Consider the following 225109-nt stretch of genomic DNA (forward strand, 5'->3'; position numbering starts at 1 on the left):
GTCATAGGCACTCGATCCAAGACGCAGCTTCGTCACCATCTCGTCGGCGGACGACGCAAAGGACTTCTGGAGTGTGAGACCGTTCTTGGACGGAAAGCCTCCGCCCTCGAGGTAAGCCTCATAGCCCTGCCAACCGAGAAATGTGACATTTGCATCGGCATGTGCGGAGCGGGAGCCAAATCCCAACCCGAAAGCAGCACCGCCCGCGGCCGCGCCCGTGAGAAAACCACGGCGTGACATGGGAAGAAAGGTCCTGACCTTGATCAGCTCGCTCGCACCGACTTTCTGCATTTTTCTTCCCCATATTTTGGACAGTGGTCTTTTGGCCGCTGCTGGCGACCGGCGCTTTGCCGACAAAGCCAGCATCGGCAAGCACCACATGAATCGCAATGGGGAACGCTTTGCCATCCTTGCGCTCTTTGCTGCTATAACAGCATAAACTCGCGCAACTTTAGACGATTTATGGAGAACGACGATTGGCCAGCGAAGACCTGCCGGAAAACCTCAGGCTGCTGTGCAGCTACTCTAAATCGGTATCGGAGGTCTGTCGGAGGCTCGGCATCAACCGACACCAGTTCCAGAAATATCTCAACGGAACGGCGTTCCCGTCTTTGCGAACATTGCGCAGAATCGGCGATTACTTCGGTGTGGAAGAATCTGAAATCCTGCTCGACACCAAACAGTTCAGCGAGCTGGTCGCGGTCAAGCGGCCGATAATCGACAGCCCTTGGGAAACCCGCAAGCGCATATCGAACCTCCTGTTTCTGGGACCCAGCAACAATGAGAGGTTTCGCAATATAACCGGCTTCTACCACAACCATTTCTGCGCGGCCGAATATCCGGGACGGATTTTGCGCGGACTGGTCCACATCTACAACGACAATGGAGTCATCTTCAGCAAAAACATCGAGCGCAAGCTTCCCCAGCGCGACAGGACAATCCGCAAGTATGATGGACTCCTGGTCAATTCGGCCGACCGGATTATCATGTATGAGCGTGAGGCCTCCGTGGGAAAGATGGCCTGGATTACGATCTATTATCAAGGAGACCGTGACCAGCCTGACATTTTGTTGGGTCTCTCGGTCGGCATTACCGGAACCTTCACGCGAGAGCTGGCATGTTACCGTGTGCTGCTACAAAGGTTGCCGAGTTCTCTGAATTTGCGCACGGCTCTTCGGCAATGTGGTGTATTCGACTTTGGTGATCCCGTCATCGATGAGGACATCCAAGCCCGTGTCCGCAACAAAATGGATGATGAGGATTGGGCTTTTTCGATACAACCCTAAAAACTACCGCACATGGAAAAAACAGTTGCGCGCTATCCCGGCTTTAAAAGAAGCGCAATGTCCGCTTTCAGCGAGCAGCAAGGCTGTCCGCAACGGCCGAAATTGGGCGCATAGCGGTCGTTCATGATGCGTGGCGAAACGACCGTAACGGATCAGATATTCATGTTCGATGCCAACCAGACGAGGCCTGAGGGGTCGAGCAGGGTGTCATTCAACCACAGGGCAGCACGCCGGCCCTGAATCCAATGCGTAGTGGCGATTCGAACACGACCGGCTCAACGTTTGGTGGTGATGCCTCGGATGCGAAGGAGTGGCTTTGCGCTTCCGCAGACTAAAGCGTGTCGCGATTTAAGGGATTCAGGATTCCCTTGATTTGAGTTCGTGATTCATTGCAAGCCGCTACCGCTTGAGTTGCGTCGGCGTGTTGTTGCGTATGTTGATGAGGGGCATGGTCACCGGGAGGCTGCGCGCCATTTCCGCGTTTCACCTCGCTATGCGCGCTCACGGATTTGCCGTTGCAGATGGATGGCCAACACGGGGACTCAGAGTTACTACCTTCGCTCGACCGTATTGATAGTGATGGACACTATGAGGAAGGGAACCTTCAGGTCGTATGCCGGTTTGCCAACCGATGGAAAACCGACGACAAAGACGTTAACTTCAGACGTCTGATCCATGTAGTCAGAGGGAAAAGTTTTGAAGTCGGAGCGTCGCGCGTTTGAACCCTGCAGCTTTTAAGCTGTAAGTCATGCCCTTGCCGAGAGAAGATAGCGATGCTTTGCGGGGAGTTCGATATCTGGCGCAAGACCGGCTACAAGATCCTCTCGTGCGCTAGTCTCCGGTATAACCGGTACCCTGTGTGTCCGGAACGGACCCGATTTCCTTGGCGCACCCGACAGGATTCGAACCTGTGACCTCTGCCTTCGGAGGGCAGCGCTCTATCCAGCTGAGCTACGGGTGCTTCCCGGCGGGCCGGAAAACGAACCGGGTGAACCGGCAAGTCACGGCTTCTTAGCGGAAGCGGGCGCGGGCTTCAACGGGCAATTGGAGATTGGCGGTTTCCAAAGGTTCGCCTCGCGGGTGGTGCCCCGTCGCGTGCGGCGTTCCCCCTCTCCGTCTCGGCTTCGCCGAGCCACCTCTCCCCCGCCCTTGGCGGGGGCGAGAAACTTGAGCCCCTCACTGCCCCGTCTCACCCTCACCCGCCCGCCTCACCTCGCACCGCCCGCCTCCTCACTCCCCTTGCCGCCCTCTTCGCCTTCTTCGCTCCGGTCAGCTCATGCATCGCATCCAGTTGCATCTGCTGCATTTCGGCCAGGCGCGTCCATTGGCGCGAGATGAGGTAGTCAAGTTTTTCGTGCAAATGGCGCACTTCGAGCTCGGCCTTGAGGTTGACGCGGTAGTCGTTGAAGGAGCGCAGGCGGTCTTTCACCTCCTGGCGCTTCTGGCTCATCATGATGATGGGCGCCTGGATGGCGGCGATGCAGGAGAGCAGCAGGTTGAGCAGGATGAAGGGGTAGGGATCGAAGGCGCGGTTCAAGCCCTCGAACAGGTTGATGGCGATCCACACCAGGAGCACGCCGGCGAACGAGATCAGGAACCACCAGCTGCCGCCGAAGGCCGCCATGTTGTCGGAGACGCGGTCGGCGAACGAGCGGTGCTCCTCGAACTCCTCTTCCGAGTTTTCCGAAATCGTGTCCTGCCGGGCGATCGATTCCACCACCTGGCGGTCGAGCTCGGAGAATTCGCCGTGCTCCTGCTGGAGCAGCTCCTCCATGTAGCGCATGCGGTAGCGGCCGAGCTCCTCGCGGCTGATGCGGGCGCCATGCGGCAGGTCCGGATGGTCGGAGCGGATGCGGTCGGCCAGGCTCGGGCGCAAATCGTCGATGCGCACCAGGTCGCGCTTGCGGAATTTGCGGCCCGAGATCGCCGATGGTCTTTTCTTGGGCTTGGTCCGCGAGGCTCCGGGCAAGGCCGGCTCGGAGTCCGGCACTTCCGGCGTGTCGAAATGCTCGTCCGAAACCCCGTGCAGGTCATCCCCCGTGGTCGGCGCCTCGAAATATTCGCCGCCGCTGTCATTGTCCGCCTGCTGCTCGGACGCCTTGGGGAGGGTGCTCATGGTGCGGGCTCCTGCTGTGGTGGAAGACGATAGACCGACGGGGCGATGCTTAGCCAGCATCACGGCGACTTGGCATGCCTATGCCACGCCTTGCGGACGATTGCGTGACAGAAAGGGGGCAGCGGGCCGCCTTTCGGGGCTCGCCCGGTAGAGAGACATTCGAGGTTGGCGGCGGCTCTATGAAATCGTTATCAACCCCTGGGGAAACCTAACGGGGGCGAAGCTCCGTCGCGGAGCCTGGATCCATTCCGTGGCATTGGCGGCAGCGGAGCAGAATTGCGAACCGTTGCGGCGCTTGCCGAGTCGCGGCATGGATCCTCGCGCCGCGTCGCTGCGCTCCTTGCTCCGACGAAGTGATTGGCCAGCGCCTGGGCGACGGCAACAAAAACCCGCCTTGCGGCGGGTGGCCGGCGCAAATCAGCACCATAGCGAGAATAGTAGCATAGTTGCCTTCAACCTGTCAAGAAAAAATTCCTATCGGGTCAAGTGGACGCCATCGCCCGCTTTCGAGCGACTGCGCCGCCCCTCACTGTCCTGCCGGACATCTCTCCCCGTAGAACGGGGAGAGAGGGGCTGTTATCGCCGGTTTCGCCAATCACCAACGCTGCAAAAAGGGTGCCGAGGTTGCGATCAGCTCCTTCTCCCCGTCACTATACGGGGAGAAGTGCCCGGCAGGGCGATGAGGGGCGGGACCGACTTCGATAGTTGAGCAAGCTGGTCCGAAGCGAGGCAGCCCCGCAGTTCGCCCGCTCACTGCTGTTCGGCGTACATCACCCTGGTCGGGGCGTCGGCAACCGCCGGCGACAGGTTGCGCTGGATCAGCGCCTCGACATGGTCGTTGCGCTGGCGGGCGCTGTCGGCGCCCATCACCACCACGATCAGCTGGCGGCCGTCGGCTTCGTAGGAGGTGACGATGTTGAAGCCGGAAGCCCTGATATAGCCGGTCTTGATGCCGTTCACGCCGCGCACGCGGCCGAGCATGTCGTTGTGGCCGCGCACCAGCCGGCCGCGAAACATGAAGTCGCTTTCGGAAAAATAGTGGAAATGCTGGGGGAAGCGCTGGTGCAGCGCCATGCCGAGCACCGCCATGTCGCGCGCGCTGGTGACCTGGCCGTCGTCGGGCAGGCCCGAGGCGTTGCGGAAAATGGTGCTGGTCATGCCAAGCTGGCGCGCCTTCGACGTCATCATGGCGGCGAACTCGTCCTCCGAGCCGCCGAGATATTCGCCCACCGCCACCGCCACGTCATTGGCCGACTTGACGACGATGGCGCGGATGGCGGAATCGACGTCGATCGTTTCCCCGCGCCGGAAGCGCATCTTGGTCGGCGGCTGCGAGGCGGCGTGGTCGGAGACCGGGATCTGCGTTTCCTTGGAGACGCGGCCGCTCTCCATCGCCTCGAACAGGAGGTAGAGCGTCATCATCTTGGTCAGCGAGGCCGGATAGCGCTGGGCCCTCGAATTGACCTCGAACAGCTGCTTTCCGCTTCTGATATCGACGACGATGGCCGCGTATTTCTGCGGCGGCGCCGGCACGGCGAGCACAGAGTCCGGCGGTGTCGTGGTCGAGCAGCCCGCAGCCATCAGCAACAGGCCAAGGGCGACGAAAAGTCTCTGGACGAGCGGAAGGCGACGCTGGTTGGACAAGGGCAAGTCTGTTCGGGTCAGGCTGTTGCTGAGATGCGGCGAAGCTAACGTAACCCGCCAGCTGCGTCCATTTGGTTAATGGCGGTAGCCCCAGCTTTGTCTGCTTTCGCAAGCTTGCGTTCCAAGGTGATGCAAAATGCCGGTCGCGGCGCTTGCGCAACCGGTGGCGAAGGGTTCTTGTTGCGCTTTCGGATTCGATGAGAGCGCTATGGATACGGTCACCCTCAATGCACGCGGCATTTCGGTTTCGCTGGACACCACGGTCGGCCATATCGCCGACATGGTAGTCGAGGATGGCGGGCGCCAATTGCGGCCGCTGCACCGCGCACCCTGGGTCGGCGCGCCACGCGATACGCTGCCGGCCGACTTGCCCGAGGGCACGGTGCGACTGTCCGGCGATTTCCTGTGCGCGCCGTTTTCGCGCAGCGACGTCGAGGAAGCGCCGCTGCATGGCTGGCCGGCCAACAGCGCCTGGGACGTCACCCAGAGCAGCGCCGTGGACGGCGGCTGGCGAGCCGTTTTCCGGCTGCGCCGCAAGGTCATGGGCGCGACCGTCGACAAGATCCTGACGCTGCGCGACGGCCATGCCTTTCTCTACCAGGAACATGTGTTTTCCGGCGGCCACGGCGCGATCTCGGTCGCCCATCATCCGATGACGGCAATGACGGATGGCGGCCGGCTGGCCTTTTCGCCAAAACGCTTCGCGGCCTCGCCCGCCGATCCGCTGGAGCCCGACCCCGTGCGCGGCCGCTTCCTGCTCGCCTATCCCGGGCGCAGCAGCGATCTCGGCCATTTTCCCGCCGCGGGCGGCGGCACGCTCGACCTGACGGATTACCGCATGGACGACCGGCGCGAGGATTTTGTCACGCTGGTCGAGGCCGACCATGGCGGGCCGGGCTGGACGGCCCTGGCGCGCCGGGCCGAGGACGATCTGGTTCTGGTGCTGAAGAACCCGGCGGAACTGCCGGTCACCATGCTGTGGTTCAGCAATGGCGGCCGCGACTACGCGCCCTGGAGCGGCCGGCATCTCGGCGTGCTCGGCATCGAGGACGGGCGCACGGCGATAGGCCACGCCGCCTCGATCGGCGACAACTGGCTGACGCGCGAAGGCGTGGCGACGGCGTTCGCGCTCGGCGAAGGCCCCAGCGTCTCCTTCCGCCATGTCATCGGCGCACTGCCGCTGGCGGGCGGCGAGCCGCCGCAGGAGGTCACCACGGCGGAGGGCCGCATGCGGCTGGCGGGCGGAGGCTCGGCGCGGGAGGTGCCGTTCGACAGCGGTTTCCTGCGCATCGGGCAGGCTGCGGCTGGTTGAGCGGATTGGCTTCGAACGTCGGCGTTTCGACACTTGACCACCGCACCTTACCCAAAATGCCGGTTTGAAATTTCCGCCGAGTGCCGCCAGAATAACGGTCGCGCCAACCATCAGGGGCAAGCGAGGCTGCCATGTCCGAAATCGCCCATCTCGCCGCCACCATCTTCAAGCGCGCCGGCAAGGCAAAGCGCTTCATCGTCGCCATTGCCGGACCGCCGGGGGCCGGCAAGTCGACATTGTCGGCGAGCCTGCACGATCTGCTGCCGGAAGGCGCCGTGGAGGTCGTACCGATGGACGGCTTCCACTATGACGACGTCGTTCTCAACCAGCGCGGGCTGCGCGCGCGAAAGGGCGCGCCGGATACGTTCGACTTCGGTGGCTTCGAGACGCTTCTGAAGCGGATCCGGGCGGGAGAGCCCGACATAGCCATCCCGGTGTTCGACCGCGGCATGGAACTGTCGCGCGCCGCGGCGGCGATCATCGGCGCGGAGACCAAATTCATCCTGGTCGAGGGCAATTATCTGCTGCTCGACGAGGAGCCGTGGTCGCGGCTGGCGCCGCTGTTCGATTTCTCGATCTTCGTCGAGGTGCCGCGCAACGAACTCGAGCGCCGGCTGATGGAGCGCTGGCACGAACATGGCCGCTCCGAGGAGGATGCGCGCGCCTGGATCGTCTCCAACGACATGCCCAACATCGAACGCGTGCTGGCGCGGCGCCGGGCGGCCGACCTGGTGATTGGTTAACCTGCTTAATTGTCGGTATTTTTCGACGGGAACCTTAAGGGGTTTCGCACCGTTATGGCGGGGAACCGATTGTCCTGCGTAAGGGGATTTTGCAATGGCAACCAAGGCAAGAAAACCCGCGACCGCCAAGACCAGGACGACGAAGACGACGCAGGCGAAAGCCGGCGCCGGTCCGGCGATCGCCGAACGTTCGAAGGACGCCAAGCCCAGCTTCGGTAAGGCCGCGCCTCGGAAGGTCGCGGCCGCGACCGCAAAGCCGGCCAGCGCGCGCAAGCCGGCGCCAGAGAAATCCGGCGCCGTCCGCACCGTGGCAAGCGTCGCGGCCGGCGCGGTGGTGGCGACGGCACGCGGCGCCGCTTCGCTGGCGGCTTCCGTGATGGGCAAGGGCGGCCCGAAAGCCAAGGCGAAATAGCCCAGCCGAGTCGGCCAAGGCTACGGTATCCCGCCAGGGCGGCGGGCCGCTTCAGCCCTTTGCCGGGATTGTCAGGCCCTTCTGCACCGCCGGCCGCGCCAGGCCGCGCTCCAGCCATGCCGCCACATGCGCGAAATCATCGAAGCCGACGAGGTCGCGCGCTTCATAAAAGCCGATCAGATTGCGCACCCAGCCGATGAGCGAGATGTCGGCGATGGTGTAGTCATTGTCCATGATCCATCGGCGGCCCTTCAGCCTGCCGTCGAGAACGCCGAGCAGGCGGCGCGACTCATCGCGGTAGCGCTCCAGCGGCCGCTTGTCGGCGATCTCGCGGCCGGCGAATTTGTGGAAAAAGCCGACCTGGCCGAAGATCGGGCCGACGGCCGCCATCTGGAAGAACACCCACTGGATCGTCTCGTAGCGCCGCGCCGCGTCCGCCGGGACGAGCAGGCCGGTCTTGTCGGCGAGGTAGAGCAGGATGGCGCCGGACTCGAACAGGCCGATCGGCTTGCCGTCGGGACCGTTCGGATCGATGATCGCCGGTATCTTGCCGTTGGGATTGAGCGACAGGAATTCCGGCGTCCAGCTTTCGTTTTTGCCGATGTCCACATAGTGCGGCTCGTAGGCCAGGCCGATCTCTTCCAGGGCGATCGATATCTTCACCCCGTTCGGGGTCGTCGCCGAATAGAGCTGGATCCGGTCCGGATGCCTGGCCGGCCAGCGGGCGGTGATTGGAAAGGCGGACAGGTCGGCCATCGAGAACTCCTGGGCGGGATTTCGCACCGAGCGGCGCGGTCTGGGTGGGGTCGGCAAAGAATTAGGCGTACGCCCCGGCACGATCAATGCGGCGTCAGGCGTTTGGCCGTGCACGCACAGTCAACAAATCGAATGATGCCGGCATCGGGAGCCGGCAGATTGACCTGCCGGGCAGAACACGATCGCCGGGATCAGATCGCCTTGAAGGCCAGCACCGCATTGGTGCCGCCAAAGGCGAAGCCGTTGCTGATGGCGGCGCGCACCTTGCGCTCGCGCGCGACGTTCGGCGTCACGTCGAGATCGCAATCGGGGTCGGCCTCGCGGAAATTCGCCGTGGGCGGCACCACGCCCTCTCGGATCGCCATCACGCAGGCGATCATCTCCAGCCCGCCCGAGGCGCCAAGGCAATGGGCATGCATCGACTTGGTCGAGGAGACGGAAAGCGAGCGCGCGTGCTCGCCGAAGACGCGCTTGATCGCGGCGGTCTCGATCTGGTCATTGGCCTTGGTGCCGGTGCCGTGCGCATTGAGGTAGTCGATGTCCTCGGGATTCAACCCGGCGTCCGCCAGGCAGAAACGCATCGCCGCTTCCGGCCCTTCTATGGTCGGCGCAACGATGTCGGAGGCATCGGCCGAGAGGCCGGCGCCGACGATTTCGGCGAGGATGTTTGCGCCGCGCGCCACCGCATGATCGTAGCTTTCCAGAACCGCCATGCCGGCGCCTTCGCCCAGCACCAGGCCCTGACGATCGGCCGAGAACGGCCGGCAGGTATCGGGCGACAGCACGCGCAGCGCCTCCCACCCCTTCAGCACGCCCCAGACCAGCGGTGCCTCGGTGCCGCCGGCGACCATGACGTCGGCACGGCCGAGCCTGATCTGGTCGACCGCCGATGCGATGGCGTGGTTGGCCGACGAGCAGGCCGAAGTGACGCCGAACACCGGTCCGCGCAGGCCGAGATGCATGCTGACCTGGCCGGCGGCGGCGCCCGGCATGACCTTCGGCACCGTGAAGATGCCGGCGCGATTCTTGCCTTCGATCAGGATGGCGCGGTAGTTCTCCTCGACCGTCTCGAAGCCGCAGACGCCGATGCCGATAACGGCACCCATGCGGTAGGTATTGTCCGCATGGGCGGCCAAGCCGGACTGCTGTAAGGCTTCGCGGGCGGCAATCACCGCCAACAGGCTGAAACGGTCCATCGACACCAGCTGCTTGCGCTCTATGCCATGGTCGGGCAGCGCCTTGATCTCGCAGCCGATCTTGACCTTCAAATCGTGCAGGAACGGGTTATCGATGGGGCCGATCGCCGAGCGGCCGGCGCGCATCTCGGTCCAGATCGCCGGCACGTCGGTGCCAAGCCCGCACAAACCGCCGATGCCGGTAATGACGACGCGCTTGTGCATCCGGTCAGGCTTTTTTCGCGATCAGCGCGCGAACGGCCTCGACCATGTCGCCAACATTCTTCAGGTTGCTCCAGGCATCGACCGTGTTCATCTCGATCTCGATGCCATACTGCTCCTCGAGATCGAAGATGATCTCGGTCAGTTCCAGCGAATGGATGCCGAGCGCCGTCAATTCGGTGCTGGTGGTGATCTCCTCGCCGCCCGGCTCGGCATGAGCCTTGATCTTTTCGATGATTTCGGTCGCCAGTTGGTCAGCCATTCGGTTTCTTCCCCACTTTGTCGTTTCCCGACGCCAACTGAACAGCGCCTTTTTGTCCTCGATATCAGGCCGCGACCGTCGCCTTGGACCCCCGCCAGGCGTCGCATGAGCGTACCAAGGTGGCTCCCTCTATAGAAACGGAAACGCCATCAAGCAACAAGCTATATATCGACAAAGCCGCCGCGGTGCTTAACCTGACGGCGTGGATACGATCGAACATACCCGATTTTCGGCCCCGCCGGCGCAGCGGGCGGCCGGACTGGCGCAGCTCGCCTGCGCCAGTCAAGACGGCCGCACACGGCTGCGCCGCCTCTATCAGGACGGTTCCGCCAAGATAAGGATGCCGGCCGTTTCCGGCGGCCCGCTGGAAGCCGTGCTGATCAACACCGCGGGCGGGCTGACCGGAGGCGACCGCCTCGGCTGGGAGATCGAGGTCGGCGCGCATGCCAGCGCCACGATAACGACGCAGGCCTGCGAGAAAATCTATCGCGCCGCTTCCGACCGGGCCGAAGTCAGCGTCCGGCTAACGGTCGGCGAAAACGGCCGCGTCGCCTGGCTGCCGCAGGAGACCATCGTTTTCGACCGATCGGCCTTTGCCCGCACGCTCGACCTTGATCTTGCCGCCGGCGCCGAGGCGCTGGTGCTGGAAGCCACCGTCTTCGGCCGGACGGCGATGGGCGAACGCGCGGTCCAGGGCGGCTTTCACGACCGCTGGCGCGTCCGCCGGGGCGGGGCTCTCATCCATGCCGAGGATTTCCGCATCGGGCCCGACATCGCCGCGACCCTGGCGCGCCCACCGATTGCCGGCGGCGCCGTCGCCATGGCGACGGTGCTATTGATCTCGCCGCGGGCGGAAGCGCTTCTCGATCCGGTTCGGGAGATCATCGGCGGCCAGGGCGGCGCCAGCACCTGGAGCGTGCAGGAATCTGGCAAGCTTCTTGCGAGGCTGTATGCCGGCGACGGCTACCGGCTGCGCCAGCATCTGGTTCCGCTCGTCGGCTTGCTCAACGGAAAGGCGGGACTGCCCAAAATATGGTCACTGTGATCGTGTCCGCATCATTTCAGGGAAACGCATGAACCTGACGCCAAGGGAAAAGGACAAGCTGCTGATAGCCATGGCGGCGGTCGTGGCGCGCAAGCGTCTGGAGCGCGGGGTCAGGCTCAATCATCCGGAGGCGATCGCGCTGATCACCGACTTCGTCGTCGAAGGCGCCCGCGACGGCCGTCCCGTCGCCGAGCTGATGGAAGCCGGCGCCCACGTCGTCAGCCGCGCCCAGGTGATGGAAGGCATCGCCGAGATGATCCATGACGTGCAGGTGGAGGCGACATTCCCCGACGGCACCAAGCTGGTGACCGTGCATGAGCCGATACGGTGAGGAGACAGATATGCTTGAGCTGCGCCCGAACTGCGAATGCTGCGACAAGGACCTGCCGCCGGAAGCGGCGGATGCGTTGATCTGCACCTTCGAATGCACCTTTTGCGCCGATTGCGTCGAAGACGTGCTCGGCGGCGTCTGCCCCAATTGCGGCGGCAATTTTTCGGCACGGCCGATCCGTCCGGCGGCAATGCTGAAGAAATATCCCGCTTCGACCAAGCGCGTCCTCAAAGCCGAGGCCTGTGGCCCGCGCGAGGCCGCGTGAACGCCAGACGACCCTGATAGGAAAGACGATCCTGATAGGAAAGACGCACCGATGATCTCAGCACAGATGAAACGCACAGCCCTCTCGGCGATTCTGCTCATGGCAGCCGCAATGCCCGCCTACGCCCATGTCGGGGCCGGCACGACCTCCTCCTTCGCGGCCGGCTTCATGCATCCGCTCTCCGGCCTCGACCACATGACGGTGATGGTCGCGGTCGGCCTGTGGGCGGCACAGAAAGGCGGCAAGGCCATGTGGGCATGGCCGGCGGCCTTTGTGGGCGTCATGCTGGCCGGTGGCGCGCTCGGCATGCTGCATGTGCCGCTGCCCTTCGTCGAGCCGGGCATATTGGCGTCGGTGGTGGCGCTCGGATTATTCGTGGCGCTGGCCGTCGATCTTCCTGTCACGGCCGGCGTCGCCATCATCGGCGCGTACGCGCTGTTTCATGGCCACGCCCATGGCACCGAAGTGCCGGAAAATGCCGCAGGGCTTGAATATATGGCCGGCTTTGCCGTCGCCACGACGCTGCTGCACGCCGTCGGCATCGCCGCCGGGCTTGGCCTCGGCAGGCGATTTCGCGTGCTCGTGCGGGCCGCGGGTGCCGCCTGCACGGCGATAGGGCTCGGCCTCGTCTTCGGCGCCGTGTGACGAACGATGATCCCAGGTGAAATCATTCCCGCCGACGGCGACATCGACCTGAACAAAGGCCTGCCGGCGGTTACGCTCAAAGTGGCCAACAGCGGCGACCGGCCGATCCAGGTCGGCAGCCACTATCATTTCTTCGAGACCAATGAGGGCTTGAAATTCGACCGCGAACAGGCGCGCGGCATGCGCCTCGACATCGCCGCCGGCACCGCCATGCGCTTCGAGCCCGGACAGGAGCGCGACGTTACGCTGGTGCCGCTGGGCGGCAAGCGCGAGGTCTATGGCTTTCAGCAGAAGGTGATGGGCAGGCTGTGAGGCCGAGGGCGTCTCATGCGCGGCGTGCAAAGAGGGCAAAGGGCTTTCGGGCGAGCACGAAAGCGAGTTGTGCCCTCGGCTCAATCGGACGGCTTGGCCGCCGCATAGATGACGATTTTTCCGGGGTCGTCGAATTCCACGGCGAGAACGTCCTGCGCAAGCACGCGTCGCGAGTCGATGGCATTGAACAGCAGCGCGTTGGCCTCGATCTCCTTGCGCAGCTCCGCAATGTCGTCCTGATGCTGCTTGACCTTGGTTTCGATCGCCGGCGGCGGACCGCCTTCGGTGCGCGCGGCATCGGTCAGGAACACGATATCGACCTTGTCGAGCTTGGATGTCTTGCGCACCGTGCCGATGTTTTCACGCGTCCGATCAATCGCCCTGGCAACTTTGCCGGCTTCGGCATCGCTCCTGGTTTCTTCCTGCTTGACGTCCGAGCCGATGATCCGGTTGACGGTCTCAGGGCTTTCGAGCCCTTGTGCGTGAAGGGAGGCTCCGGGGCTGCCCACCGCCAGGAATGCCATGGAGGCGAAGGCATAGAGCCGTCTCTTGCCGGGATTGATCGCCATCGCTCGCTCCTGGACGGGTTCATTTCGCGGCGCCGTTCAGCGCCGATGAAACGAAACGGCTCCTGCCCGGCCAAGGTTCCCTTCCAGATAGCGCGGGCGGACCGGACGACGGCCCGCCGCGCAGGCGCGCCGTCAGCTCGCCTTCTTGGTGATCAGGGTCAGGGCGCCGTTGGGCTCCATGCTGGCCGCGACCACCTGCGCCGAGGTCATTCCCTTGGCCTCGAGGGCGGATTTGACCTTGGGCGTGGCATCGATCGAGCTGCGCAGCTTCTGCAGGCCGGCATCGCCGCGCTGGGCGATCACCTGGTTGACCTGCGTCTGGGTGTCCTTCGGCAGTTCGGTGATGTCGACGATGTTGACGCTCTGGATCGTCGGCGCGGCCTGCTGCCCGCCGGGGGCGGGCGCGGCCGGCGCTGCCGGAGCGGGCTGCTGCGCGGGCTGCTGCTGGGCACTGGCGGCACCCGCCAGCATCAGGGTGGCGGCAGCGGCGAGAACTATCGTTTTGCGCATGGATTTTCCTTCCATCGATTTGGCAAACGGTCGTTTTGGGGTGACCCTCCAACCTCAACCGCCAAATGGGATCAGAAGGTGTCGACCAGCGGGTCATTGCGTGACCATTGGATGGCAGCAATGTGCAGCCCGGTTTCACCAGCACCGCAATTCGGGAGCAATCACTGATGGCCAGAATAACCCGCGCCGCCTATGCGCAGATGTACGGGCCGACGGTCGGCGACAGGGTGAGGCTTGCCGATACCGAACTCTTCGTCGAGGTCGAGAGGGATTTCACCATTCATGGCGAGGAGGTGAAATTCGGCGGCGGCAAGGTCATCCGCGACGGCATGGGCCAGAGCCAGGTTTCCCGCGCTGAAGGAGCGGTCGACACCGTCATCACCAATGCGCTGGTGATCGACGCCAGCGCCGGCATCTTCAAGGCCGATATCGGCCTCAGGGACGGCCGCATCGCGGCAATCGGCAAGGCCGGCAACCCGGACACACAGGATGGCGTCACCATCATCATCGGCCCCGGCACCGAGATCATCGCCGGCGAAGGCAAGATCCTTACCGCAGGCGGCTTCGACGCGCATATCCATTTCATCTGTCCGCAGCAGATCGAGGAAGCGCTGATGTCGGGCATCACCACGATGCTCGGCGGCGGCACCGGCCCGGCGCACGGCACGCTCGCCACCACCTGCACGCCCGGGCCATGGCACATGGCGCGCATGATCCAGTCCTTCGACGCCTTCCCGATGAATATCGGCCTGTCGGGCAAGGGCAACGCTTCCCTGCCCGCGGCACTGGAGGAGATGGTGCTGGGCGGCGCCTGCTCGCTGAAGCTCCACGAGGACTGGGGCACGACGCCGGCCGCGATCGACTGCTGCCTGTCGGTGGCCGACGACCATGACGTGCAGGTGATGATCCACACCGACACGCTCAACGAGAGCGGCTTCGTCGAGAACACGGTGGCGGCGATCAAGGGCCGCACCATCCACGCCTTCCACACCGAAGGCGCGGGCGGCGGGCATGCGCCCGACATCATCAAGGTCTGCGGCCTGCCCAACGTCATCCCGTCCTCGACCAACCCGACGCGGCCCTACACGGTCAACACGCTGGCCGAGCATCTCGACATGCTGATGGTCTGCCACCATCTGTCGCCGTCGATCCCGGAAGACATCGCCTTCGCCGAAAGCCGCATCCGCAAGGAGACCATCGCGGCGGAAGACATTCTGCACGACATCGGTGCCTTCTCGATCATCTCCTCGGACTCACAAGCGATGGGCCGCGTCGGCGAGGTGGCGATCCGGACCTGGCAGACCGCCGACAAGATGAAGCGCCAGCGCGGTTCGCTGCCGCAGGAGACCGGCAACAACGACAATTTCCGCGTCCGCCGCTATATCGCCAAATACACGATCAACCCGGCCATCGCGCACGGGCTGTCGAAGGAGATTGGTTCGATCGCTGTCGGCAAGCGCGCCGACCTGGTGCTGTGGAACCCGGCCTTCTTCGGCGTCAAGCCTGATATGGTACTGATCGGCGGCATGATCGCGGCCGCTCCCATGGGCGACCCCAACGCCTCGATCCCGACGCCGCAGCCGATGCACTATCGGCCGATGTTCGGCGCCTATGGCAAGGCGCGCACCAACTCGTCGGTAACCTTCGTCTCGAAGGCGGCACTAGAGTCCGGTCTGCACGGCCGGCTCGGCGTCGACAAGCAGTTCGCCGCGGTCGAAAACACGCGTGGCGGCATCGGCAAGCACTCCATGGTGCTCAACGACGCCACGCCGCATATCGAAGTCGATCCCGAGACTTACGAGGTTCGTGCCGACGGCGAACTCTTGACCTGCGAACCAGCGACGGTGCTGCCGATGGCGCAGCGATATTTTCTGTTTTGATAAGATCGCCGCGAGCCATTGCCCTCGTTAAATGCGGCGGTGAGTGGGTTGTGCCGACTGCCCGAATGGGCCCACTCGTTCTCCGCAGGCTTGGAAATTGTGCACTTTGGGAGCAATATCTCCTCAATGAACAAGATATTTCGCAAACAGCAATTGACGCCCTACGAGGCCGACTATGCTCAGTGGTGCGCCGAGCAGGGCGCGTTGCTGCGCGAAGGTCGTCTTTCCGACCTCGATCGTGAGAATGTTGCCGAGGAGATCGAGAGCTTGGGGCGGAGCGACAAAAGGGAAATTGCGAGCAGGCTTGGCACTTTGGTCCTTCACTTGCTAAAATGGGAGTTTCAGTCTGAGCAGCGCAAAACGGGCTGGTTGCTGACAATTCGGGAGCAACGGCTTCGGATTGAGGGCCTGCTTGATGAAAGTCCGAGCCTCAAAAAATATCCTGCGCAGGTGCTCGATCGAGAGTTCAAGATAGCAAGATTAAAGGCCTTGGACGAAACAGGCCTGAGAGATCGGGATTTCCCTGTCCATTGCCCCTATGGGATCAAGGAAATCTTGGACGATGATTATTTCCCAGGATCACCGTGGTCTTCAGACAACCTTATGCGCGAATAGACTGATAGTGGTGTGTTGACGGACGTTCCATCACCTGGCGAGCATTCGGCATGGCCACCGAAATAGCTTCGCCCCACGACATCTTCCCGCATATCCGCATCGTCCTGGGCATGGTGATCGGGCTCGGCGTCGCGCGCCTGTTGTCGGGGGTGGCGCGCATCGTCCAGCATCCCGGCCAGTACCGGCTCTATACGGTGCATCTGGCCTGGGTCGCTTCGGTGCTGTTGATGCTGGTGCATTTCTGGTGGTGGGAGTTCGGCCTCTACGCCATCGAAACATGGACCTTCGGCAAGTACCTGTTCATCATCTTCTACGCCATCACCCTGTTCCTGCTCTGCGCGCTGCTGTTTCCGGATTCGATGCTCGACTACACCAGCTATGAGGATTTCTTCTATTCGCGCCGCGCCTGGTTCTTCGGCCTGCTGGCCGCGACCTACGTGCTCGACGTGATCGACACGCTGCTGAAGGGGCCGGAGCATTTCGCCCGCTTCGGCAACGAATATCTGTTCCGCACGCCGGTCTTCGTCGCGCTGTGCATCGCCGCGATCCTGGTGCGCGACCGCCGGTTTCACATCGCCTTCGTCGCGGCGGCGCTGATTTACCAGGTATCGTTCATCCTGCGGCTGTTCGACACGATCGTATGACGGCCGCGGATGCTCTAGGCTGACCGGGAAAGGCAGGGTTCAATCATGTACAAGGCCGTCGGATCGCGTGGATCCCGGGTTAGCCGTGTTCTGTGGATGCTCGAAGAACTCGGGCAGGCCTATGAATTCGTCGAAATTCCCCTGCGCTCGCCCGAAGCCTATGCGCTCAATCCCTCGGGCAAGGTGCCGATCTTGATCGACGGCGAGCTGACGCTGACGGATTCGGCGGCGATCTGCGTCTATCTCGCCGATAAGCACGCGGATAAGGGCATGGGCGCCAGTCCCGGCCTCGCAGGCCGCGCCGAAATGGATTCCTGGATGCATTTCGCCCAGTCCGAGCTGGAAGCGCCATTATGGAACAAATTGCGCCACCGTTTCCTGCTGCCCAGAGAGGTCCGGGTCGATGTCGGCCCCGCGGTCGCCTACGATTTCGCCTCCGAGGTCAAGGCGCTGGACCGCCGGCTGGGCGACAAGCCTTTCGCGCTCGGCGACCGGTTCTCGGCTGTCGACGTGCTGCTCGGCGACATGGGCGGCTGGGCCAGAGCCGGCCGCTTTCCAATAGAATCCGAACGCGTCAACGCCTATTTCGACCGCGTGCTTTCACGCCCTGCCCGTGCCCGGGCGCAAGCCAATGGCGGAGCCATGAAATGAAGCTCAACCTCAACACCGACTTCACGAAGTTCCCGCGCGCCATCTCGGTGCTGACCTCCGGCAATGCCGGCACCACGGCGCCATCCGGCCGCGCGGTTCTTGCCCACGATGAGCGGCATCTGCGCCGCCGGGCGATCGAATTGTCCGATGGCAGCAAGGTACTGGTCGACCTGCCGGAGCCCGTCACCCTCAACGACGGCGACAGGCTGGTGCTGGAAGACGGCCGCCACGTCGAGATCATCGCGGCGCCGGAGGAGGTCTATGATATCCGCGCCCGCGACGCCGTGCATCTGGCCGAGCTTGCCTGGCATATCGGCAACCGCCATCTCGCGGCGGCGATAGAGGCGGAACGCATCCTCATCCTGCGCGATCATGTCATCAAGGCGATGCTGGAGGGGCTCGGGGCCACGGTGAGCGAGGTTTCCGAACCGTTCAAACCGGTGCGGGGCGCCTATTCCGGCGGCCATGACCACGGCCATGCGCACGCCCACAGCCACGCCGAAGCGCATTCGCACAGCCATTCGCATTCGCACGACCATCACGATCATCATGATCATCATGATCATCATGATCATCATGATCACCATGACTGACCAGCCATCCGGGGTCGCCCTGCTGCGATTGATGGCGTGGCTGTCGCCGGTCTTTCCGGTCGGCGGCTTTTCCTACAGCCATGGCCTCGAGCGCGCCGCGCATGATGGGCTGGTGACCGATGCGGCGAGCCTCGCCGCTTGGCTTGAAACGCTGGTCGAGATGGGCTCCGCCTGGAACGATGCCGTGCTGTTCGCGGAGAGCTGGCGCAACGCCCGCGACGGCGGCGATCCGGCCGAAGTCGCCACACTGGCGGAGGCGTTGGCCGGGTCGCGTGAGCGCCATGCCGAGACCATGCTGCAAGGTGCGGCTTTCCTCAAAGCGGCCGCCGCCTGGCCCACTCCCGTGCTGGAGCGCTTGCCCGCCGATTGTGCGTACTGCGTCGCCGTCGGCGCTGTTGCCGGCGGCAATGGTATCGCGCTTCAGGACGCGCTGTCCGCCTTCCTGCAGGCCTTCTTCTCCAATCTCGTCCAGGCCGCGATCCGGCTGGGCGTCATCGGACAAAGCGGCGCGACCAGTTTGCTCGCCGGCTTCGAGCAGCTGGCCCTTGCGACCGCCGCCCGCGCATCCCGCTCGACATTGGACGATCTCGGCGGTTGCGCCTTTGTCTCTGATATCGTGGCGATGCAGCACGAAACCCAGTATTCGCGATTGTTCCGCTCATGATCGTCCTTGCCTTCGTCCTCTCATTCGTCCTGCTGGTGATCACCGCGTTGCACGTTTATTGGGGCATTGGCGGGATATGGCCGGGCAAGGATGCGGCGTCCTGCGCGCATGCGGTCGTCGGCTTTCGCGGCGTCGACGAGATGCCGGCGCCGTTCGCCTGCTTTGCCGTCGCCGCCTGCCTGGCGCTGGCAACGCTCTGGCCGATGGCTCTGGAGGGTGTGTTTGCCTCGCCCTTTCCTGGGCAAGGCCTCGCCGCCACCGCGCTGCTGATCGGGCTGGTGTTTCTCGGACGCGGCATTGCCGGCTTCACGCCCCGGTGGCGCCGGCTGGCACCGGAACAGCCTTTCGCGCGGCTCGATAGGAGCCTTTATTCGCCGCTGTGCCTGCTGATCGGGCTCGGCTTTGCAGTTCTCGCCATCACGGAGTTCCCGACATGACGCAGCCCAACGGCCCCCTTCGCATCGGCATTGGCGGCCCCGTCGGTTCGGGCAAGACGACGCTCACCGAGAAACTGTGCAAGGCGCTGCGTGAGGAATTCTCCATCGCCGTCGTCACCAACGACATCTACACAAGGGAAGACGCCATGATGCTGGCGCGGCTGCAGGCGCTGCCGGAGGAGCGCATCGTCGGCGTCGAGACCGGCGGCTGCCCGCACACCGCCATCCGCGAGGACGCCTCGATCAATCTGCAGGCGATCGCGGAGCTCAACCGCAAATTCCCCGATCTCGACATCATCTTCATCGAATCCGGCGGCGACAACCTTGCCGCCACCTTCTCGCCGGATCTCGCCGACCTCACGCTCTATGTCATCTCCGTCTGCCAGGGCGAGGAGATCCCGCGGAAAGGCGGTCCGGCGATCACCCGTTCCGATTTCCTGATCATCAACAAGAGCGACCTGGCGCCCTATGTGAACGTCAATCTCGACGTGATGGAGAGCGACGCCGCCCGCATGCGCGGCAAACGGCCGTTTGGCTTCACCGACCTGTCGCGCGGCAAGGGGTTGCGGGAGGTGATCGATTTCATCGTCGAGCATGGCGGCTTGAAGGTCGGGGCCGCCGCAAGCACGGCGGCGTGAGCCGGCTGCACCAACCGAAACCGGTTGCGGGCACAAGCAGGGCACGGCATTGTTCCTAAAACCCGGAGGATTTTTCGATGAGCATCGCCCGCCTGCAAAAGGAACAGCTGACCAACCTGCCCTTCTACGAGGAGCGCGTCGATCTCGCCTGCGCTTTCCGCTGGACGGCGCGGCTCAACATGCATGAGGCGGTGGCCAACCATTTCTCGCTGGCGGTCAACGAAGACGGCACAAAATTCCTGATGAACCCCAATCAGGTGCACTTCTCGCGCATCAAGGCGAGCGATCTTTTGATGATCGACGCCAACGATCCCGAGACGCTGTCCGGCCCGAATGCGCCGGACCCGACGGCATGGGGCCTGCACGGCGCCATCCACCGCAATGTCCGCCATGCGCGCTGCGTCATGCATGTGCATTCCATCCACGCCACCGTGCTGGCCTCGCTCGCCGATTCGAGGCTGCCGCCGATCGACCAGAATTCGGCGATGTTCTTCAACCGCCATGTGGTCGACGCCCATTATGGCGGTCTGGCCTTCGAGGAAGAGGGCGAGCGCTGCTCGCAGCTCCTGACCGACCCCAAGGTCAAGGTAATGGTGATGGGCAATCACGGCGTGCTGGTCATCGGCGACACGGTGGCCGACGCCTTCAATCGCATGTTCTATTTCGAACGCGCCGCCGAGACCTACATCAAGGCGCTGTGGACAGGGCGGCCGCTTCGCACACTGTCCGACGCCATCGCCGAGAAGGCCGCAAGCGAGATGGACGACTATCCCGGCCAGGCCGAGCGGCATCTCAGCGAGCTGAAGGCGATTTTGGACGAGCAGGAGCCGGTTTATCGGAATTAAAGCCGGACTCTTCCTTCTCGCCGTTTACGCTACGCTATCCATCTTTTGTGACTGGCGTGAACGACCGGCCCGAGGCTTGATTGCCAGGTGGTTCCCCCAATCCGTCGCTGCTTCGCAGCGCCACCTTTCCCCCCTCCGGAGGGAAAGGAAGGGAGCGTTGCTAGACGAGCGTTGATGAAAAAAAGCTTGGCGCCCTTCCTCTCCCCCGTCGATCGGGGGAGAGGTGGCTCGGCGAAGCCGAGACGGAGTGGGGGTCGAGCAGCGCTTAGCTCAGAGCCCCAGTTCAGCCCGCAATTCCTCGGCGCTGTTGATGACCACCGCACCGGGCGGGCCGTCCATCGGTTTTTCCGGCCAGAAGATTGTCTTCATGCCTGCCGCCAGCCCCGCCATGGCGCCCGGCCAGCTGTCGTCGACCGCCACCGCGTTCGCGGGATCGACATCGGCCAGATAGGCGGCGCGCAGGAACGGCTCGGCTTGCGGCTTGCCTTCGCGCACGTCGTTGCGGCTGATGGTCTTCATGCTTGGATAGGTCAGGCCGACCATGTGCAGATTGGCGTCGACGATCATGCGGTCGGAATTCGAGACCACGGCTTGCTGCACGCCAAGCGCGCGCAATTCGTTGAATATCTCGATCGCACCGGGGCGCGGCTTCAATGTCGCGACAAGCGGCAGATAATGCTCGTATTTATGGACGATCCACTCGTCGAAGGGCAGATCCAGGCCGAACTCGTCGCGCATCATCAGGTAGACCGGCCAGGCAGCGACCCCGAGAACGCGCTCATGCAGGTCGGGCGGAGGCTGAAGGCCGACATTGCGCATCGCCGCCACCAGGGCTGCTTCGTGCAGCGGTTCGCTGTCGACCAGCGTGCCGTCCATGTCCCAGAAAACCGCTTTCGGTGTCATGCAACGCTCCTTTTGGCGTTCCCTTAAAGGGTTTACCCCGCGAGATAAACCATCCGGACGGCAGAACGTGCCACCTGTCGGAACGGAAATCCCCCTGTTGCCCGCCGTGGAATCCCCCGGGCCAACGATGATCCGGCCGATCCCACGCCCGCTGGCGCAAGCAATTGCCCTGGCGATTGACAATTGCGCAGCGCGTGGTTCCCTGCGAAAGTAGGAGCGGACCGCTTCCATGACCGGCGGTTTCGGGAGGCAGGACGTGAACAACCGGCAGGAAGGCGGCAGCAACAGGTTGGACGATGCCGCGCGCGCGGGCTGGCTTTATTACGTTGCCGGCAACACGCAGGACCAGATCGCCGCCACGCTCGGCATCTCGCGGCAGACCGCGCAGCGGCTGGTGTCGCTGGCAGTGTCGGAAGGCCTGATCAAGGTGCGCGTCGACCATCCGATCGCCAACTGCCTCGACCTCGCCGCCCGCCTGAAGTCGCGCTTCGCGCTCGACCTGGTCGAGGTGGTGCCGAGCGACCCGACCTCGTCGTCGACGACGATCGGCATCGCCGAGGCGGCGGCAGCGGAAATCGAGAGGCGGCTGAGATCGCCGGCGCCGATCGTGCTGGCGATCGGCACCGGCCGTACGCTGAAGGCGGCGATCGAGCAACTGCCGCCGATGGAGTGCCCACAGCACAAGGTGGTGTCCCTGACCGGCAATATCTCGCCCGACGGTTCGGCCGCTTTCTACAACGTCATCTTCACCATGGCCGACAGGGTGAAGGCGCGGTCGTTCCCGATGCCGTTACCGGTCATCGCCTCCTCGCCGCAAGAACGCGAGATGCTGCTCAGCCAGCCGATGATCCAGCCGACGCTGGCGCTGGCCGCGGAGGCCGACGTCACCTTCGTCGGCATCGGCGACCTCGGCCCGAAGGCGCCGCTCTATGAGGACGGCTTCATTTCCGACGCCGAGCTGAAGGCGCTACAGAAGGCCGGCGGCGTCGCCGAAATTGTCGGCTGGGTGTTCGATCGCGACGGCCGCATGATCGAGGGCATCACCAACGACCGGGTGTCGTCGGCGGCCCTGCCGTCACGCGAGAAGTCGCTGGTCATCGCGCTCGCCATGGGTGAACGCAAGCTGCCGGGCATCCTGGCGGCCGTGAACCGCCGGCTGGTCAACGGCCTCATCACCGACGAACGAACCGCCGCCGCCCTGCTGGCGAGCGGATGAGCCAAAAGCCTCGAGGCAACATCGATTTGCGATAAAATCCGGGCGGGCTATCCATGCCGTCCGAAGGGGTCGTTGCCGTCGAGGAAGCCAAGGTCCCGCCGCAAGTGCGGTGACAGGTCCCTGATGTCGAGATGCGCCTTTTTCCTGGTCGCGAACCAGCCGAATCCGTCCGCAAGCCATGAAATCCAGCGATGATCCGGAGCGGGAGTGCATTTTTGCTGCGCCATGGTCATGATCGTCAACCTTCGCTATCTTCAACCCGAGTGACGGGCTGAGGATGAATGTCGGTCTTGCCGGCCGCCTTTGCCAATCGAACGTCGATAAGGACCCATAAGGAGGCTTTATGCCGGATCTCAGCTCGCGACAGGTTGCGCAGCTTCCGCCGCTGCAGGCGATCCGGGTGTTCGAAGCGGTGGCTCGGCATCTGTCCTTCACCAAAGCGGCCGAGGAACTGGCGATGACGCAGGCAGCGGTCAGCTATCAGATCAAGGTGCTGGAGGAGCGGGTCGGCGCGCCGCTTTTCCTGCGCCGGCCGCGACAGATCGAGCTCACCGAAGCCGGACAGCGCCTGGCGCCGGCGGTCAGCGAGGCCTTCGCCATACTCGGCCAGGCCTATGCGGCGGCGCGCGGCGGGGCGGACGGTCTGCTGTGCGTCACCACGGTGCTGACCTTTGCCTCCAACTGGCTGGCGCATCATCTGGGTTCGTTCCAGATCGCGCATCCCGCCCTTGCCGTGCGGCTCGACACATCCAGCCGCCTGACCGATTTCGCCCGCGAGGATGTCGACCTTGCCATCCGCTCGGGCGGCGGCAAATGGCCGGGACTGGAGGCCTACAAGCTGCTCGACGCCGATTTCACGCCGATGCTCAGCCCCAAGCTCGCCGCGAGCATCGGCGGCGTCAAGGAACCGGCCGATCTGCTCAAGCTGCCGATCCTTGATCCCGGCGACATCTGGTGGACGCAATGGTTCGAGGCCGCGGGAGTGCAAAGCCATGACCTTGCCAAGCGCCCCGGCAGCAGCATGGGCGCGCAGGCCTATGAGGCCAATGCGGCCATCGCAGGCCATGGCGTGGCGATCCTGACCAGGGCGCTGTTCAAGGCGGAACTCGCCGACGGCCGCCTGATCCAGCCCTTCGACCTGGTCGGCGACGACGGCCACGCCTACTGGCTGGTCTATCCGGAGGCGCGCCGCAACGTGCCGAAGATCCGCGCTTTCCGCGACTGGATCCTGGCCGAGATCACCTGCTGACCGGCTAACTCCAGGATCAAAACCGCGCTCCATCCAGATCGCCGTTGTCGCCCGCTCCGCACCTGCGGGACGGCCATTTGCAACTCGCCATGTCGGCGTTCCTCCATCGAGTGTGCGCTGCACCATCGAATCTGGCTTGACATAATTCACTCTTAGTGAGTAATTGCTCACAGCCAAGGCAAATGCTCATCTTGGTCCATGGGAGGAATTTGATGAAACTTCGTACGCTCATCCTGGGCTTGTGCTCGGCCAGCGCGCTCGCGTTCGCGGCACATGCCGAATCCATCACCATCGCCACCGTCAACAATGGCGATATGGTCCGCATGCAGAAGCTGACCGACGACTTCACCAAGGCGAACCCCGACATCCAGCTCAACTGGGTGACGCTGGAAGAGAACGTGCTGCGCGAGCGCGTGACCACCGACATCGCCACCAAGGGCGGCCAGTATGACGTGATGACCATCGGCACCTACGAGGTCCCGATCTGGGCCAAGCAGAGCTGGCTGTTGCCGCTCGACAAGCTCGGCGACGACTACGACGCCAAGGACATCATCCCGGCGATCGCCGGCGGCCTCTCGGTCGACGGCAAGCTCTATGCCGCGCCCTTCTACGGCGAAAGCTCCTTCGTCATGTACCGCAAGGACCTGATGGAGAAGGCGGGGCTGAAGATGCCCGACGCGCCGACCTGGGACTTCATCAAGCAGGCCGCCGACAAGATGACCGACCGCGCCAATGGCGTGAACGGCGTGTGCCTGCGCGGCAAGGCCGGCTGGGGCGAGAACATGGCCTTCCTGACCGCCATGTCGAACTCCTTCGGCGCGCGCTGGTTCGACGAGAACTGGAAGCCGCAATTCGACCAGCCCGAATGGAAGAACACCTTGCAGTTCTATGTCGACCTGATGAAGGCCGACGGGCCGGAGGGCGCGTCCTCCAACGGCTTCAACGAGAATTTGGCGCTGTTCCAGCAGGGCAAGTGCGGCATGTGGATCGACGCCACCGTCGCCGCCTCCTTCGTCTCCGATCCCAAGGCCTCGCAGGTCGCCGACAAGGTCGGTTACGCGCTGGCGCCTGACAATGGGCTCGGCAAGCGCGGCAACTGGCTGTGGGCATGGTCGCTGGCCATTCCCGCCGGCACGCAGAAGGCCGATGCCGCCGAGAAGTTCGTGTCATGGGCAACCAGCAAGCATTATGCAGAACTGGTCGCCTCGAAGGAAGGCTGGGCCAACGTCCCTCCGGGAACGCGCTCCTCGCTCTACGCCAATCCAGAGTACCAGAAGGCGGCTCCGTTCGCCAAGATGACGCTGGACTCCATCAATGCTGCCGACCCGACGCATCCGACCGTCAAGCCGGTGCCCTATGTCGGCGTGCAGTTCGTCGCCATCCCCGAATTCCAGGGCCTCGGCACGACCGTCGGCCAGCTGTTCTCGGCAGCCCTTGCCGGCCAGTCGAGCGTCGACGACGCGCTGAAGCAGGCCCAGGACGCCGCAACCGCGGCGATGACCGAGGGCGGCTACATCCAGTAAGGCTCCTCCCGGTGCCTAAGGCCGGTCGCCGACCATGGCCGGCAACGGCCGCCCGAAACCCAGTTCGGGCGGCCACTTCCCGACAGCTCGAGAAAATTCCGTCCGATCCTTGAAGGGTGACCGTCATGGCTACTCAGCAGACCCGTTCGCTTGCCCGTTTCATGATGGCGCCATCCGTCGTCCTGCTGCTCGTCTGGATGGTCGTTCCGCTGGCGCTCACGCTCTGGTTCTCCTTCCAGCAGTACAATCCGCTCAATCCGATCCGCGACGGCTTCGTCGGCTTCTCCAATTACGCGCTGTTCTATTCCAACCCGGCCTTCCTGCAATCGATCCTGAACACGCTGCTGATCGTCGTCAGCGTGCTTGTGATCACCGTGGTCGGCGGCATCCTGCTGGCGCTTTTGATCGACCAGCCGATGTGGGGCCAGGGTATCGTGCGCATCCTCGTCATCTCGCCGTTCTTCGTCATGCCGCCGGTGGCGGCCCTGGTCTGGAAGAACATGATCATGCATCCGCAATACGGCGTCTTCGCCGACATAGCGCGGTTCTTCGGCCTCCAGCCCATAGACTGGTTCGGACAATATCCGCTGACCGCCATCATCATCATCGTCGCCTGGCAGTGGCTGCCTTTCGCGACGCTCATTCTTTTGACTTCGCTTCAGTCGCTGGACGGCGAGCAGAAGGAGGCCGCCGAGATGGACGGCGCCGGCTTCATCAGCCGCTTCATCTACCTGACGCTGCCGCACATGTCGCGGGCGATCACCGTCGTCATCCTGATCCAGACGATCTTCCTGCTTTCGGTCTATGCCGAGATCCTCGTCACCACCAATGGCGGCCCGGGATACGCCTCCACCAACCTGCCCTTCCTGGTCTACCAGAAGGCGCTGCTCGAATTCAAAATCGGCCAGGCCTCCGCCGGCGGCATCATCGCGGTCATTCTCGCCAACATCGTCGCCTTCTTCGCCATGCGCGCCGTCGGCAAGAACCTGGACAGATAAGGGAGGAAAAGATGGCACGCGCAGTCACAACCCGGCACAAGACGATCGCGACGGCGGCCGCCTGGATCGTCGCCCTGCTGATCTTCTTCCCGATCCTCTACACCATCATCACCTCGTTCAAGTCGGAACAGGAGGCGATCCAGGGCTTCAACCTGATCCCGTCCGGGACCTTCGAGAGCTATTCCGAGGTCCAGGCGCAGAACGGCTATTTCAAGTTCTTCCTGAACTCGGTGCTGCTCTCGGTCGGCTCGACCATCCTGGCCCTTCTGGTCGCCATTCCGGCGGCCTGGTCGATGGCGTTCTCGCCGACCAAGCGGACCAAGGACATTTTGATGTGGATGCTGTCCACCAAGATGATGCCGGCCGTGGCCGTACTGTTTCCGATCTACCTGATCTTCCGCGACACCGGCCTGCTCGACAGCCGCATCGGCCTGATGGTGATGCTGATGCTGATCAACCTGCCGATCGTGGTGTGGATGCTCTACACCTATTTCCGAGAAATCCCCGGCGAGATCCTGGAAGCGGCGCGCATGGACGGCGCCTCGCTGTGGAACGAGATCATCTATGTGCTCACACCCATGGCGGTGCCGGGCATCGCCTCGACCATGCTGCTCAACATCATCCTGGCCTGGAACGAAGCGTTCTGGACGATCCGGCTGACCACGACGGAAGCAGCACCCTTGACCGCCTTCATCAGCTCCTTCTCCAGCCCGCAAGGCCTGTTCTGGGCGAAGCTCTCGGCCGCCTCGACGCTGGCGATCGCGCCGATCCTGATCATGGGCTGGTTCAGCCAGAAGCAACTGGTGCGCGGCCTGACCTTCGGTGCGGTGAAGTAGGGGCGGCGCCGTGAAGTAGCAGCGTGCGCCAGGCGGCGGACGGAAATCCACCGGGAGGAAAGCATGGGAAATATCACGCTCAAGAACGTCTCGAAATCCTTCGGCTCGACGTCGATCATTCCGAACATCGATCTCGTCATCGAGGACGGCGAGTTCGTCGTCTTCGTCGGCCCGTCGGGCTGCGGCAAGTCCACGCTGCTGCGCCTGATCGCCGGCCTGGAGGACACCAGCGGCGGCACCATCAACATTGACGGCCGCGACGTCACCGGCGAGGCGCCGGCCAAGCGCAAGCTTGCCATGGTGTTCCAGTCCTATGCGCTTTACCCGCACATGACGGTGGCCAAGAACATCGCCTTCCCACTGAAGATGGCGGGCGAGAACCAGGCGACCATTGACAGGAAGGTGAAGGACGCCGCGCGCGTGCTCAACCTCACCAACTATCTGGAGCGCCGCCCCGGCCAGCTTTCCGGCGGCCAGCGCCAGCGCGTCGCCATCGGCCGCGCCATCGTGCGCCAGCCTTCGGCCTTCCTGTTCGATGAACCCTTGTCCAACCTCGACGCGGCACTGCGCGGCACGATGCGGCTGGAGATCAGCGAACTGCACCACCAGCTCAAGACGACGATGATCTACGTCACCCACGACCAGGTCGAGGCGATGACCATGGCCGACAAGATCGTCGTGCTGAATGCCGGAAATGTCGAGCAGGTCGGCTCGCCGATGGAGCTCTACAAGACGCCGAAAAACCTGTTCGTCGCCGGCTTCATCGGCTCGCCGAAAATGAATCTGATCGAAGGCGCCCCAGCGGCGAAGTACGGCTCCAAGACCATCGGCATCCGGCCCGAGCACATGGCGATCTCGACCACGGCGGGCGATTGGAAGGCAACAGTCGGCGTCGCCGAACACCTGGGATCCGACACCTTCCTGCATGTCCAGGCCGACGGTGTCGGCCCGCTGACGGTGCGCGCCGACGGCGAACTCAGCGTCCACCATGGCGACAGCATTTATCTCACCCCCGACAAGGCCAAGCTGCATCGCTTCGGCCCCGACGGCAAGGCATTGGCGCCGTGAGGCTGAAAGGCAAATCGGCGCTGATCACCGGGTCGGCGCGCGGCATCGGCAAGGCCTTCGCCGAAGCCTATGCCCGTGAGGGCGCTATCGTGGCGATTGCCGACATTGACCTCGAGGCTGCGCAAAAGACGGCCGCGGGGATCGGCGGCAAGGCCTACGCGGTGACGATCGACGTCACGGACCAGGCCTCCATCGATGCCGCGGTGCAGGCGGTGGAAACCAGGACCGGCGGCCTGGACATACTGATCAACAACGCCGCGATCTTCGACCTTGCGCCGATCGTCGAGATCTCGCGGGCGAGCTATGAAAAACTGTTCTCGGTCAATGTCGCCGGCACGCTGTTCATGCTGCAGGCGGCGGCGCGCTCGATGATCACGCGGGGAAAGGGCGGCAGGATCATCAACATGGCGAGCCAGGCCGGGCGGCGCGGCGAAGCGCTGGTCGCGGTCTACTGCGCCAGCAAGGCGGCGGTCATTTCACTGACCCAGTCGGCCGGGCTCGACCTGATCAAGCACGGCATCAACGTCAACGGCATCGCGCCTGGCGTCGTCGACAGCGACATGTGGGACCAGGTCGACGCGCTGTTCGCCAAATACGAAAACCGGCCCAAGGGCGAAAAGAAAAGACTGGTCGGCGAAGGCGTGCCTTACGGCCGCATGGGCAGACCGGAGGACCTCGCCGGCATGGCCGTGTTCCTGGCCAGCGACGAAGCCGAATACATCGTCGCCCAGACCTACAATGTCGATGGCGGCCAGTGGATGAGTTGAGGCGGGGGCGGCCTCTTCTCCCCGTGCCTCCGCGGGGAGAAGAGGCCAACATCAAGATGGCGGCCGCATCGCCTCGGAAGGCATGTGCCGCTCCCTACTCTCTCCCGGTGAAGGGGGACAAGGGTAACGAAGGCCGCAACCCGGCCAAAGGGTAAACAGATGACCGTGAAACTCTCTTCCGCCAATCTCGCCAACCTGCCGGCCAGGGTCGCAGGTCCGAAATACGACCGCGCAGCGCTGAAGGCCGGCATCGTGCATTTCGGCGTCGGCAACTTCCACCGCTCGCACCAGGCCGTCTATCTCGACGAGCTGTTCAATTCGGGCGTCGGCCACGACTGGGCGCTGGTCGGCGCCGGCGTGTTCGAGGGCGAGAAGATCGGCCGCGGCAAACTGGAAGAGCAGGACTGGCTGACGACGGTGGTCGAGCAGGACGAGGGTCATATGAGCGCCCGCGTCACCGGCGCCATGATCGACTTCCTGACGCCGGGCGATGCCGCCGCCATCATCGAACGGCTGGCCGATCCGGCGATCAAGATCGTGTCGCTGACCATCACCGAAGGCGGCTATTTCATCGACCCGGCCTCCGGCGTGTTCAACCCGACGCATCCCGATATCGTCGCCGATGCGCAGCCGGGCGCGACGCCGAAGACCGTGTTCGGCATCATCCTCGCCGGCCTGGTGCGGCGGCGCGGCGACGGCATCGTGCCGTTCACGGTGATGTCCTGCGACAACATTCCCCACAACGGCCATGTCACGTCGGATGGCGTCATCGGGCTGGCCCGCCTGATCGACGAGGATCTGGCGGCCTGGGTCGGCGGCAATGTCGCTTTCCCGAACGCGATGGTCGACCGCATCACGCCGGCCACGTCGGACCGCGAACGCGCGATCCTGGCCAAGGATTTCGGCGTCGAGGACAATTGGCCTGTCTTTTGCGAACCCTTCCGGCAATGGGTGCTGGAAGACCATTTCACCGACGGCCGGCCGCCGCTTGAAAAGGTCGGCGTGCAGTTCGTCAAAGACGTCGCGCCCTACGAGCTGATGAAGATCCGCATCCTCAATGGCGGCCATGCCACCATCGCCTATCCGGCCGGGCTGATGGACATCCATTTCGTGCATGAGGCGATGCAGGAGCCGCTGGTGCGCGGCTTTCTCGACAAGCTCGAGCATGACGAAATCATCCCGACTGTGCCGCCGGTGCCAGACACGGTCCTGGAGGATTATTACCAGCTCATCGAAAAGCGCTTTTCCAACCCCAAGATCGGCGACACGGTGCGCCGGCTCTGTCTCGACGGTTCCAATCGCCAGCCGAAATTCATCATCCCGACCATCGCCGACCGCTTGAAGGCGGGAAAGAGCGTCGCCGGCCTGGCACTTGAATCGGCGCTGTGGTGCCGCTACTGCTTCGGCACGACGGACAGCGGCGCGGTCATCGAGCCCAATGATCCGAACTGGGACCGCGTGCAGGCGACGGCAAAGGCGGCAAAGGACGCGCCCGCCGACTGGCTTGCGATGGAAGACATCTATGGCGATGTCGGGCGCGCCACCGCGTTCGTCGAGGCTTTCGCGCATGCATTGAACCTGCTGTGGACGGATGGCACGCGCGCCACGCTGACGCGCTACCTCGCCGGCAAGCTCTGAAACGGGACCATGGCGCCGGAACTGGTCATTTTCGACTGCGACGGCGTGCTGGTGGACAGCGAGGCGCTGTCGGTCTCGGCACTGCTCGGCATGATCGCGCTTGCCGGCGGCAGTATCGGCGAGGATACGGCCTACGAGCATTTCCTCGGCAAGAGCATGAAAACCGTGTGCGAGATCCTCGCCCGCGACTTCGGCCTGCCCATCACCGATCAGCACCTGACCACGATGCGTGTCGAATTGATGCGCAAATTCCGCGAGGAGCTGAAGCCAATCGCCGGCGTCAAGGAAGTGCTGCCGAGGCTCGGCTTGCCGTTCTGCGTCGCCTCCTCGGGCACGCTCGACCGCATCCGCTATACGCTCGACGTCACCGGCCTGCTCGGATTGATGGAGCCGCATCTGTTCAGTGCCGGCATGGTGGCCAGGGGCAAGCCGGCGCCCGACCTGTTCCTTCATGCCGCCGCCTCGATGCGGGCGCATCCGCGCAAATGCCTTGTGATCGAGGACAGCCCCGCCGGCGTCGCGGCGGCGCGGGCGGCTGATATGCGCGTGTTCGCCTTCACCGGCGGCGCGCATGCCGGCAACCCTGCCCTGAAAGCGCGGCTTGCGTCGAGTGAGCCGGACTTTATATTCGCTGACATGCTGCAATTGCCCGATCTGATTGCAGGCCTGGGAGCGAGAGACAGAGCATCTTGACGAAACAGTTCGTTTGCGCGGTCGATGTCGGCACCGGGAGCGCCCGCGCGGGCATTCTCGACACCAGTGGCACCTTGCTCGGCCGCGCCGAGCACCCGATCGCCATGCACCAGCCGAAGGCCGATCACGCCGAGCATGATTCGCGCGATATCTGGTCAGCCGTGTGCGCCGCGGTGCGTGCGGCCCGCGAAAAATCCGGTGTTGCCGCCGAGGACATTGCCGGCATTTCCTTCGATGCCACCTGCTCGCTGGTCGTGCGCGACAGGCAAGGCGGCCAGCTCAGCGTTTCGGTGACCGGAGAGGAGCGCTGGGACACCATCGTCTGGCTCGATCACCGCGCCATCGCCGAGGCCGACGAATGCACGGCGAGCGGCCATGAGGTGCTCAACTATATCGGCGGCGTCATGTCGCCGGAAATGGCGACGCCGAAGCTGATGTGGCTGAAGCGAAACCTGCCGAAGACCTGGAATGAAGCCGGCTATCTATTCGACCTCACCGACTTCCTGACCTGGCAGGCGACGGGGTCGCTGGCCCGCTCGCAGTGCACGCTGACCGCCAAATGGACCTATCTGGCGCACCGGGAACCCGCATGGCAGCGCGATTTCTTCGAACTCGTCGGCCTCGGCGACCTCTTCGAGCACGGCAATCTGCCCGAAAGAGCCAGTCCGGTCGGCGCTTACATCGGCTCTTTGAGCGCGCAAGCAGCGGCGGAGCTCGGCCTGACGGAGACATGCCGGGTCGGCGCCGGGGTGATCGATGCCTATGCCGGTGCGCTTGGCGTGCTCGGCGGGTTTGCCGGCGACGAGCGGAATATCGGCCGTCATTTGGCGCTGATCGCCGGCACATCCTCCTGCGTCATGGCGATGTCACCCGATCCGCAGCCCTTCGCCGGGGTCTGGGGGCCATACTACGGCGCCGCGCTGCCGAAGCTGTGGCTGTCGGAGGGCGGCCAGTCGGCCACCGGCGCCCTGCTCGACCACATCATCCGCTGGCACGGCGCCGGCGGCGAGCCGAACGCAGCCATGCATGCCAGGATTGCAAGCCGCGTCGCCGAGCTGCGCGCGGCGGAGGGCGATGCCCTTGCCGGCCGGCTGCATGTGCTGCCCGACTTTCACGGCAACCGCTCGCCGCTCGCCGACCCGCATGCGGTCGGCGTGGTCAGCGGCCTTACGCTGGATTCCTCCTTCGACAGCCTGTGCCGACTTTACTGGCGCACCGCCGTGGGCATCGCGCTCGGCGTGCGCCATGTGCTGGAAGCGCTGAACGAGAACGGCTATCTCATCGACACGCTGCATGTCACCGGCGGCCACACCAAAAATCCCCTCTTGATGGAACTCTATGCCGACGCCACCGGCTGCACGGTGGTCGAGCCGCTGGCGGACGAGGCGGTGTTGCTTGGCACAGGCATGGTGGCGGCGACGGCCGCCGGGCTTTTCCCCGACCTCAATGCGGCCTGTCTGGCCATGCAGCAGGGCGGCAGGACCCGCGCCGCCAACCCGGCCGCCGGCGCCCGCTTCGATCGCGACTACCGGATTTTCCTGGAGATGCACCGGCAACGCCAGGCGCTCGACGCGATCCAGTAGAACGCGCCTTACCGTGTCAACAAGGATAGGCCGGACTTGGCATCGAACAGGTGCATATCCGATTCGTCAAACGTATAGCGGACATCGCTGCGGATAGTTGGGCAGACGCGGCTGGGAACGAGTGCGCTGATCTCCTTGCCGCCAAGAGCGAATGTCACCAGTGCATCGTTGCCATGAAACTCGATGAGATCGGCCGTTCCCGCCAGGAAATTTCCGGCGCTGCCGGGGGTCGCGGGCTTGAGATCCGGAGGCCTGATGCCAAGCACCGCCTGCTCGCCATGTTGTAGCTTGAAGCGCGAGCCGTCGAGGGTGAAGACAGTTCCGCCATTGGTCAGCGTCCAGCCATTTTCTTTCCGGGCCACCGTCACACCGATGAAATTCATGTTCGGCGTGCCGATGAAGCCGGCAACGAACAGATTGCCCGGCCGCTCGTAGATTTCCGCCGGCGAGCCGACCTGCTCGATGACGCCGTCCTTGAGCAGCACGATGCGGTCGGCGAGCGTCATCGCTTCGAGCTGGTCATGGGTGACATAGACGGTGGTTGTCTTCAGCGACTGGTGCAGCCGCGCGATCTCGACGCGCATGTGGTTGCGCAGCTTGGCGTCGAGATTGGACAGCGGCTCGTCGAACAGGAAGACTTTCGGCGTCTTGATCATGGCGCGCGCGATCGCCACGCGCTGCTGCTGGCCGCCGGAAAGCTCGGCCGGCTTGCGGCCGAGATAGGGTTCCAGCCCGAGCGTCCTCGACACCGCTTCGACCCGCTTCTGGATCTCGGCCGCCGGCACTTTCTGGCGCCGCAGCCCGAAGGCGATGTTGTCGAAGATCGTCATGTGCGGGTAAAGGGCATAGTTCTGGAACACCATGGCGATGCCGCGGTCGCCCGGATCGAGATCGTTGACCACCTTGCCGCCGATCGAGACCTCGCCGCCGCTGATGTCCTCCAGCCCCGCCAACATGCGCAGCAAGGTCGACTTGCCACAGCCGGACGGGCCGAGGAACACGACGAACTCGTGCTCCTCGATCGAGAGATTGAGGTCGCGGATGACCGTCGTGGTGCCATAGGCCTTGTCGACATGGGAACAGGTGATCGCGGACATGGTCAGCCCTTTTCGCCGCTGAGCAGGATCTGCAGCTTGACGTCCTGCGGATGCGCTGCCGCCGCCCGCTCGAAAGCCTCGATGCTGTCGGAGAAGGGATAGGTGCCGGTGATCAGCGGCTTGAGATCGACCTTGCCGGAAGCGATGAGCTGCAAGGCGCGGTCGAAGATGTTGGCATAGCGGAACACGGTTTCGATGCGGACTTCCTTCGATATGGCCGCCGGCACGTTGAGCGCTACCGGCTCCACCGGCAGCCCGACGAGCACCACCGCGCCGCCAGGGCGCACGACGTCGAACAAATCAGCGAAGGCCTTGGGGCTGCCGCTGGCCTCGAAGACGATGTCCGCACCCCAGCCGTCGGTGGCCGCGCGCACCGCATCGACCAGCGGCTGCTCGCCCATGTTGACCGGAACGACGCCGGGATAGCGCCCGGCAATTTCGAGCTTGGGCGCGGAGAAGTCGGAAATCAGCACTTTCGAGCAACCACCGGCCAGGGCGGCCAGCGCGATCATGATGCCGATCGGGCCACAGCCGACGACAGCCGCCACGTCACCCGGAACGATGCGCGCGCGCGCCGCCGCCTGCATGCCGATGGCGAAAGGTTCGACCATCGCCCCTTCGGCGAAGGAGACGTTGTCGGGCAGCCTGTAGGTGAACGCCGCCGGATGCACGGCTTGCGGCGCCAGAATGCCGTGCACCGGCGGCGTCGCCCAGAAGGTGACGTCCGGGTCGACATTGTAGATGCCGAGTTTTGTCGCCCGCGACGACAGGTTCGGTACGCCCGGTTCCATGCAGACGCGATCGCCGACCTTCAGCGTCCGGACATTGGCGCCGATCTCGACGATCGTTCCGGACGCTTCGTGGCCGAGCACCATCGGCGCGCGCACGACATAACTGCCGATGGCGCCATGGGTGTAATAATGCACGTCGCTACCGCAGACGCCGACCGTGTGGATGGCGATCCTGACGTCGTCCGGCCCGACCTCGAGCGGCAACGCGATTTCGCGCAGCGACAGCTCGCCCTTTTTCTCAAGCACCAGTGCCCGCATCGTGTCGTCCTCGCTTCAAGTCTTTTTTTGCCGGAAAACGGAATTCAGGAAGCCGCTGAGCACGCCGAGAAACAACAGCGGCGGCAGCGACAAAAGCACGACCGAGGCGTTCAGGATTCCCCATGGCACGTTCATGCCTTGCTGGGAGAGTTCCGAGGCGACGATCGGCAAGGTCTTGGCGTTGGAGCTCGACAGCATCAGCGCGATCAGGAACTCGTTCCAGACCAGCACGAAACTGAAAGCCACCGCACCGATCAGCGAACGCGCCGCGACCGGCAGCGCAATCCTCCAGAACACCGAATAGGCGCCGTAGCCATCGACGAAGGCGGCTTCCTCGACCTCCTTCGGCACGGCCTGGAAGGCAGGAATGGCGAGCCACATGATCACCGAGATGGTGAGCAGGCAATAGGTGACGATCAGCGCGGCGAGCGTGTCGTAAAGCCCGAGCTGAAGCCAGATCACCATCAGCGGGATGGCGACCGCCACCGGCGGCAGGAAGCGAAGCGACAAAACGAAGAACTGGATGTCGCCGGCCCAGCGGTTCGGGTAGCGCGCCACCGCGTAAGCCGCCGGCAGGCCGAGCACCACGCCGATCAGCACCGCGCAACCGCAGGCGACGACCGAATTGTAGAGGCCGGTCATGACGCTGTCGCGGCCGACGATATAGCTGATGTTGGCCAGCGTCGGCGTGAACACCAGGCGCGGGACGCGGGTGATGATGTCGACATTGTTCTTCAGCGAATTGAGCGCCGTCCAGAGCAACGGAAACACGGCCATGAAACCGGCAAACGCCAGCACGGTCTTGCCGATCAGGCGGCCAGGTCTCATGCGATATGACCTCATGCCTGCACCCGCCTCCACAGCATGGTGAATGTGATGACCGTGGCGATCATCATCAGCACCGCCATCGCCGAGGCGTAAGAGACCTTGCCGGACTCGATGAAGCCTTGCGAGAAGGCGTACATGTCGAGCGTCTCGGTTGCCACGCCCGGACCGCCGCGGGTCATCACATAGATCAGATCGAAGGAGCGCAGCGATTCGATCATCTTGACGAACATCAGGCTGACCAGCGGCGCCTTCAGCATCGGCAAGGTCACATAGGCGTGGATCTGCCAGCGTTTGGCATGGTCGAGCCGGGCCGCCTCGATCGGCTGCGGCGGCAGCGTTTCCAGGAGCTTCAGCACGATGACGGCGAAGAACAGGCCCCATTGCCAGACATCGACCGAAGCGACGGCGAACAGCGCCGTCGACGGCTTGGACAGCGGATCGAAGATCAGCCCACCGGTCAGCAGCCGGTAGGGGTAAGTGGCGATGCCGTAGAGCGGATGATAGGCGAACTTCCAGACGAAGGCCGCCGAGACGCGCGGCAGCAGGACCGGGATGATGAACAGCAGACAGTAGATGTTGCGCAGGCGCGGCGACGCGACCTCGAACATCAGGACGCCCAAGCCGATGGCGACCGTCATTGTCGCGATGACCGTGACGAATTCCCATTTCACCGACACCCAGACGGCGTTGAGAAAGCGGCGGTCGATGAACAGGTCGGCGAAATTCGAGAACCAGACATAGGAATAGGCTGTCGAGCTGAGTTCACGGTTCTGCAGGGCGATGACGACCGCGTAGAGCGTCGGCACCATCGACAGCACCAGAAGGATGGCGAGTGTCGGCACGACGAAGGTGACCGGCAGGGATGAGCGGCGCGGCATCTGTCTACCTCTGCTGCGTCTCGAACGATTGAGCATGACTGACCTTTCGCGCGAAGGCTGGCTCAAACCGCAATGATGAACCAAGACCTGCGGCGCACAGGTTCCGGCGCTCCACCGAATGCCGTGGACCGCGCGCCGCAGGGGGAGGATGGCTTATTTCTTCACCAGCTCGTTGGCATAGGCCTCCAGTTCGTTGAGGCCGCCCTTGATGTCGGTGCGGGTGCCGGTGACCAGTTCCTCGAGGATGATACCCCAGCGGTCGCCGAGATCGGGCCAGCGCGGGTCCTGCCAGAAATTGACCGCCGTGACCTTGCCGGTTTCGGCCAGTGCCTGGCCGAGATCGGCGCCGTAAATATCGGCGAATTCCTTGCTGGCCAGGATGCTGGTGCGGTTCAGCTCGCCGAACTGGTGGGCGTCGAGCCGGCGCTTCTCGTTTTCCTTCGATGTTGCCCAGGCGATGAACAGGCCGGCGCATTTCTTCGACGCGTCGTCGGCATTGGCCTTCGTCGCGATGGCGAGGCCATGGCCGTAACCGCCGCCCGGCAGTGGCGACGGCGGCGGCAGGAAACCTATGTTGCCGACGACCTGCGAGGTCTTCGGGTCGACCGCCATGCCCGACAGCGGCGTCGATTCGACCAGGATCGCGACCTGGCCCGACAGGAAGGCGCCGGTCGATTCATCCCAGCTGCCGGTCTGCGTGCCGGGCGCCGAATCCTTGAACAGTTTCAGGTAGGTCTCGGTCGCCTTGACCGCGGCGTCGGAATTGAAGACCGGCTTGTCGCCGTCGAACCACTGGCCGCCATAGGCCTTGAAGAACGGCATCCAGCGCCAGACATTGGCGCCCGAACCGCGCGCGCCGCGCAGCGCGATGCCATACATGCCCTTGTCCGGATTGGTCAGCTTCGGCACGTCGGCGATCAGCTCGTCGAGCGTCTTCGGCGGCTGGATGCCGGCTGCCTCCAGCACGTCCTTGCGATAGACCATCAGGTCGCCGCCGCCGGTCAGCGGCGCGAACCAGACCTTGCCATCATAGGTGGCGACCTTCTGGCGGCCCGGATCGAAATCGGCATAGTCGTAGTCGGCCGGATAATAATCGCTCAGCGGCACGATCCATTTCGAGGACGCGAACAGCGCGACATTGGCTTCGTCGACATAGTAGACGTTGTAGTTGCCGACCGTGGACGCATCGGCGCGCGATTTTGCGCGGCGGTCGTTCTCGTTGAGGTAATCGATCTGGAAGCCGGCGCCGGCAAGCTTCTCGAACTCGGCCTTGGAGTCCTCCAGAAGCGTCAGGCCGTCACGTGGTTGCGCCAGCACCTTGACCGGCGCCGAGCAGACCGGCGCCTGCGCCAAAGCGATGGTGGAAACGGTAGCGGAAAGCATGAAAGCTGCACCAAGGCTGGCAGCGAGCCCAATTGGTTTCATTATTTTCTCCTCCAGGAACACGTCGCAGGAAGCGGACGTCCTCGGCTTGCGCGATCCTCACCATCGCCCGAGCGACTTGCCACCCATCGCCAAAATGCGGAGTTGCAGCGGCTCGCGCTAGAAGCCCCGTTGCAGAAGACCTGTACTTTTATGCATTGTGCGGCGCAAAAACCGGCATCCCGTTGCGGCCAATCTCACATGAGTATCGATCGGACTCGGGGGCGGTGGTTTTTAGGGCGTGCTTACGCGCGCATCGCCAGCCGCTGCCGCGACAGCTTGCGATAGGATGACGGCGTCATCTTGTGCTTGCGCATGAAGGCGCGGTTGAAATTGGAGATGTTCATGTAGCCGACCTGGAAACAGATGTCGGTGATCGGAATATCGGTATCGGCCAGCAGCTTGCAGGCCTGCCAGAGCCTCAGCTTGGCAAGGTGGTCACTGAAGGAATTGCCGGTGTTCTTCTGGAAGAAGCGCGAGAATGTGCTCTCGGTCATTCCCGCGAGCGCCGCCACATCAGGCAGCTTCAGATCCTCGGCGAAATGCTGGAACAGATAGGTCAGCGTGCGCTGGATGATGTCGAGCGAGGCGGCATCGAGAACCGGGGAGAAATCCGGCGAGGACAACAGCTCGTATTCGTCGGTCCTGGCGAGGAGATCGACGAGATTCAGGAACAGGCAGAACCTGGTTAGCCCGCTGGCCTCCCCCATCCGTTCCATCAGCTCGGCGCCTTCCAATGCCGTGCGGCCATGAAAAACCATACCGCGCAGCGACCGCTCCAGGAACGGCTCCAGTTCGCGCAGTTCGGGCAACAGGCCAGCCGAGCCGCGCAGCCTCTCGGCATCGAACTGGAGGACGATGTCGCGGCCTTCGATCAGCTCGCCCGGCTGCACCGCCGTCACCCAATCATGCGGCAGCCCGCCGCCGACGATGGTCAGATAACCCGGCCCGAACTCGCCGATGTGGTCGCCGACCAGCACCACACCGGAGGATTTTCGCAAGAGGTGGATTTCGTACTCCGGATGGAAATTCCAGACATTGCGCTCCCAGGGATAGTCGTCCAGCCGCCACAGGAAACTGTCGCTCGCCTCGGTGACGATATGTTCGAAGGCCGGCGCCGTGCGAAGCGTCGCAACCGGATTCCTTCTGCGCCTGAACTGCATCCTGCCTCCTGCAAATTTGGGTTCCGTGGCACCTCGCTCGTCCTTGCAATGCGTAGCAGCCTTGGGGCCATGTGTGAAATGGGCCGTCGGAGAGCGTCGGTCACGAGGCTTCAGCGTCATCGGCGATCCGACTGGATCAATCCGTTCCCGCCCCTCCTCCCTTGCCTTCATGTCGCGTTTCGTACAAAAGCTGACGTAAACGCCGCGAAACCGAAGGTCTCGCCGTTTGCAATGCGGCTTCCGGCTTTTTTGCCGATGCGCCGCGACCTTGAAAGAGCGGAACAATGTCTGCGATCGAAGCCGGCGCTCGCGCGCCGGAAAATCTTTGGCGTCAGGAAATCAGGGCGACGCTGGCGCTCGCCTGGCCGATGGTGCTGACCAATCTCGGCCAGACCGCCATGACGGCCACCGACGTCATGATGATGGGCAGGCTGGGGGCGGACACGCTGGCCAGCGGCGCGCTTGGCGCCAATCTCTATTTCATGCCGCTGATCTTCGGCCTCGGCCTGATGCTGGCGACCTCGCCGATGATGGCGACCGAGCTCGGCCGCCGCCGCCATTCGGTGCGCGACCTGCGCCGCACCGTGCGCCAGGGCCTGTGGCTGGCGATCCTCATCTGCATTCCGATCTGGATCTTTCTCTGGCACGGCGAGAACGTGCTGCTCGCCATGGGCCAGGAGCCCGCTCTGGCGCACAGCGCCGGCATCTATCTGCGCTGGCTGGAATGGGCGGTGCTGCCCTTCTACGGCTATATCGTGCTGCGTTCCTTCATCTCGGCGCTGGAGCGGCCGGGCTGGGCGCTGATCATCGTCTTCGTCGCCGTCGCCTGCAACGCGCTCTTCAACTGGGTGTTCATGTTCGGCAATCTCGGCGTCCCGGCCATGGGCATATCAGGCTCGGGCCTTGCCACCTCGCTGTCCTCAACGCTGATGTTCGTCGGCATGGCCGCCGTGGTGATGTGGGAGAAGAAATTCAGGCGCTATCATCTGTTCGGCCGCTTCTGGCGGTCCGACTGGCCGCGCTTCAAGGGCCTGCTGCGGCTCGGCCTGCCGATCGCCGGCATCCTGGCTTTCGAGGTGACGATCTTCAACGCCGCGGCGCTGCTGATGGGCCTGATCGACGCGGATTCGCTTGCCGCGCACGCCATCGCCATCCAGATCGCGTCGATCTCCTTCATGGTGCCGCTCGGCCTCAACCAGGCGGTGACGGTGCGCGTCGGGCTTGCGCATGGCGCCGGCAATCCGGAAGGCGTCTCGCGCGCCGGCTGGACCGCCTTCGTCATCGGCGTCTCGTTCATGGCCCTGATGGGCCTGGTAATGATCCTGTGGCCGCATCTCCTGATCAGCGCCTTCATCGACCTGGCCAATCCGGCCAATGCCAGGGTGATCACGCTTGCCGTATCGTTCCTGGTCTTCGCGGCCCTGTTCCAGGTCTTCGACGGCGCGCAAGCGGTTGCCGCCGGCATGCTGCGCGGCCTGCACGACACCAAGGTGCCGATGATCTATGCCGCCATCGGCTACTGGGGCGTCGGCCTGCCGCTGGGCGTGCTGCTCGCCTTCCCTTTCGGCTTCCATGGCGTCGGCATCTGGATCGGGCTGTCCAGCGGACTGGCGGTGGTGGCGGCGTTGCTTCTGGCGCGCTGGCTACGGCGGGATCGCCTCGCGCCGCCGCTGGTGTTCGAACACTGATGCAGAGGGCCGCCGGGTTGTCCGGTGGCCTTTCCGTCATTGTCGGCGTCAGCTGTTTTTGAGCGCCGGGCTGAACACCATCAGGCTCAGTATTTCGAACAGCACCTGGGCGCCGGCATGCGCGGTGTTGGTGGTCGCATCATATTGCGGCGCCACCTCGACCACGTCGCCGCCGACGATGTTGAGGCCTTTGAGGCCGCGCAGCAGTTCGAGCACTTCCCGCGTCGTCAGGCCGCCGACTTCCGGCGTGCCGGTGCCCGGGGCGAAGGCCGGATCGACGCTGTCGATGTCGAAGGAGACATAGGTCGGGCCGTCGCCCACGATCCTGCGCGCCTTCTCGATGATGGCGGGGATGCCGAGGCCGGTCACCTCCTCGGCATGGACCACGGTCATGCCGGACTCGTAGGTGAACTCCCACAGATATTCGGCCGAACCGCGGATACCGATCTGAATGGTGCGCGTCGGATCGAGCACGCCATCGAGCACCGCGTTGCGGAATGGGCCGCCGTGGTGGAACTTGGTCATGTCGAACAAGCCGCTTGTATCGCAATGGGCGTCGATGTGGATGAGGCCGACCGGGGCCTTCTTGCCGACGGCCTTCAGGATCGGATGGCTGATCGAATGGTCGCCGCCGACCGACAATGGAATGACGCCGGCATCGACGATCTGGTTGGTGCGGCGCTCGATGTCCTCATGGCAGGTCTCTAGCCGGTAGCGGCTCTGGAACGGCACGTCGCCGATGTCGGCGACCCTGAGCTCATGCGTCGGTGCGCATTCCAGCACGTGATTGTAGGGGCCGATGCGCTCGATGGCGCGCAGCGCCCGCGGCCCGAAGCGGGAGCCCGGCCGGTTGGTGACGCCGAGATCCATCGGCACGCCTGTTATCGCCACCTGCAAATCGCCGAAATCCGGGTTGTCGGCCGATATTTCGCGATAGGGCGCGGCGAGGAAGGTGGGGATACCGGAATAGGGCGCCAGCCGCGTGCCTGACTTGGAGAATATCTTGTCGGCGACCTTGCGGAACTTCGGGTCGAACATCTCGCCGCCATGGCTCTCGCCATATTTGCGGCGCAACGCGTCGAGCTTGCCGCTGTCATAACCCATGTCGGTTTTCTCCTGTCTGTCTCTCCGGAGTGTCCGGTAGCGCTTTGGAAAAATCAATTGCGTTCGGACGGGTTGGCTGCCGCAGGTCTTTCTTTTTGTCGGGCCAGCCTGAAACCGGGCAGCGCTTTTGCCAATTCGATGCTATGAGGCCTGTCGCGATCATGGGCGTCAGGCAGCGAAGGCGGTAACGAGACATGGCCAGGACCGATATTGCGCGGCGCGTCTACAACCATACCTGGAAGCTCGACCCGATCGTGCGCAGCCTGCTGGACACGGATTTCTACAAGCTTCTGATGCTGCAGATGATCTGGGGCATGTACCCCAAGGTCGACGCCACCTTTTCGCTGATCAACCGCACCACTTCGGTGCGGCTGGCCGAGGAGATCGACGAGGGCGAGTTGCGCGAACAGCTTGACCACGCCCGCACCTTGCGCTTCTCCAAGAAGGAGATGATCTGGCTGGGGGGCAACAATTTCTATGGCCGCAAGCAGATCTTCGAGCCGGAATTCCTGGCCTGGCTGGAAAATTTCCGGTTGCCCGAGTACGAGCTTTCCAGGCGCGGCGGGCAGTATGAGCTCTCCTTCAGCGGCCCGTGGATGTACACCACGCTGTGGGAGATTCCCGCGCTCGCCATCATCAACGAATTGCGCTCGCGCGCCGCCTTGCGGTCGTTCGGGCCTTTCACGCTCGACGTGCTCTACGCCCGCGCCAAGGCCAAGATGTGGGCCAAGACCGAACGGCTGAAGGCGCTGCCCGGCATCCGTATTTCCGACTTCGGAACGCGCCGGCGCCATTCCTTCCTGTGGCAGCGCTGGTGCGTGGAAGCGCTGAAGGAAGGCATCGGCGAGGCTTTCACCGGCACCTCCAACGTGCTTCTGGCCATGGACAACGACCTCGAGGCGCTGGGCACCAATGCGCATGAACTGCCGATGGTGTTCGGAGCGCTGGCCAATTCGGAAAAGGAATTGAAACAGGCGCCCTACAAGGTGCTGCAGGATTGGCAGCGCTACTATGGCGGCAATTTGCTGATCGTGCTGCCCGACGCCTTCGGGACGGCTTCCTTCCTGCGCGACGCGCCGGATTGGGTGGCCGACTGGACCGGCTTTCGCCCCGACAGCGCGCCGCCGATCGAGGGCGGCGAGAAGATCCTGTCCTGGTGGCGCGAGAAGGGCAAGGACCCCAGGCAGAAGTTGCTGATCTTCTCCGACGGGCTCGAGGTCGAGACCATCGAGGAGACCTACCGCCACTTCAAGGGCAAGGTGCGCATGTCCTTCGGCTGGGGCACGAACCTGACCAATGATTTCGAGGGCTGTGCGCCTACGGCGACCGACAGCCTCGACGCCATATCGCTGGTCTGCAAGGTCACCGAGGCCAACGGCCGGCCGGCCGTGAAGCTCTCGGATAATCCAGCCAAGGCGACGGGTGACCTCAAGGAGATCGAGCGGTATCTGCGCATCTTCGGTGAAAAGGACCGGGTGGAGCAGTTGGTCAAGGTGTGAGGGCACGACCGGTGCTTCCGGCATCGCCATACGAGACGGCAAAGTCGGATAGGCTGAGTTCCTTGGCGCCCCCCTCTGTCCTGCCGGACATCTCCCCCTCAAGGGGGGAGATCATGCTGTCATCTTCGTCTTCGCGAACCTCCGGCGTTGCAAGGGAAGCGCCGACAGAGAAACCGCCAATCTCCCCCCTTGAGGGGGAGATGTCCGGCAGGACAGAGGGGGGCGCCGTAGAGTGCCGTCGTCGGTCATTAGCATTTTTGCCTATCGCTCTATTGCTCCTCTCACCCACCCCAGCCTTCGCCCACGCCTCGGACCGCGGCCACGTCCTGCTCCTGCCGACCGGCTATTACCTGATCGGCGGCGCTTTCGCCGTGGCCGCAAGCTTCCTCGTGCTGGCGCTGCTGCCGACGCATCGGCTCGATCGTTTCTGGCGGCGGCGCCTGCCACTGTTCACACTGGGTGATGATGCCCGCACCGCTGCCAGCCTGATATCCTTTGCCGGCTTTGCATGTCTCATTGCCGCGGGTTTTCTCGGCAGCCGCGATCCGCTCTCCAACCCGCTGCCTCTGGTGATCTGGACACTGCTGTGGGCCGGCTTCACGCTGCTGCAAGGTTTCCTCGGCGACCTCTGGTCCTGGCTCAATCCCTGGTACGGGCCGGTGCGTCTCCTGTCTCGCCTGGTCGGCAGAGGCGATGAAGCGGCAAGGCGCCTTCCATCATGGCTCGGATACTGGCTGGCTGTTATCCTGTTCTTCGCTTTTGCCTGGTTCGAGCTCATCGATCCGGCGCCCGACGATCCGACACGGCTGGCCCGGGCCGCCGGCCTCTACTGGTTGTTCACCTTGCTGGCGATGCTGTCGTTCGGTTATGGGGCGTGGGCCCGCAGCGGCGAGTTCCTTACCGTCTTCTTCTCAATGGTGGCACGCTTCGCGCCGCTCGTGCGCGACGAGCGCGGCCGGCTTGCGCTATGCTGGCCGGGCGCCAAGCTGCTGACCGCCGCGCCTTTGCCGGCAAGCGGCGTGGCCTTCCTGCTGCTCGCCCTGTCCTCGGTTTCCTATGACGGCCTGTCGAAGACCTTCTTCTGGCTGGGCCTGTTCGGCATCAATCCGCTTGAATTCCCCGGCCGCACGGCGGTGATCGGCAGCGGCAGTTTTGGCCTCGTCCTGACATTCATGCTGCTTGCGGCGGTCTTCCTGCTTGCCGTGGTCGTCGGCCAGAAGCTCGCCGGCGACGGCCACAGGCTTGGCGAGGCGACGGGGCTGCTGGTCTGGTCGATCGTGCCGATCGCGCTCGCCTACCACATCGCGCATTACCTGACGGCGCTGCTGGTCGACGGCCAGTATGCGCTTGCGGCACTGTCCGATCCGTTTGCGCTCGGCTGGAACCTTTTCGGCACCGCCGACATGCAGATCGAAGCCGGCATCATCGCCGGCGCGGGCTCGGCATGGTGGCTGTGGAACATCCAGGCCGGTGCCATCATTCTCGGTCATCTGCTTGCCGTGCTCGTCGCCCACGGCTTCGCCGCACGCCTGCATCCGGTTCCCGCCCGCGCCGCGCTCAGCCAGTTTCCGCTCACCTTGCTGATGATCGCCTACACCGTCTTCGGCCTCTGGCTGCTCGCCACGCCGACCGTTGGCTAGACGCGGTGGAAATAAACCGGGATCCCCCTGGGGAAACGGCATTGCCGTGTCCGGACTTTGGTGATTTAGTTTGTACACATGCAATTTCGGCCGTCCGCAGGACGCGGTCTGCTACGTTCCAGCCATTGGTCAAAACTCAAAAACAGGGGAACTGCCGTGACTGACAAGAATGGGTTTTTCGATCTCTCCAAGGCCGGTCTCACCCGCCGCACCGCGCTGAAGGGTCTGGCCGCCGGCGCCGGCCTGGCGGTCGCGCCCGGTTTCGTCCGCTACTCCCAGGCGCAAAGCTCCGCCCCGATCAAGATTGGCTTCCAGTCGCACCGAACCGGCATCGGCGCCGCCTATGGCCGCTGGTACGAGAAGACCACGGCCGCGGCGGTCAAGGCGATCAACGCGGCCGGCGGCATCAATGGCCGGCCGGTCGAGGTCATCATCGAGGATGACGGCACCGATCCCGGCCGCGGTGCCGAGGTGGTCGGCAAGTTCGCCACCCAGCACAAGACCGACATCGTCTTCGGCACCTTGTTCTCGCATGTCGTCATCGGCTCGGCACCCGCCGCCGGCGAAGCCAAGATGCCCTATTTCGTCGTCAGCGAAGGCCACCATGTCGCCTCGACCAAGCTCAACCGCTATGTCTTCCAGCCCGGCATCACCGACGTAAAGAGCCAGATCCAGTCGATGGCGCCGTGGATCGCGGCCAATGCCGGCAAGAAGGTGACGCAGATCTTCCCCGATTTTGCTTTCGGCTACGACCACCGCGACTACCTCCCGCCGGCGTTGAAGGCGCAGGGCGCAGAGGTCATCGCGCAAATCGCCATTCCACCGACGGAGAGCTCCTTCACCAAATACTTCCCGCAGATCCCTGCCGAGACCGAGGTGATCTACCACGTCATGGTCGGCCCGGCGGTGCTCACCTTCGTCAAGGAGCTTGGCGAGTTCTACGGCTCCAACCGGCCGCAGCTGTTCGGCTTCATCGATTCGCTCGAAGCCGTCGACATCAACAGCCCCGGGCTCGAATTCCTGGACGGCAGTCATTTCTGGGAAGGCTCGCCGCGTTATGCCCAGGCGGACGATTCCGAGGCGCAGAAGACCTATCGCGCCGCCGTCGGCATCGACGACAATGGCGCGGCCGTCGGCGACCCCAAGGACGTCTCCACCGCCGCGCACATGTTCGGCTGCTGGGAGACGCTCTACGTCGTCAAGAAAGCGATGGAAGACGCCGGCTACAAGGGCCCGGAAGACCGCGCCAAGCTGGTCGAGGCGACCGAGGCGCTGACCGAATTCGCCGAAGGTCCGGAGCATCCGCAGGGGCCAAAAACCTTCAACGGCAAGATCCACCAGTGCTTCGGCATCCAGAACATCTCCAAGGTCGAAGGCGGCAAGCTCAAGGTGGTGCACAAGACCAAGATCGAGGACGGGCTTTACGAGGCCGAGGGGGATTATACGACGCAGGCGTTGTAGGCCGGCTCAACAGCAAGCGTGAGCGCCAAGCCACCCCCTCTGTCCTGCCGGACCCGGCCCTTCGCTGTCGCTCCGGGCGTTCGTCGTTCGGAAAGCCAAGCAATTGGCTTTCCGTCCGCTGCGCGGACCACTTCTCACCCCCCTCAAGGGGCGTGATTGCGCTATCGGTGAGTGCCTAACCCATGCATTTCGGACCCCACCTCCTCCTTGCCGCCCTCGAAGGGCTCGTCACATCCGCCGTGCTGGCGCTGACCGCGCTCGGCCTGTCGCTGGTGTTCGGCGTGATGCGCGTGGTCAACGTCGCGCATGGCGAGTTCTTCATGCTGGGAGCCGTGCTCGCCTGGGCGATCACGACTGCGATCGGAGGCCATCCGGCGCTCGGGTTCCTGGCGGCACTTATCATCGCACCGCTGGTCGTCGGCGCCCTTGCACTGGTGGCCGAGCGGCTGGTGCTGCGCCGGCTGAACTACAATCCGGAAGCCACCATCGTCGCCACCATCGGCATGCTCTACATTATCCAGCAGCTGGCGCTGACCTTCTATGGTCCGGAAGCGCGCCCGGTAGAGCCGCCCTTCAGCTATCGCATCCTTCTGCCGTGGTTCGGCTATTCGGGCTACAAGCTGTCGATCATCGCGGCATCCGTCCTTCTGCTCGTCGTGACATGGCTGGTGCTGACGCGCACCAGGGTCGGCCTCGTCATGCGTGCCACGCAGTATGACAGCGAGACGGCACAGGCCTTCGGCATCCCTGTCGATCGTGTCTATGGCGGCGTCTTCGCGCTCGGCGCCATGCTCGCGGCCATTGCGGCGGTGCTGATCGTGCCGATCAGCCAGGCGCATTATCTGATGGGGCAGGACCCGCTGCTGCTTTCCTTCATCGTCGTCATCATCGGCGGCCTCGGTTCGCTGCGCGGAACCGTCATCGCCGCCGTGCTGATCGGCCTGTCCGACGGTATCATCTCGATGTTCTTCTCGCCGACGCTGGCCAAGATCATCGCCACGCTGCTGGTCGCCATGGTGCTGGTGTTCCGGCCGCAGGGCCTGTTCGGGACGACGACGCGATGAGCGAGACCTCGCCGGCAAAAGCCTATGGCTTGCATCTCGGCGTCATTGCGCTGCTTTTTGTCCTGAGCTTCGTGCTGCCGGATTATCATCACGGCCTCGTCGCTCGTATCATGGTGCTGGCGGTCTTCGCCATGGGCTACAACATGCTGTTCGGCTATGTCGGACTGCTCAGTCTCGGGCATGCCATGTTCTTTGCCGCCGGCCTCTACGGCGCCGGCCTTGCCGTCATCCAGCTTGGCTGGAGCGTGCCGGCGGCTTTGTTGAGCGGTATCGCCTGCGGCGCGGTGCTGGCACTGGTGATCGGGCTGCTGGCGCTGCGCACTACGGGTGTCGCCTTCATGATCGTCACCATGATGTTCGCGCAGGTCTTTTACCTCCTCATCCTCTATTTTGCCGCGTGGACCGGCGGCGACCAGGGCATGGTGGTGCCGCAGCCGGCACGCGTCCTGAATTTCGGCGCGACGTCGCTCGATCTCACCAATCCGACGGTGCGCTACATGAGCGCGCTGGCTCTGTTCTCGCTCGTGCTTCTGGTCACGCTGGCCGTCGTCCGCTCCCGATACGGCCGCGTGCTGGTCGCCATCCGCGAGAACGAGGAACGGACCAAAATGCTGGGGTACGACACCTTCTCCAACAAGCTCGCCGCCGTGGTCGTCTCCGGCGCCATCTGCGCGGCGTCGGGCGCTGCCTATGCGCTGCTGTTCGGCTATGTCGGCTCGAGCTTCGCCTCGGTACAGTACTCGATCCTGCCGCTGCTGTGGGTGCTGCTCGGCGGCGCCGCCACCACGCTCGGACCGCTGATCGGCACGCTGTTCATGTACTATGTCATCGACGTCACCAGCGGCTTCACCTCCGCCTACCTGTTGATCGTCGGCGTCGCGTTGATCCTGCTGGTGCTGTTCTTCCCGAAAGGCATTCTGGGCAGCATCCGGCAGCGCTGGCTCGGATGGCTGCCATGACGCCGCTTCTGACCACCAAAGGCCTGTCGCGCAATTTCGGCGGCCTGCGCGCCGTCGACAGCGTCGATTTCACCTTGGTGCCGGGCGAAATCCGCGCCGTCATCGGCCCCAACGGTGCCGGGAAGACCACGTTCGTCAGCCTGATCAGCGGCCGTATCCCGCCCTCGTCCGGATCGATCGTTTTCGACGGCTCCGACATCACCGGCCTGCCGGCCTATGTCAGGGTCCGCCAGGGCATCGCCTACACGTTCCAGATCACCAGCCTCTATGCCAACCTGTCCGTTTACGCCAACGTCGCGCTGCCCGTGCAACTGACGCTACGGCATGGCCATTCCAAGAGCGCGATACAGGCCGCTGTCATGTCGGCGCTCGCACGCACCGGGCTGGCCGACCGCGCCCATATGCCGGCCGGTCAATTGTCCTATGGCCACCAGCGCCTGCTGGAGGTGGCGATGGGCCTGGCGCTGAAGCCGCGCCTGCTGATTCTCGACGAGCCGACGCAGGGGCTCGCCGACAGCGAGATCGACAATTTCATCGCCCTGGTGCGCGAGATCGCCAGGGACGCCACCGTGCTCCTGATCGAGCACAACATGCCTGTCGTCATGCAGCTTGCCGACCGCATCACCGTTTTCAACGCCGGCAAGATCCTGGCAGAGGGCACGCCGGAGGCGATCCGCGAAAATGCGGCGGTGCAGGAAGCCTATCTGGGGACCGCCCCATGACCGAGACGAGCAAGACGCAAGCGTTGCGGATCGCGGGACTGGACTGCTTCTATGGCGAGATCCAGGTGCTCTATGGGCTCGACCTGGTGCTGAACAAGGGCGAGGTGCTGTGCCTGTTCGGCCGCAACGGCGCCGGCAAGACGACGACGCTGAAAGCCATCATGGGACTGGTCCGGGCGAGTGCCGGTTCGATCAGCCTCGCAGGCCAGGAATTGACCGGCCTGGCCGCCCACGAGGTGCCCAAAGCCGGCATTGCCTATGTGCCGCAAGGCAGGCGGCTGTTCGCCGAAATGACGGTGGCGGAGAACATCGAGATCGGGCTGATGGCGCGCGGCAAGGGGAAGGCCGTGCGCGAAAACGTGCTCAACCTGTTCCCGCTGCTGCGCCAGCGGCTCAGGCAGCGCTCGGGCACCTTGTCGGGCGGCGAGCAGCAGATGCTGGCCATGGCACGCGCGCTCTGCCTGGAACCGCAGGTGCTACTGCTCGACGAGCCGACCGAAGGGCTGATGCCGTCGATGATCGCAAAAATCCGCGAAACGGTGGCGAAGCTGCGCGAACTGGGCGTTTCCACCATCCTGGTGGAGCAGCGGGTCGACGCCGTGCTGTCGGTAGCCGACCGCGTCGCCTTCATCGAGAACGGCCGCAACCGCGAGACGGTCGATGTCGAGGCGTTGCGCGCCGACCCGTCGGCGGTCAGGCGCTATGTCGGCGTAGGCTGAGCACTATCTCCCCTAGTAGCCGTTCCGCGTCAACCGCTTGGCGCCATCGTGGGCTTATCCAAAGAACAAAAACCCGGCGATCAAAAACGTCGGGATCAGCACCGCGCCCGACCATGCCATGTAGCCGAAAAAACCCGGCATGTTCACGCCGCGGTGCCGGGCAATGGCGTAGACCATGAAGTTCGGCGCGTTGCCGATATAGGTGTTGGCGCCCATGAACACCGCACCCGCCGAGATCGCCGCCAAGGTCGAAGCGAGCTCCGTCATCAGATGCCGGGGAGCGCCGCCGGCCAGCTCGAAGAACACCAGGTAGGTCGGAGCGTTATCCAGGAAGGACGACAGCGCTCCGGTCAGCCAGAAATAGGCGAGATCGTTGGGCATGCCTTGCGTTGACGTGACGAGCGCGACCAGCGGCGCCAGCGCGCCTTCGTGGCCGGCCCTCAGGATGGCGACGACGGGCACGATGCAGACGAAGATGCCGGCGAACAGTTTCGCCACTTCCGCGATCGGCCCCCAGTTGAAACCGTTCGCCTGCCGATACTCCTTGCGCGAGACGGCCAGCGAAACGAAGGCAAGCGCCAGGATGACGACATCGCGCACAAGGTTCTGCAACTCGAGGTCCACCCCCTGAATGGAAAGACTGATGCCGGGCTTCCATGTGGCCGAAAGCAGGATCGCACCGATCACGCCGGCCAGCAGCGGCAGGTTGGGCAGGCCGCGGATGCGCACTTTCGTGTCCGGCGTCGGGTCCTTGATCTTTGGCGCGCCCATTTCGCGGCGATGCAGCGTGGTGTCGATCGCCAGGAAGACGGCGAGCACGACGACGCTGACGAACAGGGTCTCGCGCCAGAGGTTGGCGGTGGTCCAGAAGAAATCGACGCCGCGCAGGAAGCCGACGAACAGCGGCGGGTCGCCGAGCGGCGTCAGCGAACCGCCGATGTTGGACACCAGGAAGATGAAGAAGATGATGACATGGGCGTTGAACGGCCGGTTGTCATTGGCGCGGATGAGCGGCCGGATAAGGATCATCGAGGCGCCGGTAGTGCCGATGACGGAAGCGAGCAGGGCGCCGATGAGCAGCAGCCCGGCATTGACCAATGGCGTGCCGTGGATGTTGCCGGCCACGAGAATGCCGCCCGAAATGGTGAACAGCGCGAACAGTAGAATGATGAACGACATGTATTCGGTGAGCAGCGCATGCAGCACCGCTTCCGTTGCTACCGTCGTGCCGAAGGCCGATGCGAGCGGCACCACCACGAGAGCCGCCCAAAATGCAGCAATCTTGCCGTAATGATGCTCCCAGACATGGTTGAAAAGCAGCGGTCCCGTGGCGATCGACAGCAACAGCCCGGCAAAGGGCAGCGCCCACCACAGCGACATCGTCCGGCCTGGCAGGCCGTGCTCTTCCGCGGCGAAGGCCGTTCCCGGTAACAGCATCGCGACAGCCACCACGGCACCTGCCGTCAAAGCCGTCGCCCCTATCGACCCCTTCTCTTCTCCCACGATGAGGTCAGTCCGCCGCGTGGTCTTCGAGCGTCACGCCTGCTTGGCGCATCCTTGCCAACATCGTCTCGACCGAACCGTTGAGGTCGATCCCGCGGCAAGCATCGAGCCTGACAGTGGTCCTGAACCCCTGCTTGACCGCGTCGAGCGCCGAGAAGGCGACGCAGAAATCGGTCGCCAGGCCGACCAGGGTCAGAGTGTCGATGCCGCGCTCCCTGAGATAGCCGGCAAGGCCGGTCGGCGTCGTGTGGTCGTTCTCGAAGAAGGCCGAATAGCTGTCGATATCAGGCCGAAATCCCTTGCGGATGACGAGCTCGGCCTTGGTCCAGGCAAGACCCGAGTGAAAATCCGAGCCGAGGCTGCCCTGGATACAATGGTCCGGCCACAATGTCTGCTGGCCGTAGGGCATCTCGATGGTTTCAAAAGGCTGGGCGCCTGGATGGCTTGAGGCAAAGCTCGAATGGCCGGCTGGATGCCAGTCCTGCGTCAGCACGACATGATCGGTTCGCCGGATCAGGTCGTTGACCAGCGGCACGATCTCGTCGCCGCCGGTCACAGCCAACGCGCCGCCAGGGCAAAAGTCGTTCTGCAGGTCGATGACGACAAGCGCTTCTTCGGCCATGGGGTTCCTTCCTGTCGGTATCGGGCGCGGGCTCCCAGGGGGATCCCGGCGAAAGAAAGCCGCTGGCGCGACCGGAGGGAGAAACTTGACCAGATGGCGGGCCGCGTCAACCATTAGAGCGCCGGGCGCAACCCCGAACGCGCAAAGGGCGCCCCAGCACCTAGATTTTGCGGAGAACAAATGCGTGGCGGCGGCAGCCGTGCGGGTGCTGCGCAAACTCCGGCTTTGACAATTTCCGCCGACTTGATATCATTTGCATACGAATGAATTTAAGCCGGGCCCGGACGCCGGCAAGTTCCCTCGGAAAGGCCCTTTTTCTGGGAAGGCAAAGCGTGATCCGTTACGCGAAACCCACCACGGTCGACGAGGCGCTCGCCCTGCTTGGCGAAGCTTCGTGGCGCATCCTTGCCGGCGGCACCGACTTCTACCCGGCGCAAGGCAACAAGCCTTTCCGCGACAATGTGCTCGACATCAACGGGCTGGCCGCGCTGCGCGGCATTGCGGAAACGGAAACGCACTGGCAGATCGGGGCGCGCACCAGCTGGACCGATATCGTTCGCCATCCCTTGCCGCCGGCCTTCGATGCGCTGAAAGCGGCCGCGCGGGAGGTCGGGTCCGTTCAGATCCAGAATGTCGCCTCGATCGCCGGCAATCTCTGCAACGCTTCGCCGGCCGCGGATGGCGTGCCGGCGCTGCTGGTGCTCGACGCCGAGATAGAACTGCGCTCGGCGCAAGCGGTGCGCCACCTGCCGCTCCGGGAATTCATTCTCGGCAATCGCCGCACGGACCTGCGGCCCGGCGAGATGGTAACCGCCATCCGCGTGCCGAAAGCGGCCGGCGCGGGTATGTCGGCTTTCGTCAAGCTCGGCGCGCGGCGCTATCTCGTCATCTCGATCGCCATGGTGGGGGCACGCCTGGTCGTGCAGGACGGCATCGTCGAGCAAGCGGCGGTCGCCGTCGGTTCCTGCTCGGCTGTTGCAAAGCGGCTCGGCGGGGTCGAGGCGGCCCTGCGCGGACTGGCGGCGGATCATGGGCTGGCCACAGCGGTCCTCGCCGCGCCGATGGAAGAGCTGTCGCCGATCGGCGACGTGCGCGGCAGCGCCGAATACCGGCAGGACGCGGCGCGCGAAATCGTTGTCCGCGCCGTGCTGGCGGCGGCGGGGCCGGTGAATGGTGACAGGACGGCGGCGGCATGAACAAAGCACAGCCTGACATCAGCCAAGGTCGACCCGGCGGAGCCCTTTCCGACAGTGACGCAGGTCAGCCCGGCCTCGCACGCGCCGAGATTACCTTCGCGGTCAATGGCGCCGCCGTCTCGGTCAACGTGCCGCCGCTGCGCCGGCTGTCCTCGGTGCTGCGCGACGAATTGCTGCTGACCGGGACCAAGGTCGGCTGCGACGCCGGCGACTGCGGCGCCTGCACGGTGCTGGTCGATGGCGATCCGGTCTGCGCCTGCCTGATGCCGGCGGCGTCGGCCGCCGGAGCGTCGGTAACGACGGTCGAAGGGCTCGCCAATGGCCGGCTGTCGGCACTACAGGCCTCCTTCCTGGCGCATGGCGCGGCGCAGTGCGGCATCTGCACGCCGGGCCTGCTGGTGGCGGCGACGGCCCTGCTGGAGAAGAAAGCCAGGCCGAGCGAGATCGAAGTGCAGGACGCGCTTGGTGGTGTCCTCTGCCGTTGCACCGGGTACCGGAAGATCGTCGCTGCTGTGATGGATGCCTCCGCCCAGGTTGCAAGCCTGGATTTCCGTCTGCCTCGGTCCGGTCACGCCATTGGTTCCTCCCCGATCCGGCTCGATGGCGTGCCGAAGGTGACCGGCGGTGAGAAATTCGGCGGCGATTCGTTCCCGGCCGATGCGCTGGCGGTGCTGGTAATCCGCTCGCCGCACTACCATGCCAGCTTCGCCTTCGGCGACCTCGACGGCTGGGCAAAAGCTCGTCCCGGCATCGCCGGCGTCTTCACGGCGGCCGATATCCCGGGAAAGAACTGTTTCGGCGTCATCGGTCCGTTTGCCGACCAGCCGGCTCTCGCCGAAGGCTTGGCGCGGTTTCGCGGCGAGGCGGTGGCGCTTGTTGCCGGCGAGCGCGAGGCGATGCTCGATCTCGACCTGTCGGATTTCCCGATCCGCTGGACCGAATTGCCACACCTGTTGCAGCCTTGCGAGGCACAGGCCGAAGGAGCGGCGCTGATCCATGTGAACCGCCCGGCCAACCTTCTGACCAAGGGCTTCGTCGAACGCGGCGATCCCGAGACGGCGCTTGCCGATGCCGCTGTCACCGTGACCGGTGCGATCGAGACGTCCTATGTCGAGCATGCCTATATCGAGCCGGAAGCCGGCCATGCCTATATGGATGGCGACACGCTGGTCGTCGTCGCCTGCACGCAGGCGCCCTATATGGACCGCGACGACACGGCGAAGGTGCTGGGCCTGCCCGTCGACAAGGTACGCATCGTGCCGACCGCGACGGGCGGCGGTTTTGGTTCCAAACTCGACGTGTCCCTGCAACCGCTGATCGGCCTGGTGGCGATGAGGACCGGGCGGCCGGCGGCGCTTGCCTACACGCGCAATGAATCGATGATGTCGACCACCAAGCGCCACCCGGCGCAGATGCAAGCGACCATTGGCGCCGACGCCGAGGGCCATGTCACGGGCATGATTTTCTCAGGCGATTTCAACACCGGGGCGTACGCGAGCTGGGGACCGACCGTCGCCAACCGCGTGCCGGTGCATGCCTCGGGTCCCTATGCCACCCCGAACTACCGCGCGGAAGGCCGCGCCGTGCATACGCATGGGCCGATTTCCGGCGCTTTCCGGGGCTTCGGCGTGCCGCAGGCGACGATCATGCAGGAGACCTTGTACGACGAGCTGGCCGGCAAGCTCGGCATCGACCGGCTCGACTTCCGCTTGAGAAACTGCCTTCGTAACGGATCCGAAACAGTCACCGGACAGAGACTGGAATCGGGCGTCGGCATTGCCGAATGCCTCGATGCCCTGCGGCCGCATTGGGCGCGTGCAGTGGCTGACGCGGATGCCTTCAACAGTGCCAACGTGGATAAAAAGCGCGGCGTCGGCATCGCCTCCTGCTGGTATGGCTGCGGCAACACCTCGCTGCCCAATCCGTCGACCATCCAGGTCGGCATTGCGGCGTCAGGCGAGATCATCCTGCACCAGGGCGCCGTCGACATCGGCCAGGGCTCCAACACCGTCGTCACGCAGATCTGCGCCGACGCGCTCGGCCTGCCCCTGGAAAAGTTCCGGCTGAAAGGCGCCGACACCGCGATCACTCCCGATGCCGGCAAGACCTCGGCCTCGCGCCAGACCTTCGTCACCGGCAAGGCGGCCGAGAAGGCCGGCCGTGCCTTGCGTGATGAGATCCTGCGTTTTGCCAATGTCTCGCAAAAGGCGTCGCTTCAACTCGACGGGCCGACGATTATCATATGCGAGGGCGAAGCGATCCGCCGCGTCCATCTTGGCACACTCGAAGCGGATATCCACGGCTTCGTCTTCCGCGCCGAGGAGACTTACGACCCGCCGACCTTGCCGCTCGACGGCAAAGGCCAGGGCAAGCCCTATGCGGTCTATGGTTACGGCGCGCAGATCGCCGAGCTCGAGGTCGACCTCAAGCTCGGCACGGTCAAACTGGTCAAGATCACAGCCGCGCACGATGTCGGCAAGGCGATCAACCCTCTGCTGGCCGAGGGCCAGATCGAGGGCGGCATCGCGCAAGGCATCGGCATGGCGCTGATGGAAGAGTTTATTCCCGGCCGCACCGAGAATCTGCACGATTATCTCATTCCGACCATCGGCGACGTGCCGCCGATCGAGACGATATTGATCGAGGTGCCAGACCCGGAGGGGCCGTTCGGCGCCAAGGGCCTGGGCGAACATGTGCTGATCCCGACGGCGCCGGCGATCCTCAACGCCATCCGCCATGCGACCGGCATTACGATCACAAAAGTTCCGGCAACGCCGACGCGCATCCGCGCCGCCATCCGCGAGAAGGAGGCATGCCGATGAGCGAGCTTGCCGAACGCTTCGAAACCCATGATCCCGGCGAGAAGCTGGTGGCGGAGAAGATCCGCTGCGATGCCTGCCCTGTGATGTGCTACATATCAGATGGCCGCACCGGCGCTTGCGACCGCTACGGCAATGCCGGCGGCCGGATCGTGCGCATGGACCCGCTGACCATTCTCGATCATACCGCCGAGATCGGCGGCGCTGTCGTGCCCTTCGTCGCCGAGGGCGAGGCCTGGGACGGCGAACTGGTCAACACCGGCCGCCGCTTCGTCACGGCGATCGGGGCAGGAACCACCTATCCCGACTACAAGCCGGCGCCCTTCATCGTCAGCCAGCAGGTCGAGGGCGTCGATCTCGTCACCGTCGTCACGGAGGGCATCTTCTCCTATTGCGGCGTCAAGGTGAAGATCGACACCGACCGTCATATCGGACCCGAAACGGCTGTCGTGCGGTCGCAAGGCGAGGCGATCGGTCATGTCACGACGGGCGAATATGGCTCGCAGATGCTGTCGCTGGGCGGCGTGCATCATCTGACCGGCGGCTCCAAGGCCGAAGGCCGCGCCACCTGCGATGCGCTGCTCGGTCTGTGCAACCGCAAGCCGGTGGAGCTGACCATCGACGGCGGCGCCACCATAACGGTCGAAGCCGGCAAACCGCCTGTCATCGACGGCAAGCAGGAACACCGCATGCGGGTCGGCTGCGGGTCGGCGACCATCGGCATGTTCGCCACGCAATGGCGCGGCCTGGTCGACGAGGTGGTGGTGGTCGACGACCACATAACCGGCGTCGTCTCGGAGCATCAGGCCGGCAAGGTGCTGGGCTGGCAGGACACGGGGATAAAGATCATCGGCCGCCGCTCGACGCCTGGGCGCTATTTCAAGGTGTCCGAGCCCGGTCTCGGCTGGGGCGGCACCAGCATATCCGACCCGCTGTCGATCCTGGGCGAATGGAACGCCAAGAAGGGCGGGCGGCCCGGCCTGTCGCTGCTGATGGTTTCGACCACCGGCGAGCAGTTCGCCTATTACGAACTCGACGACCAGTTGAAGCCTGTCAAAAAGCCGTTCCCGGAACGGTTGCAAAAGTCGGTCAGGCTGATCGAGGACAATTGCGAACCGGCGCTGTGCACCGTGCTGTTCATCGGCGGCGCCGGCGGTTCGCTGCGCGCCGGCGTCACCGAGAATCCCGTCAACCTGACGCGTTCCGTACAGGGCCTGACTACCTATGTGACGGTCGGCGGCGCGCCGGTCTATGTCTGGCCGGGCGGCGGCATCACGCTGATGGTGGATGTGACGCGTGTGCCGGAAGGCGCCTTCGGCTATGTGCCGACGCCGGCGCTGGTGGCGCCGATCGAATTCACGCTGCTCCGCGACGACTATATCAGGCTCGGCGGCTACGAAGCCGAGATCCGCAGCGTCGAGGATGTCGTCGCCAAAGGCGGCGAGTACCTGAACGCGCGCCGGGGCGGCGGTGCGCCGGCCGGCAATCCATGGCCGCCGCTGGCGCAGTTGCGGCGCACGCCCGCGAACGGGGCCGCGTGACGATGAACGGCCCGCAAGCGCATTGGCTCGGGGATGGCAGGCGGCTACACCTCAATCACGGGCCGATCGACCTGATCGTCGAGGCCTTTGGGACACCAGGCGAATGCCGGCGAGTTTATGAGCAGGCCGTGGCGCGATTCCAGACCATCCTGCCGGAACTGGTGGAGGAATTGCCCGAGTTGCGCCGGCCGGCCACGTTGCGCCCGCGCGCCTTCGCCGGCTCGACGGCGCGGCGCATGGAAGCGGCAGTTACCCCATTGGCGGACGACTTCATCACGCCGATGGCAGCCGTCGCCGGTTCGGTAGCCGACGAAATACTTGCCGCACTGATTGCTGGGCGAAAACTCGATCGCGCCTATGTCAACAACGGTGGCGACAGCGCGCTTCATCTCGGTGCCGGCCAGTCGATCACTCTTGCCATTGCCGGCACCGGCCATGGCCTTGCCGACCGCATCGTCATCAGCGCCGAGGACGGCGTGCAAGGCGTTGCCACCAGTGGCTGGCGCGGGCGCTCGTTTTCCCTGGGCATCGCCGACGCCGTCACCGTGCTGGCGAGGACCGGCGCAGAGGCCGATGCCGCGGCGACCCTGATCGCCAATGCCGTCGACTTGGCCAACCATCCCGCTATTCGGCGTGTGCCCGCGCGTGATCTGGCGCCGGACAACGACCTTGGCGACAGGCTGGTGACGCAAGAGGTCGGGCCGCTTTCTGCCAAAGAGATTGCCACGGCGCTGGACAGCGGACTTGCCGTCGCCGAAGATTTCCGCCGCAGGGGACTGATCGCCGCGTCGGCGCTATTCCTCGCCGGCCAGACCCGCATCGAGGGCTCAATGGCGCTTGCCGCGCCCGACAAAAGTCCAGGGAAGGAAGTTGCCCATGCCTGAGTTTCCGATCCGCAAGATCGTGGTGCTGACCGAAGAGATCTTTCATGAGGGCGGGCCGGTGGCCAAGGTGCCGCGCCGCCGTGCCGCCGCCATGGCACTGGTGAAGAACCCGTTCGCCGGGCGCTATGTCGAGGAGTTGCAGAGCGCCATGGACGATCTGAAGCCGCTTGGCCTGCTGCTTGCCGACCGGCTGATCGCGGCATTGGGTGGCGACGTGAAGCAGATCGACGGCTATGGCAAAGGCGCCCTCGTCGGCATCTCGGGCGAACTCGAGCATGGCGCGCTTTGGCATGTGCCGGGCGGCTACGCCATGCGCGAGCGGCTCGGCGACGCCAAGGCGATCGTGCCGTCGGCCAAGAAGGTCGGCGCCTTCGGCTCGCGGCTGGATGTGCCTCTCGGCCACATCAACGCGGCCTATGTGCGCAGCCATTTCGATGCGATGGAAGTCGGCGTCAGCGACGGACCGCGTCCCGACGAGATCCTGTTCTGCCTCGCCATGACCTGCGGTCCGCGCGTGCACAATCGCATGGGCGGCCTGGCCGCCGACGACATCAAGGCATGGGACGGGCTGCGGTGAGCGGCGAGGACAATCTGCTGAAGCTGGTCGAGGTCGAGGAGGCGGACGATCAGGACTACCACCTGCAGGAGCAGGTCGGCTTCATCCTGCGCAAGGCGCATCAGCGCCACGTCTCGATCTTCGCTGCCCATATCGGCGACCTGACGCCACCGCAATTCGCGGCATTGGCCAAGCTGCGCGATGTCGGCGAGACTTCGCAGAACCAGCTCGGCACGCTGATCGCCATGGATGCGGCGACGGTGAAGGGCGTGATCGACCGGCTGAAGGCGCGCGGCCTTGTCGAGCTCTCCAAGCACGAGGGCGACAAGAGGCGGCTGTTGGTCAATTTGACCGCCGAAGGGCGCGAGGCGATCGAACGCCTGATCCCGCTGGCGCGCGAGATTACCGAGGAAACCTTGGCACCGCTCACGGCCAGGGAGATCGCCACCTTCATGAAGCTGCTGGCGAAATTGGCGTAGGCCGGCGACGAGGTCCTTTCCTCTCCCTCCGGAGGGGAACCACCTAGCAACCGCCGCCAACGGATATTGAAAGGGGACCAGGGCGCAAGAATCTTCCTGCACCGCGCCAAGGGTCGACTCCCACTCCGTCGAGCTTCGCTCGACACCTCTCCCCCGATCGACGGGGGAGAGGTGGGCGCCAAGCTGTCCTGGGACGAAGAACCTGGACCTTGGGCCGGCGCTTATCTCCGGCGAAATCTCAGAGGCCGTTGTCCTTCAGCACCTGGGCGGCGTTTTCCTTGGTGATCTTCTGCGTCGGCAAGGTGATGGTCTTTTCGACCTTCTCGCCATTGAGGAACTTGATCGCCTGCCGAAGGCCCTCGGCGCCCGGGGTGACATAGGTGAAGGTCGCCGTCAGCTCGCCCTTGTTCACCATCTGCACGCCTTCGTTGGGCAGGCCGTCGATGCCGATGAACTTGATGTCCTTCTCGCGGCCGACATCCTTGGCGGCAAGATAGGCGCCATAGGCCATCGGGTCGTTGTGGCCGTAGACGAGATCGATCTTCTCGTTGCTCTTCAGCGCGTTGGCCATCAGATTATAGGCCTGGTCCTGCTTCCAGTCGCCCGACTGCTGGTCGAGCAGGTACTTGATGCCCGGCTCCTTGTCGGTGAACTCATGGAAGCCGTCATGGCGGTCATGCGCCGGCTGGGTGCCCATGCCGCCCCAGATCTCGACGACATTGCCCGATGCCTTGCCCTTGCCGCCGAGCAGCTCGACGGCATATTCGCCGGCCGCGCGGCCGATCAGCTTGTTGTCGCCGCCGACGAACTGGGTGTAGTCCTTGGTGTCGACATTGCGGTCGAGCACGAAGACCGGGATCTTGGCGTCGATCGCCTGCTGCACGACCCCGGTCAGGCCGGCCGATTCCTTCGGCGACACCAAGAGCGCATCGACCTCCTGGCGGATCAGGTTCTCGACATCGGCAACCTGCTTCTCGGTCTTGTCCTCGCCGTCGGTGATGATCAGCTCGACCTCGGGGTGCTTGGCGGCCTCGGCCAGTATGTCCTTGTTGAACTGCGCGCGCCAAGGCTCGATGGTCGTCACCTGCGAGAAGCCGATCTTCCACTTCTTGTCCTGGGCCATGGCGTGGCCGGTGGAGAGCAGCGCGGTGGTGGTCAGCAATGCCGCGCCAAGGGCGGCAAGCTTCAGCGTGTCACGTCGTTTCATTTCTTGTTTCCTCCGAGATTGAGAGACCGGGTCTCTTGCGACGGCCGTTTTGCCGCGGCCGTTTCCTTGTGCGCCGCTCCGGGCAGGCGCAGATAGGCTAGGAGATCACCGGCATTGCGCTCCTGCACGAGCACTGTGCCGATGATGATCATCCCCTTCAGCACCAGCTGAAGGTTCGAATTGATGTTGTGGAGCTGCAATATGTTGGACAGCAGCCCGAAGATCAGCACGCCGCAGAATGTCCCCGTGAGGCTGCCGCGCCCACCCATCAGGCTGGTGCCGCCGATGACCACGGCGGCGATGGCGTCGAGCTCCAGGCCGGCGCCGGCATCGGGCTTGCCTTGCCGGTACTGCGCGACATAGAGCACCGCGGCAATGCCGGCGAGCAGGCCCGAAACGGCGTAGGTGACGATCTTGACCCGGCCGGCGGCGATGCCGGAAAGCCTGGCCGCCTCCTCATTGCCGCCGATGGCGTAGACATAGCGGCCGAACGGCGTGAAGCGCAGCACCGCGCCATAGATCAGGATGGCGCCGAGGAAGAACAGGCCGGGCATCGGAATGACGCCGAACACCATCGAGCGCAGCAGCTCGAAATCCTCGGTGGCGTTCGAGCCGGTATAGACCGGCAGCACAGCATTGTTCTGGCCGGCCGTCAGCCGGGCGATGCCCAACGCCGTCACCATCATCGCCAGGGTGACGATGAAGGGCTGCAGCCGCCCGGCAACGATGATGAAGCCGTTGAGCGCACCGAACAGCAGGCCCACGCATGGCGCGACCAGCAGCACGCCGAGGACGCCGAATTTGGGCTCGACCTGCGGCAGCAGGTACCACAGGGAAAGACAGCACAGGACCACGCCGACGATTGCCGGCGTGACCAGGCCGCGGGCGCGGTCCAGCCTTGCGTCGCGCGAGGCATCGGCGCCGGCGCGCGACTTTTCGATATTGAGGAAGATGAAGCGGGTGACGATGAAGCCGAGACAGAGCGCCACCACGGCGACGGTGGGCACGCCAAGCACCACTCCCGGCGTCACGCCCGGAACCGTCAGCAGCATGGCGCAGACCACCGAACAGATGGCCATCAGCGAACCGACGGAAAGATCGATGCCGCCGGTGATGATCACCGCCGTCATGCCGGTGGCGATCAGGCCGGTGGTCGACACCTGGCGCAGCACGTCGAGCAGATTGCCGTAGGACAGGAAGATGTTGTTGCCCTTGGAGCTGACCGGCGAGCCCAGCACGCCGATCAGGAAAATGGCGATCAGGCCCCAGTAGAGCTTGGTGCGGGACAGGAGTTTCAAGGCGGTCATGCGGCAGGTCTCGAAATCGTGCGGCGCGGCGCGGCGAGACGCATGATGGCCTCCTCGCTCGCCGCATCGCGGGAAAGGATGCCGGTCTGGCGGCCATCGGCCATCACCAGAATGCGGTCGGAGAGGTGCAGCAGTTCCGGCAATTCGGAGCTGATGACGGCAATGGCCAGCCCGTCGCGCGCAAGCTTGAAGATGAGATCGTAGATCTCGCGCTTGGCGCCGACGTCGATGCCGCGCGTCGGCTCGTCGAGAAGAAGCACGCGCGGCCGTGTCGCCAGCCATTTGCCAATGACGACCTTCTGCTGGTTGCCGCCCGACAGCGTGCCGGCTGGCTGGTCGATGTCCTCGCAGCGTATGCCGAGCGCCCGGACCGCGTGGCGCGCCAGCTCCTGTTCGCCGGCCAGCGAACGGATGCCGAAGCGCGCCAGCGATCCGACCAGCGGCAATGCGACGTTGTCTGTAATGGAGGCCTGGAGATGCAGGCCTTGCGTCTTGCGGTCCTCGGTCACCAGCGCAATGCCGAGGCGCCTGGCATCGCGCGGCGAGCGGATCTCGACCGGCGCGCCGTCGAGCCGGATCTCGCCGCCGGTGCGGCCATCGCTCGAGCCGAAGATCGCCTCCAGGATTTCGGTGCGCCCTGAACCCAGCAGCCCGCCAATGCCAAGGATCTCGCCTTCGGCGAGTTCGAAGCTGACTCCGTCGATCACGGTGCGCCAGCCATGGGCGTCGGGTTTCGTCAGCGACAGGTTCTCGACGGAAAGCACGATTTCGCCGCCGGAACGGCGCTCCTCTTCCGAGGAGGCCAGCAGGTCTCGCCCGACCATTGCCGAAATGATGGCGTTCTCGTCGAGCTCGCCCATCGGCCGCGTCAGCACGTGGCGTCCGTCGCGAAACACCGTGACCCTGCCCGCCAGGTGCATGACCTCGTCGATGCGGTGCGAGATGTAGACGATGGCGACGCCGCTGTCGGCAAGCTGGCGGATGATGCGGAACAGCCTCTGGCATTCGGCTGGAGAGAGCGCCGAAGTAGGCTCGTCCATGATCAGGATGCGCGCCGACATCGACAGCGCCTTGGCGATCTCGACCAGTTGCTGTTCGCCGACGCGCAAGGTGCCGACACGGGCTTCCGGGTCGAGCTCGATGCCCAGCCGCTGCAGAAGGGCGCTGGCGGCGCGGCTGCTCGCCTTGCGGTCGACGATCAGCCCGGCGATCAGCTTCTCGCGTCCGAGAAAGATGTTGTCGGCGACGCTGAGTTCGGGAACCAGATTGAGCTCCTGGTGGATGATGGCAATGCCGGCGGCCTCGGCGTCGCGCACGCCGGCAAAATTCGCGGCTACGCCGTCGACGCGAACCGTGCCGTCGTAGCCGGTGTAGACACCGGAAAGGATTTTCATCAGCGTCGACTTGCCGGCGCCGTTCTCGCCCATCAAGGCGTGGACTTCGCCGCGCCGCAACTCGAAACCGACGTCGACCAAGGCGGCAATGCCGCCGAAGCTCTTGGATACGTGCTCGGCGCTTAGGACGACATCCGAACGATCCGCCGCAACATCCCGACGCGCGATGGAATTTCCGTGCTCCATGACAAAGGCGGCCTCCCTTCCGTCGTCGTCTGACCCTCATGAACGCTATTCTAAACGTTTCGATCCTGTCAAGCTTCTATCTGGTGACGTGAGATTACCTCATTTCAATTCTTGCGAAAAACCGCGATATTCCGTAGGTATGATGCATAGAGAGGCGGCGAAACGTTTCGAGAATGGCAGGGCCAAGCAAGACAAGGCAGCGAAAATCGACGGCGCCGACCATGCTTCACGTGGCCGAAGCGGCGCGCGTGTCGGTCGCCACGGTTTCGGCGCTGATCAACGGCACGGCGACCGTCAGTCCGGAGCTCAGCCAGCGCATCGAGCAGGCGATCCGCGATATCGGCTACAAGCGCAATGCGATCGCCCGCAGCCTGAAAATGGGCACAACGCGCACCATTGGATTGACTGTCCCGCACATCACCAATCCATTCTTCACCGATGTCGTGTCAGTCATCCAGCAGGCCTTCGACCGCGCCGGCTATGCGGTCATGCTGTGCTGCACGGACGAGGACCTCAACACCCAGGACGACCAGATCAGGCTGCTGCTCGACCGTATGGTCGACGGGCTGATCGTGGCGCGCGTCGGCGATGGGACGATCCTCAAGCGCATCGTCGACGACGCCAACGTGCCGGTCGTCCTGCTTGACCGCATCTGCGACGGTGTCGACACGGATGCCGTGGTGCTCGACAACCAGCGCGCCGTGTTCGACGCCATCACCTACCTGATACATCTCGGGCACCGGCGCATCGGCTACATCACCGGAACGTCGGATATCTCACCGATGCATGATCGCATGGCCGGATATCGCGAAGCGCTTCAGGCAGCCGGCCTGCCGGTCGCCGAGGAGCTGGTACGTTCCGGCAATTTTCACGAGATCGACGGCTATAACGCGGCCATGCAGCTGTTGTCGCTGCACGACAGGCCGAGCGCGATCTTCTCCGCCAACAATCCGATGGTGATCGGCACCATGAAGGCGATCCGCGATATCGGCCTGTCCTGCCCGGAAGATGTTTCGATCGCCTGTTTCGACGATTTTCCGTGGTCGGACGTGTTTGTCCCGCAACTGACCACGGTGGCACAGCCGGTGCAGGCGATCGGCGAACAGGCGGCCAATTTGCTGCTCGACCGCCTTGCCGGAAATCGCGACGCGCCGCCGCGCAAGCTGGTGCTCAAGGGCCGGCTGATGATCCGCAATTCATGCCGACCGCTGGGAGCGGTTGCGCAGAGCGTGAGCGCGTAGAGCGGTTCAGTGGTTGAATCGCTATCGGCAAGCGCCGAGCTGGAAATCTCACGCCGCTTGCGACAGCGATTTGTGGGCGTCGGCCAAGATTTCGAAGGACCTCACCCGAGCCGCGTGATCGAATATCTGCGCGGTGACCATCAATTCGTCGGCGCCGGTGCGGCGAACGAAGGCGTCGATGCCTTGCCGCACCGTTTCCGGCGAGCCGACGACGGCGCAGGACAGCGCCTGGCCGAGCATGGACTTGGCCATCGGATCGAGATCGCGGTCATAATTCTCGACCGGTGGTGGCAATTTTCCGGGGCGGCCGGTGCGCAGATTGACGAAAGCCTGCTGCAGCGAGGTGAACAGCAGTCGTGCCTCAGTGTCGGTGGGCGCCGCAAAGACGTTGAGGCCGAGCATGACATAGGGCTTGTCGAGCTGTTCCGACGGCTGGAAGCGGGAGCGGTAGATGTCCAGCGCATGGTCTAGCTCGGCCGGTGCGAAATGCGAAGCGAAGGCGTAGGGCAGGCCGAGCATGGCGGCAAGCTGGGCGCCATACAGGCTGGAGCCGAGGATCCAGACCGGCACGGTCTGGCCTTCACCCGGCACGGCGCGCAGCCGCTGGCCCTCTTCCGCCGGCACGAAATAGCCCATCAGCTCGACGACGTCCTGCGGAAAATTGTCGGCACCGGCCTCGAGATTGCGGCGCAAGGCGCGCGCCGTGTTCATGTCCGTGCCGGGCGCCCTGCCGAGGCCGAGATCGATGCGGCCGGGGAACAAGGCGGCCAGCGTGCCGAACTGCTCGGCGATGACCAGCGGCGAGTGATTGGGCAACATGATGCCGCCGGCGCCGACGCGAATGGTCTTGGTGCCGCCCGCGACATGGGCAATGACGACCGAGGTGGCGGCACTTGCGATGCCCGGCATGCTATGATGCTCGGCCAGCCAATAGCGCTTGTAGCCCAGCCGCTCGGCATGACGGGCAAGATCGAGCGAATTGGCCAGCGACTGCGAGGCATCGCTGCCTTCGACGATCGGCGACAGGTCGAGGACGGAAAGGGCTGCCATGTCAGGTCTCCACGAGGTTTATCTCAAGCACCCTGCCTGGAAGGCCGTGCGGTCGGGAATGAGGATGCCAAGCCGCCCCTAGCGCATCGGCAAATCCGCTGGCCGCGGCCATGCGTTTCTGCTCGGCGGGGCTGCCGCGATAATGGACAGGAAATGCAATCCCGGATCTGTCGACGCCAAATGTTGGCGACGCGCCCAGCCGCGCATCGCGCAAGCCGGCATGGCCGATGCGAGCGAAACAGTCGTCGAGGTCGAAGGAAGCATCGCTCATGGGAAGGGCACCGGCCATTGGACCGGCCGGATATAGGCATTCGAGCCAGGCGCCGCAAACCAGACGCGCGGCTTTATGCCGGAGCCTTGCCTTCCTCGGTGGCCTCATCTTCCACCGCCGAGAGATGTTGTGCCGCCAGGAAGTTGCCGACATGGCTCAGACCATCGAAGTGATCGCAGAACACCTTGATGAGGACCAGCAGCGGCACCGCCATCAGCGCGCCGACAAAGCCCCATAGCCATGACCAGAAGGCAATGGCGATGAAGATCGCCACGGCGTTGATCTCGAGCCGCCGGCCGACAACCATCGGCGTTACGAATTGGCCTTCGACGATGTCGCACAAAAGCAGGAAGGCAGGCGCCAACAACGCATAGGAGATCGTGTCGAAGCTGATCAGCGCGATGATCGTGACCACGATGAGCGTGATCATGGCGCCGACATAGGGCAGGAAATTAAGCAGAGCGGCCGTGGCGCCCCAGACGAGCGGGTTGGGCATGCCGAGTGCCCACAGACCAACGCCAATGATCGTGCCGAGGCCGATATTGATGATGGTGACGGTGAGCAGATAGTGCGAGATTTCCCGTTCCACGTCGTAAACGACCCGCAGCGCCCGCTTCTTCTCGGTGAGGCTGGCGAAGGACTGGATGATCTTTTCATAGAACATCGTGCCTGAAGCAAGCAGGAACAGCGACAGCACGAAGATGATGGTCAGGCTTGTTCCCGCCGAAAGAATGTTCGAGGCCGCCGACGACAGGAAGCCAGACTGGGCTACCGCGACTTTCTGTATGCCCGGCTCCTGCGACGTCTCGGTGAGGCCTTCGATCTGATGTGTAACCTCCATCATCCTCTCGAGCGGAGGTCGCAAATGCGCCAGCCGCTCGGTCAGCCGCTGGCCGATCGACGAAGTGTTGTTGATGAGATCGATCACCGGGCCGCTCAGCAGGTAGCCGGCGCTGGCGAAGAGGCAGAGGGACAGAAGCACCAGAAGCGTCGCCGAAATCACCTCGGGTATGCCGCGCTTGCGCAGAAGCCTGACGATCGGCGTCAGCGTCAATGCCAGCAGAAAGGCCAGTATGACCGGCATGAAGAAGGCACGGGCGAAATAGAGCGCGTAGATGGCCATGAAGATGAAGATGCCGACGAGCAGCGAGCGTATCAGATGCGTGTCGGCGCGGGCGGCGATGCGCGCCTCTTCTGCTTCGGAAACGCCCGCGACCGAAGCGGTGGGGTCAGCTTTCATCACGGTCCCTCGGCGGCGCACCGCAATTGGCGCAACCGCTGAGAAAACGCCCCTGCCGGTCCAAGGTTCCGTGAGCCGGCGTTGACGGCGAGCCCACGAGGCCCGCCGTCGCGGTTATTGTTCCCACGCAATTTTTCGCGGAAGTGCAACACTACGCGGCAGGCGCCGGGGCCGGGACGGCGTCAGCCGTTTCCTTGCGCACGATCGGCGCCACCCTGGTGCCGTAGAGTTCAATCGCCTTCATGATCTTGGCATGCGGCATGATGCCGATCGCCATCTGCAGCAGGAAGCGGTCGTTGCCGAAGATCTTGTGCTGGGTGACGATCTTCTCGGCCACCTGCTCGGGATTGCCGACGAACAAGGCGCCGCTCGGGCCGCGTGACTGGTCGAAATGCGCCCGCGAGGTCGGACCCCAGCCGCGCTCGCGGCCGATGCGGTTCATCACCTCGGCCTGTGGGCCATAGAAATCGTCGGCGGCCTTCTCGGTCGTGTCTGCGATGAAGCCGTGGACGTTGATGCTGGTGGCAAGACCCTTCGGATCGGCGCCCGCGCGCCTGGCGGCCTCGCGGTAGAGGTCGAACAGCGGCGCGAACCGCGCCGGCTCGCCGCCGATGATGGCGAGCGCCAGCGGCAGGCCGAGCGCGCCCGCGCGGGCGGCGGACTGCGGCGTGCCGCCGATGGCGATCCAGATCGGCAGTTTTTCCTGCAAGGGGCGCGGGTAGACGCCGCGATCGTTGATCGGCGCGCGCAGATTGCCCGACCAGGTGATCTTCACCTGATCGCGGATGGCGAGCAGCAGGTCGAGCTTTTCGGCGAACAGCTCGTCATAATCCTCAAGATTGTAGCCGAACAGCGGAAAGGACTCGATGAACGAGCCGCGCCCGGCCATGATTTCGGCCCGGCCGCCGGAAAGAAGGTCGAGCGTGGCGAATTGCTGGAAGACGCGGACCGGATCGTCCGAGGACAGGACAGTGACGGCGCTGGTCAGTTTTATGCGTTTGGTGTGCTCGGCCGCCGCGGCCAGAGCCACGACAGGCGCGGACGCGGCATAGTCCGGCCGGTGATGCTCGCCGAGGCCGAAAACGTCAAGGCCGACCTGATCGGCCAGTTCGATCTCCTCGATCAGGTTGCGCAGCCGCTCGTGCGGGCCGATTGCGCCGGGGCCCGGCTGCGGGCTGACGTCGGCGAAAGTGTAGAGACCGAGTTCCATCTGGTGTCATCCTGGCGTTTGATTTTCGCGCTAGAGGTAGCGATCAGCCCGTATCACCACCAGAGGGTCTGACTGCGAACAGTGCGTGTCCGTTTCGGCCGCGAAGGCGTCTCCCGGCTGCAACAGCACGGAATTTCATGGCTGGCATACCGTTTTGGCGCTTGAACTCCCGGTTTTCGCGCGTATGTAAGCGTCGCGAATTGACTTCAGGGAAGTGGACTTGGCTATCTACAGGGAAAAAGACATTTTCGAGCGGCGCAACGCCGCGAACGAGGCAAAGAAGGCGCTTCTGGAGCGCTTCAAGTCAAAACCGGCGGCGGACGATCCCGCAGTGCTGGCGCGACAGGCCGAACGCAAGGCTATCCTTGCGGCGCGTGAGATACGCGAGGCCGAGAAGGCGAGGCTGAAGCAGGAAAGGCTGGCACGCGAGGCAATCGAGAAGGCCGAGCGCGAGGCCGCAGCCGAAGCCGCGCGGATCGCGGCCGAAGAGGCGGCGCAGGCGGAAGCCAGGATTCGGGAAGCCGAAGAGGCCGAGCGTATCGCGCGTCTGCTGGCCGACGAGGCCGAGCGCAAGGCGAAGCGCGACGCGCGCTATGCGGCGCGCAAGGCGCGCACCGGCAGGACACCGCCAGGCTTTACCGGCCGCTAGCCTCAGACCGCCGGAGCAATCTGCTTCGAGGATCAGGGTCGCTGCGAAGCGGCCCTGCATGCGTTTGTCCGCGCGCCAATTCATGCGATTGCCGACGCCGTTCGTGATACGACTTTCGCGAAATTGCTCTGTTTGCTTCGACGCAATTCCGGACGGAAAACCGCTTCGCACCTTTCCTGGATTGCTTTACGCCGCGAATTTCAGCCCCATAATGCCACAGACGATGAGTGCTATGCAGGCGAGCCTGATCACGGTCGCCGGCTCGCCGAGCAGCCAGATACCGAGCAGCGCCGTGCCGACCGTGCCGATGCCGGTCCACACCGCATAGGCGGTGCCGACGGGCAGCGCTTTCAGCGCCAGTCCAAGCAGCGAGAGACTGACGATCATCGAGGCGACCGTGAGCACGGTCGGGACGAGCCGGGTGAATCCGTCGGTGTATTTGAGGCCGATTGCCCAGCCGATCTCGAACAGGCCGGCGAAAAACAGAAAAATCCATGACATGGGGAACGCTCCATCCAAGCATCGCACCAATGTCCGTTTCAAGACGATGCAATGCGCGATCGACCGAGCACCGCGGCAGCCGATGCCCTATCAGACAGTGGGCGGGTCGTCCCGACCGGATTTCAGGAGATGTGGGGTCGTCCCCGCACCAGATATAGGGTGTCTTAACGCCCGATCAACAAACTGCCGGCGGTGTTCCGAACGCCGCCGGCGAACTCCATCCGAGGCACGCGACTATTTTTCCTTGAGCCTCGTTGCCTTGACCGGCGGCGCCTTGAGCGTGGGAGCAGCGGCCGGCTTCTTGGCGTCCTTCTTTGGCTTGCGGGCCTCCTTGCCTGCCTTCATCGCACCTTTTGCCATGATTCGTTCCTCCAGTTGCGGGAAGTGAAGTGAAACAAGAGAAATGCCTCTAGGCAAGGGCCGTTCGCGGTCACGGCCGCGAAAACCGGCAACCTGTTTCGGCGGCCTTATGAATCCGAACCGGCGCGCAGCGACTTGAACGGACGGGGTGTTGGTGCGTCGCGATGGCCGCGGAATTTCGGCGGGCCCGCAGCATGATCTCAAGGAAATCGGCTCCCACTTTTCCTGCAATTGCTCTAGACTTCGCGTGTCGGACAGGACGACAGGGAAGCAATGGCGGGGCATGGCGGCTCTCGAACGGTCATCTACGCGGCGCTCGCCGGCAATCTCGCGATCGCGCTGACCAAATTCGTCGCAGCCTTCTTCACCGGCAGTTCGGCGATGTTTTCGGAAGGCGTGCATTCGCTGGTCGATACCGGCAATGGCAGCCTGCTGCTTTATGGCATGCATCGCGCCGCACGCCCGGCCACCCGCGCGCATCCGCTCGGCCATGGCCGCGAGCTCTACTTCTGGAGCTTCATCGTGGCGCTTCTCGTCTTCGCGCTCGGCGCCGGCGTATCGTTCTACGAAGGCGTGACGCACATCATTGCGCCCGAACCGGCCGCCAATGTCAGGGTCAATTACATCGTGCTCGGCCTGTCGTTTCTGTTCGAGGGCAGCTCATGGCTGGTGGCGCTGAGGGAATTCCGCCGGCAGAAGGGCCAGCAGGGCTGGCTGCAGGCCGTGCAATCGAGCAAGGATCCAAGCGTCTACACAGTGCTGTTCGAGGACAGTGCCGCGCTTCTCGGCCTGATCGTCGCCTTTGCCGGCATATTGGCGGCGGAGATTTTCGAGATGCCGGAACTGGACGGCGCCGCCTCGATCGGCATTGCGCTGATCCTGGGTGCGACCGCGGCCTTCCTGGCGCGCGAGAGCAAGGGGCTGCTCATCGGCGAGCCTGCTTCGCCCGCGGTGCAGAAAGAAGTGCTGGCGATCGCGCAGCAGGATCCGGCGGTGCAGCGGGCGAACGGCGTCCTGACCGTCCACCTGGGGCCGGAAGAAATCGTTGCCGGCCTGAGCATCGAATTCGAGGACCATCTGTCCGCGCCGGAAATCGAAGCCTGCGTCGAGCGCCTCGAAGCGCGGCTAAGGAAGGAAATGCCCGAGATCACCCGGCTGTTCGTCAAGCCGCAGACGACAGGCACCTGGGAACAGCGGCGCAAGCTGATCGAATCGGCATCCGAGTAGAGTTTTGAGCAGGTCTCGAAACCACATTCCACTCCTCGGGATTATGTCTTGGACCAGCGTCGCGTCGTTGCCTTGCGACGCTGCGCCGCTAAAATCAGCCGATCGAGTTTTGGAGGACTGATTATGAAGATCGACGGCGGCTGTCATTGTGGTGCCATCACCTATGAGGCGGAGGTCGAACCGGAAAAGACCTCGATCTGCCATTGTACCGATTGCCAACAGTTGACCGGTACGGCCTTTCGCGTCACCGTTCCGGCGCCTGAAGATCACTACCGGATCACAAAGGGTACACCGAAGGTCTACATCAAGACCGTGGCAAGCGGCGCCAAGCGCGTCCAGGCCTTTTGCGCCGACTGCGGTTCGCACCTTTACGCCACGTCGGTCGGAGATGGCCCAAAGGTCTACGGCATTCGAGTGGGAACCGCGCGGCAACGCCAGGATTTGATTCCGACACTGCAAAAATGGCACCGCTCGGCGCTTCACTGGCTACCTGAATTTCACGGCATGACCACAGTGGAGGAGCAGTAGCGCCGTCCGGTGCGGCGCCTCATTCGTCGCCTTCGACGACCCTCAGCCTGAGCTGGCCGGTCTTTGAATCGGCAACGCGTGGGGAATCGACAACGCGCGGGCCGGGTTCCGGCTTCGCAGGGGCTGGTGACGCCATGTCAGGGTCGGCATCGCCTCCGGGCTGCGCCCCAAAGTCCAGAGCTTCGATCTTCTGGCCGCGTTTGGTCACCTTCGACGTCGAGACGAGGATGTCGTCTATATCCTTGGCCGACTGGGCAAAATGGCCCTGCAATTTGCGCACCCGCTCGTCGACGCGCGAAACATCCTCCATCAGCCGGATCACCTCGCCCTGGATCAGGTGTGCCTGCTCGCGCATACGGGCATCCTTCAGGATCGCCTGGATGACCTGGATCGACAGCATCAGGAGCGACGGCGAGACGATGACGACGCGGGCGCGGTGCGCCTTCTGCACCACCGCCTCGAAATTTTCGTGGATCTCGGCAAACACCGATTCCGACGGCACGAACATGAAGGCGGTATCCTGCGTCTCGCCCTGGATCAGATATTTATCCGCGATATCGCGGACATGCACCTCGATGTCGCGGCGGAAGGCCTGCGACGCGACCTTCTGCTGTTCGGCGCCTTCGGCGGCGCGGATGGCGTTCCAGGCTTCCAGCGGAAACTTGGCGTCGACGGCAAGCGCCGGCGCGCCGTTGGGCATCTTCACCAGGCAATCGGGACGGCTGCCGTTGGACAAGGTCGCCTGGAACTCGTAGGCGCCGTGCGGCAGACCGTCGGCGACGATCGCTTCCATGCGCGACTGGCCGAAGGCGCCGCGCGTCTGCTTGTTGGAGAGGATCGCCTGCAATTGCACGACCTGGCCGGCGAGCGACTGGATGTTGCCTTGCGCGGTGTCGATGACGGCCAGCCGCTCCTGCAATTTGGCCAGGCTCTCATGAGTGGATTTGGTTTGCTCGGTCATGGTCTGGCCGAGGCGGCCGGTCATGGCATCGAGGCGCTGGCCGATCGATTGCGTCAGTTCCGCCTGCCGCGCGCCGAAGACTTCCGCGATGGCGCCCATGCGGCCCTGCATCTCGGCTTGGCTTTGCAATATGCCGGCCATCCGCGCCTCGGCGTCGCGGGCATGGTCGGCGGCTTCGGCAGCGGCCACGGCGCGCGCCTTGGCCGAGCGCCACAGCGCGACGACAAGCGCAACGAACAGGCCAAGAAACACAAAGGCCCCGAACGCCAGCGCATGGCCGAGCGTGATCGTGGTCGCGCCAAGCCGGGCGACAGGTTCCGAAAGGATGGATGTCAGGTCGTTCATGCACACAGCATAGACGATTCGGCCGGCCAGCACAGATCAAAACGTGAACGATCCCCCGGCGTACCGGTTGACGCCCTTTATTCAAGGTCTTAGGTGAGACGCCATGCCGATCAAGCCGCTCATCATCCTTCCCGACCCCATCCTGCGCCAGGTTTCCAAGCCGGTGGAGCGCGTCGACGCGCCCTTGCGCAAACTGGCCGACGACATGCTGGCGACCATGTATGACGCGCCCGGCATCGGGCTGGCCGCGATCCAGATCGGCGAGCCGCTGCGCATGCTGGTGATCGACCTCGCCAAGGAGGACGAGACGCCGGCGCCGCATGTCTTCATCAATCCCGAAATCCTGGAAAGCGCCGACCAGCGCTCCGTCTACGAGGAAGGTTGCCTGTCGATTCCCGACTATTATGCCGAGGTCGAACGCCCGGCTTCCGTGCGGGTCAAGTATCTCGACCGCGATGGCAAGCTGCAGGAAATGGAGGCCGAGGGGCTGATGGCGACCTGCCTGCAGCATGAGATCGACCATCTCAACGGCGTGCTGTTCATCGACCACATTTCGAAGCTGAAGCGCGACATGGTGGTGAAGAAGTTCAAGAAGCTGGCCAAGGACAAGGCTCCGGGCAAGCTGGTGGGATAGGGGACAATGCCCCTTCGCGTCATTTTCATGGGGACGCCGGAGTTTTCGGTGCCGACATTGCGCGCAATTGCCGATGCCGGACATGAGGTCGCGGCCGTCTACACGCAGCCGCCGCGAGCCGCCGGCCGGCGCGGCCTTGAGCTGACGCCGTCGCCGGTACAGCGCGAGGCGGAACGGCTGGGCATCGAGACGCGCACGCCGACGTCGCTCAAGGGCGAGGCCGAACAGGCAGCTTTTCGCGCGCTGCAAGCCGATATCGGCGTGGTCGTGGCTTACGGCCTGCTGCTGCCCAGGGCGGTGCTTGAGGCGCCGCGACTGGGCTGCATCAACGGCCATGCCTCGCTGTTGCCGCGGTGGCGCGGTGCGGCGCCCATCCAACGGGCGATTATGGCGGGCGACAGCGAAACCGGCATGATGGTCATGCGCATGGAAGAAGGCCTCGACACCGGCCCGGTGGGGCTGGTTGAAAAATGCGTCATCGAACCCGATATGACCGCCGGCGATCTGCATGATCGATTGATGAGCGTCAGCGCCGCACTGATCGTGGAAGCGCTGGCGCGGCTGGAAAGGAATAGCCTGGCGTTCACCGCCCAAGCGGTTGAGGGGGTGACCTACGCCAAAAAGATCGATAAATCCGATACGCACGTGGATTGGACGCGACCCGCGGCCGAAGTCCACAATAACATTCGCGGCCTGTCGCCCTTCCCCGGCGCCTGGTGCGAGGTTGAAATTGGTGGCCGGGTGGAACGGCTGAAACTGCTTCGCTCGACGCTTGCGCAAGGCATGGGCGAACCGGGAGGAATTCTCGACGACCGCCTGACGGTCGCCTGCGGAGCGGGCGCGATCCGGCTGGTCGAAGTTCAACGGGCGGGCGGAAGGCCCGCCGCCGCGCAAGAATTCCTGCGCGGGACCAAGATCGAAAAAGGAATGAAATTGTCATGAGCATGATGTCGATACGCGCGGCGACGCCGCGGGATCGCGAGGCCATCCGCCTCGTCGAGGAACACGCTTTCGGCCAGCAGGCGGAGGCCGGGCTGGTTGACGCGCTGGTTTCCGGCGGCGACGCCGTTGTCGAACTGGTGGCGGAAGAAGACGGGCAAGTGGTTGGCCACATCCTGTTTTCGCGGCTTTTCGCCCGCACCGGCGGCAAGGATTTCCCGGCGGTGGCACTGGCGCCGCTGGCGGTGGAGCCCTCCTTTCACGGCACCGGCATTGGCGGCGCGCTGATCCGCGAGGCTCACATCCGCCTGCGCGACGCCGGCGAGATGCTGGCCGTGGTGCTGGGCGATCCCACCTACTACAGCCGTTTCGGCTACAGCCACGCGCGCGCCGAAGGATTCGAGAGCGAATACCAGGGCGAGGCGCTGCAGGCGCTGGCCTGGGGCGACGCTCCCGGAACCGGCCGGCTGGTCTACGCCTCGGCCTTCACCGCACTCGCCGCCTAGGCGAGTGCGTATAGCCGCCCGGCATGCCGCGTTTTCGCCTCGACATCGAATATGACGGCAGCCTGTTTGCCGGCTGGCAGCACCAGGCGGACCAGCCTTCGGTGCAGCAGGCGATCGAGCAGGCGATCGAAAAATTCTGCGGCCAACAGGTCCGCTTGCGCGCTGCCGGCCGTACCGATGCGGGCGTGCATGCGACGGCCCAGGTGGCGCATGTCGACCTGGCCAAGGCCTGGCCGGACGACAAGGTGCGCGATGCCGTCAACGCGCATCTGCAGGGCGCGGGCAATCGCATCGCGATCTTGAAAGCCACGACCGTCGTCGACGGCTTCGATGCCCGCTTCTCGGCTATCGGCCGTCACTACCTCTACCGCATCCTCAACCGGCGCGCGCCCTCGGCGCTGGAAAAGGGCAAGGTATGGTGGGTGCCGAAGCAGCTCGACGCCACTGCCATGCACGAAGCCGCCAAAGTGCTGCTTGGACGGCACGATTTCACCACCTTCCGTTCCACGCAATGCCAGGCCGAGAGCCCGGTGCGCACGCTCGACCGTCTTGACGTCAGCCGTTCGGGCGACATGATCGAAGTCAGAGCCTCGGCGCGTTCCTTCCTGCACAACCAGGTGCGCTCGATGGTCGGCTCGCTCAAGCGCGTCGGCGAAGGCGCATGGACGGCGGGCGATCTCAAGGCGGCGCTCGAGGCGCACAACCGCGCCGCCTGCGGCCAGGTGGCGCCGCCCGACGGGCTTTTTCTGATCGGCGTCGATTATCCCGGATAGAGTCCCGAAAGGCTCTGAGCTCCGGTGTCCGGACCCGTGATGCCAAGCAGCGCCTGCAGCCCGAACAGCACGATCAGCGAAGCGATGAACATGCCAACGAAGACAGCGGTCCCGATTGCGGCCCCCCTGCCGATGGTCGCGTTGGTCATGCGCCAGGTCAGCACCATCGACAGCGCGAACAACAGCAGCGACACAAGGCTGGAGATCTGGCTCGCCGACGTCAGGAAAAGCCTGATCAGCGCGGACGGCAGCATCAGCCAGGCGGTGATGGCCGAAGCCCAGTTCGAGGCCACCACATAGTGCACGAAGCGGCCGCCGATGCCGGCGCGCGGCGCGACCAGAGCCAGTGCGACCAGAGGCAGCACCCAGGAACCGATATCGACTGTCGCCAGCCGCAACAGCATGCTGAAGCGGCCCGCGAAGGCATCGGGATCGCCGATCTCGTTGGCGATGCCGACCCAGCCGACGATCAATGCCGGCGCCGCGACGACGATGGCGAAAAAGGAATTCCAGAAACCATCGGCAGACAGGTCGAGCAGACGCAGGCCATCGGCCCTGCCGAGCATCAGTCGCCAGGCGCCGGTCAGCGAAACTTGGGTCTCGTCCGCCGAAAGCATGCTGCTCAGTCCTGTCCGAACCAGTCTTCGATGAAGCGCTGATAGATTTGCGTCAGCGTCTCGAGATCGGCAAGGGCTACACGCTCGTCGACCATGTGCATGGTCTTGCCGACCAGGCCGAATTCGACCACCGGGCAATAGTCCTTGATGAAGCGGGCATCCGACGTGCCGCCGGAGGTGGACAACGCCGGCGCTCTGCCGACCACCGTCTTGACCGAGCCGCTCAACGTCTCGATCAGCCTGTCGTCGCGGGTCAGGAAGACATGGCTCGGCCGGTCGCGCCAGACGAGTTCGTAGTCGACCGGCATCTCCTTGCCGGGCCGGTATTTCTTGCGGCCCGCCGCCTGGTCGAGACGGTTGTGGATTTCGGCCTGTATGGTCTCGGCGGTCCAGCTGTCATTGAAGCGGATGTTGAAGGTGGCGGTTGCCTTTGCTGGAATGACGTTGGTGGCCGGGTTGCCTACGTCGATGGATGTCACCTCCAGATTGGTCGGCTGGAAATCCTTCGTGCCCTCATCGAAGACGGGATGCAGCAAAGCATCGATCAGGCTCATCAGCCCGCGTACCGGATTGTCGGCAAGCAAGGGGTAAGCGACATGGCCCTGGCGGCCATTGACGATGACGTCGCCCGACAGCGAGCCGCGCCGGCCGATTTTTATCATGTCGCCGAGCGCAGCCGGGTTGGTCGGCTCGCCGACGATCGATGCATCCCATTTCTCGCCCCTGGAAGCCGCCCATTCGAGCAGCTTCGTGGTACCGTTGATGGCCGGGCCTTCCTCGTCGCCGGTGATCAGCAGCGAGACCGAGCCCTTCGGGCCGCCATTCGCCTCGATATGGCGCGCTACCGCGGCGATGAAACAGGCGATGCCGCCCTTCATGTCGACCGCACCCCGGCCATACATCTCGCCATTGGCGATCTCGGCGCCGAAGGGCGGATGCGTCCAGGCGGCTTCGTCGCCGACCGGCACCACGTCGGTGTGTCCGGCGAACATCAGATGAGGGCCATTGCCGGAGCGCCTGGCATAAAGGTTCTCGATATCGGGCGTGCCGTCTTCCGAAAACACCGGGCGATCGACGAGGAAGCCGAGCGGTTCCAGCATCGTCTGCAACGCGGTCAGCGCACCGCCTTCGGCCGGCGTCACGGAGGCGCAACGGATGAGGGCGGCGAGGTTTGCGGCGGGATCGGTCGGCAGCGTCATGGCAAAAGCGATAGTCGAAAGCTGAAGGCCTGTCACGGCCAGACGTAGGGGCCAGTCCTATGACCGGCGATACCGCCGACATTATGGTTTTCATGTCGTATAGTCGTGGGCCCGGTGCGGAGCGACAGGATGGCAAACGGGGGCAAGAGAATCGTCATTGCCGGCGCCGGCGGCATCGGCTGCTATGCCGGCGGCTGTCTGGCGCTCGCCGGGCGCAAGGTCATCCTGCTGGCCCGGCCGCGCGTCGAGGCGGCTCTGCGGCAAGGCGGATTGCGGATCAGCGACCTTGAGGGCCGCGATCGAGGCCTCGAGCCGCAAGCGCTTGCCGTCACCACCGAACCAGCCGCTGCCTTGCCGCAGGCGGACGTGATCCTGGTCACCGTCAAGAGCGGCGCGACGCGGGAGATGGCTGCGCTCATCGCCGCCCACGCCCCGCCGGACGCCGTGGTGGTGAGCCTGCAGAACGGCATCGACAATGCCGACAGGCTGCGCGCCGGTGTCGGCGGGCGACCAGTGCTGGCCGGCATGGTGCCGTTCAATGTCGTGCAATCGGCCACGGCGAATTACCGCTGCGTGTCCACCGCGCCAGCGACGGCAAGGTCATGATCGAGGACAGCGATGCCGGTCTGATCAGCCTTCTCGGCGTCGAAGGGCTCCGGGTTGAAGCCCATGCCGACATGAAAGCCGTGCTGTGGGGCAAGCTTTTGATGAATTTGAACAATGCGCTGGTGGCGCTTTCGGGCCTGCCGCTGGCGAGCGAGCTTGCCGACCGGCGCTGGCGGCTGATCCTGGCAAGACAGATCGACGAGGCGCTCCAGGCCATGAAGGCGTCGGGCATCGAGCCGGCGCGGATCGCCGGCTTGCGGCCGGCGCTGTTGCCGATAGTGCTCCGCCTCCCCGATTGGCTGTTCAGGCTGCTGGCGAGGCGGATGCTGGCCATCGACCGGGAGGCGCGTTCCTCCATGTGGGACGATCTGCAGCGCGGCCGGCCGACGGAGATCGGCGATTTGCAAGGCGCCGTTCTTCGCCTGGCGCAAGAAGCGGGCACGCCGGCGCCGACGGTCCGACGGATCATCGCCCTGGTGCGTGAGGCGGAAGCGGCCGGCCGCGGATCGCCCGGTTTCAGCGCGGATCAGGTCGCCGCGCCTGAAGCGCGTCGCGTCTGAATGAATTCAGGCGACGCGCTTCAGGCCTTCCTTTTCATGCATACCGTCAGTAGCGCATCGCGATGATGGGCGCTCAGGGTTCGGCCGGTGCATTGGTGCGCTTGCCATAGCGGTTGGGTCCGGGCTGGCCCGGAAACAAGCAAAGCACGACGAAGGCGACGATCGAGACGACCGGCACGAACAGGATCAACGCCGCGATGCCGGGCTTGTCGAGGTCGTGCAGCCGCTTCACCGCCAGTGCGATGTTTGACCACAGCGAGGCGATGAAGGCGATGAAGAAGACGAACGACCACATGTTGCTCTCGGGCGAGCCTTCCGGCACCAGCGTGAAACGATAGAGCGGGAAGGCCTGGATGATGGCCACGAGCAGCCCACCAAGAAAATAGGCCGCGCGGCTGACGCGGCCCGATGTCTTGAAGAAAAGCCAAGTAAGGTTGGATCTGTCAGGCAAGCGGGTCCCGTCCATATTGATTGACACCCTGGGCGCCTTCGAGAACGCCGAGACCGATCAGCGTCCACCAGCCCGACTTGTCGCGGTCGTGCCAGCGTTTTCCATAGAGAGCAATCGCGAAATAGATCGACGCCAGCGCGACGAGCATGCCGATGATGCCGATCCTGCCGCCGCCTGCGGTCGTGAAGCGCGTGCCGAGAATCGCATCGAGAATGAAGGCAACAATACCGATGACGATGAATATATCGATGCCGGCCCAGAACTTGGCGTGATCGATGCGGCCGTCGAAGCTCGTCAGCAGACATCTCCAGTCCATGCCACCCTCCATGTTGAACCGGCGCGACCGATCGTCGCGCCGGCGGAAGGTGCGCCCGCTTTCCAAAAAGATCAATCGCGCAGCAATTCGTTGATCGAGGTCTTGGACCGGGTCCTGGCATCGACCCGCTTGACGATGACCGCGCAATAGAGGCTTGGACCCGGCTCATTGTTCGGAAACGGCTTGCCCGGCAGCGAACCGGCTACGACGACGGAATTCGGCGGCACTTCGCCGTAGAAAATCTCGCCGGTGGCGCGGTCGACGATCTTGGTCGACTGGCCAATGAAGACGCCCATGCCGAGCACCGAGCCCTCGCGCACGATGCAGCCTTCGACCACTTCCGAGCGCGCGCCGATGAAGCAATTGTCCTCGATGATGGTGGGACCGGCCTGCATCGGCTCCAGCACGCCGCCGATGCCGACGCCGCCCGACAGGTGCACATTCTTGCCGATCTGGGCGCAGGAGCCCACCGAAGCCCAGGTATCGACCATGGTGCCCGAATCGACATAGGCGCCGACATTGACGAAGGACGGCATCAGCACGGCGCCCGGCGCGACATAGGCCGAGCGGCGCACGATCGACGACGGCACGGCGCGGAAACCGGCCTTCTCGAAATCGACGGCGCTCCAGCCGTCGAACTTCGACGGCACCTTGTCCCACCACACGGCCTGGCCGGGACCGCCCTTGATGATCTCCATCGGGTTCAGCCGGAAGGACAAAAGGACGGCTTTCTTCAGCCATTGGTTGACATGCCACTGGCCATCGGCCTGGCGCTCGGCAACGCGGGCGGTGCCGCGGTCGAGCAGATCGAGCGCCGACTGGATGGCGTCGCGTGTCTCGCCTCTGGTCGCCGTCGAAATCGCGTCACGTTCCTCGAAGGCCTTGTCGATGGTCTTTTCGAGGCTCGCCAGATCCGGCTTCGACATGAATTCGCTCCATTACCAGGCTGTTAAGGGGCTGAGCCTTAACCTGTTTTGAAAATCGCGCGGACCCTATGTGAAGGCAGAGTAGGGGTCAATCGCGACTGCGCCATGGGACGGCGCAAGTGAATGAAATGGACGGACCTGACATCATGACACCCATGGAAAAGGCGGGCTGGACGCCGCTGCCGCATTCGGACGAGGATCTGGAGCGGGCCAGGAGCGTGCCGGACACGCCGCAGACGCGCGCCGAGACCTACCGCCTGGCGTGGAACGATCCCGACTTCATGACGCGGCGCGAACTGCGCGCGGTCAGGCTGCAGCTCGAACTCCTGAAGCCGGAGATGATCCTGGCCGAGCGCGGTATCCGCTCGACCGTGGTCCTGTTCGGGGGCGCGCGGCTGCCTGAACCCGGCGGCGAGGCCTGGGCGGCCAAAAACGAGACGCAGAAGAAGAACCTCGAGGAAAACAGCAAATATTACGAGGAGGCGCGCAAATTCGCCCGCCTCTGCTCGCAGCAATCGGCCAGTTCATACTACCGCGAATATGTCGTGGTGACCGGCGGCGGGCCCGGCGTGATGGAAGCGGGCAATCGCGGCGCCGACGATGTCGGCGCGCCCTCTATCGGCCTTAACATCGTTCTGCCGCACGAGCAGGCGCCCAATGCCTATGTGACGCCGGAACTCTGTTTCAACTTCCACTATTTCGCCATCCGCAAGATGCATTTCGTCATGCGCGCGAAGGCCGTCGCGGTGTTTCCCGGCGGCTTCGGCACGATGGACGAATTCTTCGAGACGCTGACGCTGATCCAGACCGGGCGCATGGAGCGCGTGCCGGTGATCCTGTTCGGCAAATCCTTCTGGAAACGGGCGATCGATCTCGACTTCCTCGCCGAGCAAGGCACGATCAGTCCCGGCGACCAGGACATCATCGATTTCGTCGACACCGCCGACGAGGCCTGGGGCATCGTCAGCCGGTTCTATAAGTTAGGGGAGTAAGGGAGTAGGGCAGTAAGGCAGTATATCTAGAATCAAGGGCTGAGAGCGCCCCTCATCTTCCTACTGCCCTACTGCCCTACTGCCCTACTGCCCTACTGCCCTACTGCCTTATCCCCACGACTATCTCCGTCAGAAACCCGGCCAAATCGTCGGTGACGAAGTCGACATCATCTTCCTGCGCCGGATCGCGCTCCCAGATTTCGGAGAATGTCGGCTCGAAATTGCGCGGCACCACCAGGACCGTCGTCATGCCCAGTGACTTCGGCACGGACAGGTTGCGCGCGAGATCCTCGAACATCACCGCATTATGGCCGGTGACGGCGTGAAGTTCGGCGAATTTCTCGTAGGTCTGGCGCGCAGGCTTGGGGTTGAGCCCGGCGGCGACGATATCGAAGATGTCGTCGAAATGATCAAGGATGCCAAGCTGGCGCGCAGTGCGCTCGGCATGCCTGCGGTCGCCGTTGGTGAAGATGAACTTGCGGCCGGGAAGCTGGCGAATGGCGGTGCCGAGGACGGGATCCGGCACCAGCCAGGAATAGTCGATGTCGTGGACCTTCTCGAGGAAATCGTCGGGGTCTATGCCATGGCGCGTCATCAGCCCGTTCAGTGTCGTGCCATATTCCCGATAAAGTTCCTTTTGCAGCTTGCGCGCGTCCTCGCGCGGCAGCGACAGCAGTTCCCCGACATAGGCGGTCATCTTGACGTCGATCTGCGAGAACAGATTCGAATGATGCGGATAGAGCGTGTTGTCCAGGTCGAACACCCAGTCGGTGACATGGGCGAAGCGAGCGGGGTCGGGGTGTGTAGCCATGCGCCCCTTATGGCACGAAACGGACGATCTTGAAGGGGCTTTATCCACAACTTCTACGCGCCGAAAGTGGCAGAACAGTCTCACCGTTCAAATTTTAGGCATCCTGGAAAGGTGGCCTTCAGGGCTTGCTGGCACAGAGGCGGTCCAGTGGGAGCCAGCGATGAGCAGTATAATTCTGAAGTCCGCCACCATTGCTTTCGTCTCCGTCGCGGTTTCGCTCCTTCTGACCCTGATCATCGTCCCCGCCATGGGATTCCCGGTCAACCGCATGATCTGGCTGACCTCGACATTGTGTCCGCTGGTTCTTGCATGGGCGGCCTGCGCAAGCACGTTCTGGCACAGCGACAGGCTGAAGTCGGCGCATCGCGACCTTGCCCGCACGCACGCCCAGCTTGCCGCAGCGCATCGCCGGCTGGCGGAAAAGGCCAGCCGCGACGACATGACGGGCATGCTCAACCGGGAAAGCTTCTTTGCCGTGCTCAACGGCTCCCGGCACAAGCCCGATCGCGGCGCCTTGCTGATCATCGATGCCGACCATTTCAAGATGATCAATGACAGCTTCGGCCATCTGACCGGCGACGACGCGCTGCTCCTGATCGCCAGCGCGATCAAGCGCGGGGTGCGCGACGGCGACGTCCTCGGCCGCATCGGCGGCGAGGAGTTCGGCGCATTGCTGGTCGGAGCCACGGAACGGGAAGCCAAGCGCGTCGCCGAGCACATCCGCCGCGAAGTCGAGCTGATCCGCTTCCGGCCCGTGGACGAGCGGACCATTCCGCTGACCGTCAGCATCGGCGGAACCCTCTGCGACGAAAGCGCCAGCGTGTCGGAGCTGATGCGGGCCGCCGACCGGCGCCTCTACCAGGCCAAACATCGGGGACGCAACCTGGTGATCCTCGACACCGACATCTCCGAGGCGGCCTGAACGGGCTGATCCAGCATATCGGCTTGTTAAGGAGTCTCTAACCCTGTTTGCACTCGGCTGCGCATTGTTCCGGCTTGCAACCAGTTTTGGCACGCTTCTGGCTTCGATGATGAAGCATGTGCCGTTCAGGGAACATGCCTGGATGTTCAGAGAACATGCCTGGATAGAGACCCCGTCGAGAGACCTGTCATGAGTTTCCTTATCAAGAAGATATCGCGCCGAATGATCATGCAGACGCTGATCGCGGTGCCTGCCCTGTCGCTGTTCCGCAAATTGCCCGATGCGGGTTCTTCCGAAGCCGCCCCCGATGAGATCGTCGAGGTCAATGGCTGGATCCTGAAGCGGAGCGACCTGGCATGATCTTCGACAGTTATGAGGCGTTTCGCGCCGCGAATTTCACGCCTAGGGTCTGCGTTCTCGGCTCCGGCCCGGCCGGCACCACGATCGCCAGAAAGCTCGGTGCCGCCGGCATACCGGTCGTGGTGCTGGAGGCCGGCGGCAGGGAGTTCAGCGACACCTCGCAGGATTTCTACCGCGGCACCACGGTCGGCGATTTCTATTTCGATCTCGATATCACCCGGCTGCGGTTCATGGGCGGCAGCTCGAACCACTGGGCCGGCTGGTGCCGCGTGCTCGACAAACAGGATTTCGAGCCGAAGGCGTGGGTGCCGGACACGGGCTGGCCGATCCGGCGCAGCGACATCGAACCGTATCTGGGCGAAGTGCGCGACATCCTGGAACTGCCGGATTTCCGGCCGGACGCGCCGATCTCGGACGACATCCGCTGGGTGCAGCTGATCAAGAGCGGTGCGGTGCGCTTCGCTGAAAAATACGCCGACGAGCTCGACAAGAGCAGGAACATCGCTGTCGTGCTCAACACTTGTGCCACCGAGCTTGCCGGCGACGGCAGACGCGTGACGGGCGCCAGGCTGTGGTCGCAGGGGCAGGATGCCGGCTTCTTCAGCGCCGATTATTTTATCGTCAGTACCGGGGGGCTGGAGAATTCGCGGCTGCTTTTATGGTCGAACCAGCGCTCCAATGGCGGCGTCGTGCCGAACGCGACGGCACTTGGCCGCTACTGGATGGAACACCCGACCTTCCAGGGCGGCAACGCCATCCTGGCCGACTATGGCGCATTCGAGGTCGATGCGGTGAACGAGGCCTTCTTCTCGCCGATGCCGGCCGCGATGGAGCGGCTGCGGATCATGAATTTCGGCATCAGGCTGATCGAGACGCCCTATCCCGGCGTCAAGGACCTGATCGCGGATCTCGCCTGTACGGCGCCCAACATGGCGGAGTGGCTATCGGGCAGGCTCAACCAGAACCTGCGCTGCGCGGCCCAGCTCTATGTCGCCTGGGAGCAGGCGCCGCTGGCCTCGAACCGGGTCGAGCTGTCGAAGACCGTGGTCGACCACGCCGGCGTGCCGCGCATCGAGCTGCACTGGAAGAAATCGGACCTGGAACGCCGCACGCTGCTCGAAGGGCTGAGGCTTTTCGGGACGACGCTAGCCCAGAAGAATCTGGGCCGGGTGCGTATAGCCGACTGGATTTCGAACGGCGGCGACTACCCGACGGACGAGGAGACGGCCGGCCACCACCACATGGGAGGCACGCGCATGGGCACCGATGTCGCCACGAGCGTCGTGGATGCCAATTGCAAGGTGCACGGCATGGACAATCTCTATGTCGGCGGCTCCTCGGTGTTCTGCACCTCGGGCCAATGCAACCCGACGACGACGATCACGGCGTTGGCCTGCCGGCTCGGCGAGCATCTCGGCAAGGTGGTCGCCGCCTGAGGGTTCCGCAGTCCCCACTAAATCATCTCATCCCGGCAAAGCCGCGTCACATAATGGCGCGGCCGCCGGAGCGGCTTAAAAGCCGTGGAGATGCGCACCGGCACGGCGGCGACGCAGCTTTCCTGGAATTGTCCTACGCCCGCCGCTCCGACCGGCCAAAACGCCGTTCGAGATAGGCCTGGCCGAACTCCAGCGTGATCGACAGGATCCAGTAGATCATCGAGGCGGTGATCAGCATCTCGATATGGCGGAACTCCGTCTGGCCCATGGTGCGGGCGAGATACATGATCTCCCAGACGCCGACGACCGACACGAGGGACGAGTCCTTCAGCATGGCGATGAACTGGTTGCCGGTCGGCGGGATGATGACGCGCATGGCCTGCGGCAGGATGACCAGCGCCATGGTCTGGCCGGGGCTCAGTCCAAGCGCAGTGGCGCCTTCGCTCTGTCCGCGCGGAATGCTTTCGATGCCGGCGCGGAAGATCTCGGTCATGTAGGCGCCATAACACAGCGACAACGCCAGAATGCCGGCCGGCACCGCGCCGATCACGTAACCGACCTGCGGCAGGCCGAGATAGATGATGTAGATCTGCATCAGCAAAGGAAGGCCGCGGAACAACGAGGTGTAGAAAGTGGCCAGCCCGTACACAATGCCGTTTCCGGTCAGTTTGGCGATCGCGCCGACAAGTGCGATGGCTGTCGCGATCAGGATCGAGATCGCCGAAATGTAGAGCGTGGTGGTGACGCCCTGGGTGATCAGGAAGCCGATCTTCCTGGCGATGAAGGCAAGCGACAGGTCGAAGGAATAGAAGAACAGCATCAGGAGCACGAACAGTTCGATCCAGACGCCGACGATCTGCTGCCGTCGGGGCAAAAGCAGCAGCAGCTTGCAATTCACCAGCACAACGAGCGCGATCAGCACCGCGGAAAGCGCGCGCGACAGGGCAGGGTTGGCCTGCAGCCAGCCGGATGCAACTGGAATCACCGAGCCGATCCAGCTTGACTTGATGCCCATCGCGTAAAGGCCGGCGGCCAACAGCGCCAGCACGAGCGCCGCCGCTGCGCGGCGGGTGATCCCCGGATAGAAGAGCATCAGCCTGCCGATCATGCCGTCACCTTGTCTTTCGTGGCGGCATGACGTTCTCGCCACCAGTCCTGCGCCTGCAATTTCCAGTAGGTGAGCTGCGCGGCCGCCAGGCCGGCGGCGCCGCCGGCCCAGCTCAATCCGAATGGCGCGAACTGCCGGTACCGGTCCGAAACGCCCAGAATGCCTTCCGCAACGACTTTTCCGGCGATGGCCGTGGTGTTGAGACCATGGCCGCCGAAAGCCGTGCAATACCAGACGCCCGGCTGCAATTCGCCGATCTGGGGCATCAGGTGACGGGCATAGGACATCAATCCGGACCAGGCCAGTTCGGTCTTGAGGTCCGCAAGCTGCGGATAGGTACCGATCATCTCGCGGCGCAACTCGCGCGCCAGCGCGTAGGCGGAAGCGGCGCGCGTGGTGATGCGCCCGCCCCACAAAAGGCGATTGCCGCCATCGACCAGCCGATAGTAGTCGCCGGCCCGCCGGTTGTCGCCGACCGCGTCCGTGGTCGCAACGGCTTGCGCGATCAGGCGCGGCGCCGGCTCGGAAACCATCACATAGGTCGCGATGGGCAGGAAGGCGCGGTGGAGCTGGGTGAATACCGGGCCGGTGTAGCCGCCGGTAGCCAGCACGACGCGAGTTGCCCGAAGCGTGCCCTCTCGCGTGCGCAGCATCTTTTGCGGCCCCGACAGATCACATTGCACGACTTCGGAGCTCTCATGGATGCTGCCGCCAAGCCGCTCGATCTCATCGGCCACGGAACGCAGATAATTAAGCGGATGGATGTGAAAGGCTTTCGGGTCGCGCAGGCCCTGATAGTAGCGAGCCGATTTAAGCACCGAACGGACGTCTTCTCTGCGCAGATATTGAAGCTCGTATCCGTGGTCGCGCGCCGTCTGGTCGGCATAGGCCTTGAGCGCGTCGCCATCGTCGTAGCGCAGGACGCTGACCAGCCCCTCGCGCGGCATGGCGGCCGATATGTCGAGAGCCTCGATGGTATGACGCACGAACTCGACGCCCTCGATCGACAGCCGGTGCAGTTGCCGCGCGGCCTCCTTGCCGACGCGTGCGGCAATGGTGTCGCCGCCGGTGGCGAAGCCAGGCGTGACGAAGCCGCCATTGCGGCCGGAGGCGCCGAAACCGACGACCTGGGCCTCCAGCACGGCGACGCGCAGCCCGGAACGCGACAGCTGCAGCGCCGTGGTCAGGCCGGCCAGTCCCCCGCCGACGACGGCCACGTCACAGTGCGCCTCGCCGCGGAGCGGGGGCCTGATCTTCCGGTCGATCATGGTGCGGGCGTAATAGGTGTCCGGATAGGCCATCGGCGACTTTCAACTGCATCCCGCTCAGAGTCAGGAAAAGCGCGTAGCGCTTTTCCCTGGAGAATTGCGCAAGAACAAAGGTTAGAGAGGGGTGGCGATTGTTTCAAACGCTGCACCGCTCCGGCATCTGACGCGTGATGCCCGCCGGTCGCCGAGCGGCGGCCGGCGGGCAATCCAACGTCATTTGGCGCTGTAGTCCTTGCCGTACCATTTCGTGGTCAGCGCGGCGAGCGTGCCGTCCTTCTTCAGCTCGGCGATGATGCCCGAAACCTTTGCGGTCCACTCGGGATCGTTCTTCTCGGCAATGACGACGAGCGGTTCCCGGAAGGCATATTCCCCTTCGAGGATCTTCACGGGATAGCCGTTCTTGATGGCGTTCTGCGCCGTCTGCTCCGGAGCGATCACGGCATTCAGGCGAACGCCGTCGCCAAGCCGCAGGTCATCGAAGGGAAGCATGGAATCGGCGAAGGTGCGGATCTCGCCGGGCTCCAGCTTGTATTCGACGGGAGGCAGGCCGGGCGCGTCGATCTCAAGCTTGCGGCGGATGAAATCCTCCGAGGTGGTGGCCGTCTCGACGCCGATCACCTTGCCGTTGAGATCGGCGACCGACTTCGCGGTGCTGTCCTTGTGCACGACGTAGACATAGGGACTGTAGTAATAGATGCCGACAAAATCGATCACCTTGGAACGGGCCTTGGTCGGCGTGACCGAGCCGACGCCGAGGTCGTAGCGCCCTTGCCAGCGGCCGCCGGTCAGGGTCGCCCAGTCGGGCGTCTCGAACGAGACCTCGACCCCCAGCCGTTTGCCGATCTCGCGCGAGACATCGATGTCGAAGCCGGCGAGCTCGTTGCTGTCATTGAGAAAGCTTTGCGGCGGCCAGGCGGCGTTGGTGGCGACGACCATCGCCTTCTTCGACGTGACGCGATCCAAAGTTTCTCCGGCCATGGCCGCCGTCGTGATCGCGAATGTCGCGACGGCAAGAATGGCGAAATCGAGCAGTTTCTTCAAAGTTATCCTCCCTTATGGATGCAGCTGAAATGACGGTACCTGCGTCGGGCACCAGTGGTTGTTTCGATCGGCCTCGTCCGCGACGTCTCCGCGGCGTACCGTGGCGTTCGGCTTGCGGATGCAAGTCCAACGCGGCTCGGTGTCGATTTGCGTCCATCGCAGCCGAAGCTGTTCCCCCTCATGGACTGGCGTTTGTGACAGTTGACACTCAGGTCGCGAAAAGCAGGGTTCCACCCGGCGAAATGCCGGATAATGGCAGCCATGCAGTCATTACGTGCCGTGAGGCGGCAAAATGCCGGATATTTGCGCCTTGCGCAGCCTGCACCGGCGGTTCCTGAGGATTGTCGCGGCGGTGGTTCAGCCGATAGGATCGCGCCGAGCGATTGGACGGGTTCCAGGGCGGATCGAAGGAGAGGATTGATTGTGGAATTGACCGAAAAAGATCGCCAGCTGCTCGCGCTGATGCAGAAGAACGCGCGTGAGCCGGTCGCATCACTGGCGCGTCAGCTCGGCGTATCCCGGACTGCCTTGCAGGAGCGCATACAAAAGCTCGAGGCGGGCGGGGTCATCGAAGGCTACGCGGTGCGGCTGACCAAGGAGGCGGCGCAGAATTCCGTCCACTGTTTCACCTTCGCCGCCCTGAACAACAAGAGCTACCCGGACGTCTCCAGGAAGATCAAGGCGATGCCTTCGATCCAGGCGGTCTATGCCATAGCCGGCGAGTGGGACCTGATCATCCATGTCGCGGCCGAGACGCTCGAGAAGCTGAACCGGGAAGTGAATGCGCTGAATGAAATCAGCGGCATCGTCAAAACCGCATCGCATGTGGTGATGGAGACGAAGTTCAATCGCAACATCTATGCCGCACTGTAGGAAGGGCGAGGTTTCGCTCGCCCCTGCCCATCCAAATCCGGCTACACAGTCGCCGGGTCGAGTGCGGGCTCGCCCATGCGGCGAGCGACGATCGCCGCGAAATCGGCGGTCTGGAATGTGTCGCGCAGCGCGTCGAAGGACGGCAGCACGAAATAGACGCGCTGGAACTTGTCGATTTCGTAGCCCGTGCGCATCACCGTTTCCAGGTCGAAAGGCGCATGGTGCGCATCCTTGCTTTCGACCGCGAACTGCAACTCCGTGAAGGATGACATCAGGCCGGCGCCGAAGGCCTTCAGCGGCTGACCACTCTCCTGCATGAGGCCGTATTCGGCCGTGTACCAGTAGAGCCGGCTGATCATTTCGTCGCCGCCCAGCGCGATGATGTCGCCGGCCTTCTGGCCATACATCTGCATGAAGTCGGCGAAGACCGGCTGCGACAGCACAGGCACATGTCCGAAGAAATCATGGAACATGTCGGGTTCGACGATGTAGTCGAGCTCCTGCTGCGTCCGCAGCCAGTTGGTGACGGGGAAACGGCGGCTGGCGAGATGGTCGAAGAAGGGCGCGGCCGGGATGAGCCCTGGCACGGCGACGATCTCCCAGCCAGTCAGCTTACGCAACTTGGCACTGACTTCGTCGAAGTCCGGGATGCGGTCGAGCAGGCCGAGCTTGTCGACGCCGTCGAGATAGGAATGGTGGGCGAGCTTGCGCGTCAGTTTCGTCTGGCGGTCGCACAGTGTGCGCCAGACCGCCTGTTCCTCGGCGCTGTAGTCATAGCCTTGCGCCACGGTGAAATCGGCACGGCAGACCGAGTAGTCGCCGCGCAACCCTTGAGCCGCGCAGTCGCGGGCATATTCGGCAACGCTCATTGTCGTCATGGTTTTCTCCTCGCCAATCTTGAATTCCGGATGTGCCCGAAGTTAACCGGACTTGCGGAGGCAAATCGGTTTCGGTGATGGCCGGAATGAGGATTTTTGGATAACATCCACTCGGAATATGCCATAGCGGAGTGAAAATGCCTCAATTCGACGATTTCGAGATCAAGATGCTCGATATCCTCCAGCGCGACGGACGCAAGCCGGTCTCCGAACTGGCGCAGGAGATCGGCCTGTCGACGACACCTTGCGCGCGGCGCTTCGAGGCGCTGCAGGAGGCCGGCATCATCAAGGGCTTTGCCGCCGTGCTCAGCCGCCGTGCCGTCGGCCTGACGGTCGAGGTGTTCATCCAGGTGCGGCTGGTCAGCCACAGCGACGGTTCGCCCGAGAGCTTCATCGCCGCGGTCCAGCGCATGGACGAGGTATCATCCTGCTGGACGATGACCGGCGACCACGACTTCCTGCTGCATGTCATGGTGCCGTCGGTCGACGAACTCAACGCCTTCGTCATGCACCGGCTGATGCGGCTCGACGGTGTGCGCGACGTCCACACGCAGCTCGTGCTGCAGAACATCAAGGGACCCGGCCACGTGCCGCTCGGACATCTGCGGCGGTGATGGCGCCGGCCAGCATGGGCGGATCACCCATGAAGCGGTCCCGCCATGAAGCTCGTTCTCCATGCGCTGGTATACGGAGATGGACGGCGGCTCTGGTCCGCGAGTCTGGGGATTTCTGACGCGCGATGGCCGGATGAAAGATGGCCGATTTCCGGAGCGCGCCACAGACGCGGAAGAGCAATCGGTGGTGTTCGAACGGACGGCATGGAAACCTGCCGTGCTCGCGGCCATGCATTCGCACCGCGCCTGACTTTTTCACGCTGGCCGTTATCAGGCTGCGCGCTACTTCCTGGAAGCAGAGGTGTCCGGCAGGAGGAAGAGATGCAGCTTGTCACCCATAAAAAGACGAAAGAGGGCCGGCTGATGCCTTGGGGAAAAGGCACCGTCGTCAGCGGCGCCAGGGGCTATGTCTTTCTCGCCGGCAATACGGGCACGGCCGAAAATTACGACCCGTCGACGGGCAAAGGTGGCGCTGTCGGGGACGCGGCGACGCAATGGCGCTCCATTTTGACGACCATCAAATCGGACCTGGAGGAGCTTGGCAGCTCGCTCGAGCATCTCGTCAAGATCACCCAATATGTCAAAGGACCGTTTCCGGACGGCGGCGTTCTGAGTTCCCCCAATTTCCGGCTAGACGTCATGGACGAATTCTTTGCCGCGCACTGCCCGAAACACTGCAGCTACAACAATCCGCCGCCCTCGGAGGTAATCGGGGTTGCCGCACTTGCGCATCCCGATCTCGTCATCGAGATCGTGGCGATCGCCGCTCTGCCGGACTAGCGCCGGGCGCGGCAGCCCACAAATATCAGGGCACGATCAGCGTGCCGGCGCCGTGCTCGGTGAACAGTTCAAGCAGCACCGAATGCGGCGTCTTGCCGTTGAGGATGACGACGCCTTCGACGCCGCGCTCGATCGCCTCGATGCAGGTCTCGACCTTCGGGATCATGCCGCCCGACACCGTGCCGTCCTTGATCAGCGCCTTGGCCTCGGCGACCGTCAGCTCGTCGATCAGCTTCTTGTCCTTGTCGAGCACGCCCGGCACATCGGTGAGGAACAGAAGACGCGAGGCCTTGCAGGCGCCGGCGATGGCGCCGGCGAAGGTATCGGCATTGATGTTGTAGGTGTGACCATCGCGGCCGGGCGCCACAGGTGCCAGCACCGGGATCATCTCGGAGCGCGCCAGAAGGTCGAGCAGCGTGCGGTCGACCTCGACCGGCTCGCCGACGAAGCCGAGATCGAGCACGCGCTCGATGTTGGAGTCCGGGTCGATCATGGTCTTGCGCGCCTTTTCGGCGAACACCATGTTGCCGTCCTTGCCGCACAGGCCGATCGCCCATTCGCCCTCGGCGTTGATGAGTGCGACGATCTCCTTGTTGATAGAGCCCGCCAGCACCATCTCGACGATCTCGACCGTCTTCTGGTCGGTGACGCGCAGGCCGCCCTCGAATTTGGATTCAATGCCCATCTTGTTGAGCATGGCGCCGATCTGCGGCCCGCCGCCATGGACGACGATCGGGTTGACGCCGGACTGTTTCAACAGCGCGATGTCGCGCGCGAAGGCTTTGCCGAGTTCGCTGTCGCCCATGGCGTGGCCGCCATATTTCACCACCACCGTCTTGTTCTCGTAGCGCTGCATGTAGGGCAGCGCCCGCGACAGCAGGGCGGCCTGCATTTCGGCGGTGGCGGCGATGTCCGTCATCGGCGTGGTTCCCTGGCTTTTGATTTCATGCCTGTCGTTGCCCCAAAACCGCTGCGCATTTTTGGCGACATGCATCAGGTAAAGACGGCGGCGTCTTAGCGGGAATTGACGCGGGCCGCAAACGGCTTTGCTGTCATATTCGGGCGGCTCACGACCTCGTCATCACTTAAGGCACCATAAGCGGCGCCCTGCGGCCAAGCCAACCGGAGATCTTCTCCATCTGCGCGGCCAGGGACAAAAGCGTCTCCTCGTCACCGGGGCGGCCCGCGGCCTGGACGCCGAGCGGCAGGCCGGCTTCGGTGACGTAAACAGGGAGCGCGATGGAAGGCTGGCCGCTGACATTCTGGATCGCCGGCCAGTGAGTGAACCACAGGCTCTTGTCCATCAACTGGCCGAACAGCGGTTCGATCCTGAGCAGCGCCGTGAGGCGAAGCTTGTCGAGCATATTCTCGATGAGCTCGTCGGCACCCTTCGGGTCCATCGCACCGCAAGCGAGCGGCGGGTGGGCGATAACAGGCATCAGCACGGCGTCGTAACGCGCCGTCTCCGCAATCAGTTGCCGCGAGGCGGCATGCAGCCGCTGCAAGCCGGCATAGGTCTCGCCGGCCGAGACCATTTCGCCCAGTCGGCCGAGCACCCGCGTCGCGCGCTCGATGTCGCCGGTGACGGTGCGGCCGACGCGCACCGCCTCGGCCCGCAACATGCCTGCGACAGCCGAGGCAACCGTTCTGCAGAAATCGGCGAAGAAATCGCGACCGATGGAGGGCAAATCGATTTCCTCGACGCTGTGGCCGCCCTCGTGGGCGAGCGCCACCGCGGTATCGAGCGCATTCAGCGTCTCGGCCGAAATCGGCAGGCCGAGCGGAGAGTTCCGGTACATTGCGAGCTTGAGCTTGCCGGGATCGCGCGCGGCAGCCGCGGCGAACGCACCCTTCGGCGGCGGCGCGGCATAGGGCGCGAGCGGGTCGGGGCCATGGGTGAGGTCAAGCAGCAGGGCGCAATCTCGCACCGAGCGGGTGACGGCATGGTCGACCACCATGCCGTACCAGCTTTCGCTCACCGATGGCGACAGCGGAACGCGGCCGCGCGAGGTCTTGAGGCCGACCAGCCCGGTGCAGGCAGAAGGCACGCGGATCGAGCCGCCGCCATCGGAGGCATGCGCCACCGGCACGGCGCCGGCGGCGACCAGTGCCGCAGCGCCGCCGGACGAGCCGCCGCTGGTGTGGCCGGTGTTCCAGGGATTGCGGGTGATGCCGAAGGCTTTTGATTCGGTCATCAGCCGCAGCCCGTGTTCGGGCGATGTCGAGGTGACGATGGGTATCAGTCCGGCGGCGAGATAGCGTTCGGTCAGCACCGAACTGACCTCGGGCATCCAGGCGGGGATGCGGCTGCCGCCATGCGACGGCACGCCCTTGATGGCGATGCCGAGATCCTTGACGGCGAAGGGCACGCCGGCCAGCGGTAGGGAATGATCGATGCCCTTCGCCCGGCTGCGCGCCGCATCGTAGAGTGTCTCGGCCGTGGCATTGATTTCAGGCCGGCTGGCCTCGGCGCGCGCGATCGCCGCGTCGACCAGTTCGACCGGCGAAACCTCGCCCTTGCGCACCAACGTGGCAAGGCCGGTGGCGTCTTCTTCCCACAGCACTCGTTCGACCGACATGCGCACTCCCCCGATCCAGGCAAGGTAACCAGCGGCCAATCCGTTGGCAATCGAGCGATGAACGAGTGCGGCGCGGTGCGGAAAGCTTTGGGTGCACGGAAATTTGCGCCGTTGCAAATACATCGCAATCCCCTAATTTGCCGACATGACGCCACAGGAGATCAGCAATCTGATTGTCCGGACTTCGATGAAGGACCGGGCTTCGTTCGATCTGCTGTACCGGCAGACCAGCGCGAAACTTTTCGGTGTCTGCCTTCGTGTATTGAAGGACCGGGGAGATGCCGAAGAGGCGCTTCAGGAAGTCTTCGTCAAGATATGGACGAAGGCGGACCGTTTCGCCGTCTCGGATCTAAGCCCGATTTCCTGGCTGGTGGCCATCGCGCGCAACCATGCGATCGATCGTATCAGGGCGCGGCGGGAACCTGCCGCCTACATCGATGCCGCGCTCGATGTGGCCGATCCGGCGCCGGGACCGGAGGCCATGACCGTGGCAGGTGGCGAGTCCGAGCGCATCCACCGTTGTCTCGAGGAATTGGAAAAGGGCCGGGCAGCGGCTGTCCGGGGCGCCTATCTGAACGGCGAGAGTTATGCCGAACTGGCGGAGCGCCACGGCGTGCCGCTGAACACGATGCGAACCTGGCTGCGACGCAGCCTGCTGAAGCTCAGAGAGTGTCTGGAAAGATGACGCTGGTAGACGACGACGGACCGGAACGTGGAGGCGACGACCTGTTCGCCGCCGAATACGTGCTTGGCGTCCTGACAGCGGAAGAACGCCAGATCGCGTCCCGCCGCATCGATGGCGACGCCGCATTCGCTCGGCTTGTCGATGCCTGGGAGGCCCATTTTTCGCCCTTGGCCGTCGCCTATCCCGGGACAGAACCTCCGATCAGGGTCAAGGAGGCGATCGATCGCCGGCTGTTCGCCTCGCAGCCTCGCGCCGGCCTATGGTCGAGCCTTGCCTTCTGGCGCGGCCTTGCCGCCGCCGCCATCGCGGCGCTGGCGATCTACATCGCCTTGCCTTTCATCAACCCGCCGCTCCAACAACCACAGCTTGTCGCCTCGCTGGCCGCCGAAGGCAGCGACGTCAGATACCTCGTCGTCTATGACGCGGCGCATCATGAAGTCGGCCTGTCGCACGTTTCCGGTGAGCGGGCCTCCGGCAAGGACTTCGAACTGTGGGTGATCGTGGGCAAGAACGCGCCGGTTTCGATGGGCGTCATCCCGGCCGGGAAGGCTGCGCATGTGGCGGTTTCGCCGGCCGTGCAGCAGAAACTTGCGCAGGGCGCCGTGCTGGCGGTCAGCCTCGAGCCTTCAGGCGGTTCGCCGACCGGCCAGCCGACGGGACCGGTGGTCGCGGCAGGCGACCTGAAGGGCATCTGATGGCTCCCCGCCCGGACCGTCGCCTTACAAAATAGTGAAGTCTATTTTTGCAAGGATAACCGCGGACCAAATTCCCGCGGTTGGATCAGCCTATCCACCGAAATCACTGGACCTCATTCGGAAGAAAAGAATTCTTTCATAGAAAGCGAAACTAAGTTTTTCATGGCCCGTATCTCCTCGCGTTCCCAATGATGGGGAAAACAACCCGAGGAGACTTACATCATGCGTAAATTCGCCACCCTTTTGCTCGCCGGTACGATCGGCCTCTCAGCGCTCGGCACCATCGCCTATGCCGCCAATCCGATGGTCGGGGGCGCACCCATGTACGCCAAGAAGAACATCATCGAGAACGCCGTCAATTCGAAGGACCACACGACGCTGGTCGCTGCCGTCAAGGCAGCGGGCCTGGTCGACACGCTGCAGGGCGCCGGGCCCTTCACCGTCTTCGCTCCCACCAACGAGGCCTTTGCAGCACTTCCGGCCGGCACGGTCGAAACGCTGCTCAAGCCCGAGAACAAGGACAAGCTGACCAAGGTCCTGACCTGCCATGTGATCGCGGCGAAAGCGATGGCCGCCGACGTCGCCAAGATGGCCAAGGCCGATGGCGGCGCGCATGTAGTCAAGACCGCCGGCGGCTGCGAGCTGACGCTCAAGGCCGATAAGGGCAAGGTCACCGTCACGGACGAGAACGGCAATGTCGCCCATGTGACGATTGCCGACGTCAGGCAGTCCAATGGCGTCATCCACGTCATCGACAAGGTTCTTTTGCCGAAGATGTAACATACGGCTCGCTGCCGGCGAACAGGCAGCAAGGCTCTCCTGCCGGTGCGCGACTTCGTACACGCGTTGCGCCGGCAGGCGTCCGCTCCGCACTGTGGCTCCATCCAGGAGGCTGGTGCGGGTAACGTTCGGCCCTCAACGGCTTTTGATTTTCAGCCGAGCGTTGAATGTGGCAAACAGATAGCAGGAGGATTGGCCATGAACCGTCGCGACTTTCTCTTGAGCGGCGCCGCCGCCATCGGCGTGGTCGCCGGCACGGCATCTCTGCTGCGCATGGGCGGATCGCAGGATGCACGTGCGGCGGAGACCTTCGAAGTCACCAAGACCGATGCCGAATGGCGCGCGATCCTGTCTCCCGCGGCCTTCGACGTGCTGCGCAAGGAAGGCACCGAATATCCCGGCACCAGCCCATTGCTCAACGAGCACCGCAAGGGCGTCTTCGCCTGCGCCGGCTGCGACCTGCCGGTTTACTCCTCCGAGACGAAGTTCGATTCCGGCACCGGCTGGCCGAGTTTCTGGCAGGAGATCGCCAACGCCGTCGGCAAGACGCAGGACCGGTCGCTCGGCATGACTCGCACCGAAGTCCACTGCCGCCGCTGCGGCGGCCATCTGGGCCATGTCTTCGACGACGGCCCGCCGCCGACCGGGCTGCGTCACTGCATCAACGGCGTGGCGCTGAGCTTCAAGCCCGCCACCGCCTGAGACCATGCGGCCGCGATATGAAAAAACTCCGGGCTTGCGACCCGGAGTTTTTTAGCGGTCAGTCATTTCGGGCGTGGACTGGAGGAGCTTCCCGAAACGGCTGCCCGTGTTTCCTTGCTTCCAGCGCGATTCAGGACGCAAATCGTTTCTCCGGTATTGCCCTGGTGTCAGTGCCCGCCGCCACCACCGCCGGCGGCCGCCGGTTTGCTGATCATCATGGTGAACAGGCCAAGCGTCGCGAACAGCACCGTCAGCATGTAGAACACGTCCATGAAGGACAGCAGCGCCGCCTGCTGCTGGACCATGCCCGACAATTTCGAGATCGCCGCGCTGGCCGCATCCAGGCCGGCGGTCTGCTCGAAATTGAGCGTCATGTTCTGAAGCTTCTGCTGCGCGGCCGCACTTCCCCACTGCACGTGCTCGGAGAGCCTTGCATAGTGGAAGGCGTTGCGGTCGATCAGCACCGTGTTGATCAGGGCGAGGCCGACGGCACCGCCGAGATTGCGGGTCAGGTTGAACAGGCCCGATGCATTCTTCAGCCGCTCGGGCGGCAGCGTGCCGAGCGCGATGTTGTTGATCGGCACCATGCACAGCATCATCGAACAGCCGCGCAGGATCTGCGGGATGAGCAGCTCGTAGAAATCCCAGTCGGCGGTCAGGTGCGTCATCCACCATGTTCCGGTGGCAAAGCCGAAGAAGCCGATCATCATCATCAGGCGCGGGTCCATCTTGTTCGACAGGATGCCCGAGACCGGCGCGGTGAAGAACATCGCCAGGCCGCTGACGAACAGCGCCTCGCCGATCATCATCGAATCGTAGCCGCGGATGCGCCCGAGGAACACGGGGTAGAGATAGGTGAGGCCGTAGAGGCCGATGCCGATCACGAAGGAGAACAGCGAGCCGAAGGCGAAGTTGATATTGCTGAACGCCTTGAGATCGACGATCGGCTCCTCGGCGGTGAACACCCGCCAGAAGAACAGCACCGCGCCGAAGGTCATGACGACGGCACAGATGAACACCGCCTGATCCTGCAGCCAATCATTGTTCGGGCCTTCCTCCAGCACATATTCCATGCAGCCGAGGAACGCCGCCATGCCGGCAAGGCCCCACCAGTCGAACTTCGAGAACAGCTTGAGGTTGGGCTTGTCGAAGTCGATCAGCGACCAGGCCGCCGTCGTCACCAGGATGCCAGGCACGACATTGACGAGGAACAGCCAGTGCCAGGACATTGCGTGGCTGATATAGCCGCCGACGGTCGGGCCGATGGTCGGCGCCAGGGTGGCCACCAGGCCGATCATCGGCGACACGACGGCACGGCGCGACGGCGGGAAGATGGTGAAGGCGGCCGCGAAGACGCTGGGGATCATGCCGCCGCCGATAAAGCCCTGGATGGCGCGATAGACGATCATCTGGTCGATGTTGGTAGCGGTCGCAGCGAGCGCGCTGGCGGCGGTAAAACCCGCCGCCGAAATTGTGAACAGAACGCGCGTCGACAGCATCCGGCTGAGAAAGCCGGACAGGGGGATCATGACCACCTCGGCAATCAGATAGGCCGTCTGCACCCAAGGGATCTCGTCGGAACTGGCGCTCAGGCCAGCCTGGATCTCGGCCAGCGAGGCCGAGACGATCTGGATGTCCAGGATGGCCATGAACATGCCGAACACCATCGCCAGGAAGGCTATGACGCGCCGCGTCGAGATGGTGTCAGGCACAGCCGGCCTCGCCGGCGGCGCTCCTGCGGTCAGGGTTGCGGTAGCCATGGCGTTGCTCCCCGGAGCGCGCTCAGTTGGTCGCGGCCGGCGCGGTGCGGCTGTCGACGGCGACAACGACGCTCAAGCCGGCGCGCAGCCTGCCGCTCTTCAGGGCATCGGCCGGCACGTCGATGCGGACCGGGACGCGCTGCACCACTTTGGTGAAGTTGCCGGTGGCGTTTTCCGGCGGCAGCAGCGAGAACACGGCACCCGAGGCCGGCGCCAGCGAGGAGACGGTGCCCTCGATGGGCTCGCCGTCGATGGCATCGACCGAAATCCTGACCTTTTCGCCGGGCACCAGCCGGGCAAGCTGGGTCTCCTTGAAGTTGGCGACGATGTAGAGCTTGTTCATCGGGACGATGACGGCGAGCTTCTGGCCGGGGCTCACGAGGTCGCCCTGCTCGACGGAACGGTTGCCGACGACGCCGTCATAGGGCGCCTTGAGCACAGTGAAGGAAAGGTCGCGCGCGGCCTTGTCGCGGTTGAGCTGCAAGGATGCCAGCGTGCTTGCCGATTCAGCGCGCTGCGCCTCCAGCACGCCGATATTGGCTTGTGCTGCGGCGATCTGCGCGTCGGCGCCGACGAGAGCGGCGTTGGCCTGGTCGAGCGCCGTCTGGGCGTCGTCGAGTTGCGCCTGCGTACCGACATGGGTCTTGAGCAGTTGCGCGGCGCGCTGCTGGGCGCGCGCGGCATTGGCCGCCGCGGCCTGGTCGGCGGTCTTGGCGGCCTGCGCCTGCTGCAAGGAGGCCTGCGCCGCCTTGGTCTGCGCATCGATGCGATCGAGCGTCCTGGCCAGCGTGGCGATCTGCGCCTCGGCCTGGGCGACCGCTATTTTGTAATCACCGTCATCGACCGTCAGCAGGGGATCGCCGGCCTTGACCTGCTGGTTCTCGCTGACCTTGACCTGATCGACATAGCCGGAGATCTTGGGCGAAATGAAAGCCATGTCGGCCTGGACATAGGCGTCGTCGGTCGAAATCATGAAACGGCCGGTGGTCCAGTAATCGTAGCCGTACCAGGCGCCGGCGCCGAGCAGTGCGACGCCGATGATCGGCAGCAGGAAAGAGCGCACGGAACGCTTCTTCTTCGCCGGAGTTTCCGCCAGAGGCGGCGCGGCGACTGGGTGGACGGGAACTTCCGGTGCTTCCGTCGCCGGGGCGACCTTGGCGTTGGGGAAAGGACGGACTTCGGCGGTGGACGGCGCGTTCGAGGACATGACATCTCTCTAAGTTATAATACTGAACCGTTCGGTTCGATCCGGCCGTTGACATAGCGCCTAAAGAGGACCATATCAAGAGGCAATCGAACCGCTTGGTTCGAATTATTTTCGAGGTGTGACTTTAATGGCCGACACAACGCCCGACGTCGAAAACGACAATTGCGGCGACCTGCTGGACGGCTTGCGCCGCGGCCGCCCGGCAGCCGGACAGGATCCGGTCAAGCGCAGCCAGATCATCGATGGCGCCCGCCGGGTCTTTATCGACAAGGGCTTCGAGGCGGCCTCGATGAACGACATCACGCGGGAAGCCGGCGTTTCGAAAGGCACCATCTATGTCTACTTCGCCAACAAGGAAGAGCTGTTCGAGGCGCTGATCGAGGAAGAGCGCGGCACGATCTTCAAGAACATGTATGACGTGCTCGACCGTGCCGACGACCTGCGCGAGACGCTGGTGAAATTCGGCAAGGTCCTGTCCATGAAGATCACCTCGGCCAAGGTCATCCAGGCCCAGCGCACGGTGATCGGCGCCTCCGACAGGATACCCGACATGGGCGCGCGGTTTTACGAACGCGGCCCCAAACGCGGCCACGACAAGGTCGTGACCTTCCTCAAGGCCGCCATCGACCGTGGCCTGCTCAAGATCGACGATGTCGACCTTGCCGCCTATCAGTTCACAGAACTCTGCCTGGCCGGTCTTTTCCGGCAGTGCATCTTCGCCTATCGCGCCAAGGCTCCGAACCAGGACGAAATCGACCATATCGTCAGGTCGGGCGTCGACATGTTCCTGAAGGCCTATGGCACCGAAATGCTTGCCGCGGAGGAAAGCCACAAGATGATCGCCCTGGAGGCGAAGGCTTAACCCGGCTTTTTGTGCCGCTAGCCGCCATTGGCCGCGAGCACGATCGCGGCGCGCAGCTCCTCCAGGCCCTCGGCCTTTTCCGATGACGTCGCCAGCACGAAAGGAAACGCCGCCGGTCGCTTCTTGATCTTGGCAAGCGTCTCCTCAATCAGCCGCGGCACGCCGGCGGCCTTGATCTTGTCGGTCTTGGTCAGCACGACCTGGTACGAAACCGCCGCCTTGTCGAGCAGCGACAGCACCTCGTCGTCCTTGGCTTTGATGCCGTGGCGGGCGTCGATCAGCACATAAACCCGCTTCAGCGTGACACGGCCCTTGAGATAGTCGAAGACCAGCTTCGTCCAATCGTCGACCTTTTCCTTGGGCGCGGTGGCATAGCCGTAGCCCGGCATGTCGACCAATGCCATTGGCGGCAGGTCGGCGCCCTCCCCCGAAAATCCGTCCGGCACGAAATAATTGAGTTCCTGCGTGCGCCCTGGCGTGTTGGAGGTGCGCGCCAGGCCCTTCTGGTTGACCAGAGCGTTGATCAGCGACGACTTGCCGACGTTGGAGCGGCCGGCAAAGGCGATTTCCGGCGGCCCTTCCGGCGGCAGGAACTTCATGGCGGGCACACCGCGGATGAAGATCCACCCGCGGGTAAACAGGTCCGTGCCGATCGTGGTGCTGTATTGAGCGTTCAAGCTGCTGTCTCCAGAAGAGAAATATCGGCGCCCCTGATGGCATCGAGGTTGCGGCTGATCTTGTCCACCGGCCAATCCCACCAAGCCACCGCCAGCAGCCGCCGGATCGTCCTGTCGTCGAAACGCATCTTGACGACCTTGGCCGCGTTGCCGGCGACGATGGCATAGGGCCGCACGTCGTGCGTGACCACGGACTTCGCCGCAACGATGGCGCCATGTCCGATTTGCACCCCCGGCAGGATCACTGCCTCCATGCCGATCCAGACATCGTTGCCGACCACCGTGTCGCCGCGCACCTCCTTCGACCATGTGACGGGGTCGAAACCCTTTTCCCAGCCATGGCCGAAAATGTTGAACGGATAGGTCGAAAAACCGGACATGGCGTGGTTGGCGCCGTTCATGATGAAGCGGGCACCTTCGGCGATGGCGCAGAACTTACCGATGATCAGCCTGTCGCCGATGAAGGAATAGTGGTGCAGCACGCATTTCTCGGCGAATTTATCCGGCCCTTCCGGATCGTCATAATAGGTGAAGTCGCCGATCTCGATGTTGGGCGCGCTCACCAGCGCCTTGAGGAAGCCGACGCGCGTGTGCATCGGGATCGGGTGCTTGATGTCGGGATTGGGTCCGGTCATGGCGGTTCGTCCGGGAATTGGCTGGCGGACGCGTCCCGCGTCGGCGCACACCTCGTCAAAGTAGCGTAATCCGCCGTATAGCACCAATCGCCCCGGGAGCGAGTCTTCGATGGTGGACAAGCGCATTTGCCGGATCGGACGGTGCCGCGCGTTTGCAGTTTCGCCCATCGCGGGCGGACGTGGACCGATGCCGGCGCACAAGAAAAAGCCCGGGCGACCGGGCTTTTAGCGAAGAATGAGGCTTTATTCCGCTGGCGACGGTTTCTTGCGGAACAGCGCCAGCAGATTGTCCCACAGTTCGATCTTGGCGCCTTGGCGCTTCATGATCACGCCTTGCTGGAGGATCGACAGCGTGTTGTTCCAGGCCCAGTAGATGACAAGCCCGGCCGGGAACCCAGCCATCATGAAGGTGAAGATGACGGGCATCCAGGTGAAGATGGCGGCCTGCGTCGGATCCGGCGGCGTCGGGTTCATGCGCATCTGCAGGAACATGGTGACGCCCATGATCAGCGGCCAGACGCCGATCATCAGCATGTGCGGAAGCGTGATCGGAACAAGGCCGAACAGGTTGAAGATCGACGTCGGATCGGGCGCGGCCAGATCCTGGATCCAGCCGAAGAACGGCGCATGGCGCATCTCGATGGTGATGTAGAGCACCTTGTAGAGCGAGAAGAAGACCGGGATCTGCAATGCCACCGGCCAGCAGCCGGCGAGCGGATTGATCTTCTCGGTCTTGTACAGCTCCATCATCGCCTGCTGCTGCTTCATCTTGTCGTCCGCGTATTTCTCGCGGATCTCGAGCATCTTGGGCTGCACCTTCTTCATGTTCGCCATCGACGCGTAGGACTTGTTGGCGAGCGGGAAGAAGATGGCCTTGACGATGACGGTGGTGGCGAGGATCGCCAGGCCGAAATTGCCGAGGAATTTGTAGAGCGTGTCGATGAGCCAGAACATCGGCTTGGTGATGAAGTGGAACCAACCCCAGTCGATCAGCAGGTCGAACCGCTTGATGTGGCGGTCTTCGGCATAGGCATTGATCTTGGCGACTTCCTTGGCGCCAGCAAAGACCTCGGTCTCGACGGTTGCCGACTGGCCGGCCTCGACATTGATCGGGTCGGTGAGGAAGTCGGACTGGTAGCGGTGGCGGCCGTCCACGAAATAGCCGAAGCGCGGCTGGAACGGCTGCTTCTCGCTCGGAACCACCGTCACCGCCCAGTATTTGTCGGTGATGCCAAGCCAGCCGTCCGTCGACTTGCCCGGCTTGACTTCCTTGTCCTTCTCGATGGACGCGTATTTGTGTTCCTGCAGGCCTTCCGCACCGGTGAAGCCGATCAGGCCTTCATGCAGCACGTAGGTGCTGGCGACTGCCGGCTTGTCGTAGCGCGTGACGCGGCCGTAATTCGACAGCGTAACCGGGGCCGAACCCGAATTGCGCACCTCGTCGGAAACGGTGAACATGTAGTCGCTGTCCACAGAGAAGGTGCGCTTGAAGGTCAGCCCCTTGTCACTGGTGTAAGTCAGCGTCACCGGCGTCGACGGGGTCAGCGTCGGATTGCCTTCGACGTTCCACACCGTATCCGCGCCCGGTACCGTACCCGTCTTGTCGTTGCCGACGAAGCCGATCTCGGCGAAGTAGCCGCTGGGCAACTCCGAAGGGTTGAGCAGTTCGATCTCGGGCGAATCCTTGTCGACGGTTTCGGTGTAGTGCTTGAGCTTGAGGTCGTCGAGACGGGCGCCGGTCAGGTTGATCGAGCCTTCGAGGCTCGGCGTGTCGATCTTGACGCGCTTCGAAGCCGCCAGCGCCTGGTCGCGGCTGGCCGCGGTGACGGTGTCGCCGCCGGGCGCGTTGGGGATGGCACCGGGAGCGGTGCCGGCCGGCGCCGGCGTTGCCGCGCCCGGATTGGCTGTCTCTGCCGCCTTCTTCTGCTCTTCCACGCGCTGCTGCTCGACGCGCGCCGCCTCGCGCTGCTGTTCGACGCGCGGGTTCATGTAGAAGACCTGCCACAGGGTCAGGATCAGCACCGACAGCGCGATGGTGATGAAGAAGTTTCGGTTGTTTTCCATCGAGAGCCCTTGGCCTATCGTGTTCCGCGAAGTCGGCGGGAGAGTTCGACCTTCAACTGGCCGAACGGGGCGCGGAGCGCATCATCGCGCCCGACGATGACATAATCATTGCCGGGCATCATGTCATCGGCCGCATGGGTGCGCACGGCCTCTTTCAGCCGCCGCCTGACGCGGTTGCGCACGACCGCGTTGCCGACCTTCTTGGTGACGGTGTAGCCGACGCGCGGCGCGCCGCCGTCGCCGCGGTCGAGGACCTCGACGAGGAAAAACCGCCCGCGACGTTTTTCACCACGGCGGACGGCCAGGAATTCCGCGCGTTTCAGAAGCCGCTTGGGATTTTGTCCCACTGGCTTGCCGGTTGCGGGCAACGATCTTGTCTCGCTCAGGCGCTGAGCCGCTTGCGGCCGCGGTTGCGGCGAGCTGCGACGACGCCGCGACCACCCTTGGTGGCCATGCGGGCACGGAAACCGTGCCGGCGTTTGCGGACGAGTTTGGACGGTTGGTAGGTACGCTTCATTTGTTTTAATACCGCGGGGTGCGGCCCTTCTTGATTCTGTCACTCTGTAACAGGAGCTTTGCCGGGCCGGCTTTGGCGCGATCGAAACCGCGCCGGGACGAATGGCCCGAGCGTGAGCGGGCTTATAGAAAGAAGGGTTTTGGAAGTCAATCCGGTGCCGGCCGGTGCCGGGCCGGTGTCGCCGGGCCCGGGATGCGCACTTTCGGCGGCAATTATATCTCTCCGACCAAGGGGGAAATTGGCAAAAAAGCCGCAATCGCCTAATCTGGGCTGATCAAGCGATTGTGAAGACAGGACCGCATGAGCGAAACCAGGCACGCCGAGGAAGGGACAGGACCAGCGCCAGCCGCCGTCCGCAGCGTACCCTTGTCGCGCGGCCTGTCGACAAAACTGCTGCTGTTGACCATCGTTTTCGTGCTTTTGGCCGAAGTGCTCATCTTCCTGCCCTGGATCGCCAGCTACCGGCTGGCCTGGCTCAAGGAGCGGCTGAGTACCGCCGCGGCCGTATCGATCGTGCTGGTGCAGGGCGAACCGACCTCGCTGTCGCGCACGGCGCAGAACGACGTGCTTATGGCGATCGGCGCCAAGGCGATCGCGGTGCGCGACGGCGGCGTGTCGCGGCTACTTGTGGTGGCCGACATGCCGCCGCAGGTCGACGAGCACATCGACCTCGCCAGCGTCGGCATGGTCAAGGGCATGACCGGCGCGCTCGACACGCTGTTTTTCGGCGGCAACCGGATGCTGCGCGTCTTCGGGCCGGTCGGCGACAGCGACAAGGAGTTCGAGCTGATCATGCCGGACTACAGCCTGCGCAAGGCGATGCTTATCTATTCGCGCAACGTCGCCTTCGTCTCGCTGCTGATCTCGCTGTTCACGGCCATGCTGGTCTATGCCGCGATCGACCTGATCATGATCGGACCGATCCGCAACATGACGCGCTCCATGCTGTCCTTCTCGCAGGCCCCCGACGACCCCAGCCGGATCATTCATCCCGCCGCCCGCGCCGATGAGATCGGGGTGGCCGAGCGCGAGCTGTCGCAGATGCAGGAGCGGCTGCAGAAGATGCTAACCGAGCAGAAGCACCTGGCCGACCTCGGCCTCGCCGTGTCGAAGATCAACCACGACATGCGCAACATCCTGGCCTCGGCGCAGCTAATTTCGGACCGCCTGCGCCAGGTCAAGGATCCGACCGTGCAGGCCTTCGCGCCGAAGCTCCTGCGTGCGCTCGACCGTGCGGTCTCCTACTCGGAAGGCGTGCTTCATTACGGCCGTACGCAGGAGCCGCCGCCTTCGCGCCGGCGCGTGCGGCTGCGCCAGCTGGTCGAGGACGTGCACGGCCTGCTCGACATCGAGGAAGGCATCGAGTTCATCAACGCGGTCGAAAAGGCGTTCGAGGTGGACGCCGATTCCGACCAGTTGTTCCGCGTGCTCACCAATCTGTGCCGCAACGCCGTGCAGGCGATGGCGGCGGACACGGAGAGCGCCGTGGTGCGCCGGCTGGCGGTTTCGGCCGAGCGCATGGGCAGCGTCAGCCGCATCGTCGTGACCGACACCGGTCCCGGCCTGCCGCCGAAGGCGCGCGAGAACCTGTTCGCGGCGTTCCGCGGCTCTGCGCGCAGCGGCGGCACCGGGCTTGGTCTGGCGATCGCGCATGAACTGATCCGCGCGCATGGCGGCACGGTGGAGCTGGTCGAATCGATCGGCGGGCGCACCACCTTCGCCGTCACCATTCCCGACCAGCCGGTGCGGCTCGACCAGGCCCGCAACGGGCTGCGCCGCCCGGCCTGACAGGCTTGGGCGCTGTTTCGCCCGCAAACCGGTCCGGCCCCCTTCGCCCTGAATGCCGCTTCGAACAACCCGATTTCCGGCCGGATCCAGCGGATGACGCATCGACGACAAAACTTTTGCCGGATCGGCTTGCTTTTCGCGAATTCAGTCGCTAGGGAACTGCACACATTCGCGGCCGGTCCTCGAGGATCGGATCGCGGGGTCATGGAAAGCATGACCTGATGCGCGCCCGTAGCTCAGCTGGATAGAGCACCAGACTACGAATCTGGGGGTCAGGAGTTCGAATCTCTTCGGGCGCGCCATTTTATCCTATTGAAATCAATAGACTTCCAGGCGTTTCCAGCGCGACGCCACTGGCTTGATTTTCGGAATTCAGCCGGTTTTGGCAAGACGGCGGCAGCCGGTGCCAAAATCGCACTATGGGCTAAAGTGCCCTACTTGGAACGGCACAGTCTCTGCCAAGCATTCGAAAATTTGCTGAGTTCCCTGGCGGTGCACGTGACAGACTCACATTCCGGGGCCGCGCTGGCGTAGTTCGGGATTGAAATCATTGTAGTTCTTCTTTCCGATCTTTCAGTGCGCGCCACCCGCCTCGATATGGCCCGGGTTGCGCAACAGCAGCGTGGCGAAGAACGCGACGACAAGGGCTGCTCCGAGCAGATAGAACGCGTCGCTGAAAGCCATGATGAAAGCCTGCTTGCGCACCATCTGTCCGATGGCGATGACGGCCTTGTGCATCGCGGCTGCGCGATCGCCGGCGCCATGCGCCAGGAAGTACCGGGTCAGATGCTCGATGCGCGCGCGAGTGCTCTCTTCGAACAGCGACACCGACCGCACCAGCACGTTGGAGTGGAACTGCTCGCGCTTGGTCAGAAAAGTCTGCAGCATGGCGATGCCGACGGCGCCGCCGAGATTCCGGATCATGTTGAACAATGCGGAGGCAGAGCCGGCGTTCTCCTGTTCGATGCCGGCCGTAGCGACCGCAGCCAGGGGTACCATGACCAGGGCCTGACCGACGGCACGGACGACATTCGGCCAAAAGAACTGCTCCGACGCGTAGGTCGCCGTCATTTCGATGTTCATGAAATTGCTCGCCGCGAACAGCGCAAAGCCGAAGGCGACGATAATGCGCATGTCGAAACGCTTCATCAACTGCGGCACCAGCGGGATCAGCACCAGTTGCGGCAGGCCTGTCCAGGCCAGCACCATGCCGATCTGCTGGGCGTTGTAGCCCTGGATGCGCGCGAGATAGACGGGCAGGATGAACACCGCCCCGTAGAGCGCAATTCCGAGCAGGAAGCTGGCCAGGATTGAGAAACCGAAATTCCAGCGGGCGAACAGTCTGAGGTTAAGCAAGGGCCTTTCGCTTCTCAACTCGATCCACAGGAAAAGCGAGAGGCTGACGAGGGCGATCAAGGACAGCCGCACGATGAACGGCGAGCCGAACCAATCGTCCTTGTTGCCCTCCTCGAGCACAGTCTGCAAGGTGCCGAGCCCGATCGCCATGGTGATGATCCCGGCCCAGTCGCCCTGGCGCAGCAGCGAAAGCTGCATCGGCGCCCTTTCGAGGGACATCCACAGCATGCCGACCATCAGCGCGCCGGGGACCAAGTTGACATAGAAGATGAACTGCCAGCCCCAGTTCTCGGTGAGATAGCCACCGATTGTCGGTCCGATGGCCGGTGCGAAGGTCGCCGACAGCGCGAACAGGGCGAATCCGATCGGCTGCTTCGCCTTGGGCAGGAGTGTTATGGTGATGGTGAAGGCGACCGGGATCAGCACGCCGCCGCAAAAGCCCTGCAAAGCACGCAGAACAATCATCTGCTGAAGGTTTTGCGCGAAGGCGCAGGCAACCGAGAAGGCGAGAAACAGGATTGCATTGGCCAGAAGATAGACGCGGATGGAAAAGACCCGCGACAGCCAGCCGGTGAGCGGAATGACGACGATCTCGGCCACCAGGTAGGCGGTCGATATCCAGCCGCCGTCATCGATGCCCGCGCCGATGGCGCCCTGAATGTCGGCTAGCGATGCGTTGACGATCTGGATGTTGAGGACCGCCATGAAGGCGCCGAGCGTCGAGCCAATGACGGCGATCCAGGTCTTGAGCGGGGCGGAAGAGGCATCGGTCGGCGCCAGGCTCGATGCTTTGGCTGCCATCGGCGCAGGCGTGGGGTTGGTGGTGAGGGTTGCGGGCACGGCTGAATTCCCTGTTTGACGAAGCGCGCGTGAGACACTGGCGTGGCTGCCACCATGCGAGGTCCCGGAGAACCTCGCGCAGCCGCTACGAGTTACCAGCCGGCGATGATCCGGCGGCCGCTGTCCGGTTCACCCCGTTCGGCCAGGATGGTTGCCTTCGTGTCGATCGTCGGTTCCGCCGACATGCCGGCGCGCAGCTTGCCGAGGAGCCTGCCGTCGTTGATCGCGATCTTCACCGGGATGCGCTGCACGATCTTGGTGAAATTGCCGGTGGCGTTATCCGGGGGCAGCAGCGCGAACTCGAGACCGCTGGCCGGCGACACACTGTCGACGCGGCCCTTGAGTGCCACGCCGGGAAAGCCGTCGACGGCGATCTCGACCGGCTGTCCGCTCTGCACATGGGTAAGCTGTGTCTCCTTGAAATTGGCCACGACATAGACCGCATTCAGCGGCACCACCGCCATGAGCAGCGTGCCGGCCTGCACATACTGGCCGACGCGAAGCGAACGGGCCCCGACGGTGCCGTCGACGGGTGCCGTGATCGTGGTGTAGGAGAGATTGAGTTCCGCCTGACGCAGGGCGGCCTGGCTGCTGTCGCGTTCGGCCTCCGCTTTGCCGCGCTCAGTCGTGAGCACGTCGATCGCTTTGCGGGCAGCAACCAGTGCGGCGCGATCCCGCCGCAGTTGGGCTTCGTTTTCGCCGAGGGACGCCGCAGCTTGCTGGGCGCGTTGGCTGGTGCCGTAGCCGCTTTTCAGCAAGGTTTTATAGCGATCACCCTCCTGCTGCGCGAATTTGAGCTTCGCCTCGGTTGCGGCGACGTTGGCCTTTTGCTGTTCGACCACCGAATGCTGCAGGCCGATCTGGGCGTCGAGGTTATGCAGCGTCGCTTCGGCTGCTTCGACATTGGCTTGCGCTTGGTCGAGCGCGGTCCTGAAGTCGCGGTCGTCGATGCGGGCCAGAACCTGGCCCGCCTTGACGGGAGTGTTGTCCTCGACCAGCACCTCGGCGATGTGGCCCGAGATCTTCGGCGCGACAGCCGTATAGTCGGCCTTGACATAGGCATCGTCGGTTGATTGCAGATACTGCCCGACCGTCCAATAGTCATAGCCGTAGAGCGCAGCCGCGGTCAGGCCGGCCACCAGACCCAACCCGATAACGGTGCGTTTGATCATCGTCTTGCGGGACCGCCGCGCGGGTTTTACCTCAACCGGGTATTCCAAGGTGGCGGGGTTGACGCTTACGGTCATCGTAATCTCCTCTCACGGTCGGGCCGAGTGGCCGATTGGTGCAAGGACGATGCAACGGCAATCTTGATGTGATAATCGAGGAAAGAACGGAAGGATCATCCATTAAGAGCGGATAATCGAAATGGACAGGCTCACGAGCTTGACGGTGTTTGGCCGCGTTGTGGAATGCGGCGGCTTTTCCGCGGCGGCCCGACGCCTCAACATGTCGACGACGATGGTCAGCAACCACGTCCAGGCGCTGGAGGAAAGGCTCGGCGTCCGGCTTCTCAATCGCACCACCCGCAAGGTGAGCCTGACCGAGATCGGCCAGGCTTACTATCAGCGTTCCTCGCAGATCCTCGCCGATCTGGAGGAGGCGGACCGCGTCGCGGGAGCACTTCAGGCGACGCCGCAAGGCACGCTTCGCCTTCATTCCAGCATGAGCGTCATCCGTTTTCTGGCGCCGATCGTTTCCGAATTCGTCAACCTTTATCCGGCTGTTTCGGTCGATCTCACCGTCGGCGAAAGAATGGTCGACATGGTGGAGGAGGGCTTCGACCTTGACGTGCGTTCGCTGCCGCTTCCCGATTCAAGCCTGATCGTCCGGCGGCTGACCTCATGGCGCAACATCGTCTGCGGTTCGCCCGGCTATTTCGAACGCCATGGAACACCGCGTCGGCCCGATGACCTCGCACGCCACAATTGCATGCGCCATGCGTCATATCCTTTCGGTAACGAATGGCGTTTCGAGGACCCCGACGGCGAGCCCGTTTCCGTCCGCGTCGATGGCAACTTATTGACCAACAGCCAGGAGACGCTCAGACGCCTTGCTCTCGACGGCCGCGGTCTGTTCATACCGCCGCCCTTCCTCGTGGCCGACGACCTGAGCGCCGGGCGCCTTGTCCGGGTGCTGGAGGAATATTCAGGAGTCGAGTTCGCGATCAACGCGTTCTATCCGCATCGTCACCATGTCTCGGCCAAGGTCAGGACTTTCATCGATCTGTTGGCCGAGCGCTTTGCCGAACACCGCAGATGGATGGAATTGAAGTACTGAACAGCAGTCCACCGTCCGCGCCGGAAAGTCGGCGGGCTGATGTCCCTTCTGATATTCTGGCCGGCCACATGCGGGCAAGGGCCGGAGCGATTGCCAGCACCGACATGGCAAAATCCTCGATCCGGGAGGGGTCAGCGCTGAGGCAGCGCACCCGCTCATGATCCTATTATCCGCTCTTGGCGGATGATCCTTCCCAATCTTCGATGATTATCATGAGTGGGCCCAAGATGCATCGTCTTGGCGAACAGGCAAGGACCTGTTCTTGAACCCAAGTCCAGAACTCAACCTTAGGAGATTTCCATGAAAAAGATCGCTCTTGCCACCGCCGCGTTCCTGGCCATCACTGGCGCCGCACTCGCCGAGAACCCGAATGTCGGCGGTTCCGACATCAATGCGATTGCCCGGGAACAGCTCGACAACACCCACACGTCCTCGATCGCGCATAGTGCAGCCTACGAACTGCTCAATGCGGGCTCCAATGCGGCCATCGCGCAGGATCAGGCGGTCGAGCGTCGCCGGGACCTTTTCGGCAACCGTTAGACACCGGCTCCGGCCGCCGAACCCCCAAAGCAGCGGGCTCATTCGCCGCCTTCGCCTCGGGGTTCGACCGGTCGCGAAAAAAAGGAGAAATGCGATGGACGCAGTCGTCAACGGCGCCGCCTTGGAGCGGGCCGAAACAAGGAGTGCACCGCAGCGGCGTGGAGTCGAGGCTCTACAGATTCTGATGGCGCGCGTCGCGGCGGTCTTGGTCTGGGTCGAAGCCGGTATGGAAAGGCGCCGGAGCCGCCGCATGCTGATGGAACTCACGGACTCGCAATTGCAAGACATCGGTCTTTCTCGCGCCGACGTTGCCGGCCGAGACTGGAAAACCGATCCTTTCCGCCCTGTTCCAGCCGATGGTCGCTAAATAACCATGACAGGCATCAAGCACCCACCGGGACAAACCGGAAAGCCTTACCTTCATCAACAGGAGAAAGAACATGCAGTTCATGGTCTTGACACGTCGGCGGACGGAAAGCTTCAACGACGCGGACTACACGCCCGAGAGACTGGAAGCCGAAGCCGAAGGCGTTCGCCGACTTTTCATGGCGAGCACCGTGCGACAAATCTGGAACCGCGGCGACATGGGCGGCGCTTGTCTTCTCATGGAGGCCGAAACGGAGGAAGAGGTTCGCTCGGTGCTCAATGCCCTTCCGCTGTTCAAAAGCGGCATGCAGGAAACGGCCTCCATTGTTCCGCTACGGCCATATAGAGGCTTTGGGCCGCGGCAATAGAAGATGTCACAAGGCATGCATGGTATATGGGACCTCGGCCAAGCGATCCCTGGCTCCGCAGAGCTTCATTCCCCGCGCGTGCCTGGGAAAAGAACCGTCAGTCTTTGCTCGGCCGCCGTCCAAGCCCGCAGGTGGTAGCTGCGCAGCACGAACACGCTTGCAGCGAAGGCGAGCATCCCGGCTGCCACACCGAGAGCCATTCCGGCGCCGGCTGCCGCTGTGGCGGCTATGCCCGTAAAGACACCTGCGATGGCGCTGCTGATCACGCTCACCATTCCGGCCGTGGTCATGAAATACTGCAACGGCGATGGGCTGAGCCCCTTGTCCACGAGCACCGCCGAGCGATCGTCATGCGTGGGATGAACGAGGTAGCTTTGCATGGCGGGCGCGACTTCGACGTAGTAGTGCCGGATCCGCGCCATTCCACGGGCGTGCACCATGTCCTCAATGGCGACCTGCACGGCGCGGACGAAGGTGACCAGGCCGATGAAGAAAACGCAGGGCAGCAAGATCAGGCTGAACAGCACGAACGGCGTGCCCATTTTCGTGACCTGCGCCACGAATGACAGAGCGATCGCCGCGCTTGAGACCGACGTGAGGAACAGATTGGCGCGCTGATTCGCCTCCTGAATGGTGGCCGCGCGGGCGGTCTGCAGCACGAAGTGCTCGGTTGTCATGCACTGCAGGACTACCCGCGCGTCGTTGCCTTCTTCCGCCATCCCATCCGTCCTCCGGTCGGCTCGACCACAGCGCCGCCGAAATCGCTCAGGATCGGCAGGCCGCCTTCAGTCGCGCATATGCGGGCCTGGCGGCCTTCCGTAGCCGCCGATGGAGCCACGCCGGCCCGAGAGGCTGGGTCATTCCACGCGCTCGAACACATCCAGGCTGGTCCCGAAGGCGCGCCATGCCCCAACTCTGACCATCCTGGCAGGCGCCCCTTCCGCCGATGCGGTAAGGGTCTGCCCTGCAACGGTATGCCAAAGCATCTCGAGCTTACTTTCCCGCAGAATACCGGTGTAGCTCACGGCCGCAGGCCCGGCCTTGCCCTGTCCCGCAGCCGTGAAGCCGATTACGTCGCCGCAAGCAGCGCCATGGATCGGAAGTTCCTGACCAAAGAAACTGCTGTCTTCCAACGCCGTCCTGAACGTGCCGCGGATGGCGCCTTCCGCATCGTCCTCGATGATGACGGTCGAGCCGTATTGGTTTCGCCAAGTCCCGATCCAATCTGGCATGGAGCACTCCACGAGCGGTTCGGGATCAACGTGCAGGGCCCGCACGCGTTCCGAGGCTGCCTGCGCCGCTCGGCGTCGAGGCCAACCTCTGGGCAGCCGTCGCCGGGCCGAGTGCGGCGCTGATGCCGCAACAGCGCCAATTCCGGCGCCCGCGTCAGCTGACGTCGATGACGACCATCAGCCGCCGCCGCCCTTTTGCTCGACATTGTTGTTCGTCGTGTGGTGCGGAATGTGGCAGTGGATGAGCCATTTGCCGGGTCGCCGCGCCGTCCAGACGACATCATAGCGCTGGCCCGGACCGACATTGATGGTGTCGGCGAGGAAGCGGGCCGAAGGGGGAATGGTCTCGCCGTCGCGCGCGAAGACCTCGAATGGTCCGCCATGAATGTCGATCGCCGGACCACGATGGGATACGCAGTAGACCGACAATGTGGATCATACTTGAACGGATGCCACTTTCCGGCGCCGCGATTGCGAGACGGTGAGCCAAAGGGCTGAGACGAGGAAATAGAAGGCGCCGAAGCCAGCGTAGCCTGCGATGTTGGCGATCGAGGGCGGTGCGGACATCTGCGCTTGCGCGATGAAGAATGCGCCGGCGACAGCCGATTGGCCTCCGCTCAAGATCATGGCCCATTGGCCTCCGGCGGTTTTCCAGCGCCGAATTGCGGTTCCGAGCTGCAGCAGGCCGGAGAAGATTGCCCACGCGCCGAAAACGCCGAGAACCCAATTCATGTTCATCGCCAGCGCCATGATGACTGCAAGGGCGACCACCGAACTGACTGCAACGTTGAATGCTTGCGTAGGATTGACGGCAAGCCCGCCGTTGCGGGAAGCATCGACATAATTGGCGGCTGCATCCCAGGCAGGATAGGCAATAAGCAAGACAGCCGCGATGGACGCCGACTGCCGGCCGACCGTCAAAGCGGCCACGACCCAGACGACGGAAAAGGCCGCACGGGCGAGGTAATACAGCTTGAGCCACTTGTCCTGGTCATTTGAAGCAACTTCAACGCCATCGCGTCTCATTGGATATCCTTCGGGTATGGTTCAATGTTTTTCCGATGCACCTCGGCGACCACAGGTGGCCGAGGCGTTTGTCAAAGAGGGCTGTTTCACCCTCATAGCCTTCACTATCCGCCCGCCTTCCTCCGAGAGGCGGCGCCAGGTGCAGCCCACAGCCGTCGGCGAATGCGCCGCTCCCGGTGCATGGGAAATGCTCCGGCATTTCGGACGAGCGGTAGGCCTTCACTGTCGCGTTCGTCCGCGCCGAACCGCTCAGCGTATCTTTCGCCAGCGCCGCCGTGACGATCGACAGCCTGCGAACGAGCGGCGACCTGGCTCACATGGGCGGGACCACGCCATCTTTGCCAACGACGACCTGATGACCGATCGTTCCGCTTGCGGCCTTCTCGCCTGCTATGAAGACGACGGCACCCGGGATCAGATCATCCTGGGTTGCCGGAGCGAGGGTCACGACGGGGGTGCCGTCCGGGATCGCGATCTTCTTTTCCTTGCCTTGGTAGGAAACGGTCACGGTGCGCCCGTCGACGTCCTTGACGGTATCGGCGACTGTTGCGTTGGTCATGCTGCTGTCAGGCTTCAGATCCCACCCGTAGCTTCCCTCACCTGCGCCTTTCAGCGCGGGCGGGAAGATCAGGACTTCCAGAGCGCCGTCACCGCCCTTGTCCTTCGGCAGCGAGGCAATTCCGACGAAGTCGCCTGGCTTGATATCGGCCACCTTCGCAGCAGCGACGCCGGAGATCTTCCAGCCATCAGCCAGCGCCACGTCAACAGTCTCGCCTTCCCGCGTGTTGACCTTCAGCGTCGAAGCGCTGAAGGTCAACACGCTGCCCCTGATGTGGATCTGCTCGGCCTTCCGGCTTTGAGCCTGAGCGGGCGCCGTGACGGCTAAATTTGCCGGAATACCGACGACCAAGAGAGCCGAGAGGAGTTTGTGAAACATAGGGAATTCCTTTACCTACTAGTTGGTAGTTTACCGCGGCGCATTTATCGATGCTCTGGTCGGGGCGACCCGTCGCTTAGCCGCCCGGCACTGATATCATTCGGGCTTCAGCCTCCGCAGGGTCGGGCCGAGAATTGTAGCGAAGACGCTAGGCTGTCCGTATGCCCGAGCCGATAGCATGGCGCCATGAACAGTGGCCATGAGCGCCTCTGCCTCTATCCGCGCCGGGCCAGAGATTTTCAGGGAGCCTTGCTGTTCGCCGCGTTCGATGACCGACGTCAGCCACGCCGAGAGAAACTGAAAATATGCCCGTACCTCCGAGGTGACCTCGTTCGGAAGCGCTGGAAGTTCGCTTGCCAGCAGCGCACACACGCAGAACGGCATGCTTGCATCCTCGATGCATCTGGCCCAATAACCCGCGTAGGCCTGAACGAGTTCGAGCGGTTCAGGCACGCTGCGCTCGAGATCGGCCATGCCGGCTTCGGCGTTCTCGCGGTAACGCGACACAAGCGTACGCACCAGATCGACCTTGCTGGGGAAGTGGTGGTGGATGCTGGCCTTGCGTATGCCGACCACGGCCGCGATGTCTGCGTAGCTGAATCCATTATATCCGCCGGCGATGATCAGCTTTTGTGCAGAGGCCAAAATCTCGTCAGATGTCGTTGAAAAGTTGCTCATGCGATCTGTCTACCTTCTAGTAGGCAGACTGTCAAGCAGACGGATACCCCGCGCAATTAACGGGAGAGCGTCGCGCGGCAATCCCGAGCTTTTCCTGCAAAGCAGTCAACCAGCAGGCTGCCCGGCCGGCTGAGGATCAACGGCTATTTCGCAATTTTTCGATCACGGTCGAGCATTAATGTTTTCGGCAACACGGGACATTGCCCGGCCGCCCTCGTACCAGCCTTTGGAGCGGTTCACGATCCAGACCACGGTGAGCATGACCGGCACTTCGATCAGCACGCCGACGACGGTGGCGAGCGCCGCCCCCGACTGAAAGCCGAACAGGCTGATGGCGGCGGCGACCGCCAGTTCGAAGAAATTCGAAGCGCCGATCAGGGCCGAGGGGCCGGCGACGCAATGCTGTTCGCCCGAGACACGGTTGAGCAGGTAAGCGAGCCCTGAATTGAAATAGACCTGGATCAGGATCGGCACGGCCAGCAGCGCGATGATCAGCGGCTGCGCCAGGATCTGCACGCCCTGAAATCCGAACAGCAGCACAAGCGTGGCAAGCAGGGCTATGAGCGAGAGCGGCTGAAGCCGCTCGAGAAATCGCTTCAAGGCGGCTTCGCGGCCCGCGGCGAGCAGCCGCCGACGCAGGAGTTGGGCGCCGATGACCGGCACGACGATGTAGAGCGCGACGGAGAGGACGAGGGTATTCCAGGGTACGGTGATGGCCGAGAGGCCGAGCAGCAAGCCGACGATCGGCGCGAAGGCGAAGATCATGATGGTGTCGTTAAGTGCGACCTGGCTCAGCGTGAAATGCGGTTCGCCTTTCGTCAGGTTCGACCACACGAAGACCATCGCCGTGCAGGGCGCGGCCGCCAAGATGATAAGGCCGGCGATATAGCTGTCGATCTGGTCGGCCGGCAGATAAGGCCGAAAGAGATACCCTATGAACAGCCAGCCGAGCGCCGCCATCGAGAACGGCTTCACCGCCCAATTGACGAACAGTGTCACACCGATTCCGCGCCAATGCTCCTTCACATGGCCGAGCGCGGCGAAGTCGATCTTGACCAGCATCGGCACGATCATCAGCCAGATCAGTGCCGCGACCGGCAGGTTGACCTTGGCAATCTCGGCCTCGCCGACGGCGTGGAAGACGCCTGGCATGAGACGGCCGAGCGCGATGCCGGCGAGGATGCACAGCGCCACCCACACGGTCAGGTATTTCTCGACGAAACCAATGCCGCCGCCCGCGCTCAAAGCGTGATCGTTCATGAGACTTTCCTTGCTCAGCCGGCTTTCGGAAGGTTGAGTATCGCCTCGGCGATGATCGACCTTGCCGAATTGCCCGTGCAGAGGAAAAGAACGTTGTATGGCTCGCTCATGGCGGATGCCTCCTTCTAACACTTGCAGGTGACCGCCTGGATCACGGGCCGACAGAGTTCCGGCGCGCCATTGCAGCAGTCTTCCATGAGATAGGCGAGCAGATCGCGGAATCCGGTCATGTCGGCAACATAGCGGATTGTGCGACCATCGCGCTCGGCGCGGACGAGGCCGGCATGGTCAAGAACCTTGAGGTGCGCCGACATCGTGTTCTGCACGATGTCGAGGCGATAAGCGACCTCGCCGGCGGGGGTCCCCCCGGCGCCCGCCTGGACAAGCAGGCGAAAGACCTCGAGCCTTGTATCCTGGCCGAGTGCCGCCAAAGCGAGGAGAGCTGATTTTTTATCCACGTATCTATAAATCCAGAACTAAGGCTTCGTAGTGCCGACATATGACAGCCGGATGACAATAGGCAAGCGCGCTCATCGCGTTTGAAGCTGGGGCAGAAGTTCGGGAACCGCAAAGCGGGCGCCGACCAAATCTCGGATATTCATTGCCGCGATCATTCCTGAGACCGGCGACAAAAGATGCGTGACTTTCGAGACAGGCATTCGGTTCGCTCAACCCACTCGTTGCGGCGTCCGCCGCCAGCCGTTAAACAGAGACTGACACACGAGCGTGAGAAGCAGCCGTGAGCGAGCCGACGCAGCGAATGGTCGAGACCAACGGCATCCGCCTCAACGTCGCGGAGCAGGGCGATGGCCCTTTGGTGCTCTTGTGCCACGGCTTTCCCGAATCCTGGTATTCCTGGCGCCATCAATTGAGTGCGCTCGCGGCGGCGGGCTTTCACGCCGTCGCCCCCGACATGCGGGGCTATGGCAGGAGCGATCGGCCGGAGGCGGTCGAACAGTATACGCTCTTCCATCTGGTCGGCGACATGGTGGGCCTTCTCGACGCCCTCGAAGCGCCGACCGCCATCATCGCCGGCCACGACTGGGGCGCCGTCGTCGCCTGGCACGCGGCGCTGATGCGCCCGGACCGATTCCAAGCCGTCATCGGCCTCAGCGTGCCGTTCCGGCCGCGGGCCAAGGTGCGCCCAACCAGCGTGATGCCGCGAACGACGGACTCGCAATTCTACCAGCTCTATTTCCAGCAACCCGGCATTGCAGAAGCCGAGCTGGAGCGGGACCCCCGGACCACGGTGCGGGCCATGCTTTACGCCGCATCGGGGGATGCCTCGGGCACGAGCGCGGGTGGAATCGGCATGGTTCCACATGATGGAGGTTTCCTGCAAGCCGTCGAGGCACCGCCGGGCCTACCGCCCTGGCTCAGCCAAGGCGACCTCGATTTCTACGCCGGCGAGTTCCAGCGCACCGGTTTCGCGGGAGGTCTCAACTGGTACCGCAACATCGACCGGAACTGGGAGCTGATGGCGCCCTTTGCGGGCGCGCGGATCAAGGTCCCCGCCCTCTATATAGCAGGCGACCGCGATCTGGTTGTCGCCTTCCCCGGAATGGATCAGCTGCTGGCCAATCTCGGAAATTTCGTCCCGCAACTCCGCGACAAGTTGATGCTGCCCGGCTGCGGGCACTGGACCCAGCAGGAACGCCCGGACGAGGTCAACGCCGCGATGATCCATTTCCTCCGGAGCGTGCGGGAACAGCGCTGATCCGAGGACACGACCGGAGCGGAAATCATGGAGATGAGCGTAAAGAGATTTTTTGAACGCTATCAGCGGTTTTTCAAGGAGTCGCTTGGCGGCGGCATGGATATGGATGAGGCCGCGTCGCTCTACACGTCGGAGTTCATAGCCGCCTCGCCTGCCGGCGTCGTGACCGGAAAGAACGACGATCAACTCAAGCAAGTCATGGCTCAGGGCTATGCCCACTACCGGGCAATCGGAACGAAAGAGATGCGGACACGCGACATCGGCATCTCGCCGATCGACGAGCATCATTGCGTTGCCCATGTTGCGTGGACCGCGACCTATGCCCGCAAGGGTCAAGCGGACGTCGAGATAGATTTCGACGTTCACTACCTTGTCCGGAAACTCGGCGAGCCGAAGATATTCGGATGGGTGTCGGGCGATGAGCAGGCGCTGCTGAAGAAGCACGGCATCATCTGAGGTCCGCCGCTCCCATTCCCGGTTGTGCTCAGCCCCGTCCTCGGCTTCTGTGTGGTGGCCATCATTGGCTGTGTTTTCGAAGCGCGTCGACAATGACCTTGAAGGCCGGCGAGTTCTGGCGACTGCTTGGATAGTATAGGTAATAGCCGGCGAATTTCGGCGACCAATCGTCGAGCACGAGCTGCAGCCGGCCGGCGGCAACATGCGCCGTGACTAGATCCTCGGGCACATAGGCAAGCCCGTAGCCGGCAATGGCGGCGTCGACCATCGGCAGGGTCGAGTTGAACACGAGCTGGCCATCGACGCGGACGCGCAGAGCCTGGCCGGCCTTCTGGAATTCCCAGGCATAGAGGCCACCGGCGCTGGTCATGCGCAGGTTGATGCAATTGTGGCCGATCAGGTCCTGCGGCGCCTTCGGCACGCCACGTCCGGCGATGTAGGCCGGCGAGCCTACGGCAACAAGCCGCCAGTCCGGCCCGATGCGCACGGCGATCATGTCCTTCTCCACGCTTTCGCCAAGCCGCACGCCAGCATCGAAACCATCCTCGACAATGTTGCGCAATCCGTTGTCCCGGCTGAATTCGAGCTTGATGTCAGGATAGTCGGCAAGGACGGGCCGCAGTTTCGGCCAGACCAGCTGCTCGAGGGCATGATCGGAGACGGTGATGCGCACGGTCCCCGAGGGTTTGTCGCGATAGGCCGTCAGCGCCGCGATGTCGGTTTCGATATCGACGATGCGCGGCGCCAGGGATTGACGTAACCGCTCCCCCGCCTCGGTCGTCGAGACACTGCGCGTCGTTCGCGCCAGCAGCCGCAGGCCCAGGCGCGTTTCGAGCCGCTTGATGGTGTGGCTGAGGGTCGATTGGGTAATGCCGATCTTGGCGGCGGCCTTGGTGAAACTGCGCTCCTCGGCCACCATCAGGAACCACAGAAGATCGTTGAAGTTTTCGCGCATGGCCTTCTGCCCCGCTGAATACGGCCCGACGTTATTTATGGCCTGCATCGATAAGTTCAAGCGACTTTCAGCCGCTAATCATTCCAATAGTCCGGCGCTATCTCCTGTCGCGAACAGGCCGCCGATGCGTTTTCCGGCGGCCGGCTTTTTGTGCGTGGTGACGGCTGATGGAAACGACTTACGACGACAGGCTGGTGAAGCCTCGGGCAGCATGGGGTGCGGTGTTCTCGATGACGCTTTGCGTCGCCGTCCTCATCGCTTCCGAGTTCATGCCGGTCAGCTTGCTGACGCCGATCGCCGACGGGCTCGGCATCACCGAAGGCCGGGCGGGACAGGCGATCTCGGTCTCCGGCATCTTCGCGGTCCTCACCAGCCTGTTCATCGCCGGCCTGACGCGGCATATCGACCGCAAGCTGGTGCTGACGTCGTTCTCGCTGCTGCTCGCCGTGTCCGGCTTGGTGGTGACCTTTGCGCCCAACTATGCCGTGCTGATGATCGGCCGCGTCTTGCTCGGCATTGCCATCGGCGGTTTCTGGTCGATGTCCACCGCGATCGTGATGCGCCTCGTGCCGGAGGACTCCGTGTCCGAGGGCTTGGCGATGATCAACGCCGGCAACGCCATCGCGGCAACCATATCGGCGCCGCTCGGAAGCCTGCTCGGCGATTATGTCGGCTGGCGCGGCGCGTTCTTCCTCGTGGTGCCGCTGGCCCTCTTTGCCCTTGTCTGGCAAAGCTTCAGCCTGCCTGCGCTGCCGCCACGCGGCCGCAAGGCGTCGGGCAATGTCCTCCGGTTGCTGCTGCGCCGTCAGGTCGCGCTCGGCATGACCTCGATCCTGTTGCTCTTCATGGGCCAGTTCGCGCTCTTCACCTATCTCAGGCCTTTCCTGGAAACCGTGACCGGTGTCGGCGTTTCGGCGCTCTCGGCGATCCTGCTCGTGATGGGACTAGCAGGCGTCGCCGGCACCTGGACCATAGGCCGGCTGCTCAAGACGCGGCTCTACAGCATCGTCATCATCATTCCGCTGGCCATGGCGCTGTTGGCGGTCGCATTGATCGTGCTTGGATCGATGCCGGTGGCCGTCACCGCGTTGCTCGTCGGCTGGGGCTTTTTCGGAACCGCGGCGCCGGTCGGCTGGGGCACCTGGCTGAGCCGCGCGCTGCGCGACGATGCCGAAGCCGGCGGCGGCTTGCAGGTCGCCGTCATCCAGTTCGCCATCACGCTCGGGGTGGCGGGCGGCGGCCTGCTACTGGACACGCTCGGCTGGCGAAGCCCCTTCGCACTCGGCGCGGTGCTGCTTGTGGGATCCGCGCTGGCCGCGGCGGCAGCCGCCCATGATCATGGCAAGGACGCGCCATGACACGCAGCCACATGACGCGCCGCACCGCGGTTGCCGCCGCACTGGCAGCCGCGTTCGCGCCCTCCGCCGCGCCAGGCCAAGCCGGCGGAACGGACGGACAGGAGAGACCGTTGATGAGGATTGCTATTGAAGTGGACGCAATGCGCCTGACGGCCTCCCTGTTCGACAATCTGAGCGCGCAGGATTTCGCCGCGATGCTGCCGCTCGACCTGACACTGGAAGACTACGCATCCGTCGAGAAGATCGGCTACCTGCCGCGCAAATTGCGGATCGAGGGCAGCGGCCCGTTCGACAACGAGGCCATCGGCGACATCGCCTACTACGCGCCCTGGGGCAATCTCATCTTCTTTTATGGCCCCTACCGGTATTCGCGCGGCCTGATCCGGCTCGGCCGCGTCGACAGCGGTATCGCGCCGCTGCTGCGCGGCGGACGCTTCAACATACGCATAGAACGCCTGACATAGGCTCAAGGAGAAAACCATGCTCGGAACAGTTCTTTACGGTGCCGGCGACATCCGCTGCGAGGAAGTGGCGGAGCCCGAAATCCTTCATCCCACCGACGCCATCCTCAAGCTCTCGGCCACCTGCATCTGCGGCTCCGACCTGTGGCCCTATCGCGGGCTCCAGCCGCTGAACGAACCGATGCATATGGGCCACGAATATTGCGGCGTGGTGGTGGAAGTGGGCAGCGCGGTGAGAACGGTGAAGCCCGGCCAGTTCGTCGTCGGCTCGTTCTGCACCTCCGACAACACCTGCCCGCATTGCCGCTTCGGCTTCCCCTCGTCCTGCGAGCAGCGCGAGTTCATGAGCCGGGCGCAGGCGCCGATGCTGCGCGTGCCGCTTGCCGACGGCACGCTGGTCGCCACCCCCGGCATGCCCGAGGACGACCTGATCCCGGGCCTGCTGGCGGCATCGGATGTGCTTGGCACCGGCTGGTATGCCGCCGACGCCGCGCGCGTCGAGCCCGGCGCGACCGCGGTCGTCGTGGGTGACGGCGCGGTCGGGCTGATGGGCGTGCTCGCGGCCAAGCAGATGGGCGCTGAGCGCATCATCGCCATGAGCCGCCACAAGACGCGCCAGGATCTCGCGCTCGAATTCGGCGCCACCGATATCATTTCGGAGCGCGGCGATGACGGCGTGGCGCGGATCAAGGATCTGACCCGCGGCGTCGGCGCGGAATCCGTGCTGGAATGCGTCGGTACGCAGGAATCCATGATGCAGGCGATCAACTGCGCCCGCCCCGGCGGCTCGATCGGCTTCGTCGGCGTGCCGCATGGCGTCCAGCTCGACGGCCAGGGCCTCTTCTTCGCCCAGAAGAGCCTGCTCGGCGGCCCCGCGCCTGTGCGCCGTTTTCTTCCGCATCTGATGGATCTGGTGCTGGAGCGCAAGATCAATCCCGGCAGGGTCTTCGACCTGACCCTGCCACTGGCCGATGTCGCCGAGGGCTATCGCGCCATGGATGAGAGGCGGGCGATCAAGACGCTGCTTCGTCTGTAAGCGCCGCACTGCGTTCAGCCCACAAATGCAGGGGAGCAAACCTTAAGGAGACCAAAATGAAGAAAATCCTGACAGCAGCGGCGGGAATCATGCCCGTGCAAGCGCAGGGCATCGAAATCCGGACAAACGGCAGCACGCCGGCGATGATCGGAGCGGCAGAAAACTTTACCGGGCAAGCGGTCATCACTGCGCTGTTTCCCGCCACCGAGATAACGCGCGCAAGCACAGGGCTGGTGAATTTTGCTCCCGGAGCGCGCACCGTCTGGCACACCCATCCTGCCGGTCAGTTGCTGATCGTCACATCAGGCCAAGGCTGGATTCGCGAAGACGGCAAGGAGGCCCGCGTCATCAATCCAGGCGACGTCGTCTGGATTCCCGCCGGGGTGAAGCACTGGCATGGTGCGACCGCCACCAGCCCGATGGCCCATATCGCGTTGAGCTACATGCATGACGGCAAGAATGTCGACTGGCTGGAGCCTGTCTCCGACGAGCAATACCGCTGACCGTACGCAGGAACGAAAGGCATCATCATGAAACCTTCAACCATTCTCGCACTCGCTTTGTCGATGGGGGCTGCCGACGCTGCGGCGCAGACGGGGTCGCAGACCGGCAGCCTGCCTCCAGAGGATTTGCAGGCCGTCTCGCCCGCCCTTGCGCGCTATGCGACGGACAAGCTTGCCAATGACGTTTGGAAGCGCCCCGGCCTGTCGCGGCGCGATCGCAGCATCGTCACCATCGCGGCGGTGGTCACCCGCAACCAGGGCATACTCCTGCCGGAGCAGTTGAGCCTCGCCCTCGACAGTGGCGTGAAGCCGGCCGAGATCTCGGAGATGATCACGCATCTTGCCTTCTATGCCGGGTGGGGCAACGCGATGGCAGCCACGGCGATCGCCAAAGCGGTGTTCGAGGCACGCGGCATCGGGTCGGACCAGCTCCCCAAGGCTGTCGTCGATTTGCTGCCGCTCGACGAAAAGGCGGAGGCCGATCGTGCCGCACGGGTCGAGCAAGGCACGGGACCGGCGTCGCCGGGCCTGGTGCGCGACACGACGGAAGTGCTGTTTCGCGACCTGTGGCTGCGTCCCGATCTCGCGCCGCGCGACCGCAGCCTGGTGACGGTCAGCGCGCTGGTCGCCGCCGGTCAGGTGGAGCAGATTCCCTACCATCTCAACAGGGCCATGGATAATGGACTGACGCGCGCCGAGGCCTCGGAGGTGATCAGTCATCTCGCCTATTACGCGGGATGGCCAAACGCTTTCTCGGCAGCCCCGGTCGCACGCTCCGTATTCGAGAAGCGCTCCGCCGACTGACCGTTTTCGACCGTAACGACCCTGCCGTTCGAGCCGCGCGGCCTGACGCGGCCAAGTGGCGATGCGGCGAGCATCTGGAGAACTGCCCAGCGCAAATTCAGGGCGGTCTGGCGGATCGAGGCCGAAAGCCGACGCGGGCGGTATGACCTGACATTGCGCTCAGCCGACGCGCGATCCCGGCGCTTCCGGCCGGAGATAGACCGTCAGGCAGCAGCAACAGATCGCCAGTCCGGCGATCGGGTATTTCAGGGCGACGACCGCCGCCAAGCCGAAAAGGCACAGCGTCACCATCGAGCGGATGCGCATGACCTTGCGCACCTTGAGCGGAACGGTGTCGGCCGGCATCGGGTCGATGAGTTCCCGGATCAGGAGAATGTAGGTCAGGTTCACCAGGAAGAAGACGACCGCGTAGAACGCCACCGGCTGCGGGGCCAGCTCGCTGACCGCCATCCACGCGGTTGCCAGCGGCAGCAGCGACACCGAGAACAGGTGCGCGAAATTGTACCACATCAGGCTGGTCGTCGCCGCCGTGGCATGGCGCAGGAGATGATGGTGGTTCGCCCAGACGATGGCGATGAAGAGATAGCTCACGCCGTAGCTCAGCCATGTCGGCCACAAGGCCAGCAACGCAGTGAAGGTCGGCACCTCCGGTGGGCGCAGGTAAAGCACGAGCACGGTGATAAGGACGGCGAACACGCCATCCGAAAATGCGCTCAATCGCTCAAGCCCTGTCGAGGGAAGCACCTGGAGTGTCCTTGTCGAGGTTCGTCCGGCCTATGGTAGCATCGCCACCCGCAATATCCATGGCTGCCCAGTTGAGATCGCTAACGCGTTGCTTCGCGCCAAGTCCAACCCCGCTCACGACGCCTTGGCCAGAAAGCTCTGGTAATCCGATTTGGCCTGCAGCAGGCGCAGCACGTTCTCGCGCGAGCCGCGCACATGGGCGCGCGCCAGGGCGCCGGCGCGCTTGGCGTCGCCGGCGCAGATCGCCTCGACAATCTCGGCATGCTCGTCGCGGGCGATCTTCCATTCGTCGAGCCACAGCAGTTCCGTCCAGACATAGTGCTGGCACTTGTCGAGGATGCCGCACAGCATGCCGTGCAGCATGGCATTGCCGCTGATTTCGGCGATGACGCGGTGCAGGTCGATGCCGACTTCAAGCTCCTGGAATTTTTCCCTTGTGGTTCGATCCGCAATGGCGGCCAGCCTCTCGCATTCGGCCAGCATGACGCGCAGCCGCGCCTTGTCTTTCTCGGTGGCCGCAGCCGCCGCCAGTTCGGTGGCGTGGCCGTCGAGCAGTTCGCGGATGTCGAAGGCCTCGCGGAACATGTTTATGTCGAACTCGGTGACGGCGTAGCCCTGCCGCGGCCGGCCGGTGACCAACCCGTCGCGCTCGAGGCGGTTGAAGGCCTCGCGCACGGGCGTGCGGCTGACATTCAGCTTTGCCGCAATGTCGCTCTCGGTGACGCGCGCGCCCGGCGGGATCTGGCCGGTCACGATCATTGCCTTGAGCGCGGAATAGACCGAGTCGCGCAGCGTGTTTTTTGTTTCCTTGGCCAAGTTCCGTATCCAGTCTCCGGTCCGTGCCGGAAATCGATGTGTTTCGCGCGTAGCTGTATTCAAAATCGGCGCGTTTTGCCATTCCCCGGCCCCGGGTCGGTGGCCCCAAGGCCCCGCCGAGCGGTGTTGACTTCGCTGATCCCCGAGCTACACTCAAAATTGTATACAAAATCGCATGCGAAATCAAAAACAATGGGAACACCGGTTGGAGAACCGAAATGAACAGCACCAAAGGCATTAGCGTCGTTGCCATAGCGGGCCTCATGGCAACGGTCACGGCGCCCGCCGCGGCAGGCGACACCATTACCGTCGCCTCATGGGGCGGCACCTATCAGGAGGCGCAGGCCAAGGCCTTCTTCAAGCCGACCGCCGATGCGCTCGGCATCACCATCAAGGAAGACACCACCAACGGCCTCGATGACGTGCGCCTGCAGGTGACAGGCAACGCGGTGAAGTGGGACATCACCGAGCTCGGCGCCGACGAATGCGCGCGCGGCTCGAAGGAAGGGCTTTTCGAAAAGCTCGACTACAACCTCATCGACAAGAGCGGCATCAATCCCAAGCTCGTGCATGACGACTGGGTCGGCATCTCCTACACCTCCGTGGTACTCGTCTACCGGACCGACGTATTCGGTGACAAAGGCCCCAAGACCTGGGCCGACTTCTGGAATGTGGAGAAGTTTCCCGGACGGCGCGCACTGAGCAGCAGCCAGGCGACGGAGACGCTTAGCGTTGCAGCCCTCGCCGAAGGCATTCCGATCGACAAGGTCTATCCTGTCGACATCGACGGCGCGCTGAAATCGGTCGACAAGATCCGTGGCCATGTCGATGCCTGGTGGACTTCCGGCGCGCAGGCCATGCAACTGGTGAAGGACGGCGAGGTCGACATGGCAAGCATCTGGAACGGCCGCGCCGGCACCTTGAAGAAGGAAGGCGCGCCGGTCAGCTTCTCCTTCGACCAGGGCGTACTCACCGCCGACTGCATGGTCATTCCCAAGGGCGCCAAGAACAAGGAGGTCGCGATGAAGGCGCTGGCGATGTTCGTCAGTCCGCAATTGCAGGCCAATCTGCCGCTTTATGTCGACAACGGACCGGTCAACGAGAAGGCGTTCGAGACCGGGAAGATCCCGCCGGAGCGGATCAAGGACATCAACTCGTCGCCTGAGAACGTCAAGAAGCAGGTGCTGCAGGACGCCGAGTTCTGGCGCGACAACCTCGTCGAGGCGACGGAGAAGTTCAACAATCTGATCCAGCAATAGACCGGAAACCCTGACATTGCGGGGCCGCCTGGCCCTGCTTCTTGGAGTCCTGCCTAGGAGAAAACAATCTTGTCCATTGCGCCATCCGCGCTGCCGATCGGCATGCGCGCGATAGAGAAACGTTTTGGCTCCGTATCGGTGCTGCGCGACCTCAATCTCGACGTCGCGGCCGGCGAATTCCTGACGTTGCTCGGCCCTTCCGGCTCCGGAAAGACGACGCTGCTGATGATCCTGGCGGGATTCGTCAGGGCCAATGCCGGCTCAATCAAGGTCGGCGACGAGGAGATCATCACCACGCCGCCGCACAGGCGCAATATCGGCATGGTGTTCCAGAACTATGCCCTGTTCCCGCATATGAACGTCTTCCACAACATCGCCTTTCCGCTGAAGCAGCGCCGCGTTCCGGCCGCCGAGACGGTGGAACGCGTCGAGAAAGCGCTGGAGCTGGTGAAGTTGCAGGGCCTCGGCGAACGGCGCGTCGACCAGCTCTCCGGTGGCCAGCGCCAGCGCGTGGCGCTGGCGCGCGCCATCGTGTTCGAGCCGCGCATCGTGCTGATGGACGAGCCGCTGTCGGCGTTGGACAAGGGCCTGCGCGAGCACATGCAGATCGAACTGCGCGCCCTGCATCGGCGGCTTGGCATGACGACTGTCTATGTCACGCACGACCAGCGCGAGGCGATCACCATGTCGGATCGTATCGCCGTCATGAATGCCGGGCGCATCGAGCAGCTCGACAAGCCCGAAATTCTCTACGCCGCGCCGCGCACCCGGTTCGTCGCCGGCTTCATCGGGGAATCGAATTTCATTCCCGTCGAATGCCGCAGCGGTTCGGTCTGGTACGAGGACAGGCAAATCCACACCGCGGCGCCGGCGCCGGCATCGGGCCAGCAGCTGATGGTGGTGCGGCCGGAAAAGCTGCGGCTGCTGGCAAATGCAGAGCCGGCCAAGGGCGTCAACGTGCTCAGCGCGACGCTCAGTGACGTGATTTATCAGGGCGACAGCTTCGTCTGCTACGCCGTGCTGCGCGACGGCAGGCAGCTGACATTGCGCGACTATTGCCGCAGCGACGTGCTGGCCAGGTTGCCGGCCGCCGGGCAGCCGATCGCGCTTGGCCTTGATGCGCAGGATACGATCCTGGTGGCGGCGGACTGATGAGCGTGCAAACCGCCGCGATGGACGAGGCAATTGGCGCCATGACCCAGGACCTGAACGCGCATGCGTTGCGCGCCGATGCGTGGCGCGAGCAGTTTCGGCTGCTGGCGCTGCTGGCGCCAAGTCTGTTCCTCGTCTTTGCCATCATCATCGTGCCGATCGGCTGGCTGTTCTGGCTGTCGCTGTTCGACGAGGCCGGCGTCTTGAGCGCCGCCAACTATGCGCGCTTCTTCGAGCAAGCCTCCTACATCAAGACCTTCCTCACCACCTTCAAGGTCGCCTTCATCGTCACCGCCGCCTGCGTGCTGCTGGGCTATCCCTTGGCCTACATGCTGTCGCAACTGCCGCGCCGGGCGGCGTCGATCTGCCTGATCTTCGTCATCCTGCCGTTCTGGACATCGGTGCTGGTGCGCACCTATGCCTGGCTGGTGATCCTGCAGCGCAAGGGGCTGATCAACAGTTGGCTGATCGACCTCGGAGTCATCAGCCAGCCGCTGCCGCTGGCCAACAATTTTTCCGGCGTCGTCATCGGCATGACGCATATATTGCTGCCGTTCCTGGTGCTGCCGCTCTACGCCTCGATGAAGACCATCGACACCGACTGCCTGCGCGCCGGGATGAATCTGGGCGCCGGCCCCGTCGCCACCTTCCGGCAGATCTTCTTTCCGCTGTCGCTGCCCGGCCTCGCCTCGGGCGTGGTCATCGTCTTCGTGCTGTGCCTGGGCTTTTTCGTCACGCCGGCGCTGATGGGCGGCGGCAAGGTCGTCATGTGGGCGATGCGCATGGAACAGACCACCAGCCTCTATTCCAACTGGGGCGCCGGCGCGGCGCTCGGCGTCGTGCTGCTCGTGGTCACGCTGGCGCTGCTCGGCCTGTTCCAGTGGCTGCTCGGCGCGCGCGCCACAGGTGTGTGGAGTTCGCGATGAGCGGAGATGTCGGCCTGCCGATCTCGCACCGGCAACGTCTGTGGCTCTATGCGCTGGGCGGCCTCGTGCTGCTGTTCCTGATCGCGCCGTCGGTCATCATCGTCATCATGTCGTTTTCGGATTCGACGCTGCTGCAGTTTCCGCCGCAGCAATGGTCGCTGCGTTGGTACCAGACCTACTTCCAGTCGCTGGAGTGGCGCGACGCGACGGTGGTCTCGGTCAAGGTGGCCGTTATGACCGCGCTGGTGGCGACGCCGCTCGGCACGGCCGCCGCCTATGCCATCAACCGGGGCACCCTGCGCTTCAACGGCACCATCAACGCGCTGATGACCGCGTCGCTGATCGTGCCGGTGATCTTGATCGGCATCGGCACCTTCTTCCTCTATGCGCGCATCGGGCTCAACAACACGCTGACCGGCCTGGTCATCGCGCATACGGTGCAGGCGCTGCCGCTGGTGGTGCTGACGGTGCTGTCCGGCTTGCGCTCCTATGACATGAACCAAGAGCGCGTGGCGCGCAGCCTCGGCGCCGGACGCGTCGCCGCCTTCTGGCAGGTGACCATGCCGCAGATCCGCTTCTCGATCGTTTCGGGCGCGCTGTTTGCCTTCATCACCTCCTTCGACGAAGTGGTGGTTTCGCTGTTCATATCGGGCGGCGAGACGACGACCTTGACGCGCCGCATGTTCAACGCCCTGCGCGACCAGATAGACCCGACGATCGCTGCCATCTCGACCTGCCTGATCGTGCTGTCGGTCGTGCTCTTGTCGGTGGCGCAGATCTTCGGCAGACGGCATTGATTTCACCGGACCAATTGGCTTCAAGTGACCAGGAGATATTCGGACAGAATGCGTGATTTCCAGTTTCCCGGCCGCTCGCCGGTCCGTGCCACCGAAGCGATCGCCGCGACCTCGCATCCGCTTTCGACGCTTGCAGCCATTGACATGCTGCGCGCCGGCGGCAATGCCATGGACGCCGCTGTCTGCGCCGCCGCCGTGCAGGGCGTGGTCGAGCCGCAATCGACCGGCATAGGCGGCGACTGCTTTGTCCTCTATTGCCCCGCGGGGCAGGGACACGTGCTGGCTTTCAATGGCTCCGGCCGGGCGCCCGCCAAGGCGACCGTGGACTGGTATCGCGACAAAGGCTTCAGCGAACTTCCCAAACAGGGACCGCATGCCGTGACCGTGCCCGGCGCGATCGACGCCTGGTGCAGGCTGCTGGAAGACCATGGCAGCAAGGACCTTGCAGAGGTGTTGGCGCCGGCGATCAACTATGCCGAGAACGGCTATGTCGTGCATGACCGCGTCGCCTTCGACTGGGCCGAACCGGAGACCGACCTGTCGGCCGACGAGCACGCCGCGCGCATTTTCCTGCCGGGCGGCGAGGCGCCCAGGGCCGGCGACGTGCACCGGCAGCCGGAGCTTGCCGCCACCTTACGCATCATTGCCAGGCATGGCCGCGCCGGGTTCTATGAAGGCGCCGTCGCCGACGACATTGTGAGCCGGCTCAAGGCGTTGGGCGGACTGCATTCGCTTGAGGATTTCGCTTCGACCAAGGGCGATTATGTAGCGCCGGTCAGCGTCTCCTATGGCGGCCACGAGATCCACCAGATGCCGCCGAACAATCAGGGGCTGACGGCGCTCGTGATGCTGAATGTGCTGTCGGGGCTCAGGCTCGGCGAGCTCGACCCCGACGGCGCCGAGCGCCTGCACTTGGAGATCGAAGCGGGGCGGTTGGCCTACCGCGACCGCGACCGTTTCCTCGGCGACCAGGACCATGTGCCGGTGCCGGTAAAAGAGCTTCTGTCGGCCGCCTATGCCGAGCGGCTGCGCGCCGAGATCGACCGCCAGCGTGCCATGACGCACCTGCCGGATGTGCAGCTGCCCGGCAGCGACACGGTCTACATCTCCATCGTCGACCGCGACCGCAACGCGGTCTCCTTCATCAACTCGACCTATTATTCCTTCGGCAGCGGCGTCGTCGGCCCGAAGACCGGCGTGGTGCTGCAGAACCGCGGCTCGAGCTTCCGCCTCGACCCGGCGCATCCGAACGCCATCGCGCCCGGCAAGCGGCCGATGCACACGATCATGCCCGGCATGGCGACGCGAAACGGCCGCGTGGTGATGCCGTTCGGCGTCATGGGCGGCGGCTACCAGCCGTTCGGCCACGTCCATCTTTTGACCAACATGCTCGACTTCGGCATGGATCCGCAGCAGGCGCTCGATGCGCCGCGAGTGTTCTACAATGACGGCATGGTGGAGGCCGAGCGCGGTGTTCCCGCTGATGCGATCGAAGGCCTGCGCCGCCGCGGCCATGCCATCACCCAGCCGCACCACCCGCTCGGCGGCGGCCAGGCGGTGCTGATCGACTGGGAAAAGGGAACGCTGACCGGGGCGTCGGACCCACGCAAGGACGGAATGGCGCTTGGGTATTGATGGGATCGGGACAGCCGTCGCGGCCCGGATATGGCTGCAGTTGCCACAGGAAGCGTCGGCGCCGCCCCACATGAGCAGCATACCCTCACCCCGCCACCAGGTGACCGCCTCCGACATCGCTCAGCGCCAGCCTCTGCGGGCTCTCGCCCAGCCTCCGCGTCGCACTCGGAATCTCCTGGTCCAGCCTTGCGAACCGGCTCCTGCGCTTCGCCGGATCTGGCACCGGCACAGCTTCGATCAGCCGCCTGGTGTAAGGGTGGCGCGGGTTGGAGAAAACCTGGTCGCGCGTGCCCATCTCGACGATCTGGCCGAGATACATGACGGCGACGCGGTCGGAGATGTTTTCGACTACGGCCATATCATGGGAGATGAAGAGGTAGGCGACGCCGAATTCGCGCTGCAATTCCTTCAACAGGTCGAGCACGCGCGCCTGCACGGAAACGTCGAGGGCCGAAACGCTTTCGTCGGCGATGATCAGCTTCGGCCTGAGCGCCAGGGCACGGGCGATGCAGACGCGCTGGCGCTGGCCGCCGGAGAATTCGTGGGGATAGAGCTCCATCTGGCCGGCCGACAGGCCGACACGCTCGAATAATGCCGCCACCCGCTCCCTGCGCTCCTCCTTCGAAGCGACGCCATGGATGACCAGCGGCTCGGCGACGAGATCGCCGACGCGCATGCGCGGGTCGAGCGAAGCGTAGGGGTCCTGGAAGATCATCTGCACGTCGCGGCGCACCGCCTTGCGCTCGTCGCGGCCGAGGCCCGACAGGTTGCGTCCGCCGATGACGATGTCGCCGGTATAAGGCACCAGTCCGGCCAGCGCCTTGGCGGTGGTCGACTTGCCGCAGCCGGACTCGCCCACCAGCGCCAGCGTTTCGTTGGGCGCGATCGAAAAGCTGACGCCTTCGACGGCATGGACGCGCCGGTTGACCCGGCCGAAGAAGCCGCCACGCAGGTCGAACCGGACATGCAGATCGGTGACATCGGCGACGTTCGCCGGCGCAACCGGCTCGGCAATCTCTTTCGATTTCTGGCGGCCGGCGCCAGTGCCGATGCGCGGCACGGCGGCGAGCAGCTCGCGTGTGTACTCGGCTTGCGGCCTGGCGAAAATGTCCGATGTCTTGCCTTCCTCGACCATGCGGCCATGCCGCATGATGATGACGCGGTCGGCCATTTCGGCGACCACGCCCATGTCGTGGGTGATGAGGATGACGCTGGTGCCGTGCTGGCGCTGCAGGTCGCGCAGCAGTTCCAGAACCTCGCCCTGCACGGTGACGTCGAGCGCAGTCGTCGGCTCGTCGGCGATCAGCACGTCGGGTTCCAGCGCCAGCGCCATGGCGATCATCACCCGCTGGCGCATACCGCCGGACAGCTCATGCGGAAACTGTTTCAGCCGGCTTTCGGCTTCCGAAATGCGCACTGCCTTCAACGCCTCGCTGGCGCGGCTTCGGGCCTCGGCGGGCGAGAGGCTGGTATGCGCCTCGATGGATTCGGTGAGCTGGCGGCCGATCGACAGCACCGGGTTCAGCGAGGTCATCGGCTCCTGGAAGATCATGGCGATGCGGTCGCCGCGGATGCGGCGCATCCGGCGCTCGTCGAGCGCTGTGAGATCGGTGTCGCCCGCATCCCCGCCAAGAAGGCGGATCGTGCCCGAAGATATGCGCGCGGCGGGCCGCGGCAGTAGTTGCATGATCGCCAGCGCGGTCATCGATTTGCCGGAGCCGGATTCGCCGGCGATGCAGAGCGTCTCGCCGCGTGAAAGCGTCAGAGAGAGGTTGGAGACGACGTCGCGCTCGCCGTCCTCGCCACGCACGGAGACGGAGAGATTGGCGATGTCGAGAATGGTTTCGGTGGCTGATGTCATTGCAGACGCAAACCTGCAAGGGATTTATTCTGTGGCGCCCCCCACCCGGACCTTCGGTCCGACCTCCCCACAAGGGGGAGGTAGGGCGCCAGTTTTTTACTCTCCCCCTTGTGGGGAGGGTCGCTGCGAAGCAGCGGGGTGGGGGTGCAGCGCCGACCGAACATCATTCGAACACGCAGCGCGGGAAGTAGAACGACACCACCCAGTTCGGCATGTCGACGATCTCGCTGATCCTGAGATCGCCACAGACCGAGGCCAGCATATAGGCCTCGACCGGATCGATCTGGTAACGGCCGGCGAGCAGGTCGATCATCTGGGCGACCGCCTCTTTCGCGCCGGTCATCAGGTCCGGGCCGATGCCCGTGGTCACCTCGTAACCCTTGGTGTCGAGGTGGCGCGTCACCGGGCCGGGCGTGGTGAAGCGCGGCATCTTCAGCCTGGCGTCCTTGACAAGGTCGAGCTTGAGCACGACGTCCATCGGGCTTTCGATCGCCGTGCCGCAGACCTCGCCATCGCCCTGCGCGGCATGCGTGTCGCCGACCGAAAACAGCGCGCCGGCCACCTCCACCGGCAGATAGAGCGTTGTGCCGGCGGCGAGGTCGCGAATGTCCAGATTGCCGCCGACGCGGCGGGGCGGCACCACCGAGTGATGGCCCATCTCGCCCGGCGCGTTGCCGATGGTGCCGGCGAAGGGTTTCAGCGGCACGCGGCCGTTCTTGCCGAACAAGGCCGGCTCCAGCGAGGCGGCATCGTATTTCCAGATGTTGAGCGCCGGCTGCTTGAAGTCGTCGGCGAGCAGGCCGAAACCTGGAATGTTCGCCGTCCAGCCGAAGCCGGACGGTTTGAACATCTCGATCGTCACCTTCAGCGCGTCGCCCGGCTCGGCGCCCTCGACGAAGATCGGCCCGGTGACAGGGTTGATCCCGGCGAAGTCGAGCTTGGCGATGTCGGCGACGGTGCTGTCGGGCTTGAGCTGGCCACCGGAGGAATCGAGGCACTGAAACTCGATGGTCGAGCCGGGCGCCACGCGCTGCGCCGGGGCAAAGGAATTGTCCCAGCCGAAATGGTGATGGCGTCCGTGGATGGTGTAGTCGCAGTTATTGCACATCTTTTACGTACACATTGTCGTAGTTGATCGGGATATGGACCGGGTCGACATAGAGGTTGTCGGCGCCGCCCATGCGCGCGGACTTCATGGTGAAGCGCTGCTCGTTGAAGACCGGCGCCCAGGGCGCGTCCTCCATCACCTTGTCGTAGATGGCGCTCCACATCTTGTCGCGCTCGCCTGATTTGGCTGGGTCGACCACCGAGTCGGCCTCGGCCGCCTTGGCGTCGAGGTCCTTGTTGCAATACCACGACCAGTTCCAGCCGCCAGGCACCGCGCCGGCGCAGCCGAGGATCGGACCGTAGAAGTTCGATGGGTCCGGGAAGTCGGCGATCCAGGCCATGCCGCCGGACCAGATCATCGGCGCGCCGGCCTTGTCGCCGCCGGCGGCGATGACGTTTGCCTGGGCGAGCGACTGGATGCTGGCCTTGATGCCGATCGCCGCCAAATCCTGCTGGATCGCCTGCGCGATGCGCGGATTGGGATCGGTGTTCATGGCGAAAAGCTGCGTCTCGAAGCCGTCGGGATGGCCGGCTTCGGCCAGCAGCGCCTTGGCCTTGGCGACGTCATAGGGATAGCCCTTGTACGCCTTGTCGTAGCCCGGCATCGACGGCGGCAGCGGCTGGTTGGCCGGCACGGCGCGGTTGTTGATGATCTGCACGACGCGCGCCTTGTTGATCGCCATGTTGACCGCCTGGCGCACCTTCACATTGTCGAACGGCGCCATGGTGGTGTTCATGGTGACGTAGCCGGTGTGCAGCTGCCCGCCCTCGACGACGCGCGCCTTCTGCTCGGGATCGGCCATCACCTCCTGGAACTTGGCCGGCGGAATGCCATCGCCGGGCACGTCGATCTCGCCCTTCTGAAGGCGCAGCAGCGCCACGATCGGCTCCTGGCCGATTTCGAAGGTGATCTTGTCCAGATGCGGCAGTCCCTTATGCCAGTAGTCCGCGTTGCGCTCGAAGACGATGCGCTGGCCGAGCGTCCACTCGGCGAGCTTGAAGGCGCCGGTGCCGACCGGATGCTTGCCGAAATCGGCGCCGTATTTCTCGACCTCTTCCTTCGGCACGACATGCGAGAAGTTGATGGCCATGACATGCAGGAAGGTGGCGTCGGGCCGGGTCAGCTCGAACTTGACGGTATAGGGATCGACGACGGTGACGCCGGACAGGCTTTCGGCCTTGCCGGCGGCGACATCGTCATAGCCCTTGATCGAGCCGAAGAAGCCGGCGCCGGGGCTCTGCGTCTTCGGATTGGTGACGCGGTCGAGCGAGTATTTCACGTCGTCGGCGATCATCTCGCGGCCATTGTGGAATTTCACACCATGGCGCAGCTTGAAGGTGAAGGTCTTGCCGTCGGGCGAAATCTCGTAGCTTTCGGCGAGGTCGGGCTTGAGATTGGTGGTGCCCGGCTCGTAGTCCATCAGCCCGTCGAACAGGCTCTTGATCATCGACCAGTTCTGCCAGTCATAGCCGATCGCCGGATCGAGGGTCGCGACATCGTCCTTGTAGGTGATGGTGATGGCGCCGCCCTGCTTGGCGTTGGGATCGATAGTGTCCTCGGCGCGGGCGCTGGTCATGCCGAGCATCAGCGCCAGCGCCGATGCGGCCACGGTTGATGCGAGAAGCTTTTTCATTGTTATGTTCCCTTTCTCTGTTGGTTTTCTGGTTTCATCTGAGCTTGATGCGGGGATCGATGAACGGGGCGATGATGTCGGCCAAGAGATTGCCGAGCACGATGGCGAAGGCCGACACCAGCGTGACGCCCATGATGATCGGAATGTCGACGCGCTGGATCGCCTGCCAGGCGAGCTGGCCGATGCCTGGCCAGCCGAACACGCTTTCGACCACCACGATGCCGCCCATGAAGATGCCGATGTCGATGCCGATCATGGCGATGACCGGCAGGATGGCGTTGGGGAGCGCATGGCGGAACAGGATGGCGCGGCGGGCCAGGCCCTTGGCGCGGGCGGTGCGCACATAATCCTGGCGCAGCACGTCGATCATCGAGGAGCGCATCATGCGCGCGTACCAGCCGGCGCCGAGAATGCCCATGGTGAGCGAAGGCAGCACCAGATGGCGCCAGGTGCCGTAGCCGCCGATCGGGAACCAGCCGAGCCGCACGGCGAACACGTAGAGCAAAAGCAGGCCGACGACGAATTGCGGCGCCGAGACGCCGACGAAGGAGGCGACCATCAGCGTCTGGTCGGTGGCGGTGCCGCGCTTCACCGCCGCAATCAGGCCCATCGAGAGCCCGATCAGCAATTCGCACAGGATGGCGCCGACCATCAGGAGCAGGCTCGCCGGCAGCCGCGAGACGATCAGTTCGGTGACCTCGGAGCGTTGGATGTAGGAGCGGCCGAGATCGCCGCTGGCGAGCTTCGTGAGATAGTGCCAGTACTGGACGACGAAGGGCTGGTCGAGGCCGAGCTGCTGGCGGATGTTCTCGACCGTCTGCGGCGTGGCGCTGCGGCCGGCGATCTGGCGCACCGGGTCGGCAGGCAGCAAATAAAGCAGCGCGAAGGTGATAAGCGAGACGCCGAGCAGGATGAGCAGCGACTGGATCAGGCGGCGGCCGAGATAGGCGATCATGCCCGGCCCCTTTGCGTCGGATCGAGGATGTCGCGCAGCGCGTCGCCGATCAGGTTGAAGGCCAGCGCCAGCGCCAGGATCGCCGCACCCGGGAAGAACACCAGCCAGGGCGCCGCCTGGAAGTAGGTCTGGTTCTCGAAGATGATGTTGCCCCAGGAGGCCGTCGGCGGCTGCACGCCGATGCCGAGGAAGGAGAGCGTCGCTTCCAGCAGCACCGTGGTGGAGATGCCGAGCGTGCCCCAGACGATGATGGTGGGCAGAAGATGCGGCAGGATGTGGCGAAACAGGATGCGCGGCGCGCTCGCCCCGATGGTACGTTCGGCATCGATGAACTCGCGTTCGGCGAGCGAAGAGGTTTCGGTGTAGATGACGCGCGCGGTCTGCACCCAGTTGACCAGCGCGATGACCAGAGCGACGATCCAGAGACTTGGCTCGAACACTGCCGCCAGGCAAATGGCGAGCAGCAGCGCCGGAAACGCCATCATCAGATCGGTGAAGCGCATGAGAGCGCTGCCGATCCAGCCGCGGAAATAACCCGCCGTGACGCCGACTAGCGTGCCGATCAACAGCGCCACGCCATTGGCGGCGATGCCGATGATCAGCGAGGTGCGGGCGCCGTAGAGAATGCGGGTCAACAGGTCGCGGCCGAGCAGATCGGTGCCCAGCCAGAATTTTGCGTCAGGCGGCAAGGGCGAGCCTTCCAACGTCAGCCCGTCGAACATCTGCTCATTCGGGTCATAGCCGGTCAGCCATGGCGCGAGGATCGCGCCGGCAAGGACGATGGCGACGATGAACAGACCGAGCAGCGCCAGGCGGCGTTTGACCAGCCGGCGCCAGACGCCGGCGCGCGACTTGACCGGCATGCGTGCGGCCGCCGGGAGGTCAGGCGCGATAGGAGTGGTCATCGCCGCCTTCCTCACCCGTTACTTCCTCATTGGTCATTGCCACGATGCGGCGCGCCGCATCCTCGACACTGATCTGCCAGCTCATCGCCAGCGAGCGCAGCTGCGCGTAGGCGCGATCGTCGTCGGCGCCTTTCGACAGTGCCGCGACGGCGCGCACGATGGTCTGGCGCTCGGCGACACGCTGACGCAGCGAGGCGATCTCGCCGGCCAAATGTTTTCGCGCCTCGAAACTCTGCCTTGCGATCAGCAGCGCGCTGTAGACGCCGGCAGTGCCGACCGGCTTCAGGAGCTGCGCATCGGCCTTGTGCGAGAGAGCCCATTCGATGCGGCCGGGCGCCTCCGAACCGATCAGCGCCACCAGCGGCATCGGCGCCTCGCCGGCCTTCCACGGGAATTGCTCGTCGAAACCGAGATCGGCGTCGAAGAACACGAAATCGGCGGCCAGCGCTTCAGGCGGCAGTTCGGGCCAGCAGTCGACGGTGACCAGGCCGATGGCGGACAACTGCCTGGTGATGGCCTGCACGGTCGGGTGCGGGCGATGCAGGATGAATGCCCTGGCGCCGCCGAGATTCGGGATGCGCGATGGCCTGGTCACGACACCACCCTCAGGCGCGGCCGGCCGAATGTCGTGGCGGGGTCGTAGCGTGACAGGTACGGATCGGGCGCGACCTCGTGCTGCCGGCTGACGACCTCGAAGAAGCCGTCGGCGATCCGGCCGATGATTACCGGCAGCGTTGCGTGCTGGGAATGAGCGTCGATAGCAATCGGGCCGAGCCGGGTGGAGAAGCGCCGTTCGGCGAAGGCCTTGGAAAATTCCGCCGGACCGGCGTCGGGATCACGCGAGAGCACGTCGGCCATAACTTGCACGGAGGCATAGGCGGAGGCCTCGAAAGACGAGGCGAAGGCCGCCGGGCGAGGCGCGAAATACGGCCCGACCGACAAATGCCCCTTGCCGGTTTCGCCGATCGCCGGCAGCTCACCCTCGGTGAGGTTGCAGGAGATGATCGGGCACACCTCGGGGCTGAAGGCCGGGTCCTCAACGCCCAGGTCGCGGTAGGCCGCCAGGAAGGCGTAGGAGGAGGTGCCGATCAGGTTGTTGAGGACGAAGTTCGGCCGCGTCGCCCGGATCTCGGCGATCAGCCGTGACACGTCGGTCTCGCCGATACGAAGATAGCGCTCGCCCAAGACCTTGCCGCCGGCATCCGCGATCAGGTCGCGCGCAACGCGGTTCATCTCCCAGCCCCAGATGTAGTTCGAGCCGAGCAGGAAGCCGTTGGCGCCGAAGCGGGGCACGACATGGGCCATCAGCGGCACCAGATGCTGGTTTGGACAAGCGTGCATGTAGACGACGTGCTCGTTGGCCTCGAAGCCTTCATAGGGGCAGGCGTACCAGAGCATGCCGCCGGCTTTTTCCAGCACCGGAATGGTCTCCTTGCGGCTCCAGGAGGTGACGCAGCCGACCACGTGGCGGGCGCTGCTGGTCTTGAAGATGTCCTCGCACAGCGTCGCGTAGCGATCGGCATTGCTCTGTGGGTCACGCTCGACGGGCACCAGTTCGATACCCGAGCCGCGGTCGGCATTGGTGTCGGCGATGGCGCGCATGGCGCCCATCCGGCACGCATCGGAGACGAGCTGGTAGCTTCCCGAGCGGGAATAGAGGATGCCGATCTCGATACGCCGTTTCAAACAGATCCCCAAAATAACAATGCCCCGCAGCCACCGCCGGAGGGCGAGGCATACGAGGCATTCTTGCCGCCCGGCGATCAGGGCCGGTATTTTCAGCCTAAACTATTCCGTGCCACCACGCAGTCAAGCGGGAAAGTGGGTAGTGTCTCAGTTTGAAATTAGACGCCGCGCTTGTCGCGATCCTAGCCAAACTCCTATGGAAAAGCGGCGCGATTGAAAAGAACATGTGACCTTTTGGACCGGTCGGAATCAGGCCGCCTTGCGCCGTATGAGAGATGCTAGGACGGTACGCATTCCTGAGTATGCCGGGCCGCCGATTGTCACTTCCCAGTCAGTGCCGCGTTTACGGGGAAACTTAGCACTGCGTAGCGCTTCACGGAATGCTGTCGGCTCAACGCCTACGGTTTGAGCCATTTCTTCAGCGGTTGTGTATTTGGCTATCATGAAATCTCCTGTGCTTTCCTCTAGGCATATAGGGATTCAGAGCGGAATGCGCCAGCAGACCGGCCAGATCGCAACCGGGACACTACGGGAAAGTGCGTTCGTCAGCTCAACCGCGGCGCTGCGGCCCGTTTGGCGCGGCGGCTAGGCTGCCGTGCTCGCCGTTCAGAAAATTTTGAGAGAATATTCCGGGCTTCCGGGCGAACCGGGGAACGCGGTTCTTTGATAATATCCCTAGAGTTTCTGATGATCTGGACAAGGCTTGGCGTTCCGCCGGGCTTGTGACTTCGCAACCGCAGAGATCCATCATGTCCGATTTCAGGAACACCTTGTCGTCTTCCCTCTCGTCATATTTCAACCGCCGCGCGGGTCTTGGCTTGCTTTTCGCTTCGGCGGTCGCGGTCGCCGGGCTGATTGCGCCCAGCGCTTCGTTCGCCGAAGACAAGAAGGCGATCAAGGTCGGCATCATCAGCGGTGAGGACGAGGATGTCTGGCGGGTCGTCGTCGCCCAGGCGGCGCAAAAGGGCCTCAGCATCGAGACCGTGGTGTTCAACGATTACACCCAGCCCAACGAGGCGCTGGAGCGCGGCGAGATCGACGCCAATGCCTTCCAGCACCAGCCCTATCTCGACAACCAGATCAAGACACAGGGCTACCACATCGTGCGCGTCGGCTATACCGGCGTCTGGCCGATCGGCCTCTACTCCAAGAAATATACGAAGATCGCCGACCTGCCCGAGGGCGCGGTGATCGGCGTACCGAACGATCCCTCCAATGAAGGCCGGGCGCTGCGCGTGCTGCAGAACGAGGGCGTGATCAAACTGAAGGACGGCACCGGCATTCTCGCCACCACCGCCGACATCGCGGAAAACCCGAAGAAGGTCGAGATCAAGGAGCTTGACGCCGGCATTGTCGGCCGCTCCGTCGAGGATCTCGATGCCGCCGTGGTCAACACCGACTGGGCGCTGAAGAGCGGCCTGACACCGGAAAACCGTATCGCGCAGGAGCCTATCGCCGACAACCCCTACCGCAACTTCATCGCGGTCAAGGTTGGCAATGAGAACGAGCCCTGGGTGAAGACGCTGGTCGCCTCCTACCAGAACGAGGCGGTGAAAGCCGAGTTCGACAAGGTCTACAAGGGCACCGGCCTCAGCGCCTATTGAGGCTGTTAGTGCATTTGACATGAATGCGGTCCGCGCGGTGCGCGGGCCGCGATCGTATTCGGGATCCGCGCATGAACCAGCATTTCTCAGCAACCGCAGAAGCCATGGAGGGCACAGGCCCACCGCCGCAAGACGTGGTGCGGCTCGTCGACCTGAAGCGCCGCTTCGGCGCGACGGCGGCACTCGACGGCATTTCGCTGACGGCGCGCAAGGGGGAGATCCTCGGCATCATCGGACGCAGCGGCGCCGGCAAATCGACGCTGATCCGCTGCCTGAACGGACTGGAGCGGCCGGATTCCGGCGAGGTTTTCATCGAAGGCCGCGAGATCAGCCGGCTCGGCGAGCGCGACCTGCAGCCGCTGCGGCGGCGCATCGGCATGATCTTCCAGCATTTCAACCTTTTGTCGGCCAAGACCGTCGAGGACAATGTGGCGCTGCCGCTCAAGATCGAGGGCCGCCCGAAGGCGGAGCGGCTGCGCCGCGCCGCCGAACTGCTTGAACTGGTCGGCCTGTCGGAGAAGGCAAAGGCGTATCCGGCATCGCTGTCGGGTGGGCAGAAGCAGCGCGTCGGCATCGCCAGGGCGCTGGCCGCGCGGCCGGCGCTGCTGTTGTCGGATGAAGCCACCTCCGCGCTTGACCCGGAGACGACGCGGTCCATCCTCGCCTTGCTGAGGGACATCAACCGGCAGCTTGGCCTGACCATCCTTTTGATCACCCATGAGATGGAGGTGATCCGCTCGATCGGCGACCGCGTGGCGGTGATCGACGCCGGGCGCTTCGTCGAGCAAGGCCCGGTCTGGTCGGTGTTTGCCGAGCCGCGGTCGCCGATCACGAAAAGCCTGCTTGGCGCCATCCGGCCGCAACTGCCGGCCGAGCTCTTGGCCCGGCTGCTGCCCGCGACCGGCGCGGAGACGATCCTGCGCGTGGATGTGGCCGGGGAGGCCGCGCAAAGCCCGCTCTTGTCCGATCTCGCGACGCTCGTGCCTGGCACGTTCCGCCTCGTCCATGGCGGCATCGACCATATCCAGCAGCAGCCGGTGGGCACACTGTTCCTGTCTGTCCCCGGCAGCGATGCAAGCCATCTCGCGCGAGTGATCGCATTCCTGAAATCGCGCCAGGCGCGGGTGGAGGTGCTTGGCCATGTCGCCGATCCTGTTTGAGCTTCTGCTGCGGTCGATCTGGGAGACGGTGCTGATGACGGCCGCTTCCGGCCTCATCTCGCTGGTTTTCGGCCTGCCGCTTGGTCTCGCCTTGATCGCCACCGAACGCGGCGGCATCGCCGAAAGTCCTTGGGTCAATCGCGTGCTGGGGGCGGTCATCAACGGCTTCCGCTCGGTGCCGTTCATCATCCTGTTGGTGGCGCTGATCCCGGTGACGCGGCTGATCGTCGGTACCTCGATCGGCACCTGGGCGGCGATCGTGCCGCTGTCGATCGCCGCCACGCCCTACTACGCGCGCATCGCCGAAGTGTCGCTGCGCGAGGTCGACCATGGCCTGATCGAGGCGGCGCGCGCCATGGGCGGCAATCGCTGGACGATCATCCGCGAGGTGCTGGTGCCGGAAGCGCTGCCAGGCATCGTCGCGGGCTTCACCGTGACGCTGGTGACGCTGGTCGGCGCCTCCGCCATGGCCGGCGCGATCGGCGCCGGCGGCCTCGGAGACCTCGCCATCCGCTACGGCTACCAGCGGTTCGAGACGTCAGTGATGATCGCCGTGGTGATCGTGCTGATCATCCTGGTCTGCGGCATCCAGTGGGTGGGCGACCGGCTGGCGGCGAAGCTGGACCGGAGGGGGTGAGCGGCTGAGCTACGCGATGATGTCTTCGATAAGCGTTTGAAGCGGCGCCTCGGAACCACCGAAGCTGTCAATCATCGCCTGAATAACGCGATCTCGCTCCAGGATATCGGCGTTGAATGTGAAGCCCGCATGTTCAGCAAGCATCGCAAGGAAGGTGAGTTGGGTACGGCCGTTGCCTTCGCGAAAAGGATGAACGGCATTGACCTCCGCAACGATGTGGGCCACGTGCCTCGCAAAACCGAGGCTGTCTAGGTCTGCCAAGGAGTCGGGGTCGCCAAGTTCACGGAACACCCGAACCATCTCGCTGGCGATGTGCTCGGGATAGCAAAACCAGCTGCCACCCTTGCCGATCCGGATGGTGCGCGGCTGACCGGCCTAAGCATACACGTCTTGGAACAGGTGCCGATGCAGGTGGAGATAGTGACGGTAGTCGAGTTCGCCTGCCGGAAGGAGCTCGTCCGCGCGAGTCAGGAACAAGGCGAGCTCGACCTCATCGAGCTCTGTCTGCTCGCGGATATCAAGCAGATTTATAAGCACGGTCGTGCCGGGGTAGCAGAGTGGATCGAACTCGGCAGCGTAGACCAACGGCCTATTTCTTTTTGCGGATTTCTTCTTTGATCAGCGAGCGCCGCTCGTCACCGGACAACCCTTGCCGCACACCATGGTTGAGTATTTTCGCCATGCGGGACGACAACTTCATACCTTCGACAGCGCTGATTTTCTCGCCATGCGCTCTCGTCAGCACGAAATGACCCGTCTTGGCTGAGCGGCCGGTTCTTGAATTAAGATACTTCATTCACAAATCATATCATGGACCCGCAGGAGAGGCCAAAACGATTTCCGAGCAAGCCGGACCACGCCGCGGCCTTACTCCTCCGGGGCGAGCAAGGCGCCAGCGAGTTCATGCGGCGCCGAACAAATCCCTGGCCTGTTCGGCCGTATAATAACCAAGCCTGATGTCCTGAGCTACCAGTCCCGGATCGCGCTCACGCGGATTGCCGTAGCCGCCGCCGCCCGGCGTGCCGACGCGCACGCGGTCACCGGCCTTGAGCGCGATGTCCTGCTCCTTGGAGAGGTGCGGCGGCACATGTTCCTTCCCGTCGCGGATGACGGCCACCGTGTTGGGCTCGCCATCCCGGCCGCCGAGCGCGCCTTGCGGGCCGAAGCGGCCATGGTCCATGACAAAGGAGGCGCGGGCTTCTCCACGCAGGATCTCGACCTCGTAGGCAAGGCCAAAGCCGCCGCGATGTTTGCCGGCGCCGCCCGAGCCCTCGCGCAACGCATAGTGACGGTAAAGCACCGGAAAGGCCTGCTCCATGATCTCGACCGGCGGCGACTTGGAGATGCCGATGGTCGAGCAGCCATTGGTCAGCCCGTCATGGCCGGCATTGCCGCCATAGCCGCCGCCAGAGATCTGGTACATGACATAGTCGCGGCCGCGCGCCGGATCGTTGCCGCCGAGCGCGAAATTGCCGCTGGAGCCGGCGGGCGCCGCCGTTACCTTGTCGGGCAGCGCCTGCACCATGGCCGCAAACACCGCCTCGGCGATGCGCTGCGACACTTCCGCGGCGCAGCCCGAGACCGGGCGGGGATATCTGGCATCCAGGAAGGTACCCTCCGGCCGCTTGACCTCGAGCGGCTCGAAGGCGCCGGCGCTGATCGGCACATCGGGGAAGATGTGGCGCATGGCGAGATAGACCGAGGACAAGGTGGTCGCCAGCACGCTGTTCATCGGCCCGGCGCAGGGCTTTGACGAGCCGGCGAAATCGAAAATCAGGGTGTCGCTCTTCTTCTCGACGGCGAGCGCGATGGTCAGCGGCTCGTTGACCACGCCGTCGGAATCGACGAAGGCCTTCGAGCGGTAGGTCCCGTCGGGAATGGCCGCTATGTTGGCGCGCATCTGCTCGGCGGCGCGGCGGCGCAGTTCTGCGATCGCCTCGACAACAGTTTCGTCTCCGTAACGATCCAGAATTCCATTGAGCCGATCCTGGCCGATCAGCAGTGCGGCAGCCTGCGCCCTGATGTCGCCGATGCGCTGGTCGGCGACGCGGATGTTCGAACAGATGATGGCGTAGATCTCCGGGTCGAGTACGCCTTTCTTGAACAGTTTGACCGGCGGCAGCCGCAAGCCTTCCTGCTCGACCGCCGTCGCCGAAGCCGAGAAGCCGCCGGGCACCGAACCGCCAATGTCGGGCCAATGACCGGTGTTGGACAGCCAACAGAAAATCTTGCCGTCCCGGTAGACCGGCATGACGAAGCGCACGTCCATCAGATGCGTGCCGCCGAGATACGGGTCGTTGACGATGTAGATATCGCCCGGCTCCGGGGCCAGGCAGCGGCCGTCGGCGATCATCTCGATCACCGTCCTGGTCGAATATTGCATGACGCCGACGAATACCGGCAGGCCCTGGCTGCCTTGCGCGATCAGCGAGCCGTCGACGGCCGAATAGATGCCGTCGGAGCGATCATTGGCCTCGGCGATGACAGGTGAGAAGGCGGCGCGGGAAAAGGTCAGGTCCATCTCATCGCAGACCTGCTGCAGGGCTGCCTGGAGGACCGAGAGCGTGATGGCGTCGAGCTTTTGCATCTCAGGCCTCGCCGATGTCGATGATGATGTTGCCGTCGGCGTCCGAGCGGGCGCGGTCGCCGGGGTCGAGCACCGTGGTAGCGTCCATCTGTTCGAGGATCGCCGGCCCTTCGATGACCGCATCGAGCGGCAGTTCTTCGCGTGTGTATACGGGCGTGTCATGCCAGCGCCCGCTGTACCAGACCGGCCGGATCTCGCGCCGGGCCTCGTCGAGCGTCTTTGCCCGCCCGGCGGGGTCGATCAGCCGCGACAGATCGATCGCCGGCCTGACACCCGTCACCGAAGTGTTCAAGTTGACCAGATTGGCGCGGATTTCCGGCAGCTCGACCTTGAAGCGGGCGAAATAGGCCTTTTCGAACAGCGCCTGCAGCTCCTGCCTGGTCACCGACGAGGACGGCAGCGACACGTTGATGATGTGGGTCTGGCCGACGAACTGCATGTCGGCGGAATGGGTGACGCGGATGGTCTGCGGTTTCACCGCCTCCTTGGCGATCAGCTGCTCGCCTTCGTTTCGATGCCGTTCCAATACTTGGTGGAGGCGGCTTTCATCAAAAACGCCTACCGGCTGGTTGATGGTGTTGACGAAATCATGGCGCAGATCGGCGACGACGCAGCCGAGCGCATTGGTGATGCCGGGCCGTGCCGGCACCAGCACCCGGGGCAGTCCAAGTTCGCGCGCCAGAGCGGTGGCGTGCAGCGGGCCGGCGCCGCCGAAGGCGAACAGCGCGAAATCGCGCGGATCGTGGCCCCGCGACACCGACACCATGCGGATGGCGCCGGCCATCTTCATATTGCCGAGCCTGAGCACCGCGCCGGCTGCTTCGACGCCGGACAAGCCCGTCGCCTTGCCGATCCTGTCGGCGAAAATGCCGGTGACACGCTCTGATGTGACCGGATTGTCAACGGCAAGCAGCTTCTTCGACGCCAGCCGGCCGAGCACCAGATTGGCGTCGGTGATGGTCGGCTCCAGGCCGCCGCGGCCGTAGCAGATCGGGCCTGGATTGGCGCCGGCACTTTCCGGGCCGATCTGGATCAGGCCTGCCGCGTCGACGCGCGCGATCGAGCCGCCGCCGGCGCCGACCGTGTGCACCGCCACCATCGGCACATGGATGGGCATGGCGTATTCGATCTCGATCTCGTTCGAAACCGCCGGTTCGGCGTTGCGGATCAGCGCCACGTCGGTCGAGGTGCCGCCCATGTCGTAGGTGACGAGGTTTTCGAAGCCGGCGCGCTTGCCCGTGTAGGCGGCGGCGATGACGCCCGAGGCCGGGCCGGACATCACGGTCTTGGCCGATTCACGTGTGACGAAGCGGGCCGAGATCATACCGCCATTGCCGTTCATGATCAGGAAGTCGCGGGCGTAGCCTTTGTCGGCGAGTTCCTTGCGCAGCCGCTCGACATAGCGCTCGAGGATCGGCTGCACCGAAGCGTTGACCGAGGCGGTGACGCCGCGCTCGAATTCGCGCGCTTCCGACAGCAGCGCATGACCCGCGGTGATGTAGTCGTTCGGCCAGAGTTCGGCGGCGATCTCGGCGGCGCGCCGCTCGTGCGAAGGGTTAGCGTAGGAATGCAGGAAGTGGATGACCAGGGATTCGCAGCCGGCATCGATCAGCGCCTTCACCGCCTCGCGCATTTCGGCTTCGTCGAGTGGCATGCGTACCGCTCCCGACGCCTCGACGCGCTCGGACACTTCGAGCCGCAGGTTGCGCGGGATGACCGAAACAAAGGTGCCGGTCATGCCATAGGGCTGCGGCCGCGTGCGCCGGCCGAGCTCGATCACGTCGCGAAAGCCGCGCGTGGTGATCATGCCGGTCTTCGCCAGCCGGCGTTCGAGCACCGCGTTGGTGGTTGTCGTCGTGCCATGCACGATAAGATCGATGCCGTCGATCGGAAAGCCGGTGGTATCGAGCGCCGAAACGACGCCGAAGGCTTGGTTGTCGACGGTCGTGGGCGTCTTGGCGATATGTACCCGCCCGCCATCCTTGCCATCAATCAGAAGCAGATCGGTGAAGGTTCCGCCGACGTCGATGCCGGCGACGACACTGCCCAGGGAATCCGGCGGCTGCACCGAAAAATTCTCTTTCATTGTCGAAACCCGAAATGCTGGGACTACGGATATGTCACAGTTTGGAAAGGTGTTTTACGGCAGCATCTTGACGCAAATATCGTTTGTATACTAATAAATTCCGGACACAAGAGCTTACCGCTTTGGAGTGTGCGAGCAGCACGCCGGAACCTGAACGGTCCGGGCGCGCAGGAATAAGGTTTGGCGCCCGCGTTCGTGAGTTGGGCCAGAAGGTTGGATTTGATGAACACCACATCTGCGTTCAACACCGCCGGCGCCCGCCCGCTGCAATTTCCGATTCCAGCCAATGTCTACGCCGAAACCGTGGTCTCGGTGAAGCACTACACCGACCGGCTGTTCTCGTTCCGCATCACCCGTCCGCAGTCGCTGCGCTTCCGTTCCGGCGAATTCGTCATGATCGGCCTGCCCAATGCCGAGAAGCCGGTGTTCCGCGCCTATTCGGTGGCCAGCCCGGCCTGGGACGAAGAGCTGGAATTCTTTTCCATCAAGGTACCGGACGGCCCCCTGACCTCGGAGTTGCAGAAGATCCAGGTCGGCGACACCGTCATCATGCGCCAGAAGTCGACCGGCACGCTGGTGGTCGACGCGCTGACGCCGGCCAAGCGGCTGTTCATGATCTCCACCGGCACCGGCATCGCGCCCTTCGCCAGCCTGCTGCGTGACCCTGACACTTATGAAAAATTCGAGCAGCTGGTCCTGACCCACACCTGCCGTGACAATGCCGAGCTGACCTATGGCCAGGAACTGGTGGCGGCGCTCGAAAGCGACCCGCTGATCGGCGAACTGACCGGCGGCCGTGTCACGCTCTACAACTCCACGACCCGCGAGGAGTCGGCGCGCATGGGCCGTATCACCGCGCTCATCGGCTCCGGCAAATTCTACGCCGACCTCGGCATAGAGAAGCTCAATCCCGAGACCGACCGCATCATGATCTGCGGCTCGATGCATATGCTCAAGGACGTCAAGGAGATGGCCGAGAGCCTCGGTTTCCAGGAAGGCTCGCTCAGCCATCCCTCGACTTTTGTCGTCGAGCGCGCCTTCGTCGGCTGAGGCCTGCTCTTCTCCGGCGATCGAGCTTTTGACCTTCTGGTCAAAAATTAGCTGCTTTCGCGGCCTTTTTCAGCTATCCTCGCTTGAGGACTCGTGAAGCGCGGCTTCGCGGGCTATCTTCGTGCGTGTCGCCCAAAAGTGCCGAGCGGTTTGGGAAGACGATACACACCTAGACATAAGCGCAGTCGCTGAGTGAAAGGGCAGGAGATGAGCAGCACAATCCGCGAGGCCGAGGCCAAGGTGATGCCGCTGCCGGCGCGCGCCGCCGCCAACACCGCCCTCCCGCTGGATCATCGCATCGCGCGCAATCCCGGCATGAAGCTCGACCTCGGCTTTCTGGAGTCGGTGCGCAGCGTCAACCGCTCGGCGCTGGAACGGCGCGTCGCCAGCCTGACCAAGCGGCGCTCGATCAAGGCCGACAACCAGGCGGCCTGGCTGCTGCGGGCGATAGCCTGCATGGACCTGACGACGCTCAACTCGAACGACACGGAAGAGCGCGTGCGCCGGCTTTGCGCCAAAGCGATCAATCCGCTGCGCCGCGACATCGCTGAGGGCCTGGGCATTGCGGGCGAACCCATCCGCCCGGCCGCCGTCTGCGTGTATCATCCGTTCGTCGCCACCGCGGTCGACGCCGTGCGCGGCACCGGCATCCATGTCGCCGCCGTCTCCACCGCCTTCCCGCATGGTCTTGCGCCACTGTCGACCCGCCTCCAGGAGATCGAGGCCTCGGTGCGCGACGGCGCCGACGAGATCGACGTCGTCATCCCGCGCGGCCTGGTGTTCGGGGCCAAATGGCGCGAGCTCTACAACGAGATCGTCTCGATGCGCGCTGCCTGCGGCGATGCGCATCTGAAGGTCATTCTCGGCACCGGCGACCTCGCCACGCTGCGGAATGTGATGCTGGCCTCTATGGTGGCAATGATGGCGGGCGCCGATTTCATCAAGACCTCGACCGGCAAGGAAAGCGTCAACGCCACGCTGCCCGTCGGCCTTGCCATGGTGCGCGCCATCAGGGCCTATTTCGAGGAAACCGGCTATCTCATCGGCTTCAAGCCGGCCGGCGGCATTTCTACCGCCAAGGTGTCGCTCGACTGGCTGGTGCTGATGAAGGAAGAACTCGGCCGGCCGTGGCTGGAACCGGATCTGTTCCGCTTCGGCGCCTCGAGCCTGCTGACAGACATCGAGCGGCAACTCGAACATCACCTGACCGGGCACTATTCGGCCAATCACCGCCACGCGATGGCTTGAGTCAGGGCTCGAACGTGGAGCCCTACGGCGCCCCCCTCTGTCCTACCGGACATCTCCCCCACAAGGGGGGAGATCACGCGCTTCCTTGTTTTCGTCCATTTTCAACGTCGCAAGGGCAGCGACACGCTGAAACTGCCAATCTCCCCCCTTGTGGGGGAGATGTCCGGCAGGACAGAGGGGGGCGCGACAGAGCGCTTGCCGAGGCAATTATCTGGAGGGCCCCATGAACATTCTCGAACGCTATCACGCCATGGAATACGGTCCGGCGCCGGAAGCCCGCAACGAGGCCGACGCCTGGCTTGCCGCGCGCGATTTTTCCAAGGCATTGTTCATCGACGGCACCTGGAAGGCGGCTGGCGGCGGCAAGACCTTCGAGACCAGCGAGCCTTCTTCCGGCAAGCTGCTGGCCAAGGTCTCGGATGCCGGAGCCGCCGACATCGACGCCGCGGTCGCGGCGGCCACCAAGGCGCTGCCGAAATGGTCGGCCTCCTCGGGCTATACCAGGGCAAAAGTGCTCTATGCCATCGGCCGCGCCATGCAGCGCCACCAGCGCCTGTTCGCGGTGCTTGAGACAATCGACAATGGCAAACCGATCCGTGAGAGCCGCGACATCGATGTGCCATTGGCGATCCGCCACTTCATCCATCACGCCGGCTGGGCGCAGGCGCTGGACAAGGATTTCCCCGGCCACCAGGGCGTCGGCGTCGTCGGCCAGATCATCCCTTGGAACTTTCCGCTGCTGATGCTGGCCTGGAAGATCGCGCCGGCGCTGGCCGCCGGCTGCACGGTGGTGCTGAAGCCGGCCGAGTTCACGCCGCTGACAGCCATCCTGTTCACCGAAATCTGCGAACGCGCCGGCGTGCCGAAAGGCGTCGTCAACATCGTGCAGGGCGGCCCGGAAGCGGGTGCGGCCATCGTCAACCACCCCGGCATCCAGAAGATCGCCTTCACCGGGTCTTCGGAAGTCGGCAAGATCATACGCAAGGCTACCGCCGGCTCGGGCAAGAAGCTGTCGCTGGAGCTTGGCGGCAAGTCGGCCTTCATCGTGTTCGAGGATGCCGATCTCGACAGCGCCGTCGAAGGTCTGGTCGACGGCATCTGGTTCAACCAGGGACAGGTCTGCTGCGCCGGTTCGCGGCTGCTGGTGCAGGAGGGCATCGCCGACGCCTTCATCGCCAAGGTCAAGGTCAGGATGAGCCGGCTGCGCGTCGGCAGCCCACTGGACAAGAACACCGATATCGGCCCGCTGGTCGATCTGACGCAGCTCGATCGCGTCAAGGGCCTGGTCGCCGAGGGCGCAAAACAGGGGGCGGTCTGCTGGCAGCCGGATGCGGCGCTGCCCTCATCCGGCTATTACCATCTGCCGACCCTCGCTACCGGCGTTTCGCCGGCTAATATTCTCGCCCAGGAAGAAGTGTTCGGCCCCGTTCTGGCGACCATGACGTTCCGCAACACCGAGGAAGCGATCGAGCTCGCCAACAACACCCGCTATGGCCTTGCCGCTTCGGTGTGGAGCGAAAACGTCAATCTTGCCTTGCACGTCGCGCCGCAATTGAAAGCGGGTGTCGTCTGGGTCAACGGCACCAATATGTTCGACGCCGCCTGCGGCTTTGGCGGCTACCGCGAGAGCGGTTTCGGCCGCGAGGGCGGGCGCGAAGGCATGTTCGAATATCTCACGGCAAAGCTGCCGCTTGGCCCGGTCATCAAGCCGGCGGCAGCCTCGACACAACCGGTCGAGCAGGCCGATGGCACAGCAATCGACCGGACGGCAAAGCTGTTCATCGGCGGCAAACAGGTCCGGCCGGACGGCAACTACTCGCTGGCGGTTGTCACCGCCAAGGGCAAGCTTGCCGGCGAAGTCGGCTTGGGCAACCGCAAGGATATACGCGATGCCGTCTCCGCGGCGCGGGCCTGCAAGAGCTGGCCGGAGGCGACCGCCTACAACCGCTCACAGGTGCTCTACTATCTGGCGGAAAACCTCTCCGGCCGGGCGGAGGAATTCGCTTCACGCCTCGTCCAGCTCACGGGCGCGACCGCCAAGGCGGCACGCGAGGAGGTCGACCAGTCGATCGAGCGGTTGTTTCTCTATGCCGGACTTGCCGACAAGTTCGAGGGGCGCGTGCACCAGCCGCCGGCACGGGCGGTGACGCTGGCATTGCATGAGCCGGTTGGCGTCGTCGGCATCGTCGCGCCCGACAGTCAGCCGCTGCTCGGGTTCATCTCGCTGGTCGCGCCGGCGCTGGCAATGGGCAACACGGTGGTCGCGGTGCCTTCGGAGCGCCATCCGCTGCTCGCCACCGACTTGTATCAGGTCATCGAATATTCCGACGTGCCTGCCGGCGCCATCAACATCGTCACCGGCCGCACGGCCGAACTTGCCGGCGTGCTGGCCAAGCATGACGATGTCGATGGGCTCTGGCTGTTCGCCGATGCCGACACCTGCGCCAAGGCGGAGGTCGAGTCCGTCGGCAACCTCAAACGTATCTGGAGCGGCAATGGCCGTAGCCTCGACTGGGCCTCGGAAGAAGCCGCTGGCGATGCTTTGCTGCGCCGCGCCGTCGAGGTGAAGAACGTCTGGGTGCCCTACGGCGACTGACGTTCCATGCTGTCACAATGGAGATCGGGTTCGGGCTTGACGCTCGGGCTTATGTTCTTTAACGAGAAAAAACATCTTTATCTGTGAACTGACAGAGCAGGCCACATCATGGCCTGTGACTGGCACATGACGCCTTCGCAGGCCGCCGATAAAGGCAGTTAACCCAGGAGGAGAACAGCATGGCGGATCTGGCAGGCAAGGTCGTCGTCATCACGGCAGCGGCGCAAGGCATCGGCAAGGCAAGCGCGCTCGCCTTCGCCAAGGCAGGAGCTACCGTCCATGCCACCGACATCAACGAAACGCTGCTGGCGGAACTCGCCAAGACTGCCGGGATCAAGACACGCAAGGTCGACGTGCTCAATGACGAGGCGGTCAACACCGCCTTCGCCGGGATCGGCCGCGTCGACGTGCTGTTCAACTGCGCCGGTTTCGTCCACTCCGGCTCAATCCTGGAGATGAAGGACAGCGATCTCGATTTCGCTCTCAACCTCAACGTTCGCGCCATGATCCGCACCATCCGCGCCGTGCTGCCCGGCATGCTGGAGCGCGCAGACGGGTCGATCATCAACATGGCCTCGCTGGCGAGTTCGCAGAAGGGCGTGCCGAACCGTTTCGCCTATGGTGTCACCAAGGCTGCGGTGATCGGCCTGACCAAGGCAGTCGCGGCCGACTATGTCGGCAAGGGCATACGCTGCAACGCCATCTGCCCCGGTACGGTCGAGAGCCCGTCGCTGCAGGATCGCATGCACGCGCAGGGCGATTATGAAGCCGCGCGCGCCGCCTTCATCGCGCGCCAGCCGATGGGCCGGCTCGGCACGCCGGAGGAAATCGCCGATCTGGCCGTCTATCTGGCCGGCGCCACCTACACATCCGGGCAGGCCTACAATATCGATGGTGGCTGGTCGATCTGACCGGATCGAGGAGTCTGAAAATCCCGCTCACCGGCGATCACTATATGGTGTCCGCGCTTGCCCTGGATCAGGCCGGTGGTACGGTCCGCCGGCTTCCCCAACGGGAGCCATTCGTTTCGGTGAAGAGTTTGCAAAAGGCCGCGAGGCCGCAACCAGGAGAAGGGTTTAAATGAAACTGCTGCGCTATGGCGAGGTGGGGAGCGAACGTCCCGGCCTGCTCGATGCGGATGGGACGATCCGCGACCTCTCCGCCCATGTCGCCGACATTGCCGGCACCACGCTTCACCCGGCCTCACTGGAGATGCTGTCCAAGCTCGACGCAAAGTCGCTGCCGGCGGTTTCCGGCAAGCCGCGGCTCGGCGCCTGCGTTGCCGGCACCGGCAAGTTCATCTGCATCGGCCTCAACTATTCCGATCACGCCGCCGAGACCGGCGCCACCGTGCCGCCGGAGCCGATCATCTTCATGAAGGCCAGCTCGGCCATCGTCGGACCGGACGATGACGTGCTGATCCCGCGCGGCTCGGAAAAGACCGACTGGGAGGTCGAGCTCGGCGTGGTCATCGGCAAAACGGCAAAATATGTCAGCCAGGCCGATGCGCTCGATTATGTCGCCGGCTACTGCGTCGCGCACGATGTCTCCGAGCGCGCCTTCCAGGCCGAGCGCCAGGGCCAATGGACCAAGGGCAAGAGCTGCGACACGTTCGGCCCGACCGGCCCATGGCTGGTGACCAAGGACGAGGTCTCGGATCCGCAGAACCTGAAGATGTGGCTGACCGTCAACGGCAAGACCATGCAGAACGGCTCGACGAAGACCATGGTCTACGGCGTCGCCTACCTTGTGTCCTATCTCAGCCAGTTCATGTCGCTGCATCCCGGCGACATTATTTCGACAGGCACGCCGCCCGGCGTTGGATTGGGCATGAAGCCGCCGGTGTTCTTGAAGGCCGGCGACGTGGTGGAGCTGGGCATCGAAGGGTTGGGCCAGCAGAAGCAGACGTTCAGGGCTGACGCATAACTTTCACAAGTCGCGCCGCCCCTCATCTGGCTGCCGCCATCTTCTCCCCGTAAAACGGGGAGAAGGACGCTGTCGTTGCTGCTTTCGCCAATCGCCGGCGCTGGAGCTATCTTCCTTCTCCCCGTCACTATACGGGGAGAAGGTGCCGGCAGGCGAATGAGGGGCAGCGCCAACTATGTTGCGATACTACTTCAGCACCTTCCCATCCGCGCCAAACCGATAGGTCTTCGCCGGATCCGGCGTTGCATAAAGTGTCGCCCCCGGCTCGGCGTCATAAACACCGAAAATGCGCACGGTGATCAGCCCGGCCTTCTCGCAGTCGAGATAGAGATTGGTGTCGGCGCCGAGGTGCTCGGCATGCACGACCGTGCCTTTCCAGGCGCCGGATTTCGGGTCGACAGTCAGATGCTCCGGCCGCACGCCGATGCTCTTGGCGGTTTCCCCAAGCCTGGCGCCGTCGATGAAGTTCATCTTCGGCGAGCCGATGAAGCCCGCGACAAATTCGTTCGCCGGCGAATTGTAGAGTTCCATCGGTCCGCCGATCTGCTCGATTTTCCCGGCATTGAGCACCACGATCTTATCTGCCAGCGTCATCGCCTCGACCTGGTCGTGGGTGACGTAGATCATCGTCGCCTTGAGGCGGCGATGCAGCTGCGCGATTTCCAACCGCGTGTTGACGCGCAGTGCCGCGTCGAGATTGGACAACGGCTCGTCGAACAGGAACAGCTTTGGCTCGCGCACCAAGGCGCGGCCGATGGCGACGCGCTGGCGCTGGCCGCCGGAGAGTTCCGCGGGACGCCTTTCCAGATAGGGCTCAAGCGACAGCATGGACGAGGCGATGCCGATGCGGCGCTCGATCTCGGGCGCCGGCGTGCCGGCCTGCTTGAGGCCAAGGCCCATATTGTTCTTCACCGTCAGGTGCGGATAGAGCGCATAGGTCTGGAACACCATGGCGATGCCGCGCTTGGCCGGCGGCGTGGCCGAGACATCCGCGCCATCGATGACCACCCGGCCCGAGGTCGAATCCTCCAGCCCGGCGATCACCCTCAGCAAAGTCGACTTGCCGCAGCCCGAGGGGCCGACGAAGACGACGAATTCGCCATCCGTCACCTCGAGGTCGATGCCCTTCAGCACCTCGACCGGGCCGAAGGCCTTCTTCACATTCTCGATCTTCAGCGAGCCCACGGCAGTCCTCCAAATTGATGAGTGGGCGCCAGGGCGCCTCCCTCTGTCCTGCCGGACATCTCCCCCTCAAGGGGGGAGATTGGCAGCTTTGACGCTGAAACACTCTTTTTGACGTTTGTGATCGGCGAAGGCCATGCCGACAGCTGATCTCCCTCCTTGAGGGGGAGATGGCCGGCAGGCCAGAGGGGGGCGCCGTAGACCGCAACCCCTGCCGCTAGCTCCCTTTTCACAATCGCACCGCCTTCCCGCTGCGCACGCTCTCGTCGGCGGCAAGGCAGACGGCGAGCGATTTCACGGCGTCGTCCATATGGCGGGTGAGATCGATATCCTCGCGGATCGCCTTGAGGACAAAAGCCTGTTCGAGATCGCAGAGATCCTGGTGGCCGGGTTCGCCCTCCATCGACAGCATCTCGTCTGGCTTGGCGAACTTGCCGTCCGCGCCGGTTTTCGCACTGTGCAGGCGGATGGTCGACGTCTTGGTGTGAGTGTCGATGTCGTCGGACTTAACGCCTTCCTTCATGACGATCGACACGCAGCCCGTCGGCGAGATGACATCTTTGACAAAGAACGCGGTCTCCGAAATCATCGGTCCCCAGCCGGCCTCGTACCAGCCGACCGAGCCGTCATCGAACAGCACCTGGAGGTGGCCGTAATTGTACATCGTGGGCGCCACCTCCTCGGTCAGCCGCACGCCCATGCCGCGCACCTCGACCGGCCTGGCGTCGGTGATCTGCAGCATGACGTCGAGATAATGCACGCCGCAGTCGACGATCGGCGAGGTCGTGCGCATCAATTGCTTGTGCGTCTCCCAGGTATGGCCAGAGGACTGCTGGTTGAGGTTCATGCGGAAGACATAAGGGCCGCCGAGCTTGCGCGCCTCGGCGATCAGCCTGATCCAGGACGGGTGGTGGCGCAGTATGTAGCCGATCACCAGTTTCCTGCCATTGGCCTTGGCGGCCGCGACGACGCGCCTGGCGTCGGCCACCGTCGTCGCCAGGGGCTTTTCGACGAAGACATGGCAGCCGGCCTCGAACGCCCTCACCGCATAGTCGGCGTGGCTGTCGGAATAAGTGGCTATGCAGGCGACATCGGGCTTTTCGTCGCGCAGCGCATCGTCGAAGGAGCGCCTGATGCCGTAGCCCGACAGCCCATTCGGCAGCGGCACGTCGGAGCGGTTGATCAACGCGGCGATCTCGAAGCCCGGATTGGTGTGATAGGCGAGCGCATGGCTGCGGCCCATATTGCCGAGGCCGGCGGCGACGACGCGAAGGGGCGATTGCGAATTCACTTGACGGCTCCTGACGTGATGCCGCGGATCAGCTGCCGCGAGAAGATGACGTAGAGGATCAGCACCGGCATGATCGCCAGCGAGAGCGCGGCCAGGATGGCGTTCCAGTTGGTGACGAACTGGCCGAGGAAGAGCTGCGCGCCGAGCGTCACCGTCTTGGTCTCTTCCGACGGCGCCAGGATCAGCGGGAACCACAGATCGTTCCAGATCGGGATCATGGTGAAGACGGCGACTGTCGCCATCGATGGCCGCACCAGCGGCAGCACCAGCCGGAAGAAGATGGTGTATTCCGACAGGCCGTCGATGCGGCCGGCGTTCTTCAGGTCGTCGGACACCTGCTTCATGAATTCCGAAAGGATGAAGACAGCCAGCGGCAGGCCTTGCGCGGTGTAGACCAGGATCAGCGCCGTCAGCGTGTTGACCAGCCCGCTCGCCACCATCAATTGCAGGATGGCGACGGTGGCCAGCCGGATCGGGATCATGATGCCCAGCGCCAGATAGAGGCCCATCAGCGTATTGCCGCGAAAACGGTATTCCGACAGGGCGAATGCCGCCATGGCGCCGAACAGCAGCACGAAGAACAGCGAGGCGACCGTGACGACGAGGCTGTTCTGGAAGTAGTGGATGAAGTCGCCCTGGCCGATCACCGTGGTGTAGCCGATCAGGTCGAAGGTCTTTGGCGTCGGCGGCGTCAAAGGCGCGCCGAAAATGCCGGCGCGGGATTTGAACGAATTCATGATGACAAGGATCACCGGGAACAGCGCGATCGCCGTGTAGGTCAACAGGACCGCATGGGCGCCGATCGTGCGGGGCAGCGAACGGGTGGCGGTGCTCATTGGATGGTCTCCTGAGGAGCTACTTTGCCGAGGAACAGCACCCAGCCACCCCCCTCTGGCCTGCCGGCCATCTCCCCCGCAAGGGGGGAGATTGGCAGCTTTGGCGCCGACACATCTCCTGCATCGCTGGTGGCTGGCGAAGGCCGTGACAACAGCTGATCTCCCCCCTTGCGGGGGAGATGTCCGGCAGGACAGAGGGGGGTGCTCGAGCTCGACATATCGCCCCCTAAAACTGATATCGACGCAGGCGCGTCTGGATGAGGAAGAGGTAGACGCAGACACCGCCGAGGATGATCAGGAACATGATCGTGGCGATGGTCGCACCCATGTTGGGGTCGCCGACCTGCAGCTGGAAGCCGAAGAATGCGCGGTAGAGGAAGGTGCCGAGAATGTCGGTCGAATAATTCGGCCCGGCGAGCGCGCCCTGCGCGGTGTAGATCAGGTCGAAGGCGTTGAAATTGCCGACGAAGGTCAGGATCGAGATGATGCCGATCGAGGGCAGGATCAGCGGCAGCTTGATCTTCCAGAACTGCGACAGGCCGGTGATGCCATCGCATTCCGCCGCCTCTATGACCTCATTGGGGATCGACAGCAGCGCGGCGTAGATCAGCATCATGGGGATGCCGACGAACTGCCACACCGAGACCAGGCTAAGCGCGGTCAGCGCATACTGCTCCTTGCCGAGCCATGGCGTGAACAGGCTTTTAAGGCCGACCAGGTCCATCATGTGCGGTGCCACGCCCCATAGCGGCGACAGGATGAGCTTCCAGGCGAAGCCGACGATGACGAAGGACAGGATGGTCGGCACGAAGATCGCCGTGCGGTAGAAGGCCGAAAAGCGCAGCCTGGGGCTGGACAGAAGTGCGGCCAGCAGTACGCCGATCGGGTTCTGCACCAGCATGTGGATGATGAAGAACCAGACATTGTTGCGCAGCGCGTTCCAGAAATTCACCGACCAGTTTGGATCGCCGAACAGGGTGCGGAAGTTTGCCAGCCCGACGAAGACCTGGGATTGCTCGATGTTGCGGAACAGCGACAGCTGCAAAGTGCCGGCGAGCGGCAGGATCATGATCGCCGTATAGACGAGCACCGCCGGCGCCAGGAAGACGGCGATATGCCAGCGGATCGGTCTTTTCGGTCGTGCTTGTGCGGCCATGAGTTCGGTCCCCACCGATCAGGTCTGGGAAAATGCTTTCGACAACAGCGGTGCCCCTCATCCTTACCCTCTCCCGGTGAAGAACGGAGAGAGGAGGTCGCCAGCGTTGCGGCAACTCCCTTTCTCACCGTCACTGTACGGGGAGAAGGTGCCGGCAGGCGGATAAGGGGCGGCGCCGTCCTTCGCAGTCGATGCTATCGAAAAACGCTGGGCCGTCCACTTGGAACGGCCCAGCTCATTGCCCGAGCCTTACTTGGCGGGCTTGTACCAACTGTCGAGGCCGTCCTGCAGCTTCTTGGCAGCGGCTTCCGGCGTATCGGTGCCGTTGATGACATTGGCCGATTCGACCCAGGTCTCGTTCTCGAGGTTCGGCGTGCCGCGCGACAGGATCTGGTAGGTCGAGCGGATCGTCGACTTGCACTTGCCGCGCCAGGAGACGAATTCCTGCGCCAGCGGGTCCTCCATCTTCACCGGCGAGGAGTTCAGGCTGAAGAAGCCCGGCAGCGCGTTGGCGTAGATGGTGGCGAAATCCGGCGAGGCCACCCAGGACAGGAAGGTCTTGGCCGCATCCGCATGCTTGGAGCCCGCATTCAGGCCCATGCCGATATCGGTATGGTCGGAGATGTAGCAGGTATCGCCGGCCTTCTCGACCGGCGGCGGGAAGGCACCCATCTTGAACTGGGCCTGAGTGTTGAACAGGCCGATTTCCCACGAGCCGGCCGGGTAGATGGCGGCGCGGCCGAGCGTGAACAGGTTCTGGCTGTCCGGATAGGTCTGCGCCTCGAAGCCGTCGCCGAGATAGGGCTTCCACTTGGCCAGTTCCTCATAGGGCGCGACCCAGTCCTTGTCGGTCAGCTTCTGCTCGCCCTTGATGAGGGCCGCGCGGCCTTCCTCGCCCTTCCAGTAGTTGGGGCCGATGTTCTGGTAGCCCATGGTCGCGGCTTCCCAGAGATCCTTGGTGCCCATCGCCATCGGGATGTAAGTGCCGTCGGCCTTGATCTTGTCGAGCGCGGCGAAGAACTCGTCACGGGTCTCCGGCACCTTGATGCCGAGCTTGTCGAAGGCGTCCTTGTTGTAGATGAAGCCATGGATGACCGACGCCATCGGCACGCAGAAGGTCGCCTTGCCGTCGTCGGTCTGCCAGGCGGACTTGGCCACCGGCGAGAAGTTGTCCATGCCCGGCAGCGAGGAGAGGTCCGCGAGATTGCCCTTCTTGAACAGCTCGAGCGACTTGTCGAACGGGCGGCAGGTGATCAGGTCGCCCGCCGAACCGGCGGCGAGCTTGGCGCCGAGAGCCGCGTCATATTCGGTCGGCGCCGAGGGCGCGAACACCACCTTGATGCCGGGGTTCTTGGCTTCGAAAGCCGGGATCAGCTTGTCCTTCCAGATGGCAAGGTCGTCGCCGCGCCAGCTTTCGATGTTGAGCGTTACGTCCTCGGCGTAAGCCACCCCGGCGGAGCCGAGAATGCTGGTGCCCAGAAGCAGTGCCGTCAGTAGTTTCGTTGTCATGCTCAGTCTCCCTGTTGACCTTTTTCAGGTTCGGTTTTGATGAGAACAGAGGCGTTGCGCCCCTTGCTCCCCTCGCAAGCCTGTTTCACCCCGATGGACACCGGGATGAAACAGGCTCTATTTCTTTGTTCGAGCATGATCTTTTCCGAAAAGCGGTCTCCACTTTTCGGGATCATGCCCCAGCGCGGAAAGGGCCGGCCGCAGCTTCTGGCCGGCCTCTTCCAGTATCTTCTGCGCCGTGTCGGCGCTGTCGGCGCCGGCGGCAAGCAGAATGGCGGTCTTGACCGCACCGCCGCTCTTTTCGAGCAAACGGGCCGCGTCGTCGCGGCTGCCGCCGCTGATGGCCGCGACGATCCGCGCCGCGCGGTCGCGCAGCTTGCTGTTGTCGGCCATGAGATTGACCATGTAGCCGTCATGGACATGGCCGAGATGGATAGCGGCGAGCGTCGACAGCATGTTGAGGGCGATCTTCTGGGCCGTTCCGGCGCCCATGCGCGTCGAGCCGGCGATCACTTCCGGCGGCGTTTCGAGCAGGATGGCGGTTCCAGACAGACGCAGCAGAGCCGAGTCCCGGTTGTTGGCGATGCCGATGGTAGCCGCACCGCGACGGGCGGCTTCCTCGATCGCCCGCAGTGCATAGGGCGTCGTACCACTGGCCGAGATTGCGATCAGGCAGTCGCCCTTGCCAATGCCGGCGTTGGCGACCGCTGTCGCGGCCTCCTCGGTGTCGTCTTCGGGGCCGCCGGCCAGCGTTCTGAAGGCCTCATCGCCGCCGGCGATCAGGATGGCGATGCGGTCGCGCCGAATGCCGAAGGTGCCAGGCAGTTCCAGCGCATCGGCAAGCGCCATCAGGCCGGAGCTGCCGGCCGCCGCATAGGCGAGCTTGCCGCCGCCCTTCAGGCTTCCGGCGATGATCTCGGCCGCTTTGGCGATGAAGGGAATGGCGTTGCGCACGGTCTTCGCCGCCTCGACCTGCGCATCGGCCAGCGAAGCAAGGATGGCTTCGGGAGCCTGGATATCCAGCCCCTCGGCGTTCCTGTGCAGCGCTTCGGTGCGCGTTTCGGCCATCCCAATTCCTCCAATTCGGAAACAATACCAAAAAAATACCACTTGTCCACACGCATTAACTAATTCGCGGTCTCGAAATCGCTGGCGCAGGTAAATGACCAAGTTTTTCAATAAAATACGCTCTAATCTTTTTGCAGCGGAAATTAACCCTTGGCTATTGGTATTTTATTGGTATTATCGGCCTGGAGGAGAAATCACGTGAAATTCGTGCTTGGCATCGATGGCGGCGGCACCAGCTGCAGGGCGGCCCTGGCAATGGCGGACGGCACGGTGCTCGGCCGCGCCAAAAGCGGCGCCGCCAACATCCGCACCGACCTGACCGGCGCCCGGTCGAACATCGTCGAGGCGGCGCGGCAAGCCTTTGTCGCGGCTGGCCAGGATCCGGACCTGATCCCGCAAACACCGGCCATTCTCGGCCTCGCCGGCGCCAATGTCGGCACCTACCGGCAGCAGCTCGAGGCGATCCTGCCGTTCAGCACCAGCCGCGTCGAAACCGATGCCGAAATCGCGCTGGAAGGCGCGGTCGGTTCCGGCGACGGCGCCATGGCGATCCTCGGCACCGGCACCGCCTATATGGCGCGCAAGAACGGCAAGTCGCGTGCCATCGGCGGCTGGGGCTTCCAGGTCGGCGACCAGGGCAGCGGCGCCCGCATCGGCCGCGACCTGCTCGAACAGACCCTGCTTGCCCATGATGGCGTGCGCGCGCGCACGCCGCTGACCGACAGCATGATGGCCGTGTTCCGCGACAATCCGGAGGATGTGGTCGAGTTCACCACCAATGCCAAGCCCGGCGATTTCGGCGGCTTCGCCCCCAAAGTGTTCGAACACGCCGAAAAGGGCGACGCGGTCGCCAACTGGATCCTCGACAAGGCGGTCGCCGATGTCGAGGCCTCGCTCGGCGCTCTCGATCTCGCGGCAGACGCGCCGCTCTGCCTGCTCGGCGGGCTGGCGCCGCTCTACGCGCCGCGCTTGTCGGCACGCTACCGGGCGCTGCTTCGGGAGCCGCTCGACGATGCGCTCGGCGGCGCCGTGCAGATGGCGGTCCGCCTGTTCGCGCCGAGGGGAGCGGCTCGATGAGCGACGCCGCCGACCAGATCTTCGCCGCGCTGAAACAGTCCTCGCAAAGCGGTGCGCCGCTCTACCTGCAACTGCGCAAAAGCATTGAGGATGCCGTCAATCGCGGCCTGATCGGGCCCGGCGACGCGCTGCCTTCCGAGCGCGACATCGCCATCAAGGCCGATATTTCGCGCGTCACCGTGCGCAAGGCGGTACAGGACCTCGTCAAGGGCGGCATCCTGGTCCAGCGCCACGGCTCCGGCACGTTCGTGGCGCCGCGCATGGAGCGGGTCGAGCAGTCGCTGTCGCGGCTGACCTCCTTCACCGAGGACATGGCGCGGCGCGGCATGGTTGTGCGCTCGGCCTGGCTCGACCGCGGCCTCTACGCGCCCTCGCCCGACGAGATGATGGTGCTTGGCCTGTCGTCGAACGAATTGGTGGCGCGCGTGGCGCGCCTGCGCATAGCCAACGACACGCCGCTGGCGATCGAGCGCGCCTCGCTGTCGGCCAGCGTGCTGCCGGACCCCGCTGGAATTGGCTCCTCGCTCTACGCAGCCCTGGAATTGACCGGCAACAGGCCGGTGCGCGCGGTGCAGCGCATCTCGGCCGCCAATCTCGGCGACGGCGACGCGCGCCTGCTCGAAGTGCCGCCGGGCATTGCCGGCCTGCACATCGAGCGTATTTCCTATCTGGCGAGCGGCAAGGTGATCGAGTTCACCCGCTCCATCTACAGGGGCGACGCTTATGATTTCGTCGCCGAACTGCGGCTGACAGGGCCGAGCGAAGAGGGCCGACCATGACGACCGAGCCGAACAAATCGACGGAGCCGACCCATATGCGGCGCGAGATCGAGGAGATCCCGCAAGCCGTCGCCCGCCTGCTCGACGGTTCCGGTGCCGTACTTTCCGAAGCCGGCCGCGGCATTCGCGAGCGCGACCCGCATTTCGTCGTCACCGTGGCGCGCGGCTCGTCCGACCATGCCGCTACTTTCATGAAATACGCGGTCGAACTCACCGCCGGTCTTGCGGTGGCTTCGGTCGGCCCTTCCATCGCTTCGATCTATGGCCGCAAGCTCAGGCTCGGCGGCTCCGCGTGCCTGGCCATCTCGCAGTCGGGCAAGAGCCCCGACATCGTCGCCATGGCCGAAACCGCACGGGCAGGTGGCGCGCTGACCATCGCCGTCACCAACACCGCCGATTCACCGCTGGCGCGCGCCTCGGACCATGCGATCGACATCCTGGCCGGGCCCGAGCGCAGCGTCGCGGCGACCAAGACCTTCGTCAATTCCGCCGTCGCCGGCCTTGCTCTGATGGCGCATTCCACCGGCGACGAAGCGCTTCTCAAGGCGCTTGCCCGCTTGCCCGAGCATTTCGGCAAGGCGATCGCCTGTGACTGGATGAGCGTGCTCGTCGAAACGATCGAAAAGCAGAAGTCGCTGTTCATCCTCGGCCGCGGCCCATCCGCGGCGATGGCTAACGAAGCGGCGCTGAAATTCAAGGAAACCTGCGGCATGCATGCCGAGGCCTACAGTGCTGCCGAAGTCATGCATGGCCCGCTGGCGCTGATCGGCCCCGATTTTCCGGTGCTGGCCCTGGCCGCGCGCGACGCATCCGAACCGTCCGTGGCCGAAGCCGCCGACAGCCTGGCGGCCAAGGGGGCGCCGGTCTTCGTCACCTCGATGCTGGCGAACAAGGCCACACGCCTGCCGCATGTCGCCACCGGCCATCCACTGACCGATCCGCTGACGCTGATCGTGTCCTTCTACGTGTTCGTCGAGGCCCTTGCGCGCCACCGCGGCCTCGACCCGGATACGCCGCGCAACCTTCGCAAGGTGACGGAGACCGTATGAGCGACCGTTTCGCCCTGACTGGCGCCCGTATCTTCGACGGCGACGACTGGCATGACGGTCATGCCCTCGTCGTGCGCGACAGCCTGGTCGAGGCCATCCTGCCCACCGGCGCGCTTGCCGCGGATATGCGCCGCGTCGACACCGGCGGCGGCATGCTGACGCCGGGCTTCGTCGACATCCAGGTCAATGGCGGCGGCGGCGTCATGCTCAACGATCACCCCGATGTCGCCTCGATCGAGACCATCTGCCGGGCGCATGCGCCGTTCGGCACCACGGCGCTGCTGCCGACGCTGATCACCGATACGGCTGATATCACCGCCGCGGCGATTGCCGCCGGCGAGGCGTCGGCACTGCGGAAAGTGCCGGGGTTCCTCGGACTGCATCTGGAAGGTCCGCATCTGTCGATCGCCCGCAAGGGCGCGCATGACCCGGCGCTGATCCGGCCGATGACGGACAAGGACGAGGCGATGCTGATCGCGGCGCGAGGCAAGCTCCCGGTGCTGCTCACCACGATCGCACCCGAATCCGTCGAGGCGGCCCGCGTGACGGCCTTGGCCAAGGCCGGCATCATCGTCAGCCTCGGCCATTCCGACACCGGCTACGCCACGGCCAAAGCCTTCGCCGAGGCCGGCGCCAGCGTGGTCACGCATCTGTTCAATGCCATGAGCCAGATCGGCAACCGGGAGCCGGGACTGGCGGGCGCCGCCATCGACATCGGCGGCCTGTCCGCGGGACTGATCGCCGACGGCATCCATGTCGATCCCGCCACCATCGCAATAGCGCTGCGGGCCAAAGAGGGGCCGGGCAGGATCGTGCTGGTCACCGACGCCATGGCGACGATCGGCACCGACATGACCTCCTTCACGCTCAACGGCCGCACCATCTACCGCAAGGACGGCAGCCTGCGGCTTGCCGATGGAACGCTGGCCGGCGCGGATCTCGACATGATCTCGGCTGTGCGCTTCACTCACCGCAGCGTGGGCGTGGAGCTTTCCGAGGCCTTGCGCATGGCCTCTCTTTATCCGGCGCAGGCGATCGGCCAATCGCACCGGCTCGGCCGCTTCGCCAAGGGCACCGCCGCCGACATCGTTTCGCTTTCGAACGATCTCGACATCAAAAGCGTCTGGATCGGCGGCGACAGTGTTTTTTCGACCAGCGCCGGCGGGCAACGGTGAAAGCCGGCAATGGCTGACGTCGATTGCGTCGTCGGGCTCGCCATCGCCAGGGCGCTCGCCCTGTCGGGCCGCGAAGTGCTGGTGGTCGAAAAGGCCGCTTCGATCGGCACCGTCACCAGTTCGCGCAATTCGGAAGTCGTTCATGCCGGGCTCTATTACGCGCCCGGAAGCCTGAAGGCGCGTTTCTGCGTCGAAGGACGCGAACGGCTCTATGCCTATTGCCGCGAGCGCGGCATCGGCCATCGACGCACCGGCAAGCTGATCGTCGCCGTCGAACCGGGCCAGCTGCCTCGGCTCAATGCAATCCGGGCCAATGCGGAACAATGCGGCGTCGACGACCTCGATTTGCTGACCGCCGCGCAAGCAGAAAGCCTCGAACCGGCGCTGAGCTGCGCCGGGGCGCTGCTGTCGCCGTCGACGGGCATCGTCGACAGCCAGGGGCTGATGCTGTCGCTGCGCGGCGACGCGGAGGCGGCCGGTGCGTCGTTCGCCTTCCTGACCGCCGTCGCAGCGGCGACGGTCGAGGCCGACGGGATTCGTATCACCACGCGCGATGGCGACGGCGAGACGTTCGCGTTGAAAGCCGGCGCTTTCGTAAATGCCGCAGGGCTCGACGCGCAGGCGCTGGCCGGTAGCATCGAAGGGTTCCCGCCAGAGCTCGTGCCGCCGCTCTGGCTGGCGCGCGGCAACTACTTTTCGCTTTCGGGCCGCTCGCCATTCTCGCGGCTGATCTATCCAGTGCCGGTCAATGGCGGCCTGGGCGTGCACCTGACACTCGACCTCGGCGGCAGCGCCCGCTTCGGCCCCGACGTCGAATGGATCGACCAGGCGGCCTATGCGGTCGATCCCGGCCGCGGCGCGGTCTTCTATGACGAGATCCGGCGCTATTGGCCGGATCTGAGGGACGGCGCCCTGCTGCCGGCCTATGCCGGGATCAGGCCGAAACTGTCGGGCCCGAACCAGCCGGCGGCCGACTTCATGGTGCAGGGGCCGGCCGACCACGGCGCGGGCCGGATCGTCAACCTGTTCGGCATAGAGAGCCCGGGCCTGACGGCAAGCCTGGCGCTGGCCGAGCATGTCGTCGGTCTCTTGTTCCCCCGATAGTGCCCAGGCGACCGCACGAAACTGTCGCGATGCTCCCCGTCCAAACAAGCGGGATGAGGTATCCTTGCCTGGATCGACTTAGCTGGCGGGACTGCTTATGGAAAAAAGGTCCTTGTAGGTATCGCGCAGCAGATTCTTCTGCACCTTGCCCATGGTATTGCGCGGCAATTCGTCGACGAAGACCACGCGCTTGGGATGCTTGTATTTCGCCACGCGCGCGGCAATGGCATTGAGTATCTCGGCAGCGGTGACGGTCGAAGCCGGCAAGCGAATCACGACGGCCGTCACGCCTTCGCCGAAATCGGGATGGGCAACGCCGATGACGGCACTTTCCAGGACGCCGTCAAGCGCGTCGATCTCGCTCTCGAGCTCCTTGGGATAGATGTTGTAGCCGCCCGAGATGATCAGGTCCTTGCCGCGGCCGACGATGTGGACATAACCGTCGGGGTCGATCATGCCGAGATCGCCTGTGATGAAGAAGCCGTCGTCGCGGAATTCCGCTTTGGTCTTTTCCGGCATGCGCCAGTAGCCGGAGAAGACATTCGGCCCCTTGACCTCGATCATGCCGACCTCGCTTTGGGCAAGCGGCCTGCCAGTGTCGGGGTCGGCGATGCGCAACGACACGCCGGGCAAGGGAAAGCCGACGGTGCCGGCGCGGCGCTCGCCATCATAGGGGTTCGAGGTGTTCATATTGGTCTCGGTCATGCCGTAGCGCTCGAGAATGGCGTGGCCTGTGCGCTCGCGCCAGGCCCTGTGCGTCTCGGCCAGCAGCGGCGCGGAGCCGGAAACGAACAGGCGGATGTTTCTTGCCGCCTCGCGGGTCAACCCGTCCTGCTGCAAGAGCCGGACATAGAAGGTCGGCACGCCCATCAGCGCCGTGGCGTCCGGCAAGAGCGAGACGATGCGCCCTGCGTCGAATTTCTGCTCGAACAGCATCGAGGCGCCGGCCATCAGGATGACGTTGGTGGCGACGAACAGCCCATGGGTGTGGAAGATGGGCAGTGCGTGGATCAGCACATCGTCCGATGTGAAGCGCCAATAGTCGACCAGCACGCGCGCATTCGAGGCGAGGTTCTCGTGGCTGAGCATGGCCCCTTTCGAGCGGCCGGTCGTTCCCGACGTGTAGAGGATCGCCGCAAGATCGTGGGGACCGCGCGCGACGTCGTGAAAGTCGGGCGATTGCCGCGACGCCTGGTCCGCCAGCGATCCTTGCCCCTTGCCGTCGAGGGTGATGGCAAGGGCTCCGCATTTTTGCGCCAGGGCTTCGATGTCGGCTGCCCGTGCCGGATCGCAGACGACCAGCCGGGGCTCGGCGTCGCCGAAGAAATAGGCGAGTTCGGCCAGCGTATAGGCGGTGTTGAGCGGCAGGAAGACGGCGCCGGCACGCAGGCAGGCGAGGTACAGCAGCATAGCTTCCGGGCTCTTCTCGACCTGCACCGCGACCCGGTCGCCGGGCTCGACGCCAAGTTGCAAAAGCGCGTGCGCCAGTTGCGCCGAGCGCGCCAGCATGTCGCCATAGGTCAGCACGCGGCCGTCATCCGTCCGCATCAACAGGCGTCCGGGCTTCGGCATCCGGGACCGGAAAATGTCGAACAGATGATTGCTCATGAGGTCTTCCTGCGTCTGGCGGCGAAAGGCATGCATCGGACGGAGCCGGGCCTGTCTTCCGGTTCGGCCGCTTTGCACGGCGCCAGACTGTTGGTGGTTCTTGCCGACCCGTCAAGCCCGCAAGGGCGGCTCCACGCGGCGGCCATGATCATGTCGCCGGGCGAAAGCGGAAGGCTTTGGCGGTAAAAGGCTGGGGCGGCAAAGGCTTGGGGCGCGATGCGGCGCTAACGTGGCGTGCGCTCGGCCCTGGCGCTGGCCGGCTCTGATGCTTCGACCTGCTTGAAGCGCTCCATGCACATCGCTGCCGTCAGGCGATAGTGATTGAGCAGGGCTTCGACCGCGGCGTCGGCATTACCGTCCAGCGCATTTTCCGCGATCAGGCGGTGCTCTGCAAAATCGTCGCGCTGGATGCCTTCGCCGTTACTGGCCATTCGGCGGTAGCGGTAGGCGTGATCGGAAAGCTGGTCGCAAAACCCCACCAGCCATCGCGACCGGCAGGCCGAGATCAGCGCACGGTGGAAAGTGCGGTGCAGTCTCTCCCAGTCCGGATTGAGCGAGGACAGATCCGTTGGCATGAGACGTGAGGTGCGCCCCAACCGATGCAACGCCAGAACCAGCTGTTCTTCCCATTCGGCGGTGCGGTGGGCGATGGATTCGCGAAGCGCCCGTTCCTCGAGCCAGCAACGGGTACGCGTCAATTCCTCGAGCTCTGCCGCGCTGACCGGCATGATGAAGAAGCCTCGCTGGTCATGCCGACCGAGAAGCCCTTCCGAGGCCAGGCGATTGAGAGCCTCACGAACCGGGGAAGCGCCGGCGCTATATTTGGAAACAACCCACTCAACCCGCAGCTTGCTCTCGGTTTCAAAGGCGCCCCGCAGAAGATCGGCACGGAGTTGATGATAGACAGTGCTGGCGAGCGTACTCTTCGAGCCTGTGCCGTCGTCATTCAGATTGGCAGCTGCGTATGTCAAAATCGGCTCCTTGTCCCCAAATCTGGTCCTGGGCAATTCGAGTCCGAGAAACAGTTCCCTTTCCGTACACGTACCCTACCGCGCGCGCCTCGACGCGCTCAAGCGGGAGATCGCGTCATTGTACTTTAGAACAAAGAAATATGCACGATCCTATATCTGGTCGAACGAAATCGTGTTCGGCTACAACCGGCGGAAATTTAACGTGTTTATATGCAGGATCACCTGTTCTTCCGTGCCTCCGCGCGAACCTCTTTTCCGTCGCGCGCAAAAGACACCGAACAGTGGGACCGAATCAGGCCTTTTATCCTGCCCATCGCTTTTGTCGCGGGGCCAGCCGCAGCGAAGCGCGCAGTGCAGGTCCCCAGGATTGACCACGTGGGGAGATCCTGGCCTCCATCGGTTCTTGTGCGGTGCTTTTAGCCGGCTGCCTTGTCGGCCGCCGTCCTGATCGCCTCTATATTTGCCCGGTACGCTTCCACGCTGCCGCCCTTGAAGATGGCGGCGCCGGCCACCAGCACATCGGCGCCGGCGGCGGTCACCAGCGGCGCGGTTTCGGGCGAGACGCCGCCGTCGATCTCGATGCGGATCGGCCGGCCGCCGATCAGCGCCTTGACCCGCCTCACCTTGTCGACGATTGCCGGAATGAAGGCCTGGCCCCCGAAACCCGGGTTGACGGTCATGATCAGGATCAGGTCGAGCCTGTCGAGCACGTATTCGATCGCACTTTCCGGCGTTGCCGGATTGAGCGAAACGCCGGCCTTCTTGCCGAGATTCCTGATCGTCTGCAACGAGCGGTCGAGATGCGGCCCGGCCTCGGCATGCACCGTCATGCCGTCGCAACCGGCCTCGGCGAAGGCGGCCAGATAGGGATCGGCCGGCGCAATCATCAAATGGCAGTCGAAGAAAGCCTTGGTGCGATCGCGGATCGCCTTGATCACCGGCGGGCCGAAGGTGATGTTGGGGACGAAATGGCCGTCCATCACATCGAGATGGATCCAGTCGGCGCCGGCTGCCGTAACGGCTTCGACCTCGTCGCCCAGCTTCGAAAAGTCCGAAGCCAGCACCGAAGGTGCGATCAAGGTTTTTTTCGTCATGATGACGGGGCCTTTCCGAGCGCCTTTTTCATCTGATCACTGCCTAAAGCGCAGCCGCTGACTTGTCGAGGGTGCGAGCTTGGCGGTTCCACAGCTGGGGTAGTGCGGCGTCCTCTTCGTGTTGCAGCTTCAGCCTGCCCGGCCACGAAGAACCCCGCCGGATTGCTCCGGCGGGGCTTCCGATGTGCCTTCAGGCGATGGTTACTGCTGCTGGAGATTCAGGATTCTGTTTGGAGCCGTATCCTGCTGCTGTTCGGACTGCGGCCTGCGCCGTGGCAGAACCTGCTGCAGCAGCATGCCCGGGTTGAGTTCCAGCGAGGGCTGCCCGCGCACCGGCCTGCAGTTTGGATAACGGCCGATCATGCCTTCCGGGCAACGCCGCCTGAAGATCGGCTGGCACTGGCCGTTGACCATTTGCGAGCCCGGCGCGCATTCGCTCTCTTGCCTGGACCGGCGGCATGCGCCGTCGATCACCCGGGTTCCACGCGGACAGACACACTCGCCGCGCTTGTTGTGGATCTGGCCGCGAATGTCGCACTGCTCCACATCGGGCTGCTTGCGCCGGCACACTCCATTGCGCAGCTCGGTCCCCCTCGGGCAGACGCAGTCGCCGTCCGCGCCGTGGACCTGGCCACGGATGGTGCACTGCTCGGGCTTCGGCCTGTCGCGTACGCAGGCGTTGGCATCCCGATCGAGATGCGTGCCCTTGGGGCAGGTGCAGCCATGGCCGTTCGATGTCGGCACCGATCCCGGTATCGCGCAGCCCGGCCTGGATGTCTTGACGCAGGCGCCATTCTCCAGCTCGGTCCCGCGCGGACAGACGCAGCGTCCATCCTCTGTGCGGACCTGGCCCTCGAGCAGCACGCAACGCTTTGGCTCCTTCGGCGGGATGATGACGCCGCCGGACGAGCACTGGCCGTTGCGATAGGTGGTGCCTTGCGGGCAGACGCACCGGCCGGCGTCGTTCATGACGAAGCCTGCCGAGCATTCCTTCTTCGTCTCATGGCTGATGGCGAAGGGATGGCAGGCATAGGCCTTGCCGCGATCGGCTTGGGTGTTGGCCTGGTCGCGGGAAAGCACATCGCCCCCGCCCTGCACCCGCGTATGGGGAGAAAGCACGCCGACGCAGTTCTGGCCGTTGACGCTGCCTTGCAGATTGGCCAGGCGGCTGTCGTCGGGGATGACCACGGTAACCTTGTGGACACGGCTTTCGCCGGCGCCAAGCGTCAGGTCGGCGATGCAGGATGCAGGCAAGGCCGCCGGTTCCGGCGAGCAGCCGAAGGGCGGCTCGATCGAGGTGATCGCGACGCCTTCCAGCCGGCCGAGGCCTTCGACGCCGATCGCATCGCCGATGCGGACCGGGCCGGAAAATTCCGCCGGGCCGTCGTTGGTGATGGTGATCTCGAACGAGCAGGGTTCTCCGGGCCGGCACTCGCGGTCGCCGGTCTTCTCGACGCGGATGGACGAGACCCCGCCGCCCTTGGCGCAGGCCCGGCCGACCGGATGGACGACGTCCTCGCCCTGCGCCGGGCCGTAGGAGCCTCGCGCGCAATTCTCGAACTCGCCGTTGACCGAAACCGTCACGTCGAAGTGCCTGCTGGTTCCGGGTGTCATGACGGCGCCTGGAATCTGGCACGCCAGCGTGTCGGCCGGAACCGGCCCGCATGCCCATTCCGCGCCGTCTGATGTGACGGTCTGGATCTGGACGGGCGCGCCGCCCGACACCAAAGTGGCGGCATCGTTGACCCGCACCGGACCGGTGGGGGCAGCCGTGCCGGCATTGCTGACGGTGATGCGGCAGGAGACGAAAGCGGCACCCGCCAGCGAACCGCCGCATGTCTTGGTGATACGCAGGACAGGCTGGCCGCCATTGGGACGAGGGATGCGTTGCTTGGCGCAGGCCCGGTTGTTGGTGAGGTCGGTTTCGCCGGGGATCGGTTTCACCTCGGCGCAATTCTCGACCGTGTCCGACCGGTAGCCGGCCGGCACCACCGCCTTGACGACGATCGCCGTCAAAGCTCCCGGCGGCAGCGAGATGCCGGCATTGTCGCAACGGAACTGGCCGGGGCCGTTCGGACCGCATGTCCAGGGTGGGCTCGGGCCAAAGGTCGAGGAGGCCGGCGCGCCCCCGGGATAGGTGTCGACCACGGTCAGCGGCCCGTTATAGGTCGAGGTGCCGTTGTTGATGATGTCGATGACGAAGCTGCACACGCCATCGGCGGTGCAGGCTTCCGCGCGGGCACGCTTTTTCAGGATCAGGTCGGCCTTCTTCTCGACCGGCGGCCGGCAGTCGCGATCGCGATCGCCACGCCGGCAGATCGGGATCGAGGCGCAGCCACGGTCGTTGGCCTGGCTGCCGAACAGCGGCTTGCCGCTGGCGGCATAGTTATAGGTGGCACAGTTGCGCAAGCTGCTGCCTTGCCAGCCGCCAGCCGGCTTGAAGCCGAACTCCAGGTCGATGAAAGCCCCCGGATTGAGTGTGGTCACCGGATGGGTGCACATCATCGGGGTGGCGCCGGGCACACAGGTCCAGGGCGGATTGGGTCCCGAATCGAGCGTCGAGCCCGCCGGCAGCGTCACCTCGTCGAGCACGATCTTGCCGTTGTAGGGCGCGTCGCCGACATTGGTGACCCGGATGCTGAAGTCGCAGCCGCCGCCCATCGTGCAGCGCGTGACATCGGCGCGTTTCTCGACCTTCAGGTCCGGTTCCCTGTCCTTGGGCGGACATCTCTGGTCGCGCGGGATGACGATGTCGATGGTCTGCGTGCAGCAGAGCCCCCAACCCTCTTTCGGCCCGGCATAGGTCTCGATGCCGGTGACGACGAGGTGGATGACGTCGCCGGGCGAGGCGCCGACGATCTTCCAGTTCAGCACACCGCCGCCGGCCGGCACCTTCTGTGTGTCGGGGACGATGGTGATGCCTGGCGTGGCGGTCGAAAGCTGCACCCACCTGCCGCCCATCTCGGGACCGACAGGCATATGGTAGATGAACGCGCCGCCGCCGGGCACGCAGTCGACCGTGCCGCGCTCCACCTTGAAGCATTCCTTGCCGGGAGGTGGCGGTGGCGGATTGCACTTGGTCAGGTCGACCCGGATCGAGGTTTTTTCGCCGGTGAGAAAATTGCCGTCGTCCGGCTTGCCCGGATCCTGTGAGGGAATAATGGTTCCCGTGCCGGTGCCGACGGTGACTTTGATCAGGCCCTGATTGTCGACCGTCGCCGGCGCGGGGAACGCCGCGTGGTCGATCCTGGCGGTGATGCGGAAAGTGATGGCGCGTTCGCCCAGTGCGCCCAAGCCGTCGAGGTCGGAAGCGGAAATCCGGAAATCCGCAACCGTTGCCGTGTCGTTGGGGCCGGCCGAATTGCTGATGACGGCGCCAGACAGAGGTCCGCCCGACGCATCGGTGCCGTCACCGGAGACCTGCATGTTGACGATCTGCAAGCCATGCGGGAGCTGGTCCTTGAAGTCGAGCCGGACCGTCTGCAGCGAAGCCGCAAACCCTGGGCTGGCGAAGCCTTGCGGTGCGCCGCGCAGGCCGAAGCTCAAAGTGTAGAAGACATAGTCGCAGCTTCGCTGGCCGCCGGTCTTGGTGAAGAACGGCACGGCTCGTCCGGGCTCTGGATTGATGATGCGCGGATTGTCGAGCTTGAATTCCTTATCCGGGCTGGCGGCCTGGACGGTCTTGGCCGGAGCCGTGTCTTCGGCAAGTGCCGGCAGCGCCGGCAGCATGGCGACCGCGATACCGGCCGCCACCAGCCAGCGCGCAGCGCGCCTGGCAAAAGACAGGCGCCTCGTGTTCATGACGGTTGATTTGTCGGCGACGCCCAGCGGGGAGAGTGCGAGATTGTTCATCGTCCCCTCCTCAGCGTTCGCAGCTGACGGCTGGCGTTCTGAGCGGCAAGGTCATCTTGCAGCAAGGGTAGTAGCCGCCCTTGTCCTTGTCGGACTTCCTGTAGAAGCAGAGCCCGACATCGACCGTGTCGCCCGGATGGTGGCCGGTGATGCCGATCGTGTAGGGCTTGCCCGGCGCATGTGACATGGGCGAGGTCACCCCGACGCCTGGCGTCCTGGATTGGGCTTTGATCGAATCGCCGCCGAAGCCAGCATGGTCATGAAGGTAGAGGTCCGCCTCGAGCCCGCGCGGTGTGCAGAAATACCTGACATCGTCGACATCGAGACAGGAGGGCAGGTTGCCGGGCGGCGGGAAGTCCGGCGGATAGAAGGGTGGCAGATAGCCGCCCGGGATTTCCTCATAATAGCCGGCGCGGCCCTCGCAGGGATGCCAGACGGCGACGTCGCCGACATGGCCTTCCACTTCCGGGTCCTCGAAATAGCCGTCGAAGTCGACGAACCAGGAGCCGAAAGGCGGCACATTGGCCGGCTTGACCAGTTCCCTGGGCGTGATCTGCACTCCGTGCACGGCGAGCGGCCCGCCAGCGGCGAGCCGCTCGGCAAGGGCCGGATTGTCGCGCAATTTGTCGCCAGTGTTGACCAGCGTCCGGGTGCAGACCGACGTGTCGAGATCGCCTTCGGCGTCGTAGCCATATTGCAGGTCCAGCCCGCCGGCCGACTGCCTGAAACCTTGCGGGAAGCCGACGGCATATTCCTGCGGCGCTTCCACCCAGACCGATTCCGTTGCCGGATCGTCCGGGTTTTCTCTGAAGTAGCGGATGACCTCGCCCTTGCCGGAATCGGCGAACTGGCTGTAGTCGTAGCGGTTCTCGACCGGGCCGCGCTGGGCCAGGTACATGAAGCCGCTATCGTCGAAGGCGATGTCGGTGACGGCATAGTCCTTGTCGGCCTTGACCGTCAGCTCCCAACGGGAATCGCCGGCGAAGCGGCCGTCGCGGGCAATGCCCACCGACCAGATCTCGGCCTTCTCGCCGACGGAATAATAGAGCCGGCCGCCATGATAGGCGACGGCCCAGACACGGCGCTGGTCCTGGGTGTAGCCCCAGGTCTCGGGGTCTTCCGTGTCGAAGGCCGCGCCCTGTATGTCCATGACGGCGCCATCGTCGCTGACCGGAGCCAGGCCATGCGCCGGGCGCCCGGCGACGCCATGGTCGAACGTGTCGACCAGCGCGCCATTGGCGTCGATGCGATGGATCAGACCGGTATCGAGGTCGGAGGCGAAGACTTGGCGGTGGATGGGGTCGAAGGTGAGATTGCCGATGCCGGGCCCGCTGTTGGTGTCGATGTCGGCGAATTTGGCGACCTGGCCGGTGATGCCGTCGACCTTCCAGATGGTGCCCGGCCGGCCGCCGTTCTCGGTGCCGAACTGGCCCTCCATGAAGGCAGCGCCTGCCATGCCGCGGTGCTGCCGCTCCGGACGGCCGTCATCGTCGGCGTCAGGCGTGACGATGCGGATGCCGTGCAGCGAGGTGGCGCCGGCATAGAGATTGGGAACGCCTGACGGGGCACCATCGCGCATGCCGTCATCATAAGTGAGGCCGAACACCTGGCCGATCTGGCCTGATGTCACCTCGAAAGGCGGCGGCGTGTAGACGAGCTGGCCGGAGGCCGGCCCGCCCAGGCTTGAAACGTCGAAAACGCGCAAGGTGGCGCGCGCCGTGTCGATGAAGGTCTCGTCAATCGGATCGACGCCGGGCGGCAGGCCCCCCTTTTCGGAATCTGAAGAGTCGAAATCGGGAATGACGGTGCCGGAAAATCCGGTGACCGCCATCGAGCCGGGATAGATGATCCGGGTTTCCTGCGCCCGCGCGGGGCCGCCAAGCCATAGGCCGGCGGTCAGCGCCAGGACAAGAAAGGCGCTGGCGGCCTTCGCCACGCCGCCCAAACGGCCGGCACGAGAGGGCGCGAACCGGCGGTGATCGCGAGACATGGAACTCCCCCCGAAGTCTAACGGAGAACCAACCGATCCTGCCGCGCAAACCAGCGCAAGGCGCGGCGTTCCAGCACGTTCGTCCCCGATCGAATTGTCTGCTTTCCTCATAATTACGATACGCCTGCTCCTGTGCAGGGTCAACGGAACAGCGGAAAGCCAAGCGCATCGACCCTGTCGCGAAGACGATGGTCGCGCCGAGCTCCTGTTGGTCGGGGAGGCCATGGCGTCCCTGGGGTGCTGGTCATGGTGGCTCCCTTTCCCGTGGCCGCATCATGCGGCGCCTGAGCGTCAGTCGCACGCGGAGGCGGAAAGGTTCACTGTGGGGCCCGGCTATTCTTTCAGACGCCGCGAAGCGGGCGGACGCGATGCCTCGGGCGCAGGCGTAATCGGGCCGTTTCGCCATCCGCTGTCGAGGATGGTGGAAGCCTTGCGCAGAATGCTTGCGCCCGATGCCGCCTGTTCTTATATACGCGCCAAGCCGTCCAGCGCCGCAACAGCGGTTGCCGAACGGGATTTCTTGTGAACAGGGGCTTTCGTCGGAACGCCTTACGGGTCCTGAGAGCCTGCTTAGCGGAGAGACTAGAAAAATGGCAAAAGTAATCGGTATCGATCTCGGCACCACCAACTCCTGCATCGCCATCATGGACGGCAAGGAGCCGAAGGTGATCGAGAATGCGGAAGGCGCGCGCACGACGCCTTCCATCGTCGCCATCTCGGGCGACGGCGAACGTCTCGTCGGCCAGCCGGCCAAGCGCCAGGCGGTCACCAATCCTGAAAACACCATCTTCGCGGTCAAGCGCCTGATCGGCCGCCGCTATGACGATCCGGTGACGGAAAAGGACAAGAAGCTTGTCCCCTACAAGATCGTCAAGGGCGACAATGGCGATGCCTGGGTCGAGGCCGGCGGCAAGAAGCAGTCGCCCAGCCAGATCTCGGCCATGATCCTGCAGAAGATGAAGGAAACGGCGGAAGCCTATCTCGGCGAGAAGGTCGAGAAGGCGGTCATCACCGTTCCCGCCTATTTCAATGACGCCCAGCGCCAGGCGACCAAGGACGCCGGCAAGATCGCCGGCCTCGAAGTGCTGCGCATCATCAACGAGCCGACCGCGGCTGCCCTCGCCTACGGCCTCGACAAGAAGGACGGCAAGACCATCGCCGTCTATGACCTTGGCGGCGGCACGTTCGACATTTCGGTGCTCGAGATCGGTGACGGCGTGTTCGAGGTGAAGTCGACCAATGGCGACACCTTCCTCGGCGGCGAGGATTTCGACATGCGCCTCGTCGAGTATCTGGCGGCCGAGTTCAAGAAGGAACAGGGCATCGACCTGAAGAACGACAAGCTTGCCTTGCAGCGCCTCAAGGAGGCTGCCGAGAAGGCCAAGATCGAGCTGTCGTCGACGACGCAGACCGAGATCAACCTGCCGTTCATCACCGCCGACGCCACCGGGCCCAAGCACCTGACGCTGAAGCTGACGCGCGCCAAGTTCGAAAGCCTGGTCGAAGACCTCGTCCAGCGCACCATCGATCCGTGCAAGGCGGCGCTCAAGGATGCCGGCCTGAAGGCGGGCGAGATCGACGAAGTGGTGCTGGTCGGCGGCATGACCCGCATGCCCAAGATCCAGGAAATCGTGAAGCAGTTCTTCGGCAAGGAGCCGCACAAGGGCGTCAACCCCGATGAGGTCGTTGCACTCGGCGCCGCCATTCAGGCCGGCGTGCTGCAGGGCGATGTCAAGGACGTGCTGCTGCTCGACGTGACCCCGCTGTCGCTCGGCATCGAGACCCTGGGCGGCGTGTTCACCCGGCTTATCGAGCGCAACACGACGATCCCGACGAAGAAGAGCCAGGTGTTCTCGACGGCTGAGGATTCGCAGTCGGCCGTGACCATCCGGGTCTTCCAGGGCGAGCGCGAAATGGCCGCCGACAACAAGGCGCTCGGCCAGTTCGACCTGGTCGGCATTCCGCCGGCCCCGCGCGGCGTGCCGCAGATCGAGGTCACCTTCGACATCGACGCCAACGGCATCGTCAACGTTTCGGCCAAGGACAAGGGCACCGGCAAGGAGCACCAAATCCGCATCCAGGCCTCGGGTGGCCTTTCGGACGCCGACATCGAGAAGATGGTGAAGGATGCCGAAGCCAATGCCGACGCCGACAAGAAGCGGCGCGCGCTGGTCGAGGCCCGCAACCAGGCCGAGGCGCTGGTGCATTCCTCGGAGAAGTCGCTGAAGGAATATGGCGACAAGGTCTCGGAAGCCGACCGCACGGCGATATCGGACGCGATCGCGGCGCTGAAGACCGCTACCGAGGGTGACGACGCAGCGGAAATCGAAGCCAAGAGCCAAGCGCTCGCGGAGGCTTCGATGAAGCTCGGCCAGGCCATGTACGAGGCCTCGCAGAAGGAAGCGGCGGAAGCCGATGCCAAGGCGGACGCCGCCAAGGACTCGGATGTGGTCGATGCCGATTTCGAGGAAATCGACGAGGACGACGACAAGAAGAAGTCGGCCTGAACCGGCTGACGGCAAGATAAAGCGGAAAGCCCGGCGCAAAGCCGGGCTTTTTTGCAACCCTGGCAGAAAAAGTGCGGAAAAAATCGTCGAAAAGCACGAACAGCTCCGCACCGGCCCTAGCATCCGGGCTGCGCCGATCCTAAATCGTGGCAACGTGCCGGCAAACGACGCAACACTGCATGAAGACGTTGAGCATCCGGACAGCGGGAAAAAATGAAAGCTGATTTCTACGAGACGCTGGGCGTGCACAAGGGTGCCGACGACAAGGAACTGAAGAGCGCTTTCCGCAAGCTCGCCATGCAGTTCCACCCCGACCGCAATCCGGGCGACCATGCCTGCGAGCACAAGTTCAAGGAAATCAACGAAGCCTACGAGACGCTGAAGGATCCGCAGAAGCGCGCGGCCTATGACCGTTTCGGTCACGCGGCCTTCGAGCAGGGCGGCATGAACGGCGGCGCACACGGCTTCGGCGCCGGCGGCTTCGCCGACATTTTCGAGGACATTTTCGGCGACATGATGGGTGGCCGCCAGCGCCGCTCTTCCGGCGGCCGCGAGCGCGGCGCCGACCTGCGCTACAACATGGAAATCTCACTGGAAGAGGCGTTTGCCGGCAAGACCGCGCAGATCCGCGTGCCGGCCTCGATCTCCTGTTCGGAATGCTCGGGAACCGGCGCCAAGCCCGGAACCCAGCCGGTCACGTGCTCGATGTGCAACGGCCACGGCAAGGTGCGCGCCACGCAAGGCTTCTTCTCCATCGAGCGCACCTGCCCGCAATGCCAGGGCCGCGGCCAGACGATCAAAGATCCGTGCCCGAAATGCGCCGGCCAGGGCCGCGTCACCGAGGAGCGGTCGCTGTCGGTCAACATCCCAGCCGGCATCGAGGACGGCACCCGCATCCGGCTTGCCAATGAGGGCGAAGCCGGCTTGCGCGGCGGGCCGTCGGGCGACCTCTACATCTTCCTCGCGGTCAAGCCGCACGAATTCTTCCAGCGCGACGGCGCCGACCTCTACTGCAAGGTGCCGATCTCGATGACGACTGCCGCCCTTGGCGGCTCGTTCGAGGTGACGACGCTGGACGGAACGCAGACCAAGGTGAAGGTGCCGGAGGGCACCCAGAACGGCCGCCAGTTCCGCCTCAAGGGCAAGGGCATGCCGGTGCTGCGCCAGCCCAATGTCGGCGACCTCTACATCCAGACGGCGGTCGAGACGCCGCAGAACCTGTCGCGCCGCCAACGCGAGCTGCTGGAGGAATTCGAACAGCTCTCCTCACAGGACAATTCCCCCCAGTCGAGCGGCTTTTTCGCCCGCATGAAGGACTTTTTCGAGTCGTTCGGCGAGCGTTGATCGACGGCCTGTGCGCGTGTGGCTTGCCTTGCCGGTGTCGGCGCTGCGCCTCACCTGCCGGGCGGCCAACACGCGCCGTGAAAACCGCAGTAGGCGCGCATTTTTAGACGCGACGAAAACTATCTTATCCACGACATAGGCATGACCCTGCCTTGCCTTGGGCGGCTTAGGTGTTAAGTAGCTCTCAGGGGAGCGCTGAGGAGAGCTAGCATGACACGTGGTCCGGGACTGCGGAAGGCGCTTGCCGAAAAGTTCGATGACGAGCTGAAGTTCTTCAAGGGCTGGATCGACAAGCCGAAGACGGTCGGCTCGATCGTGCCGACCAGTTCCATCACCGCCCGCAAGATGGCTTCGATCGTCGACCCGAAGTCCGGTCTGCCGGTGCTCGAGGTCGGGCCCGGCACCGGCGTCATCACCCGCGCCATCCTGGCCCAGGGCGTGAGGCCTGAAAACCTCTACGCGGTCGAATATTCCACCGACTTCGTGCGCCATCTGCGCCGGCTCTACCCCGGCGTCAACGTCATCGAGGGCGACGCCTTCAATCTCAACGCCACGCTTGGCGCCAAGAGCGGGATGATGTTCGATTCGGTGGTCTCGGGCGTGCCGCTGCTCAACTTCCCGGTCGCCCAGCGCATCGCCTATATCGAAAGCCTGCTTGACCGCATTCCGGCCGGCCGGCCGATCGTGCAGCTGACCTACGGCCCGATGTCGCCGATCCCGCCCGGCCGCGGCGACTATACGGTCAAGCATTTCGACTTCATCATCCGCAACATCCCGCCGACGCAGCTGTGGATCTACCGGCGCGAGGCGCATTAAGGATTGCGAAGCCGACCGCGAATGTCTTCGAAAGTCGTCATCCTGCGGCTTGTCCCGAGGATCTGCCGCATAGCGGTATCAGATGCGGTGGGCATTGGGACGAAAATGTCTGACTTGGATGCGTTGGCAGATCCTCGGGGCAAGCCCGGGGATGACGCTTTGCCTGATCTGCATTGATTTGAGCGGGCTCTGGCTGTACCTGTCCGGGAACAAGGTTGGCCAATGGCAGTGATCCCAAAAATCCTCGTCTTTGCCGGCTCGGTCCGGGCCGGGGCCTTCAGTGGCAGGACCGCCGACGTGGCGCAGAAGGAACTTGCGGTACAAGGCGCCGAGGTCACTCGCATCTCGCTCGGCGACTACCCCTTGCCGATCATGGATGAGGATCTGGAGAAGGAAAAAGGCGTCCCCGAAAACGCCCTGAAACTTGCCCGGATGATCATTGCCCATGACGGGCTGCTGATCGCCACGCCCGAATATAACGGCTCCATTCCGCCGCTGCTCAAGAACACGATCGACTGGGTGAGCCGGGTGCGCAAGGATGGCGGCCGTGCGGTGAGGCCGTTTGCCGGCAAGGTCGCCGGCCTCAGTTCGTCTTCCAGCGGACACTTCGCCGGGATACGCTGCATCAACCATCTGCGCGCCGTGCTGGTGCGTTGCCAGATGGAGGTGGTGACGCCGGAATGCTCGGTGCCGGAAGGCGGCAACGCCTTCGACGAGGACGGGCGTTTCAAGGACGAACGACTGCACCGAACCATGGAGCACCTATGCCGCACGCTGATCGAAACCTCGCGCATGCTGTCGACCCGGGTCGAGCCGTGATCGCCAACGCCATGCAGACCGACACAATGCGCGAAAGGCTGATCGTCGGCCTCGACGTGCCGAGCTTGAAGGAGGCCGAGAAGGCGGTACGCGAACTCGACGGCGTCGTCTCCTTCTACAAGATCGGCTATCAGCTCGCCTTCGCCGGCGGGCTCGATTTCGCCAGGGAGCTCGCCAGCGCGGGCAAGAAGATCTTTCTCGACATGAAGCTGCTCGACATCGACAACACTGTGGCCAAGGGGGTCGAGAACATCGTCAAGATGGGCATGACCATGCTGACGCTGCATGCCTACCCGAAGACCATGCGGGCGGCGGTCGAGGCGGCGAGAGGCAGCGAGCTTTGCCTGCTTGCCGTCACCGTGCTGACCTCGATGGACGAACAGGACGTGATCGACGCGGGCTACGAATACGACCCGCACACGCTGGTGCTGCGGCGCGCGGAACAGGCGCTGCATGCCGGCATGGGCGGCATCGTCTGCTCGGCCGCGGAAACAGAGGCGGTGCGCCGCATCGTCGGGCCCGACATGGCGGTGGTAACGCCAGGCATACGCCCCGCCGGCAGCGACCATGGCGACCAGAAGCGCGTGATGACGCCGGCGGATGCCATCCGCAGCGGCTCCAGCCATCTGGTCGTCGGGCGCCCGATCGTCGCCGCGGCGGACAGACGCGCGGCGGCTGAAGCCATCCTCGACGAAATGCGCTCGGCATAATTTCCAACGAACGGCTTCGGAGAAGAAGGATGCCCAAGGGATACTGGATCGCCCGCGTCGATGTGCGCGACGCGGAAGGCTACAAGGATTATGTCGCCGCCGCCAAGCCGGCCTTCGAGCGCTTCGGCGCGAAATTCCTGGCGCGCGGCGGCGAGCATGAGAAGGCAGAAGGGGCCGGCCGCGCGCGCAACGTCGTCATCGAGTTCGAGACGCTTGCCGCCGCGCATGACTGCTACCATTCACCTGAATACCAGCGCGCCGCCGCCATTCGCCAGAAGGTCGCCGACGGCGAGATCGTGCTGGTCGAGGGCGTCTGAGGCTATCCCGGCCGGCATCAGTGCCGGCCGCGGCCTTTGCACGAGTCCTGAGGTTCACATCCCGCAGCCTGGCCCAGCAGGCGGCGCCCCGCCCGGTTGTCTTTGAGCGACAACCGGCACAGTCGTTCGACAACGGCCACGACATGGCTGACGCATAATCCCTTTAGCAATCGCGTCCGAACAGCCCTTACACGGGGGTAATTTTGATGCCGGCCGATCGCGGGTTGACATGCAGGTATTTACCTGCATATTATGGCTTCACATCAGAGTGAACCCGATGGACGCGGACAAGGTTTTCAAGGCGCTGGGCGACCCGACACGCAGAAGGCTGCTTGATCTTCTGTGCGAGAAGAACGGGCAGACGCTGGGCCAGCTTTGCGAACATCTCGATATGGCCAGGCAATCCGCCACCCAACACATCGACCTGCTGGAGGCGGCCAATCTGGTGAGCACGGTCAAACGCGGCCGCGAGAAGCTGCATTTCATCAATCCCGTGCCGCTGCACGAGGTCTACGAGCGCTGGGTGCGCAAATTCGAACGCCAGCGGCTCAGCCTGCTGCATGACCTGAAACAGGAACTCGAAGGAGAAGACAAATGACCGCAGAGACGACCAGCTTTGTCTACGTGACCTACATCCGCTCGACGCCGCAAAAAGTGTTCGAGGCCATAACCAGGCCCGACATCGCACGGCGTTACTGGGGCCATGAGAACGTCTCGGACTGGAAGGCGGGATCGAAATGGGAACATATCCGCGCCAATGACGAGCGCACCGTCGAACTGGTCGGCAAGGTCGTCGAGATCTCGCCGCCGACCCGTCTCGTGATGACCTGGGCAAACGCTTCGCAGGCCGACGATCCGTCGAAACACAGCCGGGTGACGTTCGCCATCGAGGAATACGACACGATGGTGCGGCTGACCGTCAGCCATGACGAACTCGAAGCCGGCAGCGGCATGGCGAAGGGTGTCAGCCAGGGATGGCCGGCGGTGCTGTCCAGCATGAAATCCTTCCTGGAGACCGGCAGCGGCATCGATATTTTCGCCAAGCCGAAATCGGCCTGACCAGCAAATCCGACTGCAGGAAAACGACAATGACCAAACGCTACACCGGCGGATGCGCATGCGGTGCGATCCGCTATGAAACGAGCAGCGAACCCATCTTTCAAAACCACTGCCAATGCCACGAGTGCCAGAAGCGAAGCGGCACGGGCCACAGCTCCTATCTGACTTTCCCCCGGCGAGCCGATGTGACGATCACGGGCGAAGCGAGCACCTGGCGGGTGGCGGGCGACAGCGGCAACGAAAAGATCCACGCCTTCTGCCCGACCTGTGGAACGCCGGTCTACCTGACGCAGGTCGCAAGGCCGGACCTGATAGCGGTTCACGCGACCAGCCTTGACGATCCCGGCCAGTTCAATCCGCAGGTGGTCACATATGCCATCCGCGGCCATGCCTGGGACAGGATAGATCCTTCCTTGCAGGCATTCGAGCGAATGCCTTTGGGATAGCGTACGGCAGGCAATCTTGCCGCGCTTTAACGGGTCATTCGGTTCGCCGCGGTTTCGGCCATGGCGTCGGCAAGCTCCAAGCCCCATTGAGACCGGCAATAGGCGCGGAAATCGAAGCAAGGCAGGCCGGGGCAGACCTCGAATTCTATGAGGTGAACGGTGTCGTCGGGCTCGATCCTGAAATCGATGGAAAACACGTCGCGCAGGCCGAGCCCGCTCATCAGCCGTTCGGCGATGGCGCGGACTTTTGCATCGGCGAGCGGCTGGCTTTCGGCGACCGGAAGCAGAAGCGGCTCGGCGTATTTGCCCGCCGCCTTCGCCGCCTCGCCGGTCTCGCCGTAAAGCGCCAGGCTGTCTTCCATGGTCTGGAAATCGCCGCCGGACTCGACGAAAGCGACGCCGAGCGCTTCGACGCCGGTGTCCGGCCTCAGGCCCAGGAAACTGGCGCGCGCATTGCGGCCGCCGACATAGGGCTGGACGACGACGTCGTCGCGATAGGCGGTGAAAACACGCCGGCTAAGCTCCAGCGCGTGGCCGAGATCGCCGCAGCGCGAATCCGGCCAGATGCCGATCTTGGCGCCGAGCCGGTTCGGCTTGACGAACCAGCCGGCGGCGGAAACCGGCGGCTCGACCAGCCATTGTCCGTTGCGCGCCAGGCCGGCCCGCGGCACAGGCAAGCCGAGCGCGCCGAGCACGGCGCCGGAGCGGAACTTGTCCTGGCAGAGCGCGAACAGCGAATCCTCGGCGCCGATCGCCTTCAGGCCGTTCAGCCTGGCAAGTGCAGGCGCCGCGCCGCCCCGGAAATAGGCGATGCCGTCGGTCAGCGTCCAGACCAGCGTGGCGGCCGGGTCGGCCTTGGCGAGCATATCGGCGGCATCGTCCAGCTCCACCGCCGCGAAGCCGAGATCGCGCCGATTGAAGGCAGAAGCGAGGGCGTCGAATTCATGCGCGAGATCGGTCGATTGCGCCAGGTAAGAAACGATTTCGGCGGCACGCTCCGGCGCGTGGCCATCGGCGAGGAGCCGCTCGAGGCAGGCCTTTTCCGGCTCGTGGACGAGGATCAGCCTGGGGCTGGACATGACATGATTCCCAATGGTGCAATTCCACACCATCGCATGGCGAAGACGCCAGGCTTTCGCGAAACCGACGCGGGCCGGACGCCTGCGTGACAGCCGGCCGAATGATCCCGTCAGACCCGGTGCATCGGGGTACCGAGACTCGCGTCAGGCCGAGCCGAAAAGGCCGGCATCAGGTGCCCTAGGCGATCAGCACGCGGGGCTCGAACCGGCCATTGACCTCGATGTCGAGGAGGAAGGTCATGCCGGCCTGCGGGTCGAGCTGACGCTGCTTGTCGTCCTTGCCGTGCCAGGCCGATGTAACCGCCAGCCGGCTGGCGTTCTTGCCGACAAAGGCCGGGCAGGAAGGCTGCGTCACCGGCATGGCGATCGTGCGCACCAGCTTGCCGTCCGGGGCGTAGCCCTTGACCACCTTGCCGCCCCAGACGGCATTCCACAGGATGCCGTCGCGGTCGAGCACGGAGCCGTCGACGAAGCCCTTGGCCGACCGGTGATCAACGAACACTTTCGGCTCGCCCGCCGGCAGGCCGGTCGCCGGATCACAAGCGACGCGCATCAACAGGCCGGTCGAGGTGTCGGTGTAATAAGCGAGCGCCCCGTCCGCGGAAAAACAGATCGAGTTCGACACGGTGATTTCGGAGAACAGCTTGCGCAATTCGCCCTTGAAGAACCAGTAGATCGCGCCGGCGCGCTTCTCCTCGCTTTTGCCCATCGTGCCGGTCCACAGGGCGCCGCAGGGATGAACGCGGGAATCGTTGGAACGGGTGACCGGATTATCGGCCTCGACAAGTGTGTGCAGCGTCATCCTGCCGGTGGCGACGTCGCGGACAAAAAGCCCGGTTTCGGTGGCGATCAGCTGGCGCTTGTCGTCGATGATGGCGAGAGCGCTGGCCATCCGGCCAAGCTCGTGCACCTGGGTCGCGCCGCCGGACAGGCGCTTTTCCAGGAGATGGCCCTTGACGATGTCGAACCAGTAGAGCGTGTCGGTGGCGGGGTCGTAACTCGGCCCCTCGCCGAGCTGGCAGACATGGTCGGAAAAAACCGAAACGATCGCTTCGCTCATCCTGCGTCTCCGCCGAACACCGCGTCCCAGGCCGTCACCGCCGCCTGGGCCCGCGCGGCCACGTCTTCGACGCTCATGCCCGGCTTGAACAGGCTGGAACCAAGCCCGAAAACCGTGACGCCGGCCGCCTTGTAGCCGGCAAAGTCCTTCTCTGAGACGCCGCCGACCGCGCCGACCAATGTCGAAGCCGGCAGCACCGCGCGGATGGCGGAAATACCGGATGCGCCGAGCACGCTTGCCGGGAAGAATTTCAGCGCCGAGGCGCCGAGCCGGATCGCCAGGAAGGCCTCCGTGGGCGTGAACACGCCGGGCATGGTGACCATGCCGTATTGCATGGCGCGTTCCATCACCTCGGCATCGATATTGGGACTGACCAGCAGCCGGCCGCCGGCTTCGTGCAAGCCATCGACATCGGCCGGCGTCAGCACCGTGCCGGCGCCGACCAGCGCGGCCGGCGGCAGCGCCTTGAGGATGGCGGCGATGGACGCGAACGGATCGGGTGAATTGAGCGGCACCTCGATCGCCTCGATGCCGGCATCGAAGACCGCCTGGCCGATCGCCACCGCCTCGGCAGGCTTGAGGCCGCGCAGGATGGCGACCAGCCCGCGCTTGAGCTTCGGGAACGCAGCGGTCTGGTTCATCGGGCAACTCCGGTTCTGGCGATCATGCCGTTTTCGCGCGCCGCCTCGACCAGGCCGGCACGCACCGCCTCATCCGCGTCGACGGTCCGCACGCCAAGCCCGGCAAGGCCGAGCGCCTGCCGATAAAGCGCCGCAAGCGCGCCGGAGGCAATCAGCACCACCGATGTGGCGCCCGCGGCCTGGCGGCGCCTCGCCGAGGCGATCTCGCCGCCGATCAGCAGGCCCGACAGGCAGGCCGCGGCATCGTCGGCCTTCATGTCCTGGAGCAGACCGGCGGCGCGGATCGAGAACAGTTTTGCGGTGACGTCGCCACCTTCGGTCAACGCCGCACCACACCAGCGGCGGAAGAAAGGGTTCTGCGGGTCGACCGGCTTGGGATGCTCGCCGAGCGAATGGCGCAGGATCGAATGCGCGGCCAGCACCGAGAACAGCTCGCCGGTCGGCCATGTGCCGAAGCCGGCAACGGCGCCGTCCTCAACCAGAACCCATTTCGAATGGGTGCCCGGCATGCAGACGATTTCACGCCCCTTTGCCGGCAAACCGGCGCCGGCAAGCTGTGTCTCCTCGCCGCGCATGACGTCTGGCGCATCGGCCAGGCGTTGGGCAAGGCCGGGCACGATACGAATGTCGCGGCTCTCCCCCGGGATGCGGGCCGCGCCGGCCAGGATGGCGCCGATCGGCGCCGGCACGGTGACATAGGGCGCTTCGAGCCAGCCCTGGCGCGAGCCTGCCATGCCGCAGATGATGACGGGCAGCGTTTCCGGCGCGCCCATGGCGGCGAGATGACCCTCGAGAACCCGGGAAAAGCCCTTCTCGCGCGCGGTGATCAGTCCGTCGTCGCCGCGACGCTCGGCAAGCACCTTGCCGCCGCCGTCGATCAGCCAGGCACGAAGCCGGGTCGTGCCCCAATCGAGCGCCGCGACCGCCGGCACATTGCCGACAAATCGGGGGCCGGCAAACCCGGGGCTCACAGGAAACCTCCGTCGACGATCAGCATTTGCGCGGTCAGCATGCGCGAGGCGTCCGAGGCCAGGAACAGCACGGTGCCGACCAAATCGTCCGGCCGCATGACGTCCTTGATGCACTGCTTGGCGACATGAGAGGCAAGCGCCTGCTCCGTCACCCAGCGTTCCTGCTGCCGTTCCGTGATGACCCAGCCGGGCGCGACGGCGTTGACGCGGATACGGTCGGGCCCGAGCTTGCCGGCCAAACCCTTGGTGAGGCCGAGTATGCCCGCCTTGGCGGCGGTGTAGGCCGGCATGTCGGGGTGGTTGATCAGGTAGGAGGTCGAGGTGAAATTGATGATCGAGCCGCCGCCGGCCCGCTTCATGCCCGGCGCCACCGCCTGCGCGGTGAAGAAATGCGGTCTGAGGTTGATCGCCTGGTTGTTGTCCCAAAACTCCACCGTCACGTCTTCGACGGCGTGGCGTTCGTCCCAGGCGGCATTGTTGACCAGCACGGTGACGTCGCCATGCGCTTCGGCCGCCTTCGCGGCAGACGCCCGGAGCGCTTCGATGTCGCGCAGATCGGACTTGAGGTAGAGCGGCCGGCGGCCGAGCTCTTTCTCGATGCGGTCGGCAAGCGCGGTGCTGGGCTTGTCGGCGATGTCGATGAAGGCGACCTTGGCGCCCTGGCGCATGAAACCCTCGGTCAATGCCGCGCCAATGCCGGAGCCGCCGCCGGTGATCAGCACCGAAGCGCCTTCGAGGTCGGCAAAACGTGCCGATGGCATCATGGTTTTCGTCTCCCGGGTTGACCGGCGCGCATCCTAGCCAGACCGGTCCGGCGGGCAAGGGCGAAAAGACGGATTTTCCGGCTTATGTCTGACAAAAAGCCTGAAGGTCGCGCGCAGGCACGGCACGGCCTCGATCGAACGGGCCAATCGCCCGTTCAGACCGCCTTGGCGCGCAGGGCGCCGCGGAAGGAATCGCGGAGATAGCCGAGCGTGGCGTCGGCATCGGCCGGCTTGCCGAACAGATAGCCCTGCCCACCGGCGCAGCCGAACTGGACGAGCCGGTCGGCCTGCGCCTCTTCCTCGATGCCTTCGGCGACGACATCCATGCCGAGCCCTTCGCACATTGCGAGAATGGCGCGGATGATGTGCTCCGACGGGCGGTCATCGAGAATGGAGGAGACGAAGGCGCGGTCGATCTTGAGCTTGTCGAAATGGAATTCGCGTAGCCGCCCGAGCGAGGACTGGCCGGTGCCGAAATCGTCAAGCGAGACGCGGATGCCGACGCGGCGCAGGTCCTCGACGATCTGCGCGGCCGAGGCCGGATCGTTCATCAGGCCGGTCTCGGTAATCTCGATCTCCAGCCGGCGCGGATCGAAGCCGGTGCGATCGAGGATCGCCAATATGTGCAGGCCGGTGTTCTGGTCGACGAGCTGCGAGGGCGACAGGTTGAAGGACAGGAACAGGTCCTTCGGCCAACTCCTCGCCGCCTCGGTCGCCTTGCGCAGCACTAGCTGCGACAGCGGGCCGATGATGCCGCGCTCCTCGGCGATCGGAATGAAGACGGTCGGCGGCACCGAGCCGAGATCGCGGTCGGTCCAGCGCGCCAGCGTCTCGAAGCCGATGGTGCGGCGCGTGGTGAGGTCGACGATCGGCTGGAAATGCGGCTCCACCTCGCCGGCCGAGACGGCGCGGCGCAGCGCCTGCTCGATGCGGGTGACGCGCTTGGCCGCCTCTTCCATTTCGCGGGTATAGACGACGACCCGGCCGCGGCCGGATCGCTTGGCATGGTAAAGCGCCGTTTCGGCCTTGTTGATGAGGATCTCGGTGGTCTCGTCGCCGGAATAGAACAGCGAACAGCCGACGGAGGCCGACAGCCTCGCCGTGCGTTCGCCGACATCATACGGGGCCGACAGGATTTCGATCAGCATGCGCGACTTTTCGGCGGCCGCCTCCTCGCTGAACACCAGCGGATAGAGGAAGGCGAATTCGTCGGCGCCGATGCGGCAGACGGTGGAATGGCCGTCCATCGAGGCGCGCAGGCGCATCGCCACCTGGATCAGGATGTCGTCGCCGGCCTTGTGGCCGAACAGATCGTTGATCGGCTTGAATCCATCAAGGTCGAGAATGCCGACGGTGAAGGGCGCGGGATCGTCGGCACGGTCGCTGATCAGGCGATCGACCTTGTCGAAGAAGCGGCGATGGTTGCCAAGCCCGGTCAACGGATCGGTGAATGCCAGATCCGTGCTCTCCCTGTTTGCCTGACCGGTGCCAAACGAAGTTTGCATCGGTGTCCCTGTTTCTCGAAGTCGGAATTTATTTCCGAGACTGGCAGCAAACCCTTTAGGAAACGTATCGGGAAAATCGATTTTTCGCCGCTAGAGCGCGTTGCCCTCCGCAAAGCCGCCCGGGCTCAAGGGCGCCGTCGCTCAGGCGGATTCTCAACCGGCGGTGCGAACGCGATAGAGCTCCAGCGGCGCGCCCTGGGTCTCCGCCACCGGTTCCAGCCAATCCGGCACGCTGCCATGCATCAGCCCGGCCAGAAAGCCGTCAGGCGCCTTGGTTGCGAGAAGCCTGGTTTCGGGATTGCCGCGGCAGAGCGCGACAATCCCGACGCGATGGTTTGCCACGACGGCTTTCGCGTCAGTGGCCGAGCCCAGCAAGGCATCGAATACGAGCAGGTTTCCGGCGACGTTGCGGTGGTAGGGCCCAGCGAGCGCGCGATGACCGGTAAAGGCCAGGATCGGCGAGCCGAGATTGGAGATGGCCAGCACCGTGGTGTCAGGCATGCGGGCGAGCACGGCGAACGAGGCCTTGCTGTTGCAAGGTGCATCGATGCCGGCATTGGTGACGGCCGCACCGGTCTGGAAGGCGCTCGATGCCGCCTCGGCAGCGCTGGACCAAACCGCATTGACCGAGATCAGCCAGGCCGCGGCCATACGGAGCACGGAGCCGCCGGACGGGCTGTTTTCGGCGCGCTGCCGCCATTCGGCGATCCAGGCGCAAAGCGGGATCACCGCGAAGGCGATGGAGAAGGTCGAGCCGCGGACCTCCCAGGCACTGACCAGGAAAGCCATCACCAGCAGCGCGCCGACGAGACTGTCTTGCCGCCGCCAGCCGCCCTTGCCGAGGCGCAGCGCCATCAGGACGATCGCTACCAGCGGCGTCGCGAAGCGCGCCACCGCTCTGGCCGGATCGGCCGCGACGAGCTGGAATATCGACTGCGCTTCGTCGATATGACCGAGCCACATCTGCTGGAGGCGCGGGTCGAGGCCGGCATAGGGGGCAGCCAGGCATTGCGGGAACAGAAACATCACGACAAGGACAAGCACGAACGCCAGCAGGCCGAGCGAGGCCAGGCGACGGCCGTACGTCGCATTGGCGGCGCCCCATGAGGCGATGACCGCAAGGCCGGCGCCGGCAAGCGCGGCAACCACGAACTGCACGGTCGAGAAGGTGTCGCACTGGGTCTGCCCCCATGCCGACGCCGGTATGGTGGTGATGAAAACAAGGGCCGAGACGGCGGTGACGCCCAAGCCAAAATCCCTGGCGATCAGCCTTTCGCCGCCACCGCTGACGAGGAACAGCAGGGCGACGATGGCGCCCAGGGTTCCAGCATAGGGGGCGCTTTCCATGCCGATCGCCAATGCCAGCGTGGCGCACGCGCCGGCAAACAGGGCGGCTGTCCGGTGGCGAGGTGCTTCAAGCAGCAAAGCCAAGCCGGCCAAGGTCAGCATCAGCTGGACATTGTGGTGATCGAGCGCGCCGGGCGAGAAGATTCCGAGATAATACAAGGCCGCTCCGCCGACCACCGCGGCGGGCAGGACCGCGTGCTCGCCGGCGAAAGCGCGCGCGGCGCGCATGATGGAGAACAGCGCGAGCCAGAATTGCAGGAGAGGCCAAAGCACCTGCACGACCTGCTCGCCCAAAGCGGCACTGCCCGTCAGGGCCGACAGGGCAAGCATGCCGAGCGCCAGCGGGGCGTCGAGCAGCCGCGACCAGTGCATGACGAAGCCACCCTCCAGCCCCATCCTGTACTGGTGCAGGTCGAACCAGCCCTGGCCGGCCAGGAGGTCGCGAACCTCCACCAGTTGCAGCAGGCTGTCATTGTCGCCGGCCGGGTTGGCCAGTTGCGGGAATCCGGCATAGAGATCGAGCGCCAGCAGCAGCAAGGCGGCAAGCAACGCAAACGCTATGTCGGACTTCCAGGTGGAAGCGCCGTTGCTGGCTGTGCTCATCCCATCGCCCCTGGCAGGAATGCCGGGCTTTTTCGGCCAATCGACACTCGTAAAGTCGGCCTTAAACCTAGCCTTAACGGCTTCAATAAATAGTAAAACCGCCTGAACGCGCCTGACTTTCGGCGCGAACCGCGCGTGGCGGCGAGGCACCCGGAGAGGAAAATGCCGCAAGAGCTTCGCTACGAACCCGCCATCGCCGTGCTGCTGCCTTGCTACAACGAGGAATTGACGATCGCCGAGGTGGTGCGGCGCTTCCGCGAGACGCTGCCTTTGGCGACGGTCTATGTCTACGACAACAATTCGCGCGACCTGACCGCGCTCAGGGCCCGCGCCGCCGGCGCCATCGTGGTGCGCGAACCGCGCCAGGGCAAGGGCAATGTGGTGCGGCGCATGTTCGCCGACATCGACGCCGACATTTACCTGATGGCCGACGGCGACGGCACCTATGCGCCGGAAGACGCGCCGCAATTGATCAACACGCTTCTGACCGAGCGCTCCGACATGGCGGTGGGCACCCGGCGCGGCGTCACCGACGATGCCGGCAGGACCGGCCATGCCTTCGGCAACCGCGTCTTCAACAGCCTCTATAAAGGGCTGTTCGGCAGCGATTTCACCGACATCTTCTCGGGCTACCGCGTCTTCACCCGGCGCTTCGTCAAGAGCTTCCCGGCCGTCTCCGGCGGCTTCGAGATCGAGACCGAAATGTCGGTGCATGCCTCGCAGCTCAAATTGCCCGTCAGCGAGATCGCGCTCGATTACGGCAAGCGGCCGGACGGCTCGTCGTCGAAGCTTTCGACGTTTCGCGACGGCGCCAGGATCCTTTGGATGTTCGCCATGCTGATGAAGGAAACGCAACCGCTGCGTTTCTTCGGCGCCTTCGCCCTGGTCTTCCTGGCGTCGAGCCTGTTCCTGATGGCGCCGGTGCTGGTCGAATTCGCCGAGACCGGGCTGGTGCCGCGCATGCCGACATGGGTGCTGTCGGTCGGCCTGCTCTTGCTCTCGATGCTGGCTGGTGTGACTGGGGTGATCCTCGATTCGGTGTCGCGCGGCCGCGCCGAACAGAAGCGCATCTTCTACCTGTCGATGCCTTCGGGCCGCATAGAGCGGCGCGAGCGCGCCAGCGAGCCGACTGCCGCGAAGGCCGGCCCAGGCAAGACGCCTCGCGCCGCATGAAGCGGTGAGCCGTCTTATCCGCTTCCTCTTTGCCGGCGGCATCGGCTTCGTCGCCGACGCGGCCGCCCTCTGGCTGCTGCTTGCCGTCACGCCGCTCGGCCCTTTCAGCGCCCGCATGCTGTCCATCGGCTTTGCACTCTGCGTCACCTGGCAGATAAACCGGCATCTGACCTTCTCGCCGTCGAGCCGCGGCTTGGTGCGGGAAGGTGCCCGCTATGGCAGCATCGGCATAGCCACCAGCATCGCCAACTATCTGGTCTACTGCGCCATCCTTGTCGTCCTGCCGACAACCCCGCCATTGGCCGCCCTTGCTTTCGCTTCGCTGGCCGCCATGGCGCTGTCCTTTCTCGGCTATTCCAGGCTGGTCTTCGACCGCTAGAGGCGTGGCCCGATTGGCAGAAGGCGCCGGGACCCTTATATCGCTCTCTCATCGACCGTGCTGGGGACCTGCCATGAAGCTGAAAATCGCCGTCCAGATGGACCACATCTCCACCGTGTCGATCGCCGGAGACACTTCGTTCGCGCTGTCGCTGGAGGCGCAGCGGCGCGGCCATCAGCTCTACCACTACACGCCCGACCGGCTGTCGCTGCGCGACGGCAAGGTGTTCGCCCGCATCGAGGAGATGCAGGTACGCGACGAGAAGGGCAGCCACTATTCGCTGGGGGAGAAGGTGCGAACCGACCTGTCGGAGATGGACGTGATCCTGCTGAGACAGGATCCGCCCTTCGACATGAACTACATCACCACCACGCACATACTGGTGCGCATCCACCCCAGGACGCTGGTGGTCAACGACCCGGCCTGGGTGCGCAACAGCCCGGAAAAGATCTTCGTCACCGAGTTTTCCGACCTGATGCCGGAAACGCTGATCACCAAGGATCCCCAGGAGGTCGCCGCCTTCCGCAAGGAATTCGGCGACATCATCGTCAAGCCGCTCTACGGCAATGGCGGCGCGGGCATCTTCCACCTGCTGGAGGCCGACCGCAACCTCGCCTCGCTGCTCGAAATGTTCGGCCAGTTGTTCCGTGAGCCCTACATCGTGCAGCGCTACCTGAAGGACGTGCGCAAGGGCGACAAGCGCATCATCCTGATCGACGGCGAACCGGTCGGAGCCATCAACCGGGTGCCGGCCGAGCACGATTCCCGCTCCAACATGCATGTCGGCGGCCGCGCCGAGAAGACCGAGCTGACCGAGCGCGAGCGCGAGATCTGCGCCCGCATCGGGCCGGCACTGAGGGAACGCGGCTTCATCCTCGTCGGCATCGACGTCATCGGCGACTACATGACCGAGATCAACGTGACCTCGCCGACCGGCGTGCGCGAAGTCAAACGCTTCGGCGGCGCCGACATCGCCAGCCTGTTCTGGGACGCGGTGGAGGCCAAGCGGAAATAGCCGTTTTCATTTTGTATTAACCATGTTCCGTTTTTGCAACCGGAGACAATCGCGCCGCAACTTAAGCGATTGCGTGTTCCTGTAATGTTCTTGATTTAGCCGAGGAACTGTGATTGTCTCCGGCCCAGGCCCTTCGCGGCCTGATTGCAAAAGGCTTGGGGCAAGCCCAGATCCGGGGGCAAGACATGGTGGCGCGGGTTCGCACGGTTGCTTTCCAGGGCATCGAGGCCGTGCCGGTCGACGTGCAGGTGATGATCGCGCCCGGCAAGGTCAACATGCACATCGTTGGCCTGGCCGACAAAGCGGTGGCCGAAAGCCGCGAACGGGTGCAGGCGGCACTGCATGCTTCCGGCCTGTCGATGCCGTCCAAGAAGGTCACTGTCAACCTAGCGCCCGCCGACCTGCCCAAGGAGGGCAGCCACTACGATTTGCCGATCGCGCTCGGCCTGATGGCGGCGCTTGGCGCCATTCCGGGCGACATGCTGGCCGGCTATGTCGTGCTTGGCGAACTATCGCTCGACGGCACTATCGCCGCCGTCGCCGGCGCCTTGCCGGCCGCGATTGGGGCCAATTCTGAAGGCAAGGGCCTGATCTGCCCCTTCGCCTGCGGCCCGGAAGCCGCCTGGGCCGGCAAGGACTTTGACATACTCGCGCCGCGCAGCCTGATTGCCATCGCCAATCATTTCCGCGGCACGCAGGTGCTGTCCCGGCCGGAGGCCGGCATCCATGCCGCGGCGCGCGACCTGCCCGATCTTGCCGATATCAAGGGCCAGGAAACCGCCAAACGAGCGCTGGAGGTGGCGGCGGCCGGTGGGCACAACCTGCTGATGGTCGGCCCGCCCGGATCGGGAAAATCGATGCTGGCGCAGCGGCTGCCGTCGATCCTACCGCCGCTGGCGCCGAAGGAACTGCTCGAAGTGTCGATGATCGCCTCCGTCGCCGGCGAGCTCGGCGAAGGCAAGCTGACCGACCGGCGGCCGTTCCGCGCGCCGCACCATTCGGCCTCGATGGCGGCGATGGTCGGCGGCGGCATCCGGGCGCGGCCGGGCGAAGTGTCGCTTGCGCACCACGGCGTGCTGTTCCTCGACGAATTTCCCGAATTCACGCCGCAGACGCTCGATGCGCTCCGCCAGCCGCTCGAGACCGGTGACTGCATGATCGCGCGCGCCAACCACCGCGTCACCTATCCGGCGCGCATCCAGCTTGTGGCGGCGATGAACCCGTGCCGCTGCGGCATGGCCGGCGAGCCCGGCTATCGCTGCCTGCGCGGCGAACGCTGCCGCACCGACTACCAGGCGCGCATCTCGGGACCGCTGCTCGACCGCATCGACCTCAGGATCGAGGTGCCGGCGGTCTCGGCCAGCGACCTGATCCGGCCCGACCGGGCGGAGAAGAGCGCCGACGTGGCGCTGCGCGTGGCGCGTGCCCGCACCCTCCAGCGCGAGCGCTTCGAACGGCTCGGCGTCACCAGCGCCACCACAAACGCGCATTGCGCGCCGGCGGTCATCGAGGAGATCGCCATGCCCGACGCATCGGGCCTGTCGCTGCTCAAGGACGCCAGCGAAAAGCTCGGCTTCTCGGCGCGGGCCTATCACCGCGTGCTGAAGGTGGCGAGAACACTGGCCGATCTCGACGCCAGCGAGACCGTCGGCCGCATTCACTTGGCCGAAGCGATCTCCTACCGGATGAGTTCGGAGCGGGTGGCACAGGCGGCGTAGCGCGCTCTCGCTCGAGAGGAGGGGAACGGAACGCCGGCGGCTCCAAATCTCCGGTTCAGGCCGCTCCCTTCGCCTTCAGTTCCAATCTCCGCGCGTGCAGCACCGGCTCGGTGTAGCCGTTGGGCTGGATGCGGCCCTTGAAGACGAGGTCGCAGGCGGCCTGGAAGGCGACGGAGCCGTCGAAATCGGCGGCCATCGGCTGGTAAAGCGGGTCGCCTTGGTTCTGCTGGTCGACGATATCAGCCATGCGCCTCATCGTTTCCATCACCTGGTCGGCCGTGCAGACGCCATGGTGCAGCCAGTTGGCGATGTGCTGCGAGGAGATGCGCAGCGTGGCGCGGTCCTCCATCAGGCCGACATCGTTGATATCTGGCACTTTCGAGCAGCCGACGCCCTGGTCGATCCAGCGCACGACATAGCCCAGAATGCCTTGCGCATTGTTGTCGAGTTCCGCCTGGATGTCGGCCGGAGACCAGTTGGGCCGCACCGCGACCGGCACCGACAGGATGTCGTCGAGCTTGGCCTTCGGCCGGCTCTTCAGCGCCGCCTGGACGGCGTGGACATCGACCTTGTGATAGTGGGTGGCGTGCAGCGTCGCCGCGGTCGGCGAAGGCACCCAGGCGGTGTTGGCGCCGGCCCTGGGGTGGGCGATCTTCTCGGTGAGCATCGCCGCCATCAAATCGGGCATCGCCCACATGCCCTTGCCGATCTGGGCATGGCCGGCAAGCCCGCATTCCAGCCCGGTGTCGACATTCCAGGCCTCGTAGGCGGAAATCCAGGCGGCCTGCTTCATGTCGCCCTTGCGGATCATCGGGCCGGCTTCCATCGAGGTGTGGATCTCGTCGCCGGTGCGGTCGAGGAAGCCGGTGTTGATGAACACGACGCGCTCTTTGGCGGCGCGGATCGCCTCCTTGAGGTTGACGGTGGTGCGCCGCTCCTCGTCCATGATGCCCATCTTGATGGTATTCTGGTCCATACCGAGCAGGGCCTCGACGCGATCGAAGATCTCGACGGCGAAGGCGACTTCCTCGGGCCCATGCATCTTGGGTTTCACGACATACATCGAGCCCGCGCGGGAATTGGCGCGGCGGCCGTTCGGCCCGACATCGTGCAGCGCGATCAGCGCGGTCATCGCCGTGTCCATGATGCCTTCCGGCACCTCGTTGCCGTCGCGGTCCGTTATCGCCGGATTGGTCATGAGGTGGCCGACATTCCTGACCAGCATCAGCGAGCGGCCGGGCAGCGTCACCGTGCCACCATTGGGCGAGGTATAGGACCGATCGGGGTTGAGCTTGCGGACAAAGGTCCGGCCGCCCTTGGTGATCTCTTCGGCCAGGTCGCCCTTCATCAGGCCGAGCCAGTTGCGGTACACGACGACCTTGTCCTGCGCATCCACCGCCGCGACCGAATCCTCGCAGTCCTGGATGGTGGTCAGCGCCGATTCCAGGATGATGTCGGCGATGCCGGCCGGATCGGTGCGGCCGATCTGGTTGTCGCGGTCGATCAATATCTCGATATGCAGGCCGTTGCTGACCAGCAGCACGGCTTGCGGGTTGGCGGCATCGCCGCGATAGGCGACGAACTGCCTGACATCGGCAAGGGTGGTCGAGCCGGCGCCGGCGCTGAGCCGCAGCGCGCCATTGGCCAGCGAAAGGCCGTTGACGCCGGCCCATTTGCCCGATGTGAGCGGCACCGACTGGTCGAGAAAGTCCTTGGCCCAGGCGACGACTTTCGCACCACGCGCGGGGTTGAAGCCGTTGCCCTTCCCGGCGCCGTCTGTCTCGGGAATCGCGTCGGTGCCGTAAAGCGCATCATAGAGCGAGCCCCAGCGCGCATTGGCGGCGTTGAGCGCATAGCGCGCATTCATCACCGGCACCACAAGCTGCGGCCCGGCGACGACGGCGATCTCGGGATCGACCTTTTCGGTCGTCACCGAGAAGACCGGGCCTTCGGGGACGAGATAGCCGATCTCCTTCAGGAAGGTTTTGTAGGCTTCCATGTCGACCGGCGCGCCATTGGCGCGATACCAGTCATCGAGCTTTTCCTGGATAGCGTCGCGCTTTGCCAGCAGTGCCCGGTTCTTCGGCGCGAGGTCGTGGACGATGGCCGAAAAGCCGTTCCAGAATTTGTCCGGGTCGATGCCGGTGCCCGGAGCGGCCTCGTTGACAACGAAGTCATGAAGTTCGCGGGCGATCCGCAATCCGGCGATTTCGACGCGATCGGTCATCAGGCTACTCCAGATGAAAGGCTTTCGCGGGCCTTTGGCATGTTGGGAGTGCAGGGTCAATTCAGCTTAGGGTGAAGGCAAGGCAGGTAGGCGCGGTTTTTAGGCTTGGTGCCGGCGGCGACGCTGCCAATCTCCCCCCAAGTGGGGGAGATGCCCGGCAGGGCAGAGGGGGGCGCGAAGGAATGCCGACCTCGGCAAGTTTCGGTATTTCGTGCAGTCGGTCGACGTCGAGTATGAGCGGGCGCTGCTCCGAGACGCTGGCGGGACAGCGCCCCCCTCTGGCCTGCCGGCCATCTCCCCCACAAGGGGGGAGATTACACCCTCCATCACACCGCGATCCGTGGCCTGCCCGAAGCCACCGCCACCACATGCGCCTCGATGAACATACGCTGGGCTTCGACGGTGGAGACGCGGAATTCGGTCGCGACGTCGATCTCGGCGCTGTCGGTGCCGGCATCCCTGGCGCGCTCCGCGACGATGGCGCGCACATCGGCCTCGGCGGCCGCGATCGCCGCCGCCTCGTCGAGGAAATCGCGCACGGTTTCGCCCGAGGCAAGACGGAACAGACCTTCCTTGGGCTGGCTGACGCGCGCCTCCGCCGATACCCGGACCTGGCCGACAACGGCGCCGAGCGCGTTGGCGACATCGGTGTCATCAGGCACCACGCAGTCATTGCCGACCAATGGCGGGAGTCCGGCATAGTGCAGCGGCGCCGAGGCGCCGAGGCCGATCACCGGCCGGTCGAGGGCGACGCTCAGGCGCGCAATGCCGGGATGCGCGTCGACGGCGCGCTGCACCAGCGCATGCGCAACGGTGGCCGCGCCGTCGAGCCCGTCCTCGGCGAAGGCGGTTTGAAGGATATATTCGGCCGACCAGCGCGTCAGCGCCGCCAGCACGCGCTCCGAAATCGCCTCGGGAGAGGCCGCGATCGCCTGGCCGCGGCCGTCGCGCTTGCGGGCAAACAGCTCTGCGCCGAGGCGGGCGGCCGCGGCATCCCAGTTCGCCTGCTTGCCAAGCACATGCGCCGCATCCGACGGCGTGAAACCTGAAATGTGCACCAGCCCGCGCGACACCAGGCGGTTCAGGGTAGCGCTCTGGGCATTCGAGGTCAAAAGCCTGTCGAGGGGCAAGGGCATTGCGCCGATCGCTTCATAGAGCCTTGCTTCCGGAGCCGTCAGCCCGGCGGCAAGACGGTCGGGCACGCCGGTGCGCACCGCGAAACGGCCGTCCATGCGGCCGGTGTTCGGCGCGCGCAGCTGGCGCTCGAGTTCCGCCAGAACGGCCTCGCGATGCACCATGCCGGCCAGCGCCAGTGGCACCAGCCGGCGCGGTCCAAGCAGGAGCCTGGGGTTGAGAGCGCCGTCTTCCAACGCTACTTCGGAATCGCCGCCGAGGCCGAAGGTGCGCATGGCGACGGCCTCGACCATGGTGCGGAAGCCGCCGACGGTGGCGCCTTCCGGATCGAGCCGCGGCCGTCCCTTGTCGAGCACCGCAACGTCGGTGGTGGTGCCGCCGATGTCGGAAACCACCGCGTTTTCCAATCCGGTCATGTGGTGCGCGCCGACCAGGCTGGCGGCCGGGCCGGAGAGAATGGTCTCGATCGGCCGCTGGCGGGCGAACGCCGCCGACACCAGCGCACCGTCGCCGCGCACCACCATCAGGGGCGCGGCGATGCCGCGCGCCTCGAGAAAGCCTTCGGTCGCCGCCACCAGCCGGTCGATCATCGAGATCAGCCGGGCGTTGAGCAGCGTCGTCAGCGCCCGGCGCGGGCCGCCGAGCTTGGCCGACAATTCATGGCTCGCGGTGACCGGCAGGCCGGTTTTCTCCCGGATCAGCTCGCGGGCGGCGATCTCGTGCGCCGGGTTGCGGGTGGCGAAATAGGCGCAGACGGCAAAGCCCGAGACCGAGCCGCCGAGTCCGGGCAGCGCCGCCTCGAGCCCGGACAGGTCGAGCTTGGCGGTATTGCCGTGCACATCATGACCGCCAGGGCAGAACACGACCGGATCGGTGCCCAATGCCGCCTTCAGCCCATCGCGGGCAAGGTCCGCCTCGGAAAAGCCGATCATCACCAGCGCGACGCGGCCGCCCTGGCCCTCGACCAGCGCGTTGGTGGCAAGCGTCGTCGACATGGAGACAAGCTTGATGGCGGCCGGATCGGTGACCGCTTTTTCCAGAACCGCGTCGACGGCGCCGGAAATGCCGACGGCGAGATCGTGCCTGGTGGTCAGAGCCTTGGCCTTGGCCAGCACCTTTCCCTTGTTCGGCCCGCTCTGCGGGCCTTCGGTTTCGGACCACAGCACGGCATCGGTATAGGTGCCGCCGGTGTCGATGCCGAGGAAAAGAGGTTTTGGCTTGGTCTTGGTGGTCATTTTTTAGCAGGTCCGGACGAGCAGATTTCTCTGACCCAGCCCTTAGCCGATACGGACGGGCTGATAAAGCAGCGAGCGCTGGGCCACGGGAAGAGTTCGATCTCCCCCCTCGTGGGGGAGATGGCCGGCAGGCCAGAGGGGGGCGCTGTCCCGCCTACCTTCTGCGGTTACGGCCCCTCCAGCGGATTGGTCGACGACGCATCTGCAAGCCCGACCGTATTCACAATGCGCTGGCAGACGTTGTCGATGTTGCGGACGACATCGTCATTCCAGAAGCGCAGGACGTTTGCGCGATACGTTGGAGACAATAGGGTATGAGGCATTGTGATGCTCGGTGCCCGGTGGCTATTGCGGTTCGCGCTCTACGGCGCCCCCCTCTGTCCTGCCGGACATCTCCCCCACGAGGGGGGAGATTGGCAGCTTCAATGGCAGGGTCAACCTACCCCACGAACCCAACCTTTTTATGCGACCCATCGCAATACGGCTTGTTCGCCGAATGGCCGCAGCGGCACAGGAAGGCGCGTTGCGTTCGGTCGACCGTGTGGCCGGTGCCGGTGACGATTTCCATATTGCCTTCGAGCTTGAGCGGCCCGTCTTTCGTCGGCGTAACCTTGAGTGGCCCGTCGCGCGCGTCCAGCGCCGGCGTGTCCTTCAGCGCCGGCTCGCCGGTGGCGGCAAAACCTGATTTGTTGTGGCTGCCGTCGCAGAACGGCTTGTTCTGCGACGCGCCGCAGCGGCAGAGCGTGGCGCGGTGTAACGTCTCGCCGTCGAGCATAATCTCGGCGTGGACGGCCAGCGGGCCGTTTTCCCTGATGCGCACGGTGTTGACCACCGGCGGCCTTTCCTGCGGCCCGCCATCCTTCCTGACATAGGTAATGGCGCCTGACGGGCAGCTTTCGGCAATGGCGACGATCTTCTCGACGGTGGCCGCGTCGGGATGGATCCACTCTCCCGGCGCGTTCGGCACGAAGACATGCGGATCGCCCAGCACGCAATTGCGCGAATGGATGCAGCGCCGGCCGGCAAAGCCGACGTCTATCTTCTCGCCCTCGACCGGACCTGCCATCGCCTTGCTCCTGTTGCCTGACGCACGCCGCCTGGATGCGGCGTGCTTTGGGTGCTGTTCTTGCAGGCTATGCCCCAGGCAGGAAAAGCGTCAAGCTGGCAAGCCGGTCAGGGAACCAGTTCGATCTCCTCGGTCTCGCCGCCGCTGCAGGTATAGCAGCAATCGTCGCATTTTTCCTTGTCGCCGGGGCCGACGCCCCAATAGGTGCCTTCGTCGCCGTCGACCCAGGCGCCGTAGCAGATCGATTCGCCCTCGTCGCAAGAGACCGGCAGTTGCCTGGTCTCGCCGTCATCGAGGTAGAAATCCTTGCCGTTGCCCGGCCACGCATAGTCGCGGTCCTGGCTGTAGAGCTCGAGGCGCATGGCATTGGGATGGCTGTTCTTGATGGCGAAGGTGACGTCGCCGGCATGGGCCGACGGTACCAGCAGCATGGCAAGAGACAGCGCGGCCAGCGAGCGGCGCGCATGGGCGTAGAACATGATATCCCCCAAAAAATAAACGGCCCACCCGGCCGCCTTGCGGGCATTGCACGGGGCGAGCGATCGCTAAAGGGGTCGACCGCGACAATCCCGGACTAATTTTGGGGAGATTGGCGCTACTCGACCAGGTCGACGGTCTCGGTCGAATGGTCCACGCAGATGAAACAGCAATCGTCGCAGGGCCGGTCGTTGTCCGGGCCGACGCCGGCCGAGATGGCGTCATTGCCGTTGACCCACGCGCCGTAGCAGATGCGTTCGCCCTCATTGCACGAAATCGGCACCGATTTGCGTGAGCCGGGATCGATCAGGAACACCTTGTCGTCGCCCGGCCAGACCGTTTCGCGGTCGCGGCTGAACAGTTCGACCGCAACGGCCTGCCCGCGCTGGTTCTTGACGAAGAAAGCCATGTCGGCAGCCCCAGCCGAGGTGGTGAAAACCAATGCCGCGAGTGTGGCCGCGCGAAAGAGCGTCACGATTGGACCTTTCGAATCATGCCGGCAGACTCGCATGGCCGCCGCGAACTAGGAAGCCGCCTCCGCCGCGATCTGGCGTCCCAGCCGCAGCGTTTCCCGCACCAGCAGGTGAAGATCGTCGCGCCGGGTCCGGTGGTTGGTGATCGCCACGCGCAGGCAATGCTGGCCTTGCACCGTCGTGTCCGACAGTGCCGCAATGCCTTGTTCCTGCAAACGCAGCATGATCTCCGTGTTGAACCGCTTAAGCTCCTCGCCGGACGCCCCGGCAAGCCGATGCCGGAAGCAGACGATGTTGATCGTGGTCGGCGCCATCAGCACCAGCGACGGCTCGTCCTCGATCAATCCGGCGAGATAGGCCGCTTGCGCGATGTTCTGGTCGATCAGGCGGCCGAATTTGTCGACGCCATGCTCCTTCAGCGCCATCCATACTTTGAGCGCGCGAAAGCCGCGCGACGTCTGCAAACCATAGTCGTGCAGCCATTCGCCGGAGGCGAGACCACGCGGCGTCGATTCCAGATATTCGGGCGTCACGGCGAAGGTACGGCGATGCGCGAGGGCGTCCCTGACCAGGGCGCAGCCGGCCTCGAACGGCGCGTGCAGCCATTTGTGCGGATCGAGCGCGATCGAATCGGCCCATTCGATGCCGGCGACGCGATGGGCGTTCTGCGGAGCGATGGCGACCAGGGCGCCGATGCAGCCATCGACATGGAACCAGAGGTCTTCATCATGCGCCAGCTTGGCAAGCGCCCGCAGGTCGTCGATCGCTCCGGTGTTTACCGTGCCGGCATTGCCGATGACGCAGGCCGGTTTGAAGCCCGCCTGACGATCCTCGGCAATTGCCGCCCGCAAGGCGGCGATGTCGATGCGCAGCCCGGAATCGGTCGGTATTCGCCGCAAGGCCCGGTTGCCGAGGCCGAGCGCCTCCATGGCTTTGCGGTGACAGGAATGGAGTTGGTCCGAGCCGTAATAGCGCAGGGGCTTCTCGATGGCGGCAACGCCGTGCTCGCGCACGTCGATGCCGGCCTTGACGTTGCGCGCCACCGTCAGCCCGATCATGTTGGCCATCGAACCGCCGCTGACCAGCGTGCCGCTGGCCGAGACGGGAAACCCCAGCATTTGCTTGCACCAGTTGACGACCTGGCAGTCCATCAGCCCGGCGGCATGGTTACCGCCGCCGAGGTTGGAACCCTGGATCGCCGCCAGGAAATCGCCGAGCGCGCCGGTGAAGTTGCTCGAGCCCATGTACCAGGCCCAGAAGCGAGGATGGATGTTGCCCATCGGGTATGACATCACGGTGCGGGAGACCTCGCCATAGACGGCGGCCAGCCGCGCCGGCGTTCGCGGCAGGGGCGCGGCGAAGACCTCCCTCACGTCAGCCGGCACCTCCCGCCAGACCGGACGGTCGCGCACGGCGCGCAGATAGTCGACGGCATCGTCGATGACCCGGTGCGACAGGGCCTGCACATCGGCCCAGTCCAGGGGGTCAAGCGTCTCCTCGGCCACAATGCCAAGGGTTTCCTGCGCGACGTCCATGACAGCCTCCCGTCAAGCCGCCGGGAACTGGCAGCCGGGCGTCGAGCGCGACAGCGCCATCTCGTCGGCGTCCATCTCGGCATCGATGCCGTCGAACAGCGGCGTCGTCATGTAGCGTTCGCCGGTGTCGGGCAGCATGCACAGGATCACCGATCCGGCCGGCGCCTTCTCGGCGACCTGCCGCGCCACGGCGAAGGTGGCGCCGCCGGAAATGCCGGTGAAGATGCCTTCCTTCTGCGCCAACGCCTTGGCCCATTTGATGCCCTCGGGCCCGGCGATCGGCATCACCTCGTCATAGAGACCGGCATCGACCGCTTCCTGCAGCACGTTGGGGATGAAATCAGGCGTCCAGCCCTGGATCGGATGCGGCTCGAAGGCCGGGTGGCTGGCGGCGGGCGCCCCGTCGACACCGCGCTGCTGCGCCTTGCCGCTGCCGATGAGCTGGGCGTTGGCCGGCTCGGACAGGATGATACGGACATCCGGCCGCTCACGGCGCAGCACGCGCGCCACGCCGACCACGGTGCCGCCAGTGCCGTAGCCGGTGACGAAGCAATCGAGCCGCGAGCCGGCGAAATCATTGATGATCTCGCGCGCCGTCGTCGCCTCGTGGATGGCGGCGTTGGCCCTGGTTTCGAACTGTCGCGCCAGGAACCAGCCATTGGCCTCGGCCAGCTCCACGGCCTTCTTGTACATGCCGAACCCCTTTTCGGCGCGCGGCGTCAGCACCACCTTGGCACCCAGCATGCGCATCAGCTTGCGGCGCTCGACGGAAAAGCTGTCGGCCATGGTGACGACCAGCGGATAGGCTTTCTGCGCGCAGACCATGGCGAGCCCGATGCCGGTGTTGCCGCTGGTCGCCTCGACGATGGTCTGGCCCGGCTTCAACGCGCCGCTGCGCTCGCCCTCCTCGATGATGTTGAGCGCCAGCCGGTCCTTCACCGAGGCAGCCGGGTTGAAGAACTCGGCCTTGACGTAGATCGTCGCGTGGGCCGGGCCAAGATTGTTGATGCGGATGACCGGCGTGTCGCCGACCGTGTCCAAAATGCTGTCGAACAGGCGGCCGCGGCCGGCCGTGGTTCTGATTCTTGCTTGCTGCAACATATCTGTCTCCTCGTCTGTGTTGGTACCTTGCGGTCACGGGCCGGTTACAAACCGGCGGCTTGGGCGGCGAGGTTTCGAGACCTTGCCGCGCTAGGGTCGCTCGACGTGCCGGCAATGCGGCTGCCCGCATCCCGGCGCGCAACTCGCAACCGGGTGCGTTCATGCCGTGTTCGGTGATAAAACGAGGGCCGACCGGCCAACGTGGGAGGAAGCGTGGGAGCAAGCGTGGAAATGCACGTGGAATCCGCTCGACCGAGCCTGGATCGCGGCAAGCCCGCTCTTGCCGTGCGCCTGCTCGGGCCGTTTGCGGTCGTGCGCGATGGCGTGCGGGCCGAATTGCCGGCATCGCGCAAGCTGCGCGCGCTGCTTGCCTATCTGGCGCTGGCCCCGCATCCGGTGGGACGCGCTCGGCTGTGCGAGCTCTTGTGGGATGTTCCGAACGACCCCAGGGGCGAGTTGCGTTGGTGCCTCAGCAAGCTTCGCGCCGTCCTCGACGAGCCGGGGCACCGTCGGGTCGAGACACAGGACGACACGGTCGCATTGCGCCTCGACGGCTGTTTCGTCGACGCGCTAGAGGTTAGCGCCGCCGCCGCGCAAGGGATCGCCTCGCTCGACGCCGAGCGCCTTCGATCGCTGTCGGAGCTGTTCGCCGGCGACTTTCTCGACGGTCTGGAGCTCGACCGCAGTCCGTTTTTCGAGAGTTGGCTGATCGCGCAGCGCCGCCGCTTCCAGTCGTCTCACGCCGCCGTGCTGGAGCACCTTGTCGCGGCGGTTCCGCCCGGTTCGGAGGCGGCAGCAGCCGGTCTTGACCGGTGGGTGGAGCTGGCGCCGTTCGACGGCCGCGCGCATCTGGCGCTGCTCACGCATCTGGCCGGGCGCGGCGCCATCGGCGCGGCCGAGCAGCACCTGACGGCGACGGCGCAATTGTTCCAATCGGAAGGGCTCGACTTCGGACCGGTGCGCGCGGCCTGGCAGGCGCTGCGCGACAAGCCAGCGGAAGATCGGCCAGCGGAAGATCGGCCGTCGATAGATCGGCCGGCGGTAGATCGGCTTTCGGCGCAGCCCGCCGGCATCGCGGCATCGCCGCCGTCGCCCGCTCCGGCGGGCGTGGAGCCCAGCCACGCCTCGCTGGCGGTGATGCCGTTCGTCGAGACTGCCGGCCCTTGCGGCACGCGCGGCGGGATCGCCGACGGCCTGACCCATGACATCATCACGCGTCTGGCCAAGCTCAGGGATTTCTTCGTCATCGCGCGCGGCTCGGTCTTCGCGCTCGCCGAGAAAAACATCGCGCCGCAGGAAGCGGGGCGGCAGCTGAATGTGGACTATGTCGCCACCGGCACGGTGGGCACCGTGGCCGGCCGCGTCATCATCGCCGTCGAGCTCATCGAGGTTCGCACGGCCAGGATCGTCTGGGCCGAGAGCTTCGAGCGCCGGGCCGACGATCTCTTCGGCGTGCTCGACGATATCGGCAACGCGATCGTCTCGTCTATCTCGGCCGAGATCGAGACGGTCGAGCGCAACCGCGCCATGCTGAAGGCGCCCAACTCGCTCAACGCCTGGGAGGCCTATCACCGCGGCCTCTGGCACATGTATCGCTTCACCCAGCCGGAAAACGAGTTGGCGCAGCATTTCTTCAGCGTGGCGACGGCGCTCGACCCGACCTTCGCCCGCGCCCATGCCGGCCTGTCCTTCACCCATTGGCAAAGCGCTTTCCAGCGCTGGGGCGACCGCGACCACGAAAGCGCGCTAGCCTACGAGACAGCGGGGCACAGTCTCCTGGTTGACGAACAGAACCCTGCCGCGCACTGGGCGATGGGCCGGGCGCTGTGGCTGCGCGGCGAACAGGACGGATCGCTCTTCGAATTGGAACGGGCAGTGGAGCTCAGCCCCAATTTCGCGCTCGGCCACTATGCGCTGTCCTTCGTCCACTCGCAGTCAGGCGATCCGCAGGCGGCGATCGGCTCTTCCGACCATTCGCGCCATCTCAGCCCTTTCGACCCGCTGCTGTTCGGCATGCTGGGCGCGCGCGCCATGTCGCATGTGCGGCTCGGCCAGTTCGAGGAAGCGGCAGAATGGGCGCTGAAGGCGGCGGCGCGGCCCAATGCCCATGCCATCATCCTGGCGATCGCAGCACACTGCCTGGCGCTGGCCGGGCGGCTCGACGAGGCACGCAATTTCGCCGCCGCCCTTCGCAAGGCGCTGCCGGACTACCGCGCCGACGATTTCATCGGCACGTTCCGTTTCGAGGCGGACGCGGAGGCATTGTTCCGGCAAGGCGCAAAGCGGATCGGATTGAACTGAACCAGCGCAATTCCCGCCGATTAACGATTTCGGAAGGGGTTGTTTAACCGTTCGTCGCTATGTCAGCGCCCGGGAGGGGCATGACAGAGAGTGTATGATGAGCGACAGCCCTGACAAGCGCAATGAATGGCGCGCCATTCTTTACGTGCAAGCCCGCGTGGCGGTCCTGTTCGTCCCGGTCGTCGCCAGCCTGCTGATCATCGCCGCACTTGCCGGCAACGACCGCAAATCCGTTCCCGCCGTCGACCGGACGGTGACAGGGTCCGTGCGATAAGGGCACGGTCATCGACAGCGCACGTTTCCCGCCGGGCGTGCGCATGATGTCGGGCAAATCCCTGCGGCTTTCTGTCGGCGGGAATGACCAGGCGATCGGTCGCACAGGCAACAAAAAAGCCCGGACGAGCCGGGCTTTTTCTGCGAGTCTCTGAACCGTCGAACGGTTCAGAGACGGGAATTTGGTGCCCAGAAGAGGACTCGAACCTCCACTCCTTGCGGAACACGGACCTGAACCGTGCGCGTCTACCAATTCCGCCATCTGGGCTGGTGCGGGCTCAATAAGCGGGCGAGCGGTGTGTGTCAACGCGGTTTTTTTTTCGAGGGCTGCCGCGCGCCGGCTCAGTTTCGGGCGTTGGCGCCGCCCCTCACCTGCCTGCCGGCATCCTCTCCCCGTATAGTGACGGGGAGAGGGGCGCTTTCATCAACGGTTTCGCCAATCACCAGCGTTGCGGCCAGCCCTTTCTCCCCGTCACTATACGGGGAGAAATGTCCGGCAGGACAATGAGGGGCGGCGCCGACTTTGACAATTTGGTGACCGGGACGCTTGCCGGTCAGCCCTCCAGCACTTCCTTCGACGCCACGGTGGAATCGGCGTTGAGCGTGTAGATGACCGGCACGCCGGTGCCGAGCTCCAGCTTGACGATCTCCTCGCCCGACTTGCCGTCCAGCGCCATGATCAGCGCACGCAGCGAATTTCCGTGGGCGGCGACCAGGACCGTGCCGCCGCGCAGCACATGCGGCTGGAGGTCGTGCAGGTAATAAGGCCAGACGCGGGCGCCGGTGTCCTTCAGGCTTTCGCCACCGGGGGGCGGCACGTCGTAGGAGCGGCGCCAGACATGCACCTGCTCCTCGCCCCATTTCTTGCGCGCGTCGTCCTTGTTGAGGCCGGAGAGGTCGCCATAGTCGCGCTCGTTCAGCGCCTGGTCGCGGACGGTTTCCAGGTCGCTCTGGCCGACGGCGTCAAGAATGTGCTGGCAGGTTTTTTGCGCCCGGACCAGCGCCGAGGTGAAGGCGATGTCGAACTTCAGGCCGCGTGCCTTGAGCTTCTGCCCGGCTGCCTTGGCCTCGGCGTGGCCCTGTTCGGTCAGGTCGACGTCACGCCAGCCGGTGAACAGGTTCTTCAAATTCCATTCGCTCTGGCCATGGCGCACGAGCACGAGGGTTCTCGACATTTTTGCTCCTCTGGGATCTGAGCAATTCCAGCAGAAGTGGGAAGCGGTTTTCTGTCCGGAATTGCATGTGGATGAAGATGGTCCGGGGTCGTTTCAGGCAAGCCCGAGCACGTCCCGCATCGAGTAAAGGCCGGGCTTCCTGCCATGCGCCCACAGGGCTGCCTTGACGGCGCCGCGGGCGAAGATGGTGCGGTCCTCGGCATGGTGGGCCAGCGTGATACGTTCGCCGGTGCCGGCCAGGATCACGCTGTGGTCGCCGACCACCGAGCCGCCGCGCAGGGTTGCGAAGCCTATCGAGCCCGGCTTGCGCACGCCGGTGTGGCCGTCGCGGACGCGCACATCGTTGCCGGCAAGCGGCACGCCACGCCCCGCGGCGGCGGCTTCGCCCAGCAGCAGAGCGGTGCCGGACGGCGCGTCGACCTTGTGCCTGTGATGCATTTCGAGGATCTCGATGTCGAAATCCCCGGCGTCGAGGGCGCGCGCGGCCTGTTCGACCAGCACCGCCAGGAGATTGACGCCGAGGCTCATATTGCCCGACTTGACGATCGTCGCATGGCGCGCCGCGGCGGCGATCCTGGCATTGTCGTCGACCGAGCAGCCGGTCGTGCCGATGACATGGACGATGCGCGCCTGCGCCGCATAGCCGGCGAATTCGACGGTCGCAGCCGGGGCGGTGAAATCGAGCACGCCGTCCGCCCCGGCGAAGGCCGGCAGCGGATCGTCCGATATCGGCACATTGATGATGCCGATGCCGGCAAGCTCGCCCGCATCCTTGCCGAGATAGGGCGATCCTTGCCGCTCGATCGCGCCGGCGACGCGTGCGCCCGGCATTGTGTGGATGGCGCGGATCAGCGTCTGGCCCATGCGGCCGGCGGCGCCCACCACCACCAGGCCCATATCGCCCGCGGGTCTGTCGGCTGTCGGCGTTTCACTCATCTCGCGCTCCCGGCGATGCCCTGCGTCTCGATAGGTTGCGTCGGCCCTGGCGCCGGAGTTTGGATCGGCGCGCCGTCATCGACAAGCCCCAGGCCCTTCCTGCCCTGCACCCGGTGGAAGCGGGAATAGACGCTGTGCGGGTCGGCCATCAGCGAGGCATGGGTGCCCTGTTCGACCAGATGGCCCTGTTCCAGCACGATGATGTGGTCGGCATTGACCACCGTCGACAGCCGGTGGGCGATGACGATGGTGGTGCGCCCCTCCATGACGTGGGTCAGCGCTTCCTGGACCTTGGCTTCCGCCTCATTGTCAAGCGCCGAGGTCGCCTCGTCGAGCAGCAGGATCGGCGCCTGGCGGACGATGGCGCGGGCGATCGACACACGCTGGCGCTGGCCGCCCGACAGCGACGCGCCGTTTTCGCCGACGGGCGTGTCGTAGCCCAGCGGCTGCTGGCGGATGAAGCCGTCGGCCTGGGCCAGTCGCGCGGCCTGCTCGATCTCGGCATCTGTGGCGGAGAGCCGGCCATAGCGGATGTTATCGCGGATGGTGCCTTCGAACAGATAGGGCTGCTGCGAAACATAGGCGATGGAGCTGCGCAGCGATTGCTTGGTGATCTTGGAAATGTCCTGGCCGTCGATCTCGATCGTGCCCGACTCGACGTCGTAGAAACGCTGCAGCAGCGCCACCAGCGTCGTCTTGCCGGCGCCGGAGGCGCCGACGATGGCCGTCATCTTGCCGGCGGCGGCGACGAAACTGAGGTCCTGCAGGACCGGTGCCTCCTCGACATAGCGGAAGCTCACATTGTTGAACCGCACTTCGCCCGTGGTGAAATTGGCCTCGGCGGCTCCCGGCGCATCGCCCTGCTGCGGCTCGAGATCGAGGATTTCGTAGATCATGCGCGCATTGACCAAAGCGCGCTCCATGCCGACCTGCATGCGCGCCAGCCGCCTTGCCGGGTCGTAGGCCAGCATCAGCGCGGTGATGAAGGAGAAGACGGCGCCCGGCGGCTGCCCGAGGACGAGCGCACGATAGCCGGAATAGGCGATGACGCCGGTGACGGCGAGACCGGCCAGCATGTCGGAAATCGGCGACAGCCGTTCCGAAACCCGGGCGATCTTGTTGCCGCGGTGCTCGGCGCTGTTGGCGAGCTGGCTGATGCGTCGCGATAGCTCGTCCTCCATGGTGAAGGCCTTGACGATGGCGATGCCTTGCGTGGCTTCCTGCATGGCGCCGATCAGCCGGGAGTTGATCTGCACCGATTCGCGGGTGATGCGGCGCACCCGGCGCATCAGGTAGACAACGGTGTAGATGAGCGGCGGCCCGATCACCAGCGAGCTGAGCGACAGGACCGGATCCTGGTAGATCATGACGCCGAGCAGCCCGAACAGCGTCACCCCGTCGCGCGCGATCGACGTCAGCGTCATCGACAGCAGGTCGCGAATGCCGTTGACGTTCTCGTTGACCTGCGCCGCCAGCCGGCCCGATCTCGTGTCGTTGAAGAAACCGACGCCGAGCTTCATCAGGTGATCGAAGATGCGGCGCTGGTAGCGCGCAACCAGATTGTTGCCGACGGTCGCCAGCGTCACCGCCTGGCCGTAGCCGGCGAAACCGCGCACGAGAAAGGCGCCCATGACGCCGGCGCAAATCCACACGATCAGATCGCCGCGCCGCTCATAGAAGATCTGGTTGACGACCGGGCTCATGATCCAGGCGGTGAAAGCGGTCGTGGCGGACACCGCCAGCAGGCAGGCCCCGGCAAAGATGTAGGACCACAAATAGTCGCGGCCGTTCTCGGCGATGATACGGCGCAGCACCGCCCAGACCTCGCCAGGGGTGGCTTTCTGCTTATGTGGAGCTTGGAGTGTCAAATCGGGAGCGCTTCGTGGTTTCCGCTTGGTGGGACGGGCTGCACACGGCATCCCTTCTGGCGCCCCTCTTAGCGCCAAGCGGCCGGCTTGCCTATGCCTGCGGCTGATTAACTTCGTCGCGGGGACCGGACGGACGCCTGGTCCGTCATGCGACCCAGCCTAGGCCTGCCAGCGGCGGCCCGCGGTCTGCACGCCGAACAGCGAAGGGTTCCTGGCGTAGGCGGCGAGGCCCAGAAGGGCCGCCAGCGGATGGGTGATGACATAGACGGGCATGGTGCGCATCAATTCGCTGTGCGGGGCCTTGTCCTCGAAGGCGGCGCGGAAATTGCCCTGTTTCAGCGCCGGCACGATCTTCTGCGCGATGCCGCCGGTGAGAAACACACCGCCGCGGCTCATGAACACCAAGGCGAGATCGCCGGCGGTGCGCCCAAGGCAGGTGACGAATATCTCCAGCGCTTCCTGCGCAACCGGATCGGCCCTGGCAAGTGCCGCTGCGGTTATCTCGGCCGGCGTGGTGAAGGGCGACGGCTTGCCGTCCGCCTTGGCCACCGCCCGGTAGACGTTGACCAGACCGCGTCCGCACAGGATCTGCTCGCCCGAAATGCGGCCCTCGATCTTCTCGATATGCGGGAAAACCTCGAAATCCCTGCTAGAACGCGGGCCGATGTCCATATGGCCGCCCTCGCCGGGCACCGGGATCCAGTGGCGCAGCGCGTGCACCAGCCCGGCGACGCCGAGCCCGGTTCCGGGACCGAGCACCACGCGGCCGGCATTGGGCTCCGGCGCGCCGCCGCCGATCTTTTCCATGTGCTCTTCGCCGAGCGCCACGACGGCCAGCGCCTGCGCCTCGAAATCGTTGAGCACGACGATGTCGCTGAGGCCGAGGCTGGCGAACATCTGCCGGGGCTTGACGATCCACGGGCAATTGGTGAGCTCGATCTCGTCGCCATCGACCGGGCCGGCCACCGCCAGCACCGCCGAATTGGGGCGGACCGAGGAGCGGTCGAGCACCGCCGCTTGGATCGCCTCGTCGATTGTGTTGTAGCTGGCGGTCTGGACGATCGCCGGCTCGCCGGCTTCCGAATTGGCGTCGAGCACGACCGAGAAGCGCGCATTGGTGCCGCCGATGTCGCCGATCAGGATCGGGAACCGCAGCGCCGTGTCGTCGTCGCCTGTGTTTGGCATGCTTTCTCGTCCGTCCCCGGCGCCCGACGGCTCATTGCCGTTCTCCCGTTGACTAGCGCATGAGTTTGAAAAGGGAAACGGTTTTCGAAACCGATGGTGCGCACGACCGATTTATGAAGTCGAACGGCCGCGACTAGGCTGCCGCCTTGTGCTCCTCGCGGGCAGCGGACCAGACCTCGCGGGCCGCATCGGCGTTCATGGCGGCAATTCCCAGGCCGACAATCAGGTCGGGCCACGCGGAATGCCAGATCACCGCGGTGAGAAGGCCCGCGGCGATTATGGCGACGTTGGCAAAGGCGTCGTTCCGCGCGGAGAGGAACGCGGCCTTTGTCAGGCTGCCGCCGTGATGGCGGAAGCGCGCCAGCATGAACGCGCAAGACAGATTCACGGCCAAAGCCCCGGCGCCCGCAAGAGACAGCGGCAGCGGCGACGGCGCGACCGGCAGGTTGAACTTGGCCCAAGCCGTCCAGAGCGTTGCCAACGCGGGCACCAGAAGAATCGCCGCCAGAGCCATGCCGACCCTTGCGCGACTGCGGGCGCCCCAGCCCAGGGCAACGAGAATAAGCAAATTGAGCGAGGCATCTTCCAGGAAATCGACGCTGTCCGCGAACAGCGACACGGAGCCGATCGCAGATGCCACGGCGAACTCGACGATGAAGTAGCCCAGGTTCAGAAGGGCCACCCACCGGACGACGCGGCGAAGGCCTATATCCTGCGTTTGCAATGCCGGCCCTCCTGCTCGCGGGGAACGAATGAACGGCGGCGAAGCGCCGGGGCGTCAACTGACGCGGTCAGTTTCCCGGCCGTGGCCGCGGCACCGGCACGCCGATCTCGGGCGTCGCGGTGAAGGCGTTCACCATGCCTGGCAGGCCGGCCGTGCCGCTGGCCGCGGTGGCGGGCAGCGACGGCGCTTCGGGTTCGGGCGCGGCGACCGCGACCGGTACGGCGCCGCCATGATAGGTGGCGGCCTCGACCGAGGCCGGCCCGGGCGCGTCGAGCACGGCGCGGCATTCTCTCGGCAGGTTCGCCATGGTCATCAGGTCGCGCGCCTTGGGCGCATCCGGGTTCTTGTTGGGCCGCCACGGTTCCTGCGTGAACCACCAGGCCAGCGGCTTGCCGCAGCCGTCGTCGGCCGGGGTCGCTTCCTGCGCCTTGCAGTTGGGCGAGCCCGGCTGACAGCCGATGCGCATGTGGAAATGATAGTCGTGGCCCCAGAACGGCCTGATCTTGCGCAGCCAGGAGCGGTCGCCCCTGACGGTGTCGCAGAGCTTCTTCTTGATGCCGGGATTGACCAGGATGCGCTCGACCTCGGGATAGCTCGCCGCGCGCTTCAAAAGCCGCGTATGCGCCGACGTCCACAGCGCGTCCTTCACCAGATGCGTCTTTTCGTCGACCATCAAGGTCGCGCTCATCGTCTCGCGCCGCGCCATCGACAACGGCCGGCTGGGCATCGGCGTCAGCCAGATGTCGGCATCGAGCCCGATCTGGTGCGAGGCATGGCCCGTCAGCATCGGGCCGCCGCGCGGCTGCGCGATGTCGCCGATCAAAAGGCCCGGCCAGCCGTCGGCGACGGCATCGCGCGACAGTTTCTCGACCAGCGCGATCATCGCCGGATGGCCCCAGCGGCGATTGCGCGACGGCCGCATCACCTGCCAGGTCGGGCCGTCCATGGGGATGGCGACGCCGCCGGCAAAGCAGCCCTTGGAGTAGAAGCCGAAGGATTGCGGGGCGGTCGCAGTCGGCAATCTCTCGGCGCCGAACAGGTCCTTTGCCCGTTCCTCGGCCATTGCCGGCCGCGCGGCGAGACTTGTGAGGGCGAGCAGGCCAAAAGCCGCCGCCAGCTGTAAACGCTTGCCGAGCCGCATCGCTGTCTCCATGAACCCCCGCCGCAAACCCAAGCCCGAATCATAGCACGCAATGGACGTTGCTTCGATCGCCGGAGCGGTTCCGTTTTTCACAAACCGGTCAACCGCCCTGTTTTCTTTTCCGAGGCATTCCGACCGAAACCGTGGCACGTGTTTCCCGGCATGCGTCAGCGTTTCATCGGGCTGCGCGGCGCGCCGTCGCGCCAGTCGCCGCTTGCCCATATGTGGTCGAAGGCGGCGCGGTAGTCCGGGAAGCGGAACCGGTAGCCCGCCGCCTTGAGCGCCGCGTTGGCGACGCGCTTGTTCTCGCCATAGAAGGACCGCGCCATGGGCGAAAGTTGGGCGGCCTCGAAGGGAATTTCGGGCGGCGGTGTGACGCCCATCAGCGCGGCGGCATAGGCCACGACGTCCTGCGGCGGCGACGGCTCATCGTCGGTGACGTTGAAGATGCCGCCCGTATTATCCCCGATGAGATGCCACAGCGCGCCGGCTATATCGTCACAATGGATGCGGTTGAACACCTGGCCGGGCTTGACCAGCCGCCGCGCGGTGCCGTTTTCCAGATTGACCAAGGCGTTGCGGCCCGGGCCGTAGATGCCGGAGAGCCGCAGCACCGCCACCGGCCGGCCAGTCTCGCGGCCAAGCCGCAGCCAGTCCTGCTCGGCCGCCACGCGCATCGCCGAGCGTTTCGACACCGGCCGGCATTGCGCCGTCTCGTCGACCCAGGCGCCGCCATGGTCGCCATACACGCCGACGGTGGAGAGATAGCCGATCCATTCGAGCGCAGGCATCCGCACGATCGCCTCGCGGGCGGCATTCAGCACGGGATCGCCGGCCTCCTCGGGCGCGATCGAGATCACCAGATGGGTTGTTGTCGCCAGCGCATCGCTGATTTCGCCGGTCAGCGCGCCATCGAACAGCAGCGGCGCGATGCCGGCCTGGCGGAGCGCCTCGAATTTCTCCGCGGAGCGCGTCGTGCCGCGGACCGTCGTGGCGGAATCCCGGTTGGCGCGCGCAAAAGCCTGACCCGAATAGCCGGCGCCGAAGATGAATATCCGCTTTTCACTCATGCAGGCGCCCTGGCTGGAATCGGCCGCGCCCATTCCTCGCGCACGGCCGCGTCGCTCTCGGTTTCCAGGCCGGTCGCGGCGCGTTCGGCATATTCGGCCTCGGGCACCAGCCGCGCCAGCGCCCATATTGCCGCGCCCCGCACCAGCGGCGAGGCGTCGGCTAGCAAGGCGCGCACGGCGCCGGCAAGCGCGGCATCGCGGGAATTGCCGGCGGCGATCAGCACGTTGCGGACAAAGCGGTCGCGGCCGATGCGCTTGATCGGCGAACCGGAAAAGAACGCGCGAAAGGCCGCGTCGTCCAGCCGCAGAAGATCGGCCAGCGCCGGCTCGCGTAGGTCCTCGCGCGCGGCGAGCTTGGCCTCGGACGCCACCTTGGCGAACTTGTTCCATGGGCAGGCGGCGAGACAGTCGTCGCAGCCATAGATGCGGTTGCCGATCGCCTCGCGGAATTCATGCGGGATCGGCTCCTTGTTCTCGATGGTGAGATAGGAGATGCAGCGCCGCGCATCGAGCCGGTAGGGCGCCGGGAAGGCGTGGGTCGGGCAGGCGTCGAGGCAGGCGCGGCAGGAGCCGCAATGGTCCTCCTCCGGCAGGTCTGGAACCAGTTCGGCCGTCGTGAAGATGGTGCCGAGGAACAGCCAGGAACCATGCTGCCGGCTGACCAGATTGGTGTGCTTGCCTTGCCAGCCGAGCCCGGCGGCCTCGGCCAGCGGCTTTTCCATGACGGGCGCCGTATCGACGAAGACTTTGACGTCGCCTCCCGCCCGCGCGACGATCTTGCCGGCGATTTCCTTCAGCCGGCCCTTCATCACGTCATGATAGTCGCGGTTTTGCGCGTAGACCGAGATCGCGCCCCGGTCGCGCCTGGCCAACAGGTCGCGCGGATCGTGGTCCGGCCCGTAATTCATCGCCAGCACGACGATCGAACGCACCTGCGGCCACAGGCTTGACGGCTCGCTGCGGCGTTGCAGCGTCTCGGCGATCCAGCCCATGGAGCCGTGGAACCCGTCCGCGACGAAGGCAGCGAGCCGGGCCGGCGCCAGCGGGATCGCATCGGGGGTGGTGACGGCGACCGCCTCGAAACCGGCGTGCCGCGCCTGCGCGTCGATCAGCGCGCGCAGTTTTGCGGCGTCAGAAGTCGAGGTCCGCATAATGCGACACCGGCGACAGGCCGCGCACCCGGTCGGTCAACAGCGGCCGGAACGAAGGCCGCGACTTGACCCGCGTGTACCATTCGCGCGCGGCAGTGTGCTCGCGCCAGTCGATCTCGCCGAGATAGTCGAGTACCGAAAGGGTGGCGGCGGCGGCGAGATCGGCATAGGTGACCCTCGAGCCGGCCAGCCAGTGGCGGGTGCCGGCCAGCCAGTTGGTGTATTTCATGTGCTGGCGGATGTTGGCCCGCGCCGCGCGGATGGCGGCCGAATCGGGCGAGCCGCCGCCGGCGGTTTCCGGCATGACCGGCTTCAGCACGCGCTCGCGCACCAGATGCCGGGTGACTTCGCTCTCGGCCTTGTGGAGATACCAGTCGGTCAGCCGGCGGATCTCGGCGCGCTGCATCGGGTCCTCGGCGAACAGGCGCTTGTCGCGCTTCAGGACGCCGCGCGTCTCGTCGAGATATTCCGAGATGACCGTGGCGCCGACGATCGGCACATCGCCCTCGGCCAAAAGGATCGGCAGCGTGCCGGCCGGGTTCAGCGCCAAGAACTCCTTGCGCCGCGTCCACGGCTTCTCCTCGATCAGCGCCAGCTCCTCGCCATACTCGCCGAAAGCGAGGCGCACGAACCGGCAGGAGGCGAACATGGGATGATGGAAAAGCGTCAGCATGGTTCCGCGATGATAAAGCGCACTGGTGGTTTGGATTTGAAGTTCCTGTCCCCTCAACGGCATCCGCGTTCAGGAACTTCAAATTCAAACCACACCAGAACTTGAAGTTGGCAGTGTGGCTCAGAATCCGGAATTCGCGCATCGCGCTCCTCCCGGGTATGGCGAATTCCGGATTGCCACACTGGCGAATCGCCGGGCGCACCGGTAAGTCTTGGCCGCCCGGTAAGCGGGCCGTCAGGGTGTTGCGACCTATAGGGGGAGTTCGGCGCCATGACAAGCAAGCCCTGTCAGCCCATCCAGCGAATGCCGAGGTAGCCAATGGAAAGCCAGACAATCGTCGAAGCCCTGCTGCTCGGTCTGCTGGAGGGATTGACCGAGTTCATTCCGGTGTCCTCGACCGGCCATATCCTGCTCGCCGGCCATTTTCTCGGCTTCCACTCGACCGGCAAGGCCTTCGAGATCCTGATCCAGCTCGGCGCCATCCTGGCCATTCTGAGCGTCTATTTCCGGCGCTTGTGGCAGATGCTGCTCGACCTGCCGCATGACCGGCTGACGCGGCATTTCGTCATCGGCATCCTTATCGCCTTCCTGCCGGCGGCCATCATCGGCGCGCTGGCGCATGATTTCATCAAGACCATCCTGTTCGAATCGCCGCGGCTGATCTGCATCATGCTGATCATCGGCGGCGTGGTGTTGCTCGCCGTCGACCGCATGAAGCTCAAGCCTATGTACCGCGACGTCGAACGCTTCCCGACCCGGCTTTACCTGCAGATCGGTCTGTTCCAGTGCCTGTCGTTGATCCCCGGCACCTCGCGCTCGGGCTCGACCATCGTCGGCGCGCTGCTGCTTGGCGTCGACAAGCGGGCGGCGGCGGAATTTTCCTTCTTCCTCGCCATCCCCACCATGGTCGGCGCCTTCGCCTTCGACCTGTTCAAGAACCGCAACGTGCTGACGTCGGCCGACCTGCCGATCATCGCCGTCGGCTTCGTCGCCGCCTTCGTCACCGCGCTGCTGGTGGTACGCCTGCTGCTCGATTACGTCTCGCGCAAGGGCTATGCGCTGTTCGGCTGGTGGCGGCTGGTGGTCGGCATCGTCGGGCTGGCCGCGCTGATGATCTGGGGGTGACCTCGTCATCCACGGGCGAAGCAAGGAGCGCAGCGACGCCGCGCAGGCCCGTGGATGACGAAGGTGAAGGCCTTCGCGCGCCCCCTTCATGCGAACCTCCTGCGGAGCAGCGCACAAGTCCTGCGGATTCCAGAACACTCCGCTGCGTAAGCTCGCCCTATCATCCCTCAGGCAATGGCGTCCGGCGAGCCGCATTCGCCCCCGCGCACGCGGTCGGCCGGGCGCCCAACAAGAGGGAACGACGATGAAATTCATGCTGACCGACAGGAAACTGCACCCGCGGGCCAAACCCGTCGCCGAGGATTTCAGGAGCGGCGGCATCAACCGGCGCGAATATCTGGCGCTGATGGCCGGGCTCGGCGTCAGCGCCGCCGGCGCTTTTGCCCTGGGCGGGCTGGCGCCCACGCCCGCCCGCGCGGCGGAGCCCAAGAAGGGCGGCGTGCTGCGCGTTGCCATGAACGTCAAGGGTTTCAAGGACCCGCGCACCTTCGACGGCGTCGAAATGTCCAATGTCGCGCGCCACTGCAACGAATATCTGGTGCGCTGGAACACCGATTTTTCTTTCGAGCCCTGGCTGCTCGAAAAATGGGAGATGAGCGACGACGCCAAGACGCTCACGCTGCATGTGCGCAAGGGCATCACCTGGTCGAACGGCGACGCCTTCAACGCCGACGATGTCGTCCACAACCTCACCCGCTGGTGCGAAGCCGGTGTTGCCGGCAATTCGGTCGCCGCGCGCATGGGTGCGCTGGTCAACGCCGACACCAAGAAGGTGGTCGATGGCGGCATCGAGAAGGTCGACGACCACACGATCAGGCTCAACCTGCCCAAGCCGGACATTTCGCTGATCGCCGGCATGGCCGACTATCCCGCTTTGATCATGCACCGCTCTTATGAGGGCGATGGCGACCCACTGAAGGCGCTTTCCATCACCACCGGCCCCTGCGAACTGGTGAAGTGGGACGCCGAGACGGGAGCCGAGGTGAAGCGCAAGGACAAGCCCTGGTGGAAGGGCGAATTCCACCTGGATGGGATCCAGTGGATCGATTACGGCTCCGACCCCAACGCCATGCTGTCGGCGTTCGAATCCGGCGAGATCGACACCGACCACGAGACCGCCTCCGATGCCGTCTCGCAGACCGAGCAGATGGGCCTGAAGAATTCCGAGATCGCCACCGGCTCCACCATCGTCGCCCGCTTCAACGTCGCCAACGCGCCCTATGACGACGTCAAGGTGCGCCGCGCCGCCCAGCTCGCCGTCGACAATTCGGCCGTGCTGGCGCTCGGCCTCGGCGGCCGCGGCAAGCCCGCCGACAACCACCATGTCGGCCCCATGCACCCTGAATATGCCGATATCGGCCCGGCCAAGCGCGACGTGGACGCCTCGAAGAAGCTGCTGGCCGAATCCGGCAAGGCGGACCATGAATACGACCTCATCTCGGTCGACGTCGAATGGCAAAAGAGCACCGGCGACGCGATCGCCGCGCAGATGCGCGAGGCCGGCCTCAAGATCAAGCGCACCGTGCTGCCCGCCGCCACCTTCTGGAACGACTGGAGCAAATATCCCTTCTCCTGCACCGAATGGCTCGGCCGCCCGCTCGGCGTCCAGGTGCTGGCGCTGGCCTATAAATCCGGCGCCGCCTGGAACGAAAGCGCCTATGCCTCGAAGGAGTTCGACGAGCTGCTCGACAAGGCGCTCGCCACCCCCGACGCCGCCCAGCGCAAGGAGATCATGGCCGGCATCGAGAAGAATTTGCGCGAGTCCGGCATCATCATCCAGCCCTACTGGCGCTCGGTCTACCGTACCTACCGCAAGGGGGTGGAAGGCTGCGAACAGCACCAGGCGCTGGAGCAGCATTTCGAGAAGGTTTGGTTGGAGGGGTGAGGCCAGCGCCGACCTGATTTCCTCTCCCCCACGAAAGTGGGGGAGAGGTGGCCCGGCGAAGCCGGGACGGAGAGGGGGACGCCCTCCGCGAGCCAAAGCCGGGGCAGGAGAAGGCGCGATACGATGATGCTGTCCCGAAACCTGACACGAAACCTTCTGGACTCGGCGCTGCCCCCTCTCCGTCCCGGCTTCGCCGGGCCACAGAGGTGCTCCAGCTAGGCGCGGGCGTCGACAATCACCGAATCAAAGCAGATTCACCACCGCCTCACTCCGCTGGAACACCCCTCTACCGTCTCGGCGCTGCGCGCCGATCCACCTTCTCCCACAAGGGGAGAAGGAAAGCTGGCCGCAACGCTGGCGCTTTTTCTGCAACGTTCGCGATTCGCGAAATCGGTGACGACAGCGTCCTTCGCCCCGTTTACGGGGAGAAGATGGCGGCAGCCAGATGAGGGGCGGCGCCGACGCCTGAAATTGAAGCGGGCCCCAAGCGCGGTGAGCCGCATCCAGAGCGCAAACGTGCTGGGCTCCGCCGATCATGAGCAGCGCTGCCGCCCAAAGCGAGATGCCGCCGAAATAGGAGGGCACGCTGGCCTCCAGCCCCGCCGCATTGCCGGCCAGCAGCAGGGTCTCGCCGGCGAGGAAGCTCAGGAAGCCCGCGGCTACGCAGTCATTGCCCAGCCGCTGATATTTCATCGTGAGCAGCGCGGTCGCCACCACCAGCGCCGCGCCGTCGATCGTCCGGAGCGTTTCGCGCAGCGGAGCGCTCGCGACGAAGGATACCGGCGAGGCCAAAGGCGCCGCCGATGGCGAGGCCGATCGTAGCGACGGTGTCCGGAATGGAACGCATTTGAGATATCCCCCAAGTCGCTAGAGGCGATACGTCAGGGCGGCGGGTTCTCAAAGTGCGGGTTAGCGCGCTGAAGCAGATGGCCGCTGCCCCGTTGTCGATTGAAAGGGGAAATCTGCGACAACTTCGCCCCGCCGCGTGCAGCTATTCTTCTGACCTCTCCCCAAGACCATTTGTCCTCAGCCAAGTTCAGTTTTCCCAAAACTTACCAAGTCAGATTTGCGCTATTCATCATGAGAACTCTCGATTAGTCTCCAATCTTCGACGATCGCCGAATGTACTCCTTCGGCCAAGCATTTCAGGGAAAAGGGTGGGGGATGACCGAAGTCCGCGTGTTTGGTCCTAATTGGCCAGACGATATTGATCCGCTAGTTAACGACGTTGAAGAATTCGCTAAGCAACTTAATCCGGCAGAAGATGCACTGCTTGTCTTTAGGGACGATAGGAACGGCGCTGCGTTTTTAGAGTGCCATGTTTCAGCCAGCTCCTTAATAAAATTCACAACACCCGACACTCCTCTTGATCCAGAAGGATCTCCGGATTACCGGGCAAATCGAGAAATAGTGGTGGATCATGGTGCCTATCAGCAAATGATGCTCGATGCTATGAATGGCCGTTCATTCAGTAACATAGTTTGTGAATATGTTAAGGGCGATCAATTGCCGTTAAAGATCATTGGGAGACAACACCGATTTTCTGCCCTCAAGCAGGCAGCTGCATCCGCTGATAAACATCATGGAATAAAAGTGTATTTTGGTTTAGATAAAGAGCAGAGGCTCGACGCCCAGACCATATCTAACACAAATATTGAAGTCTCAAAGGATCTTCTAGATAGAATGTATGAGACGATGGCCGGTGCCGAGTTACGCTCTTGGTGCCAGGCGGTAGGATTTCTCGAAGATGGAGAGGATTTCGCCGACAAAAGGAAAAGAGGAAGCCCGTTCTCCGTAAAAATGGCCCGTACGTTTATCATAGACTATTATCTGGGGTACGAAAGGGCAGCTGAAAACTTCTCGGCCATAGATACGACTCCAGTCGTGCCAAAATCCGGTGTTAGGTCCGTTAGTGATTGGGATAACACAAAAAAGGGCTATCCCGAGCTATGGTCGGACTCGGCGCTATTGACTGCGGCTAAAGAGTTTAGAGCCCTGGTGGAAAAACAGCGAGATGCCTTTAGCAAAGGGGGTAAGAAGGTATCTAACCCGGATTTTGCTGAGAAAGCACTGAACGACGCCATCCTGTCAGCCTGGTCGTATGTCGCAGGCTTACTTCACAAGAATGCAGTGCGTCTAAATCGTCATTTTGATCTCAAAGCTAATGGCAAACCGGATCCCTTGCGAGCTTCTTTGCTCGTGAAGGGAAAGCATCAGACGGACAGCGAGTCATATAGAGGATTGGGTTATAGAACCGACGCCAAGGAACGGGGTCGGTTCGTTGAGCTATTTTGGCTCCATGCGGAAAAGGGCGGCGGTATCACCACCCCTATGATTGATGCAGCCATAGCCGCTTACCACGCAAAGCAAGCTCTCCTCGATGCCGAGGCAAAAAAGAGCGCTATGTGAGATGTCAAGTATCGCTCTTACAACAGATCTGAATAGGCGGTTCGAGTACGCGAAAGCGTTTCTAGATGCGGCAAAATTATCTGGCTCAAACGATGCTATTCAAACTAATATTGAAGCCTCTGTCACACTAGCCTTTTCTTTTCTAGAAGGCGCTTTGACGTATATATTCGAGCATTTTGATAATAATGAAAAATTCAACGTTTTTGAGCG

At 64.3% G+C, this 225109-nt stretch carries 219 protein-coding genes, 3 tRNA genes and 4 pseudogenes (2 of these 226 only partly in view); 114 read left to right on the plus strand and 112 right to left on the minus strand.

The window, feature by feature from the left end; all coding sequences use genetic code 11:
• Window positions 1-408, minus strand: the beginning of a protein-coding gene (locus tag FJ973_RS00570; RefSeq protein ID WP_140554588.1) for an extracellular solute-binding protein. 858 nt of this gene lie to the left of the window's left edge; 408 of the gene's 1266 nt are visible here — the first part of the coding sequence; it begins with the start codon at window positions 406-408; the stop codon falls past the left edge of the window.
• Between the two features lie 68 nt (window positions 409-476).
• On the opposite strand from FJ973_RS00570, the gene FJ973_RS00575 reads away from it, so the two are divergent.
• The gene (locus tag FJ973_RS00575) at window positions 477-1286 is read left to right on the plus strand and encodes a helix-turn-helix transcriptional regulator (RefSeq protein WP_140554589.1); all 810 of its coding nucleotides are present in this window, start codon (window positions 477-479) and stop codon (window positions 1284-1286) included.
• An 884-nt stretch (window positions 1287-2170) separates the two neighbouring features.
• Here FJ973_RS00575 and FJ973_RS00585 read toward each other — a convergent pair.
• The 3 genes from FJ973_RS00585 to FJ973_RS00600 all read right to left on the minus strand — a co-directional run bounded on the left by FJ973_RS00585 (window position 2171) and on the right by FJ973_RS00600 (window position 5046).
• Window positions 2171-2247, minus strand: a tRNA-Arg gene (locus FJ973_RS00585).
• 234 nt (window positions 2248-2481) lie between these two features.
• The gene (locus tag FJ973_RS00590) at window positions 2482-3402 is read right to left on the minus strand and encodes a DUF1003 domain-containing protein (protein ID WP_140554590.1); all 921 of its coding nucleotides are present in this window, start codon (window positions 3400-3402) and stop codon (window positions 2482-2484) included.
• A 750-nt stretch (window positions 3403-4152) separates the two neighbouring features.
• On the minus strand, window positions 4153-5046 hold the full coding sequence (locus FJ973_RS00600) for a D-alanyl-D-alanine carboxypeptidase family protein (RefSeq protein WP_140491292.1): 894 nt from the start codon (window positions 5044-5046) through the stop codon (window positions 4153-4155).
• A gap of 208 nt (window positions 5047-5254) precedes the next feature.
• Here FJ973_RS00600 and FJ973_RS00605 point away from each other — a divergent pair, with 208 nt between their 5' ends.
• The 3 genes from FJ973_RS00605 (at window position 5255) to FJ973_RS00615 (ending at window position 7513) form a co-directional block, all read left to right on the plus strand.
• Entirely contained in the window at window positions 5255-6358 is a 1104-nt protein-coding gene (locus tag FJ973_RS00605; protein ID WP_140554591.1) for a hypothetical protein, read from the plus strand.
• Window positions 6359-6489: 131 nt separating this feature from the next.
• Entirely contained in the window at window positions 6490-7101 is a 612-nt protein-coding gene (locus FJ973_RS00610) for a nucleoside triphosphate hydrolase (protein WP_140554592.1), read from the plus strand.
• Window positions 7102-7195: 94 nt separating this feature from the next.
• A complete protein-coding gene (locus FJ973_RS00615) occupies window positions 7196-7513 on the plus strand; it encodes a hypothetical protein (protein WP_140491300.1) in 318 nt (105 codons plus the stop codon).
• A gap of 51 nt (window positions 7514-7564) precedes the next feature.
• Here FJ973_RS00615 and FJ973_RS00620 read toward each other — a convergent pair whose 3' ends face one another.
• From FJ973_RS00620 to FJ973_RS00630, 3 genes are all read right to left on the minus strand, one after another.
• A complete protein-coding gene (locus FJ973_RS00620) occupies window positions 7565-8269 on the minus strand; it encodes a glutathione binding-like protein (protein ID WP_140491302.1) in 705 nt (234 codons plus the stop codon).
• Window positions 8270-8460: 191 nt separating this feature from the next.
• Window positions 8461-9669: a beta-ketoacyl-[acyl-carrier-protein] synthase family protein gene (locus FJ973_RS00625; RefSeq protein ID WP_140491304.1), complete on the minus strand. Its 1209-nt coding sequence runs from the start codon at window positions 9667-9669 to the stop codon at window positions 8461-8463.
• A gap of 4 nt (window positions 9670-9673) precedes the next feature.
• Window positions 9674-9928, minus strand: coding sequence for an acyl carrier protein (locus FJ973_RS00630; protein WP_140491308.1), 255 nt, complete (start codon window positions 9926-9928; stop codon window positions 9674-9676).
• A gap of 202 nt (window positions 9929-10130) precedes the next feature.
• Here FJ973_RS00630 and FJ973_RS00635 point away from each other — a divergent pair, with 202 nt between their 5' ends.
• The 5 genes from FJ973_RS00635 to FJ973_RS00655 are packed head-to-tail and all read left to right on the plus strand — an operon-like array spanning window position 10131 to window position 12526.
• On the plus strand, window positions 10131-10973 hold the full coding sequence (locus FJ973_RS00635; RefSeq protein ID WP_140554593.1) for an urease accessory protein UreD: 843 nt from the start codon (window positions 10131-10133) through the stop codon (window positions 10971-10973).
• A 28-nt stretch (window positions 10974-11001) separates the two neighbouring features.
• Window positions 11002-11304, plus strand: a complete 303-nt coding sequence (locus FJ973_RS00640; protein WP_140491311.1) for an urease subunit gamma — start codon at window positions 11002-11004, stop codon at window positions 11302-11304.
• A 10-nt stretch (window positions 11305-11314) separates the two neighbouring features.
• Complete coding sequence (locus tag FJ973_RS00645) at window positions 11315-11569, plus strand: DUF1272 domain-containing protein (protein ID WP_140554594.1); 255 nt, start codon at window positions 11315-11317, stop codon at window positions 11567-11569.
• Between the two features lie 51 nt (window positions 11570-11620).
• Window positions 11621-12214, plus strand: a complete 594-nt coding sequence (locus tag FJ973_RS00650; RefSeq protein ID WP_140554595.1) for a HupE/UreJ family protein — start codon at window positions 11621-11623, stop codon at window positions 12212-12214.
• Between the two features lie 6 nt (window positions 12215-12220).
• Entirely contained in the window at window positions 12221-12526 is a 306-nt protein-coding gene (locus FJ973_RS00655; protein ID WP_140554596.1) for an urease subunit beta, read from the plus strand.
• Window positions 12527-12606: 80 nt separating this feature from the next.
• Here FJ973_RS00655 and FJ973_RS00660 read toward each other — a convergent pair whose 3' ends face one another.
• Window positions 12607-13095 (minus strand): hypothetical protein, encoded by a 489-nt coding sequence (locus FJ973_RS00660; RefSeq protein ID WP_140491319.1) that lies wholly within the window; start codon window positions 13093-13095, stop codon window positions 12607-12609.
• 132 nt (window positions 13096-13227) lie between these two features.
• Entirely contained in the window at window positions 13228-13605 is a 378-nt protein-coding gene (locus FJ973_RS00665) for a hypothetical protein (protein ID WP_140514392.1), read from the minus strand.
• 164 nt (window positions 13606-13769) lie between these two features.
• Here FJ973_RS00665 and ureC point away from each other — a divergent pair, with 164 nt between their 5' ends.
• The 9 genes from ureC to FJ973_RS00710 all read left to right on the plus strand — a co-directional run bounded on the left by ureC (window position 13770) and on the right by FJ973_RS00710 (window position 20572).
• Complete coding sequence (gene ureC / locus FJ973_RS00670) at window positions 13770-15485, plus strand: urease subunit alpha (protein WP_140554949.1); 1716 nt, start codon at window positions 13770-13772, stop codon at window positions 15483-15485.
• A gap of 126 nt (window positions 15486-15611) precedes the next feature.
• Window positions 15612-16100: a DUF29 domain-containing protein gene (locus FJ973_RS00675; RefSeq protein ID WP_140491324.1), complete on the plus strand. Its 489-nt coding sequence runs from the start codon at window positions 15612-15614 to the stop codon at window positions 16098-16100.
• A 50-nt stretch (window positions 16101-16150) separates the two neighbouring features.
• Window positions 16151-16744 carry a hypothetical protein gene (locus tag FJ973_RS00680; RefSeq protein WP_140554597.1) on the plus strand — a complete coding sequence of 198 codons (594 nt, stop codon included), beginning with the start codon at window positions 16151-16153 and terminating at the stop codon, window positions 16742-16744.
• Window positions 16745-16789: 45 nt separating this feature from the next.
• The gene (locus tag FJ973_RS00685) at window positions 16790-17395 is read left to right on the plus strand and encodes a glutathione S-transferase family protein (protein ID WP_140554598.1); all 606 of its coding nucleotides are present in this window, start codon (window positions 16790-16792) and stop codon (window positions 17393-17395) included.
• Entirely contained in the window at window positions 17392-17988 is a 597-nt protein-coding gene (locus tag FJ973_RS00690; protein ID WP_140554599.1) for an urease accessory protein UreE, read from the plus strand. Before FJ973_RS00685 ends, FJ973_RS00690 begins: the two co-directional genes overlap by 4 nt.
• Window positions 17963-18652, plus strand: coding sequence for an urease accessory protein UreF (locus FJ973_RS00695; protein WP_181170861.1), 690 nt, complete (start codon window positions 17963-17965; stop codon window positions 18650-18652). The genes FJ973_RS00690 and FJ973_RS00695 overlap by 26 nt, the downstream gene beginning before the upstream one ends.
• Window positions 18649-19089 carry a DUF3995 domain-containing protein gene (locus FJ973_RS00700; RefSeq protein ID WP_140491332.1) on the plus strand — a complete coding sequence of 147 codons (441 nt, stop codon included), beginning with the start codon at window positions 18649-18651 and terminating at the stop codon, window positions 19087-19089. The genes FJ973_RS00695 and FJ973_RS00700 overlap by 4 nt, the downstream gene beginning before the upstream one ends.
• Entirely contained in the window at window positions 19086-19727 is a 642-nt protein-coding gene (gene ureG, locus FJ973_RS00705) for an urease accessory protein UreG (RefSeq protein WP_140554600.1), read from the plus strand. Before FJ973_RS00700 ends, ureG begins: the two co-directional genes overlap by 4 nt.
• Window positions 19728-19804: 77 nt before the next feature.
• Window positions 19805-20572: a class II aldolase and adducin N-terminal domain-containing protein gene (locus tag FJ973_RS00710; RefSeq protein WP_140554601.1), complete on the plus strand. Its 768-nt coding sequence runs from the start codon at window positions 19805-19807 to the stop codon at window positions 20570-20572.
• 270 nt (window positions 20573-20842) lie between these two features.
• On the opposite strand, the gene FJ973_RS00715 is transcribed toward FJ973_RS00710, so the two are convergent.
• Window positions 20843-21475 carry an HAD family phosphatase gene (locus tag FJ973_RS00715; protein ID WP_140554602.1) on the minus strand — a complete coding sequence of 211 codons (633 nt, stop codon included), beginning with the start codon at window positions 21473-21475 and terminating at the stop codon, window positions 20843-20845.
• Between the two features lie 256 nt (window positions 21476-21731).
• Here FJ973_RS00715 and FJ973_RS00720 point away from each other — a divergent pair, with 256 nt between their 5' ends.
• Window positions 21732-22691 (plus strand): sugar-binding transcriptional regulator, encoded by a 960-nt coding sequence (locus FJ973_RS00720; protein WP_140491340.1) that lies wholly within the window; start codon window positions 21732-21734, stop codon window positions 22689-22691.
• A gap of 47 nt (window positions 22692-22738) precedes the next feature.
• Here the strand turns inward: FJ973_RS00720 and FJ973_RS00725 are convergent, their stop codons facing one another.
• Entirely contained in the window at window positions 22739-22924 is a 186-nt protein-coding gene (locus FJ973_RS00725) for a hypothetical protein (protein ID WP_140514372.1), read from the minus strand.
• Between the two features lie 110 nt (window positions 22925-23034).
• Between FJ973_RS00725 and gcvA the strand changes: the two genes are divergently transcribed.
• The 9 genes from gcvA to FJ973_RS00770 all read left to right on the plus strand — a co-directional run bounded on the left by gcvA (window position 23035) and on the right by FJ973_RS00770 (window position 33046).
• The gene (gene gcvA / locus FJ973_RS00730) at window positions 23035-23940 is read left to right on the plus strand and encodes a transcriptional regulator GcvA (protein ID WP_140554603.1); all 906 of its coding nucleotides are present in this window, start codon (window positions 23035-23037) and stop codon (window positions 23938-23940) included.
• A gap of 212 nt (window positions 23941-24152) precedes the next feature.
• Window positions 24153-25463 carry a sugar ABC transporter substrate-binding protein gene (locus FJ973_RS00735; RefSeq protein ID WP_140491344.1) on the plus strand — a complete coding sequence of 437 codons (1311 nt, stop codon included), beginning with the start codon at window positions 24153-24155 and terminating at the stop codon, window positions 25461-25463.
• A 125-nt stretch (window positions 25464-25588) separates the two neighbouring features.
• The gene (locus FJ973_RS00740) at window positions 25589-26461 is read left to right on the plus strand and encodes a sugar ABC transporter permease (protein WP_140491346.1); all 873 of its coding nucleotides are present in this window, start codon (window positions 25589-25591) and stop codon (window positions 26459-26461) included.
• An 11-nt stretch (window positions 26462-26472) separates the two neighbouring features.
• On the plus strand, window positions 26473-27297 hold the full coding sequence (locus FJ973_RS00745; RefSeq protein ID WP_140491348.1) for a carbohydrate ABC transporter permease: 825 nt from the start codon (window positions 26473-26475) through the stop codon (window positions 27295-27297).
• 63 nt (window positions 27298-27360) lie between these two features.
• Entirely contained in the window at window positions 27361-28365 is a 1005-nt protein-coding gene (locus tag FJ973_RS00750; protein WP_140554604.1) for an ABC transporter ATP-binding protein, read from the plus strand.
• Window positions 28362-29132, plus strand: coding sequence for an L-iditol 2-dehydrogenase (locus FJ973_RS00755; protein WP_140554605.1), 771 nt, complete (start codon window positions 28362-28364; stop codon window positions 29130-29132). Before FJ973_RS00750 ends, FJ973_RS00755 begins: the two co-directional genes overlap by 4 nt.
• A gap of 159 nt (window positions 29133-29291) precedes the next feature.
• A complete protein-coding gene (locus tag FJ973_RS00760) occupies window positions 29292-30770 on the plus strand; it encodes a mannitol dehydrogenase family protein (protein ID WP_140554606.1) in 1479 nt (492 codons plus the stop codon).
• Between the two features lie 9 nt (window positions 30771-30779).
• Window positions 30780-31463, plus strand: a complete 684-nt coding sequence (locus FJ973_RS00765; RefSeq protein WP_140554607.1) for an HAD family hydrolase — start codon at window positions 30780-30782, stop codon at window positions 31461-31463.
• Window positions 31460-33046 (plus strand): FGGY-family carbohydrate kinase, encoded by a 1587-nt coding sequence (locus FJ973_RS00770; protein ID WP_140554608.1) that lies wholly within the window; start codon window positions 31460-31462, stop codon window positions 33044-33046. The genes FJ973_RS00765 and FJ973_RS00770 overlap by 4 nt, the downstream gene beginning before the upstream one ends.
• Window positions 33047-33054: 8 nt before the next feature.
• On the opposite strand, the gene ugpC is transcribed toward FJ973_RS00770, so the two are convergent.
• From ugpC to FJ973_RS00800, 6 genes are all read right to left on the minus strand, one after another.
• Complete coding sequence (gene ugpC, locus FJ973_RS00775) at window positions 33055-34143, minus strand: sn-glycerol-3-phosphate ABC transporter ATP-binding protein UgpC (RefSeq protein WP_140554609.1); 1089 nt, start codon at window positions 34141-34143, stop codon at window positions 33055-33057.
• A 2-nt stretch (window positions 34144-34145) separates the two neighbouring features.
• Window positions 34146-35192, minus strand: a complete 1047-nt coding sequence (locus tag FJ973_RS00780) for an NAD(P)-dependent alcohol dehydrogenase (protein WP_140554610.1) — start codon at window positions 35190-35192, stop codon at window positions 34146-34148.
• A 15-nt stretch (window positions 35193-35207) separates the two neighbouring features.
• Window positions 35208-36020, minus strand: a complete 813-nt coding sequence (locus tag FJ973_RS00785; RefSeq protein ID WP_140491365.1) for a carbohydrate ABC transporter permease — start codon at window positions 36018-36020, stop codon at window positions 35208-35210.
• 11 nt (window positions 36021-36031) lie between these two features.
• Window positions 36032-36898 carry a sugar ABC transporter permease gene (locus FJ973_RS00790; RefSeq protein ID WP_140554611.1) on the minus strand — a complete coding sequence of 289 codons (867 nt, stop codon included), beginning with the start codon at window positions 36896-36898 and terminating at the stop codon, window positions 36032-36034.
• 153 nt (window positions 36899-37051) lie between these two features.
• Complete coding sequence (locus FJ973_RS00795; protein ID WP_246675821.1) at window positions 37052-38281, minus strand: extracellular solute-binding protein; 1230 nt, start codon at window positions 38279-38281, stop codon at window positions 37052-37054.
• Window positions 38282-38565: 284 nt separating this feature from the next.
• A complete protein-coding gene (locus tag FJ973_RS00800; RefSeq protein WP_140554613.1) occupies window positions 38566-39483 on the minus strand; it encodes an AraC family transcriptional regulator in 918 nt (305 codons plus the stop codon).
• A gap of 284 nt (window positions 39484-39767) precedes the next feature.
• Between FJ973_RS00800 and FJ973_RS00805 the strand changes: the two genes are divergently transcribed.
• Window positions 39768-41171: an MATE family efflux transporter gene (locus FJ973_RS00805; RefSeq protein ID WP_140554614.1), complete on the plus strand. Its 1404-nt coding sequence runs from the start codon at window positions 39768-39770 to the stop codon at window positions 41169-41171.
• Window positions 41172-41219: 48 nt separating this feature from the next.
• Here the strand turns inward: FJ973_RS00805 and speB are convergent, their stop codons facing one another.
• Window positions 41220-42275, minus strand: coding sequence for an agmatinase (speB, locus tag FJ973_RS00810; RefSeq protein WP_140554615.1), 1056 nt, complete (start codon window positions 42273-42275; stop codon window positions 41220-41222).
• A gap of 194 nt (window positions 42276-42469) precedes the next feature.
• Here speB and pncB point away from each other — a divergent pair, with 194 nt between their 5' ends.
• The 7 genes from pncB (at window position 42470) to FJ973_RS00850 (ending at window position 50339) form a co-directional block, all read left to right on the plus strand.
• Complete coding sequence (pncB, locus tag FJ973_RS00815; protein ID WP_140554616.1) at window positions 42470-43774, plus strand: nicotinate phosphoribosyltransferase; 1305 nt, start codon at window positions 42470-42472, stop codon at window positions 43772-43774.
• A 200-nt stretch (window positions 43775-43974) separates the two neighbouring features.
• Window positions 43975-45414 carry a hypothetical protein gene (locus FJ973_RS00825; protein ID WP_140554617.1) on the plus strand — a complete coding sequence of 480 codons (1440 nt, stop codon included), beginning with the start codon at window positions 43975-43977 and terminating at the stop codon, window positions 45412-45414.
• 156 nt (window positions 45415-45570) lie between these two features.
• Window positions 45571-46875: an ABC transporter substrate-binding protein gene (locus tag FJ973_RS00830; protein WP_140554618.1), complete on the plus strand. Its 1305-nt coding sequence runs from the start codon at window positions 45571-45573 to the stop codon at window positions 46873-46875.
• A gap of 182 nt (window positions 46876-47057) precedes the next feature.
• Window positions 47058-47939, plus strand: coding sequence for a branched-chain amino acid ABC transporter permease (locus tag FJ973_RS00835; RefSeq protein ID WP_140554619.1), 882 nt, complete (start codon window positions 47058-47060; stop codon window positions 47937-47939).
• On the plus strand, window positions 47936-48898 hold the full coding sequence (locus tag FJ973_RS00840; protein ID WP_140554620.1) for a branched-chain amino acid ABC transporter permease: 963 nt from the start codon (window positions 47936-47938) through the stop codon (window positions 48896-48898). Before FJ973_RS00835 ends, FJ973_RS00840 begins: the two co-directional genes overlap by 4 nt.
• The gene (locus FJ973_RS00845) at window positions 48895-49620 is read left to right on the plus strand and encodes an ABC transporter ATP-binding protein (RefSeq protein ID WP_140554621.1); all 726 of its coding nucleotides are present in this window, start codon (window positions 48895-48897) and stop codon (window positions 49618-49620) included. The genes FJ973_RS00840 and FJ973_RS00845 overlap by 4 nt, the downstream gene beginning before the upstream one ends.
• The gene (locus tag FJ973_RS00850) at window positions 49617-50339 is read left to right on the plus strand and encodes an ABC transporter ATP-binding protein (RefSeq protein WP_140514341.1); all 723 of its coding nucleotides are present in this window, start codon (window positions 49617-49619) and stop codon (window positions 50337-50339) included. Before FJ973_RS00845 ends, FJ973_RS00850 begins: the two co-directional genes overlap by 4 nt.
• 54 nt (window positions 50340-50393) lie before the next feature.
• Here FJ973_RS00850 and FJ973_RS00855 read toward each other — a convergent pair whose 3' ends face one another.
• Together FJ973_RS00855 and pncA are read right to left on the minus strand one after the other, a co-directional pair.
• Window positions 50394-51776, minus strand: a complete 1383-nt coding sequence (locus FJ973_RS00855; RefSeq protein ID WP_140554951.1) for a sodium:proton antiporter — start codon at window positions 51774-51776, stop codon at window positions 50394-50396.
• Window positions 51777-51849: 73 nt separating this feature from the next.
• Window positions 51850-52464, minus strand: coding sequence for a bifunctional nicotinamidase/pyrazinamidase (pncA, locus tag FJ973_RS00860; RefSeq protein WP_140514339.1), 615 nt, complete (start codon window positions 52462-52464; stop codon window positions 51850-51852).
• A 332-nt stretch (window positions 52465-52796) separates the two neighbouring features.
• Between pncA and FJ973_RS00865 the strand changes: the two genes are divergently transcribed.
• From FJ973_RS00865 to FJ973_RS00890, 6 genes are read left to right on the plus strand one after another with little or no spacing between them, the layout of a single operon-like run.
• Window positions 52797-53660, plus strand: coding sequence for a xanthine dehydrogenase family protein subunit M (locus FJ973_RS00865; protein WP_140554622.1), 864 nt, complete (start codon window positions 52797-52799; stop codon window positions 53658-53660).
• A complete protein-coding gene (locus FJ973_RS00870) occupies window positions 53657-56482 on the plus strand; it encodes a molybdopterin-dependent oxidoreductase (RefSeq protein ID WP_140554623.1) in 2826 nt (941 codons plus the stop codon). The genes FJ973_RS00865 and FJ973_RS00870 overlap by 4 nt, the downstream gene beginning before the upstream one ends.
• A complete protein-coding gene (locus FJ973_RS00875) occupies window positions 56479-58020 on the plus strand; it encodes a 6-hydroxynicotinate reductase (protein WP_140554624.1) in 1542 nt (513 codons plus the stop codon). Before FJ973_RS00870 ends, FJ973_RS00875 begins: the two co-directional genes overlap by 4 nt.
• A 2-nt stretch (window positions 58021-58022) precedes the next feature.
• Window positions 58023-58904 (plus strand): UPF0280 family protein, encoded by an 882-nt coding sequence (locus tag FJ973_RS00880; RefSeq protein ID WP_140554952.1) that lies wholly within the window; start codon window positions 58023-58025, stop codon window positions 58902-58904.
• Window positions 58897-59481 (plus strand): amino acid synthesis family protein, encoded by a 585-nt coding sequence (locus FJ973_RS00885; protein ID WP_140554625.1) that lies wholly within the window; start codon window positions 58897-58899, stop codon window positions 59479-59481. Before FJ973_RS00880 ends, FJ973_RS00885 begins: the two co-directional genes overlap by 8 nt.
• The gene (locus tag FJ973_RS00890; RefSeq protein ID WP_140493433.1) at window positions 59478-59939 is read left to right on the plus strand and encodes a MarR family transcriptional regulator; all 462 of its coding nucleotides are present in this window, start codon (window positions 59478-59480) and stop codon (window positions 59937-59939) included. The genes FJ973_RS00885 and FJ973_RS00890 overlap by 4 nt, the downstream gene beginning before the upstream one ends.
• A 238-nt stretch (window positions 59940-60177) precedes the next feature.
• Here FJ973_RS00890 and FJ973_RS00895 read toward each other — a convergent pair whose 3' ends face one another.
• From FJ973_RS00895 to FJ973_RS00905, 3 genes are read right to left on the minus strand one after another with little or no spacing between them, the layout of a single operon-like run.
• Window positions 60178-61146: a substrate-binding domain-containing protein gene (locus FJ973_RS00895; protein WP_140491405.1), complete on the minus strand. Its 969-nt coding sequence runs from the start codon at window positions 61144-61146 to the stop codon at window positions 60178-60180.
• A complete protein-coding gene (locus tag FJ973_RS00900; protein ID WP_140554626.1) occupies window positions 61143-62453 on the minus strand; it encodes an ABC transporter permease in 1311 nt (436 codons plus the stop codon). The genes FJ973_RS00895 and FJ973_RS00900 overlap by 4 nt, the downstream gene beginning before the upstream one ends.
• Window positions 62450-64033, minus strand: a complete 1584-nt coding sequence (locus FJ973_RS00905) for a sugar ABC transporter ATP-binding protein (protein ID WP_140491409.1) — start codon at window positions 64031-64033, stop codon at window positions 62450-62452. Before FJ973_RS00905 ends, FJ973_RS00900 begins: the two co-directional genes overlap by 4 nt.
• Window positions 64034-64254: 221 nt before the next feature.
• On the opposite strand from FJ973_RS00905, the gene FJ973_RS00910 reads away from it, so the two are divergent.
• Window positions 64255-65274 carry a LacI family DNA-binding transcriptional regulator gene (locus FJ973_RS00910; RefSeq protein ID WP_140491411.1) on the plus strand — a complete coding sequence of 340 codons (1020 nt, stop codon included), beginning with the start codon at window positions 64255-64257 and terminating at the stop codon, window positions 65272-65274.
• Window positions 65275-65322: 48 nt separating this feature from the next.
• Here FJ973_RS00910 and FJ973_RS00915 read toward each other — a convergent pair whose 3' ends face one another.
• The 4 genes from FJ973_RS00915 to FJ973_RS00930 form a co-directional block, all read right to left on the minus strand.
• Window positions 65323-66324 (minus strand): LLM class flavin-dependent oxidoreductase, encoded by a 1002-nt coding sequence (locus FJ973_RS00915; protein ID WP_140554627.1) that lies wholly within the window; start codon window positions 66322-66324, stop codon window positions 65323-65325.
• 1 nt (window position 66325) lies between these two features.
• Window positions 66326-66595 (minus strand): hypothetical protein, encoded by a 270-nt coding sequence (locus FJ973_RS00920; protein ID WP_140554628.1) that lies wholly within the window; start codon window positions 66593-66595, stop codon window positions 66326-66328.
• Window positions 66596-66668: 73 nt separating this feature from the next.
• Complete coding sequence (locus FJ973_RS00925) at window positions 66669-67835, minus strand: AI-2E family transporter (protein WP_140554629.1); 1167 nt, start codon at window positions 67833-67835, stop codon at window positions 66669-66671.
• A gap of 151 nt (window positions 67836-67986) precedes the next feature.
• The gene (locus FJ973_RS00930) at window positions 67987-69045 is read right to left on the minus strand and encodes an LLM class flavin-dependent oxidoreductase (RefSeq protein WP_140554630.1); all 1059 of its coding nucleotides are present in this window, start codon (window positions 69043-69045) and stop codon (window positions 67987-67989) included.
• 220 nt (window positions 69046-69265) lie between these two features.
• On the opposite strand from FJ973_RS00930, the gene FJ973_RS00935 reads away from it, so the two are divergent.
• The gene (locus FJ973_RS00935; protein WP_140551615.1) at window positions 69266-69694 is read left to right on the plus strand and encodes a DUF6481 family protein; all 429 of its coding nucleotides are present in this window, start codon (window positions 69266-69268) and stop codon (window positions 69692-69694) included.
• 186 nt (window positions 69695-69880) lie between these two features.
• Here the strand turns inward: FJ973_RS00935 and sugE are convergent, their stop codons facing one another.
• Together sugE and FJ973_RS31560 are read right to left on the minus strand one after the other, a co-directional pair.
• Window positions 69881-70195 (minus strand): quaternary ammonium compound efflux SMR transporter SugE, encoded by a 315-nt coding sequence (gene sugE / locus FJ973_RS00940; RefSeq protein ID WP_140524218.1) that lies wholly within the window; start codon window positions 70193-70195, stop codon window positions 69881-69883.
• Window positions 70196-70429: 234 nt separating this feature from the next.
• Window positions 70430-70555: a hypothetical protein gene (locus tag FJ973_RS31560; RefSeq protein ID WP_140491427.1), complete on the minus strand. Its 126-nt coding sequence runs from the start codon at window positions 70553-70555 to the stop codon at window positions 70430-70432.
• Window positions 70556-70828: 273 nt separating this feature from the next.
• Here FJ973_RS31560 and FJ973_RS00950 point away from each other — a divergent pair, with 273 nt between their 5' ends.
• Both FJ973_RS00950 and FJ973_RS00955 read left to right on the plus strand, forming a co-directional pair.
• Window positions 70829-71782, plus strand: coding sequence for a cation diffusion facilitator family transporter (locus FJ973_RS00950; RefSeq protein WP_140524219.1), 954 nt, complete (start codon window positions 70829-70831; stop codon window positions 71780-71782).
• Between the two features lie 123 nt (window positions 71783-71905).
• A complete protein-coding gene (locus tag FJ973_RS00955) occupies window positions 71906-72310 on the plus strand; it encodes a GFA family protein (protein WP_140491431.1) in 405 nt (134 codons plus the stop codon).
• Window positions 72311-72329: 19 nt separating this feature from the next.
• Here FJ973_RS00955 and FJ973_RS00960 read toward each other — a convergent pair whose 3' ends face one another.
• A complete protein-coding gene (locus FJ973_RS00960; RefSeq protein WP_140554631.1) occupies window positions 72330-73616 on the minus strand; it encodes a DNA recombination protein RmuC in 1287 nt (428 codons plus the stop codon).
• A 103-nt stretch (window positions 73617-73719) separates the two neighbouring features.
• Here FJ973_RS00960 and def point away from each other — a divergent pair, with 103 nt between their 5' ends.
• From def to truA, 4 genes are read left to right on the plus strand one after another with little or no spacing between them, the layout of a single operon-like run.
• Window positions 73720-74250: a peptide deformylase gene (def, locus tag FJ973_RS00965; protein WP_056573548.1), complete on the plus strand. Its 531-nt coding sequence runs from the start codon at window positions 73720-73722 to the stop codon at window positions 74248-74250.
• A 6-nt stretch (window positions 74251-74256) separates the two neighbouring features.
• Complete coding sequence (gene fmt, locus FJ973_RS00970) at window positions 74257-75192, plus strand: methionyl-tRNA formyltransferase (protein WP_140514325.1); 936 nt, start codon at window positions 74257-74259, stop codon at window positions 75190-75192.
• Window positions 75189-75695, plus strand: coding sequence for an N-acetyltransferase (locus tag FJ973_RS00975; protein ID WP_140554632.1), 507 nt, complete (start codon window positions 75189-75191; stop codon window positions 75693-75695). The genes fmt and FJ973_RS00975 overlap by 4 nt, the downstream gene beginning before the upstream one ends.
• A gap of 23 nt (window positions 75696-75718) precedes the next feature.
• A complete protein-coding gene (truA, locus tag FJ973_RS00980) occupies window positions 75719-76468 on the plus strand; it encodes a tRNA pseudouridine(38-40) synthase TruA (RefSeq protein ID WP_140491438.1) in 750 nt (249 codons plus the stop codon).
• Here the strand turns inward: truA and FJ973_RS00985 are convergent.
• Both FJ973_RS00985 and dapE read right to left on the minus strand, forming a co-directional pair.
• A complete protein-coding gene (locus FJ973_RS00985) occupies window positions 76456-77085 on the minus strand; it encodes a transporter (protein ID WP_140491440.1) in 630 nt (209 codons plus the stop codon). The genes truA and FJ973_RS00985 overlap by 13 nt on opposite strands.
• Before the next feature lie 5 nt (window positions 77086-77090).
• Complete coding sequence (gene dapE, locus FJ973_RS00990) at window positions 77091-78284, minus strand: succinyl-diaminopimelate desuccinylase (protein ID WP_140491442.1); 1194 nt, start codon at window positions 78282-78284, stop codon at window positions 77091-77093.
• 129 nt (window positions 78285-78413) lie between these two features.
• On the opposite strand from dapE, the pseudogene FJ973_RS00995 reads away from it, so the two are divergent.
• Window positions 78414-79450 (plus strand): annotated as a pseudogene (locus FJ973_RS00995) (2-dehydropantoate 2-reductase).
• A 73-nt stretch (window positions 79451-79523) separates the two neighbouring features.
• Here FJ973_RS00995 and FJ973_RS01000 read toward each other — a convergent pair.
• From FJ973_RS01000 to dapD, 3 genes are all read right to left on the minus strand, one after another.
• Window positions 79524-79901 carry a DUF805 domain-containing protein gene (locus FJ973_RS01000; RefSeq protein ID WP_224556389.1) on the minus strand — a complete coding sequence of 126 codons (378 nt, stop codon included), beginning with the start codon at window positions 79899-79901 and terminating at the stop codon, window positions 79524-79526.
• The gene (locus tag FJ973_RS01005) at window positions 79894-80217 is read right to left on the minus strand and encodes a DUF805 domain-containing protein (protein WP_140491449.1); all 324 of its coding nucleotides are present in this window, start codon (window positions 80215-80217) and stop codon (window positions 79894-79896) included. Before FJ973_RS01005 ends, FJ973_RS01000 begins: the two co-directional genes overlap by 8 nt.
• 71 nt (window positions 80218-80288) lie before the next feature.
• Window positions 80289-81143 (minus strand): 2,3,4,5-tetrahydropyridine-2,6-dicarboxylate N-succinyltransferase, encoded by an 855-nt coding sequence (gene dapD / locus FJ973_RS01010; RefSeq protein ID WP_140491451.1) that lies wholly within the window; start codon window positions 81141-81143, stop codon window positions 80289-80291.
• Window positions 81144-81289: 146 nt separating this feature from the next.
• On the opposite strand from dapD, the gene FJ973_RS01015 reads away from it, so the two are divergent.
• A complete protein-coding gene (locus FJ973_RS01015; RefSeq protein ID WP_140491453.1) occupies window positions 81290-82135 on the plus strand; it encodes an LOG family protein in 846 nt (281 codons plus the stop codon).
• Window positions 82136-82235: 100 nt separating this feature from the next.
• On the opposite strand, the gene FJ973_RS01020 is transcribed toward FJ973_RS01015, so the two are convergent.
• Window positions 82236-82946 carry a pyrimidine 5'-nucleotidase gene (locus tag FJ973_RS01020; RefSeq protein WP_140491455.1) on the minus strand — a complete coding sequence of 237 codons (711 nt, stop codon included), beginning with the start codon at window positions 82944-82946 and terminating at the stop codon, window positions 82236-82238.
• Between the two features lie 160 nt (window positions 82947-83106).
• Between FJ973_RS01020 and FJ973_RS01025 the strand changes: the two genes are divergently transcribed.
• From FJ973_RS01025 to FJ973_RS01030, 3 genes are all read left to right on the plus strand, one after another.
• Complete coding sequence (locus tag FJ973_RS01025; RefSeq protein WP_140491457.1) at window positions 83107-83868, plus strand: GGDEF domain-containing protein; 762 nt, start codon at window positions 83107-83109, stop codon at window positions 83866-83868.
• 189 nt (window positions 83869-84057) lie between these two features.
• Window positions 84058-84228: a hypothetical protein gene (locus FJ973_RS30720; protein WP_181165184.1), complete on the plus strand. Its 171-nt coding sequence runs from the start codon at window positions 84058-84060 to the stop codon at window positions 84226-84228.
• Window positions 84225-85664 (plus strand): GMC family oxidoreductase, encoded by a 1440-nt coding sequence (locus FJ973_RS01030; RefSeq protein WP_140514312.1) that lies wholly within the window; start codon window positions 84225-84227, stop codon window positions 85662-85664. Before FJ973_RS30720 ends, FJ973_RS01030 begins: the two co-directional genes overlap by 4 nt.
• A gap of 133 nt (window positions 85665-85797) precedes the next feature.
• Here the strand turns inward: FJ973_RS01030 and FJ973_RS01035 are convergent, their stop codons facing one another.
• From FJ973_RS01035 to FJ973_RS01045, 3 genes are all read right to left on the minus strand, one after another.
• Window positions 85798-86772: an amino acid ABC transporter permease gene (locus FJ973_RS01035; protein ID WP_140514310.1), complete on the minus strand. Its 975-nt coding sequence runs from the start codon at window positions 86770-86772 to the stop codon at window positions 85798-85800.
• Window positions 86769-88073, minus strand: a complete 1305-nt coding sequence (locus FJ973_RS01040) for an FAD-binding oxidoreductase (protein ID WP_140514308.1) — start codon at window positions 88071-88073, stop codon at window positions 86769-86771. The genes FJ973_RS01035 and FJ973_RS01040 overlap by 4 nt, the downstream gene beginning before the upstream one ends.
• 180 nt (window positions 88074-88253) lie before the next feature.
• Window positions 88254-89018, minus strand: a complete 765-nt coding sequence (locus FJ973_RS01045; RefSeq protein WP_224519058.1) for a transporter substrate-binding domain-containing protein — start codon at window positions 89016-89018, stop codon at window positions 88254-88256.
• Window positions 89019-89333: 315 nt separating this feature from the next.
• On the opposite strand from FJ973_RS01045, the gene FJ973_RS01050 reads away from it, so the two are divergent.
• Window positions 89334-89954, plus strand: coding sequence for an Lrp/AsnC family transcriptional regulator (locus FJ973_RS01050; RefSeq protein ID WP_224680500.1), 621 nt, complete (start codon window positions 89334-89336; stop codon window positions 89952-89954).
• A gap of 41 nt (window positions 89955-89995) precedes the next feature.
• Here FJ973_RS01050 and phhA read toward each other — a convergent pair whose 3' ends face one another.
• The gene (gene phhA / locus FJ973_RS01055; protein ID WP_140514307.1) at window positions 89996-90832 is read right to left on the minus strand and encodes a phenylalanine 4-monooxygenase; all 837 of its coding nucleotides are present in this window, start codon (window positions 90830-90832) and stop codon (window positions 89996-89998) included.
• A 137-nt stretch (window positions 90833-90969) separates the two neighbouring features.
• On the opposite strand from phhA, the gene FJ973_RS01060 reads away from it, so the two are divergent.
• From FJ973_RS01060 to FJ973_RS01070, 3 genes are all read left to right on the plus strand, one after another.
• Window positions 90970-91446, plus strand: coding sequence for an Lrp/AsnC family transcriptional regulator (locus FJ973_RS01060; protein ID WP_140491470.1), 477 nt, complete (start codon window positions 90970-90972; stop codon window positions 91444-91446).
• Window positions 91447-91507: 61 nt separating this feature from the next.
• Window positions 91508-91696 (plus strand): hypothetical protein, encoded by a 189-nt coding sequence (locus tag FJ973_RS31130; RefSeq protein WP_140554634.1) that lies wholly within the window; start codon window positions 91508-91510, stop codon window positions 91694-91696.
• Window positions 91697-91767: 71 nt separating this feature from the next.
• Window positions 91768-92226, plus strand: coding sequence for a RidA family protein (locus FJ973_RS01070; RefSeq protein WP_140554635.1), 459 nt, complete (start codon window positions 91768-91770; stop codon window positions 92224-92226).
• Between the two features lie 25 nt (window positions 92227-92251).
• On the opposite strand, the gene argB is transcribed toward FJ973_RS01070, so the two are convergent.
• Window positions 92252-93145 carry an acetylglutamate kinase gene (argB, locus tag FJ973_RS01075; RefSeq protein WP_140491474.1) on the minus strand — a complete coding sequence of 298 codons (894 nt, stop codon included), beginning with the start codon at window positions 93143-93145 and terminating at the stop codon, window positions 92252-92254.
• A gap of 166 nt (window positions 93146-93311) precedes the next feature.
• Window positions 93312-94805 (minus strand): amidase, encoded by a 1494-nt coding sequence (locus FJ973_RS01080; protein WP_140554636.1) that lies wholly within the window; start codon window positions 94803-94805, stop codon window positions 93312-93314.
• Between the two features lie 145 nt (window positions 94806-94950).
• Here FJ973_RS01080 and FJ973_RS01085 point away from each other — a divergent pair, with 145 nt between their 5' ends.
• From FJ973_RS01085 to msrB, 4 genes are all read left to right on the plus strand, one after another.
• On the plus strand, window positions 94951-95490 hold the full coding sequence (locus FJ973_RS01085) for a sigma-70 family RNA polymerase sigma factor (protein WP_140554637.1): 540 nt from the start codon (window positions 94951-94953) through the stop codon (window positions 95488-95490).
• On the plus strand, window positions 95487-96185 hold the full coding sequence (locus FJ973_RS01090) for an anti-sigma factor (RefSeq protein WP_140524237.1): 699 nt from the start codon (window positions 95487-95489) through the stop codon (window positions 96183-96185). Before FJ973_RS01085 ends, FJ973_RS01090 begins: the two co-directional genes overlap by 4 nt.
• 222 nt (window positions 96186-96407) lie before the next feature.
• Window positions 96408-96965 carry a fasciclin domain-containing protein gene (locus FJ973_RS01095; protein ID WP_140491483.1) on the plus strand — a complete coding sequence of 186 codons (558 nt, stop codon included), beginning with the start codon at window positions 96408-96410 and terminating at the stop codon, window positions 96963-96965.
• A 198-nt stretch (window positions 96966-97163) separates the two neighbouring features.
• Complete coding sequence (msrB, locus tag FJ973_RS01100; RefSeq protein ID WP_140491485.1) at window positions 97164-97667, plus strand: peptide-methionine (R)-S-oxide reductase MsrB; 504 nt, start codon at window positions 97164-97166, stop codon at window positions 97665-97667.
• A gap of 167 nt (window positions 97668-97834) precedes the next feature.
• Here the strand turns inward: msrB and FJ973_RS01105 are convergent, their stop codons facing one another.
• Entirely contained in the window at window positions 97835-99427 is a 1593-nt protein-coding gene (locus FJ973_RS01105; protein WP_140554638.1) for a DHA2 family efflux MFS transporter permease subunit, read from the minus strand.
• Window positions 99428-99449: 22 nt separating this feature from the next.
• On the minus strand, window positions 99450-100634 hold the full coding sequence (locus tag FJ973_RS01110) for an HlyD family secretion protein (protein ID WP_140554639.1): 1185 nt from the start codon (window positions 100632-100634) through the stop codon (window positions 99450-99452).
• A gap of 127 nt (window positions 100635-100761) precedes the next feature.
• Between FJ973_RS01110 and FJ973_RS01115 the strand changes: the two genes are divergently transcribed.
• Window positions 100762-101496 (plus strand): TetR/AcrR family transcriptional regulator, encoded by a 735-nt coding sequence (locus FJ973_RS01115; RefSeq protein ID WP_140491491.1) that lies wholly within the window; start codon window positions 100762-100764, stop codon window positions 101494-101496.
• A 17-nt stretch (window positions 101497-101513) separates the two neighbouring features.
• On the opposite strand, the gene yihA is transcribed toward FJ973_RS01115, so the two are convergent.
• The 5 genes from yihA to rpmH form a co-directional block, all read right to left on the minus strand.
• Window positions 101514-102173 (minus strand): ribosome biogenesis GTP-binding protein YihA/YsxC, encoded by a 660-nt coding sequence (gene yihA, locus FJ973_RS01120; protein ID WP_140491494.1) that lies wholly within the window; start codon window positions 102171-102173, stop codon window positions 101514-101516.
• Complete coding sequence (locus FJ973_RS01125) at window positions 102170-102808, minus strand: CatB-related O-acetyltransferase (RefSeq protein WP_140524238.1); 639 nt, start codon at window positions 102806-102808, stop codon at window positions 102170-102172. The genes yihA and FJ973_RS01125 overlap by 4 nt, the downstream gene beginning before the upstream one ends.
• A gap of 243 nt (window positions 102809-103051) precedes the next feature.
• Window positions 103052-104872: a membrane protein insertase YidC gene (yidC, locus tag FJ973_RS01130; protein ID WP_140554640.1), complete on the minus strand. Its 1821-nt coding sequence runs from the start codon at window positions 104870-104872 to the stop codon at window positions 103052-103054.
• Between the two features lie 14 nt (window positions 104873-104886).
• Window positions 104887-105240, minus strand: a complete 354-nt coding sequence (rnpA, locus tag FJ973_RS01135; protein WP_140491500.1) for a ribonuclease P protein component — start codon at window positions 105238-105240, stop codon at window positions 104887-104889.
• A gap of 14 nt (window positions 105241-105254) precedes the next feature.
• A complete protein-coding gene (gene rpmH / locus FJ973_RS01140; RefSeq protein ID WP_008833937.1) occupies window positions 105255-105389 on the minus strand; it encodes a 50S ribosomal protein L34 in 135 nt (44 codons plus the stop codon).
• Between the two features lie 300 nt (window positions 105390-105689).
• Here rpmH and FJ973_RS01150 point away from each other — a divergent pair, with 300 nt between their 5' ends.
• Both FJ973_RS01150 and FJ973_RS01155 read left to right on the plus strand, forming a co-directional pair.
• Window positions 105690-107177, plus strand: coding sequence for a HAMP domain-containing sensor histidine kinase (locus FJ973_RS01150; protein ID WP_140554642.1), 1488 nt, complete (start codon window positions 105690-105692; stop codon window positions 107175-107177).
• 225 nt (window positions 107178-107402) lie between these two features.
• Window positions 107403-107479 (plus strand) — tRNA-Arg (locus tag FJ973_RS01155).
• 271 nt (window positions 107480-107750) lie between these two features.
• Here FJ973_RS01155 and FJ973_RS01160 read toward each other — a convergent pair.
• Together FJ973_RS01160 and FJ973_RS01165 are read right to left on the minus strand one after the other, a co-directional pair.
• On the minus strand, window positions 107751-109334 hold the full coding sequence (locus FJ973_RS01160; protein WP_140554953.1) for an MDR family MFS transporter: 1584 nt from the start codon (window positions 109332-109334) through the stop codon (window positions 107751-107753).
• A 131-nt stretch (window positions 109335-109465) separates the two neighbouring features.
• Window positions 109466-110620: an HlyD family secretion protein gene (locus FJ973_RS01165; protein ID WP_140554643.1), complete on the minus strand. Its 1155-nt coding sequence runs from the start codon at window positions 110618-110620 to the stop codon at window positions 109466-109468.
• Window positions 110621-110741: 121 nt separating this feature from the next.
• Between FJ973_RS01165 and FJ973_RS01170 the strand changes: the two genes are divergently transcribed.
• From FJ973_RS01170 to FJ973_RS01185, 4 genes are all read left to right on the plus strand, one after another.
• On the plus strand, window positions 110742-111653 hold the full coding sequence (locus tag FJ973_RS01170) for a LysR family transcriptional regulator (protein WP_140524242.1): 912 nt from the start codon (window positions 110742-110744) through the stop codon (window positions 111651-111653).
• A 300-nt stretch (window positions 111654-111953) separates the two neighbouring features.
• Window positions 111954-112193: a DUF680 domain-containing protein gene (locus tag FJ973_RS01175; RefSeq protein ID WP_140554644.1), complete on the plus strand. Its 240-nt coding sequence runs from the start codon at window positions 111954-111956 to the stop codon at window positions 112191-112193.
• A gap of 94 nt (window positions 112194-112287) precedes the next feature.
• A complete protein-coding gene (locus tag FJ973_RS01180; protein ID WP_224680501.1) occupies window positions 112288-112560 on the plus strand; it encodes a DUF1127 domain-containing protein in 273 nt (90 codons plus the stop codon).
• A gap of 73 nt (window positions 112561-112633) precedes the next feature.
• Window positions 112634-112927 (plus strand): muconolactone Delta-isomerase family protein, encoded by a 294-nt coding sequence (locus FJ973_RS01185; RefSeq protein ID WP_140547678.1) that lies wholly within the window; start codon window positions 112634-112636, stop codon window positions 112925-112927.
• A 65-nt stretch (window positions 112928-112992) separates the two neighbouring features.
• Here the strand turns inward: FJ973_RS01185 and FJ973_RS01190 are convergent, their stop codons facing one another.
• The 9 genes and pseudogenes from FJ973_RS01190 to FJ973_RS01230 form a co-directional block, all read right to left on the minus strand.
• On the minus strand, window positions 112993-113646 hold the full coding sequence (locus FJ973_RS01190; RefSeq protein ID WP_140554645.1) for a hypothetical protein: 654 nt from the start codon (window positions 113644-113646) through the stop codon (window positions 112993-112995).
• A gap of 138 nt (window positions 113647-113784) precedes the next feature.
• Window positions 113785-114159 carry an avidin/streptavidin family protein gene (locus FJ973_RS01195; RefSeq protein WP_140554646.1) on the minus strand — a complete coding sequence of 125 codons (375 nt, stop codon included), beginning with the start codon at window positions 114157-114159 and terminating at the stop codon, window positions 113785-113787.
• 154 nt (window positions 114160-114313) lie between these two features.
• Window positions 114314-114546 (minus strand): annotated as a pseudogene (locus FJ973_RS01200) (multicopper oxidase domain-containing protein); the annotation flags it as partial.
• A gap of 48 nt (window positions 114547-114594) precedes the next feature.
• Window positions 114595-115185, minus strand: coding sequence for a DUF308 domain-containing protein (locus FJ973_RS01205; protein ID WP_140554647.1), 591 nt, complete (start codon window positions 115183-115185; stop codon window positions 114595-114597).
• A 313-nt stretch (window positions 115186-115498) separates the two neighbouring features.
• Window positions 115499-116122 carry a hypothetical protein gene (locus tag FJ973_RS01210; protein WP_140554648.1) on the minus strand — a complete coding sequence of 208 codons (624 nt, stop codon included), beginning with the start codon at window positions 116120-116122 and terminating at the stop codon, window positions 115499-115501.
• 96 nt (window positions 116123-116218) lie between these two features.
• Window positions 116219-116800, minus strand: a complete 582-nt coding sequence (locus FJ973_RS01215) for a TetR/AcrR family transcriptional regulator (RefSeq protein WP_140554649.1) — start codon at window positions 116798-116800, stop codon at window positions 116219-116221.
• Between the two features lie 162 nt (window positions 116801-116962).
• Window positions 116963-118027, minus strand: coding sequence for an ACR3 family arsenite efflux transporter (arsB, locus tag FJ973_RS01220; protein ID WP_181167276.1), 1065 nt, complete (start codon window positions 118025-118027; stop codon window positions 116963-116965).
• Window positions 118028-118092: 65 nt separating this feature from the next.
• Window positions 118093-118170, minus strand: a pseudogene (locus FJ973_RS01225) (arsenate reductase ArsC); the annotation flags it as partial.
• Between the two features lie 15 nt (window positions 118171-118185).
• Window positions 118186-118518, minus strand: coding sequence for a metalloregulator ArsR/SmtB family transcription factor (locus FJ973_RS01230; protein ID WP_140554651.1), 333 nt, complete (start codon window positions 118516-118518; stop codon window positions 118186-118188).
• Window positions 118519-118799: 281 nt separating this feature from the next.
• Between FJ973_RS01230 and FJ973_RS01235 the strand changes: the two genes are divergently transcribed.
• Window positions 118800-119777, plus strand: coding sequence for an alpha/beta hydrolase (locus FJ973_RS01235; protein ID WP_140491520.1), 978 nt, complete (start codon window positions 118800-118802; stop codon window positions 119775-119777).
• A 27-nt stretch (window positions 119778-119804) separates the two neighbouring features.
• Window positions 119805-120233, plus strand: coding sequence for a nuclear transport factor 2 family protein (locus FJ973_RS01240; RefSeq protein ID WP_140554652.1), 429 nt, complete (start codon window positions 119805-119807; stop codon window positions 120231-120233).
• Window positions 120234-120294: 61 nt separating this feature from the next.
• On the opposite strand, the gene FJ973_RS01245 is transcribed toward FJ973_RS01240, so the two are convergent.
• A complete protein-coding gene (locus FJ973_RS01245; protein ID WP_140554653.1) occupies window positions 120295-121188 on the minus strand; it encodes a LysR family transcriptional regulator in 894 nt (297 codons plus the stop codon).
• A 167-nt stretch (window positions 121189-121355) separates the two neighbouring features.
• On the opposite strand from FJ973_RS01245, the gene FJ973_RS01250 reads away from it, so the two are divergent.
• From FJ973_RS01250 to FJ973_RS01270, 5 genes are all read left to right on the plus strand, one after another.
• The gene (locus FJ973_RS01250; protein ID WP_140514271.1) at window positions 121356-122546 is read left to right on the plus strand and encodes an MFS transporter; all 1191 of its coding nucleotides are present in this window, start codon (window positions 121356-121358) and stop codon (window positions 122544-122546) included.
• Between the two features lie 113 nt (window positions 122547-122659).
• Complete coding sequence (locus FJ973_RS01255; RefSeq protein ID WP_224646208.1) at window positions 122660-123010, plus strand: cyclophilin-like fold protein; 351 nt, start codon at window positions 122660-122662, stop codon at window positions 123008-123010.
• Between the two features lie 16 nt (window positions 123011-123026).
• Window positions 123027-124043, plus strand: a complete 1017-nt coding sequence (locus FJ973_RS01260; RefSeq protein ID WP_140554654.1) for a zinc-dependent alcohol dehydrogenase family protein — start codon at window positions 123027-123029, stop codon at window positions 124041-124043.
• 56 nt (window positions 124044-124099) lie between these two features.
• On the plus strand, window positions 124100-124546 hold the full coding sequence (locus FJ973_RS01265; protein ID WP_140554655.1) for a cupin domain-containing protein: 447 nt from the start codon (window positions 124100-124102) through the stop codon (window positions 124544-124546).
• A gap of 63 nt (window positions 124547-124609) precedes the next feature.
• Complete coding sequence (locus FJ973_RS01270; RefSeq protein WP_348642394.1) at window positions 124610-125350, plus strand: carboxymuconolactone decarboxylase family protein; 741 nt, start codon at window positions 124610-124612, stop codon at window positions 125348-125350.
• Window positions 125351-125509: 159 nt separating this feature from the next.
• On the opposite strand, the gene FJ973_RS01275 is transcribed toward FJ973_RS01270, so the two are convergent.
• Window positions 125510-126067 carry a TMEM175 family protein gene (locus FJ973_RS01275; protein WP_246675810.1) on the minus strand — a complete coding sequence of 186 codons (558 nt, stop codon included), beginning with the start codon at window positions 126065-126067 and terminating at the stop codon, window positions 125510-125512.
• 141 nt (window positions 126068-126208) lie between these two features.
• Complete coding sequence (locus FJ973_RS01280) at window positions 126209-126910, minus strand: GntR family transcriptional regulator (RefSeq protein ID WP_181168535.1); 702 nt, start codon at window positions 126908-126910, stop codon at window positions 126209-126211.
• 218 nt (window positions 126911-127128) lie between these two features.
• Here FJ973_RS01280 and FJ973_RS01285 point away from each other — a divergent pair, with 218 nt between their 5' ends.
• The 5 genes from FJ973_RS01285 (at window position 127129) to ggt (ending at window position 132679) form a co-directional block, all read left to right on the plus strand.
• Entirely contained in the window at window positions 127129-128169 is a 1041-nt protein-coding gene (locus tag FJ973_RS01285; protein WP_140514265.1) for an ABC transporter substrate-binding protein, read from the plus strand.
• A 69-nt stretch (window positions 128170-128238) separates the two neighbouring features.
• On the plus strand, window positions 128239-129321 hold the full coding sequence (locus tag FJ973_RS01290; RefSeq protein WP_140554658.1) for an ABC transporter ATP-binding protein: 1083 nt from the start codon (window positions 128239-128241) through the stop codon (window positions 129319-129321).
• Entirely contained in the window at window positions 129321-130247 is a 927-nt protein-coding gene (locus tag FJ973_RS01295; protein ID WP_140554659.1) for an ABC transporter permease, read from the plus strand. Before FJ973_RS01290 ends, FJ973_RS01295 begins: the two co-directional genes overlap by 1 nt.
• Window positions 130244-131044, plus strand: a complete 801-nt coding sequence (locus FJ973_RS01300) for an ABC transporter permease (RefSeq protein WP_140491547.1) — start codon at window positions 130244-130246, stop codon at window positions 131042-131044. Before FJ973_RS01295 ends, FJ973_RS01300 begins: the two co-directional genes overlap by 4 nt.
• A 48-nt stretch (window positions 131045-131092) precedes the next feature.
• Window positions 131093-132679 (plus strand): gamma-glutamyltransferase, encoded by a 1587-nt coding sequence (ggt, locus tag FJ973_RS01305; RefSeq protein ID WP_140514260.1) that lies wholly within the window; start codon window positions 131093-131095, stop codon window positions 132677-132679.
• Between the two features lie 85 nt (window positions 132680-132764).
• On the opposite strand, the gene FJ973_RS01310 is transcribed toward ggt, so the two are convergent.
• The 7 genes from FJ973_RS01310 to FJ973_RS01340 all read right to left on the minus strand — a co-directional run bounded on the left by FJ973_RS01310 (window position 132765) and on the right by FJ973_RS01340 (window position 140827).
• A complete protein-coding gene (locus FJ973_RS01310) occupies window positions 132765-134540 on the minus strand; it encodes an ABC transporter ATP-binding protein (protein ID WP_140491551.1) in 1776 nt (591 codons plus the stop codon).
• 163 nt (window positions 134541-134703) lie between these two features.
• Window positions 134704-135648 carry an acetamidase/formamidase family protein gene (locus FJ973_RS01315; RefSeq protein ID WP_140491553.1) on the minus strand — a complete coding sequence of 315 codons (945 nt, stop codon included), beginning with the start codon at window positions 135646-135648 and terminating at the stop codon, window positions 134704-134706.
• Window positions 135638-137281 (minus strand): ABC transporter substrate-binding protein, encoded by a 1644-nt coding sequence (locus tag FJ973_RS01320; protein WP_140554660.1) that lies wholly within the window; start codon window positions 137279-137281, stop codon window positions 135638-135640. Before FJ973_RS01320 ends, FJ973_RS01315 begins: the two co-directional genes overlap by 11 nt.
• A 34-nt stretch (window positions 137282-137315) precedes the next feature.
• On the minus strand, window positions 137316-138236 hold the full coding sequence (locus FJ973_RS01325; RefSeq protein WP_140491557.1) for an ABC transporter permease: 921 nt from the start codon (window positions 138234-138236) through the stop codon (window positions 137316-137318).
• Window positions 138233-139099, minus strand: coding sequence for an ABC transporter permease (locus FJ973_RS01330; RefSeq protein ID WP_210239460.1), 867 nt, complete (start codon window positions 139097-139099; stop codon window positions 138233-138235). Before FJ973_RS01330 ends, FJ973_RS01325 begins: the two co-directional genes overlap by 4 nt.
• A gap of 19 nt (window positions 139100-139118) precedes the next feature.
• Window positions 139119-139736, minus strand: a complete 618-nt coding sequence (locus FJ973_RS01335; protein WP_140491561.1) for an ANTAR domain-containing protein — start codon at window positions 139734-139736, stop codon at window positions 139119-139121.
• On the minus strand, window positions 139733-140827 hold the full coding sequence (locus FJ973_RS01340; RefSeq protein ID WP_140554662.1) for a transporter substrate-binding protein: 1095 nt from the start codon (window positions 140825-140827) through the stop codon (window positions 139733-139735). The genes FJ973_RS01335 and FJ973_RS01340 overlap by 4 nt, the downstream gene beginning before the upstream one ends.
• Window positions 140828-141576: 749 nt before the next feature.
• Between FJ973_RS01340 and FJ973_RS01345 the strand changes: the two genes are divergently transcribed.
• The 3 genes from FJ973_RS01345 to FJ973_RS01355 all read left to right on the plus strand — a co-directional run bounded on the left by FJ973_RS01345 (window position 141577) and on the right by FJ973_RS01355 (window position 144228).
• Complete coding sequence (locus FJ973_RS01345; RefSeq protein WP_140491565.1) at window positions 141577-142431, plus strand: MetQ/NlpA family lipoprotein; 855 nt, start codon at window positions 141577-141579, stop codon at window positions 142429-142431.
• 71 nt (window positions 142432-142502) lie between these two features.
• Window positions 142503-143591: a methionine ABC transporter ATP-binding protein gene (locus FJ973_RS01350; RefSeq protein WP_140491567.1), complete on the plus strand. Its 1089-nt coding sequence runs from the start codon at window positions 142503-142505 to the stop codon at window positions 143589-143591.
• Window positions 143572-144228, plus strand: coding sequence for a methionine ABC transporter permease (locus tag FJ973_RS01355; protein WP_140524291.1), 657 nt, complete (start codon window positions 143572-143574; stop codon window positions 144226-144228). The genes FJ973_RS01350 and FJ973_RS01355 overlap by 20 nt, the downstream gene beginning before the upstream one ends.
• Window positions 144229-144237: 9 nt before the next feature.
• Here the strand turns inward: FJ973_RS01355 and FJ973_RS31685 are convergent.
• The 5 genes and pseudogenes from FJ973_RS31685 to FJ973_RS01375 form a co-directional block, all read right to left on the minus strand.
• Window positions 144238-144588: pseudogene (locus FJ973_RS31685) on the minus strand (Fic family protein); the annotation flags it as partial.
• Window positions 144589-144603: 15 nt separating this feature from the next.
• Window positions 144604-144813, minus strand: a complete 210-nt coding sequence (locus tag FJ973_RS31690; RefSeq protein ID WP_348642389.1) for a hypothetical protein — start codon at window positions 144811-144813, stop codon at window positions 144604-144606.
• A 4-nt stretch (window positions 144814-144817) separates the two neighbouring features.
• Complete coding sequence (locus FJ973_RS01365) at window positions 144818-145024, minus strand: hypothetical protein (protein WP_140514236.1); 207 nt, start codon at window positions 145022-145024, stop codon at window positions 144818-144820.
• Window positions 145025-145129: 105 nt separating this feature from the next.
• On the minus strand, window positions 145130-146815 hold the full coding sequence (locus FJ973_RS01370; protein WP_140554663.1) for a hydantoinase B/oxoprolinase family protein: 1686 nt from the start codon (window positions 146813-146815) through the stop codon (window positions 145130-145132).
• Window position 146816: 1 nt separating this feature from the next.
• Window positions 146817-148901: a hydantoinase/oxoprolinase family protein gene (locus FJ973_RS01375; RefSeq protein WP_140554664.1), complete on the minus strand. Its 2085-nt coding sequence runs from the start codon at window positions 148899-148901 to the stop codon at window positions 146817-146819.
• 222 nt (window positions 148902-149123) lie between these two features.
• Here FJ973_RS01375 and FJ973_RS01380 point away from each other — a divergent pair, with 222 nt between their 5' ends.
• The 5 genes from FJ973_RS01380 to FJ973_RS01405 all read left to right on the plus strand — a co-directional run bounded on the left by FJ973_RS01380 (window position 149124) and on the right by FJ973_RS01405 (window position 155721).
• Window positions 149124-149951: a ferredoxin--NADP reductase gene (locus tag FJ973_RS01380; RefSeq protein WP_140491577.1), complete on the plus strand. Its 828-nt coding sequence runs from the start codon at window positions 149124-149126 to the stop codon at window positions 149949-149951.
• A 207-nt stretch (window positions 149952-150158) separates the two neighbouring features.
• Complete coding sequence (gene deoC, locus FJ973_RS01385; RefSeq protein ID WP_140491579.1) at window positions 150159-151199, plus strand: deoxyribose-phosphate aldolase; 1041 nt, start codon at window positions 150159-150161, stop codon at window positions 151197-151199.
• Window positions 151200-151422: 223 nt separating this feature from the next.
• Entirely contained in the window at window positions 151423-153795 is a 2373-nt protein-coding gene (locus FJ973_RS01395) for an aldehyde dehydrogenase family protein (RefSeq protein ID WP_140554665.1), read from the plus strand.
• A 179-nt stretch (window positions 153796-153974) separates the two neighbouring features.
• Complete coding sequence (locus FJ973_RS01400; protein WP_140514227.1) at window positions 153975-154706, plus strand: SDR family oxidoreductase; 732 nt, start codon at window positions 153975-153977, stop codon at window positions 154704-154706.
• A 169-nt stretch (window positions 154707-154875) separates the two neighbouring features.
• Complete coding sequence (locus FJ973_RS01405) at window positions 154876-155721, plus strand: fumarylacetoacetate hydrolase family protein (protein WP_140514225.1); 846 nt, start codon at window positions 154876-154878, stop codon at window positions 155719-155721.
• Between the two features lie 186 nt (window positions 155722-155907).
• Here the strand turns inward: FJ973_RS01405 and FJ973_RS01410 are convergent, their stop codons facing one another.
• The 6 genes from FJ973_RS01410 to FJ973_RS01445 all read right to left on the minus strand — a co-directional run bounded on the left by FJ973_RS01410 (window position 155908) and on the right by FJ973_RS01445 (window position 162763).
• Window positions 155908-156906, minus strand: a complete 999-nt coding sequence (locus FJ973_RS01410) for an ABC transporter ATP-binding protein (RefSeq protein ID WP_140554666.1) — start codon at window positions 156904-156906, stop codon at window positions 155908-155910.
• Between the two features lie 226 nt (window positions 156907-157132).
• Window positions 157133-158194, minus strand: a complete 1062-nt coding sequence (locus tag FJ973_RS01420) for a Gfo/Idh/MocA family oxidoreductase (protein ID WP_140554668.1) — start codon at window positions 158192-158194, stop codon at window positions 157133-157135.
• Window positions 158191-159030, minus strand: a complete 840-nt coding sequence (locus tag FJ973_RS01425; protein WP_140551691.1) for a carbohydrate ABC transporter permease — start codon at window positions 159028-159030, stop codon at window positions 158191-158193. The genes FJ973_RS01420 and FJ973_RS01425 overlap by 4 nt, the downstream gene beginning before the upstream one ends.
• Window positions 159031-159256: 226 nt before the next feature.
• Entirely contained in the window at window positions 159257-160186 is a 930-nt protein-coding gene (locus FJ973_RS01435; RefSeq protein ID WP_140524307.1) for a sugar ABC transporter permease, read from the minus strand.
• A 249-nt stretch (window positions 160187-160435) separates the two neighbouring features.
• Complete coding sequence (locus tag FJ973_RS01440) at window positions 160436-161695, minus strand: ABC transporter substrate-binding protein (protein ID WP_140491603.1); 1260 nt, start codon at window positions 161693-161695, stop codon at window positions 160436-160438.
• Between the two features lie 117 nt (window positions 161696-161812).
• Window positions 161813-162763: an N-acetylmuramic acid 6-phosphate etherase gene (locus FJ973_RS01445; protein ID WP_140554669.1), complete on the minus strand. Its 951-nt coding sequence runs from the start codon at window positions 162761-162763 to the stop codon at window positions 161813-161815.
• A 198-nt stretch (window positions 162764-162961) separates the two neighbouring features.
• Here FJ973_RS01445 and FJ973_RS01450 point away from each other — a divergent pair, with 198 nt between their 5' ends.
• The 5 genes from FJ973_RS01450 to FJ973_RS01470 are packed head-to-tail and all read left to right on the plus strand — an operon-like array spanning window position 162962 to window position 167947.
• Complete coding sequence (locus FJ973_RS01450; RefSeq protein ID WP_140554670.1) at window positions 162962-163840, plus strand: N-acetylglucosamine kinase; 879 nt, start codon at window positions 162962-162964, stop codon at window positions 163838-163840.
• Window positions 163837-164619, plus strand: coding sequence for a GntR family transcriptional regulator (locus FJ973_RS01455; protein ID WP_140491609.1), 783 nt, complete (start codon window positions 163837-163839; stop codon window positions 164617-164619). Before FJ973_RS01450 ends, FJ973_RS01455 begins: the two co-directional genes overlap by 4 nt.
• Entirely contained in the window at window positions 164616-165668 is a 1053-nt protein-coding gene (locus tag FJ973_RS01460) for an SIS domain-containing protein (protein WP_140491611.1), read from the plus strand. Before FJ973_RS01455 ends, FJ973_RS01460 begins: the two co-directional genes overlap by 4 nt.
• On the plus strand, window positions 165665-166843 hold the full coding sequence (nagA, locus tag FJ973_RS01465) for an N-acetylglucosamine-6-phosphate deacetylase (protein ID WP_140554671.1): 1179 nt from the start codon (window positions 165665-165667) through the stop codon (window positions 166841-166843). The genes FJ973_RS01460 and nagA overlap by 4 nt, the downstream gene beginning before the upstream one ends.
• A 9-nt stretch (window positions 166844-166852) precedes the next feature.
• Window positions 166853-167947: an NAD(P)/FAD-dependent oxidoreductase gene (locus tag FJ973_RS01470; protein ID WP_140554672.1), complete on the plus strand. Its 1095-nt coding sequence runs from the start codon at window positions 166853-166855 to the stop codon at window positions 167945-167947.
• A 78-nt stretch (window positions 167948-168025) separates the two neighbouring features.
• On the opposite strand, the gene FJ973_RS01475 is transcribed toward FJ973_RS01470, so the two are convergent.
• From FJ973_RS01475 to FJ973_RS01495, 5 genes are all read right to left on the minus strand, one after another.
• Window positions 168026-169555 (minus strand): malonyl-CoA synthase, encoded by a 1530-nt coding sequence (locus FJ973_RS01475; RefSeq protein ID WP_140554673.1) that lies wholly within the window; start codon window positions 169553-169555, stop codon window positions 168026-168028.
• A gap of 224 nt (window positions 169556-169779) precedes the next feature.
• Window positions 169780-170526 (minus strand): GntR family transcriptional regulator, encoded by a 747-nt coding sequence (locus FJ973_RS01480; RefSeq protein WP_140554674.1) that lies wholly within the window; start codon window positions 170524-170526, stop codon window positions 169780-169782.
• A gap of 416 nt (window positions 170527-170942) precedes the next feature.
• Complete coding sequence (gene rpe / locus FJ973_RS01485; RefSeq protein WP_140491619.1) at window positions 170943-171620, minus strand: ribulose-phosphate 3-epimerase; 678 nt, start codon at window positions 171618-171620, stop codon at window positions 170943-170945.
• Between the two features lie 201 nt (window positions 171621-171821).
• Window positions 171822-175472, minus strand: a complete 3651-nt coding sequence (locus FJ973_RS01490) for a hypothetical protein (RefSeq protein WP_140554675.1) — start codon at window positions 175470-175472, stop codon at window positions 171822-171824.
• Between the two features lie 10 nt (window positions 175473-175482).
• A complete protein-coding gene (locus tag FJ973_RS01495; protein WP_246675811.1) occupies window positions 175483-177462 on the minus strand; it encodes a hypothetical protein in 1980 nt (659 codons plus the stop codon).
• A 590-nt stretch (window positions 177463-178052) separates the two neighbouring features.
• On the opposite strand from FJ973_RS01495, the gene dnaK reads away from it, so the two are divergent.
• The 9 genes from dnaK to FJ973_RS01540 all read left to right on the plus strand — a co-directional run bounded on the left by dnaK (window position 178053) and on the right by FJ973_RS01540 (window position 185480).
• The gene (dnaK, locus tag FJ973_RS01500) at window positions 178053-179969 is read left to right on the plus strand and encodes a molecular chaperone DnaK (RefSeq protein WP_140514198.1); all 1917 of its coding nucleotides are present in this window, start codon (window positions 178053-178055) and stop codon (window positions 179967-179969) included.
• Between the two features lie 213 nt (window positions 179970-180182).
• Window positions 180183-181313, plus strand: coding sequence for a molecular chaperone DnaJ (dnaJ, locus tag FJ973_RS01505; protein ID WP_140491627.1), 1131 nt, complete (start codon window positions 180183-180185; stop codon window positions 181311-181313).
• A 210-nt stretch (window positions 181314-181523) separates the two neighbouring features.
• Entirely contained in the window at window positions 181524-182129 is a 606-nt protein-coding gene (pmtA, locus tag FJ973_RS01510) for a phospholipid N-methyltransferase PmtA (protein WP_140514197.1), read from the plus strand.
• A 222-nt stretch (window positions 182130-182351) separates the two neighbouring features.
• Window positions 182352-182948, plus strand: coding sequence for an NADPH-dependent FMN reductase (locus FJ973_RS01515; protein WP_140491631.1), 597 nt, complete (start codon window positions 182352-182354; stop codon window positions 182946-182948).
• Window positions 182945-183658, plus strand: a complete 714-nt coding sequence (gene pyrF / locus FJ973_RS01520; protein WP_181165186.1) for an orotidine-5'-phosphate decarboxylase — start codon at window positions 182945-182947, stop codon at window positions 183656-183658. Before FJ973_RS01515 ends, pyrF begins: the two co-directional genes overlap by 4 nt.
• A 29-nt stretch (window positions 183659-183687) precedes the next feature.
• Window positions 183688-183975, plus strand: coding sequence for a DUF1330 domain-containing protein (locus tag FJ973_RS01525; RefSeq protein ID WP_140491638.1), 288 nt, complete (start codon window positions 183688-183690; stop codon window positions 183973-183975).
• A 277-nt stretch (window positions 183976-184252) separates the two neighbouring features.
• Window positions 184253-184573: a helix-turn-helix domain-containing protein gene (locus tag FJ973_RS01530; RefSeq protein WP_140491640.1), complete on the plus strand. Its 321-nt coding sequence runs from the start codon at window positions 184253-184255 to the stop codon at window positions 184571-184573.
• A complete protein-coding gene (locus tag FJ973_RS01535) occupies window positions 184570-185034 on the plus strand; it encodes an SRPBCC family protein (protein ID WP_140491642.1) in 465 nt (154 codons plus the stop codon). The genes FJ973_RS01530 and FJ973_RS01535 overlap by 4 nt, the downstream gene beginning before the upstream one ends.
• A 29-nt stretch (window positions 185035-185063) precedes the next feature.
• Window positions 185064-185480: a GFA family protein gene (locus tag FJ973_RS01540; RefSeq protein WP_140554676.1), complete on the plus strand. Its 417-nt coding sequence runs from the start codon at window positions 185064-185066 to the stop codon at window positions 185478-185480.
• Between the two features lie 26 nt (window positions 185481-185506).
• On the opposite strand, the gene FJ973_RS01545 is transcribed toward FJ973_RS01540, so the two are convergent.
• The 7 genes from FJ973_RS01545 to FJ973_RS01575 all read right to left on the minus strand — a co-directional run bounded on the left by FJ973_RS01545 (window position 185507) and on the right by FJ973_RS01575 (window position 193450).
• Window positions 185507-186559: a D-alanine:D-lactate ligase-like protein gene (locus tag FJ973_RS01545; RefSeq protein ID WP_140554677.1), complete on the minus strand. Its 1053-nt coding sequence runs from the start codon at window positions 186557-186559 to the stop codon at window positions 185507-185509.
• A 178-nt stretch (window positions 186560-186737) separates the two neighbouring features.
• A complete protein-coding gene (locus FJ973_RS01550) occupies window positions 186738-187619 on the minus strand; it encodes an SMP-30/gluconolactonase/LRE family protein (protein ID WP_140554678.1) in 882 nt (293 codons plus the stop codon).
• Window positions 187616-188260, minus strand: coding sequence for a 2-dehydro-3-deoxy-6-phosphogalactonate aldolase (locus FJ973_RS01555; RefSeq protein WP_140491649.1), 645 nt, complete (start codon window positions 188258-188260; stop codon window positions 187616-187618). Before FJ973_RS01555 ends, FJ973_RS01550 begins: the two co-directional genes overlap by 4 nt.
• Window positions 188257-189231 carry a 2-dehydro-3-deoxygalactonokinase gene (locus FJ973_RS01560; protein ID WP_140554679.1) on the minus strand — a complete coding sequence of 325 codons (975 nt, stop codon included), beginning with the start codon at window positions 189229-189231 and terminating at the stop codon, window positions 188257-188259. The genes FJ973_RS01555 and FJ973_RS01560 overlap by 4 nt, the downstream gene beginning before the upstream one ends.
• Complete coding sequence (locus FJ973_RS01565) at window positions 189228-189995, minus strand: SDR family oxidoreductase (RefSeq protein ID WP_140491653.1); 768 nt, start codon at window positions 189993-189995, stop codon at window positions 189228-189230. Before FJ973_RS01565 ends, FJ973_RS01560 begins: the two co-directional genes overlap by 4 nt.
• A 155-nt stretch (window positions 189996-190150) precedes the next feature.
• Window positions 190151-191500, minus strand: a complete 1350-nt coding sequence (locus FJ973_RS01570) for an EAL domain-containing protein (RefSeq protein ID WP_140554680.1) — start codon at window positions 191498-191500, stop codon at window positions 190151-190153.
• 153 nt (window positions 191501-191653) lie between these two features.
• Window positions 191654-193450, minus strand: coding sequence for a GtrA family protein (locus tag FJ973_RS01575; protein WP_140554681.1), 1797 nt, complete (start codon window positions 193448-193450; stop codon window positions 191654-191656).
• Window positions 193451-193612: 162 nt separating this feature from the next.
• On the opposite strand from FJ973_RS01575, the gene FJ973_RS01580 reads away from it, so the two are divergent.
• The 4 genes from FJ973_RS01580 to FJ973_RS01595 all read left to right on the plus strand — a co-directional run bounded on the left by FJ973_RS01580 (window position 193613) and on the right by FJ973_RS01595 (window position 197735).
• Complete coding sequence (locus FJ973_RS01580) at window positions 193613-194623, plus strand: glycosyltransferase (protein ID WP_140514184.1); 1011 nt, start codon at window positions 193613-193615, stop codon at window positions 194621-194623.
• A 4-nt stretch (window positions 194624-194627) separates the two neighbouring features.
• On the plus strand, window positions 194628-195002 hold the full coding sequence (locus FJ973_RS01585; protein WP_140514183.1) for a GtrA family protein: 375 nt from the start codon (window positions 194628-194630) through the stop codon (window positions 195000-195002).
• A gap of 73 nt (window positions 195003-195075) precedes the next feature.
• Entirely contained in the window at window positions 195076-196017 is a 942-nt protein-coding gene (gene gshB, locus FJ973_RS01590) for a glutathione synthase (protein ID WP_140554682.1), read from the plus strand.
• Window positions 196018-196202: 185 nt separating this feature from the next.
• A complete protein-coding gene (locus FJ973_RS01595) occupies window positions 196203-197735 on the plus strand; it encodes a YifB family Mg chelatase-like AAA ATPase (protein ID WP_140514180.1) in 1533 nt (510 codons plus the stop codon).
• Window positions 197736-197790: 55 nt separating this feature from the next.
• Here the strand turns inward: FJ973_RS01595 and FJ973_RS01600 are convergent, their stop codons facing one another.
• The 8 genes from FJ973_RS01600 to FJ973_RS01640 all read right to left on the minus strand — a co-directional run bounded on the left by FJ973_RS01600 (window position 197791) and on the right by FJ973_RS01640 (window position 206983).
• Entirely contained in the window at window positions 197791-199962 is a 2172-nt protein-coding gene (locus tag FJ973_RS01600; protein WP_140554683.1) for a malate synthase G, read from the minus strand.
• A gap of 326 nt (window positions 199963-200288) precedes the next feature.
• Entirely contained in the window at window positions 200289-202331 is a 2043-nt protein-coding gene (locus FJ973_RS01610; RefSeq protein ID WP_140554684.1) for a hydantoinase/oxoprolinase family protein, read from the minus strand.
• A 167-nt stretch (window positions 202332-202498) separates the two neighbouring features.
• Window positions 202499-202654, minus strand: coding sequence for a DUF559 domain-containing protein (locus FJ973_RS01615; RefSeq protein WP_140491671.1), 156 nt, complete (start codon window positions 202652-202654; stop codon window positions 202499-202501).
• Window positions 202655-202770: 116 nt separating this feature from the next.
• Window positions 202771-203397, minus strand: coding sequence for a CDGSH iron-sulfur domain-containing protein (locus FJ973_RS01620; RefSeq protein ID WP_140514175.1), 627 nt, complete (start codon window positions 203395-203397; stop codon window positions 202771-202773).
• Between the two features lie 107 nt (window positions 203398-203504).
• Window positions 203505-203876, minus strand: a complete 372-nt coding sequence (locus FJ973_RS01625) for a hypothetical protein (RefSeq protein ID WP_140554685.1) — start codon at window positions 203874-203876, stop codon at window positions 203505-203507.
• Window positions 203877-203992: 116 nt separating this feature from the next.
• The gene (locus tag FJ973_RS01630; RefSeq protein ID WP_140554686.1) at window positions 203993-204349 is read right to left on the minus strand and encodes a hypothetical protein; all 357 of its coding nucleotides are present in this window, start codon (window positions 204347-204349) and stop codon (window positions 203993-203995) included.
• Window positions 204350-204397: 48 nt separating this feature from the next.
• Window positions 204398-205882, minus strand: a complete 1485-nt coding sequence (locus FJ973_RS01635) for an aspartate aminotransferase family protein (protein WP_140554687.1) — start codon at window positions 205880-205882, stop codon at window positions 204398-204400.
• A gap of 12 nt (window positions 205883-205894) precedes the next feature.
• Entirely contained in the window at window positions 205895-206983 is a 1089-nt protein-coding gene (locus FJ973_RS01640) for a pyridoxal-phosphate dependent enzyme (RefSeq protein WP_140554688.1), read from the minus strand.
• Window positions 206984-207214: 231 nt separating this feature from the next.
• Between FJ973_RS01640 and FJ973_RS01645 the strand changes: the two genes are divergently transcribed.
• Window positions 207215-209284 carry a transcriptional regulator gene (locus FJ973_RS01645; RefSeq protein ID WP_140554956.1) on the plus strand — a complete coding sequence of 690 codons (2070 nt, stop codon included), beginning with the start codon at window positions 207215-207217 and terminating at the stop codon, window positions 209282-209284.
• 97 nt (window positions 209285-209381) lie between these two features.
• Entirely contained in the window at window positions 209382-209558 is a 177-nt protein-coding gene (locus FJ973_RS01650) for a hypothetical protein (protein WP_181165187.1), read from the plus strand.
• 182 nt (window positions 209559-209740) lie between these two features.
• Here FJ973_RS01650 and FJ973_RS01655 read toward each other — a convergent pair.
• The 10 genes from FJ973_RS01655 to FJ973_RS01705 all read right to left on the minus strand — a co-directional run bounded on the left by FJ973_RS01655 (window position 209741) and on the right by FJ973_RS01705 (window position 219480).
• A tRNA-Leu gene (locus FJ973_RS01655) sits at window positions 209741-209825 on the minus strand.
• Between the two features lie 286 nt (window positions 209826-210111).
• On the minus strand, window positions 210112-210732 hold the full coding sequence (locus tag FJ973_RS01665) for a 2,3-bisphosphoglycerate-dependent phosphoglycerate mutase (RefSeq protein WP_140491695.1): 621 nt from the start codon (window positions 210730-210732) through the stop codon (window positions 210112-210114).
• Between the two features lie 93 nt (window positions 210733-210825).
• Window positions 210826-211668 (minus strand): 4-hydroxy-tetrahydrodipicolinate reductase, encoded by an 843-nt coding sequence (gene dapB, locus FJ973_RS01670; RefSeq protein ID WP_140554689.1) that lies wholly within the window; start codon window positions 211666-211668, stop codon window positions 210826-210828.
• Complete coding sequence (locus FJ973_RS01675; RefSeq protein WP_140524356.1) at window positions 211665-213587, minus strand: ABC transporter ATP-binding protein; 1923 nt, start codon at window positions 213585-213587, stop codon at window positions 211665-211667. Before FJ973_RS01675 ends, dapB begins: the two co-directional genes overlap by 4 nt.
• A 108-nt stretch (window positions 213588-213695) precedes the next feature.
• Window positions 213696-214721 carry a glucokinase gene (locus FJ973_RS01680; protein ID WP_140554690.1) on the minus strand — a complete coding sequence of 342 codons (1026 nt, stop codon included), beginning with the start codon at window positions 214719-214721 and terminating at the stop codon, window positions 213696-213698.
• A gap of 133 nt (window positions 214722-214854) precedes the next feature.
• Window positions 214855-215445, minus strand: coding sequence for a cation transporter (locus FJ973_RS01685; protein WP_140491703.1), 591 nt, complete (start codon window positions 215443-215445; stop codon window positions 214855-214857).
• Window positions 215446-215512: 67 nt separating this feature from the next.
• On the minus strand, window positions 215513-216598 hold the full coding sequence (mepA, locus tag FJ973_RS01690; RefSeq protein WP_140554691.1) for a penicillin-insensitive murein endopeptidase: 1086 nt from the start codon (window positions 216596-216598) through the stop codon (window positions 215513-215515).
• A gap of 155 nt (window positions 216599-216753) precedes the next feature.
• Window positions 216754-217656 carry an SDR family oxidoreductase gene (locus FJ973_RS01695; RefSeq protein ID WP_140554692.1) on the minus strand — a complete coding sequence of 301 codons (903 nt, stop codon included), beginning with the start codon at window positions 217654-217656 and terminating at the stop codon, window positions 216754-216756.
• Window positions 217653-218807, minus strand: coding sequence for a tRNA epoxyqueuosine(34) reductase QueG (gene queG, locus FJ973_RS01700; protein ID WP_140554693.1), 1155 nt, complete (start codon window positions 218805-218807; stop codon window positions 217653-217655). Before queG ends, FJ973_RS01695 begins: the two co-directional genes overlap by 4 nt.
• Window positions 218788-219480: a glutathione S-transferase family protein gene (locus FJ973_RS01705; protein ID WP_140491712.1), complete on the minus strand. Its 693-nt coding sequence runs from the start codon at window positions 219478-219480 to the stop codon at window positions 218788-218790. The genes queG and FJ973_RS01705 overlap by 20 nt, the downstream gene beginning before the upstream one ends.
• Window positions 219481-219798: 318 nt before the next feature.
• Here FJ973_RS01705 and FJ973_RS01710 point away from each other — a divergent pair, with 318 nt between their 5' ends.
• Together FJ973_RS01710 and FJ973_RS01715 are read left to right on the plus strand one after the other, a co-directional pair.
• A complete protein-coding gene (locus tag FJ973_RS01710) occupies window positions 219799-220605 on the plus strand; it encodes an undecaprenyl-diphosphate phosphatase (protein ID WP_140524368.1) in 807 nt (268 codons plus the stop codon).
• A 244-nt stretch (window positions 220606-220849) separates the two neighbouring features.
• Window positions 220850-222490: an ABC transporter substrate-binding protein gene (locus tag FJ973_RS01715; RefSeq protein ID WP_140554694.1), complete on the plus strand. Its 1641-nt coding sequence runs from the start codon at window positions 220850-220852 to the stop codon at window positions 222488-222490.
• 243 nt (window positions 222491-222733) lie between these two features.
• On the opposite strand, the gene FJ973_RS31185 is transcribed toward FJ973_RS01715, so the two are convergent.
• Complete coding sequence (locus FJ973_RS31185; protein WP_246675812.1) at window positions 222734-223282, minus strand: hypothetical protein; 549 nt, start codon at window positions 223280-223282, stop codon at window positions 222734-222736.
• Between the two features lie 372 nt (window positions 223283-223654).
• On the opposite strand from FJ973_RS31185, the gene FJ973_RS01720 reads away from it, so the two are divergent.
• Entirely contained in the window at window positions 223655-224899 is a 1245-nt protein-coding gene (locus FJ973_RS01720; protein ID WP_246675813.1) for a hypothetical protein, read from the plus strand.
• A gap of 1 nt (window position 224900) precedes the next feature.
• Window positions 224901-225109, plus strand: the start of a protein-coding gene (locus FJ973_RS01725; protein ID WP_140554695.1) for a hypothetical protein. 346 nt of this gene lie beyond the right edge of the window; 209 of the gene's 555 nt are visible here — the first part of the coding sequence; the start codon lies at window positions 224901-224903; the stop codon falls past the right edge of the window.

Source organism: Mesorhizobium sp. B2-1-3 (assembly GCF_006442495.1).
GTDB lineage: Bacteria > Pseudomonadota > Alphaproteobacteria > Rhizobiales > Rhizobiaceae > Mesorhizobium.

Excerpts from the sequence above, each read along its gene's own strand:
- FJ973_RS01370 (WP_140554663.1), bottom strand. The coding sequence starts at position 146,815 with ATGCAAAAGCTCGACGCCATCACGCTCTCGGTCCTCCAGGCAGCCCTG.
- FJ973_RS01625 (WP_140554685.1), bottom strand. The coding sequence starts at position 203,876 with ATGTTCTACGCCCATGCGCGCCGCTCGCTGGCCGCGCTGTCTCTTGCC.
- FJ973_RS00920 (WP_140554628.1), bottom strand. The coding sequence starts at position 66,595 with ATGAGCGATGCTTCCTTCGACCTCGACGACTGTTTCGCTCGCATCGGC.
- FJ973_RS01440 (WP_140491603.1), bottom strand. The coding sequence starts at position 161,695 with ATGACAACGAAACTACTGACGGCACTGCTTCTGGGCACCAGCATTCTC.
- gshB (WP_140554682.1), top strand. The coding sequence starts at position 195,076 with ATGAAGCTGAAAATCGCCGTCCAGATGGACCACATCTCCACCGTGTCG.
- FJ973_RS00835 (WP_140554619.1), top strand. The coding sequence starts at position 47,058 with ATGCATTTCGGACCCCACCTCCTCCTTGCCGCCCTCGAAGGGCTCGTC.
- FJ973_RS01030 (WP_140514312.1), top strand. The coding sequence starts at position 84,225 with ATGATCTTCGACAGTTATGAGGCGTTTCGCGCCGCGAATTTCACGCCT.
- FJ973_RS01115 (WP_140491491.1), top strand. The coding sequence starts at position 100,762 with ATGGCCGACACAACGCCCGACGTCGAAAACGACAATTGCGGCGACCTG.
- FJ973_RS01195 (WP_140554646.1), bottom strand. The coding sequence starts at position 114,159 with ATGCCAGATTGGATCGGGACTTGGCGAAACCAATACGGCTCGACCGTC.
- ugpC (WP_140554609.1), bottom strand. The coding sequence starts at position 34,143 with ATGTCCGCGATCACCTGTTCCCATGTCGACAAGGCCTATGGCACCACG.
- FJ973_RS00825 (WP_140554617.1), top strand. The coding sequence starts at position 43,975 with ATGTCCGGCAGGACAGAGGGGGGCGCCGTAGAGTGCCGTCGTCGGTCA.
- FJ973_RS01455 (WP_140491609.1), top strand. The coding sequence starts at position 163,837 with ATGAGCGACGCCGCCGACCAGATCTTCGCCGCGCTGAAACAGTCCTCG.
- FJ973_RS00765 (WP_140554607.1), top strand. The coding sequence starts at position 30,780 with ATGGCGCCGGAACTGGTCATTTTCGACTGCGACGGCGTGCTGGTGGAC.
- dapB (WP_140554689.1), bottom strand. The coding sequence starts at position 211,668 with ATGAGTGAAACGCCGACAGCCGACAGACCCGCGGGCGATATGGGCCTG.
- FJ973_RS00615 (WP_140491300.1), top strand. The coding sequence starts at position 7,196 with ATGGCAACCAAGGCAAGAAAACCCGCGACCGCCAAGACCAGGACGACG.
- FJ973_RS00900 (WP_140554626.1), bottom strand. The coding sequence starts at position 62,453 with ATGACCGCCTTGAAACTCCTGTCCCGCACCAAGCTCTACTGGGGCCTG.
- dnaK (WP_140514198.1), top strand. The coding sequence starts at position 178,053 with ATGGCAAAAGTAATCGGTATCGATCTCGGCACCACCAACTCCTGCATC.
- FJ973_RS01110 (WP_140554639.1), bottom strand. The coding sequence starts at position 100,634 with ATGTCCTCGAACGCGCCGTCCACCGCCGAAGTCCGTCCTTTCCCCAAC.
- FJ973_RS01310 (WP_140491551.1), bottom strand. The coding sequence starts at position 134,540 with ATGACATCAGCCACCGAAACCATTCTCGACATCGCCAATCTCTCCGTC.
- nagA (WP_140554671.1), top strand. The coding sequence starts at position 165,665 with ATGAGCGACCGTTTCGCCCTGACTGGCGCCCGTATCTTCGACGGCGAC.
- FJ973_RS01495 (WP_246675811.1), bottom strand. The coding sequence starts at position 177,462 with ATGTCTCGCGATCACCGCCGGTTCGCGCCCTCTCGTGCCGGCCGTTTG.
- FJ973_RS01015 (WP_140491453.1), top strand. The coding sequence starts at position 81,290 with ATGACACCCATGGAAAAGGCGGGCTGGACGCCGCTGCCGCATTCGGAC.
- FJ973_RS01070 (WP_140554635.1), top strand. The coding sequence starts at position 91,768 with ATGCAGCTTGTCACCCATAAAAAGACGAAAGAGGGCCGGCTGATGCCT.
- FJ973_RS01040 (WP_140514308.1), bottom strand. The coding sequence starts at position 88,073 with ATGGCCTATCCGGACACCTATTACGCCCGCACCATGATCGACCGGAAG.
- FJ973_RS00780 (WP_140554610.1), bottom strand. The coding sequence starts at position 35,192 with ATGCGGGCACTGGTGCTTGAGAAAAAGGGCGAGCTGTCGCTGCGCGAA.
- FJ973_RS01580 (WP_140514184.1), top strand. The coding sequence starts at position 193,613 with ATGCCGCAAGAGCTTCGCTACGAACCCGCCATCGCCGTGCTGCTGCCT.
- FJ973_RS01615 (WP_140491671.1), bottom strand. The coding sequence starts at position 202,654 with ATGCCTCATACCCTATTGTCTCCAACGTATCGCGCAAACGTCCTGCGC.
- fmt (WP_140514325.1), top strand. The coding sequence starts at position 74,257 with ATGCCCCTTCGCGTCATTTTCATGGGGACGCCGGAGTTTTCGGTGCCG.
- FJ973_RS00805 (WP_140554614.1), top strand. The coding sequence starts at position 39,768 with ATGTCTGCGATCGAAGCCGGCGCTCGCGCGCCGGAAAATCTTTGGCGT.
- FJ973_RS01045 (WP_224519058.1), bottom strand. The coding sequence starts at position 89,018 with ATGGCCGGAGAAACTTTGGATCGCGTCACGTCGAAGAAGGCGATGGTC.
- FJ973_RS01025 (WP_140491457.1), top strand. The coding sequence starts at position 83,107 with ATGAGCAGTATAATTCTGAAGTCCGCCACCATTGCTTTCGTCTCCGTC.
- FJ973_RS01445 (WP_140554669.1), bottom strand. The coding sequence starts at position 162,763 with ATGGCCGAAACGCGCACCGAAGCGCTGCACAGGAACGCCGAGGGGCTG.
- FJ973_RS01650 (WP_181165187.1), top strand. The coding sequence starts at position 209,382 with ATGAGCGACAGCCCTGACAAGCGCAATGAATGGCGCGCCATTCTTTAC.
- FJ973_RS00855 (WP_140554951.1), bottom strand. The coding sequence starts at position 51,776 with ATGCTGTTACCGGGAACGGCCTTCGCCGCGGAAGAGCACGGCCTGCCA.
- FJ973_RS01185 (WP_140547678.1), top strand. The coding sequence starts at position 112,634 with ATGCAGTTCATGGTCTTGACACGTCGGCGGACGGAAAGCTTCAACGAC.
- FJ973_RS00665 (WP_140514392.1), bottom strand. The coding sequence starts at position 13,605 with ATGCGCAAAACGATAGTTCTCGCCGCTGCCGCCACCCTGATGCTGGCG.
- FJ973_RS01550 (WP_140554678.1), bottom strand. The coding sequence starts at position 187,619 with ATGAGCGAAGCGATCGTTTCGGTTTTTTCCGACCATGTCTGCCAGCTC.
- FJ973_RS01035 (WP_140514310.1), bottom strand. The coding sequence starts at position 86,772 with ATGATCGGCAGGCTGATGCTCTTCTATCCGGGGATCACCCGCCGCGCA.
- FJ973_RS01210 (WP_140554648.1), bottom strand. The coding sequence starts at position 116,122 with ATGTTTCACAAACTCCTCTCGGCTCTCTTGGTCGTCGGTATTCCGGCA.
- FJ973_RS00620 (WP_140491302.1), bottom strand. The coding sequence starts at position 8,269 with ATGGCCGACCTGTCCGCCTTTCCAATCACCGCCCGCTGGCCGGCCAGG.
- FJ973_RS01265 (WP_140554655.1), top strand. The coding sequence starts at position 124,100 with ATGAAGAAAATCCTGACAGCAGCGGCGGGAATCATGCCCGTGCAAGCG.
- FJ973_RS01600 (WP_140554683.1), bottom strand. The coding sequence starts at position 199,962 with ATGACCGATCGCGTCGAAATCGCCGGATTGCGGATCGCCCGCGAACTT.
- FJ973_RS00845 (WP_140554621.1), top strand. The coding sequence starts at position 48,895 with ATGACGCCGCTTCTGACCACCAAAGGCCTGTCGCGCAATTTCGGCGGC.
- FJ973_RS01315 (WP_140491553.1), bottom strand. The coding sequence starts at position 135,648 with ATGTGCAATAACTGCGACTACACCATCCACGGACGCCATCACCATTTC.
- FJ973_RS01150 (WP_140554642.1), top strand. The coding sequence starts at position 105,690 with ATGAGCGAAACCAGGCACGCCGAGGAAGGGACAGGACCAGCGCCAGCC.
- FJ973_RS01490 (WP_140554675.1), bottom strand. The coding sequence starts at position 175,472 with ATGAACAATCTCGCACTCTCCCCGCTGGGCGTCGCCGACAAATCAACC.
- FJ973_RS01020 (WP_140491455.1), bottom strand. The coding sequence starts at position 82,946 with ATGGCTACACACCCCGACCCCGCTCGCTTCGCCCATGTCACCGACTGG.
- FJ973_RS00800 (WP_140554613.1), bottom strand. The coding sequence starts at position 39,483 with ATGCAGTTCAGGCGCAGAAGGAATCCGGTTGCGACGCTTCGCACGGCG.
- FJ973_RS00710 (WP_140554601.1), top strand. The coding sequence starts at position 19,805 with ATGAGCATCGCCCGCCTGCAAAAGGAACAGCTGACCAACCTGCCCTTC.
- FJ973_RS01050 (WP_224680500.1), top strand. The coding sequence starts at position 89,334 with ATGGCAGCCATGCAGTCATTACGTGCCGTGAGGCGGCAAAATGCCGGA.
- FJ973_RS00850 (WP_140514341.1), top strand. The coding sequence starts at position 49,617 with ATGACCGAGACGAGCAAGACGCAAGCGTTGCGGATCGCGGGACTGGAC.
- FJ973_RS01405 (WP_140514225.1), top strand. The coding sequence starts at position 154,876 with ATGAAACTGCTGCGCTATGGCGAGGTGGGGAGCGAACGTCCCGGCCTG.
- FJ973_RS01395 (WP_140554665.1), top strand. The coding sequence starts at position 151,423 with ATGAACATTCTCGAACGCTATCACGCCATGGAATACGGTCCGGCGCCG.
- FJ973_RS00955 (WP_140491431.1), top strand. The coding sequence starts at position 71,906 with ATGAAGATCGACGGCGGCTGTCATTGTGGTGCCATCACCTATGAGGCG.
- FJ973_RS00645 (WP_140554594.1), top strand. The coding sequence starts at position 11,315 with ATGCTTGAGCTGCGCCCGAACTGCGAATGCTGCGACAAGGACCTGCCG.
- FJ973_RS01240 (WP_140554652.1), top strand. The coding sequence starts at position 119,805 with ATGGAGATGAGCGTAAAGAGATTTTTTGAACGCTATCAGCGGTTTTTC.
- FJ973_RS01355 (WP_140524291.1), top strand. The coding sequence starts at position 143,572 with ATGTCGCCGATCCTGTTTGAGCTTCTGCTGCGGTCGATCTGGGAGACG.
- argB (WP_140491474.1), bottom strand. The coding sequence starts at position 93,145 with ATGACGGACATCGCCGCCACCGCCGAAATGCAGGCCGCCCTGCTGTCG.
- mepA (WP_140554691.1), bottom strand. The coding sequence starts at position 216,598 with ATGGAGACAGCGATGCGGCTCGGCAAGCGTTTACAGCTGGCGGCGGCT.
- FJ973_RS01285 (WP_140514265.1), top strand. The coding sequence starts at position 127,129 with ATGAACAGCACCAAAGGCATTAGCGTCGTTGCCATAGCGGGCCTCATG.
- FJ973_RS00725 (WP_140514372.1), bottom strand. The coding sequence starts at position 22,924 with ATGACCATGGCGCAGCAAAAATGCACTCCCGCTCCGGATCATCGCTGG.
- FJ973_RS00650 (WP_140554595.1), top strand. The coding sequence starts at position 11,621 with ATGATCTCAGCACAGATGAAACGCACAGCCCTCTCGGCGATTCTGCTC.
- msrB (WP_140491485.1), top strand. The coding sequence starts at position 97,164 with ATGAACCGTCGCGACTTTCTCTTGAGCGGCGCCGCCGCCATCGGCGTG.
- FJ973_RS01620 (WP_140514175.1), bottom strand. The coding sequence starts at position 203,397 with ATGGCAGGTCCGGTCGAGGGCGAGAAGATAGACGTCGGCTTTGCCGGC.
- FJ973_RS01710 (WP_140524368.1), top strand. The coding sequence starts at position 219,799 with ATGGAAAGCCAGACAATCGTCGAAGCCCTGCTGCTCGGTCTGCTGGAG.
- FJ973_RS01345 (WP_140491565.1), top strand. The coding sequence starts at position 141,577 with ATGTCCGATTTCAGGAACACCTTGTCGTCTTCCCTCTCGTCATATTTC.
- FJ973_RS01565 (WP_140491653.1), bottom strand. The coding sequence starts at position 189,995 with ATGATGCCATCGGCACGTTTTGCCGACCTCGAAGGCGCTTCGGTGCTG.
- FJ973_RS00625 (WP_140491304.1), bottom strand. The coding sequence starts at position 9,669 with ATGCACAAGCGCGTCGTCATTACCGGCATCGGCGGTTTGTGCGGGCTT.
- FJ973_RS00590 (WP_140554590.1), bottom strand. The coding sequence starts at position 3,402 with ATGAGCACCCTCCCCAAGGCGTCCGAGCAGCAGGCGGACAATGACAGC.
- FJ973_RS01160 (WP_140554953.1), bottom strand. The coding sequence starts at position 109,334 with ATGGCAGCCAAAGCATCGAGCCTGGCGCCGACCGATGCCTCTTCCGCC.
- ggt (WP_140514260.1), top strand. The coding sequence starts at position 131,093 with ATGCGTGATTTCCAGTTTCCCGGCCGCTCGCCGGTCCGTGCCACCGAA.
- FJ973_RS01170 (WP_140524242.1), top strand. The coding sequence starts at position 110,742 with ATGGACAGGCTCACGAGCTTGACGGTGTTTGGCCGCGTTGTGGAATGC.
- FJ973_RS00875 (WP_140554624.1), top strand. The coding sequence starts at position 56,479 with ATGAGCGAGCTTGCCGAACGCTTCGAAACCCATGATCCCGGCGAGAAG.
- FJ973_RS00690 (WP_140554599.1), top strand. The coding sequence starts at position 17,392 with ATGAAGCTCAACCTCAACACCGACTTCACGAAGTTCCCGCGCGCCATC.
- FJ973_RS01295 (WP_140554659.1), top strand. The coding sequence starts at position 129,321 with ATGAGCGTGCAAACCGCCGCGATGGACGAGGCAATTGGCGCCATGACC.
- yidC (WP_140554640.1), bottom strand. The coding sequence starts at position 104,872 with ATGGAAAACAACCGAAACTTCTTCATCACCATCGCGCTGTCGGTGCTG.
- FJ973_RS01595 (WP_140514180.1), top strand. The coding sequence starts at position 196,203 with ATGGTGGCGCGGGTTCGCACGGTTGCTTTCCAGGGCATCGAGGCCGTG.
- FJ973_RS00985 (WP_140491440.1), bottom strand. The coding sequence starts at position 77,085 with ATGCTTTCGGCGGACGAGACCCAAGTTTCGCTGACCGGCGCCTGGCGA.
- FJ973_RS01175 (WP_140554644.1), top strand. The coding sequence starts at position 111,954 with ATGAAAAAGATCGCTCTTGCCACCGCCGCGTTCCTGGCCATCACTGGC.
- FJ973_RS01250 (WP_140514271.1), top strand. The coding sequence starts at position 121,356 with ATGGAAACGACTTACGACGACAGGCTGGTGAAGCCTCGGGCAGCATGG.
- FJ973_RS01715 (WP_140554694.1), top strand. The coding sequence starts at position 220,850 with ATGAAATTCATGCTGACCGACAGGAAACTGCACCCGCGGGCCAAACCC.
- deoC (WP_140491579.1), top strand. The coding sequence starts at position 150,159 with ATGAGCAGCACAATCCGCGAGGCCGAGGCCAAGGTGATGCCGCTGCCG.
- FJ973_RS00715 (WP_140554602.1), bottom strand. The coding sequence starts at position 21,475 with ATGACACCGAAAGCGGTTTTCTGGGACATGGACGGCACGCTGGTCGAC.
- FJ973_RS01640 (WP_140554688.1), bottom strand. The coding sequence starts at position 206,983 with ATGTTGCAGCAAGCAAGAATCAGAACCACGGCCGGCCGCGGCCGCCTG.
- FJ973_RS01675 (WP_140524356.1), bottom strand. The coding sequence starts at position 213,587 with ATGCCGTGTGCAGCCCGTCCCACCAAGCGGAAACCACGAAGCGCTCCC.
- FJ973_RS00675 (WP_140491324.1), top strand. The coding sequence starts at position 15,612 with ATGAACAAGATATTTCGCAAACAGCAATTGACGCCCTACGAGGCCGAC.
- FJ973_RS00925 (WP_140554629.1), bottom strand. The coding sequence starts at position 67,835 with ATGAAAGCTGACCCCACCGCTTCGGTCGCGGGCGTTTCCGAAGCAGAA.
- FJ973_RS00910 (WP_140491411.1), top strand. The coding sequence starts at position 64,255 with ATGCTTCACGTGGCCGAAGCGGCGCGCGTGTCGGTCGCCACGGTTTCG.
- FJ973_RS00740 (WP_140491346.1), top strand. The coding sequence starts at position 25,589 with ATGGCTACTCAGCAGACCCGTTCGCTTGCCCGTTTCATGATGGCGCCA.
- FJ973_RS00610 (WP_140554592.1), top strand. The coding sequence starts at position 6,490 with ATGTCCGAAATCGCCCATCTCGCCGCCACCATCTTCAAGCGCGCCGGC.
- FJ973_RS01060 (WP_140491470.1), top strand. The coding sequence starts at position 90,970 with ATGCCTCAATTCGACGATTTCGAGATCAAGATGCTCGATATCCTCCAG.
- speB (WP_140554615.1), bottom strand. The coding sequence starts at position 42,275 with ATGGGTTATGACAGCGGCAAGCTCGACGCGTTGCGCCGCAAATATGGC.
- FJ973_RS00975 (WP_140554632.1), top strand. The coding sequence starts at position 75,189 with ATGAGCATGATGTCGATACGCGCGGCGACGCCGCGGGATCGCGAGGCC.
- FJ973_RS01400 (WP_140514227.1), top strand. The coding sequence starts at position 153,975 with ATGGCGGATCTGGCAGGCAAGGTCGTCGTCATCACGGCAGCGGCGCAA.
- rpe (WP_140491619.1), bottom strand. The coding sequence starts at position 171,620 with ATGACGAAAAAAACCTTGATCGCACCTTCGGTGCTGGCTTCGGACTTT.
- FJ973_RS01645 (WP_140554956.1), top strand. The coding sequence starts at position 207,215 with ATGCACGTGGAATCCGCTCGACCGAGCCTGGATCGCGGCAAGCCCGCT.
- dapD (WP_140491451.1), bottom strand. The coding sequence starts at position 81,143 with ATGTCGAAGCCGGATCTGGCGAGCCTCGAAAAGACCATCGACAAGGCC.
- FJ973_RS01475 (WP_140554673.1), bottom strand. The coding sequence starts at position 169,555 with ATGAGCAATCATCTGTTCGACATTTTCCGGTCCCGGATGCCGAAGCCC.
- FJ973_RS01255 (WP_224646208.1), top strand. The coding sequence starts at position 122,660 with ATGAGGATTGCTATTGAAGTGGACGCAATGCGCCTGACGGCCTCCCTG.
- FJ973_RS01095 (WP_140491483.1), top strand. The coding sequence starts at position 96,408 with ATGCGTAAATTCGCCACCCTTTTGCTCGCCGGTACGATCGGCCTCTCA.
- FJ973_RS00905 (WP_140491409.1), bottom strand. The coding sequence starts at position 64,033 with ATGGAGCACGGAAATTCCATCGCGCGTCGGGATGTTGCGGCGGATCGT.
- pncA (WP_140514339.1), bottom strand. The coding sequence starts at position 52,464 with ATGGCCGAAGAAGCGCTTGTCGTCATCGACCTGCAGAACGACTTTTGC.
- FJ973_RS01375 (WP_140554664.1), bottom strand. The coding sequence starts at position 148,901 with ATGAAAGAGAATTTTTCGGTGCAGCCGCCGGATTCCCTGGGCAGTGTC.
- FJ973_RS00695 (WP_181170861.1), top strand. The coding sequence starts at position 17,963 with ATGATCATCATGATCACCATGACTGACCAGCCATCCGGGGTCGCCCTG.
- truA (WP_140491438.1), top strand. The coding sequence starts at position 75,719 with ATGCCGCGTTTTCGCCTCGACATCGAATATGACGGCAGCCTGTTTGCC.
- FJ973_RS01665 (WP_140491695.1), bottom strand. The coding sequence starts at position 210,732 with ATGTCGAGAACCCTCGTGCTCGTGCGCCATGGCCAGAGCGAATGGAAT.
- FJ973_RS01575 (WP_140554681.1), bottom strand. The coding sequence starts at position 193,450 with ATGAGCACAGCCAGCAACGGCGCTTCCACCTGGAAGTCCGACATAGCG.
- rpmH (WP_008833937.1), bottom strand. The coding sequence starts at position 105,389 with ATGAAGCGTACCTACCAACCGTCCAAACTCGTCCGCAAACGCCGGCAC.
- FJ973_RS00895 (WP_140491405.1), bottom strand. The coding sequence starts at position 61,146 with ATGAAACGACGTGACACGCTGAAGCTTGCCGCCCTTGGCGCGGCATTG.
- FJ973_RS01125 (WP_140524238.1), bottom strand. The coding sequence starts at position 102,808 with ATGACCGGACCCAATCCCGACATCAAGCACCCGATCCCGATGCACACG.
- FJ973_RS01190 (WP_140554645.1), bottom strand. The coding sequence starts at position 113,646 with ATGGCGGAAGAAGGCAACGACGCGCGGGTAGTCCTGCAGTGCATGACA.
- FJ973_RS01180 (WP_224680501.1), top strand. The coding sequence starts at position 112,288 with ATGGACGCAGTCGTCAACGGCGCCGCCTTGGAGCGGGCCGAAACAAGG.
- FJ973_RS01090 (WP_140524237.1), top strand. The coding sequence starts at position 95,487 with ATGACGCTGGTAGACGACGACGGACCGGAACGTGGAGGCGACGACCTG.
- FJ973_RS01080 (WP_140554636.1), bottom strand. The coding sequence starts at position 94,805 with ATGTCGGTCGAACGAGTGCTGTGGGAAGAAGACGCCACCGGCCTTGCC.
- FJ973_RS01610 (WP_140554684.1), bottom strand. The coding sequence starts at position 202,331 with ATGACCACCAAGACCAAGCCAAAACCTCTTTTCCTCGGCATCGACACC.
- FJ973_RS00660 (WP_140491319.1), bottom strand. The coding sequence starts at position 13,095 with ATGGCGATCAATCCCGGCAAGAGACGGCTCTATGCCTTCGCCTCCATG.
- FJ973_RS01460 (WP_140491611.1), top strand. The coding sequence starts at position 164,616 with ATGACGACCGAGCCGAACAAATCGACGGAGCCGACCCATATGCGGCGC.
- FJ973_RS01165 (WP_140554643.1), bottom strand. The coding sequence starts at position 110,620 with ATGACCGTAAGCGTCAACCCCGCCACCTTGGAATACCCGGTTGAGGTA.
- FJ973_RS00750 (WP_140554604.1), top strand. The coding sequence starts at position 27,361 with ATGGGAAATATCACGCTCAAGAACGTCTCGAAATCCTTCGGCTCGACG.
- FJ973_RS00930 (WP_140554630.1), bottom strand. The coding sequence starts at position 69,045 with ATGGAACTCGGTCTCTACACTTTCGCCGACGTCAGCCCGCAGCCGGGC.
- FJ973_RS01260 (WP_140554654.1), top strand. The coding sequence starts at position 123,027 with ATGCTCGGAACAGTTCTTTACGGTGCCGGCGACATCCGCTGCGAGGAA.
- FJ973_RS01205 (WP_140554647.1), bottom strand. The coding sequence starts at position 115,185 with ATGAGACGCGATGGCGTTGAAGTTGCTTCAAATGACCAGGACAAGTGG.
- FJ973_RS01245 (WP_140554653.1), bottom strand. The coding sequence starts at position 121,188 with ATGCGCGAAAACTTCAACGATCTTCTGTGGTTCCTGATGGTGGCCGAG.
- FJ973_RS00630 (WP_140491308.1), bottom strand. The coding sequence starts at position 9,928 with ATGGCTGACCAACTGGCGACCGAAATCATCGAAAAGATCAAGGCTCAT.
- FJ973_RS00870 (WP_140554623.1), top strand. The coding sequence starts at position 53,657 with ATGAACAAAGCACAGCCTGACATCAGCCAAGGTCGACCCGGCGGAGCC.
- FJ973_RS01085 (WP_140554637.1), top strand. The coding sequence starts at position 94,951 with ATGACGCCACAGGAGATCAGCAATCTGATTGTCCGGACTTCGATGAAG.
- FJ973_RS30720 (WP_181165184.1), top strand. The coding sequence starts at position 84,058 with ATGAGTTTCCTTATCAAGAAGATATCGCGCCGAATGATCATGCAGACG.
- FJ973_RS00745 (WP_140491348.1), top strand. The coding sequence starts at position 26,473 with ATGGCACGCGCAGTCACAACCCGGCACAAGACGATCGCGACGGCGGCC.
- FJ973_RS01215 (WP_140554649.1), bottom strand. The coding sequence starts at position 116,800 with ATGAGCAACTTTTCAACGACATCTGACGAGATTTTGGCCTCTGCACAA.
- FJ973_RS01535 (WP_140491642.1), top strand. The coding sequence starts at position 184,570 with ATGACCGCAGAGACGACCAGCTTTGTCTACGTGACCTACATCCGCTCG.
- FJ973_RS00960 (WP_140554631.1), bottom strand. The coding sequence starts at position 73,616 with ATGAACGACCTGACATCCATCCTTTCGGAACCTGTCGCCCGGCTTGGC.
- FJ973_RS01680 (WP_140554690.1), bottom strand. The coding sequence starts at position 214,721 with ATGCCAAACACAGGCGACGACGACACGGCGCTGCGGTTCCCGATCCTG.
- FJ973_RS01545 (WP_140554677.1), bottom strand. The coding sequence starts at position 186,559 with ATGTCCAGCCCCAGGCTGATCCTCGTCCACGAGCCGGAAAAGGCCTGC.
- FJ973_RS01325 (WP_140491557.1), bottom strand. The coding sequence starts at position 138,236 with ATGATCGCCTATCTCGGCCGCCGCCTGATCCAGTCGCTGCTCATCCTG.
- FJ973_RS00605 (WP_140554591.1), top strand. The coding sequence starts at position 5,255 with ATGGATACGGTCACCCTCAATGCACGCGGCATTTCGGTTTCGCTGGAC.
- FJ973_RS01570 (WP_140554680.1), bottom strand. The coding sequence starts at position 191,500 with ATGCAAACTTCGTTTGGCACCGGTCAGGCAAACAGGGAGAGCACGGAT.
- FJ973_RS00880 (WP_140554952.1), top strand. The coding sequence starts at position 58,023 with ATGAACGGCCCGCAAGCGCATTGGCTCGGGGATGGCAGGCGGCTACAC.
- FJ973_RS00785 (WP_140491365.1), bottom strand. The coding sequence starts at position 36,020 with ATGAGACCTGGCCGCCTGATCGGCAAGACCGTGCTGGCGTTTGCCGGT.
- FJ973_RS01470 (WP_140554672.1), top strand. The coding sequence starts at position 166,853 with ATGGCTGACGTCGATTGCGTCGTCGGGCTCGCCATCGCCAGGGCGCTC.
- FJ973_RS01005 (WP_140491449.1), bottom strand. The coding sequence starts at position 80,217 with ATGGACTGGAGATGTCTGCTGACGAGCTTCGACGGCCGCATCGATCAC.
- FJ973_RS01530 (WP_140491640.1), top strand. The coding sequence starts at position 184,253 with ATGGACGCGGACAAGGTTTTCAAGGCGCTGGGCGACCCGACACGCAGA.
- FJ973_RS01350 (WP_140491567.1), top strand. The coding sequence starts at position 142,503 with ATGAACCAGCATTTCTCAGCAACCGCAGAAGCCATGGAGGGCACAGGC.
- gcvA (WP_140554603.1), top strand. The coding sequence starts at position 23,035 with ATGCCGGATCTCAGCTCGCGACAGGTTGCGCAGCTTCCGCCGCTGCAG.
- FJ973_RS00680 (WP_140554597.1), top strand. The coding sequence starts at position 16,151 with ATGGCCACCGAAATAGCTTCGCCCCACGACATCTTCCCGCATATCCGC.
- FJ973_RS01720 (WP_246675813.1), top strand. The coding sequence starts at position 223,655 with ATGACCGAAGTCCGCGTGTTTGGTCCTAATTGGCCAGACGATATTGAT.
- FJ973_RS31560 (WP_140491427.1), bottom strand. The coding sequence starts at position 70,555 with ATGGCAAAAGGTGCGATGAAGGCAGGCAAGGAGGCCCGCAAGCCAAAG.
- FJ973_RS01540 (WP_140554676.1), top strand. The coding sequence starts at position 185,064 with ATGACCAAACGCTACACCGGCGGATGCGCATGCGGTGCGATCCGCTAT.
- pncB (WP_140554616.1), top strand. The coding sequence starts at position 42,470 with ATGGCCAGGACCGATATTGCGCGGCGCGTCTACAACCATACCTGGAAG.
- FJ973_RS01270 (WP_348642394.1), top strand. The coding sequence starts at position 124,610 with ATGGGGGCTGCCGACGCTGCGGCGCAGACGGGGTCGCAGACCGGCAGC.
- FJ973_RS00915 (WP_140554627.1), bottom strand. The coding sequence starts at position 66,324 with ATGGCAGCCCTTTCCGTCCTCGACCTGTCGCCGATCGTCGAAGGCAGC.
- FJ973_RS01515 (WP_140491631.1), top strand. The coding sequence starts at position 182,352 with ATGGCAGTGATCCCAAAAATCCTCGTCTTTGCCGGCTCGGTCCGGGCC.
- FJ973_RS01320 (WP_140554660.1), bottom strand. The coding sequence starts at position 137,281 with ATGAAAAAGCTTCTCGCATCAACCGTGGCCGCATCGGCGCTGGCGCTG.
- FJ973_RS01300 (WP_140491547.1), top strand. The coding sequence starts at position 130,244 with ATGAGCGGAGATGTCGGCCTGCCGATCTCGCACCGGCAACGTCTGTGG.
- FJ973_RS01330 (WP_210239460.1), bottom strand. The coding sequence starts at position 139,099 with ATGCCGGTCAAGTCGCGCGCCGGCGTCTGGCGCCGGCTGGTCAAACGC.
- FJ973_RS00885 (WP_140554625.1), top strand. The coding sequence starts at position 58,897 with ATGCCTGAGTTTCCGATCCGCAAGATCGTGGTGCTGACCGAAGAGATC.
- dapE (WP_140491442.1), bottom strand. The coding sequence starts at position 78,284 with ATGACGCTGCCGACCGATCCCGCCGCAAACCTCGCCGCCCTCATCCGT.
- FJ973_RS01555 (WP_140491649.1), bottom strand. The coding sequence starts at position 188,260 with ATGAACCAGACCGCTGCGTTCCCGAAGCTCAAGCGCGGGCTGGTCGCC.
- FJ973_RS00950 (WP_140524219.1), top strand. The coding sequence starts at position 70,829 with ATGGCGGGGCATGGCGGCTCTCGAACGGTCATCTACGCGGCGCTCGCC.
- FJ973_RS00685 (WP_140554598.1), top strand. The coding sequence starts at position 16,790 with ATGTACAAGGCCGTCGGATCGCGTGGATCCCGGGTTAGCCGTGTTCTG.
- pmtA (WP_140514197.1), top strand. The coding sequence starts at position 181,524 with ATGACACGTGGTCCGGGACTGCGGAAGGCGCTTGCCGAAAAGTTCGAT.
- queG (WP_140554693.1), bottom strand. The coding sequence starts at position 218,807 with ATGCGGACCTCGACTTCTGACGCCGCAAAACTGCGCGCGCTGATCGAC.
- FJ973_RS01705 (WP_140491712.1), bottom strand. The coding sequence starts at position 219,480 with ATGCTGACGCTTTTCCATCATCCCATGTTCGCCTCCTGCCGGTTCGTG.
- FJ973_RS01380 (WP_140491577.1), top strand. The coding sequence starts at position 149,124 with ATGAACACCACATCTGCGTTCAACACCGCCGGCGCCCGCCCGCTGCAA.
- FJ973_RS01105 (WP_140554638.1), bottom strand. The coding sequence starts at position 99,427 with ATGGCTACCGCAACCCTGACCGCAGGAGCGCCGCCGGCGAGGCCGGCT.
- FJ973_RS01635 (WP_140554687.1), bottom strand. The coding sequence starts at position 205,882 with ATGGACGTCGCGCAGGAAACCCTTGGCATTGTGGCCGAGGAGACGCTT.
- FJ973_RS00760 (WP_140554606.1), top strand. The coding sequence starts at position 29,292 with ATGACCGTGAAACTCTCTTCCGCCAATCTCGCCAACCTGCCGGCCAGG.
- FJ973_RS01695 (WP_140554692.1), bottom strand. The coding sequence starts at position 217,656 with ATGAGTGAAAAGCGGATATTCATCTTCGGCGCCGGCTATTCGGGTCAG.
- phhA (WP_140514307.1), bottom strand. The coding sequence starts at position 90,832 with ATGACGACAATGAGCGTTGCCGAATATGCCCGCGACTGCGCGGCTCAA.
- FJ973_RS00735 (WP_140491344.1), top strand. The coding sequence starts at position 24,153 with ATGAAACTTCGTACGCTCATCCTGGGCTTGTGCTCGGCCAGCGCGCTC.
- dnaJ (WP_140491627.1), top strand. The coding sequence starts at position 180,183 with ATGAAAGCTGATTTCTACGAGACGCTGGGCGTGCACAAGGGTGCCGAC.
- FJ973_RS01525 (WP_140491638.1), top strand. The coding sequence starts at position 183,688 with ATGCCCAAGGGATACTGGATCGCCCGCGTCGATGTGCGCGACGCGGAA.
- FJ973_RS31130 (WP_140554634.1), top strand. The coding sequence starts at position 91,508 with ATGCGCTGGTATACGGAGATGGACGGCGGCTCTGGTCCGCGAGTCTGG.
- FJ973_RS01435 (WP_140524307.1), bottom strand. The coding sequence starts at position 160,186 with ATGGCCGCACAAGCACGACCGAAAAGACCGATCCGCTGGCATATCGCC.
- FJ973_RS01365 (WP_140514236.1), bottom strand. The coding sequence starts at position 145,024 with ATGAAGTATCTTAATTCAAGAACCGGCCGCTCAGCCAAGACGGGTCAT.
- FJ973_RS00790 (WP_140554611.1), bottom strand. The coding sequence starts at position 36,898 with ATGCCGCGCCGCTCATCCCTGCCGGTCACCTTCGTCGTGCCGACACTC.
- FJ973_RS00840 (WP_140554620.1), top strand. The coding sequence starts at position 47,936 with ATGAGCGAGACCTCGCCGGCAAAAGCCTATGGCTTGCATCTCGGCGTC.
- ureG (WP_140554600.1), top strand. The coding sequence starts at position 19,086 with ATGACGCAGCCCAACGGCCCCCTTCGCATCGGCATTGGCGGCCCCGTC.
- FJ973_RS01425 (WP_140551691.1), bottom strand. The coding sequence starts at position 159,030 with ATGAGCACCGCCACCCGTTCGCTGCCCCGCACGATCGGCGCCCATGCG.
- def (WP_056573548.1), top strand. The coding sequence starts at position 73,720 with ATGCCGATCAAGCCGCTCATCATCCTTCCCGACCCCATCCTGCGCCAG.
- FJ973_RS00795 (WP_246675821.1), bottom strand. The coding sequence starts at position 38,281 with ATGCTTTCCGCTACCGTTTCCACCATCGCTTTGGCGCAGGCGCCGGTC.
- FJ973_RS00640 (WP_140491311.1), top strand. The coding sequence starts at position 11,002 with ATGAACCTGACGCCAAGGGAAAAGGACAAGCTGCTGATAGCCATGGCG.
- FJ973_RS00655 (WP_140554596.1), top strand. The coding sequence starts at position 12,221 with ATGATCCCAGGTGAAATCATTCCCGCCGACGGCGACATCGACCTGAAC.
- FJ973_RS00700 (WP_140491332.1), top strand. The coding sequence starts at position 18,649 with ATGATCGTCCTTGCCTTCGTCCTCTCATTCGTCCTGCTGGTGATCACC.
- sugE (WP_140524218.1), bottom strand. The coding sequence starts at position 70,195 with ATGTCATGGATTTTTCTGTTTTTCGCCGGCCTGTTCGAGATCGGCTGG.